Origin of the sequence: Bacteroides sp. 44_46, assembly GCF_001915465.1 — a bacterium.
GTDB lineage: Bacteria > Bacteroidota > Bacteroidia > Bacteroidales > Bacteroidaceae > Bacteroides > Bacteroides clarus.
This window is the reverse complement of the sequence record NZ_MNQO01000018.1, coordinates 115,344-346,029: the sequence shown is the minus strand read 5'-3', so window position 1 is coordinate 346,029 and position 230,686 is coordinate 115,344. Positions and strand designations below refer to the sequence as shown.

Below are 230,686 nucleotides of genomic sequence, written 5' to 3'. Positions count from 1 at the left end.
TGAAGTACGTACTGATGAATGTGGGAGAAGTAGCCAATGAGGGCTGGGACATCTCCGTTAGCGCCACTCCGATACTGACCAAAGATTTCCGCTGGGACCTGACAGCCAACTACGGTATCTACCGCAATAAGGTCGTAAAACTCGCCGAAGGCGTGCCGTACCTCGAAATATCCAATATAGGCGGTGGCGGAGCCAAGATACAGGCCGTAGAGGGACGTCCGATGGGCGACATCTACGTGCAAGTGCCGCAGGTGAACGAGAACGGCGATTATCTGGTATCGGACAAAGGCCTTTACCTGAACCAGACAGACCTGCAAAGAGTGGGTAACATCAATCCCGACGGTGTAGGCGGCTTGTTCAGTTCATTCTCCTACAAAAACATATTCCTGGATTTCAGCATCGACTTCCGCATAGGCGGCGATGTCATCAACGAGATGTACCAGTATTCCACTGCATCGGGTCTGACACCGGAATCGCTGCAATACCGCGATACGGAACATGGCGGTTTATCTTACTACTATCCGGGTAACAACAATGCCAGCGGCGTACCTGTACAGGTAGACCCTTCATTGGGTGCAGGCCCTAACGGAGAGGTTATTTACCACGACGGTGTTATTCTGCCGGGCGTAGTGGCTTCTACCGGCGAGAAGAACACCCGCATCATCCCTGCCGGATACTACTACAACCAGACATACAACTGGGGTACTCAACCCGAGCAATATACGTACCGTCACTCGGTATTCGACAATACATACGTAAAGCTGCGCGAATTGACCATCGGCTATCAATTCCCGGAGAAACTGATCTCCAAACTGGGCATGACACGACTGAGTGTCTCGGTATTCGGCCGTAACCTGTTCTACTTCTACAAAGCGCTGAAGAATTACGACGCAGAATCTTCCGTAGGGACATCCTGGGCAAGCCAGGCGGTAGTGGGCGGTTCCACTACGGCAACACGTAATTTCGGCATCTCGTTACGGGCAAGTTTTTAGGAAATAGAGAAATGAATATTAAGAATTGAGAGTTAATGACAATGGGTATGAAAAGAATAAATATAGGAGCGTTCATTCTATCGGGAGCTATGCTGCTGGCTACTTCCGGTTGTACGGATGCTGACTTCGACAGCAAATATGAAGATCCTTCCAAGGTCAATCAAGTCACTATCAGCAATCTGATGGTGGGAGTTTTCCAGAAAGTGAAAGATTATGATGTCTATGAGTACGGACGGTTCTTCGGTTTCGACTCGCAGTTTGTAGGCAAGTATGCGCAGACATTCGGTTACAGTAACTCCGGCGGCATGTACAGTCCCGGATATACCCCCGCCATAGACGGGCAATGGGATAATCTGTACTCGGCACTGATGCAATACCGCAAGATGGAATCGCTGTACAATGAAGAGAATGACAACCAGAAAGCACAGGACGAAGCCTTTATGCTGGCAGCCAAAGTGCAACTGTACGACTTTTTTGCCGCAACGGTGGATATTTTCGGAGATATGCCTTTCTCCAAAGCGTGCACCCTGCCGCTGACTAATGATGTAAACGGCTCTTACGCTCCTTATGACAAAGCGGAAGATATTTATAAAACGATACTTGACGAGCTGAAAGAAATAGCCCCGCGTTTCCGTTCGGTAACTACACCGAAGAATTTCAGCACTCAGGACTTCATCAACCTGGGAGATATGAAAAAATGGGAACGCTATGCAAACTCCCTGCGTCTGCGCCTTGCCATGCGCGTAGCGGCACAGGGGGCTTTGCAGGCGGAAGGACGCGCAGCCATCAAAGAGATATTGGAGAATCCCGCTGACTATCCGTTGGTAGAAGAACAGGAAAACAATATCTTCATCATCAACCAAAAATCCGGACAACTGAACTTCACCGCCGGCAGCGGATTGGGTGACTGGGTTACAAACCGCCTTGCTTCAGGCGCCATCATAGACCGCATGCTCGGTCACGGCAACTATGACATGACCGGCAGTGATCCGCTAAGCGGCGTTTACATCAAAGGCGAAGACGACCCCCGCATCCTGCTGAACTACAACCCCGTCACCATCACCAACCGTGAAACCGGAGAAGTGGACGAGCACCGCTATCTCGGCACAGACCTCACTGTGGCAGACGAACTGACGGAGTATTACAATTCTCAAGCGCAGGATGAAGTGAATACCGCCAACAAAGGCTTCTCACAGATTACCCAAAGGGGATTTTTCTGGGAAAACGATAAATTCGATATGCTGATAATGGCCTCACCCGAAATACACTTTCTGAAAGCGGAAGCTTATGCCATGGGGTATGGCGTGGCACAGGATATGGCAAAAGCGGAAGAGGAATTCAAGATGGCCGTCAGCCAATCCATCGCACTGTATTACTATTACGACTCAATAGGTTCCGGAGAAAATTGCCGCCGTTACGACGCTCCTACCGATGAAGAGATTGCGGACTTTGCCGACGCCAAATGGAACGACACGGCGTATACGGACAAATTAGACGCCATCATAACGCAGAAATGGCTGCACTTCGGTTTCCTTGTCAGCCGCGAAGCGTGGAGCGATATTCGCCGTACAGGCTATCCTTCGGGGCTGGTATTCCCGGAAGTTTCGGGTACTATCCCCAATGTGCCGAACCGCTGGAGATACCCAAGTACGGAAGTGAATTATAATCCGTACTATAAAGATATAGCGGCCAAGGATACCTATACGGAGAAACTGTTCTGGGCTAAATAAGGCGATACGGATTACAGCTTATCTCCGAAAGCCAGGTCTCCGGCATCACCCAATCCCGGAACGATATAAGAGTGTTCGTTCATATCCGGATCGATAGCGCCGCACCACAAAGAAACTTCATCCCCCGGGAATAGTCTTTGCAAATGGTCTACCCCCTGTTGGCTGGCAATCACACAGGCAATCTGCAATTTAGCAGGTGTGCCTTTGGTAAGGAAAGCCTTCCATGCAAGCTCCATGCTTTCTCCCGTAGCAAGCATCGGGTCAACCAGTAACAGCGTCTTGCCGGAAAGGTCGGGAGTGGCGATATACTCGATATGCACATCCACCGTACGGCACTCCTTATCCTTATAATAGCGGTAGGCCGAAACGAAAGCATTGCCCGCGCGGTCGAACACGTTCAAGAAGCCGGTATGCAAAGGAAGCCCCGCACGGAAGACGGTGGCAATCACCACATCATCATCGAAAGTGCTGACAGGAGCTATCCCCAGCGGCGTTTGTACTTGCTTTTCGGAGTAGGTAAGTTCCTTACTCATTTCATACGCCATGATTTCACCGATGCGTTCGATGTTCCGGCGGAAACGCATGCGGTCGGACTGCACTTGCACGTCGCGTATTTCCGCCACGTATTGATTCAAGACCGAGTTAGTCTCGGCAAAGTTGATAACTTTCATTAGTGTATTATCAGATTAATATGTATTGGTTATTCCGTATATTGATAGAATATAAATGCAAAGTAAACGATTTCCACTCAATTTGCAACATTCAGTTTGCAGATATTGTTACGGTTTTATAAAAGATTTCCTATTACAGAAAAATTTCTCTAATTGGATGTTTCTTTTAAAATAAAGTATTACTTTTGTAGTCGCAAAAACAAGGGTCTTACTGAAAAGTGCGGTTTTTCATAGATTCGCCCCCTTGCAATAAGGCTAAAAAGTACGAAAAGAGATTATAAACCAAATACCAATTTTAAAAATCTTAAAAGAAATGGCAAATTTAGATTTAAGCAAGTACGGTATCAAAGACGTGAAGGAAATCATCCACAACCCGTCTTATGATGTATTGTTCGCTGAAGAGACCAAACCGGGTCTGGAAGGCTTCGAAAAAGGTCAAGTAACTGAACTGGGTGCTGTGAACGTAATGACCGGTATCTATACCGGACGTTCTCCTAAAGATAAATTCTTTGTAATGAACGAAGCCAGCAAGGATTCTGTATGGTGGACTTCCGAAGAATACAAAAACGACAACAAGCCTTGCTCCGAAGAAGCATGGGCCGACCTGAAAGCTAAAGCTGTTAAGCAGTTGAGCGGCAAGCGTCTGTTCGTTGTCGATACTTTCTGTGGCGCTAACGAAGCTACCCGCATGAAAGTGCGTTTCATCATGGAAGTAGCTTGGCAGGCTCACTTCGTAACTAACATGTTCATCCGTCCGACAGCTGAAGAGCTCGCTAACTACGGAGAACCCGATTTCGTATCATTCAACGCTTCCAAAGCAAAAGTTGACAACTACAAGGAACTGGGTCTGAACTCTGAAACAGCTACTGTATTCAACCTGAAGACTAACGAACAAGTTATCCTGAATACTTGGTACGGCGGTGAAATGAAGAAGGGTATGTTCTCTATCATGAACTACAAGAACCCGCTTCGCGGCATCGCTTCCATGCACTGCTCCGCCAACACCAACATGGAAGGTACCGATTCTGCTATCTTCTTCGGTCTGTCAGGTACAGGTAAGACTACTTTGTCTACCGACCCGAAACGTCTGTTGATTGGTGACGACGAACACGGATGGGATGACGAAGGTGTATTCAACTACGAAGGCGGTTGCTACGCTAAGGTTATCAACCTTGACAAAGAAAGCGAACCCGATATCTACAACGCTATCAAACGTGACGCTCTGTTGGAGAACGTAACTGTTGACGCTAACGGCAAGATTGACTTCGCTGATAAGAGCACAACCGAGAACACTCGTGTTTCTTATCCTATCTATCATATCAACAACATCGTGAAGCCGGTATCCAAAGGTCCTCACGCTCATCAGGTAATCTTCCTGTCAGCTGACGCCTTCGGTGTATTGCCTCCGGTATCTATCCTGAACCCGGAACAGGCTCAGTACTACTTCCTCTCCGGTTTCACTGCTAAGTTGGCCGGTACGGAACGCGGTATCACTGAACCGACTCCGACATTCTCTGCTTGCTTCGGTGCCGCTTTCTTGAGCTTGCATCCTACTAAATACGCAGAAGAGCTGGTTAAGAAGATGAATAAGGTCGGCGCTAAGGCTTACTTGGTTAACACCGGTTGGAACGGTAGTGGCAAGCGTATCTCCATCAAAGATACTCGCGGTATCATCGACGCTATCCTCGACGGTTCTATCGACAAGGCTCCGACAAAGGTTATTCCTTACTTCGACTTCGTTGTTCCGACAGAATTGCCGGGTGTTGATCCGAAGATTCTCGATCCTCGCGACACTTACGAATGTGCTTGCAAGTGGGAAGAAAAAGCAAAAGACTTGGCCGGACGTTTCATCAAGAACTTCGCTAAGTTCACTGGTAACGAAGCCGGTAAAGCTTTGGTTGCTGCTGGTCCGAAACTCTAATAGAACAGGATTACATATTTTTAAGGCGGCTTCCGTTTTCGGGAGCCGCTTTTTTTGTTAGATTTGCGAAGAAGCGAATTACTAATATAGCACAGAATATGAAGAGTTTAAAGTTAATGCTGTTAGGCGCAGGCCTACTGATGCTGTCCGGTTGCGGGCCGCAGGTACAGAGAGAGAGTGAAAGCACGGCTACGGAGAAAAGCGATTCGGAAGCGGTAATCGAAACGATTATGTCGCGCCGCAGCATCCGTAAGTACAAACCGGAAGCGGTGAACCGGGATACGATGAAAGTTATTTTGGATTGCGGCATCAACGCCCCCAACGGCCAGAACAAACAGTCTTGGGCGGTACGCGTGGTGGATAACCCTGAATTCCTGAACGGAGTTAGCGAAATCTTCAAACAGAAGAACCCGAAAGCGGCTGAAGACCCCGACTTCAAGAATATGTTCCGCAATGCGCCTACGGTGGTATTCATCGGAAACGACACTTCGTACGACTGCTCACAAATAGACTGCGGCCTGCTAGGTGAAAACATGGTATTGGCCGCCTGGTCTATGGGAATAGGTTCCTGCTGTCTGGCAAGCCCCACGCGCTTTATGGCCGATACGCCCGAAGCCGTCGAGTACCTTAAAAGGCTGGAGCTTCCCGAAGGTTACAAATTGCTTTATTGCATCGCTTTCGGCTATCCGGACGAAGCGCCCGCCGCCAAGCCGAGAGATGCGGCTAAAGTGAAATACATAGACTGACCGTACGATAAAAGAGGAAGCTCATAGGATAACGGATTATCCTATGACGAAAAAAGGAGCGCTCCACCTTGCAGTGAAGCGCTCCTTTCTATATACAACAACTAAAATAAATCAGTTCTTATTCGCGCGTTTACGCTCTGTCTCATCTAGGATAACCTTACGCATACGCATAGACTTGGGAGTAACTTCCACGTACTCGTCTTCCTTGATGTATTCCAACGCTTCTTCCAAAGAGAACTGTACCGGCGGAATCAGACGCGCCTTTTCATCAGAACCCGAAGCACGCATATTGGTCAGCTTCTTGGATTTGGTTACGTTCACCACAAGGTCGTTGTCGTGAGAGTGCTCGCCTACAACCTGTCCGGCATACACTTCTTCCTGCGGGAAAATAAAGAACTTACCCCGGTCCTGCAACTTGTCGATGGCATAAGCGAAAGCGGTACCCGACTCCATGGCGATGATAGAACCATTGGTACGGCGCTCGATTTCACCCTTGTAAGGCTGGTATTCTCTAAAGCGGTGCGCCATGATGGCCTCGCCTGCGGAAGCTGTCAGTACATTGGTACGCAGACCGATGATACCGCGTGACGGCATATTGAACTCGAGATTCACACGTTCACCGGCGCTTTCCATTTTCACCATCTCACCCTTACGGCGGGTTACCATATCGATAATCTTGCTGGCATATTCTTCGGGAACGTTGACTGTGAGTTCCTCGATAGGCTCATTCTTCACGCCGTCTATTTCCTTGAAGATTACCTGCGGCTGTCCTACCTGCAATTCGTATCCCTCGCGACGCATCGTCTCAATCAATACGGAGAGGTGAAGCACGCCACGGCCGGAAACCACCCATTTTCCATCTTCCTCGCTCTTGCGCACACGGAGCGCGAGGTTCTTATCCAATTCCTTCATCAGGCGGTCGTGGATATGGCGGGAAGTAACGAACTTGCCTTCCTTACCGAAAAACGGCGAGTCGTTGATAGTGAACAACATGCTCATGGTCGGCTCGTCAATGGCGATAGGCGGCAATGCTTCGGGGTTTTCGTAATCGCAAATCGTATCTCCGATTTCAAATCCTTCGATACCTACCAGTGCGCAGATGTCGCCGGAAGAAACTTCCGCAACTTTCACACGGCCCATACCTTCAAAAGTATGCAGTTCTTTAATCTTCGATTTGACGATTGAACCGTCACGCTTAGCCAAAGACACATTCATGCCTTCTCTTAAAGTACCGCGATGTACACGGCCTACGGCGATACGACCGGTATAAGAAGAGTAATCCAATGAAGTAACGAGCATTTGCGGCGTACCTTCCAACTGCGTAGGAGCCGGGATGTTTTCCAGAATGCAGTCCAGCAACGGATAGATATTGTCCGTCGGCTGTTGCCAGTCTGTGCTCATCCAGTTGTTTTTTGCGGAGCCGTAGATAACGGGGAAGTCCAGTTGGTCTTCCGTGGCTTCCAGACTGAACATCAAATCGAATACCATCTCATAAACTTCTTCGGGACGGCAGTTGGGCTTGTCCACCTTGTTGACAACGACGATAGGCTTCAAACCTATCTGCAAAGCTTTCTGCAGTACAAAACGGGTCTGCGGCATCGGACCTTCAAAAGCGTCCACCAGCAAGATACATCCGTCGGCCATATTCAATACACGTTCCACCTCGCCACCGAAGTCGCTGTGTCCCGGAGTATCGATAATATTAATCTTCGTGTCTTTATAGCTGATGGAAACGTTCTTTGAAAGGATTGTTATCCCTCGCTCACGTTCCAAATCATTGTTATCCAACATTAATTCACCTGTGCTCTGGTTACTGCGGAAGAGATTTCCTGCCAGAAGCATCTTATCGACAAGCGTCGTTTTCCCATGGTCGACATGGGCAATAATTGCAATGTTTCTAATATTTTGCATATAATACCTATTATTTGCGTGCAAAGGTACGAATTTTACAGTATATACATCACAGGGAAAAGATTTTTTTGCTGGAAATCATTGCAATATAAAAGATAATCCCTATCTTTGCGCCCTCGAAAGAGAAAAGAATTATCAACTTTTTAATTAAACACTATGTATTTAGACGCTGCTAAAAAGCAAGAAATCTTCGGCAAATACGGAAAGTCTAACTCTGATACGGGATCAGCTGAATCTCAGATAGCATTGTTTTCATACCGTATTGCTCGTCTGACTGAGCACATGAAGCTCAACAGAAAAGATTATAGTACAGAAAGAGCCTTGACAATGTTGGTAGGTAAGCGCCGTGCGCTGTTGAACTACCTGAAAGACCGCGACATCAACAGATATCGTGCTATTGTTCAGGAACTCGGCTTACGTAAGTAATTTACTTGCGGTAAACTTATTAAAGCGGTGGTACTTTCATTGGAGAGTACCACCGCTTTACTTTCATATCATATCCTTTTCCCCGCTCCCCCCATAAACAGGAGAACGCAGGAAAATGTTACAGTTGTATCTTATAAAGTACGTGCTCTTTCAACAGATGCCCGTCGGGTACGGCAGGATGCAGAAAATTCTTTTCAAATTCCATTCCTATCTTCCGCATCACCCTTTGCGAACGCTTATTGGGCAACGAAGTGAAAGCCCGAACCGTAGAAAACGGAAGGTTCTCTTCGGCATAAGCCAGACATGCCTTCGCCGCTTCAGTGGCATAGCCCTGTCCCCAATATTCCCGCCTCAATCGCCACAGTATCTCAATGCCCGGAGCGAAATCCACATCAAACGCAAAGTTATGGAAGCCCGTAAAACCGACAAAAGCCCCATCCGACTTCCGCTCGACGGCATATCCCCCATACCCGCATCGGTGGAACTCATTTCTGACAGTATCAAAAAGGCTGCGGGACTCTTCCTCTGACAGAGGATGCAGAAAGAATTCCATGACAGACGGATTCCTGTTCATCTCCGCAAAAGGAACGAAGTCTTCTTCTTTCCAATCGCGCAATAGCAAACGGGGAGTTTCAATATATACCATACTTAATAATCTTTATTCTCGCACAAAAATATTGAATCTGTTTTACTTCTCAAAAACATTATCTTTATCTTTGTCGATATCGAAAACCGGGCAACGATGAAAACAGCTAAACTTATCCTATTATGTTTGTCGGGGATGCTTGCCATGCAACCCGCAACAGCACAGAGCCGGAGCGAAAAGAAAGCGCAAACCGAACGCAGCGTCAGGGAAGCGCTAAACGCCGGTCAGTACAAAATCAAGGTAGACTATATGCAACCCATGAGAGGTCGCAGCCGGGCCCTGACCTCCGACTACTCCATAGAAATCAGGAATGACTCCGTCTTTTCCTACCTGCCCTATTTCGGAGTAGCCTACAATGTGCCTTACGGCGGCGGGAAAGGACTGATTTTTAACGCCCCGCTTACCGGATACAAAAAAGAAAGCCTCAAAAAAGGAAAGACCCGGATCGACTTCAAGACCGGCAATGAAGAGGATAAGTATGAGTACAGCCTGACTATCTATTCCGACGGTTCCGCCAACATACATATCCAACCGATGAACAAACAAGCCATCTCATACTCCAGAGAGCTGGATGTAAAAGAGTAAGAAACCCCAATCAAGGCTCCTGCAATCATAAAATACACGCCTTCAAATATCATTTCTTCTTTGAGAAAGATTGATTTGTTTTAAATTTTGTTTATTTTTGCGCCCGGTCAATATTATATAAATCTGAAATTCAGACGGGAAGTGCTTTCACTGACATAAGGAGAACAACAGTTCCAACACTTCCCCTTTTATAAATCGCTATTAGGGAACTGGAGCAAAAAACAAACGGCCTGTGCTATTCAATTCTTTTGAGTTTCTAATATTCCTGCCAATAGTATTCCTGCTCTATTGGTTTGTTTTCAAGCCGCTGCGTTGGCAAAACCTCTTTATAGTGGCGGTAAGCTACATCTTCTACGGCTGGTGGGACTGGCGTTTCCTCATTCTGATTGCGTTTACCACGCTCTGCAGTTTTGCCAGCGGCATAGTTTTGGAGAGACTGGAAGGGCAGCGAACCAAACAAAAATGGGTCAGCGCAGCGAATATCACCCTCAACCTGCTAATTCTCTGCATCTTCAAGTACTTCAACTTCTTCGGAGAGAACCTGACCGAACTGTTCCAACTCTTCGGCGTAGGAGCGGACTGGGTGACGATAGATATATTGCTGCCGGTGGGCATCAGCTTTTACACCTTCCAAGCGCTCAGCTATACCATCGATGTGTACCAACATAAAATAAAGCCCACGCACGACATAGTCGCTTTCTTCGCTTTCATCAGTTTCTTCCCGCAGCTCGTAGCCGGCCCTATCGAACGGGCTACCAATCTTCTGCCGCAGTTCCTTGTACCGCGCGGCTTCAGTTACGACAAGGCGGTAGACGGCATGAGACAGATTTTATGGGGACTGTTCAAGAAAATGGTAGTGGCCGATAACTGCGCCGCCGCCGTCAATCTGATCTTCGATGAATATCAGACGCTCGGCGGGACGCATCTGTTTTTGGGAGCGCTCTTCTTCACATTCCAGATATACGGAGATTTCTCCGGTTATTCGGACATTGCCATCGGTACGGCACGCCTGTTCGGCGTCAACCTGATGCGCAACTTCAACTTCCCCTACTTCTCAAGGGATATAGCCGAGTTTTGGCGACGCTGGCACATATCGCTCACAACCTGGTTCCGCGATTATATTTACATTCCTCTGGGCGGAAGCCGATGCGGCAAATGGAAAGCGATGCGCAACACACTGATTATATTCCTGGTCAGCGGCTTTTGGCACGGAGCCAACTGGACTTTCATCTGCTGGGGAGCTTTTCACGCTTTGCTGTTCCTGCCTTTGTTCATCATGGGCAAGAATCGTAAGAACAAAGACGTGGTAGCCCAAGGCCGCCTGTTTCCTGATATAAAAGAGGTATGCCAAATGTTTATCACCTTCCTGCTGGTTGTTATCGGATGGATTATCTTCCGCGCGGAGAACATTCACCAGGCATGGGATTATATAATGCGCATGGTGACCCGGTTTGATTTCGTACTTCCCGCGCATGGCAAAGACCCGCTTATCTATATCGCGATATTATTGGTGGTAGAGTGGCTCCAACGCGAGAAACAGTTCGGCCTGCAAATAGAGGAAAAAGGTATTTTCCGTTATCAGGCAGTCCGTTGGACGCTCTACTATGTTCTGTTTATAACGACTCTCCTGCTGGCCGGTCAGCAGGAAGAGTTCATTTATTTCCAATTCTGAGGATATGAAGAAATTCCTAACATACATCTGCCTGTTCTCGTCACTCCTGCTCGTATTGGGTATCGGCTTCGAGGTTATGCTCCGCCGTATTCCCAACTCTTATAAGTTCAAGCAGGAAATCATAGAGAAGAACAGTGATAAAGTCAAGAACCTGATTATAGGCAGCTCGGTAACCAATTGCAGCATCAACCCGGCATACCTTGCCGACAGTACATACAACATTTCACTCTCCGGGCAATGGTTGCGTTACAATCGGATATTGCTGGAGAGATACATCGGACAACTGCCCCATCTGCAAAACGTCATCTGGGGAATATCCTATCAGACGCTGTGGATTGACGACTGCATCAGCCAGGACAAGATAAGCATAGCCAACCATAAAATCTATATGGGTATCGAGACAGACAAAGACCCGCTTTACAACATCGAGTTGATTGCCACAGGCTCCATCTCCTTCAGAAAATGGTCGAAGTACTACCTTCTCCATAAAAAAACCATGGCATGCGATTCTTTGGGCTTAGACCACGGATTCGATTCGACCGAGAGAAGCCATGCCTGGCTGCAAGACATTCCCCGATTGATAAAAGGGCACTCCGCGTCCCAAGAGCCTGCGGCGGAGCAGACATTCAGAGATAATATCCGGCGGCTGAATGACGTCGCCGGATTGTGCCGGAGCAAAGGCATCAATCTGTACCTCGTCATTCCGCCGGTACACAAGCTATATTACGAGCTCACCTATCCGGCGCAAGTCGCGCAAATGCATACCGCATTGGAGGAGATAGCCGCCAAATGGGACAACGTCCGTCTATACAGTTATTTCAACGACAACCGCTTCGGCGACGACGATTTCCACAGCGGCAACCACCTGTCCGCCGATATCGGCGCCATAAAGTTTACGCAGATACTGCAACATGACATTTGGAACAACGATAGCGTACAAACGAAATCTCCCGTACACTTGTAAAGACCATAAACAAACTTTTCGTCACAGAATGTTGCACCAAGTAAAAGAATATCTTATTTTTGCAGCTTACAGCTATTAATCATAACCTTTTAGACTGAAAATACTATCAAATTATGGATACAAGTAAGATTGTAGGAGAAAAGATTAAGTCACTCCGCGAAAGCCAGTCCATCAGTATGGAAGAGTTGGCGCAACGTTCGGGGCTCGCCATCGAACAAATCGAACGCATTGAAAACAATATCGACCTGCCTTCATTGGCGCCGCTTATCAAAATAGCCCGTGTACTGGGCGTACGCCTCGGCACGTTCCTCGACGATCAGGACGAAAACGGCCCTGTGGTATGCCGCAAGTCGGAAGCGAAGGACAGCATCAGTTTCTCCAACAATGCCATCCACTCGCGCAAGCACATGGAGTACCATTCCCTTTCCAAGTCCAAGGCCGACCGCCACATGGAGCCGTTCATCATCGACGTAGCCCCTACGGACGACAGCGACTTCGTACTCTCATCACACGAAGGCGAAGAATTCATCATGGTCATGGAAGGAACCATGGAAATCAGCTACGGCAAGAACACCTACCTTCTCGAAGAAGGAGACAGCATCTACTACGATTCCATCGTACCGCACCATGTACATGCCTACGAAGGACAGGCAGCCAAAATACTGGCAGTAATTTATACACCGATTTAAACAGTTGAAAGTTGAAAGTTAAGAGTTGAAGGTTACTATGCGGCATGACGGCGAAACCTAACTTCAGACTCATAACTCTCAACTTTCAACTCTCAACTTTCAATTCTACTATGTTATACGAAAGAACGCTTGGCCAATGGCTGGAGCATTGGGCCACAAATACACCTGACAAAGAATATATTGTTTACTCCGACCGTAATTTACGCTTCACATGGAGCCAGTTCAACCGCAGGGTGGACGACATGGCAAAAGGACTTATCGCTATCGGCGTGGAGCGGGGAACGCACGTCGGCATCTGGGCGGCAAACGTACCCGACTGGTTGACGCTGCTGTATGCCTGCGCCAAGATAGGCGCCGTCTACGTAACGGTAAATACCAACTACAAACAGGCAGAGCTGGAATATCTGTGCGAGAACTCGGATATGCACACGCTCTGTATCGTCAACGGCGAAAAAGACAGCGACTTCGTGCAGATGACCTACACCATGCTGCCGGAACTGAAGAACTGCCAGCGCGGACATCTGAAAAGCGAGCGTTTTCCTTATATGAAGAATGTCATCTACGTAGGGCAGGAAAAACACAGAGGAATGTACAACACGTCCGAGATTCTGCTCTTAGGCAATAACGTGGAAGATACCCGTCTGGATGAGCTCAAAAGCCAGGTAAGCTGCCACGATGTGGTAAACATGCAATACACTTCGGGCACAACCGGATTCCCGAAAGGGGTAATGCTTACCCACTACAACATCGCCAACAACGGTTTCCTCACCGGTGAGCACATGAAGTTTACCGCCGATGACAAGCTCTGTTGTTGCGTGCCCCTGTTCCACTGCTTCGGCGTGGTGCTCGCCACGATGAACTGCCTCACTCACGGCTGTACGCAAGTCATGGTAGAGCGCTTCAACCCGCTCGTGGTGCTTGCGTCCGTCCACAAAGAGCGATGTACCGCACTCTACGGCGTACCCACGATGTTCATCGCCGAGCTGCATCATCCGATGTTCGACCTGTTTGATATGTCCAGTCTGCGTACGGGCATCATGGCCGGCTCTCTCTGCCCCGTCGAACTGATGAAGCAGGTAGAGGAAAAGATGTACATGAAAGTAACCAGCGTTTACGGCCTGACGGAAGCCGCTCCCGGCATGACCGCCACACGAATCGACGACTCGTTCGACGTGCGTTGCAACACCGTAGGACGCGACTTTGAGCATACCGAAGTGAAAGTTATCGACCCGGAAACCGGCGAGGAATGTCCGGTAGGCGTGCAAGGCGAAATGTGCAACCGCGGTTACAACACCATGAAAGGTTACTATAAGAATCCGCAAGCCACAGCCGAGGTCATCGACAAGAACGGTTTCCTGCACTCCGGAGACTTGGGCGTAAAAGACGAGGATGGCAACTACCGTATCACCGGACGTATCAAAGATATGATTATCCGCGGCGGCGAGAACATCTACCCGCGTGAAATCGAGGAGTTCCTCTATCAATTGGAAGGTGTCAAAGATGTACAAGTGGCCGGTATCCCTTCCAAGAAGTACGGCGAAGCGGTCGGCGCGTTCATCATCCAGCACGAAGGAGCCGACTTGCACGAATCGGATGTACGCGACTTCTGCATCGGCAAGATTTCCCGCTACAAGATTCCCAAATATATTTTCTTTGTAAAAGAGTTCCCGATGACAGGAAGCGGCAAGATACAGAAATTCAAACTGAAAGACGTAGGGCTGCAACTTTGCAAGGAGCAAGGAATAGAAATTATTTAAGCAGTTAGGAGTAAACTAAGTAAAGAAGTAAATAACCAACTAAATAAGTAAGTAAGTAACTAAATAAATAAATAAGTAAGTAACCAACCAAATAACTAAATAAGTAACCAAGCAAGCAACCAACTAAATAAGTAAGTAAATAAGTAAATATTGAAATTGAGTTTATATCAGTAACGGTGCCATAGAGTAACTTAAGGCTGAAAGCCTTCTTATCTTATAGCCCGGGGTAACACCCCGGGAATAAATGTTCCCGAAACTCTGCGCCCTGTAAGGGCAAAACATTTGCAGATTCATCTTTTGCCCTTTCAGGGCGCAATGTTATTCATATTCGCATTCCCGGGGTGTTACCCCGGGCTATAAGATAAAAGCCTTTCAGGCTTAAAGATGAAAAGCTTTTCAGGCGTAAAGATAAGAGGCTTTCAGGCGTAAATTATGGACAGTGCCATGAAAAGGCTTTCGGTCTTACTTCCAGCCTTAGGTTACTCTATGGCACCGTTACTGATATAAACTAAATTTCAGCATTTATTCAACCAACCACTCATTCCGCTTTCTCGGGGTAGTTCATATTGCCTTCCGTCATTTGTTCCAGCACTTCATGCAGATATTTGGCAGACTCCCATTTTGCCATCGGCAAGTCGTGGAGCAGATAATTGCCGCAATCCTGCGGAGCTGCGCCGGGTACTTCGCCCTCATATTCGGCGACAAAGCGGAAAGTGTCCTGCATCAGCTTCACGATGTCCTGCGGCTGCAAGTCGCCTTTCATCAGCAGATAGTTACCGGTAAGGCAGCCCATAGGCCCCCAATAAATAATCTTGTCCTGCCATTGCGGTTCATTACGCAGGTAGGTGGCAGCCAGATGCTCGATAGTGTGCAGGGCGCCTTGTCCCAAAGCCGGTTCGCGGTTGGGCTCCTTCATACGGATATCAAAAGTAGTGATAACTTCTCCGTTCACTTCATCCTTGCGTGATACGTAAATGCCGCGCAGCAAACGGATGTGATCGATGGTAAAGCTGGGAATCTTCTTCATAAGTTATAAGTTGTGAGTTATGAGTTATAATTTGTCGGGCAGGGTGGAAAGGAAAGTCCATGTCGTAAGGAAGGAACGTTCCGCCATCGTACCCCAGAAATCGGCATATTGCAAAGAGTGGTCTTCCACGCCCGGCGTATCGCTGACGATACGGAAACTGAGGAAAGGAATGCCATACAGATAGCAGGTCTGCGCAATGGCAGCGGACTCCATATCGACAGCCAGTCCCGCCGGGAAACGGTGTTTGATGACATCCAGTTCGGTGCGGTCCGTTATGAAGCGGTCGCCGGTGCAGACCAACCCACCGTGAATACGGCTTTCCAATCCGGTATTGTTCAGAGACAAGGCATGCTCCAACAACGGGACGCAACCTTTGTACACCGCGGGAAATCCCTGCACCTGACCGTATTCGTTACCCTCGCCGCACCACACGTCATGGTACGCCAGCGATTCGCTCACCACCACATCCGTCACCTTGAGACAGGCATCGATGCCACCCGCCACACCGGTACTGACAACGCAATCCGGAGCAAAACGGCGTATCAGCTCCGCGGCTCCCACCGCCGCGCTTACTTTGCCGATGCCGCACCGCGTAAGTACCAAACGGTTACCGCCGAGCATGCCCTCCGCATAGCGGAAATTGCCGTCGCCCGTCACTTTCTTCTCCTGCAAACGCTCCGCCAACTGGCGGTGTTCGCTATCCATTGCGCTGATAACACCTATCGTCATGCCTGCTGATTTATGATTTCAGATTTATGAATTATGATTTTCGGGAAGGCAAAGGTACGATATTTCGGCAGATTTCTCTATCCAACTGGTGCATAAATCAATATTTATGTATAAGTTTGCCGCTGAAATTCAGATTAGGAGTTAAGGGAGTTAGCTCCTCTACCCCTTTAACTCCCCCACATAAACCATAACCCTGCAAGATGATAAAGAAGATTCTTCCCGACTTAATTGCCGTTCTGGCATTCGTCCTGATTTCTTTCGCCTACTTTTTCCCGGCGGATATGGAAGGACGCATCCTGTTCCAGCACGACACCGCTGCCGGAGCCGGCGCCGGACAAGAAGCCAAAGAGTATTACGAACAGACAGGCGAACGCACCCGCTGGACCAATTCCCTTTTCGGCGGAATGCCGACTTACCAGATAGCGCCGTCTTACGACTCTACCGTGCCGTTACAATGGACACAGAAAATATACCAGCTCTTCCTGCCCACCTACGTCAACCTGACGTTTATCCTGATGCTGGGCTTCTACATCCTGTTGCGGGTATTCGGCATACCGGCATGGCTGGCAGGGTTGGGCGGCATCATGTGGGCTTTCTCGTCCTACTTCTTCATTCTGATTTCAGCGGGACACATCTGGAAGTTCATCACCCTCGCCTATATCCCGCCCACAATAGCGGGCATCGTACTCGCCTACCGGGGCAGGCTGCTGGCGGGCGGTATCCTGACGGCTTTTTTCATCGCCCTGCAAATCATGTCGAACCATGTGCAGATGTCCTACTATTTCCTGTTCGTCATTCTATTCATCGCAGGCGCATACTTTGAAGACGCATGGCGCAACAAGACGCTGCCCGGATTCTTCAAGGCAAGCGCCGTACTGCTCGTCGCCGCCCTTATCGGCGTGGCCGCCAACCTCTCCAACCTCTACCACACCTACACGTACAGCAAGGAAACCATGCGCGGCAAGAGCGAGCTCGTGCAGACCGACAATGCCGCCAAGCAAACCAGCAGCGGACTGGACCGCGACTACATCACCAACTGGAGCTACGGCATCGGCGAAACCTGGACACTCCTCGTCCCCAACTTCAAAGGCGGCTCTTCCGCCGCCCCTCTCAGCCAGAGCGAAACCGCCATGGAAAAGGCCAATCCGATGTACGGCAGCCTCTACAACTCGTTCCCGCAGTACTTCGGTAGCCAGCCCTGGACGGCCGGCCCCGTCTACGTGGGCGCATTCGTCCTGTTCCTCTTCGTGCTGGGCTGCTTCATCGTCAAAGGCCCTCTGAAGTGGGCGTTGCTGGGAGCAACCTTCTTCTCCATCGTTTTGGCATGGGGTAAGAACTTCATGCCGCTGACGGACTTCTTCATCGACTACATCCCGATGTACAACAAGTTCCGCGCCGTATCGTCCATCCTCGTCATAGCTGAGTTTACCATTCCCCTGCTCGCGATTTTCGCCCTGAAGCGTGTATTGGAAGAGCCCGGCATATGGAAAACGAACAAGAAAGCCTTCGGCATCAGCTTTGCGCTTACCGCCGGCGTAGCCCTGCTGCTTGTCATTGCGCCGGGCAGCCTCGGCTCAGGCTTCGTGCCCGCACAAGAGGCGCAGATGCTGCAAAATGCCGTCGACCAGCAGATGATACCCGCCAACGAGCTGTCCGGCATCCTCGCCAACCTTGCGGAAATGCGGGGCGCGCTTGTCAGCGCCGACGCATTGCGGAGCTTCATCATTATAGGCATCGGATGCGCACTGCTTTGGCTCCACTCGGCCGGCAAGCTGCGCCGGTCACTGACCGTTGCAGGCATTACGGTGCTCTGCCTTGCCGACATGTGGACCGTAAACAAACGTTACCTGCACGACGACCAGTTCGTGCCCCGTTCCATCCGGACGGAAACATTCACCAAAACCAAAACCGACGAGCTGATTCTGCAAGACAAAGCTCCCGACTACCGTGTGCTGAACTTTGCCACCGACGCGTTCAACGAGAACAATACTTCCTACTGGCACAAGAACATAGGCGGGTATCATGCCGCCAAACTGCGCCGCTACCAGGAACTGATAGAGCGTCATATCTCTCCCGAGATGCAGGCCGCCTACCAAGCGATAGCCGCCGCAGGCGGAGAAATGGACAGCGTGGACGCTTCCAAATTCCGCGTACTGAACATGCTGAACACCAAGTACTTCATCTTCCCCGCCGGACAGCAGGGGCAGACCGTTCCCGTCCTCAACCCCTATGCCAACGGCAACGCCTGGTTTGTAAAGAACGTGCAATACGTAAACAACGCCAATGAGGAAATCGATGCGCTCAAAACCATTCTTCCCACCGAAACCGCCGTTGTCGACGCCCGTTTCAAAGATGTGCTGAAAGGTACTGCCGAAGCCTACAAAGACAGCCTTTCCTCCATCCGCCTGACAAGCTATGAGCCCAACCGCCTGGTTTACGAAACGGACAATGCGGGCGACGGCATCGCCGTATTCTCCGAGATATACTATCCGGACGGCTGGCAGGTAACCATCGACGGGCAACCGGCCGGACTGGGACGTGCGGATTACGTGCTGCGTACCCTGTATGTGCCTGCCGGCAAACATACCATCGAGATGCGCTTCGACCCCAAGAGCCTGCATGTAACGGAAAGCATCGCCTACGGAGCATTGGCGCTGCTGGTTATCGGAGTTGCGGCAGTTGTGCTGATTGCACGCAAGAAAGCCGCGCAAGATTAAGAACAGCAGCAGGAGACACATACATCGTCTGAATAAGGAAACCGCCTCTGCCCCTCACGGGTAAAGGCGGTTCTACGTCAATAATACATGAAAAAACGCTATTTAGAGAGAGTCTCTGCAAACTTCTATCCACATCAAAAGTAGGACGTAGCGCGAGCAACCGCAAATAAAATCTACGAACCGGCCGATTTCATCGACGGAACGGGGCGATATAGCTGCCTCCCTATGGCAAAACAGCCTTTTCCCGGCAGCTTATAAAGAAGAAGCACAGGGGAAAACGAAGTTTTACCATAGGGAGAATTGTTTTTTCTCACGACGAAAACAGGGTGTTGACTACTGTCAACAGCCCGGTTGACAACAGCCGCTCGAACCGTTGACAACAGTAAACAGACCTGTTGACAATAGTCAACATCCTGTTTTCCTCGCAGCCAAAGCGAATGCCGCATAGATGAAAACACAGTCATACAGCGTCATAAATCAGATTACACTATAAGGAAAAGAATGAAAAAAATGGTATAAATCACCGGCAGAACGATATATTTCAGTAACTTTGCTCTTCAAATCAAAAAAACGATATAGTATGGAAACTACCAGACAGAACAAAATAGCCCGCCTGCTCCAAAAGGAGTTGAGCGACATCTTCTTGTTGCAGACCAAATCCATGCCCGGCATACTGATTTCGGTCAGCGCCGTACGCATCAGTCCCGATATGAGCGTGGCACGCGCCTACCTCAGTGTTTTCCCCTCGGAAAAGAGCGAGGAAATCATCAAGAACGTCAATGCGAACATGAAGTCCATCCGCTTTGAGTTGGGAACCCGTGTACGTCACCAGCTTCGCATCATTCCCGAACTGAAGTTCTTCGTGGACGACTCACTGGATTATCTGGAAAGAATCGACGAATTGCTTGGGAACCAGTAGATAGCGATTAGTGGTTAGTGATTAGTGATTAATGTAAATGAGTGGCTTTTATCACTAACCACTAACCACTAACCACTAACCGCTAACCACTAATCACTAACCGCTAATCACTCCCCATGAACCTTCCTTTTTTTATAGCCCGCCGCTATCTCTTCTCCAAGAAGAAGCACAATGCTATCAACATCATATCCGGCATATCGGTATGCGGGGTGGCGTTGGCTACATTGGCGCTGGTGTGTACGCTCTCCGTATTCAACGGGTTTCAGGATATGGTGGCGGGATTCTTCACGGCTTTCGACCCGGAACTGAAAATCACCGTTCGGGAGGGAAAGGTGTTCGACCCGCTCGAATCGCGCGTGCAGCAAGTACGCGCCCTGCCCGAAATAGATATCTGGACGGAGACGCTGGAAGAAAACGCGATGGTACAGTACAAAGACCGTCAGGCAATGGCGGTTATCAAAGGCGTAGAGGACAACTTCGAGCAACTGACGTCCATAGACAGCCTGCTGTACGGTACGGGGGAGTTTATACTGAACGATTCCGTCGTGGACTACGGGTTTATGGGGGTGGAGCTGGTGTCCGAACTGGGTACGGGGATTCAGTTTGTCGACCCGCTGCGGGTGTACGCGCCCAAAAGGAACGTACGCGTCAACATCGCCAATCCGTCGGCGGCTTTCAATCAGGACTATCTGTTTTCACCGGGAGCGGTGTTTGTCGTCAACCAGCAGAAGTACGACGCGCGTTATATCCTTACATCGCTGAGCTTTGCGCGACGCCTGTTCAACTATGATACGGAAGTTTCCGCCATCGAACTGAAACTGAAACCGGGCAGCAACACCAATGCCGTGCAAAAGAAAATGGAACGCATGCTGGGCGACCGTTTCACTGTGCAGAACCGCTACGAGCAGCAAGCCGATGTATTCCGCATCATGGAGATTGAGAAGCTCATCTCGTACCTGTTCCTTACCTTTATCCTTACGATTGCCTGTTTCAATGTCATCGGCTCGCTGTCCATGCTGATACTGGACAAGCGCGAGGATGCGGAAACGCTGCGCAATCTGGGCGCCGACGACCGGCTGATTGCCCGTATCTTCCTTTTTGAAGGGCGATTGATTTCAGTATTCGGAGCCATTGCCGGAATTGCGCTGGGACTGCTGCTGTGCTTCCTGCAACAGCGTTTCGGACTGATATCCCTGGGCGGCGGTAACGGAAGTTTTGTTGTGGACGCCTATCCGGTGAGCGTGCATGCAACGGACATCATACTGGTATTTATAACGGTTATCACCGTAGGATTCCTTTCGGTATGGTATCCGGTGCGATACCTGAGCAAGCGGCTGCTTAAAAAATAAAAGCATCATCCCCCTTCACCCGCGAATCCCCATGAACAGTATGATGCAAAGGGATTGTGAAAGTGAAGGGGGATGATGCAAGCTTATTATTTCTTACGTATAATCGTCAGTCCGTCCCGCAACGGGAGTATAACTTTCTCCACACGATTGTCTGCGGCCACCAAATCATTGAAAGCTTTTATACCGATAGTCTGCAAGTCTGTGCGGTGCGGTTGCTCTTCGAGTACGTGTCCGTCCCACAAGGTATTGTCGGCTATGATATAGCCTCCTTCCGAAAGACGCGCCAGCACCATTTCATAATAATCAATGTAACGGCGCTTATCGCCGTCGATAAAAGCAAGGTCGAAAGTGATTCCCAACCGGGGCACAAGCTCCAAGGCGTCGCCTATATAGAACTTTATCTTACCGGCATAGGGCGAGTTCTCCAACCAGGGACGGGTGAAGTCTTCCTGCTCGTCATTGATTTCGAACGTGTGCAACATCCCATCGTCCGGCAGTCCCTCCGCCATGCAAAGCGCGGAATATCCGCTATATGTCCCGATTTCCAATATTTGGCGGGGACGTATCATCCTGACAAACATCTTGAGCATACGCCCCTGCAAATGTCCCGAAGCCATACGGGGATAAAGCAATTTAAGGTGCGTATCGCGATAAAGAGCCTTCAGATAGTCGCCCTCGTCGTCAATGTGGCGCAGGATGTATTCGTCTAATGTCATATAAATTGAGAATTGAGAATTGAGAATTAAAAAATGATAGCCCGCTGACAGGCATTTATTTTTTAATTCTCAATTCTCAATTTATAATTTTACAAGTATCTGTTACTGTTCGGCAGCACGCTGTCTTGAGCGTGTTTCAGAGCGTCTTCCACTACGTTGATTTCGAGGAAGGAAGTTTGCGTGCCGGCTTTGCCGCTACTCAGGTAACCTACCATATCGGTGGGTTGCAGACGGCCTTCCTGAAGCAGGCGGCGGAGAGCGGCGAAGTAGTATTCCTGTCCGTTGGCAAGTTCGGGCATGTAGATGGCTTCCACGCCGTATGAAAGCGCCAGGTGACGCATGGTCTTTTCCTTATAGCAGATGGCGAGTACCGGGTATTTGCCACGGAACGCGGCAAGGTTACGGGCGGTACGGCCGCTGTAACTGTCGGTGATGATGGCGCGGATCTTTAATTTCGTAGTGGCTTTTACCGCTTGCTTGGCGAGGAAGGCTGTTACGTCGTTGCTGTTTTCGTCCAAAGGAATACGGATGTCGTTATCCGCCAGCTTGTCCTTTTCGGCTTGAGCGGCAACTTTCGTCATGGTCTTGACGGCTTCAACGGGATATTTGCCATAAGCGGTCTCGCCGCTCAGCATCAAGGCATCCGTGCGGTAGTAGATGGCGTTGGCGATGTCCGTAACTTCCGCACGGGTAGGACGCGGATTGGAAATCATGGTGTGGAGCATCTGCGTAGCGACAATCACCGGCTTCTTGGCCAGGATACACTTGCGGATCAGCAAACGCTGGATGCCCGGAATGCGTTCCTGCGGAACTTCGATACCCAGGTCGCCGCGGGCTATCATAACGCCGTCGGCCACTTCGAGAATCTCGTCGATATTGTCTACGCCTTCCTGGTTCTCAATCTTGGCGATGATTCTGATGTCGCTGTTGTGAGCGTCGAGGATGGCTTTTATATCAAGAATATCCTGTCTGTTGCGTACGAAAGAGTGGGCAATGAAGTCGATGTCTTTCTCGATGGCGTAGAGGATATTGTTGCGGTCTTTCTCCGTCAGTGAAGGCAGGTTGATGCGTACTCCCGGCACGTTGACGCTCTTACGGCTGCCTAAGGTAGCCTCATTCTGTACCTCGCACAGGAGATGGTCCGCATTCTTTTCTATAACCACCAGTTCCAGGTCGCCGTCGTCGATGAGGATATGGCCGCCGATATTCAGGTCGTTTACAAAATTAGGGTAGGAAACGGAGATACATTCGCGGGTGGTCTGCAGGTCGGGATTGCCTACTACCTTTACACGGTCGCCTACCTTGAAGGGAACAGGCTCGGCGAGGACAGTCGTACGCACTTCGGGACCTTTCGTATCCATGAGGATGGCGATGCGGTTGGAAACCGTACGTACATTGGCTATCAGCTTCTCGAAGCCTTCGCGGCCCGCATGAGCCGTATTCATACGTACTACGTTCAGACCTGCGTCGAACAACTGTTTTATAAAATCAACATCGCAGCGCTGATCGGAAATCGTCGCAACGATTTTTGTCTGTTTTAATAACATAATCTTGTACCTAATTTTATATTAATGATGGGGTTATGAATGAAGAATTACGGATTGCCTCGCAGAAACGCCGTCCGCCCCGTCATTCATAATTAATAATTCATAATTCCTTTAACGCTTCCAATGCCAGACGGTAGGAGTTCAGCCCGAAGCCGCAAATAACACCCCGGCAGGCACAAGCTATCATGGATACGTGGCGAAACGCCTCTCGGGCATGTACATTAGAGATATGAACCTCAATCACCGGAGCGGTGACCGACCGGATCGCATCTTGCAGAGCAATGGACGTATGGGTGTAGGCACCCGCGTTCAGGATGATACCGTCCGCATCGAAACCCGCCTGCTGTATCTTGTCTATCAACTCTCCTTCGATGTTGGATTGAAAATAGTCTATCTGTACATCCGCATACTTTTTACGGAGTTCGGCAAGGTAGTCTTCAAAAGTAACACTGCCATAAATGGAAGGTTCACGTTTTCCCAACAGATTTATATTGGGGCCGTTAATAATCTGTATTCTCATAACACATTTTTTTATACCTTTGTCCACAGAGAACATTCTTTCAAGGTGCAAAGATAGGAAAAAGTAATGAAAGTAGAAGAGAAATCAGCGAATAAGGAAAAACGAGCGGTGATAATCAGGAAGTATCAACAATATATCAGGCTGGAGAAGGCGCTTTCATCCAATACGTTCGACGCCTATATGACGGACTTACAGAAACTTCTGCACTTTCTGGACGGGGAGAACATAGACATTCCGGATGTTACGCCGGATGATTTGCAACGCTTCGCCGCAGGACTCCACGACATCGGCATACATCCCCGCTCCCAAGCCCGGATACTCTCCGGAATCAAGTCCTTCTTCCACTTTCTGGTGATTGCCGACTATCTGGAAGCCGACCCGAGCGAACTGCTGGAAGGCCCCAAAATAGGATTCAAGATACCGGAAGTACTCACCATAGAAGAAATCGACAGAATCATCTCCACCGTGGACATGGAGAAGAAAGAGGGACAACGCAACCGTGCCATTCTGGAGACGCTGTACAGCTGCGGGTTACGCGTGTCGGAACTGTGTAACCTGAAAATCTCCGACCTTTACTTCGAGGAAGGATTCATCAAGGTGGAAGGCAAAGGCAGCAAACAACGCCTGGTACCTATCTCCCCCCGCGCCATCAAAGAAATAAAGTATTGGTTTGCAGACCGTAACCTGGGAAAAATCAAGAAAGGATACGAAGATTACGTATTTCTGGCACGATGGGGCAATCGTATCTCCCGCATCATGGTGTTTCACATGATTAAAGAACTGGCGGAAAAGGCCGGTATCACCAAGAATATCAGTCCGCACACGTTCCGCCATTCCTTTGCCACCCATTTGCTGGAAGGCGGCGCCAATCTGCGGGCAATTCAGTGCATGTTGGGACATGAATCCATCGCCACCACGGAAATTTATACGCATATCGACAGGAACATGCTCCGAAGTGAAATTATCGAGCATCATCCCCGCAATATTAAATACCGGAAAGAGCATGGCGTTTATTAAATTATAATAAATGTGATAGTATTATTAACAAATTGCCAAGAGAATTAATATCTTTGCAAAGCTATATATATAGGAGTATAGCAACTAATTGTGAATGGACAAATTTCAATTACAAACAATTAATTTATATCTAAAATGACTAAAAAATTGTATCTGCCTTTGTTAGTGGCACTTGTTGCTGTTTTGACATCATGCAGCAGCAAAATGGGTGAACTGTCTTCTGACTATTTCACAGTGACTCCGCAAGTATTGGAAGCCGTGGGTGGCAAGGTACCTGCTACAATTAACGGTAAGTTCCCTGAAAAGTATTTCAAGAAAAATGCCGTAGTAGAGGTTACTCCGGTTTTGAAATGGGAAGGTGGCGAAGCTAAAGGTCAGCCTGCCGTATTCCAAGGCGAAAAAGTGGAAGGCAACGACCAGACTATCTCTTACAAAGCCGGCGGTAGCTACACAATGAAGACTTCTTTCGACTATGTTCCTGAAATGGCTAAATCCGAGCTGTACCTGGAATTCAAAGCCAAAGTCGGAAAGAAAGAAGTTACCATCCCTGCCGTAAAAGTAGCTGACGGTGTTATCTCTACTTCCGAATTGATCGGCCAGACTTTGGGCAGCGCTAACCCCGCTAACGGCGACGACGCTTTCCAACGCATAATCAAAGAAAAATATGATGCAAACATCATGTTCTTGATTCAACAGGCTAACGTTCGTGCAAGCGAATTGAAAACCGCTAAAGCATTCAACGAAGAAGTTAAGAATGTAAACGATGCAGCTAACAAGAAAATCAGCAACATCGAAATTTCCGCATACGCTTCTCCCGATGGTGGTGTTAAGCTGAATACGGGTCTGGCTGAAAATCGTCAGGACAACACTGCTAAAATCATCAACAGAGACTTGAAGAAAGGCAAAATCGAAGCTGCCGTAGATACTAAATACACTGCGCAAGACTGGGAAGGCTTCCAGGAATTGGTAAGCAAATCCAACATCCAAGACAAAGAGTTGATTCTCCGCGTATTGTCAATGTACTCTGATCCCGAACAAAGAGAACAGGAAATCAAAAACATCTCTTCTGTATACAAGACTTTGGCTGAAGAAATCCTTCCGCAACTGCGTCGTTCTCGTCTGACTTTGAACTACGACGTAATCGGTAAGTCTGACGAAGAAATCGCATCTTTGGCTGATAGCGACGCTAAGCAACTGAACATCGAAGAATTGCTGTATGCAACTACTTTGACTAACGATCCCGCCAAGCAAGAAGCTATCTTCATCAAAGCTACTCAAATCTATCCGAACGACTACCGTGCATATAACAACCTCGGTAAGTTGGCTTACCAAGCTGGTAACCTTGACAAGGCTGAAGGATATTTCAAGAAATCTCTTTCTATCAAGAATTCTGCCGAAGCTAACATGAACATGGGTCTTATCGCTCTGACTAAGGGTGACAAAGCCGCTGCCGAGTCTTACCTGGGTAAAGCTGCAGGCGCTAAAGAACTGAACGAAGCTTTGGGTAACCTGTATGTAGCTCAAGGTCAATATGACAGAGCCGTTAACGCATTTGGCGATACTAAGACTAACAGTGCAGCTTTGGCACAAATCCTCGCTAAGGATTACAACAAGGCTAAGAGCACATTGTCAAGCATTGCTAAACCGGACGCTTACACCGACTACCTGATGGCTGTTGTAGGCGCAAGAATCAACAACACTTCTATGGTAACCGATAACCTGAAGAAAGCTGTTGCTAAAGATTCTTCATTAGCTAAGAAAGCTGCTTCTGACTTGGAATTCTCCAAATACTTCACGAATGCGGACTTTATGAATATCATCAAATAATAAAGGTTATAAGATGAAAAGAAGTGCCCGGCATAGAAATATGTCGGGCATTTTTTTTTATTCACACCAAAAAGAACTACTTTCGCAGCAACGTATCAGAAGAAGAAAGCCGTATGAAGAATATTTATCTTGTATATTTCCTGATTATCATACTATCCGCTTGCGGTGGCAAGAGCTCCGACACTGCCAGTCTGAGCGGAGAAATCAAAGGGTTGGGAAATGACACCTTATATATATATGGTGCAGACGAAATGTACGACCGCATGGATACCCTGCTCGTTGAGAATGATAAATTCTCGGCAACGCTCTCTCCGGATACTTTAGTAGCTGCCTGGCTATTGTTTAGCGACGGCAGTCAATACCCTTTCTTTATGGATAAGGGGAATACGATACATGTCAAAGGTTCTGCCGCCGAACTCAACAGTTTGGAGATAAGCGGAAACACGCCCAACGAAGAGTTAAGCGCTTTTCAAAAAGAGTTGAAAGGATTAGGCAAACCCTCTGAAAAGGTATTGGAAGAGAAAGCCGGCAAGTTTATTAATGAGCATCATTCCTCTTTAGTCAGCATCTACCTGCTGGATAAGTATTTCGTACAGAAAGAAAAACCGGACTATACCCAAATTAAAAAGTTGACCGAGCACATGACGGGAGAATTGAAAGACCGTCCCTATATCGATGAATTGCTCGACCGCATTCAGGAAGAAGAGAAAGCCGGTATCGGAAAAACAACCGCTTACTTCCGCCTGCCCAATGCCAAAGGAAAACAGATAACCCGTTCTAACTTCAAAGACCAATACCTGTTAATACATTTCTGGGCTTCCTGGGATACCGTGAGCCGTGACAGTAATGCCGTTTACCGCAGAATCTATAAGAAAGAACAAAAGAACAAGAAGTTTGCCCTCTTAGGAGTTTCCTTAGACATCAATAAAGACAATTGGCAAAAAGCGATTGAAACAGACACCCTGAAATGGGAGCAGACATGTGACCTTTCCGGCTGGAATACCGAGTTTGTGAAACAACTCGCCATAAAAGCTCTGCCTGCCAATATACTGCTCAGCCCCTCCGGAAGAATAGAAGGAAAGAACCTGAGCGGAACGGCTATCGAGAAGAAACTGAAAGACATAGAAGAACAAGAGAAGAAAGAGAAAGAAAGGAAAAGAAAGCGATAACTTTTCCATTAGTAATCACTAAACGCTAATCACTAAACACTTAATTACGTGCTCATCAAAGTTTTTGGAGCGGCTGTTCAAGGTATTGATGCAACCCTCATCACTATCGAAGTCAACAGTTCCAGAGGCTGTATGTTCTATCTTGTAGGTTTACCGGACTCCGCTGTCAAGGAAAGCCACCAACGCATTATCTCCGCATTGCAAGTAAACGGCTACCGGATGCCGACAAGCAATATCGTCATTAACATGGCTCCGGCGGATATCCGTAAAGAGGGTTCCGCTTATGACTTACCATTGGCTATCGGCATGCTGGGCGCCAGTGAAGTTATTCAATCGGATAAAACAGACCGTTATCTGATAATGGGAGAACTAAGCCTGGACGGTAGTCTGCAACCCATTAAAGGAGCGCTTCCCATTGCCATAAAAGCGAGAGAACTCGGCTTCGAGGGAATCATCATTCCAAAACAAAACACGCGAGAAGCCGCTGTCGTAAACAATCTACAGGTTTATGGAGCGGAGAACCTGAAAGAGGTTATCGAATTCTTCAATGGTAAACAGGAATTAAAGCCGGTACATATCGACACCCGTAAAGAGTTTTATACCCGGCAGAACAGCTTCGACCTGGACTTCTCCGATGTAAAAGGGCAGGAGAACGCGAAACGCGCATTAGAGGTAGCCGCCGCAGGCGGACACAATATTCTTCTGGTAGGCGCTCCGGGCAGCGGAAAGTCCATGCTTGCCAAACGTCTCCCCTCTATACTGCCGCCATTATCATTAGGCGAAAGCCTTGAAACAACCAAGATACACTCTGTTGCAGGAAAGCTGGGACAGGAAGGCGGGCTTATTTCCAAACGTCCGTTTCGTGATCCGCACCATACCATCTCCACGGTAGCCATGACAGGCGGCGGAAGTTTCCCGCAACCGGGAGAAATCAGCCTGGCGCATAACGGCGTCTTGTTCCTCGACGAGCTTCCGGAGTTCAACCGGAATGTGCTCGAAGTATTACGGCAACCTCTGGAAGACCGGAAAATTACCATTTCCCGCGTAAAATGCAATGTGGAATTTCCCGCCAGCTTTACGCTCGCAGCATCCATGAATCCCTGTCCCTGCGGATATTACAATCATCCCACCAAAGCCTGTGTGTGCAGTCCGGGGCAGGTACAGAAATATCTTAACCGTATCTCAGGACCTTTGCTCGACCGTATCGACCTGCAAATCGAAGTTATTCCCGTGCCCTTTGAGAAAATGTCCGATGCACGCCCCGGCGAGTCAAGTGCCGATATCCGTGAACGCGTAGTGCGTGCACGGCAAATTCAATCCGAAAGATATTCCGAAGTTCCCGGCATATATTGCAATGCACAGATGAACAGTAAATTACTCGCCCGCTATGCCCGTCCTGACGATAATGGTCTTGCCCTGCTAAAATCAGCCATGAACCGCTTCAATCTCTCGGCACGTGCATACGACCGTATTCTAAAAGTCTCACGCACTATTGCCGACCTTGAAGGGTGTGAACTGATACAACCGTCGCATCTGGCCGAAGCGATCGGATACAGAAACCTGGATAGGGAAGATTGGGCGGGATAACTCCCCAAGAGAAAAGCCGCATAACAGACAACTCCATTAAGAATGAAGCCTGTCGAGATGGCAGAAAAGCAGCGCGCCTTTATTATCGCGCAGATGCATGCCATTGCCCTCGCAATAGCGGAAAAGGCTGCAATCGGCACATAGGCCTTCCTTCATCCATTCCCGGTTACGGAAAGATTGAAAACGATTCTCCCACACATCCATAAAGTCATCGCGATAAATGTTACCCTGATGATAGTCGCTACGGATGCTCGGACAGGCGGATATGGCTCCGTCCGCCAATATAGAGCCAACACTGATTCCGGCATTACAAGAAAAGAAACCGTCACGAACCTCACCTTCATATCTGCCTAAGAAACCCTCACAACCATAGCTTGCGTGCATCTTACCCTCTTTCCGGATACGCTTGATGAACTCCATAACACCTGTAAACTCATCATTGCTCAACTGAAACTCCGGATGTGATGCGGCACGTCCCATCGGAAAAATGGTAAACAAACGCCATTGCCGGACACCTATATGATAAAGAGATGTTTTCAATTCATCCAGATACGGATAGTTACGGTGATTGACGCATGTCACCACATCCCATACCAGCTCGGGCTCATGCACCAACATCTTAATCGCCTCCACAGCCCTTCCGTAACTTTCCGGATGACCGCGCAACCAATTATGCTCCTGCTCAAAACCGTCCAAACTGATGGTTATGGAATGGAGCCCGGCAGCCATCAACCGCTCCAAACGTCTGCCGGTAAGGTAAAGGCCGTTGGAAACAATTCCCCAGGGATAGCCGCGCCTGTAGAGTTCCAACCCTACTTCTTCCAGGTCTTCCCTCATCAGCGGTTCTCCACCGGTCATGATAATGCTTACTTCGTTCGGATTGATATGCGGAGTGATGGAATCGACAGCCCGTAAAAAATCGGCAGCCGGCATATCCTTTATATCCGGCATCCGCCTGCAATCGCTGCCGCAATGCTTACAGTGCAAATTACAACGTAAGGTGCATTCCCAAAAGAGCTGCCTCAACGGATGCAGCTCTTTCAGGTTATTACGCATCTTACGCGCGATTTCCAGCGCCAAACGTTTACGAACAGAAAGGACTCCCACCGGTTTTATTTTTCTTTCTTCTTTAATTCAAAGTTTACTTCTTTATTATCTTTTCCTTCATACCAGCCGCTCCCGCCTGTCGGATTCATCTTAATATCCATCGAGTCGGCTTCGTATGCTCCCGTAAGGTCTTCGCAAACAACACGGAAGTTTTGATAGCCCGTTATGGTGTTCTGATAAAGATATTCTCCGTTTTCTTTCGTATAGACCGTATCGGATGAAACGACACGGGTACGAGAATTATCGGTTTGGGGAGCCATATTCTTCACGAGAATCCTGGCGTCGGATACAACCTGCCTGTCTTCTCCCATCACCTTTCCTTTGATTTCATATTTGGCATAAGGAGTACCGTACTCACATCTCCCCGTACCTGTACTGTTTTCATCGCAAGACGTGAAACCCAGCAGAACCAACGCACCGGACATCATGCCGTTGCACATCCGGAGCCATTGCTTTTTTCTTTTCTTCATAGCGTGTCATAGTCTAAGTTATGTACTATAAACGTCTATCCGAACAGAATACTGCACAACAGCCCCTACTTTTAACAAAAAGTTAGTTCTTTTCTATTCTGATACGGGCGTCTACCGCTATTACATACTTTTCCGTTGCCAACAGCGGATTAATATCCATTTCCTTAATCTCCGTAGCAAAACGCAACAGGGTAGACAAGCGCACAATGATTTCGGCGAACTTATCCTCATTCACTCCTTTCTGCCCGCGCGTGCCTTTTATAATCTTATAGGCGCGCAACGAACGAATCATAGAGTAGGCTTCCTCGTAAGATAAAGGAGCCAGACCGGAAGATACGTCTTTCAGCACCTCCACAAAGATACCGCCTAAACCGCAAAGCACTACATGGCCGAATTTCTCTTCGTACTTCGCACCGATAAAGAGTTCCGTTCCTTTCAGCATCGGCTGCACCATAATACCCGTTACTTCAGGAATCTGCATCATGCGTTCAAACTCCAATGCCAGATGCTGTTCGCTCTTTATATTCAATACCACTCCGCCTACATCGGATTTATGCACAGGCCCCACCACTTTCGCCACCACCGGGAATCCGGCACGACGGGCAAAGGCCAGCGCTTCTTCCTTATTAGCGGATACAAACTCCTCTACCACAGGAATACCTGCAGAATGTAACAATGCCTGCACATAATGCGGTTCGATATAGCCGTCTCCCGGAATAGAATCTATGATACGGCGGATGCGCGGAACATCCACTCCAAAAAGCTCTATTTCATTATTCGCCGGCTTCGACGCATTCACAATGCGCGACAATGCCGTACCCAACGTTACTTCATCGGCAAAGTTCACATGGCCTTTAGCGAGGAAAGCGGCAACCTCGGCTCCTGCCGTATTAATAGACGGGAGAATAGGGAATATCGGTTTCTTGCAGGTCTGCATCTTCTCATGCAGCACATCATACATTTCGAACATGGTAACCAGACCCGGAGTGCCGAAAATAGCCATTACCGCATCCACATTATCAAACTTTTCCTCACAGTATTCCAGACAAAGACGCAAATGCTCAGGCGTACCCGTAGCCAGAATGTCTATCGGATTTCCAACGGCAGCCCCCGGAAAGAGCTTGCTTTTCAACTCTTCGGCAAGCTCGCCTTCCAACTTCGGCACATTCAACCCGCCTTTACTCAAGGCATCGGTCAACATCACACCCGGTCCGCCCGCATGGGTAATAATGGCAAAGTTCTTTCCTTTCAGTTCCGGCAAAGTGAAAATACACCCTACCGTAGTCAGTTCCTCCCGAGAATAGCAACGTACGATACCCGCTTTACGGAACAGAGCCTCCACCGCCGAATCGGAACTGGCGATAGCTCCCGTATGCGAGGATGCCGCACGACTGCCGCTCTCACTGCTGCCGGATTTAATGGCCGCAATCTTACATCCCTTCTTTATCAGCGAAGAAGCATGGAACAGCAATCTGTCAGGGTCGCTTATACTTTCGATATAAAGCAGTTTTATCTTGGAGTCTTTTTCCGAATCGAAATGCTCGTCCATATATTGCAGCACATCTTCTACTCCGATCTGCTTGGCATTGCCCACAGACCATACGGAATTGAACTGCAGCCCTTTTGTAACCGCGCTCTCCAGAATAAACACCGCAGTCGCTCCGGAGCTGGATATCAAATCGACGCCTTGCGGATGCAGATTGGGGATGGGCTGACTGAACACGCTATGATGCCACGTATTCATCAATCCGATACAATTGGGGCCTATCAGCGAAGCGCCGTACCGATTCGCCGTTTCCAGAATACGGTCTTCCAAAAGCGCACCCTCATGCGTTTCCTCACCAAATCCGGCCGAAAGGATAATGAACGCACGTACCCGCTTCTCAGAAGCAAGCAACTCTACCGCATCGGGACAAAGAACGGCGGGAATAGCAAGGATAGCAAGGTCCGTATCGGGAATATCCTTTACATCGGCATAGGCCTGTACGCCTTGCACTTCAGTCTCTTTCGGATTCACCGCCCGCAGTTCTCCGGTATAACCGCCATGAATCAAATTCTTCAAGATAGCCCCGCCGGGTTTATGTACATTGTTGGAAGCTCCCACCACCACAATACTGGCAGGATGCAGCAATTGGCTTGTTATCATAGTCTGTTCATATTAGTATAGTACGACAATCGTACAAATATACAATTTATATGCATAACGGCAAGAAGATAATCTTTTAATATTACTTCTTCTTTACTCTTTCAAAGACGGAAGGTTCCGGGCAAGAAGTATATATTCCTCTTTTTGTAGGTTTGAGAGAAAACCGTTATCTTTGCACATCTTAAAAGCGTTCATAACAAAAGAGATACATATATACAATGGAAAAGAAATTCAAGCGTACCACCGTGACATCGGCACTGCCCTATGCCAACGGCCCCGTTCATATCGGACACCTGGCAGGGGTTTATGTACCTGCCGACATCTATGTCCGCTACCTGAGACTGAAAAAAGAAGATGTGGTCTTTATCGGCGGCTCCGACGAACACGGAGTGCCCATCACCATCCGCGCCAAGAAAGAAGGAATTACACCGCAAGATGTAGTAGACCGCTATCATACGCTTATCAAGAAGTCTTTTGAAGAATTCGGCATTTCGTTCGATGTGTACAGCCGTACCACCTCAAAGACACATCACGACACTGCTTCCGAGTTTTTCCGCAAACTGTACGACAAAGGCGAATTCATTGAAAAGACCAGCATGCAGTACTACGATGAGGAAGCCAAGACTTTCCTTGCCGACCGTTACATCACCGGCGAATGCCCTCACTGCCACGCAGAAGGCGCTTACGGCGACCAATGCGAAAAGTGCGGTACAAGCCTCAGCCCTACCGACCTGATTAATCCGAAAAGCGCCATCAGCGGCAGCCAACCCGTAATGCGCGAAACCAAACACTGGTATCTGCCCCTCGACAAACATGAAGCATGGCTGCGCCAGTGGATATTGGAAGACCATAAAGAATGGCGTCCCAACGTGTACGGCCAATGTAAAAGCTGGCTCGACATGGGCTTGCAGCCGCGTGCCGTAAGCCGCGACCTGGACTGGGGTATTCCCGTTCCGGTGGAAGGCGCCGAAGGCAAAGTGCTTTACGTATGGTTCGACGCTCCCATCGGCTACATCAGCAATACCAAAGAATTGCTGCCCGATTCTTGGGAAAAATGGTGGAAAGACCCTGAAACACGTCTGGTTCATTTCATCGGAAAAGACAACATCGTATTCCACTGCATCGTATTCCCCGCCATGTTGAAAGCGGAAGGCAGTTATATCCTACCCGACAACGTGCCCAGCAACGAATTCCTGAATCTGGAAGGAGATAAGATTTCCACTTCCCGCAACTGGGCCGTATGGTTGCATGAATATCTCGCAGAATTCCCCGGCAAGCAGGACGTGCTGCGCTACGTGCTCACCGCCAATGCTCCGGAAACAAAAGACAACGACTTTACCTGGAAAGACTTCCAGGCACGCAATAACAACGAATTGGTAGCCGTATACGGTAACTTCGTAAACCGCGCCCTGCAACTCACCAAGAAGTACTTCGACGGTGTAGTACCCGCTGCCGGCGAACTGAACGATTACGACCGCGAAACGCTGAAAGAGTTTGCTGACGTAAAAGAAGAAGTGGAAAAGCTGCTCGACGTATTCAAATTCCGTGACGCACAGAAGGAAGCCATGAACCTGGCGCGTATCGGTAATAAGTACCTGGCAGATACAGAACCTTGGAAACTTGCCAAGACAGACATGCCGCGCGTAGCTACCATTCTGAATATCTCCCTGCAACTGGTCGCCAACCTTGCCATCGCTTTCGAACCGTTCCTGCCGTTCAGCAGCGAAAAGCTCCGTAAGATGCTGAACATGGACAGTTTCGACTGGGCAGAACTCGGTCATACAGACCTGCTGCCCGCCGGACACCGACTGGCAACCCCCGAACTGTTATTCGAGAAGATTGAGGACGATGTTATCCAGGCACAGGTAGACAAACTGCTCGCTACCAAGAAAGCGAACGAAGCAGCCGGCTACAAGGCAAATCCTATCAAACCCATCATCTCATTCGAGGACTTTGAGAAATTGGATATCCGCGTAGGAACCGTATTGGAATGCGAAGCCGTACCTAAGATGAAGAAACTGTTGAAGTTCAAGATTGCCGACGGACTGGAAAACCGTACTATCGTCAGCGGTATTGCCCAGCACTACCGACCGGAAGAGCTGGTAGGCAAGCAGGTACTGTTCATCGCCAACCTGGCTCCCCGTCAATTCAAGAACGGACTGGTGAGTGAAGGTATGATACTTTCTGCCGAAAACTATGACGGCTCACTGGCTGTAACCTCATTGTTACGCGAAGTAAAGCCCGGTAGTGAAGTAAAATAATCCATATGAGTGAGCCTTCACTGAAACAACGAACAATAGGAGCATTGCTCTGGAACTTGCTGGACCGTATGGGCCAGCAAGTTTTGTTGTTTATTGTCGGTGTCCTCGTAGCCAACATACTCTCCGTTGAAGACTACGCATTGGTAGGAATGCTCGCCATTTTCAGCGCAATTGCCAATATCGTACTGGACAGCGGGTTCAGCGCCGCTTTAATCCGCAAGCAGGACGCTACCGAAACAGACTATAATTCTGTATTCTATCTCAACATCTTCATCAGCGTCTGCCTTTATCTGCTGTTATTCGTCTGCTCTCCGCTCATCGCCGGATTCTTCAACCAGCCTTTACTGACAGACCTTGCCAGGGTTATTTTCCTTGCGCTTCCCTTTAACTCGCTAAGTCTTATACAAACCACTTTACTCAACAAGCAAGTCAGCTTTAAAATTCTAACCAAGATTAATCTCATCGCCCTTACGGCATCCGGCATCGGTTCGCTTGCCATGGCATATGGCGGTATGGGAGTATGGACGCTGGCGTGGCAACCCGTTATACTGGCCTTCCTGCGTACCGTCCTTTTATGGTTCTTCAATAAATGGCGGCCTCAACTATTGTTCAGCATAAGTCACATCAAGGAATTATTCGGCTTTTCTTCCAATCTGCTGCTTGCCGGTCTGGTAAACTCCATTTTTACCAATATCTATTCGGTAGCTATCGGTAAATTATATCCGCCCGTTCAATTAGGATATTATTCGCAAGGAAACAAGTTCAGCCTGATGGTAATCAGCTCGGTCTACTCCAGCCTGCAGACAGCTACTTACCCCATATTCTCGCATATCCAGAACGACAAAGAAAGAAGTCTGCGTTCTTATCGCAAGACGATACGCTTTACCGCTTTCCTCACGTTCCCCCTTATGACAGGCATGGTATCCGTAGCCTATCCGTTTATCGCACTGATACTGAAAGCGGAATGGATGGGTTGTGTGCCTTTTTTCCAACTGACCTGTCTGGCAGGAATCTTCACCATTCTGAGTACCGTCAACCAAAACTTTGCCAAAGTGCAGGGGCGCTCGGACCTTATCTTCAAACTGGAAATAGCACGTACCCTGCTGATTATAGCCTGCCTGGCAGCCAGCCTGAAACAAAGCGCGCTTATCATGGTAGCTTGTCTGGCACTTACCCAGATATTGATTTACCTGATCAGTATCGTTGTCATCGGAAAGGCCGTAGGGTATAGCTGGCTGAAACAGATAAGGGATATTGCCCCTTACGCCGTTCTCTCCGTAATCATGTGGGGAATACTGCTGATACCGGACTGCTTCCTGACGGAAAATTATCTGCTGCTTCCTGTGAAAATCGTTATCGGTATTCTGTTCTATTATGGAATCAACCGGATATTAGGCTCCGCAATCTTGGATGAAGCCATCCGGTTAGTATTAAAACGAAAAAGCGACTGATTATGGAAAAGACCGTGAAAGTCAGCGTCATTATGCTGGCATATAATATTGAGAATTATATAGAGATTGCCATCAAAGGCGTATTAAGCCAAAAGACCGACTACCCCGTTGAGCTAATCATAGGTGAGGACCGCAGTACCGACCGTACCTACGAAATATGCAAGCGATACCAGGAAAAGTATCCGGAGCTCATCACCGTGATACGGCACGAAAAGAACCTGGGTTACCAGCGCAATTATATGGAGACCTACAAACATTGCCGCGGTGAATACGTCGCCGTTTGCGACGGTGACGATTATTGGTTTGACAGGCGCAAGTTACAGCGTGCTACCGATTTTCTGGACACCCACAGTCAGTTCGCAATATGTTTCCACAGGGTAGTCAACTACTATGAGGAGGACGGAAGCAAGAGCCTGTCCAACGGACATCAAAGAAAAATCACCACCATCTCCGACCTTGCCGAAAGCAATTATATTACCAACTCTTCATCCGTATTCCGAAGATGTTACTATCCGGAAATGCCCGAATGGTTTGCCAAGTTCACTTCATGCGACTACGCCCTGCACCTGCTGAATGCACAACATGGGAATATCTATTATTTCGGCAAACCCATGGCCGTATACCGCAAACACAGCAAAGGGATATGGAGCGAAACCGGCATGGACAGGAGACTGGACATCGCACTTACCACCAGAGAGTTCCTTTTGGACTACTTCAAAGACAGACGTACGGATGTATACAACGGACTACGGCAGGCACATGCCAATATATGCCTGAATCTCATCCGTTATTATATCAGTTCCGGACAACCGCAACGAATAGAGGAAGCGGAACAGCGCCTGCTGAAATACCAGCCGCAATGGACGTTGAACGATGTGAAACGGCAGGAGACATTACGCTCCCGGCAAGCCGGAAAGAGAATAAAAGCACAAATCGGGAAAATGCTGACATGGGGAAGAGAAACCGTTTCACGATACATACCGCTTCCCCGCGTCAACACAGAGATATGACATACATATTCCGGTTATAAGAAACGCTCTATGACAGTCTGCAAGCGTCCGTTGTCCGCCAGCAGTTTCTCCACAAACTCGCGAAAAGCTCCATAACCGCCGTGTGCGGTCGTTACATACTTTACTTCGCGTTTTATATATTCAGGCGTATTGCCGGGAGAAGCGCTGTAACCCACCAAGCGCAACAGCGGCAAATCATTCAAGTCATCACCGATAAAGGCAACTTCACCCAATGAAATACCTAACTCGCGACACAGTTCCTCAGCCTGTGCCACTTTATCCTTGACTCCCAGATAGCAATAGTTGATTTTCAACTTATCGGCACGTTTCCGGACAATTTGCGTATCCTCACCGGTCATAATAGCCACAGGTATATCCAATTCGCGCAGAAAAATCACTCCCCAACCATCTTTCACGGAAAAACGTTTCATAACGTCTCCTTCGGCAGTATAATACATTCCGCCGTCAGTCCAGACACCGTCAATATCAGTAATCACTAATTTCGGTAGCATACCTATCATATTTAAGATTAAGAAATAAGAATATCCATCAACCGCGCTCCCCCAGCCTACCGCGTTTCCCATCACGATAACCGTCCCAAAGCGCTTTCCATTTAGTAATCTTCCGCTTTTCATACAGAAGCACAAAGATAATCCGTTTATATAAATGATAACGCAAATGGGCTTTCAGGTTCAAACTTTCAGGATAGAGTTTGTGAAGCACCATACCATTACGCACATTATAATAAGTACGTGCCGGAGGATATTCGTTCGGGAAAACCTCCTTACCCAATAAGCGGTGTTTCTTCTTCTGATATCCCAAATCGTGCTGCAACAGGATACTTTTGAAACAAACCGTCCGCACGCCTCTGCGTGCCGCACGCCAGCAATACTCACAATCAATGCCCCACACAAATAGTTCTTCCATAAAAACACCCAGCTCTTCAAACAGGCCGACGGGATAAACAGTACCGGAAGTCATGGCCGAAAAAACCTCATCGACAGTATCCGTCACGGGATAAAGAGAGGACTGCCGGGATTTTATAAAATAATTCACGGAGAAAATAATCCGCTTATTCTCTCCATACTCTTGAATGGCCGTTATATAACGCCGGAAATCGCCTTGCAGAAAAAAACTATCCTGATCCAGCGTCAGCAGATGCGTATATCCATACTCACGGGCATAAGCCACGGCATCATTCAACGCAGCACCGATGCCTACATTCCGGCCGCATCCCCTGTACTCCAAGCGTTCCGGATGACTGATATCCGGCAAAGGCAGTCGCTCTTGCCCGTCTCCGGGCGTATTATCCCATAACAGCAATTTATCCACCTGTGACAGATAGCTGTCGATATTCCCGGCTAAATCTTTACCGGGATGATAGAGAACAACAACAGCCAGCAGTCTCATTCCTCAATCAATGAAGAATAAATAATCTCGTTACGCGGTATCTCTTTCCGTACCCGGCGGCCTACCACCTTATCACGCTCCGCCCACTTAAAGCCATCGCCCGGACTAAGCAGGTGGATATCCTCTTCCATAATAATATCTCCGGGATGCAGCGCCTTATTCGTGGCGATGGAACGTTCCAGCTTCACTTTGGCTGCAGAAACGGCGGAGTCGATATACAGTTCCTCCCTGCCCAGCCAGTGCTCGGCGATACGAATATCACGAATCATGCGGTTTACGCCATCCGGCCCTAAAGAACCTTGCTGGTCTGTTCCTTTCATGCGACGGTCGATGGTGACGTGCTTCTCTATAATCTCCGCACCCATTCCTACGGCAACCACCGGGGCTGCGATGCCAATGGTATGGTCGGAAAAGCCGATATGATACTGTCCGTAATGCCGTTTCAGATAGGTTATCGTTTTCAGATTCAGATTGTCGGGCCGGGTGGGATACTGCGATACGCAGTGCAGTATGGATATATCGCTGTGATAACGGGTGATAACATCCAATGCGTCATCCAGTTCCTTCTTACCCGCCATACCGGTAGAAAGGATGATAGGTATTTTGGTTTCGGCCATGACTTCCAGCAACGGCAGATTGGTAAGGTCACGGCTGGCCACTTTCAGGCGGTCGGGCGTAAAGAGTTTCAATAAAGACATACAACCTTTTGAGCACAGAGTTTCCACGAAATCCATTCCCAACGACTTGGCATGCCTGTAAACTTCAAAATGTTCTTCATCCGTCAGCTCCAAACAGGCGCGGTGCTCGCCATAAGTGCGTCCAAAAGAGTGGGGAGAGTCGTACGGACGGTTCATCTGCGAATCGGTCAACTCTTCATTCAAATCCCGTTTGGTCATCTTTACCGCATCCATAGGACGAAGTTCGAGATTAAAGACTTCTTCGCGTACGGGACGTGACACCAAATCGACAATCAATTTGGCTATATCGACGGAGCCGTTATGGTTCTGTCCGATTTCTCCGATAATATATGTACTCTTCATTTATATAATAAATTTATAATTTCTCGTTCCTTGCAATATTCTCCAGCATCTTGGCACGATATTCCGGATGCGCTTCCACCAACCGGAGCAATGCGTGGACGCTTCGGTCGGTCTGTTCGTAGAAAGTAGCGTAAAGCTCTTGCAGCAAGGTAAAATCTTCCATCGTATCGAGCGTAAAGCGAAGGTCTAACCGGCCTTCCAATTCATCGGGCAACGGAAGCAGACGAATACTGAACGCTTCGGGATGCGTATAGAGGTAAATCGTAACGTGCTCTATATACAGCTTCTCCTGTGTAGCGGCAGCTGCACGGCGCAATGCGTCGGCGGTTGTCAGCTCGGCAAACAAGCCTAAATGCGATTTGATGGTAGGGCGGCCGTCTGCAAAGCCGTAGGCAATATAATCCGCCGGCCGGGCGTCATGTTCCGCGAAAAACGTCAGGAAACTGTCGGGACGCAGGAAAGGATTATCCGAACAAACACGGATAAAGCGGTCTAAGCCGAACGTTGCGGCCGCCCGGATAAAGCGGTCGAGCACATTATCCTCATCGCCCCGGTAGCAACAGATACCTGCTTCACGGGCAACCTCCGCCAATATGTCATCCTGAGGGCGGTTGGTAGTGGCAAGGACAATCGTCCTACCAATACAAGCCTGCTTGATATTGCCGATTAAGATGTCGATAATGCGCTGCTTGCCATAGAAAGGGAGCAGTATCTTATTATGCAACCGGGTAGAACCGGTACGTGCCTGAATGATGATTCCGTCTTTCATAACTTCATTCGTTTAAAAGCGTCTATATAACTGCCCGGCGTAACGTTAATCACTTCCTTGCTCAACCGTCGAGCATAGGCTTCGAGCACGAAATAGGACTTAAAGGCCACATACATGTGGTAAAGTATCGTATAAAGCCGTGCGCTATGCAGGTTCTCCTGCGTCACCGTCGCCGCCTGCGACTTGTCACGGTCATAGAAATGCTTTTGGTGCATCAGTACCACATTATCGTCCGTCACCGTGATTTCCGGCAACCAGGAATGGTCGGCACCTGCCAGATAAATCTTCTTGAACGGCAGGCGCAATCCGATGGCGATAGAGGGAATCAGCACATTGTGAGGGCGGGGTACCCCCCAACCTTTACCGAACACCCAGTTGCAGAATCCCTGTACACCTTCTATCGGAGTGGTATTGTAAATGCAGAGGCGGATATTCCGGTTACCGGCCAGCATAGGCTGCCACTCTTTATTCTTCAAAGCACGGGCAGGAATAAACAGGTTCATCGGCCAGGCGGTCTTTTCGGCAAGTGTCTGAAACAACTGCACACGCTTTTCGGGAACAATCCAAAAGAGAGGGTCGGCTATCAGATATATCTCCGGGCGAAGCTGCTCGAACATAGGGGAGGTAACGCAGAAATTCACCGCCAGCAACGTCTTGCCTTTTATAAAATCCGGAGCTTCCTGAACCGTACGGCTCAATGAAGGGCCGTTAGCCAGTATCAACAACTCTTCCGGATTACTGAACGACGACGGCAAATGCGTACGCCACTTGGATTGCAACAGTATCTTCACCACGCTCAGGAAAGTCTGCCACAGTTGCTCCAGTCTTTTCATTCCTTTATCTCCCATACTTACATTTATTTTCTACCGATGAGCCATAGGTTTCTTACGACGAAAAGCCCGTTTCCTCCGATGATAAATCCGCTTTCCACCTCAATATTTTCATTGCTTACGACATCACGGGCTTTTAACTCCGGCAAAGATAGGGAGTTTAGCGGTTACAGACTAAAAAAATAAAAGATTTATGGAGCAGAAAGCGGCAAAAGCAGTACTTTTGTCCAAACATTCCGCAAAAATGAGAGTACTATTAATCAATACATCCGAACGCATCGGCGGAGCAGCCGTGGCGGCCAGCAGACTAATGGAGTCGCTCAAGAATAACGGCATCAAGGCCAAGCTTTTGGTACGTGACAAGCAAACCGACCAAATCACCGTAGTTTCATTGAGCCGCAACTGGCGCATGGTATGGAAATTTGTCTGGGAACGTATCGTTATATGGAAAGCCAACCATTTCAAACGGGATAATATCTTTGCCGTCGATATTGCCAATACGGGTACGGACATCACCTCGCTCCCGGAATTTCAGCAAGCGGATGTAATTCATCTTCATTGGATAAATCAGGGGATGTTATCTCTGAGAAACATCGAGAATATCCTCGCATCGGGCAAACCCGTAGTGTGGACCATGCACGACATGTGGCCGTGCACCGGTATCTGCCATCATGCCCGCGAGTGTACCCGCTATCAGCAGGAGTGCCGTAACTGTCCTTTCATTCATGGCAATGGCGGCAAAAAAGACCTCTCCTACCGGACTTTCTACAAAAAACAGAATTTGTACAAAGGACGGCACATCAACTTCGTAACGTGCAGCCACTGGCTGGAAGGCTTGGCAAAGAAAAGCGCCTTGCTCGCCGGACACACGATTACCTGTATTCCCAATCCCATCAATACCAACTTGTTCAAGCCGCACAACAAGCAAGAAGCGCGCAGCAGATGTAAACTGCCTCAGGATGCCAAGCTCGCTCTGTTCGGCTCTGTAAAGATAACGGATAAGCGGAAAGGAATCGACTATCTGGTAGAATCGTGCAAACTGCTGGCGGAAAAGCATCCCGAACTGAAAGAAAAGCTCGGCGTCGTCGTTTTCGGCAAGGAGTCGCAGCAATTGGCGAACTTACTGCCTTTCAAAGTCTATCCGCTGGATTTCGTCAGCAACGAACATCAGTTAGTGGACATTTATAATGCGGTAGACCTTTTTGTCACTCCCTCACTGGAAGAAAACCTGCCCAATATGATTATGGAAGCCATGGCGTGCGGTATTCCCTGTGTCGGTTTCAACGTAGGCGGTATCCCCGAAATGATAGACCATCTGCACAACGGATATGTGGCGCAATATAAATCGTCCGAAGATTTTGCCAACGGCATCTACTGGACGCTTACCGACCCGGATTATTCCAGCCTCTCCGAACAAGCCTGTCGGAAAGCCGTCACCCACTATTCGGAAGGTACTATCGCTAAAAAATATATCGACCTGTACAACAAAGTCACCGGAAGAAATGCATAATCATCTCACCCCCAAGTTCAGCGTCATTACCGTGACCTACAATGCCGAAGCGGTATTGGAAGACACTATCCAGAGCGTTATCTCGCAAACTTACCGCCATGTGGAGTATATCATTGTGGACGGGGCCTCGAAAGACAAAACGCTTTCTATCACAGACCGCTACAAGAATCACATCGCACAGGTAGTAAGCGAACCCGATAAAGGCTTGTACGACGCCATGAACAAAGGTATCCGGCTGGCTACGGGCGATTACCTTTGTTTCCTCAATGCCGGCGACAGTTTCCATGAGGATGATACGCTGCAACAAATGGTACATACATTGACAGGAAGCGAATTGCCTGATGTGCTGTATGGCGAAACGGCTCTGGTAGATAAAGAAGGGCACTTTGTCCGTATGCGCCGTCTGTCCGCCCCGGAAACGCTGACGTGGAAAAGCTTCAAACAAGGAATGCTTGTCTGCCATCAGGCATTTTTTGCCAAGCGCGCTTTAGCAGAACCATATAATTTGAAGTACCGTTTCTCCGCCGACTTCGACTGGTGTATCCGTATCATGAAGAAAGCGCAGACGCTACACAATACTCATCTCACGATAATAGACTATCTGGACGAGGGTATGACTACCCGGAACCGGGAAGCCTCGCTCAAGGAGCGCTTCCGCATCATGGCGCAACATTACGGCTGGATAAGCACCGCAGCCTATCATGCCTGGTTCGTACTGAGGGCGGTACTGAAAAAATAATTTGTACGGTTTAATAAAATCGGATGTGCCGTCTTATTGGCACACTTATGCCATCGAGCAGGCACAGGCCTGCCATCATAGTGGCACAACATTGCCAATGAAGTGACACGTACATATAGGCTACGGGCAAGCGTACTTAGGGTTTAAGCAGCGAACGCAACTCTTGCACACCTTCCGATGCTCCCTTTTGGATTATATGTATCCGCCGCGTGGAATGTACATCTACCGGTTTAGGATCTATCAGATACACTTCGGCCTCACGAGGCACGTAGTTCAGCAATCCGGCAGCCGGATATACATTCATCGAAGTACCGATAATAACGAATATATCCGCTTTTTCCACATAGTTGACGGCCGTTTCAATCTCAGGAACCGCCTCCCCGAACCAGACGATAAAGGGACGAAGCTGAGTACCGTCACCGGCCTTATCTCCCAACTTCACTTCGTATTCATCCGGTTTCAGTTCTTTTATGTAATGCGGATTATAAGGGGCGCGACTGGAACAAACTTTTGTCAGTTCGCCATGAAGATGAATAACCCGTTTACTTCCGGCACGCTCGTGCAGATTGTCAACGTTCTGTGTAACAACTGTCACATTGAAATCCTTCTCCAGTCCGGCAAGCCCGATGTGCCCGGCATTCGGCTCTACATCCAGTAATTGCTTGCGGCGCTCGTTATAAAAGTTGATGACCAGTTCCGGATTACGGGCATAACCTTCGGGAGTAGCCACCTGTTCTACCGGATACTTATCCCACAACCCGCCTGCATCACGAAAAGTACTGATGCCACTCTCGGCGCTCATACCCGCACCGGACAAAACAACCAAGTTCTTCATCTTTATATCTCCTTAAAGTTTATATAGTCATACAAATGTATGAATAATACCCGAAAAGAGGGAAGTTATTTTCACTTGCTAAGATTTTTTAATCTGAAAAAAACAAAATCATTCAAATAAAAGACGTACTTTTGCCATTCGTTAATTTGCAATAGGCTGGAAAAGAAATCATTTCAGTCGTCAACAAAATCACTTTATGGATAAATTCAGTTATGCTATCGGCCTTGGAATAGGTCAGAATCTTTTAAGTATGGGTGCTAAGGGCATCGCAGTAGATGACTTTGCACAAGCAATCAAAGACGTCTTGGATGGCAACCAAACGGCTATCAGCCACACGGAAGCCCGCGAAATAGTAAATAAGTACTTCGAAGAACTGGAACAGAAAATGAATGCCGCCAACATTGAAGCCGGCAAGAAGTTCCTTGAAGAAAACAAAAAACGTCCGGGCGTAGTTACCCTGCCCAGCGGACTCCAGTACGAAGTAATCAACGAAGGCAACGTAGGCACATACGCAAAAGCTACCGACCAGGTACAATGCCACTACGAAGGTACATTGATTGACGGAACATTGTTCGACAGCTCCATCAAACGCGGCCAACCCGCCACATTCGGTGTGAGCCAGGTAATTCCGGGATGGGTGGAAGCCTTGCAACTGATGCCCGAAGGCGCCAAATGGAAGCTTTACATCCCCAGCGAATTGGCTTACGGAGCACAAGGTGCAGGTGAAATGATTCCGCCGCACAGTACCCTCGTTTTTGAAGTGGAACTACTTAAAGTATTAAATAAATAATTTTAAAAGCAAAATGAAAAAAGTAACATTTATCATGGCTCTTGCAGCAGCTGCCGGTTTGGCTTCTTGTACTGCACAAAGTCCGAAAGCAAATCTGAAAACGGACATCGACTCATTATCTTACGCTATCGGTATGGCACGTACTGAAGGCCTGGACCAATATCTTGCACAACAAGGTATCGATTCCACTCAGATGACAGACTTCCTGAAAGGTTTCAACGAAGGTGCAACAAAAACAGATAAGAAAGATGCCGCTTACATGGCAGGTCTGCAAATCGGACAAATGGTAAGCAAGCAATGGGTAGAAGGTTTCAACCAACAGATTTTCGGTGGAGACTCTACACAAACTATCAGTCGTGAGAACCTATTGGCTGGTTTCGTTGCCGGAGTTATCGGCAAGGGCATCATGACCAAAGAAGAAGCTCAGACTTTTATGCAGACCCAAATGGATGCCGTAAAATCTAAAGCTTTAGAGAAGAAATACGCTGACAACAAAGCTGCCGGTGAGAAATTCCTCGCAGAAAACAAGACTAAGGAAGGTGTTGTAACTACTCCGAGCGGTCTGCAATATAAAGTTATCACCAAAGGAACCGGTGCAATTCCTGCCGATACCAGCAAAGTGAAAGTAAACTACAAAGGTACATTGATTGACGGAACAGAATTCGACAGCTCATACAAGCGTAAAGAACCTGCTACATTCCGTGCCAACCAAGTTATCAAAGGTTGGACAGAAGCTCTCACCATGATGCCTGTAGGCTCTAAGTGGGAACTCTACATCCCGCAAGACCTGGCTTACGGCGCAAGAGAAACCGGTGGTCAAATCAAACCGTTCTCTACCTTGATTTTTGAAGTAGAACTGGTAGGTATCGAAAAATAATACGATAACGCAATAAAGCGGTAGGGCGGTAAAGTGATGATACTTTACCGCCCTATTCAATTATCACCCTACCACTTTATCACCTCTCCATCCCTTATCACTTTATCACCTTATTAGCCTATCACTTTATCGTATTATCACTTTTATTCTTTTTTTCTTCCCATTTTATAGATAAATTAAAATAAAGTCCTATATTTGCTTACTATTTGATAAGAACAAGAACTTTACTTATTTACTATTATGGAAAAAATAGACAATCTTGATCGGCAGATTCTGGAAATTATTTCCCAAAATGCCCGTATTCCTTTTAAGGATGTAGCTGCCGAGTGTGGCGTATCACGTGCTGCCATTCACCAACGTGTACAGCGCTTGATTGATTTGGGTGTCATTGTCGGATCCGGCTACCATGTAAACCCCAAGTCTTTGGGTTACAGAACTTGTACTTATGTAGGAATCAAATTGGAAAAAGGTTCCATGTATAAGGCTGTTGTCGCCGAAATGCAAAAGATTCCCGAAATCGTGGAATGTCATTTTACCACCGGCCCATACACTATGCTGACCAAAGTGTATGCACGCGATAACGAACATTTAATGGATTTGCTGAATAACAAGATGCAGGAAATTCCCGGTGTCACCGCAACAGAAACTTTAATTTCACTGGAACAGAGTATCAAGAAAGAAATTCCTATTTGCCCGGAAAAGTAAGATAAATAAAACAATAGAGTGATAAAATTGTTATTTTATCACTCTATAATTTTACCACCTTATCACTTATAAATATGGATTTCTTAAACGAATATCACCTGTCAGGACTTGTAATCGGTATCTGTACTTTCCTTATCATAGGCATCTTCCACCCCATAGTAGTAAAAGCCGAATATTATTGGGGAACTAAATGCTGGTGGATTTTCCTACTGTTAGGGATCGGTGGCGTCATAGCCTCATTATGTACCGAGAACATTCTGGTAGCCTCACTTCTTGGCGTATTCGCATTCTCATCATTCTGGACTATCAAAGAAGTCTTTGAACAGGAAGACCGGGTAAAAAAGGGATGGTTTCCCAAGAATCCTAAACGAACATACAAATTCTAAACAAAATACATTCGCATTTTTATCTGAAACGCTTGCATATTTCAAGAGAAAATACTACTTTTGTCCCCGCTATCCGAGATAAGGATACACCGGACTTGTAGCTCAGTTGGTTAGAGCAACAGACTCATAATCTGGAGGTCCCTGGTTCAAGCCCAGGCTGGTCCACTTTCAAAATCAAGCACTTACGATAAATCGCAGGTGCTTTTTTCTTTGTCTGCGTAAACAATGCGTAAACAAACTGTTTGAGTTGATTATGTTTACGCATAGAATTTCTATGAAACTCCATGCAATCCTAATTCCTCTATATACGGGATAGTAGCATAAGATTGCGTTGTTTTCCACTCATTTGCCTGTTAAATAAGCTCAAATATATTCCATTTGCATATCTGCAAGAAAAAATGTTGTAATTTTGTAAGTGCAACGCATTTATGGTAAGCCATGACCTCAATGGTGCTCTTTCTTGAAAAAGAAAAGTGAGTTTGCCTAACCTTCATGGGAGGGTCATCCCATTCCGATGAATCAAAGCGTAAAGGGAGTGTTAGTCGGAAGGCACTCTATGACAAACGAAACGCGAGAGTTGCTTCAGGGGTTGAGACCGATTAGCATAAGCCCGGTTACCAGTCAGCGACAGAAAACAACGAGATTGCACCGCTGCATATAACGACAATGTTTTTATCCGTCAAAGGATAGGGACTCAGTAGTTATATGCAGCGTTTTGTATATGTACGCCTCACATTGCAAAACGGCTGTATTCAGAGGTTATGTTGAACATAAACAATGAATGCAATGGAAAAATTGACAAAGTCCCTGCCTCTTTTCAAAGAGCGGAATTGCTCTGTTTCTATCGTGTTGGATTCACGTACTCGCAGAAAAAATGCGTATGAGTTTCCACTATCTCTTCGCTTCACGATAGACCGCAAATTCTTTTATTTTACGGTAGGAAGCTCTTATACCGAGAAAAAGTTTTCAGACATCTGCAATGCGACTAAATGCAAGAGTGAGAACTACAAACTTCAAAAAGAATGGAAAGACACCTTTGTTCCCAAATACAAAGAAGTTTTGAGTAACCTGAACAAAGGAGGTATCCTAACATTTGAAATGGTGCGCCAACGTATTATGGGTGAGGATGTGGCACTATCAGAAAAGGAAATAACCATGTCACAATCGTTTATCAGTATATGGGAGCAAGTCATCAAAGGTTTCAAAACTGATGATGGCGGAGCACGTTTTACCACGGCTGAAAGCTACGAGTGTGCGCTCAAATCATTCAAGAAGATACTTGGGACAAATACAATCAAAGGATTTTGTATCAGTGCCGCAGAAATTCAGAAATGGAAAGAGGGGATGCACAATGGAGTAAAAGACGAGAATGGCGCAATAGCAGGTAAAATCAGCGACACTACGGCTGGTATCTATTTGCGCTGTTGCCGTGCTGTATGGAACAAGTGTGTGCATGAAGGCTACCTCAAAGATATTCCTTATCCTTTTTCCAACAAGAAAGAAAAAGGGCTCGTCAGTATTCCCAAGAGCGCAAAGCGTAAACAAAGTTTCTTAAATGTCAGTCAAATGACGGAACTTTACAATCTTTTTGTCTCAAAGAAATATCCAGAGCATTGGCCGGAAGAATATGTGAAACGTGCCCACTACTCATTGGGATTGTTTCTTGCCCAATACCTATGCAATGGCTTCAACATGGCTGATGCAGGTCGATTGACTTATGACAACTATTATTACCAGACAGATGGCAAGGCTTTCCGCTTCAACCGAAAGAAAACTTCCCGAAGAAGTGCTGACGGTTCTGAGGTAATAGTTCCCATCATCCCTCCTTTACAATATGTTTTAGATGAAGTGGCAGCACCTCCGACTCGTGGCGGTGTGGTATTCCCCAACATATTAAAAGGTGCGGAAACAGAAGAGTTACGCCGTAAATATACCATGCAGGAAAACTCAAATGTAAAAGACCGTGTTATCAAAATATGCCATGAAGTACTACACTGGGATAAATCCATCTGTCCGTCCGACACATGGTGCCGTCACTCGTTTGCGACCAATCTACATAATGCCGGAGTAGATATGGATTATATCTCTGAAAGCATGGGGCATTCATCTTCCGACCATGCCATCACACAAATCTACATTGAGCATTACCCTCTTGAAATCCAAATGGAGAATAACTCGAAGCTGTTGAACTTGACAAAAACCTCTGAAAGAGATTGGTTATTGGAGAAACTGGCGAGTATGTCCGCTAAAGAATTAGCCAAGTTATTTACACGAACATAACATGACTTTGAAGATGATAAATTTCATAGAGAGAATAAAAGACTATCTCACAAGAAAGGATTGCGCAGATATGACTATTCGTGCGTGGAAATCAGCCAATGAAGAGTTATATGCCAATTTCTGTAAACGCATGGATGATGTAGGCAAAGGGAATTTATCCGTTTTGATAGATATGTACCAGATGATGCGGGATTGTACACCACCTGAAGCCTTGATGCTGTATAACTGGCTCTCTGATTTCATGAATGGTCAAGATGTACAGAATATGACCAATCAACAATGGGCTGGCAAATATACAGACATTGTAGCACAATGTATCACCAACAAACGACTGTGGATAGGTATCAATATAAAAACAGGTGCAGTAGATTTACTTGCATCCGCGAAATCGGATTTATTGATGGTTCGTTCCGAAACACCGATTGAAATTTGGAATCATCTGCCACAAGAAACAAGAGTCTATTTGACTGGACAGTTGGATGCACTTATGAAAAACAGCAAAGGATGTTATCTATTGAGCAAGCTGGAAAGAAAGATGATGTACCAGTTCCTGACGTACATCTCCCAAATCATTTTCCTGTCCCATACCGTGTTTGTTGGTGAGTTTATGGCTAACCTGTATGATTATGTGATAGAGAAAAAGGAGACATTGGCTTATTGCATGTACTATTTCGTGATATTTGACCACGGCCTTTCACGTATGGCCAAATTACTTGACCGTCTATTAAATAGCGAAGAGGTTGATCATGGCGACATGGTTCTAATAAAATCATGTGTTGCTGCTCTTGTAACCCAAAGCATTGAAATAGGGACTGAAAGCAAAACCGGATGGGAAGATACGGCGGAAGGCTGTAATTCGGAAATCTGGAAAGAGGTTATGTTTGCCTTACGAAAAGTAAAAGGCAAACGGGGGAATAGAAAGGTTATACAATCATTGGATGATATTCTTGTGGGCGACAAGGAACGCATCAAGCAAGGCATCCGCTTGTTTCTTGAAGAGAACAAAGAAGACATAAGCCTTGCCTATCTGTTGAAGGCATTGGTAAAGGCAGGCAGGATAAAAGCATCTATAAGATACATGACGTTTCATCGTACCATAGAACAATTCTCCCAACGACATTACGGGCACGATATACCACAGAAACGATACGGGGAAATCAAGGAACTGACTTTGAACTCGCCCCAAAGAGGAAGCAGTTACACTAAGGCGAAACGAATAATAGACCGATGGACGGATTATTTTATCAATAACGGGTAGTTGGGAAATCCAGCTATCCGTTTTTTCTGCGAACAACTGTTGTAATACGGTCGGTTAAATTAAGGTATAAATAAACCGACCAATACACAGAATTTCATACACTACCTTTGCTTGTGAAATCGGTTTCACAGAGTTGCACCGAGGCTTAAAGTATTTAATAACCAAACAAGTAAAGGTATGGAAGAAAAACTCAATTTTACCCAACTACTCCAAAAACCCATCGCCATGATGACGGGTGAGGAGCTTTGTTTTCTCATCACCAGGAGTGTAGAGAGTACAGAAGGGACCACTCCCCAAGTGGCATCCAAAGGCAATTACTATGGTATAGAGGGTATTGCCCGTGTGTTCGGGTGCAGTGTACCTACGGCCAACCGCATTAAGAAGAGCGGTATCATAGACAAGGCTATCACACAGATAGGGCGAAAGATTGTGGTGGACGCAGACCTTGCGCTGTCTTTGGCAAAGGAATCAGGTGGAATCCACATTAAAGAATGATGGTATGGATGACAATTGGAAAAAAGACTTGGCAACAGATAGCTACGGGAATCCTGTTCGTTCTATCGCAAACCTCCGACTTATTTTCACATTGGATGAGAATCTTCGTCAGATAAGGTACGATAACTTCTGTCAAGACGATGTATGTTTCAACCCTTTGTTCCGCAATGTCAACGGCAACAAGATTGATGAAGAATCGGCAGGAAAGATACAGGACTACTTGGAAAGAACATATAGAATACGCCTGACACAGAATAAGGTATTTGAGATACTGAAGACCACTTCTTCTGAACGCAGTTTCAATCCTGTGCAGGAATTTATAACACAAGAGATATGGGACGGACAACCTCGTATAGCCACGACTATCATAGATTATCTCGGAGCCAATGACAATCCGCTTGTTAGGGAACAGACAAAACTTTGGTTCGTGGCGGCTGTGGCCAGAGTATTCAGCCCAGGTTGCAAGTTTGACAACGTACTGACCTTGCCGGGTCCGCAAGGCATTGGGAAAAGTACCTTCTTCAAAGCCATCAGTGGTAGATGGTTCAACGATTCGTTCTCTTTTGCCAGTGGTGACAAGGAGAAAGTTGAAACCATAACTAATGGCTGGATTATTGAAATCAGTGAGTTGAATGGTTTGAAACGGGCGAATGATGCGGAAGCTGCCAAGGCTTTTCTAAGCCGTTGCAGTGATTATATGCGTCCGGCTTACGGGCATAAGGTGGTGGAGTTCATGCGACATAATGTCTTTGCTGCAACTACTAATGAAATGAACTTTCTGCAAGGAGACAATGGAAACCGCCGATGGTGGATTATCCCGGTCAAAGGTAACAATCATGTGTCAGATTGGTTGGATGATTTGCAGCGTTCCGTTCCTCAACTTTGGGCGGAAGCATATACCTATTATCGGCAAGGAATGAAACTCTACTTGTCACCGGACATGGAGAATGAGGCCAACGAGGTGCAGATGCAACATTCCAACATCCTTGTTGACCCCATTATGGAAGATATTGAAATGTATCTGGAACGTGAGGTTCCTATCCAATATGCAAGCTGGATGATTCCGACACGACTGGCTTATCAGAAAGGAGCCTACTCAGAGCCAAATTCCACAATGACCTCACTCAATATGGTTTGTGCCCGACAGATTATAGAGGAACTTCCCAATGATTTGGTCAGACGAAATCCGTCCAAATACACTTTGCAATACATCAACCGCCTGATGTCCATGACTCCTAACTGGAAACGGAGTGAACAGGAGAAGGTCAAGGGGTTGCATCCTGCCTATTGCGACAAGACGGGACGGACGAAACACCCATGGGTGAGGGTGAACACTCCAAGTGAAGAGTTCTGCGCGACACTGCCAAGTGAACAGGAATTACCTTCTAATTTTAAAATAAGGGAAAAGAAAAACTTCTGTCCCTTTGTCCCCTTTTGCCCTTAAAAAAAGAATAAAAAGCAAAGAACGAACTAAAAGAAAAGTTACATAAAATGCTTGGGACATGGGACAATATAAAACAACAGTATGAGAAAAGAAGAACTTATCAAACAGCTACAAGCGCATGACTCGTTGTTGGCAAATGCGGTCAGCCACATGGTTACGTATGTTCAAGACCATTATCCCTCCACCTTTCCAAGTAAGGAACAGACCGAAGCGGTGAACAATTACCTGCGAAGTGTTCATGCTGATGGAGACGGAAGTATGTCAGAACGGAATTGTGAGCACCGGCGTATCGCTTCACAGAACATTACCATTGCCGCCATCCGTGTGTTAGACAGCCAACAACTGGACAGGCTGCAAAACGTACTTGACAACATCGCATACGACAAGGAGTATTATATGCCGGAGAGAGGATACTGCATACACCGCTGATTTTCTCTTTTGGCTGCACCAATTATAAAACTTATTCAAATTGACAAGCGATGAAAACAGACTTGAATTATTGCATAGTGCTTTCGTCAGAGCAGCTTGCATATCTGGCAGGAAGCAAATACGGCATCGACCGTATGAAGATTCTGCACCGACTAATAGAGGCGGCAGTACTGGAAGGAACAGAGTATGCCATGAAAGGTTTCTCCACAACCTTACAAGTCGGGCAAGCCATCCTTTCGGAAGTAGAATTATCCAGCAAGTTGGGTTATGACAAAAAGACCATATCCCGTGTACTTGACAAGATAAACCAGTTGGGAATTGTCTCATCCACGCAGAGTAATCGAACAAGCGTTCACACGCTGAAATGTATATCGGCATGGATGCTGGACGGTAACCGTATTGACAACCCATTTTATGTCCAGCTGAAAGACCGACAAAATGAAAGAAAGAATACGCCTATTATATCAGAAGAAGGCGAACTGTTTTCCCCTTCTTCTTTCCCTTCTGTTTCAGTTTCTCCACAGCCTGCGGCAAAGGAAGAATCTGGTGAGGGTATTCCGACAGATAATATGGCATAACCATATTGGGGAGGCTATGTGTCCGAAGTTGTTGTATGCGGTATTACAAGAAGTTCCTATGTCGCACAAATTCGCTTCGCTTATTCGTACTACGTAGGCGTATTCAGGCAGTCGCAAGCTCCCACCGTGCTGTCCCTTTTTAGATTGATGTTTCACCCATAGCATAACAGAGCATGAAGAAGAAAAAGAATACCAACAAAGATGTCGATGAAAAAAATGACGAGAAAGTTACAAGGCGTACCCTACGGCTTGAAGCCAGAGTAACCGAACAAGAATATACCCAAGCGGCTGAACTTGCCAAGACCTGCGGCTTATCCATGAGCGACTATGTGCGTCGTACTGCCTTGGGGCAACACCCACGGCAAAGGTTGACCGAACGTGAAGTGGAAGCTCTTTGCAGTCTGACAGATGCGAGGGGCGACCTTATCCGTATTGCGGCATCTGTGAAATCCATTCAAGCAGATAGACGGGCTATCTATTTCAGCGATACCCGGTTTGTGGAGCAATGGATGAGAGCTGCCACACAGCTCATCAACCGCTGGAGCCAGATAGAGAATTACCTTACTGAATAAAATTCCTTACCTGCTATGATAGCAAAAGCCAGTACCATATCGCATGGTGCAAATGCCATAAGATACTCCGTCAACAAGGAGAAAGCGGATATTGTCAAATCTAACCTGTTGCCCGAGGATATTTCATCGGAAGCGATGTATGGGCGAATGATGCTTGTGCAGAAACTGTTTGCTGAGAAAATCAATAAAGGCAGACCTCTCGGCAGAAATGTGATAAGAATCGAGATTTCCCCATCCGAAGAAGAGAGCAGGAACTGGTCAATGGATGACTGGGTAGATTTGGCGGATGAGTTCATCCGGGTATTTGATTCCATAAACCTTTCTCAAAAGACCAAACGGGCATCCTCAAAGCAGACCAATCTCAAAGGTTCACAATACATAGCAGTCCTACATCGTGATTCCAAAAGTGGTATTCTCCATCTGCATATTGATGCCAACCGTGTGGACATGGATGGCAAAATCAACGACAGTCATAAGATTGGTGAGAGGGCTGTCATGGCTGCGAACATCATCAACGAGAGACGGGGATGGGTACAGTCGGAAGAAATCAGCATACGTCACAAACAGGAAATATCTGACTGTTGCATGGAAATACTTCGCACAATAAATGAGTTCAGTTGGCAAAAGTATGAAACAGAACTGGTGAAGCGAGGCTATAAGGTACACCTGCAAGAAAAAGACGATGGCGGCGTTTACGGCTATTCCATCAAACGGGGGAACTCCACTTATAAGTCATCCGTGTTGGGTATCGGACGAAACCTTACTCCATCAAAGATTGAGGCTACTTGGGCAAAACTACATCCGCAGGAAAGGAAATCCGAACCGGCAAAGCCTGTTTCCCGACAAACACGGCCAGCAGACATTACACCTATTTCGCAACCTGTTATAAAACATTACGATATAGCGACAGATGAATATCACAGTTATCATGTGGAGATACCCGAAGTTGCAGATAATATCATCCGACAGGATTGCTCTTTGGAGGAAGCCCATCCATTGGCTAAAATCAAAGAGATACAATACACGTCTCTTTTGCTCTTTGCAGGGTATTTGGATGCTGCTACAAGTATGGCTGTTTCAAGTGGAGGTGGTGGTTCTGACACTGGCGGCTGGGGAAGAGACAAAGATGAAGATGAACTTGAATGGGCACGTCGCTGCGCAAAAATGGCAAACAGTATGTGCAAACGCAGGAAAGGACTTCATAGATAAACGAACAATCAATAACAAGAGTCATGGGAATTGGAAAATCAAAAATCACTCCATCAATAAACGTTGATGATATGCTTAAGACGGCAGAAATAGGCCATGAGATAGAGGCAGAGAAGCAGGATGCCGACAAGATGCTCGCAGAAATACGTGAAGCAAAAGAAACTTTATTGACAATCCATCAAGACCTTCAGAATGCAATTAAAGCAGAGGGTGATGCCACAATGGTATTAAAGACTGCTATTGATAGTTCCGACAATATTATCAACGGTATTTGCAATGCGATTGTAAAAGCAGAACGAAACACACAGTTCAAAGCAACAATAGAATCCGAATGCCTTGTTCAGCTTCAACAACTCATAGACAAAACTATCGAGACATGGAAGGCCGTGTTGGAGAACCACCGTTCCGAACAGATGAAGATGCTAACGGAACATGAGTCCAATATATGCAAAATCCTCAGACGGAATAAAGGCATTTGGTTCTCTGACTTTTGGATGAAAGTCTTGGGGATATTTTTGTTTGTTTATACAGTGGTATTGGGGCTGGTTGCGTATTGTGTCACATGAAGCATTAAGTGCGATGTAGCGGACTGTTATCTGAACTATGTCATGCATTACTTAGAGGATAATTGACAGATAATCCTGAGCTTTACCCTACGTGTACAGGCTGGGTATTTAAACCCAGCCTGATATTATTCCGTCAACACGGCATTATGATATAGTTCTGTTTACGCTCTCTTTATTTGACTTTATTAATCAAGAGATTCTGGCTGTTCATCATCAAGATCATTATCACTTTCTGCAGTTTTGGAAGCCATCAGCATATTGGTTATTTCCGTTAAGAACGCAATGTCACTAAAATAATAGTTTGGGTCGTTGGCTAACTTGTCTTCAATGTAATCAAAGCCATAGTTGGCATACTCTTCCATTTTCTCCATCATCTTATCAACTGCAGATCTCAATGTAATTTCACCTTTATCTAATGCAATGAAGTCAATATCAGTCTTTGCAATTAATGCAGCAAAGATATAGCGACGTAAATTCCCATATGAGGTTCTGCCGATACGATTCTCGATATTTCCCCAATATTGGATAGCTTGACCAAATACTTTCTTCTTGTCTCTGTCTTCAACCAATGGCTTTGTCCTATTGTGATATAATCCGATGAAGAACGCGATAATGAAAATCTCATAACCCGCTCCGAAAATTTTACCACGAGCTTCCAAGAAGCTACTCACGCCTTTTCCATAATCGCAGAATACATCTACGACAGTCGATTGGTAACGTCTTTCCCAAGAGGGATTACGTTTAGCCCATGATTCATATAATGATTCCATTGTCTATTTGATTTTATTGATTATCGTACGTATAGTCGCCATATTAGTTTGATCGAAGCCATCCACCTTTTTTATACGGTAAACTGAGCAAGTCAGCTTGTTTATATCCTCTTCACGAACTTTACCACGAGTGATAAAATCCTTTGTCACAATTATACACTGTTTGTCGATCTTGTCTATGACATTATAGAAATCACTTTCCTTTGAATCGCCAAATGATGATGTCGCTGCATCAAAAAATAAAGGATAATCCTCATCCCTCTTTTCTTGAGTAAAATCAGAAATAGCAAAGAGAACAGAAATATACATCACTGTTTTCTGAGAGCCAGAAGGATTGGTGATTTCTGTGCCATTGGAACTATAGAGATGAATCTCTGTTGAATCGTTAGCAGTCTGCACTAAGCGCACTGTTCCATGGAAGTCATTTGCACTAAGTTTATCTAAATATTCATTAGCTCTTTTCTCCAATTCTGTGAGGAATCTTCGCAAATTATCCTTTTGTGCACGGAAAAAGGCCTTGTTAATTTCCTCTAGAACCTTATGAACTTTCTTTAGAATTTTAACTTGAGAGTTTGCAGGATTAAGATTATTCATCTGTTCCTTCAACTCGTCCATTTTTGATATATTGTCCTTTAATTCATCTTCCAACTGGCTCAGTCTGACGGATGCTCGTTCTTTCTGTTCATACCAACCTTTAATATCATTGAACTGACTTTCGAGGAGACTCTCAGAAACATTACCAGCCTGAATAAGGATACGAGCCTTTTCGTCTTGCAAATCCTGAATATCCTCTTCAACGTCTTTCAACTCATTTTTTCGCAATGCAACAAGATTTAGCCAGTCGTTAATTTCTCCTGATATGCCGAAAATTTTAGATTCTTCGGGACCACTGAGTGAAATACTGAGTGAATGTAATTCGGTAATATAGTCGTTTTTAAATAAAGATTCTTCATCAATGGATTTTATTGCAGCGCCACGCTTACACTTGGCTTCAACATGCGCACGATATTCTTCGAGACGATGAACCATAAAGTTATATGCATCAGATCCCTCAGAAACCTCACGACCACACACTTTACAGATATGGTCATTTATCATATCTTCCATAGTTTCTTGATTAGGCAAATACCATGGGAGTTCTGTTGCACCATTAACTAGTGCACCTTGAATTTCCTTGATGGTTTCAAGTTTTGCTTTAGCTGCGGCTTGTTGCTTGTCGAAATTCTTCTCTTGAACACGTCTTTCTTTGCTAAGAGCAGCGCACTTTTGTTTAAACTCCGTTAGGACATCTCCAAATGGCGCCAATATCCAATATTCGTCAAGAAGACAATGATTGTAATCTTTCTTCTTAATTGTTGCCATGAGCTGAGTTTTCTTTGAAGTCTTAGTTTTAAGGCGTTCTTGGATATCACGATACTTTTCTGAAGTCTCTTGGTTTTGTTCAAGTTTGTTAAGGTTAGATGAGAAAGTAGCGATTGCATCTTTCTTGTCCTTGATATCCTCTTTATTTTGTTGGATTTCGCCACTTAGACGCGTCATTTGCAATTCAAGAGATTTTGTTTCTTTCGAAATCTTGTCATCAGATTTCATCTCTTGTAACAAAGCCTTATTTGCCTTTTGCTCAAATGAGTCTGTATTAGCAACAAGCCCATCAAACTTATGAATATCAGAGAATTTGTCGACCAATGTTTTCAAGGAGGCTGCGTTATCGAATACGCTTAGATCAGATTCACCTTTGAACATACTAAATCTACGAATGAAAGAATCATAGCATCGCGTTATCAACTGCTTGCCATCCACAGACTCACGTTCAATTCCATTAGTCTCGTACCCATGATAAGAAGCATTGCTTACACTATAGATATCATGACCAGTCTTTACGATTGAAAAAGATTTTTCAACCATCTTCTCTCCATCGTGGTCAAAAGTCATTGCCACATAAACCTCGTCATGTTCGCCAATTTCCAGTTTAGACTTTCTCATTTCTGAAACGTTGGAAAGGTTGGCACGCTCTGATGTTGTGTCAAATAGCCATTCCAAGGCCTCAAAAAAGGTGGTTTTACCATCTCCGTTATCACCAAGAATTAGCGTGAGGCCATCAGAAAACTCAAAATGATTATTCTCGCCATAATAGCTTCTGAAGTTTTTGATATCGATTGATTTGATTCTCATACGTTACGTTTTAGATAATCGTTTATCTCTTTCCAAAGTTCTCTTTCTGTAGCTCCTTCACTTGTACGACTAATAATTTGTGCAACTGTACTGATAACACAATTGTCGGAGTCTATTGCTTGGTATATATTGCCAATGTCTTCCGCAGTGTAACCACCAAACTCCATCAGCTTATCATCAAGTAGTACAGCCTGAAGTATCTTCTCGTTGTTTGTCATTGATGCCATTTTGTTAAAATATTGACAGATTATAATAATTTGTTATTTCTTCTAATTCAGTGTATGCAAAGGCTGGATTTTCAGATAATCCGGCAAAGTCTTTGACCCTTTGCAATTCTCCTTTTAGCAAGTTACGCTCCATGTTGTAATTTTCCTCTGTTGAATCAAATTCTGGTGCTACTACAAGGTCATGGATGATTGCGATATGCTTATTGGGATGTTTTCTCAATATACGACCACGACGCTGGATAAATTGTCTTGGATTTCCTGTACTTGCACAGAAAATTGCAAGTTCGCTTCTTGGAACATCAACACCCTCATCCAAACATTTCATGGACGTAAGCACTTCGATATCACCAGTAGAAAATTTACTCAGCACTTCGTCTCTGTTCTGAATACCAGATACGAACTTTTTTACCGTAGTTGTTGGACTAACTTCTCGAACAATTTGAGTGTATTTGTCAATCAACTTATCTACATCCATATCATCAGTTGGATTGTCGTTTGTAGCATATTGAGTGGAACTGTCAAATTGCACACCCTCAGGGACATAAACAAGTGTATATTTGAGACTTCCGCGTTCTTCAAAGCGTTGCCTTACGATTTGTCGGAAAACCTCTTCCTTATTCTGGGCTTTATGAATGATTCTCTTACGTTTGAGTAATAGGCGCATTAGAATATCATCCGCACCAGAGAAAGAACCTTCATCTATATCATAGAACTTGGCAAGCTGCAAAGAAATCTTCTTGTATTCAGCCATTTCATCCTCATTCAAGCGTACCACATGCGGAAAGTATCTATATCGACAAAGAAATCCATTGTCGATAGCGTCCTTCATAGAGTACTCAAATGTATATTGGGCATTACACCCAAAGAATTGCATAACAGCCTTGTTACCCTTGTCGTCAAATTGACGTTCGGGTGTGGCAGATAAACCAATACGGCGTAGAATCTTCACCCGATCCAACTTTGACATGATATTTGGTGCACCAATATTGTGAGCTTCATCTGCAATTAATAACATCTGTCGCTGTGTTTTCTTGCTCAATGACATGAGCTGCTTAAACGTAGATTCTCTTGAGAAAGATGCATACGTGGCAATGATAATAAACGACAAAGATGATTCATCACTCTCGGCAAGACTCTCTTTTAGTTTTATGTCATCAATCTCTGATCTCCATCCTTGGTTTTTAGAACTCACTTTGATAATGTGACTAAAATTGAATCGTTTACATTCATCCTCCCACTGTTCAACAAGGGTAATCGTAGGCACAAGTATCAAAGCTTGATAGAACTTAAATTTATTGTAAATCTGCAATAAGCAGTTCAACGAGGTCAAAGTCTTTCCTGTACCAGTAGCCATTGCAAATAATCCCTTTTGTGATACCTTCCAGTTATTGAAAGCCTCTTTTTGATATGGCCGTGGCTCTGGAAATGGAAATTGAGGAGAAAGGGGTGCAGACCGCTCATCTTTAATATTCTCTTTCCCTTTATTCAAGGTATCAACTATTGCTGTGACTTTAGCTTTTGCACGTTCTAAAATCCTGCGGATTGAATCTGACGTGCTATTCTCTGTCCTGCTATGAAGAATACGTTGCTCATCTTCTAGAAGCTCCTTTATATCCTTATGTTTATAGGTCTTTGTGATATGCGTGATGATTTGGTCAGCTTTAAGATATTTGACCGTATCATCTTCACCAGAGAATGTGCGATTGAAATCGTTGATAATATCGTTAATACGATTCTTGTCTCGCTCTCCATCCCAATCGCAAAAAGCATTGATGCTCTCAATATTTTCTACAAGAGCCATTCTTGAGAAGTTACATGAACCATCAAACGCCACTTTACTAATTCCGTCAGAGAACATACCACACTTTGAGTGTGCTATACCGTTGCCAACCTTGGGTGTAATAATCTTTATTTCAATACGCTCATGCCTAATAAGCCAGGACAAACATTCAAAAAAATGCTCATCACGCTTAGAAAGAGTATATGATATACGGTCTATTGCATTAAGGTCAAAATACGGTGTGTTCACTTCCGATTCACCAACCATAATAGCATTGCGGTCTTCCTCGGATAAAATATCGTTGATAATCAACCTCATTCTACCACCATTATAAAGGAATGTGGCAAAGCCATCAGCTAATACATTGATCGCTGATGATGAGAAGAAGCCAAGCTTAATATCGAATGTTGTAGCGTTGCACAATGCCTCAGAGAAGAAGCCTAGTGGTTCCCACTCTGTTCGCGACATGAAACGCCTACTGTCCGGCCATATTACATCAGTTTTCAGCATTTAAACTTAAATTATTAATTTGATTCATAGCTTCCTCTTCAGTATCTATGCCAAAAATTGAAGCATACTTAACCCTCATTTTTTTCAGATCAGTTTCTGAAAGGATCGTATTGTCATATAGATATAGAAGAAGATATTTTACCAATGCTTGATTTCTCATAACCATTTTATGTGTCATCGAGTTCCATAAAACTTTATTCCAAGGACTATGTGACACTGTACGCTCCATATGTCCAAAACGATGCAATATTTCGACAAATTCAGTCATTTTTTCAAGCCGTATTTTGGATACTGCTTCTACAAAAGGTTGCAATCCAATGGGCCTAAAAAAGATGTTTCCTCCTGACTCAGATGAACGCATTTCTGTAGCAGCAGTAGTAGGAGATGTACTATTGATAAAGTCATTAAATTCAGGGAATACACTCCGCATCAAGTCCCAAAACTCAACAAGAAAGCACTCAAACGCTTCAAGAACATCATCACTTGGTCTAAATTTTAAGTATTCATTCAACTGAGATTGAGTATATTTTTTACCTTCTCTAATCGAGATGAATGTATTAAATAAAGTTATATGGCACGCATACAATGTCATTAGAGAGGTAAAAGCCATTTTATCATTTGCAGGTATAGCCTTATTATTGGTTGCCTTAATCCTATTACCTGTAAACAAAGGATAATTCTCTAGCATGTTTCTAGTCACAATAGCAACAGTATCATCCTCATCAAGCGCAATTATATCACCTAATCTTACAGGCTTTACATACCTATTTAAAGTAGAAAAAATACGTCTGGAATGTTCTCTTCCTTCAACCGTATTTTTATGACCTATCAAAACAACACTAATAGTTTCATCTGCAATTTCAGGCTTACATTCCAAAGCCTTTTTTATACCTTCCACACGATGTTGTCCATCAACAGGAAAGATTTTTTCTTCACCATTTAGTTCTAATAGCCCAATATTAGGATAAGTATGACCGTCTATCTCATATCTGATTTCTCGCCATTGTGGATCTCCATCATAAACAGCCAAAACAAGACTATCAAAAAAGTGATCCTCACGTTTAATGATATAATCTTTAATTTTGATATAATTATCAGATAAAGAACGCTGTATCTGCTCCTTTATTGAATTTGCAGTATGCAATTCATCATTAACTCGACTTACCATTGTTGCAATCTGAAAAAAAGTCAGATTAGCTATATAATAGATGGTATTTCCTATTTGTCCTTTTATTGCCGGTATATTAGTCATATTAAAATGCTTTTGTAACAGGTTGATAATCTAGTTTATCAGGAATCTCTTCATTAAAATCAGGCTTGATAGCTCGAATTAACATTACTTCGTTTTTGTCAATCATATCATTATTCGTATCAGGATAATATCTGTAATATATATATTGTCCCCAGCGCTTAAACATATTTTTGATTTTTGGTCTTTTATCAGTAAAGTATTCTTTGGCACGTTTATTAATATTCTGGGAATCACTCAAATGACATCTTCCGATATAAACAATATGCCTTTCAAAAAAAGGTAATGTAATCCCTTTTATGAAAAACAAATATATACCACCAGTATCAGATGGAATTTCTTTAATTTCATCTGAAATTCCATCGTTTGTGGAATTTAAGTATTTTATTTCTGATTGCCAATTATCTTCACAAAGGATTGGATTATTACAATCTGGACAATTATCAATCCATCTTTGAGGATTCAGATTGAAAGATATTTCAAAGTTACGATCCTCGAATTCTGTATCAAAAGCATTTCTTCGCATATCTTTTAAATAAAACAATTCGCACAGAAGCTATCTTCATCAATATCGCCAATGTTGTCTGCTAGCCTACAAGAGCCTGCTTGACGCTTTGCCTCTTGCTTCTTGATAGCATCCAGCTTTATTTGGCGGATACGTTCTGGCTTGATAAGGTCTGCCAAACTCTCATTTTGATTCCAAGTATAACCACCTTTCTCAAAATCCATAGCTTTTTGATAGAGGTCAGGATGTTGCTCGTAAAGCCATATCCATTCTATTTTTTGTTGGAAAAAGCAGAAATAGCAACCAGAACGACTACGATTGTACGTACCAATCTTTCCGTCAACTTCAAACTTAATAGGTTTGTAGTAATCAGGTACACCGACACCACTTTCTTCAAGAATTCGGAATATGTCATCCCTCACAAGAATATCGTCATTGTCAACTAATGGAAAATCGTCAAGCTTACCTACAGGGTAATCCGTCGTTTTGAGAAATTTGAATACAGCTTTATTAAATAGTTTTGTATCCAAATCTAGTAGCGCATTGGTCTTTTTACTATAATAGAAATCTTTTGTGAGAGGCTTCTTAATAATCTTCTCCGCTTCGCTCAAAGTATCTCCATCACACAACGAAGTATATATTTCTAAGAGTTGAGTAACGTTATTGTTGCTAAGTACCTTGTTTACAACATCCACACTCCAAATATTCTTGCGAAATGGGAATATAGCTTGAATGTTAGGTTTGGTGGAAACATACCCTTCACGATCTTCATCTCCACGAATACCAACATAAGAGATTGTAGGTGTATTTCCCACAAACTTCTCCATTTCAGCTAATTTCATTTTCTGAGTACACCAACGAGCTTGGGGTGAAGGTAAATAGTTACCAGATGCTTTTAAAAAATGTTCAAATGGTGTTGGTTCTGGACTACCTGCTGCGGCCCTCAGCATTGTAATGCCACCAAGATATGTGTCAAGACGGCTTATCAATAACTCCGTCTCTGCCAGTTCACATCCCGTATCAGTATTATAATACTCCAATTTCAGTTGTGGATATTTATTTTTGAGGTAGATTGCCAATGCAGCACTATCCTTACCTCCTGATATACCCAATATGTGTCGTACCATATTTATTTTAACCTTTCGTTCAACATTTTGAGCAAAACACATATATCAAGTTCATTATTACCTGATAATAGTGTTCGCACTTTACTTTCTATCTTTTCAGCCTCTGAAACTTTTGCCTTAGGAAGACGATATGTCTTACTTGATTTGAAATCACCTTTACTTGTCGCCAATTCAAAGTTAAATGCAACCTCGTCAGTTTCATTATTAATTTCATTAAAGGCTGTATATCGTTCTAATTCTCCAAACAAGTGTGTGAGGTTTGACAAGAACAAGGCTTCTTCTTTGTCTTCTATAGTTTCAATCTTACGATCGAATACCACTAATCCTATCTTCTCATAAAACTCACGTTTATTGTCAGATGGAGCAAGAACTCTATCCAAGAATGATTTTGATTTAGCTGTCAGCAAGCCTTTGTTTATACTTGAATAACGCCGAACCAAAACATCTTTATATTCGATATAGTCGTGAGGCAGTCCTAAATACCCTACCACTGTTTCTTCTATACGATCTATAAACAAGTCGTAGCAAATAACTAATTCATGAACAGCAGTTTTGATAAGTTGCAGATATTGAGTTGCGAACTCTTCATTATGAAAATCATTGTAACCCAAAGCTGTTGGTATATCTTCGAGAAATGCTTTACATGGGTCTTTTGCTGTTGCTAAAACATCCCTAAATTTTGCTGTCGCATCGTAATCAAATTTATAAGTAGTCTTGGCATATTTATTCAAGCCATTATAAAAGTTGAAGAACGGACGGATTGTATCCATAAGAGAATTAGATGTTATGGTTTCTCCACGCTCTTTATTCAGGAATTCTCTGTATTTGTTGAATAATTCCAATTTGATACCACTAACATCAAAACCCTTTATCGTAAAATCATTCTGGCGTTTCTGCAATAGCTCAAACAATTCTTTATTAATATTCAGAACAAATGTTTCGCCATTATAAAGTGCAAACTCCTGTTGCTTCACAAATAGAAAAATGGGCAACCAAAAGTCTATGACACCCTGTTTCAATTTGTATGGACGCATTTTTAATGTCTTTACTAAATCTGACAATTTAAGGGCTTTCTCCGTGCTTTTTGCTAAGAAATCAGAGCAAACAGTCCATAGCGATTGAAGACTGGGAGTAATTGGCTCTCCCAAAATCCACAATCCATCCTCGTTTTGGCGATGAATTCCGGAACTCTTAAACAATGTACTATATATAGTACGCTCAGGCGGATATTGAGTTGAAGAAAATCCGAAATCTTCTTCTTGCCAATGCTCAATCATTGCATCTAACAGATTCACTCTTGCCAAAGAAATTGCCGAGCTTATTTTCTGCTTGTTAAACAATTCATTTCTGATAATAGGCGTTTTATTATATACTACATCGCAAACATTAGACAGAAGTTTATTAAAATCTTTTCGACTCTTTACTATCTGTTGTTCTCCATTAAAAAACCATTCAACCTGACCATTGGGCATTTCAACACAACTATTAATAGCTTCATTAAGTAATTGCGCCTCAAAAGACTGTTGCTTAAGTATCTCTCCTTTTGCGATGCGGTCTTCCAACACCACATTATCAAGGAGATATTGCAGCTTCTTTATTTCATATAGGTGCCTGACAATTTTTTCTGTATCACTAAAGTAGGCATAGACTATGGCTTTGCCTGAACTCGCAGACAACTTCAACATGCAATCTTTAATATCCTCTAAAGGGAATATCAAATTTATAAAGCCATCATCGTCACCTATTGGTTCTACGTCATATGGTTCATTAGAAACTACATACTGGAAATAACGAGGGGTTCCAGTCCTGTAGTATGAGGCAGATGCTACGACAACAGCTTTCTTTACATAAGGAGCAATTTCTGCTGCGACTAACTTTGGTATAGGTACAATTGTGGCTGCCTTATATAGTTCATCTTCAATATTTATATCTGTACCCTCAAATAAAATGAATTGAGATTTATATGCAGCGAAACGAATAATCTTGTTCGCGGTCAGCTTCTCAATAATACCTATCGGATTCTTTATGCCTAATGCCTTTGAAGCGTAAGCCTCCAAGAAAGTTAAATCAACTATCACGCTATTATAGAACAAATTAAGCAGACCGATAGCTTTAACAATTTTGAGTGCATCATCGATGTTGTTCTTGTTAATGATTCCGCTTTCTACTCGTTCTATGGCAACGCGAATAGCACGCCAGTTGGTAGAGTCAAGATTTGTTTCCACCAAGGCTGTGTAGAAGTTGTATATGATATAATCATAGACAACAGCCAAATTATAAGTCGTTGTGTCATTGGGGAGAAAACCGTTTATTGAATTGGATGTAGTGTCATGCAAGAAAGAAAATAGCGTTCTTTCGTTCTGCCCATACCGTTGAATAGCCAGTGTCAAGCATGAAGCAGCTACCGCATCCAATGGGTACAGCATCTTAGACGTTCTGACTGTCAGCGACTCTGATATGATTTTGTTTTTCTTTGCCAACGAAAATATTTCAAGGAAATTCTCTTTGGCATTATCTGTCATTGGCTTTGATTTGGTTAAACTTTCGGCTGCTAAAAACAAAAGTTGCTCTACTGGCTCTGCGAAAACCAATTCCTTAAAACGACCTTTTACCTTCAACCACTCATTTCTTTGAGTTTCGGTAAGTTTGTAAGCATAGGCTCCAAAATTTTGGTGAAGTGTGGTAATAAGTATTACGTTTCGAGACGAAACATTAACAAACTCTGCTAATGTCTGTAGGGAATATAGTTCTTTTTCAGGGTTATTATTAGCGGCATATTCAAGTATTTTGCCAAATTCATCAATGAAAATGAACAAAAATTTATTCTGAGCCTTTAATTTTATCAAGTACTTTGTCAGCGTACCAAAAATGTTTTTGCTATCATCGGAAGGAGCAATTGACAGCTCCTTTGATAACAACGTCGAAAGAGATGAATAGTCTCCTACGATATTCATAAACTCAAAACTCTTGGCATCTGCAAAAACGCTTCTTTCCGATACCAAATTAGATTTGTTGTTGAGCAGGTCTTGTTCTAAAGCCATTAGAAAACTAGATTTTCCTGTTCCGTATGTCCCGATTATCAAGAATGAGTGGATTCCAGATTGGAAGCTATCGACTATATTGCCATACACCTTTTGTGCATTGGGTGTAACGATGTAATTGAAGTTATCGCTCACACCCTGGCTTATGTTTGTTGATAAATTAAATTTCATCGTTGTTGTAATATCTATTCAGCACTTCAAGTATATTTAGTTTCTGGAGAAATTGCACATTCCTAATTCCGCTATTGTCTGTGTAGCTAATTTCTTTGGGGTATTGTTCGCTTAGTGAGCGTACCACCATCAAAAAAGAAGAAGTGGGAATGCAGAATATCAATGATAGCTCTTGTAATTTGTCAAAAGAAACGGTTTTGTCCTCTCCGGCTATATGAACTAATGCAAATAGAACAATTAAAGGATTAACCTGCTCTATAGAAACCTCATTGAATGAATACTTTCCTTCATTCTCACGGAGAAGACCTAACTCCAACAAAATACTCACATATTCTTCGTTTCCTTTCGGACTTGTCGGTACAAGATAGTTTTGCAAAAGCACTCTTATGTCCTTCCTAACAGTATTTTCATTAAACACATTTTTTTGTTCAGGTACATTGCACTTCCTTTTGATGAATGAAAGAACTTGTTCTTTATCAAACTCTTTCTTCTCACGTTGCAAGTCAACAAAAAACAAACGATAAATACTTGAAGCCGCTGTAACCACTAACAAGTAGTGAAGAATCCATAGGGTGGCATTATCCTCGGCATAAGGATCTCTTCCATCTCTATCATCAAAGAGATAACGGGCGATTTCCGTAGCCTCGTCATCATTCAAAAGGCCAAATGCCCTCAGCCAAAATTTAATTGATTGAACCATGTTTTTGCCGACACCAAGTTTTACGACAGCGTCAGGGTCTGTAAATTTATTGCGATCAACCAAATAATCATATCCCTTTTTTAGCCACATGGACTTACAGGGGAATGATTCGTGACCAGAAAAACAGTATCTCATTTTATCAATATTTTTAATGGTTAGTATTATGAAATAGATTTTCTAATTCTCTCATTTTTTCTATCAATTTTTCAAATGTAGGTTTTTCTCCATATATCATAGATGACTGCATATCCTTGTAATCATTATACCAATCGTCAATGACATCATCGGGAGGCAATAGCCTTATGCGTTTGCGAATGTCAGGAGTATAATCTACCCCACTCATGCTTGTGAATAATTCACGATGATGGTGTATTGTATTCCAAAGTTCATCGTTGGCGACAGCCTGTGTTGCAATGTCAGTGCACATCATCTGCACTAAATCATATAGATGACGGGATTTGCGATCAGCCTCCCTTGGAGATTGAGACGAAAACAACTCATGTAACAAGAATGCCTTTTCAAGAAATGTCTTCTCTGCTAAAGCTGTAGGTATCATAACTTGCTTAACTGTTGTGCTAATAGGTAACGTATCTTCTAGAACGCTTGTTACCGCAGCTTCTGCTGTGGGTTCGAGTAATGAACGAGCACCAACCTCCAGTTTTACCTCTGAATGCAAATAAGGTAAGTCTTCATCGAAAAGAGATTTGTAACGAATGTGTATCACTCTTGGCTCTGGATATGTTCCATCACCCTCACCGTCAGGGCCGGCTTCCACTTGAAGCCATTTCTCCATGCCTATTTCGGTAACAGCCTCCTTTAAGGACAGACAAAGTTCGTCACGCACAAAGAGGGACGAAGCCTTACGTAGCCGTTTGATTTGCTTTTTCGTCAAATCTCCCTCAAATCCCCAAATGGAAGGGTCTATAGCCAAATCTATGTCTTCGGAAAAGCGATGTATCACTTTCCATACCTTACTAAGGGATGTGCCACCCTTGAATACAAGATGGTTAGCTACAGGTAATGTGAACACTATTTGTAGAACCACAGTTACCCATAAGTCTTTCTCAACAGCTTGCACTGGTAAACCTGTCTTATTGGCTGCTTGGGTAAGCACCATTTGCTGTTGTTCCTTGGATAGTTGAAAGTAATTATTCATACGCTTGTCTCGTGAAGGTTCTTATCCATGCTGGCATAAGTGCTTCATCCGCCAGTACATTTTCCTTTTGTTCTTTTTGAAGCACGTTCTTGATTTGCTTGGCAATATCGTCCGTTACATTATCTTTCCCTACTTCTTTTAAGGCAAATGTAACAAGCATTGCGAGTGGATTTGTAAATGAGAGATTTTTGGGGGTTGTATATTTAAACTGTATTGAGCGACCATTCCCCAAACTTACTTTACGAGGCGCGCCATCAGTCAAATAAACTACGTTCATCGGAACTTGGGTAGATATTCCCAATTTATTCATGGCATAAATACCGGTTGGAACGATACGAGCCTTATCCCTACGGGCTATGGTTTCAGCAATCTGTTCTATGGATGGCATCAATATGCCTAGTCCTAAGACTGTATCAATCTCAGGATATGAATATATGCCTCTTGCCAAACGGATAATATCACCTTTTGCAGTCAGTCGTTCAAGACTTTTTCCAACCGCCTTGCCTTCTCCGTATGACGTAAAATCGGAAGGAAAGAAGATGCTTCCTCTTCCTTTGGCTTTAATAGCTGTCAAAATACTGTCTTCTATACTTGCCATTACATTACGTTTGTCGCAAAAATATAAATTATTTGCGACTATTCCAAGACTTGTGTAAAATATGAGGCATTAATTAACACTACTTGCTGAGATGCTATATGCCAAATGGACTTGATGGCAATATTAATCCCCTTAATTCTGCGTAAACAATGCGTAAACAAACGGTTTCAGTTAGGGGTATTTAATGAGTTTTATAGGGGATAGTAAAATCATAACTATCTGATATTCAATAAATATTAAAATCGTTAACTATCGCAGAATATCATCTTATCGTTCTCATAATCTGGAGGTCCCTGGTTCAAGCCCAGGCTGGTCCACAAGAAAGAGGCTCATTCCGAAAGGAATAGAGCCTTTTTTAGTTATAAACTATTCAAGTTACCGGAAAACACGCTCATTCAGTACTCCCAATTCATCGGTTTCTATCCGGTTTTCATCGGTTTTCCAACCGTAACTACCCGAAAAGTATTCAGCAACATAAAGAATTAATCTACTTTTGAGCCGACAATCATAAAAACCAAAAACAATGGAAGACAAACAGAAATTCCCGTTTCACAAAGGTTATGGCAAAATGCTGACAGCCTCACTCCTTATCCTTACCGGATTATTACTCTTTGCCCGCAATTCGGGAATGATAACCGAAGAATATTTCAACCTTCTGGTAGCGTGGCACTCCCTTTTTATTATAGTAGGTACATACACCATCATACGCCAACGCTATCTTTTGGGCGGTACTTTACTATTGGCAGGCATCTATCTTTTAGGCAACAAACTCATGTTATTCCCCGATAACTCCCAAGCAATGTTTTGGCCTTTAATTCTTATCCTTACCGGAATCTTTGTCATCAGCCCCCATCGAAGTAAACATTGGAAAAACCGTAGAATGCAACATGCCAGAATGATGCAACAAATGGCAAATGCAAGAATGGGAACACAAGGAGAACAAAAATACCAATCGGAAGACGGTTTTCTATACTCAAACAACTCGCTCAGCGCCGTACGTCATGTAGTATTGGATGAGCTGTTTAGAGGAGCCAATATACGCACCTACTTCGGCGGTACAACAATCGACTTACGCCATACACACATAGCCTCCGGCGAAACCTACATAGACCTGAACTGCAACTGGGGCGGAGTCGAGTTATTCATCCCTTCAGACTGGAAAGTACAAATAGAGTGTAACTGCTTCTGCGGCGGTTGCGAGGACAAACGTTGGAAAGGAGCGGAAACCAAACAAGAATGGTCTGTACTCGTCATCCGGGGCAATATATCATTCGGCGGCATAGAAATAAAAGATTGACGTATGGAAGCACATCCGATAACAGATTACCCTTATCGCTGGACTCCGGCACTGGGACTTTCACTCTTTCTGGTGATTGCTCAAACCGCATTGCTCCGGTGTTATACCGACACAGACTGGATACCCGCCCTAATAGACGGAATTACCACAATTGGATGGTTCATAATACTATCCTATCTGTCATGGTTTATAGTAGGCACCGTTTCCATGTGCAGAACGAACATCATAACCGGTGTAACAGTCATTTTATTATGGCTGGCAGGAAGTTTCATGATTTGCGACATCATGGTAAGAATTGCAGGTATGCCATACATACCATTTGCCTATACCATACCTTTTCGCCTTTTGTTCGGTATCCCCGCCTGGATAGCCATACTTTTATGGTATCATCTCCAACAGGCAGGAAACGTACCTTCGGAAGAGGCAAACTTTCCCATCCCCGAACACGAGGAGATATCCACAGAAGAACAAGTACGAGATGAGCCCATCGACCGCATTACTGTAAAAGACGGTTCCCGGATACATATCATCAAAGTAGAAGAACTGCTATATATACAGGCCTGCGGAGATTATACCACATTGGTAACCTCCACGGGAGAATATATTAAGGAGCAAACCATGAAATATCTTGAAACACATTTACCCGCAGACAACTTTGTTCGTATTCATCGTTCAAGTATTGTGAATATAACGCAAATATCCCGTCTTGAACTTTTTGGCAAAGAAACATATCAGCTGATACTAAAGAACGGAGTAAAGCTACGGGTAAGCCTTGCCGGTTACCGATTACTGAAAGATCGTCTGGGTATATAAATCAAATACGAACCGGAGTTTCGGTAACCATCCCCTCTGCTACCGCCACAGCTATTTACATCACCATAAATCCTTAGCTGTAATAAGACCTGCTTTATCATATTTCGATTATCTTTGTCCATCACAAGGAGAATTGAAATATGATAAAATCTGCAAGATACCTGTTCTTCATCTGCATATCGGCTATTATTGGGAGCGGATGTCGGCAACATCCTTCCATACAAACCGCTGCGACTGAAGATATTTATACAGACACCATATGCTCCGTACTCCCTGCCAAGAGCAAAATGGCGACTTATCTGGATTCACTCGGCTTCATCAATATTGCCGAGGCGGATAACAGTATTGCCATAGACCTAATGTACACCCGTGCAGACAATTTCACAGGGCAGGTATTATACGAAGACTTGCATGAAGCCTATCTTCACCCGGAAGCAATGGAAAGCCTGCTGCAAGCCCAAAAGTTCTTGAAAGAGATACGTCCTGATTACAGCCTCATCGTCTACGACGCAGCACGTCCTATGTCTGTCCAGCAGAAGATGTGGAACGTGGTAAAGGGAACGCCCAAATATATATACGTATCCAACCCCGCACGGGGCGGTGGCCTACACAACTATGGCCTGGCAGTCGACATCAGCATCATCGATGCCCAAGGACAGCCGTTACCAATGGGTACCCCCGTAGATTATCTCGGTAAAGAAGCCCATATTACCGGAGAAGAGCAATTAGTACAAGCAAACAAGATTACCAAACAAGAAATGAAGAACCGCCGTCTCTTGCGTAAAGTAATGAGAGAGGCCGGTTTCCGCCCGTTACCCAGCGAATGGTGGCACTTTAACCGTGTCAACCGGCAGACAGCCAAAGAAAAGTACCCAATAATCCCTTAACCCAAGCAACCTCTATCTGCAAAAAACGGACAGTCTGCGTCTTACTTTGTTTCCTTACTATAATTTTACAAATGATACAAACCAAGAATTGAAATCTCCTCATATAGTGCAGAACTGTTTGTTTTGGTTATCTTTGTAATAAAATACCAAATTATCCCCCAATGATAACAAGAACAATGGACATTTTCACGTTTAGAAAGGAGATATAAAAAGATATATTTGACAATACAGTTCCTTATCTTAAAAAATTTACCGAGAATGGAAAAGACACGAATGACCGAAATACACAGCCAAGACACTCTCCACTTCATCCGTACACACCGCCGGGAAGACGTAAGACTCCTTGCTTTGCAGGCACACCGTTACCCCTCGGTAGATATACCTGCCGCCATCACACAAATTTCCGGCTGGCAGATTGCCAGAGAGAAGATACCTGCATGGGCCGAAAACGAGAAGATACTCTATCCGGCTCACCTTTCTCTGGAGCAATGCTCCTCCGAGGTGACGGCACGATATAAAGCGGAGATTATAAACCGTCTGCTGAAACCTGAGCAACAGAGCTCCGAAGAAAATGCCACTCCCATATCGGGAAATTCCTTCACCGACCTCACAGGCGGATTCGGCATTGACTGCGCCTTTTTATCTTCCTGCTTCCGGAAAGCTACTTACGTGGAACGCCAGCAAACACTTTGCGAGATTGCCCGGCACAATTTTCCCGCCTTAGGGTTGAACCACATTTCCGTCTGCCATGAAGACAGCATTCACCATCTGCAAGAGATGAAACCCGTAGATTGGATATTCATAGACCCCGCCCGACGTGACGGGCATGGAGGTAAAACGATAGCTATCAGCGAGTGCGAACCTGATGTGTCCGCTTTGGAAGACTTACTGCTTGAGAAAGCGTCACACGTTTTGGTTAAGTTGTCTCCTATGTTGGATCTGACTCTCGCATTGCACGATTTGAAACATGTACAGGCAGCCCATGTCGTTTCCGTCAACAACGAATGCAAAGAGCTTCTCCTCGTATTAGGGCACGAAACAAATTTATCCTCCGAGGAAATTCCTATTCACTGCGCCAATCTCACAGCATCGCAAAAGGCTCAAAACCTTCTGTTCACCCGCCAACAGGAGAAAGAGCATCCATGCCCGTATACCTCCACATTGAAAGCATACTTGTACGAGCCCAATGCATCCATCCTAAAAGCCGGAGCGTTCCGCAGCGTTTCATCCATATATAATGTAGAGAAACTGCATCCCAACAGCCACCTTTACACTTCCGACGCATATATACCGGACTTTCCCGGACGCAAGTTCCGCATTACCGGCAGTAGCAGCCTCAACAAGAAAGGGCTTAAAGAACTGATAGGTACGGAAAAAAAAGCCAACCTCACAGTACGTAACTTCCCCACCAGCGTGGCCGAACTGCGAAAGCGCCTGAAACTGGCGGACGGTGGAGATATCTATCTGTTTGCAACTACCCTTGCCGATGAAAAAAAACTATTGATTGCCTGTAAACAACCCTGATATATAGTCAAAAAGCAGTAAAACATAAAGACGTGGAACCGGCATATCCGATTTGCAACTTAATTGTAATATTATTGTTACCGGTTCTTCAAAATCCCGTAAAACAGACGTAACTCCATACCTGTACTTTTGCCGCAAATTATTAACAGATAATAACAGGTATGAAACAAATTGTAAGAGCATTCTTATTCCTGCTCCTATTCGCAACGGCCAGTAACACGACAATGGCCGATGAAAAAGCAAATATCGTTAAACAAGGTACGATACGCGGCCGTATCATCGATGTAACAAAGCAAACTCTCCCGGGCGCTTCAATCTATATCGAGAAACTACACACCGGCGTGACGAGCGACGTCAACGGTTTCTACACATTCCCCAACCTCGACCCGGGAACTTATACGGTGAAAGTAAGCTACGTAGGTTACTCGCCCGTAGAGCTGAAAATCACGATTCCCGCCGGACGTACTTTAGAGAAAGACGTGGTACTGAACGAAGGGGTCGAACTTCAGGAAGTGGTTGTGGGCGGCGCATTTCAGGGACAGCGCCGTGCCATCAACGCCCAAAAGAGCAATCTGGGAATTACCAATGTAGTATCCGCCGACCAGGTAGGTAAATTCCCCGACTCCAACATCGGCGATGCCTTGAAACGTATCTCCGGTATCAACGTACAGTACGACCAGGGGGAAGCCCGTTTCGGGCAAGTTCGCGGAACAAGCGCCGACTTAAGTTCCGTAACTATCAACGGCAACCGCGTACCCTCTGCCGAAGGTGAAACCCGCAACGTACAGCTCGACCTGATTCCGGCAGACATGATTCAGACTATCGAGGTAAACAAGGTAGTCACCCCGGATATGGATGCCGACGCCATTGGCGGCTCTATCAATCTGGTTACCAAGAACTCGCCTTACAAGCGCACCATTGCAGCCACCGCAGGAACAGGCTACAACTGGATTAGCGAAAAGGCGCAACTGAATCTGGGATTTACCTACGGCGACCGTTTCTTCAACGACAAATTAGGATTGATGGTATCAGCCTCTTATCAGAATTCCCCTTCCGGTTCCTACGACACCGAATTTACATGGGAGCAGGATGAAGACGGAAAGCTGTATGTCAACGACTATCAGATACGCCAGTATTATGTAACCCGCGAACGCCAAAGCTACTCCGCTGCTTTGGACTGGGACATCGACACTAACCACAAACTTACTTTCAAGGGTATCTTCAACAACCGCAACGACTGGGAAAACCGTTACCGCACCAACCTGAAAGACCTTGAGCCGGATGGCAGTGCCACCGTACGCATACAAACCAAAGCCGGAACACCCGATAACCGCAATGCCCGTCTGGAACGCCAGCGCACGATGGACTTCGCCCTCGGCGGCGAACATCTCTTCGGACCTCTCGCCATGGACTGGCACGCAAGTTACGCCAAAGCCAGCGAAGAACGCCCCAACGAACGCTACATCGACTTCCAGCTCAAGAAACAGAAATTTAATATGGACTTGAGCAACGAACGTCAACCTTTTGCTTCTCCCAAAGACGGTTCTACAATGACCTTGAATGACGAATTCAGTCTGAAAGAACTGACCGAACAACAAGAAGACATCAAAGAACAAGACCTGAAATTCTCCGCCAACTTCAAACTTCCGTTCAAAAACGGCAATAAACTGAAATTCGGCGCAAAGGTGGTTCGTAAAACCAAAGACAAGGAGGTGGATTTCTATGAATACTCTCCGCTGGACGAAGACGCCTTTATGGAAAACAGCCTTAAAAATACTGTTGACCAATCCAACAAGCACTTCATGCCCAATAGCAAATACCAGACAGGAATCTATGCCGGCAAGGAATACACCGGGTCATTAGACCTGAACAACGCCTCATTGTTTGAAAAGGAACAAGTACAGGAAGAGCTGGCAGGTAACTTCGAAGCCCGCGAAACCGTCAGTTCCGGTTATATCCGCTTCGACCAGAAAATAACAGACCGCGTAGAGTTGATGTCCGGTCTGCGCATCGAAAACACCGACTTAGCCTATACCGGACGTACATACGACGCGGACGAGGATATCACCGGCAAAACCGAACGCCAACACAACAGTTACATCAACTTCTTACCCTCACTGCTCGTAAAATGGAACGTAAACGAAGACTTCAAAGTACGCGGTTCATTCACCCAGACATTGTCACGTCCCAAATATTCGGCTCTTGTACCGAGCGTAAACATCAAGCGCTCCGACAATGAAATCACTATCGGAAATCCCGAACTGAAACCGACCATGTCTTACAACTTCGACCTGAGCGCCGACTATTATTTCCGTAGCATCGGTCTGGTCAGTGCCGGTATTTTCTACAAGAAAATCGATGACTTCATCGTAGACCAAATCAGTACCAACTACGAATACCAAGGTAATGTATATACTCGCTTCACGCAACCCAAGAATGCGGGTAACGCCAACCTGCTCGGTGTAGAGCTCTCTTACCAACGCGATTTCGGCTTTATCACCCCTGCCTTGAAGTGTATCGGTTTCTACGGAACCTATACTTATACACACTCCCGTGTAGAGGATTTCAACTTCGAAGGCCGCGAGAATGAAGAAGGCCTCAGCATGCCGGGGTCACCGACACATACCGCCAATGCCTCGCTCTATTTCGAGAAAGCCGGACTAAATATCCGTTTAAGCTATAATTTCGCTTCCGACTTTATTGATGAAATGGGTGAAAGCGCCTTCTACGACCGTTACTACGACAAAGTGAATTATATGGATGCCAACGCGAGCTATACCTTCGGAAAGAAAATCAAGACAACATTCTACGCCGAAGCCAATAACCTGCTGAACCAGCCCCTCCGCTACTACCAAGGTACGAAAGACCGCACCATGCAAGCCGAATACTACGGTGTAAAGGTGAATGCCGGAGTAAAGATTAACTTCTGACCTTATACTATCATTCAATAATATCTAACACAAGAAACAACAATGAAGAAAATATTCCTTTTATTATTCGTTACCTTGCTGGGCAACCCGGCAATCGCTCAAATCACCGATTATTCCATATTCGACAAGAAGTTCAACTTCTACGTAGCCAACGACTTGGGACGTAACGGCTACTATGACCAAAAAACCATTGCCGAACTCATGGGAGTAATGGCGGAAAACGGTACAGACCCGGAATTTGTACTCGCTACGGGCGATGTACACCACTTTGAAGGCGTACGGTCCGTCAGCGACCCGTTATGGATGACTAATTACGAATTGATTTACAGCCATCCCGAACTGATGATAGACTGGTTCCCCCTGCTGGGCAACCATGAATATCGCGGCAATACACAGGCTGTACTGGATTATTCGAATATCAGCCGCCGCTGGACGATGCCCGCACGTTACTATACCAAAGTCTTTGAAGATAAAGGCATGACTATCCGGGTGGTATGGGTAGATACCGCTCCGATGATAGACAAATACCGCAATGAAAAAGAAACCTATCCCGACGCCTGCAAACAGGATTACAAACAACAGCTCGCATGGATCGATTCTGTTCTGACCACCGCTAAAGAAGACTGGGTAATCGTTGCCGGACATCACCCCATTTATGCCGAAACGCCGAAAGACGGAAGCGAACGCCGGGATATGCAATCACGGCTCGACCCGATACTCCGCAAACACAAAGTAGATATGTATATCTGCGGACACATCCATAACTTCCAGCACGTCCGCGTACCGGGCAGCGATATAGATTACATCACCAACTCCGCCGGTTCGCTCAGTCGTAAAGTCAGTCCCATTGAAGGTACTGTGTTTTGTAGTCCCGAACCCGGTTTTTCCATTGTGTCCGCCAATAAAAAGACATTGGAGTTGCGCATGATTGACAAGAAAGGCAATGTGCTGCACACCGTGACACGCAGCAAATAATTCTTTTTAAAAATAAGTTCCATTTATAAGAGGCAAAACATTTAATGCTTTCTTTTCAGGTACGGATTACACAGATTTTCACGGTTCCCTTTAATTTTATCCATGTTTTTCCGTGTAATCCCGTGCCTGAAAGAAATAAATAGTAAACGAGCCTTTGTTTTATAGCATATTAATTATTTCTTCTCCCGCAAGTCGTCCTTCGGAATCGTACTCTGGCTTCCATCACGTGTAGCCACATAATGCGGAGACATAATCTCGATACCCGCTTCATTAAATTTGTCCTGGATATTCTGATGCAAATCAGAATAAATATCCGCCAAACGGTCGGCCTCTTTGATATATGCATTCACCTGATACACCGGATACCAATCGCTAAGCGAGGTTTCCAGCACAAAAGGACGCGGATCGTCTATCACACCGGGCGTATTCAGTGCGGCCTCTATCAACAGTTGATGCGTCTGCCGCCAAGGGATATCATAACCGATACTTACCTCTGAATGAATAATTAAACCGTATTCACGGGCAGAAGCGCTGTAATTGACGGTATGCGAGGACATGATGAAAGAATTCGGAATAGTTACCACCTCGTTCTTCGGCGTTCGGATACGAGTGACAAGCGGAGTCTTTTCGATAACGTTACCCGTCGTTTCATTCAGCTGAATACGGTCGCCCAACTTGAAAGGACGCATATAAGTAATCACCAAACCGGCAATAATATTCCCGATAACAGTACTTGACCCAAGCGAAACTATCAATCCTACAAAAACCGAAATGCCCTGAAATACTCCGGACTTGGAACCGGGCAGGTAGGGATAAATCATCGCAATCATAAAAGCATAGAGCAGAAAACGGATGATGTGGAAAGTAGGTTCAGCCCAATCGGAATAAAAGCCGCGTATCTTCAACCGCTCGGATTTCACCTCATTGGCAAGGTAATGGACAAAACGCACCAAATACTTCACCGCATACCATATCACAAAGATAGTGAACAGATTGGGTATGTACTCCACAACCGAAGTAAAGATACTCTTTACCGGAATCCAAATATAAGAAAACAGCTGGTATGCCAGGCTCTTGGTCTGCGGAAAGATGGAAAACAACAACGGAACCGTCAATAGTAATTGAAGGAACATGATGATATAACGCAGCAGATTCGAGAGGAAAATAAGCAGGTTAACCTGTTTCTGCGTGTCCAGTAATTCGTAATCCTGAATGGAGAAAGGTTTTAATTTAGTATCTTTCAACCTCTGTATCCGCACTTTCAGTTTCTTAAACAGCCAGATGGTAAGTCTGAAAAGGAAATATTGCCCTACAAGCACCAAGACAAAATACAGGATACGCTTGCCCAACTGCCACAGACCGTGCTCATCTTTCATTTCTTTCAACTTATCGACAATAACTTTACGGTTGTGGGCAGCCAACCGGTCACGGGTACAGTTCTCCCACAATCCGTCCTGGTCGATAAAGGAAGCGATGACTTTATTGTCATACATAAGGTCGGTAACGATATCGCTGCTTTCCATATACAGTGAATCGGGACGCAGATTAAAGCGTTTGCTCAATTCTAATATGGCAGCGGCATCCATCTCGGCACGTTGCTGGGGAGTATGGCCGCCACGCTTGGCATAGAGATAGAACAGCGTATCTCCCTCTACCACCACCGGAACGCCGGGAGTCACCTTACGCAGGGAGTCGATGCGTTGTTTCTGCTGCAAGTGTTTTACGGAGTCGGCCGCATAGCTGGCAAGCCTCAGTTGCTCCATTTCCATACGCAGGTTGGCTTCATTCAGCCGGGCTGCTTCCAACTCCTGCTTGATTGCCGACAGTGATACCGCAGAATCCGAGTCTGCCTTTATCGTTGTAACCGGAGCCAAGCTGTCTCCTTCTATGGCGCGAAGCACTTTCTCTACCAATTGGGCAGAAACTCCGTCGGCTGTCAGTAACATCAGCATCAGCCACAAGGCGCGAATCCCTCTCATCTCAAAATATTTTATTGGTTGTTATAATATGGTTACTTTAAATAAAACGTCAAACATACAGAATGTTTTTCATATTTCATAAAAAATGAACCTGTTCATTCCATTCCGCTATCGGTTTAAACAAATTCTTCATTCCCGCAGAAGTAAAACGGATTCCCTCTTAAACTCTCTTAATCGGAATTTTACATTATCTTTGCCCGCAAAAATAGATTCCATGAACATTCTGTTACTCGTAGGAGGACTTCTCCTCATTCTATTAGGTGCCAACGGACTGACGGACGGAGCTGCGTCCGTAGCCCAACGTTTCCGTATACCCAACATCGTTATCGGACTGACAATCGTCGCTTTCGGAACGTCTGCCCCGGAACTGACGGTCAGCGTATCTTCCGCCTTGAAAGGAAGCGCGGATATAGCTATCGGCAATGTCGTAGGAAGCAACATTTTCAATACACTGATGATTGTAGGCTGTACCGCACTGTTCGCCCCGATTGCCGTGACCCGGAATACGCTGCAAAAAGAAATTCCTTTGTGCATCCTCTCTTCCATAGCTTTGCTGGTTTGTGCCAACGACGTATTTCTGAATGGAGACGAAGCCAACATCCTCAGCATTACCGACGGACTGCTGTTACTCTGTTTCTTCGCCATCTTTCTGAGTTACACTTTTGCCATTGCCTCGCGTACCCCCGAAGAAACGGCAGGTAATGACGGGAATATCAAGCAATTGCCGCTCTGGAAATCCACTCTCTACATTTTGGGTGGCCTCGGTGCGCTTATTGCCGGCGGCAGCTTCTTCGTAGACGGCGCAAGCGGCATTGCACGCAGTCTGGGAGTAAGCGAGTCCGTTATCGGACTGACGCTTGTGGCCGGCGGAACGTCACTGCCCGAGCTTGCCACATCCATTGTAGCAGCCTTGAAGAAGAACCCGGAAATAGCCATTGGCAACGTAGTGGGCAGCAACCTGTTCAACGTATTCTTCGTATTAGGTTGCAGCGCATCCATCACACCTTTACACCTGACGGGCATTACCAACTCGGACTTATGGGTACTGGTAGGGTCGGGCATTCTGCTTTGGCTCTTCGGACTGTTCTTTGCCAAACGCACCATTACCCGTATCGAGGGAAGCATTATGGTACTTTGCTACATTGCATATACAGCATTCCTCATTTATAGCCTGTAAGGCAGCGTAGTTTAAAGATTTTCATGTATCTTTGCCCACTCATAACAACATACAACTATGGCAATTACAATTAAAAAGGTCTCTACGAAAAAGGAGCTGAAACAGTTTATCCGCTTCAATTACAAACTATACAAAAACAATCCGTATTCAGTACCCGACCTCTACGATGATATGCTCAACACCTTCAACAAGAAGAAAAACGCCGCTTTCGAGTTTTGCGAAGCCGACTATTTTCTTGCTTATAAGGATGATAGAATCGTAGGACGCGTAGCAGCCATTGTCAACAATAAAGCCAATCAGACCTGGAATAAGAAAGAAGTACGTTTCGGCTGGATTGACTTTATCGACGACCCCGAAGTATCAGAAGCCCTTATACGTACCGTCGAGGAGTGGGGTAAAGAGCGGGGTATGACCCACATACAGGGTCCGTTAGGCTTTACCGATTTTGATGCGGAAGGTATGCTTATCGAAGGTTACGACCAGCTCAGCACAATGGCAACCACTTATAACTACCCCTACTACCCGCAACACATGGAACGCATGGGCTTCGAGAAAGACGCCGACTGGGTAGAATACAAGATTTATATTCCGGATGCCATACCCGACAAGCATAAACGCATTTCAGAACTCATCCAGCGCAAATATAACCTCAAAATCAAAAAGTATTCTTCCGCCAAGAAGATTGCCCGCGACTACGGACAGGCTATTTTTGAACTGATGAATGAAGCATACAGTCCGCTGTATGGCTATTCCGCCTTGTCACAACGCCAGATTGATCAATACGTAAAAATGTATCTGCCTATTCTGGACCTTCGCATGGTGACGCTGGTTACAGATGCCGAAGACAAACTGGTGGCGGTAGGCATCTCCATGCCTTCCCTGTCAGAAGCTTTGCAGAAGTCTCATGGACGTCTGCTGCCCTTCGGTTGGTATCACCTGCTGAAAGCCCTGTTTATGAAACGTCGCGCCAAAATGCTGGATTTGCTGCTGGTAGCCGTGAAGCCCGAGTATCAGAACAAGGGCGTAAACGCATTGCTATTCTCCGATTTAATCCCTGTCTATCAGAAATTGGGCTTCGTGTTTGCGGAAAGCAATCCGGAACTAGAACTGAACGGCAAGGTACAGGCACAATGGGAATACTTCAAGACCGAACAGCATAAGCGTAGAAGAGCGTTTGTCAAAGCTATAAAGTAAGGCGCAACATAGTAAGATAGAGGACAAAATAAGGGAAAGGGTGGATTTTTTATGTAAAATCCACCCTTCTGTTTTTCTTCTGAACGCATTTCATTATTTTTGCTTAAACTTTAAAATAATGACTATGAAGCGGCTTAGCTTTTTCTTCTTCTTTCTGTCAGTCGTGTTATCCGTTGTTTCCCAACCGGTATGCCAAATTAAATACTTTTCAGTCAGTAACGGCCTTGCACAAGGCAACGTGATGAGTATTCTGCAAGACCAAAAAGGGCTTATGTGGTTCAGTACCTGGAATGGGATAAACAAATTTGACGGTTACACGTTCAAAAACTACAAAATATTCCAAGAAACGACCTACTCTTTCGAAAGTAACCGTATAGGCAACATTGTAGAAAGTAAATACGGCGATATCTGGTGTACTACGTATGACGGACAAGCATGCCTGTTCGATGTCAAAACCGAGAAATTCATAGACGTCCTCCAACCGCTTACCCGGTCTCTCAATCATTCGAACCATGTCATACGTATTCTCTCGCTGAAAAAGGGAATTGCCTGGATACTTTGTAAAGACGGATATACTTACCGTGCCGACGAGCAACAGTGCAAGGACGGAAAAGGTACCTCGCCTTATTCCATCTTCAATGGCAACCTGAAAGGTAATCAAGTCTATACGGTCTTTCAGGACTCCGAAGAAGACGAATGGGTACTGACCGACAAAGGCATCACTATCGTCGGGAAAAAGACATTGGACACAGACTTCCCGTTCCGTCACATCATCCAATGGAAAGAAAACATCTATCTTGCCGCCGAACACGGCAAACTGGCCGGCTATGATTTCAAAACCCGCCAACTGAAATTCATAGATGTCCCCTATCCGTACCGGAACATCGCCAATCTGACAATCATCGGAAAAGATACGCTGGCATTGGCAACAGATAACGGACTCATACTCTATACCCCCGGCAACAACAAGTTCCGTCAGATAAACATCCAAACCCCCACTCAACACTCCAACTACGTAGAATCCGTCTACCAAGACCGGCATGGAGATATCTGGGTATTCTCGAATACGCCGGGCATTATCCGCCTCAACATGGCCGCCAATGAAAAAGAGCATCTGGTTACTCCCCGGGACGAGTTGGTTAAACATGAACGCAAAAGCCGTAAAATAATCTTTGAAGACAACACAAACACCTTATGGATGTTACCCACCGAAGGAAATTTCTCCTATTATGACAGAAAAGAAAAGAAACTCAAACCATTGGTAATAGATATAAATCATCCCAAATCCATCTTCAGCCCGTTAGTCCGAGTTCACACCATCGACAATCAGGGCAATGCCTGGATGGCCAGTGCGCGCGGCGTCTACAAATTAAGTTTCTCACCGCAAAGTTTCCATTTCAATCAAACCGATCATGAAGCCGAAACACGCGCTTTCCTGCGCGACAGCGGCGGGCGGCTCTGGAGCGCATCAAAATCAAACCATGTCCGCATATATGCTCCCGACGGGAACTTGGAAGGCTATCTTTCCAAACAAGGCGATATCATTAAGGAACAGGCGCATTTTTTTGAAGATATCTATGATTTCATGGAAGACCAGGAGCACAACATATGGATGGGAAGCAAAGGTTCCGGTCTCTATTTGCTAAAAAAACAAGATACCGGCAAATACTCCGTTCATCACTATCAGTACAACCCCGAAGAGCCTTACAGCATTAGCGGTAACGACGTTTACACCATTTTCCAGGACACCCGTAAACGTATCTGGGTAGGATGTTTCGGCAGCGGCCTGAACCTGATAAAACAAACCGGAAATGGAGAGATACAATTTATCAACTGCAATAACGAACTGAAAAATTACCCCACAACCTACGGAACAAAAATACGTAACATCGCAGGCGGCCCCGAAGGAGTTATTTTTGTAGGAACCACCAGCGGATTAATTACGTTTGCGAGTGACTTCAAACGTCCCGAAGAAATCAAATTTTACAGGAACAATCACCGGACGGGTGATACTTACAGTCTGAACGCAAACGATATTATGCAGATTTACACAGACAGGCATAATACGACTTACGTAATGAGCTTTACCGGAGGAGTCAATAAAATCATATCCGGACCACTGCTTGGAGAGGATATCCAATTCAAAGGATATGACAAGAAGGACGGATTGGCTTCGGATTTAATGCTTTCCATGATAGAAGATAACTCCGGTCAGCTATGGTTCGTGTCCGAGATAGCATTGTCCAAGTTCAACCCTGATAAAGAAACGTTCGAGAACTATCAGCTAAATTCAACTTATCAAGACTTCAATTTCTCGGAAGCCTTACCCGTAATAAACGCCCGTCACCAAATTGTTTTAGGAACCGATAAAGGTTTCTTGGAGGTAATGCCCGACAAGATGAAAAAAAGCAGTTATGTACCGCCAATCATCTTTACCAACCTCAGGATACAGGGGCATCCGGTTGAGCAGTCGATTGACAATCTGGCCGAGCTGGAGTTAAAAGCATCGCAAAGAAACGTCACTTTTCAGTTTGCCGCCCTTGATTATGTCGCTCCCGAGCACATTCAATATGCTTATCGTCTGGAAGGATTGGAGAAAGAGTGGAATGAAGCCGGTAACAACCGTTCGGCAAGCTACATCAACCTACCGGCCGGAGAATACCGTCTCCAGGTCAAATCCACCAATAGCGACGGTGTATGGACGGACAACATATATTCCCTTCCCGTACGAGTACTCCCCACTTTCTGGGAAACTTACTGGGCATGGGTGTTCTATTCCATGCTATTCATCCTTTTCACGGCAACGATTGTTTATGTGCTATTCTACATATACCGCCTGCGTCACCGGGTAGATATGGAAAAACAGCTCACCGACATCAAACTGCGTTTCTTCACCGACATCTCTCATGAGCTGCGCACACCTTTAACCCTAATCAGCAGTCCCGTCGCAGAAGTACTGGAGAATGAACCGCTCTCGCCCACCGCGCGCGAATATCTTACCGTAGTGCATCAAAACACCGAGCACATGCTTCACCTGATGAACCAAATACTGGATTTCCGTAAGATACAAAACCAGAAAATGAAGCTGTTGGTAGAAAAGAAAGACTTGATTTCATTGTTACGGAAATCAATGGACAACTTCAAACTAATCGCCAAAGAGAAAAATATGGATTACCGGCTGGTGACACCTGTACAGTCTGTTTACGGATGGGTAGATAAGGACAAATTTGAAAAAATATTCTTTAATCTGCTATCCAATGCATTCAAATATACGCCTCCCGGCAAAGCGATTACCATAAAGGTTATCCCGAAAGAAGAATCGGTCGATATAGAAGTGAAAGACGAGGGAATAGGCATCGTGCCCGACAAGCAGCGTGTGTTATTCCAACGTTTCGAGTCTTTGGTGAAACAGAACATTCTACAACCCTCTTCCGGTATCGGCCTGTCATTGGCGAAGGAAATGGTGGAAATGCACCACGGAAGCATTCAGGTAAGCAGCCAGCCCGGCGTCGGCAGTACTTTCACCGTAACCTTACCCCTGCAACAGAAAGTGTTCGAAGAAGACATGCAAGCCGAGCTCATATTGGATGACGACAAACAGGAAACCGTTTCCGCAGCCAACGGCTTAGACGGAGAAAACGCATACATGGAAGAAACGGAGATGACTGATTCCGACTGTAATTCCATATTAGTGGTGGAGGATAACAATGAATTAAGGCATTTCCTCAAGAGCAGTCTGTCCGGCAGCTATAATGTGATAACCGCTTCCAATGGAAAAGAAGGATTGCAACGTGCCATCGACAATGTGCCGGACCTCATTATCAGCGACGTTATGATGCCGATAATGGATGGTCTGGAGATGATAGGGCAGATTAAGGCAAACAATAATATCTGCCACATTCCTATCATCGTGTTGTCCGCCAAGGCTTCTTTGGACGACCGTATCGCCGGATTGGAACACGGAATCGACGATTACATCACCAAACCTTTCAGTTCCACTTACCTGAAAATCCGTATCACCTCTCTTTTACGCCAGCGCAAAGAACTGCAAGAGATGTACATGGTCAAGCTAACCGCAGGCAAGGACGTAACTTTGGCAGATGACATTCCGGAACCGTCACAACCGCAAATAACCCCGCACGACAAACTGTTTATGGAAAAAGTTATGGAGTTCATGGAAGAACAGATGGACAATCCGGATCTGACCATCGAACAATTCGCAGAAAAACTCCTGTTGAGCCGAACTATCTTCTATCAGAAGCTAAAATCAATAGTAGGACTGTCGCCTGTGAATTTCATATGCCAGATACGCATCAAACGAGCGGCACAGTTATTCGACAGCGGTGAATATAATATTTCGCAGATTGCTTATATGACGGGATTCAATGACCCGAAATACTTCAGTCGTTGTTTCAAAAAGATTGTAGGGGTAACCCCTTCGGAATACAAAGAAAAGAAACAGCCATAACCGTGATATCGGACAGACATTACGAGTGAGATATGATTAAAAGCCTTTTAATGTGATATTATAAGCCTTTTAATATGCAATTAAAAGGCTTATAATAGTAAATCACTGCAGGGAAGAGAGTAGGAACAAGTGTCGGCAAACTATTCAGTGAACCATGTTGTGTCTGCGTAACCACCTAAAACGGTAGAGCGGTCTTTAAAGTATTGATTGTACTCTTCAGAGGTAAGCGTATGTATTCTATCTGCTCCATTAACACCACTTTCCTGTACAGACTTCTTATTTTCGCCATCATAGTACGTACAGTTATACATTTTACAACCGTCTTTGATACCGGTGTCTTCACCGAGTGATACAACGTTATTTCCATCATTATATCGAATATCATCATAACCTGCAATAGGAACCATCGACTTATCCTTAGAATTAATACCGCCGCTGAAAAACTCCTTATCAATCGTAGTATTGACAAATGTTATATTATCAACCATTCCGGTGCCATCAGACCCTTCCAACAAACGGCACTTTGTCACTCCCTCTGCAACGGTCAAACTACACTCTGAAAATACATAACCGATATTATTTGCCTTAACACGCGCATTGAAGCCACGCCCACCGGAGGTTATCATTTTGACTTCGCAGCTTTCAAACAGGCATGCGGAGTTTCCTCCCCAGATAAAATCGGTATCACCCTCTACATAGCAATCATAAAACCAGTTATAACCGCCACCCGGCAATAATGTATCCTGCTGACTATAAAATCTGCAGCGTACAAATGCCGTGGCATTATCGCTCTTGTTACGAATGCACAACACTTCCGCCTGCGTCTTCGTTGGATACAGGCAACGCATACTGACATCCTCAAAACGAATTTTATCCGCTTTTCCGGCTATCAATACACCGGCCCTTCCGCCGCCCTGATTACGTCCGTCGACATAGGGAATATCCATTCCCGGTTTCAGAGCATCGGCAAGGCCGCTGTCGCAACCGTCTTTGATACCCGGATTCCAGTTGTTGTTATTGTCCGACTGTATCTCGGTCTTATCCGCTCCGGCTCCCTTAACGGTAAGGCTGCTCAAATTACGGATATTGACAATTTCTTCAAACTTTCCTTCATCCAACATAATGGTCTTTTCACCTTCTACCGCATTTCTTGTAAAGAAATCCACGGCGCCTTGCAAAGTATAAAAGTCCGCATTCGCATCCGTATGACTTACACTGACCGTAGTTTTCACTTCCGGTTCCGGACGGGTAGTGAAAAACCATTTGGAAGTAGTGATACCTTTGAAACCGTCATGCTGTATCGCTTCCTTGTCTACAAGTACAAAATAGTCGGTACCAAAATCCAATTTACGACTGTGAGGTTTAATAATGACCTCATTACCATCCACTTTTACAGCATGGTAGTTCACAATCAGTTTACGATCGCTCGAACCGATAACGTCCATCCAGGTATTAAACTTAGTACCGCCATTTTCCGAAATAGGCTCCTGACGTTCATCCATGCGGATTTCATCTATCGGTTCCGCAGGGTTATCCGCCCGATAAATACGGATAGAACCGCTTGCGCCTAACCGAGGCGTTTCTCCTGTAAACGCAATTTTCAGTTCAGTATCGGCAAAAGCTCCCTTATCGCAGGGATAAAGTTTGTATTGGGAAGCTGTGGCTATTCCGGTGGTCGTCTCATTCTGCCACGGAGTGGAAGAACTGCCACTCTGTTCCACATCCGCCGCACCGTCTATTGTACCCGATTCGGTAAGAATTTTCAAAGAAAAGACATACTTATACCCTGCTTCCAGAGAAGTCAATCCGGCAGTATTATCTTTGAACATCCAGCTATAAGCTTTGCCGTCAATCGAGAATTCGGCCACACAGTTATCAGTCAGTTCGCCGGGAAAGACAATCGCTTCGATACTGTTTTCATCTGTATTCAGAAAAGCCCGAATAGGTGCGGTGGCCGTTTGCGCAGAAAGATTTCCACTCTTCAGGTTTAATGTCACATGTGTTTTCATACCCTGAAATATCGGTTCTCCATCCGCTTGCAGCGGTTTTTCCTCTTTATCGGTCAGCTTCAAAATAACCTTCGCCAAACAATGGGAAAAGTTAAGCGGCACCATCGAAGAAGACTCTTCGCGGGTACGAGCGTGTGTGCCGTCCGATACGGCATACATCAAATCATAAGGAGCGGTACCTTGTTGCTGATTATCCAACACCAACGGATAAAGATATTCATTGATGTTTTCTACATAAGGATAATATGCTTTGAAAGAAACTTCCTGCCCATCCGCAGGAAACATCAAAGGTTTATCGGCTTTAAAGGTGGCAAGTTGCTCCTCATTCTGGCAGGTGTACGGAACATTATTGGAGAATGTCATCAAATTCTCCGTCCCTGCAGCGTACATATAAGTGCCTATACGGTCTCCCTTAGCCCAGCTTCCGCCATCGGTCGCGATACGGGTTTGGTATTCTCCGATATTAGCGGAGAACACCACGCCGTTGCTGTCCGATGAAGCTACTCCGTTGTTGTCTTCATCAGAACATGCATAAAGGCAAAGAACACCTAAAAGGGTGTATATATAAGATGTAAATTTCATATCAATAACTGCTTGTTGATTTTAGTTATTTCTTCCAACGCGGGTCACCGATGGTAATACCATCAGCAGGGGTAAAGTTCTTACCACCGTCCCCCGCATCTTCATTAGGGAAAATTTCAGCTCTAGACTTTGTATCATCTATTGCTCCATTATTGGTAAAATCAGCAATCTTAATACCGGAACCTGTTGCTGCAATATTGTTTTGGATGACAAATATATAAGCGCTATTATTAGCTCCTTTTACTCCATAGGCAATATGAGCATCTCCTGCCAAAATCGATATATTATTCTCATAATTTGTCAAATAGCCATAGCCGCCTGCTGTCTGAACAAGATTTTTCTTTAAATCGACTAATGTACAGTTCGTAACTTTAATAGGTTCACATTGCTTTATATCGTTAGTATCATTAGACTTACTAGAGAAAAATGCTATTTGTGAGAGGTTATACAGTGTGGAATTATTTAATGTAACAGCAAGTACCACACCATAATCAAAAACACATTCGACATTGTAAATTCGGCTATCATCAATAGTAAAAGAAGACAATCTTGAAAAATCAGTACTATGTTTTTGCGCCAGGGCTTTTCCGCGTCCATAAACAGCTTTCACGCCATGAATATAACAGCCTTTTACTGTTAACTCTGCATCTTCTTTCAGCTCAGCTGCACAGATTGCCGTATTCGCATCAGTACCTTCAATTTCCAAATCTTGGAATGTAAGTTTATTCAACGTTCTTTCCGGCACACTCAGCCCTTTCATCGTAACCTTTGCCTGTCCCTCTTTTCCAATCAATAACAAATCCGTAATGTCTGCAGGTACGGTAATCATATCTGCCTTATAAGTATTTCCAGCAACAAACTTCAAGGCAATAGGACCTTGTTTTCCATTAAGGCAACCGGCCAATGCTTCCGCATTATCAGCAGGTGCTTCTACGACCATATATCCGGGTATTTCCGGTGTCACAGCTTCAGCATTACCGTTCACATCACCACCCGGTTCATACGGAGAGTTACCGCCTTCTATCTGGTCTACACTGCCCAATACGGATTCGCCTAAACCGATTTTGATAGTGTATATATAACCTGCCTTCAATTCAGAAATAGTACCGGAATTGAAAGTATACTCATACGTATTATCCTCTGCTGCATCAGTAGTAATAATCATACTGAGAGCTGTAGCCGGGTTAGTAGGTAAAACCAATGCACTATATTTATTGTCGGCAGTCTTGCAGGGGGTGATATAACCTTTTGCTTCATTAGAAAACTCACCGGTAGCGATATTGAAATCGGCACTTATAGATATTCCCTGAATAGATACGCTCTGTACAGTCTCACCACTATTAGAAGTAATCTCAATGGCAAGTTTTGCCAACTGATGCTTGAACGTCATAGATAAACTCTTAGCATCCTCACTACTTACATTATCATTCATAGCCCACATTAAATCGTGAGCAACATAGCCTTCTGCCTGATTTCCCAATGCAACTTTATAAATACCGCCGGTAATATCTCCATTTTGCGGATAATAAGCTGTAAACTTGGCATTCTCACCCGCAATCTGGATACCGGTCTCTGAAGTAAAATTCACAGGGCTTTCTCCGCCCTGTGTAGTAAACAAGACGTTCTCGGCACCATTCAGAATATCAGTACTCCCGGTACCCGCACCATACATATACACACCTATTTTATCAGTATTTTCCCATGTATTAGTCACATCATTGAAACGTGTATACGCTTTCCCGGCTGTCTGCAAAGACATCACTCGGTTATCCGCATTCCGGGAAAGATTCTCAATCTCGTTATTGCAAGCCGTAATCATTGTTCCGGCCGCCATTAAAGTAAATAGTTTAAAAAGTTTCATAGTACTATCCGTTATTTTTATATTAATAAATATTCCGTGTTGTTCATCCGGTACAACCATTACTCGACTACCGTGCCGCCCTCGCGACACTTATCCATAATGTCTTGTACCAAACTGTTCAGATACATTTCCAGATTGGTATATTCACCATTTTCATCAACAGTCTTTAAATTGCCATCGGCAGCATAATCCTTGTTCAATCCGTATTGCGTTTCCCAATAATCGGGAATACCGTCACCGTCGGTATCGGCCAAATCGTTATCCGCCACCTGCACCAATACAGGATAGCCATTTTCATCCACTCCTTCTACAATACCTACCAGCTCACTCGGATGGTTAATATAACCCAACTTATGGTTACTCCCTTGAATATTGCACGTTGCCTTACGCTCAGCTACTTCATCCATGATGAATTTGTCATAAGTGTCCCGATAGTTGCAAGCACCTACATACTTCAATACCTGCTCGTAGGCTGCCTCAGCCGTATGAGTAGTAACTCCTTTAACATCTACTACCTGACTGCCGTTATTGATGACCGATTTACCCTCGGACTCCCAAGTATAATCATTACCGTCATTGTCTTCCTGTTGTGCATAAACACCGTCTGTCCAGTTATCAGCAGTCACATCCGCATTGCCGAACATATAATTGCCGTCAATATAGAAGCGTCCCCATATTCCTTTAAAAGGCTCGAATCCCTCACCGTTATCATAATTCTGACCGTAAATGCCAATACGTGCGATACGATAACATCTTCTGTCTCTTAACAAGTCGGTGGTAGGTCCCGGCTTATAATAATTGTTCACCAGATTGGCATGCTGTGTTTCACCACCGTAACATCCTTCGCCACCCCAGTTGTAGAAAACATTGTTACGTATATCAACCTGTTCGCCCAATTCCAAAGTAGAGGGACGAGGGCCAAGACGCGGTGTACGGCTGTCACAGTGTGCTATCAGATTATGGTGATAAGTGGCATTGTGCCCACCCCAGTTACCGGCAAAGCCATGCGCTTTACCATCCTTTGCCTGTGTGAAGTAAAGAGCCTGCGAAGCAATGCACCACTGTACGGTAGAGTTCTCCATGCCGTAAACCGAAAGAGTCTCATCCGAACTCCAGCTTACAGAACAGTGGTCTACGATGATGTTCTTTCTATCCATACCGCCAAGACCGTCCACATCATCCGCCGGGTTACCCGGACGGAAACGCATGAAGCGTATAATAACATTATTAGCGGCAATGGTAAAGGCTTGATCCGCTATACAGATTCCACCCGGTGAGGTCTGTCCGGCAATGGTTATGTTATCAGCTTCTATCTTCAACGCTTTTTTCAAGTGGATAGTACCCGCTACATCGAACACGATAGTACGTGCACCGCTTTGGCGGACCGCCCAGCGGAATGTACCTTGGTCACCGTCACCGCCGTCTTCCAATGACGTTACATGGTAGACTTTACCACCACGTCCGCCTGTAACGTCACGTCCATGTCCTTCAGCTCCGGGAAAAGCACGTAACTCACCGTAATTCAATTGGGTAATGGTACCTTCCGGAATTTCTTCCGGAAGGAGAGGCTTATAATCATTATCCAATTTGGGCTCAATGGAAGTACATGACGCAAACAATGCACTTCCCGCCAAAAGGCTGCAACTCAACAAATATTTTATTTTCATAATTCTATCTTTATTATTTGATTCTGATTTTAATTATTCCAACGCGGGTCACCGAATTTCTTATAATCTTTCGGAGCTACGGTAAAGTCTCCAGCCGCTGCATTCGGGAATAGCTCTACACTGGTTTTATCAATATTCATAACTGTGGAAGAAGCAGGCCACCCGTTTTTACCGTAAGTAAAGTCACTGGCGGAATAAACATTCTCGGCTGTTACTGTATTTTTATTTCTTATTGCCGAATCAATATTTTGGTTACCACCAAACAACGTATTCGAGATTTTAATAGTCGTAGATTCAGAATTGACATTATCATCGAAGAAAGCTTTGCCATCGTTAGGAGCATCGTAGAAAGTACATCCACTAATTGTATACGTACGGTCTGAAGCATTCTTGGCATAAATAACCTTACCAGCCATATTCCAGATAGTGGAGTTCTTTATATTGATATTCTTCAATGTACCACTCTTTTCTTCTGACAGATTAAGCAAGCTTCCATCCTTTGTAAAATTGCCGATTATACAATTACTAATTGTCAGTATACCTAAGCTAGGCTTACCTTCTCCATGTTTCACTCTAAACAAGACTTGTCCATCTAAAATATCACAGGCTTCTATCTTCATTTCCGTGAATGTGTTGGAATCATCCTGAATATTAAATATACGACCATTGGCGTTCTCGACAGTAGTAGTAATCTCCAAATTAAAGAGCTCTATCGTATGGAAACTTCCCTTGATTCCCAATGCACTGGCCAACCTCAACACAGCTTTACTATCATCACTTTCCTCACCCCAAACAATTACATTTATACCGGAAGTACTCGGTATCTTTATGTCATCCACCCCGCTGCCATTATCCTTCATTTTCTTCAATGTAAAATCAGCATTGGAAGCCAACTTAAATACCGTATTCCGAGTGATGCTCTTTGTTACTTCAGTGATAAAGTCATCCTCTGAACCTATCTCAATCACCGCGTACCCGGCAGGAATAGCGCGTTTTGTTGTAAATGTCTTATATCCCATCACAGCCGTACCATTCAGCAAAGCAAATGTATAAGTAGTATAATCATTGAGACTATTCAGCATAAGGCCGCTGTTACCATCAAAGGAAATCGGATTGGCAGTAGAATATTCCGTACCTTCCACCAGAGTATATGCATTGGCTCTGACATTGCCAACATAATTCCAGTCAAGAGTAGCGCTGTTTGTTTGGACATTACCGATTGTAATCGGCAACATCTCGCCTTCACCGGTCATTACTTCAATGCTTCCGCGCATTGTCTCTCCATTATAGATTTCAACCGTATAGCGTGTTCCTTGGGTAAGGCCGGAAATAATACACGAACCAAACGCTATATCAGCTTCCGAAAGTTCAATAGTTTCATCATAAGAAGCGTCTTCCGTATAAATACGGATACGGTCAACTTTGCAAGGTTGCCAAGAGATACGGATGGATTTTTCTTCAATGTCACCGTTATCGGTGGAAGGAGTCACCAATACTTGTTCTTCTTTACAAGTCTTAAAAGTCCCATCTTCCAGATAAACCCAATCGGACTCTTTATCTCCGTTCACCGACTTGATACGTGCATAATATTCCGTATTCGGGCTCAATTCCTTTAGCGTATAAGCAGTCTTCGTTATCTGCTCATCCCCATTACCGAAAACAATACTCCCCTCAGAGGTTCCCGGCTCCACTTCGTCCGTCAAAAGAGCAGTACTGATTTCTATAATATAATTTTTCGTTTCCGGAGTACCTTGCCAAGAAACTTCAGCCTGCGCAATATCTTCCGCGGGAGTAACCGTGAAACTGGACGTCTTCGTACCGAAAAGACGAGCATAAGCCGAATCCGCCTCCCAATCATTACCGTCGGTACAAGAACTCGTACTAAGAACGGCCGAGAGCAGCAATGCTCCCAAACCGATAATATATCTAAAATCTCTCATAATGTTTCTCATTGTTATAGGTTCTGCAAATTAGTTGGCGTAGCCATAAGAGTTATACAAATTTCCATTCGATGTAGAAATGGTAGTAGAAGCGATGGGCAATAAATAGCGGTTCTTCACCTCCTTGTTCAAACCGGATGAAATGCTCGGCAGGTTAATCGTCAACTGTTCCTGTCCCTTACTGTCATTCAATTCCTTACCCCAGAAATCCTTACTCTCGAAGCCACTTGTACTCGACGGTTTTTCATACCAATTGATACTATTCATGTCTATCTCCTGGTCGGCATATACAGCAGTGGTTTTGTACTTGTAATATATCTTTGAAGGATAGCCCCCCGCCTGGTCGGCAAGATTTACACATTCCTTATAAGCCTCTTTGAACTCATCGATTTTGTTACTGAGTTCGTTCCAACGAATCAAGTCGAATTTACGTACACCTTCACCGGCAAGCTCCCATGCGTTCTCGTCCATAATGGCACCCATGAAACCTTTATCGGCAATAACCTTCTCAATGAAAGCTTCTCCAACAGCCTTGTCCGCATCGGCATAAGCCCGTTTATGAACAGCTAGCAGGGCATCTTTAGCAGTCATCACACATACATTTCCATCCGCATCCACTCCTTGAGCCGATTCCGTCTTGTAATTTTCATAAACCGCTTCTGCATACATAAGCAAAACATGCGGATAACGCATCTTCACCACATTGATACCCGAACAAATCTTGGCGGACGCATCTCCCGCACGTACGGCTTCCAGCCATGACGTATTACCCGCCATCATGCGGTAATCCCACTTGCCGCAGTAGATAGAGAACGGCTTGTTACCGGAAAGGGTTTCACGAAACGCCTTCGTATCTTTATCTGTAGAAAACTCCGACAGTGCGCAGGTAATATTACGCCGCGTATCTTTTCCACTGTGGTCAAACGACCAGAAATAAGGAGCCGTCAATTTCAGCTTGCCGGAAGAATTACCTTTCAGCCCGAAGTAGCTGCTTGCTCCGCTTACACGGAAACCTACCGTATATCCCAACTCACCGCTTTTATTCAGCATCATCGGGATTTCAAACAAGTTTTCCGGTTGTACGGTCTGCAACTCACACACATTCATTTGTCGCCAATACTCCTCTACCGAAGTGGTCAGGGAGTGCTTCATGGAGTTGATGACAGCAGCCAGATGTTGCTCCGCCAACTTGTACATTTTGGCACGCGTCTCGTCGTCACAACGTTGGGTCGGATAGACAGGATCGCTGTTCTCTCCTTCAATATACCCCTCTTTCGCTTTCTCCCGGATAGCAAAGCCGGCACGCGTCAGCGCGATATTGGCCAATAATCCGTGAGCGTATCCGCGTGTAACGTGTTCCGTAGTATATCCGTCCTCACCTGCCCACGGAAGGTCCGGGATAATCTCTTCCAAATCTGTAATCAACGAGTCCATAATCTCATCACGGTCTGTCTTGCCAAGATAAGCATTGCTCAAATCCGATTGAGAACGCTCCATCTTAAAAGGAATATCACCGAACAAACGTATCAAATCGAGATAAACCATTGCACGCAATGTTTTCGCCTCAGCACGATAGCACAACATTGTTTTCTTAAGAGCCCGCGCTTCACTCGTATCTTCCGAGGGATTCAGCAAAGGACTTGCCTCTACGCCTTCAATCACCAAATTGGTATTCTCTATCAGCTTATACATGGCATCCCACACATTTGCCAGTCTCGACCAACCGGGACTGCAATTATAGTTCATACATCCACGCTCATTCGACGTATTGCTTGCATCCACCCCCAAACCGTCCACCAATTCGCAGTCCGTATTCAGTCCGCAAACAATAGGGAGAAAGCTCGAATAGGTCTGGTCCTGTGTCAAATCGCCATACACCTTATTCAAAGCGAGATTAGTATAATATGTATTATTAAACACCGTTTCATCATTCATCTCTGACGGTGAACTTTGGTCAAGGAAATCGGAGCAAGAAGTAAAATAAATGACTCCCGCCGACAATATCAAGGTTTTATAGATTGCTTTCATATACATTTATATATTTAGAGTTAGAACGTAATATTGATACCACCGACAAACGAACGGCTTTTCGGATAAGCCGCATAATCGACACCTGGTGTCAACGCATTGCGCTTACTGCTGGTATCGACCTCAGGGTCTGCACCGGTATAGTTGGTCCAGCAGAACAAGTTATATCCGGTCAGATATATACGCACATTCTGCAGGAACGCTTTCTTCACCCAAGTTTTGGGGAGTGTATAACCCATGGTAATATTGTTGATACGTAAGAAAGAAGCATCTTCCACAGCATAATCTATCAACTGCATGGTCGTAACCGCAGCCGGGTGGAAGATTGAAGCGTTACGATTGAGTTGGTTCAAACGCAGTCCGGCCTCAGTCATAGAACCGTACGTTTCGAGTACAGCGCTACTGCTGCTGGCAAGATTCAAACCTGTTTCCGGGTCAATCCACGTGTAACGGTTACCCAATGCAAAGTCGTTATTCAAATTGTAACCTGTCCTTGAGCCGGAACGGAACGAAGAAGCCAACTTTGTACCATTGATAATTACATTTCCCAACGAGTAGTTGAAGAACAGATTGAAATCGAAATTACCGACATTACCGTTAAAGCCAAAACCACCTGTCAGAGGAGCCACAGTATTACCTAACCGTTGTTTGATGGGGTTACCGTTTTCATCGCACTGGAGTTTCAATCCTCCTGGAGAGTAAGCACCACCGGTAATGGTCTGACTATTATCTTTCAGTCCGTCACGCAATGTCCATTCACCGTCACCCCAAATCAGATCACCATTGGGATTGGAAACTGGGTCGTACACCGTATAATATCCGTTAGTTTTGAATCCCCATACTTCACCTAAACGGCCACCTTCTTCTACACGGAAATCCTCATACTTGGAAATCGTACTTCCCGCCCAGTTGCTACTCTGCCATGGAGTATCCGTAGTCAGTTTATCAATCTTATTGCGGTTATATGCCAGATTGAACGTAAAGTTCAAACCGTATTTCTTCGTATCCAGCAGAACGGCGCTCATCGAAAATTCCACACCCTTATTGGAAGTCTGCCCGAAGTTGCGGTACTGATAGTTGTATCCGGTAGTAGACGGAATTTCCGTTTTCATCAACAAATCTTTGGTAGTGTTCCAATAAAGGTCGATAGAACCGGAAATACGATTATTCCAAAAGCCATAGTCGATACCAAGGTTACGGGTTACGGTAGTTTCCCACTTCAAATCAGGATTATATAAATTCGTACCATGTTCCAGCATGGAAGACATGGCATCGCCGAAAGCCGGATAGCGGGCGTCGTTACCCGAAAGGGAATAAGTAGTATTAAGCAATCCGGAATTAATGCGGTTGTTACCTGCCGTACCAAAACTCAAACGGAGTTTTAACGAAGAGAGCCAGTCTTTAGCGCTTTCCATGAACGTCTCATCCGAGATACGCCATGCCAATGCAGCCGATGGAAACAATCCCCATTGATTACCTTTACCAAACTTACTGGAACCATCGCCACGCAGTGTAAAGGTCAGTAAATAACGATCCATCAAAGTATAGTTGGCACGACCGAAGAAAGAGAGCATGTTTTCCTTTGCTCCAAGGGTGGACTGCGTAGGAAGTGCAGTGCCTGTACCCATATTTGCTTTAATTTCCGAGATGTTCATCGTATTCGGAAAAGCAACCGATACATTCTCAACGGACTTCTTGAAACTGCTGCTCACTTCATGACCGATGAGGACATTCAGGCGATCACGTCCATCGAACAAATCCTTGTTTTCATAAGTCAGCGTATTGGCATTACGCCAGCTATTGGTCTTCTCACGCAACAGATAAGCCTGCGGTTTACCGTTATTTCCGTATTTTGAGTTAGAAACGGCATCCACTCCCCAGTATTGCTCCGTATCATCATATTTCCAGCCATAGCCGAACTCCGAACGGAACGTCCAACCCTTAAACGGTTTCCAATTGATACCAACATTATAATTCTGATTAAAAGTACCGCGCTCTTTCTCTGTGGCCAGTAAACGCTCCAACGGAGTCTTCTGAGTTGCCGTAGAGTTCTCCTCGTCATCCGTACTGGCTTGCAAAGGGTCTATCGGACGGAAAATAACCGAATTGGCTACCGTAGAATTAGCCGCATTCGATTCGTTCGTATCTGCACCGCCGCCCAAGCCTTCTACTGCGGTATGGCTCAAACGGGCATTAAAATCCAAAGAAAGCCATTTATTCAGCTCCGATTTAATTTTAGCATTAATGTTGTCCTTCTTAAAACCGGAATTCAACATGATGCTTTTCTCCTCGTTATGCGCATAGCTGACACTGTATTGCAACTCCTTACTACCACCGCTTACATTAATATTATATTGCTGTTGGTTACCGATACGTCCAAACATCTCATCCTGATAATCGAACCCGTCCACCGAACGCCAAATGTCCATATCGCTGTAATTGCCATGTTTGCCCATATCTATCTCATTCTGATAAGCCACATAATTATAAGGGTCAAGTACTTTGGTAAGGCGGGTTACCTGCTTCACGCCGAACGAAGCTCCAAAATCCACCTGCACTTTTCCCTCTTTACCGCTTTTGGTCGTAATGATGATAACTCCGTTGGCGCCACGTGCACCATAAATAGCGGTAGAAGAGGCATCTTTCAACACATCGATGCTCTGAATCTCGGAAGGGGCGATATCGCTGATGCTCAACACAGGAAATCCATCCACAATGTACAAAGGTGAATTATCCTGCGACAACGAACCGCCGCCACGAACACGTATTTTCATTTCCGCATCGGGCGAGCCCTCCGTAGTAGTAATATTCACACCTGCCAACTTTCCGGTCAAGGCCTCTACAGCGCTCGATACCGGAACTGCCGCAATATCCTCCGCTTTGACGGAAGCTACGGAACCGGTAAGGTCACGCTTGTTGACAGTACCGTAACCGATAACCACAACCTCGTCCAGCAATTCGGTATCATCTTTCAGGGTCACATTAACGGAAGGCTGTCCGGTATATTTAACCTCTTCCGTTTTATAACCGATAAAAGTAAAGACAATAACATCTGACTTCTTCACATTAGACAATGTAAAATCACCGTCAATACCCGTGATAGTGCCGTTTGTAGTACCTTTCACAATGACATTGGCTCCAATCACCGGCTCACCTGAAGTATCCTTAACGATACCGGACACCTGTTTCCCTTGAGCTAAAGCAAACAAGCAGACAAAACTTAATAGAACAACCAAGCAAGTCCTCTGGAATTTTTGATTCATAAATGTTTTTATTTTTAGTATTAGTATATTATTTAAATATCAATTCGGTGTGACATCATTTCCAAACATCATAGGAGTACCCCTTGAAATGCTCCATAGTATTAGATTCATATATATAAAATTAATAATGTATTAGATTTAAATACATCGCCTTATTGATATAATAGCGCAACAAAAGTAGCAACACATTATAATACGGATGTGGACTAATTAATGAAAAAGGTTCAAAAACTAACAGCAGCCCATAAAAAGTACCCTTTTCAACCGAACTTTTCCCTATTAAATATCCGGTAAACCGAGAAAAGTTTCAGGACATATATTTGTTTACATAGGTGTTTTATATTGATTTTCTTATTAACTTTGCGAAATATCAGTGCTTACAATACAAGATGTTTTCTATGGAAGATAATAATATGACTTTGCCATTGGAAGGTTCCGCCGATTACGAGGAAAAGACAACCGGTGCAAATACCGGTAACAGTGAGGTTGAATACAATGAAGATAATATTCGCCATTTGGACGACATGGAGCACATTCGTGTCCGTTCTGGTATGTACATAGGCCGTCTTGGCGACGGTTCGCAAAACGATGACGGTATTTACGTATTGCTGAAAGAAGTGATGGACAACAGCATCGATGAATTCAAAATGGGAGCCGGCAAACGTATTGAAGTCAATATAGAAGAAAATCTCCGCGTAAGTGTACGTGACTACGGACGGGGTATTCCGCAAGGAAAGCTGGTGGAAGCTGTCAGCAAGCTGAATACCGGCGGTAAATACGATAGTAAGGCCTTCAAAAAGAGTGTCGGTCTGAACGGTGTCGGCATCAAAGCCGTCAACGCGCTCAGCAGCCGTTTCGAGGTACGCAGCTATCGTGACGGGAAAGTACGTGCGGCAATTTTCGAGAAAGGTGTGCTGCAAAGCGATATCACACAGGACAGTACGGAAGAAAACGGTACTTACATCTTCTTTGAACCGGACAATACCCTCTTCCTCAATTACTCTTTTCAGAACCAGTTTGTAGAAACGCTGCTACGCAATTATACTTATCTTAATACAGGACTGACTTTCATCTACAACGGACAACGAATTATCTCCCGTCATGGTCTGGAGGACCTCCTGAAAGATAATATGACCAGTGAGGGACTTTATGACATCGTCCACCTGAAAGGAGAAGACATCGAAATAGCCTTTACACATACCAATCAGTATGGAGAAGAATATTATTCTTTCGTAAATGGACAGCACACCACACAGGGCGGTACGCATCAAACGGCTTTAAAGGAGCATATTGCCCGTACCATCAAAGAGTTCTTTAATAAGAACCAGGATTATGCCGACATCCGTAACGGATTGGTAGCCGCCATTGCCATTGACGTGGAGGAGCCGATGTTCGAGAGCCAGACCAAAACGAAGTTAGGTTCTAACAATATGTGGCCTGAAGGCCCTACTGTAAACAAATATGTGGGCGACTTCATCAAAACGGAAGTGGACAATTATCTCCACAAAAACCCGTTGGTATCCGAGGTCATGTTGCAAAAGATACAGGATTCCGAAAAAGAGCGTAAGGCTATTGCCGGAGTTACCAAGTTAGCCCGCGAACGAGCTAAGAAGGCCAATCTGCATAACCGCAAGTTACGCGACTGCCGCTTCCACCTGAGTGATGGAAAAGGTAAAGACCAAGAGGCCGAATCATGTATCTTCATCACCGAGGGTGATTCCGCCAGCGGTTCTATCACCAAAAGTCGCGATGTAAACACGCAAGCGGTATTCAGCCTACGCGGTAAACCTCTCAACTCCTACGGACTGACCAAAAAAGTGGTGTATGAAAACGAAGAGTTCAACCTGTTGCAAGCCGCGCTGAACATCGAAGACGGCATCGAAGGATTGCGCTACAACAAAGTGATTGTTGCCACCGATGCCGATGTAGACGGTATGCACATCCGCTTGCTTATCATCACGTTCTTCCTGCAGTTCTTCCCCGACCTGATAAAGAAAGGACACGTATATATTTTGCAGACCCCGCTATTCCGTGTACGCAACAAGAAGAAAACAAACTATTGCTACACAGAGGACGAACGGGTGAAAGCGATTGAAGAGTTAGGCCCGAATCCTGAAATAACCCGATTCAAAGGTTTGGGAGAGATTTCACCGGATGAGTTCAAACATTTCATCGGTAAAGATATGCGTTTGGAACAGGTATCATTACGTAAAACAGACTTAGTAAAAGAGTTATTGGAGTTTTACATGGGAAAAAACACCATGGAACGGCAAAACTTTATCATCGACAACTTGGTTATAGAAGAAGATTTAGCATCATGAGAAGAGCAATCTTTCCGGGTACATTCGACCCGTTTACCATCGGGCACTCCTCGGTAGTGCGCCGCGCGCTGACTTTCATAGACGAAATCGTCATAGGAATAGGTATCAACGAGAATAAGAATACGCATTTCCCTATCGAGAAGCGCGAAAAGATGATACGGGATTACTATCGGGACGAACCGCGCATCAAAGTACAATCATACGACTGCCTGACCATCGACTTCGCCAAGGAAGTGGATGCCAATCTGATTATACGCGGAATACGTACGGTAAAGGACTTCGAGTACGAAGAAACCATTGCCGATATAAATCGCAAACTGACAGGTATTGAAACCATCCTGCTCTTTACGGAGCCGGAGTTGACCTGCGTAAGTTCGACCACCGTACGCGAACTGTTGCAATTCGGAAAAGATATAAGCATGTTCCTGCCGGAAGGAATGGAAATGAGTGATGAAATGATTAGTGATTAGTGGTGAGTGATAAGGATAATGAAGAAAATTTTTACTATTATATTATGTATATGTGCCGTAACGGTACAGGCTCAGAAAATGGGTAACGAGGCTCTTCGTAAGTTGCAAATGGCAGAGTTTGCCATAGCCAACCTCTACGTGGACTCCGTTGATGAGAATAAATTGGTGGAAGAGGCTATCATTAAGATGCTGGCGCAACTCGATCCGCACTCTACCTACAATGATGCCGAAGAAGTAAAGAAAATGAATGAACCTCTGCAAGGTAACTTCGAAGGTATCGGCGTACAGTTCCAAATGATAGAAGATACGCTGCTTGTGGTGCAACCCGTTAGCAACGGCCCCTCGGAGAAAGTGGGTATTCTTGCCGGTGACCGTATTATAGCCGTTAACGATTCCGCTATTGCCGGAGTGAAAATGCACACGGAAGATATTATGAGCCGACTGCGTGGAGAAAAAGGTTCGGAAGTTAAGTTGACAATCGTACGCCGCGGAGTAAATGAGCCTCTGTTCTTCACTGTGAAGCGGGATAAGATACCTATTCTCAGTCTGGATGCCGCATATATGATACAACCCCGGACAGGTTATATCCGTATCAACCGCTTTGGAGCAACTACTGCCGAGGAATTTCTTAAAGCCTTAAAAGAGTTGCAGAAAAAGGGAATGCAAGACCTGATACTTGATTTACAAGGAAATGGCGGTGGTTATCTGAATGCCGCTATTGACCTCGCCAATGAATTCCTGCAACAAAAAGACCTTATTGTCTATACCGAAGGCAGGGCTGCACGCCGCAGTAACTTCTATGCAAAAGGAAATGGGAAATTTAAAGACGGCCGCCTCATCGTTTTAGTGGATGAATATTCCGCATCCGCCAGTGAAATCGTAACCGGAGCCATTCAAGATTGGGACAGAGGAGTGATTGTAGGCCGCCGCACTTTCGGCAAAGGATTGGTGCAACGTCCTATCGACCTGCCGGACGGCTCTATGATACGCCTGACCATTGCCCGTTACTATACTCCTTCCGGCCGCTGCATACAAAAGCCTTATGACAAGACTGCCAACTTGGACGGTACACTCAACGGAGAGAACAATCAGGAAAAGTATAATCAGGAATTGATAGACCGTTTTAATCATGGCGAATTAATGCATGCCGACAGCATACATTTCCCCGACTCCCTGAAATATCAGACAAAGAAATTAGCGCGTACCGTTTATGGCGGCGGCGGTATCATGCCCGACTTTTTCGTACCGATAGATACGACTCAATACACTGATTACCACCGGAACCTTGTAGCTAAAGGCGTAGTTATCAAGACAACGATGAAGTTTATAGAAAAGAATCGAAAAGAATTGCAGAACAAATACAAAAAGTTCGAGACATTCAATGATAAGTTCGAAATCAGCGATGAAGTATTGGCAAATATGCGTTCCCTTGCAGACCAGGAAAAGATTAAGTTCAATGAAAAGCAATATCAAAAGTCCCTGCCGCTCATCAAAACCCAATTAAAAGCCCTAATCGCCCGTGACCTATGGGATATGAACGAATACTTCCAAATAATGAATACCACGAACAACAGCGTACTGCAAGCTTTGAAAGTTCTAAATAAAGGAGCGTATGAGAAAGTGGTAAGGTAATCACCTTATCATTTTCCAAACAACCATTGATTCAGCCAGCGGTTTACGTAGATATTCACAATCGCACAACCCGCGCCGATAGCCGCACCGGCCAATACATCCGATGGATAATGTACGCCCTCATTCATACGGGACACTCCGACGGAGCAGGCCCACAAAGCGGAAGGAGCTATCACATACCATTTGGGATATTTTATACATAAAGAAGTGGCTAGAGCGAAAGCCGACGCAGTATGTCCCGATGGGAATGAAGGACTACTTTCATAACTATACGGATGTACCCTATCCGGGTAACGGTCATACGGACGTTCGCGGTCAACAAGATATTTCATGCCATATGTCACTACAAATGCACCCGCCACACTTGTTCCGACATATACAGCATCCTTCAATAAATCCTTATCCTTTTTAGCCCATGCCGTCAGCGCCATCGCTACCGGAACACCAATGGCTACATAGGGCTCCGAACGTGAAATAAATTTATTATAATTACGGACAAATTTATTATCCCAACTATTAACTCGATGTAATGTATTTATATCCCAATTCTGCGCAGAGAGATTTGATACAACAAAGGAAACAAAAAATACAAAAAAAATGGTTCTTTTCATAAAACCTGCCTATTAGTTTGACGCAAAGATAGCCGAAATCCTTAGAGTATTCGCAAAATTATCTTATCTTTGTTGCCACAATTTACATATTAATACAATTCACATATCTATTCATGACGTTAAATAGTTGTTGCTCTCGGCAAATTGATTGTGCGCTATGTCCTAAAACATCTCAAGGAGCATTGATATATAGCCAATATCCCAAGGGACAGCATTTCTCTGCCGAAAAGTGTACGCAAAACTGTATAATATTCATGTTGAAGGGTGAATTGCTTGTGAATAGTGAAGAATATCCCGGCACTACTTTACAAACCCGCCAATGTATTTTACAGGCTATCGGCTCTAAGGTAGAACTACTGGCGCTGACTGATGTTGAATATCTTATCTATTGGTTCACGGAACTTCCTCTCCTTTGCGAAGAACGCTACAAAGAAATACTTGAAACAGCGCATGCCCCACTAACCTATACTCCTCTGACAGTCATTCCCAAATTGGAAAGATTACTTGACGATTTAACAGAATATTTCAAGGAACAACCGGCGACATGCAGCAAGTATCTCGACATTAAATGTCAGGAAATAATTTATATCCTGAGTTGCTACTATCCGATTCAGCAAATCTCCACTTTCTTTTATCCAATCAGTACGTATACGGAAAGTTTCCACTATTTCGTCATGCAAAACTACGATAAAGTAAAAAATGTAGAAGAGTTTGCCCACCTTGGCGGATATACCACAACCACTTTCCGGCGGTTATTCAAGAATATGTATGGCGTACCTGTATACGAATGGATTCTGGATAAGAAACGTGAAGGCATCTTAAACGACCTGCAATATACCAAACAGCGTATTTCTGCAATCAGTACCCGCTATGGATTCGATTCATTATCACACTTCGCCCACTTCTGTAAAGACTCTTTTGGCGACACTCCCCGTGCCTTGCGCAAACGTGCCGCCAACGGTGAAACCATCACTATTATCTGTAAAGAACACAACAAAGAGCAAGAGGACGAGTAAAACGGCCTGCTTGCCCGTCAGCTTCATTGTCCACCGATTACGGAATTATTTCTTTAATTCCTTGTTTAATCAAGGTATTTCCTCTATTTTTGCGAGAAATTAGTAAAACTGTATGTGGTTAAGTAATTCATCTGTAGGAAGGAAAGTGGTGATGAGCGTTACCGGTATCGCCCTTGTCCTGTTTCTGACATTTCACATGGCGATGAACCTTGTTGCATTGGTTTCGGCCAACGGCTACAACATGGTTTGTGAGTTCCTGGGAGCAAACTGGTATGCATTGGTAGCTACCGCGGGTTTAGCTGCTTTGTTCATCATCCACATCATTTACGCTTTCTGGCTGACTATGCAGAACCGCAAAGCACGTGGTAACGAACGTTATGCCGTAGTAGACAAACCTAAAACCGTGGAATGGGCTTCTCAAAACATGCTTGTACTGGGTATCATCGTAATTGTAGGTCTCGGTCTGCACTTGGTAAACTTTTGGGCTAAAATGCAGCTCCCCGAGTTAATGCACAACATGGGTATGCATGCCGACACACTTACTTTGGCTTATGCGGCCAACGGTGTTTATCACATCCAGAACACCTTCTCTAATCCGGTATTCGTAGTGCTTTACCTCATTTGGCTGGGTGCATTGTGGTTCCACCTGACTCACGGTTTCTGGAGCTCCATGCAGTCTTTGGGCTGGAACAACAAAGTATGGATCAACCGTTGGAAATGCATCTCCAACATCTATTCCACTATCGTTGTTGTATGCTTCGCTCTGGTAGTTGTCGTATTCTTCATCAAATCAATGATGTGTAGCGGCGCTTGCTAATAAATTATTGTAAATGATTAAATTGTAATAGCATTATGACTAAGATAGATTCTAAAATACCGGAAGGACCGGTAGCTGAGAAATGGACTAACTATAAAGCTCACCAAAAATTAGTGAACCCTGCCAACAAACGCCGTTTGGACATCATCGTAGTGGGAACCGGACTTGCCGGCGCTTCTGCTGCCGCTTCTCTCGGTGAAATGGGTTTCAGAGTATTCAATTTCTGCATTCAAGACTCTCCGCGCCGCGCACACTCTATCGCTGCGCAAGGCGGTATCAATGCTGCAAAGAATTATCAAAACGACGGTGACTCCGTTTACCGTTTGTTCTACGATACTGTAAAGGGTGGTGATTACCGTGCCCGCGAAGCAAACGTTTACCGTTTGGCTGAAGTATCAAACGCCATCATCGACCAATGCGTTGCGCAAGGCGTTCCTTTCGCCCGCGAATACGGCGGTCTGCTCGACAACCGTTCTTTCGGTGGAGCACAGGTTTCACGTACATTCTACGCTAAAGGCCAGACAGGCCAGCAGTTGTTGTTGGGTGCATACTCCGCATTGAGCCGTCAGGTAAACGTAGGTACTGTAAAACTGTTTACCCGCTATGAAATGCAGGACGTTGTACTCGTTGAAGGACGCGCCCGCGGTATCATCGCAAAGAACCTCGTAACCGGTAAGCTGGAACGCTTCGCCGCTCATGCGGTGGTTATCGCTACCGGCGGTTACGGAAACGCATACTTCCTCTCTACCAACGCCATGACCTGTAACTGTACGGCAGCTATATCCTGCTACCGCAAGGGTGCGTGGATGGCTAACCCTGCTTACGTACAGATTCACCCGACTTGTATTCCTGTACACGGTGACAAACAGTCTAAACTGACTTTGATGTCCGAATCACTGCGTAACGACGGTCGCATCTGGGTTCCGAAGAAACTGGAAGATGCCAAGAAACTGCAAGAAGGCACTCTGCAAGGAAAAGACATCCCCGAAGAAGACCGCGACTACTACTTGGAACGCCGTTATCCGGCATTCGGTAACCTCGTTCCGCGCGATGTTGCCAGCCGTGCAGCCAAAGAACGTTGCGACAAGGGCTTCGGTGTAAACAATACCGGCCTGGCCGTATTCCTCGACTTCAGCGATGCAATCAACCGTCTGGGCAAAGATGTGGTAGCTCAACGTTACGGTAACCTCTTCGATATGTACGAAGAAATCACAGACGTGAGCCCGTACGACAACCCGATGATGATTTATCCTGCCATCCACTATACAATGGGCGGTATCTGGGTTGACTACGAGCTGCAAACTTCCATCAAGGGTCTGTTCGCTATCGGTGAATGCAACTTCTCCGACCACGGTGCAAACCGCCTCGGTGCTTCTGCATTGATGCAAGGTCTGGCCGACGGTTATTTCGTATTGCCTTACACTATCCAGAACTATCTGGCCGATCAGATTACCGTTCCCCGCTTCTCTACCGACCTGCCTGAATTTGCCGCTGCTGAAAAAGCCATCCAAGACAAGATTGACTGGATGATGAACATCAAGGGTAAGAAGTCAGTAGATTCCATCCACAAGGAACTGGGTCACGTAATGTGGGAATATGTCGGTATGGGACGTACCGCCGAAGGATTGAAAGAAGGATTGAAGAAGATGAAAGAAATCCGCAAGGAATTCGAAACCAACCTCTTCATCCCGGGCGACAAAGAAGGTATGAACGTAGAACTCGACAAGGCTATCCGTCTGTATGACTTCATCACAATGGGTGAATTGGTAGCTTACGATGCCCTGAACCGTGACGAAAGCTGTGGCGGTCACTTCCGCGAAGAATACCAGACTGAGGAAGGCGAAGCTAAACGTGATGACGAAAACTTCTTCTACGTTGCTTGCTGGGAATACCAAGGCTCTGACGAAAAAGCTCCGGTATTGCTGAAAGAACCGCTGGTTTACGAAGCAATCAAGGTACAGACTCGTAACTATAAGAGCTAATCGGGAAGTTGAAAAGAAAATGGATAAAAATATATCATTTACGCTCAAGGTATGGCGCCAGAAGGGTCCGAAAGCAAAAGGCGCTTTTGAAACATACCAAATGAAAGATATTCCGGGCGACACTTCATTCCTCGAAATGCTGGATATTCTGAACGAACAGCTCATCAGTGAAGGCAAAGAACCGGTTGTATTCGACCATGACTGCCGCGAAGGTATCTGCGGTATGTGCTCTCTTTACATCAACGGACATCCGCACGGACCTGCAACAGGTGCCACCACCTGCCAGATCTATATGCGCCGCTTCAACGACGGCGATACTATCACCGTAGAGCCTTGGCGTTCTGCCGGTTTCCCGGTTATCAAAGACTTAATGGTAGACCGTACGGCATACGACAAGATTATGCAAGCCGGCGGTTACGTTAGTGTACGCACGGGCGCTCCTCAGGATGCCAACGCCATCCTGATTCCGAAGCCTATCGCCGACGAAGCTATGGATGCCGCTTCCTGTATCGGTTGCGGTGCTTGTGTAGCAGCTTGTAAGAACGGTTCCGCCATGCTGTTCGTTTCCGCCAAGGTAAGCCAGTTGAACCTGCTGCCTCAAGGTAAACCGGAAGCATTGCGTCGTGCCAAAGCCATGTTGAGCAAAATGGATGAACTCGGTTTCGGTAACTGTACAAACACTCGTGCATGTGAAGCCGAATGTCCGAAGAACATCTCTATCAGCAACATCGCACGTCTGAACCGCGACTTCATCATTGCAAAACTGAAAGACTAACCGTACTTTCTACATTTGATTAATATCACAAAGAACTCTTCTATCGGGCAACCGGTAGAGGAGTTCTTTTATTTAAGAATTAACGGAAGCAGTTTATATCCAGGCAGAAAAGCAAGTCTAAACAGAAAGAGGCTCAGAACTTTGAACCGCAGAGAGCGATGAACTCCCAGCCTCTTTCCTTAAGCTGCGAGGAGACAATCCAAAATTCTTCTTACAGAAATTAGAGAAATGAGGCAAAGATTCAAAGCCATACTTATAACAAATCTCAGAAATCGTAAAGTCCGTATGCCGAAGTTCATAAAGAATACCTTCTTTTCTCCGTTCCTGCATCCACTCATACACAGGCTGGTGGAATACAGAAGTAAATATACGGCGGAAAGTCGTAGCCGTATATCCGCCTAATTCGGCAAATTCTTCAACAGTCTTGACCTTATCATAATTCTTAAGCACAAAATACTGAAAACTATCAGTGTATTCCGATAACGAGTGCACCAACATGGAAAGTTCATAATCCGAATAGTAATGCCACAAAATGAAAGCAAGTTCTTTCTGCTTAAATTGCAGTAACTCCCTGCAAATCTTCTCCCCGGCCAAATAAGACTTCGAAGCCTCTAAGAAGAAGTTCAGTTCGGAACAGATTTTCAACGGAAAGAAGATAAGAGGTGGAACCACGTCCTTTACGATATGCCGATAGCGTCCCTCACAAAAGGACTCCGGCCGGGAAAAACGATAGCATACACACTCAACATCCGTCATAGCAAGCACCTCGTACTTCGAACCGACAGCTTGAAGAATAAATTCACCCGCATGCAATGTCACACCTGCGTATTCTTTACTATTGATAAGGGCTTCTCCCTTCAAAAGAAACATAATGATATTGTTGTCGCATCTGGGCACAATAAAGTGAAATCCCCTACTGTGAGAAGCATATAGAATGAGATTGTCCACGGCCTTGGGACATTTCAGACAGTCAGCGTTACCCGCTCCACAAGCGGAAGAGTCATACATGACAGGTAGGATGTTTGGTTTGTTTGCTTTGGCAAAAATAACCATAAACAGCCAACAAAAAAAATATTCCCCGAAAACTTTGAAAGAAGCTTTCGGGGAAAAACTAAAGTATGATGAAAATAAAACAGAACTTTTATATCAAGGTTTTATAACCCGGTGAATGTACCGGTTGCATCCGTCCATGTATCAACCTTCGGAGTAAACTTGATAGGAGTAGCGTTATTTGTCAATGTTAACGTATAACGAATGTTCTTACCCATTCCCCAGTTGCCTGTAAGGGTAACGACCTTAGTATCATTCCAGGTATATTCACTTGATTTGTCTTTCGGTGCGGCAGTGTAGGTAACATCTAAGGTCACGCCCGTTAAGTCGTCTTGAGGCATCAACATAAACAAGGCATTGCCGGAAGTCTCAAAAGCCGCAGATGCATCAGGCTCGGCAGTAGTCGGAGTAACCGATACGGGGCTGCCTGCATATTCGTATGTCACACCTGAAGCAGACGCAGCCAAATTACTCCAAGCGCCTACGGTACTGCTTCCGTCAAAAGTAAAGGTAGCCTTATCCTTCGCACCTTTAATCACCAATTTCGATACGGTATAAATAAAATCGGCGACCTCTCCTTTAATTGTGAAATTCACCTGCGTCAAAAGATGCTGGAAAGGGAGAGAAATAGCCGATTCAGACTTTACTTGGTCCATGACATTGGCGGCAACCAAATCTTCTTGGTCGGCAACGGCTTTTACCGTATAGTCAAAATTCGGATACCCCGCAGCGGTAGTAATATCCAAGGTTTGTGCCGGTGAAGTAGCGAAGAATTGTAATTTACCGGAAATCGGCCAATAGTAATTTCCGGCATATTGCCATTCCGCAGACGGTTTAGTTACTTCTACATCATCCATAAAACCTGTACTCAGCTGTACGGTCGGCCCCATTACATCTGTTGTTTTATAAGCGCTTACGGTAAACGCGCTGAAATTCTCCGTAGTAGCTACCAACGCTTTTGTTCCGGTCTTCACTACTGTTCCGAATTGAATCCGGTTTGTCGTACTTCCATTCTCAAACTCTTCATTTTCGGAGCAACTTACCATTGCTACTGCGGCTAAGGCCACCAATAAAATCTTTCTCATAACCATTTGTTTTTAGTTAATATATTAATTGCTTATCTTGTTTCTACACAATAATATCCACATTGGTTTCATCATCCCAATTGCCTATATCACCGTCAATACCGCCATTTCCATTTTCGTCCTTATCCACCTCCACCGTAATCTGTCCGTCGGGAACAGGCACTTCAATATATACTTCCCTATCAGGAGCAGGCGGTATTTCCTCCCCCTCATCGGGAGCCGCAGTCTCTATCAGGTCTTCGATATCAACCCGCACCTCTTGTACCTGTTTATCCACCTTGATAATCCTAATGGTCAGCACCACCGGGTTATCGGCACGTGTATCGGCACTTTTCGGAAGCATGAAATGCGAGAAATGTCCCCATAACACTCCATTTTTACAATCAGTCTCCACACAAACGGGAGCTTCCGCGGGTATGCACATTCTTTTACCAAGAAAATAACCGCCATTCAATCCGCTAACATGGCACACAATAGCCGAAATATTTTCCACACCATCCACTTTGATGGCAAACGAATAACTGCTTACCACTCGTTCCGGTTTCAAATTCATCACAATAGCCGTTTCACTCTTCACTATCTCCACATCATCCAACGCCACAACATAAAAATCATCCGGTGACCAAACCATATCCTCCCCGACATCCATACCAATGCACTGTTCCGTATACGCTTTGATAGTTTCGTAACTTTCATCGTTCTCTATACAGACACTTTCCGTATTATAATTGTAAACTACCACCGCATAATTGCCGGGCGGCACTTTCATTTCTCCTCCGGCAGTCGGCAGATAACCCTCTACTTTCCGTCCTTCGGTGTCTTTCGGATAAAATATTACCCGCATGGTCTTCGGCAAGTTCTCCACCGCATCCGCCCAATCCAATACTATCCGTACACCGCTGACAGGATAATCATCCAGAACCTCCCTAAAACCACATCCCGACAGCATTGTCAACAGACAGGACAGAAGCATGAGCGCACTATATCTGATACCGCCTACCACTTTCATTGTCCTGCCGTTATACGCCACACCAAAGACACTTTCGCCTTTGTAGGGCCGATGAAATGATAGTGCCCGCCATTAGTCCAGACCAAATCTCCTTTATAAGAGGTATATTTACGATACCCGGTTGCTAAACAGCCTATTCCTAAACTACACTCGATGGCAAGATGCCCGGTCAGTTGGTGCGCATATCCGTAAGTCAGCCCCGAAGCCGTATAATACCTGCCACGAATGCCATTCTCCTCTTTCAGTTGAAAGTCATATACGCCACCTTCGGTATATATACCTAAGAAATGCCCCGTCAGCCTATCACGCATCTTTCTGTCACCCAACCAATAGCGTGCTTCCATACCTCCCGAAAGAAGTTGATAGCAGAAGTCATGTCGGCTGTTCAACCACCACGGGCATTTATATTCAGTATTCAAAGACCACCTCTTTCCTATCGAAAGCTCTACCTCTATATTAGGAGCCAAAGCCAAATCGTATAATATATTATTCTTCAGAGCCACGATAACCCTACGCGATGAATCCGCTCTTCCCTCTTTCTCCATCAACACAGCCGGAACAAGCACTCCGGCATCAATATATGCCATCGGCAATATCCGCTCCGGCACCTGCATCGCAGCGACGGGAAGCTCCTCAGGCTTTATCGTATATCTGCCTATCCGTGGAAAAACAAACTGCAATAAATATGTATAGGCCTTGCCGCCGTTCAAATAGCGCAATAGTTCCGCCAATCTGTCAAAACTTCCATAATGATATCGAATCAGCATCAACACCTCTTCCTTATCCGGCACATTCTCATCGGCAATCACCCACCGATAAACCTCTCCCCACTCGCCCGGCAGCATAACCAGTTCCCGTACTGCATTACTTACAACTTTCAAAGTATCAGCCCGCGCAAACACTCTTCCCACCGGTAAAAAAAAGAGCATGATAAGAATAACTATATTGATACGGTTCACCATAACTTTGCGTTGTATAAAGCCAAAAGTAAAGCATTAAAATTAAAGAAAATATAGAAAGGCCAGTTCATTGAACACGCTGGAAGGTTCTGTGAAACGATTGGAAACTTTTTGCAACTTATGTACCCCCCGATACAGGCAAACGTTCGGAATATTCCACGAAGGGTAAAAGCAACAGGCGCCGCCTATCGGATTGTTATCATATAGTCAGTATATATACTCTATTTAAGTCAAGATGTCCAAGCGTGTACGAAAACAGTAAATATTCGTAAAAGAAAACTAAAAGAAATTCAGGAAAAGAGTAAATGTTTGGAAGATATATGAAGAAACCATACATTTGTCATGTGATTTTTTTCATAGTATTAGATTTAAGGTTAACAAAGGTTGGAGTACAGCGGTACTCCTTTTTTTATACCAATAAGTGATACATCCCTCCGACCAGCGTCTTTACCACTCCTTTCATCTCCAGTTCAAAAAGCAGCGCGCTCATACGGTTCACAGGTATATCCGCTTCTACTACAAGCGCATTGATATGCAAATCTCCTTGACGAGCCAGTATACGCACTATCGTCCCCTCTTCGTCCGTCAATTCCGGAAACAGATTGCGCTGAATACCCTCCGCCTTGGATGACGGCTCCGTACCGCCCCACCCCATTGTTTTTACAAATTCCCCGGCAGTTTGCACAAGCGCCGCCTTATTATCCCGTATCAACCGGTTACAGCCGATGGAAGCGGCATCCGTCACCCGTCCGGGTACGGCAAAGCAATCGCGATGGTAACCGTCGGCTAAATCCGCTGTAATCAAAGAACCGCCTTTAGCGGCGGATTCCACTACAATCGTCGCGTCGCACATACCTGCCACAATGCGGTTACGGCTGACGAAGTTATGCTTGCCCGGATTAGTTTCTGTGAGAAACTCGGTAAGCAAACCGCCATTTGCCAGCATATCGACAGCCGTTTTACGATGCACAAAGGGGTAAATACGGTCCAAGCCATGCGCCAGAACGGCAACAGTGGAAATATTATCGGCAAGTGCGGCACGATGCGCATGAATATCAATGCCGTAAGCAAGGCCGCTCACTATCAGAACATCGGGAAGAAGTACAGACAAATCGTGTACGAAGTCCGCACAAAACTGTTTGCCGTACTCCGTTGCACGACGCGTACCTACCATATTGATGACATGTAAACGATTAAAATCAACGTTTCCCTTGAAGAACAGGACAATCGGAGCATCCTCACACTCCCGCAGGCGGGAAGGGTAGGCCTCATCCTGCAAAGTAAGGCAGGTCAGGCGGTTCTTTTCCACAAATTCCATTTCGCGCTCGGCGCGAAGAAAAGCGGCAGGACAATCAAGAGCCGTAATGATGGAAGGATTCACACCGGGCAGGAGCTCCGGCAACTCTTTACGCCGCCCGAAAACGTCAACGGCACTGCCTATGCCGTCCATTAAACGCTTTGCCCCGATATGTCCTATACCGGGGCAAAGCGTAAGAGCTATACAGCAAAGACGTTCGTCATTATTCATGGTCGAGGTAAGGGGCAAAGACGTTGTCGAATAATTCGCTGTCGCTTAAACGTCCGTTCACCACACATACCGTTTCAACCACCGCCTTAATGGCTACCTTATTATCACTTGCCCTGAAGATATCCTGATAGAACACATACTTGATGCCTTCCTTCTTCATCGCCAGTTTCGACACGAATTCGTCACCGCTCTTCAACGGCGTTTTGAATGCCATATTGATTCGTGCCACCACCGGGTCTACTCCCTGTTCGTGAAGTGCGGCAAAGCTGACACCCGTACTCGACAAGAACTCGTGCCGCGTATGTTCCAGATAGTGCTGATAGTTGGCGTTGTTGACAATACCCTGAAGATCGCATTCATAGTCGCGTACCTTCATCTTCAGTTCATAAATATAGTCCATTATGGTATTTACTATTTAATAATTTACGATTCGCCGTTTAGGGGTCAACCGCGTTTATTCTCTATGTCCAAGCCTTTAAACCTCTTGAGCTCTTCCACGGAAACCAGTTTGTAGAGTTTGTCACTGGGACGTATTTTATCCGCTTTCATCGAGAAGTGCTGTCCTTTCTTCACGGTCTGTACGGGTTTCAAATCCACACGCGCTTCTTCCAACGTGGTAAAGACGGCTCCCGTGGTCGGTCCCGTTATCAGCAGCTTGTCCCCAACGCTGATTTCGGCAGCTTCCACCAAGAACTCCGCCACACCGATATTTGAGAAATACCGGATACCCTTGCCGACATAAATCTTACGTTCGGTAGCTGCGGAACCATAATTCCGGGTCCATTCGCCCAGGCGTTGCCCCAAGTAATAGCCATCCCAGAAGCCGCGGTTAAAGACGGTTTTCAGACGCTCATCCCAAACTACTATCTTCTCATCGGTGAACGTACCGTCCACATAAGAGCGAATAGCTTCTTTATAACATTCCACCACGGTGCGCACATACTCGGGCCCCCGGGCACGTCCCTCAATCTTAAACACACGCACGCCCGCATCCAGCATCTTGTTCATGAAATGGATGGTTTTCAGGTCTTTAGGAGACATAATATATTGGTTGTCAATATCCAGTTCCACATCCGTCTCCTTGTCGCGCACCGTATAGGAACGGCGGCACACCTGCATGCACGCTCCCCGGTTGGCAGAATGGTTCATCTCGTGCAGCGAGAGGTAGCACTTGCCCGATACCGCCATGCACAAAGCGCCATGACAGAACATCTCGATACGTATCCGTTCACCGCCCGGACCGCAGATATTCTCTTCGCAGATATGGCGGTAGATTTCCGCCACCTGTTCCAGGTTCAGCTCACGTGCCAGCACCACTACATCGGCAAACTGGGCATAGAAACGCAAAGCCTCCACATTTGAGATATTCAGCTGCGTAGACAAATGCACTTCCTGACCTATCTGCCGGGCATAGCTCATCACCGCCACATCGGCCGCAATCACCGCCGAAATACCCGCCGCTTTGGCCGCATCCACAATGGTACGCATCAGAGGAATGTCATTATCATAGATAATGGTATTCACCGTAAGATAGCTTTTCATACCGTGCTCGTCGCAGGTACGGGCTATCTCGCGCAGGTCATCTATTGTAAACGTATTCGCCGAACGGGCACGCATATTCAGATTCTCGATACCGAAATAAACAGAGTCCGCACCTGCCTGGATAGCGGCCGCCAGAGATTCGCGCGAGCCTACCGGCGCCATAATTTCAAAATCACTGATAGAGGGCATAAGTATTAATTAAGAATTAAGACTATAAACTTTGTCGCAAAGGTAGGCTTTTTTCCGTACTTTTGCAGGTAAATTCAGTTAGATTATGAAGATTAAAGATATAGACCTCGGCAAGTACCCCGTATTGCTTGCCCCCATGGAGGACGTGACCGACCCGGCTTTCCGCCTGATGTGCAAAGGTTTCGGAGCGGATATGGTATACACCGAGTTCGTGTCGAGCGACGCACTGATACGCTCCGTCAGCAAGACCGAGCAGAAACTGAACATCAGTGACGAAGAACGCCCCGTAGCCATACAGATATACGGTAAAGATACGGATACAATGGTAGAAGCGGCACGTATTGTGGAACAGGCGCGTCCGGACATACTGGACATCAACTTCGGCTGCCCCGTAAAACGTGTAGCCGGCAAAGGAGCCGGAGCGGGAATGTTGCAGAATATCCCCAAAATGCTGGAGATAACCCGTGCCGTGGCAGATGCCGTAAAGATTCCCGTCACCGTAAAAACCCGTCTCGGCTGGGATGCCGGCAACAAAATTATCGTAGATTTGGCGGAGCAACTGCAAGACTGCGGTATTGCCGCCCTTACCATTCACGGCCGTACCCGCGCCCAAATGTATACGGGCGAGGCGGACTGGACTCTGATCGGTGAGGTCAAGAACAATCCCCGTATGCATATTCCCGTCATCGGCAACGGCGATGTCACCACTCCCCAAAGAGCCAAAGAGTGCTTTGACCGCTATGGAGTGGATGCCATTATGATAGGCCGTGCCAGCTTTGGCCGTCCCTGGATATTCAAGGAAGTGAAACATTATCTGGAGACGGGCGAAGAAATGCCGCCCCTCAGCACGGAGTGGAAGCTCAATGTGCTCCGCCGGGAAGTAGAAGACAGCGTAAAACTGTTGGACGAACGGCGGGGCATCCTGCACGTGCGCCGTCACCTGGCGGCCAGCCCTTTGTTCAAAGGTATTCCCAACTTCCGGGATACACGCATCGCCATGTTGCGGGCAGAGACCAAAGAGGAGCTGTACCGTATCTTTAAAGAGATAGAGAAGTTGATATAATCCGATATTATCCCTGTAAAGCGACGCAAAGAGCCGGCTTGTTTTCTCTGACAAGCCGGCAGTCGTCCGTTACATAAACCGGCAGCAGTCAGAACGCAATTTAGTACGTTCATTTCAGCTTATATTCGTGGCTGTAATGTGTTCAAACGCGCATGTAACAAACTGTTTCCCTATGGAAAACAAACTGTTTTGACGCATGGAAACAAACTGTTCCGTACGGTGAAACAAACTGTTTCCCATAACAAAACAAACCGTTCCGTACCATGAACCGGAGAACTTTCATCCCTCTTTTACCTGAACATCGGCTGCGCAAACCACCGCTTGAACATCCGCGTTACCGCCACATAAAGAACAATGGCAGAGAAAAAGCCGACGATAGCATCAATCAGGTAATGCGCCTGAATATACACCGTAGCTCCGCACAGCAACAAATAGAAAGGAAGCAGGCAAGCAAACAGGCATCTGCTGCCCCGCCATGCCATAATCATCAGAATAGTGGACATACCGACATGGGAACTGGGGAAAGCCGCCGTTGGACGCTCTCCCACTTGTTGCGAACTCTCCACCAGATTGTAGAAAAATCCATGCTCGTATCCCGGCCCGGGCAGTAATTCCTGATTATGATTGAAATAATCGCCGATGGAAGGGAATATTCCCTGCGCCACATTATCGTTGCCGATAGCGGGAAAATAGAATTGCGGTCCTGCCACCGGTACGAAAATATAAAACAGGTAGTAGATAAAGAAAGCGGTGACTATCACGAACGATACTTTCTCAAAAAGCTCAAAACGGTAGAGGAAGTACCACACCACTACCAGAAGAATCATCGGATAATAGAAGAAGTAACCCATGTTGAACGGCTCGCTGACCCACATCTGAGGGAACCGCAAAGAAAACCATACGGCAGGCTGCCCCCCGAATATCCATTGTTCGGCCGATGCGAAAACATGGTCCAGATTGGGAAAGATACGGTTAAACTCAAATGTATCGGGATACCAGTAAGAAAGCAGCGACATCTGGATGGCTATACGGATAAAGGCGGAAAACTTGCAAGGGGCAAGCCGATAAAGATACATCAGCAGAAACGTCATGCCCGCAATCATAGCGCGGTCGGCAAGCATCTGCGCCGGATGATCCATTTCTTGGAAAAGAAACAGTATGAGAATGGAAGTCAACAGGTTATATATCAGTGTGATCTTCTCTACCGCAAAAAGCCCTTTACGGGTTTCTACTCTCTTGAATAAGTCTAAAGCCATCCTTTATCTTTATACCAGGCAATGGTCTCCTTTACTCCCCGTTCCAAATCGTATCCGGGGCTGTAACCCAGTTCCTTAACGGCCGGAGTAATGTCGCACTGCCAGTTGCGTTGTTTCATTATTCTATACTTGTCCGAATTGAGCGTACTGGTAGTGTTCCGGCGCTTCGCCCAATATTCGGCGAGCAAAGATACAACTTTCAATATAATTAACGGACATCTCAGACGAATTACAAACGGATTCCCCAATTCTTTCCGTATCAAGTCGGAAAAGGCACGGCTTTGATACACCTTGCCGTCCGCCAGAAAATAGGCGCGGCAGGATATTTGTTTCTCTATTCCCAAGAAAACGGCCTGCACAATATCCTTGACGTAGACAAACGTCAAATCCTGACGGCGGAAGCCTACGGAGAAGTCCGTGTGCTGCCGGATGGACTTTGCCATCAGGAAATAATCCTTCTCGCGCGGACCGTAGACACCCGTAGGACGATAGATGACGTAAGGGAAGCCCGGTATGCTTTGCAGATAAATCTCCGCTTTCAGTTTGCTAAGACCGTAAGCCGTATTGGGCATAGGGGTGTCTTCTCCCGTTATCGGAGTATATGTCTTTTCGCGTATCGGACCGAATACGCTCAAGGTGCTGATAAAGATAAACTGCCGGGGAATCATGTTCAGCTCACGCAACGTATCTACAAAGTATTTGGTCTGCAGATAGTTCACACGCTCGAAGTCATTCTTGTCCACGCATTTGGTGGCTCCGGCGCAATGGATAATATAATCGAACTTGCTGTAAGTCCCTTTATGACCGGAAAGTTGCGCACGCAATTCGTTGGGATGCGCAAAGTCGAGCTCAAGAAAATGTATCTTCTTATCCTGCAAATACTCCCGGCTGCTGGACGAACGAACGCCTGCCCATACGCCGAATCCCCGCCTCAACGCTTCTTCCACGATGAAACTTCCGATAAACCCGCTTGCTCCTGTTACTAAAACCGACTCCACTTTTGTTTATTACAAATTTTGATGATTACGAATTACTGCTCCCGCTATTTCACCGGCTCTACATGGATACCCACATGAGTACCTTCGCCAAACTGTTCTTTCAAGGTATTCTCAATGGCCGTCGCCGTACGGTGCGCTTCTTCCAGTGTTATTTTGCCGTCCATGCGCACGTGCACCTCTATCGCATAATGATTGCCTATGCGGCGGGTACGCAAATGATGCGGCGAACTTACTCCGGAGAAGGAAAGGATAATCCGCTGTATTTCATTTTCCACATCGGCAGGCAACGATTTCTCCAACAACTCATCCACACAAGGAATCAATAGCTTTACGGCTACCTTCATAATGAAGAAACTGACGACAACCGCAGCTATCGGGTCGAGTACCCGCCAGTGATTTCCCAAAAGAATAGCTCCGCCGATACCTATGGCTGTGCCTATGGAAGAAAGAGCGTCGCTCCGGTGATGCCACGCATTGGCCACCACTGCCCGGGAATTCAATTTCTTTCCCCGAAACACCGTATAGCGGTAGAGCGCCTCCTTAAAGGCGATGGACACCAACGCCGCTATCAATGCCAGCATTCCCGGCTCCTGCAAAGAACCGCCGTGAAGAAACCGATAGATAGATGAAGCGCCGTTCCAGAAAATTCCAAAGCCGACAAAAAGCAATACAATACCGATAATAGCGGTTGCCAAAGTCTCATATTTGCCATGTCCGTAATCGTGCCCCTCATCTTCCGGCTTGGAAGAGATGCGCACAAAGACAATGACAATGATGTCCGTAACAAAGTCCGACAGCGAGTGTACGGCATCTGCCAGCATGGCGGCGCTATGCCCCGCGATTCCCGCAAAGAACTTAAACAGAAGCAACAGGAAGTTCACCACACTCCCCACAATCGTTACGCGGTAAATACCTTTTTCCCTCGCAACCTCTTCCTTATCCACAGATCGTACTTCCATGCCCTTTCTTCTAAGTCGCTGCAAATATAGTACATAAATCTATTATGACCGGTCGTTCCCCTATAAATTTCAGTAAGACAGAAAGATTTTGAAGGCAGAGTGAACGAGTGAATACATTTATTTGTTTACTTTGCAAGAAAGATAAAAAGACATCAAATTATGGCTAAGACAAAGAAAGAAAAGAAAGAGAAAAAAGCCGGCAAGCGAATGAAGAAGAAAGAGCTCGTCAAAACGCTATTGGACTTCTTCCACATAAAACAAGACGAAGTACTGTCCCTGAAATACATTTTTGAACAACTGCACCTCACCACGCATCCGCTGAAAATGCTGTGTATGGATATCCTGTCCGAGTTGTCGGATGACGATTACATCACCGAGGTGGACAAGCATAAATACAAGCTGAACAATCATGGCGTGGAAATGACCGGTACTTTCCAGCGCAAAAGCAACGGAAAGAACTCATTCATCCCCGAAGGTGGCGGTGACCCCATTTTCGTGGCCGAACGCAACTCGGCACACGCCATGGCAGGCGACAAAGTACGCATCGCCTTTTATGCCAAACGCCGCGGACGTGAAGCCGAAGGCGAAGTCATCGAAATACTGGAACGCGCCAACGATACCTTCGTAGGAACGCTGGAAGTTGCCAAGTCCTACGCTTTCCTTGTCACGGAAAACCGTACGCTGGCCAACGACATCTTCATCCCCAAAGAGAAACTGAAAGGTGGAAAAACAGGCGACAAAGCCATCGTCAAGGTAGTGGAATGGCCTGACAAGGCTAAAAACCCCATCGGTCAGGTCATTGACATCCTGGGAAAAGCCGGAGACAACACCACCGAGATGCACGCCATCCTGGCCGAATTCGGGTTGCCGTATGTCTATCCCGCATCCGTGGAAAAAGCCGCGGACAAGATTCCCGCCGAAATTCCCGCGGAGGAGTATGCCAAACGTGAAGATTTCCGCAATATAACCACCTTTACCATAGACCCCAAAGACGCCAAAGACTTTGACGATGCCCTGTCCGTCCGCAAACTGAAGGACAACCTGTGGGAAGTGGGCGTGCACATTGCCGACGTGACACATTATGTAACGGAAGGCGGCATCATCGATAAAGAAGCGGAGAAACGGGCGACATCCGTTTATCTCGTAGACCGCACCATTCCGATGCTGCCCGAACGGCTGTGCAACTTCATCTGCTCCTTGCGTCCCGATGAAGAGAAACTGGCTTATTCCGCCATCTTCGAAATGACGGACAAGGGAGAAGTAAAGAACTCGCGCATCGTACATACGGTTATCAAGTCCGACCGCCGCTTCACATACGAGGAAGCGCAAAAGATTATCGAAACCAAAGAGGGAGATTTTAAAGAGGAAATCCTCAAACTGGATTCGCTTGCCAAGATATTGCGCGAAAAGCGGTTTGCCGCCGGCGCCATCAACTTCGACCGCTATGAAGTGAAATTCGAGATTGATGAGAAGGGCAAGCCCGTCAGCGTATATTTCAAAGAATCCAAAGACGCCAACAAGCTGGTAGAGGAGTTCATGCTACTCGCCAACCGCACTGTGGCCGAAAAGATAGGGCGTGTACCCAAAAACAAAAAGCCGAAAGTATTCCCTTATCGTATTCACGACCTGCCGGATCCGGAGAAGCTGGATAACCTGTCACAGTTCATCGCCCGCTTCGGCTATAAGCTGCGCACCAGCGGAACCAAAACGGATGTGTCCAAATCCATCAACCACCTGCTGGATGATATTCAAGGGAAGAAAGAAGAGAATCTCATCGAAACCGTATCTATCCGCGCCATGCAAAAGGCACGCTATTCCGTGCACAACATCGGGCACTATGGATTGGCATTCGACTATTATACCCACTTCACCTCTCCCATCCGCCGCTATCCGGACATGATGGTGCACCGGTTGCTGACCAAGTACCTGGATTTAGGCGGACGAAGCGTTTCCGAGCAGAAATACGAAGCGCTCTGCGAACATTCCAGCGGCATGGAGCAGATAGCCGCCAATGCGGAACGCGCCTCTATCAAGTACAAACAAGTGGAATATATGACGGAACGTCTGGGACAGACTTACGACGGTGTTATTTCCGGCGTTACCGAATGGGGACTGTACGTTGAGCTGAACGAGAATAAATGCGAGGGAATGATACCTATCCGCGACCTCGATGATGATTACTACGAATTCGATGAAAAGAACTATTGCCTGCGCGGACGACGGAAGAAACGCACGTACAGCCTCGGTGACGCTATCACCATCAAGGTGGCACGCGCCAACCTCGAGAAAAAGCAACTGGACTTTGCCCTGATTGAATAAAACAGGATTATTATAAAAGCTTACATACACATACATGAAGACAATTACTATTACAGATCGCGCGCAAATAGAAGATATTATCCGTAAATGCCCTTATTGTACGGTCGGGATTACCGACGGAGAAGGTAATCCGTATGTAGTGCCCATGAACTTTGCCTGGGAAAATGATACCGTCTACCTGCACTCGGGGCCCGAAGGAAGTAAAATAGAAATGGTGGTACGGCATCCGCAGGTCTGCATTAACTTTTGTGAAGGGCACGAGCTGGTGTATATGCACAAACAGATAGCTTGCAGTTACAGCATGAAATCCCGCAGCGTTATCTGCAAAGGCAAAGTACGCTTCATAGAAGATATGGATGAGAAACGCCGGATACTCGATGTGCTCATGAAACAATATACAGACAATGCGTGCAATTATGCCGAACCGGCTGTACGCAATGTGAAAATATGGGAAGTGAAGGTGGATGAAATAAGTTGCAAATCGTTCGGGCTGAGGCCGAGTGAAGTGAAATAACGAGAAAGAGCGTGCTTTCCCGCACGCTCCTAACCTAACTAATAAACCTAATTAACATCATTGTGTGATTCCTAAATCTTTCTTGTCAGAAGCTTTATTGGATAATGGTGATGTTGAAATCTGATAAAAATTACCAGTATTCGCATCTACATATTCAGGTCTATAGTTTGTAATATTCTTACTCCCCAATTTACCCCAGAAAGAAGCAATACGTCCGGAATTATACAGATTAATATAAGACACTGACAATTTATCCCAACTCATCTCATTGAAACGAATACTGGCTCCTCCCTTTCCACTGTTGGCAAAAGAACAATTAGTCACAGTAGCACTTTGTACTCCTATCAAACGCATAGCAGAACCTTGCTCTTTATTGTCCACATTTTCAATTGTACAATGGTCAACTGTCAACAATGGTCCACTGGTGCTTTCATCATTTCCACCTCGATAAATATTCAAAGCACTACCTAATAACCGATAAAATATACAATTATCAACATGTAACTCTTCTACATTGTACTTACCTTTATCATCCTTCTCTCCAGCAAAATTAATTGCTTCCCCTGACATGTCATGAAAAAAAGAATTCCGGATAATCACCATTGGTGAGAAAGTAGATTTTTCACCACGGATGGCCGCCAAGCCAGATTCATTGAAATTATAGAATTCGCAATTATCAACAGTAAGTAAATAAGGAGTAATAGTACCTGATTTCACGGTTATACCACCTTCGGACAAAGCTTTCCCCGCCTCACCTTCACCATTGAAAGCAAGACCTTGTATTTCCAAGTTTCCACCATTGACAATGGTCACAAATGCTTTACCAGACATACCATTAAAGCATAAAACGGGGCGTTTAGATAAATGGGAATCTGCTTGAATACGAATATATTTATCTATCAACAAAGTATTATCCAGCCAATAGACACCCTCTTCCGAGAGATTCAAAATATCACCGGACTGTGCTTGATTCAAAGCCTCTAATAGTGTATTTTGTCCTGCCTTCACACTGATTTCATTACCGGTAAGCACCAATTCATGATTTTCAGAAAGAGTATACCAACTTGCACCGTTTTTTTTCTCCATATATGGCTTTAAATCAATACTATCTGATAAAGTCGTATTATTCTGAAACCCTCTTTGTGTTACGGTATAGGGATAATTCACCACATTATCAATAAAAGTAAAACCAGAAATATCATCAAAAGACTGATAAAGCGCTTTATCCGACTTACTAATGAACTGATTACGAATAAAAGAGATATTTGAGGGTGGTAATGTACGTTCATTATCTTTTCCTACACAAAATAAGATATTATCACAATTAATAAAGCGGTTATCTTCTAACGTTACATCCTTTACATGATGATAACGGTTAGGTAAAGAATTAGGAACCGCATTCATCAACCCAAGAGCCGCAAAAAAACGATCACCTTTCAGCCCATAGAACAAATTTCCCTTAATAGTATGCCCTTCATTGACTATACGTACTCCGCCTGTACAAGGTAATCCATTTCCTATAAATGCATTTCCTTCAACTAAATTACGGTTACCATGACGTAAAGCCAAAATACCACGACATTCTAAAAATACATTATTACGAATAATGTTATCACTTGATTTGATAGAAACAACTTCAACTTCTCCATTACAATGGTGAAACATATTGTCTTCTATCACAGTATTCGAAGAAAAAAATGCATGATGTGAGGTTCCCACACGAATCGTTTCGCCCCCATTTGAGCCCAATATCGGACGTTCACCGAAATAATTATGATCAATTCTATGATTATTATTACGGTCTCCCTCACCATTTAAAATAACAGCCAAAGTTACTCCTGCATAAAGCTTACCCAAAATAGAATTATGGTCCAGTCGGTTATTTCGTCCGTAAAGAAGAATCCAGCTTCCAGATACCCCACGATCTATCGGATTGAAGTAATCAATGACACAATCTGTTATACGGCAGTTGTTAGCAACTTTTTCACCATTACGAAACTCAATCACAGCTCCTTTAGGAGTGTAACCATTACGAAAATGCAATCCGTTTATTTCAACGTATTCTCCACATAAACGAAGATTAGATACACCTTCTATAAAAACACTGCCTGGTTGTTGAGCCATAACAACAATCGGCTCTTCTACCTTACCATACCCCTCAAGTTGTAACTGGATATTTGTATATGTACCTGATTTAATATAAATCGTATCACCTGGACCAGCTTTCTCCAAAGTACTTTGAAGAGAATTTAAGTCAATAGTCCGATTTCCTTGCGAACATGCGGCCAACAAAGGAAAAATCCAACAAAGTTTAATAAATGATTTAAGCATCACAAGCTATATATTAAAGTTTCACTAGTTAACGAATTTTCATCGGATAATAAATACCCTCTGTCATTAATGAGAAATTATCTGTACGGAAAGGAGTTGCTGGGAAACCCTCTTTATTAAAAAGATTAGCTTCCGTCCAATTAGACCAACCATAACGTACCGCAATAGGACGCTCTACAACATCAGACCAGACAAATACTTTTCCATCCCTAATTTCCGCTCTTGCCGATACAAAATTATAATCCGCCCCACAAATAGAAAAACCTTTCAATTCCCCGCCCAAAGCAGTCAAACCAGAATAAACAAAATCAAAACTAATTTCTGCTTTATTGTCTTTTATTTGCATTGATTTATATACCGGGCCTGAATATGGTACTTTTTTATCATATTGCAAATGCAAAGCACAGGATGCTAAACGTTCACCAATAGGTTTCTTATAAATAGGGTGTACATCGTTTTTCTCCCCTTTATCAATACTGACTACCATAGCAGTATTCTTTACTGTTTTCCATGTAAATAGCTGGGCATCACGTAACTCAGCCCAATTTGGACGATCTTGCCAAAAAGGATGATCAAAATTCGACAACTGAACAAAATAAAATGGTAAATCAGGTTGATGAAAATCAGTACGCCATTGTCTAATTAATGCTGGAAAAAGTACTCTATACTGCTCCGCCCGCTCTGCATTACCCTCGCCTTGATACCAAATTACACCTTTAGCCGTATAAGGAATAATACGCTGCAACATAGTATGATACAATCCACAAGGGCGTTTATGATGTTTAGGGCCCACTGGTTCGAAAGGACGAACAACGTTTTTATATCCCATAGTCACTGAGTCATTATAAACCCTATAAAGTACCTTATACTCCTCCATTTTTTTCTCATATAAGGTATCATCCATAATAGCAACTTTACGATAATTATCCAAAATAGGACGTAATTTATCATCTCTTTCCAGCGTCTCTTCTTTCACCCAAGCTTCAGCAGGCGTTCCACCACGATAACAACAAATGATACCAATAGGAACATTTAATTCTTTCTGAAGCTTACAAGCAAAATAATAACCGATGGCAGACATATTCGCAACTTGTGGCGCTGTTGCGGTCTGCCATTTCATTTCTTTATTAACATTATGCCCTTTATAATATACTTGAGGTACTATTAGAAAATGAATATTCTGATTATTAGCTGAACGAACAACAGCTTCTCCATTTTCACTCATAAACAGCTTACGCTCCATATTTGATTGTCCTGTTGCTAACCACACTTCTCCAACATACACTTCAGACAGTAGAACAGATTCATTTTCTGAAGTTACTTTTAACCGATATGGCCCCCCAGCAGCCAGATTCTTCAAAGACAACATCCAGCGCCCGTCAGGCTTAACTTCTGTCTTTACTTTTTGATCTTGAAATTCGACCTGTACTATAGCAAAAGGACGTCCTATTCCCCAAATATTATTTATATCTTCTTGCTGCAATACCATTCCTTCACCAAAAACTTCAGCTAAAGACAACTGGAAATTATTACCCGTGGAGGCTCCCCAAAGGAGCCCCCAACAGATACAAATTTGCAAACATACAAATATACAACCTCTTTTCATCATTTTTATCAGTTATAACCCTCGTTCTGAGATAAAATTTCTTTTCCTAACAAACGAATTTCACGTCCCGGAATAGGATAAAGCATTTGAAATCTTTCTACCTTAGTAAATTTCTGCTTTGGTAAAAGTCTAGAGTCCTGTCCGTGTGCTTCCATAATTCGAATCGTTTCAGATACTCCAACTACACGCTGTAAATCAAACCAACGTTGGTTTTCGAACGCAAACTCAAATTTACGTTCCTGAAGTAATTCATTTCTAGAAACCGAAGTTACGGGAAGATACCCTGCACGTGCCCTCACTGCATTATAAACGGCTAAAGCATTCACATCATTAGTTATATCATTCGCATAAGGTTCAGAGGGAGCACCTAATACCGCTTCAACATACATTAAAAGTACATCAGCATAACGTAAAATAGGAGCATCGGCAGCATTATCCTTTTGTGAAGGCTTAGTTCCCCTTTTCAAGTATTTACCACACACAATCCAAATACCCGCCTTATCTTCTTCCATTAAATTGGTCTGGCTACGTACAACATCACTTTCACATTCCTCAGCGAATGGAGTAGTAGGTGTATTTAAACCTGAATTACCACCAAATACAGAAAAATCATAACTAAATGTTTGTCCTTCACCCGAAGTAGAATTAAATTGAACAGCAAATAATATCTCACTATTCCATTTAGTGCTTTCTGAGAATATAGAGCTATAGTCTGAAGCTAATCCTACTCCTGAAACAGTACTCTTGCTAGGATCTGACATATTAATCAAAGTAGCAAGCAAAGTCTTTGCATCGGAATGACGACCTAAAGTAAGATATACTTTAGCAAGCAACGCTTTAGCTGCCATAGCATTTGCTTTGCCCTTAGTCATGTCAGGCAAATTATTTATAGCAAACTCTAAATCGGGAATAATGACAGTAGAATAAACCTCAGAAAGAGGCTTCCGGCGAAACATATCTGTTTCATTGGCATCTATCGTACGAGTAATAATAGGTAAATCCCCCCATAAACGAACCATATTAAAGTAAACTAATGCACGTATAAAGCGTGCTTCACCTTCTATTCGGTTGCGAGTCACCTCATCATTTACTATACCCAAATTATCTATTACTAAGTTTGTACGGGAAAGAGCATTGAAACAGGCTTTCCAATAATTATATACATCACCACTCTCAACAATATCTTTCACAAAAGTGTCAATATATCCAAACTCACCTTCTGCCAAATAAGAAGAAGAAAGATCTGAACGCATTTCCATCAATACATAATCATGATTCAAAGACATTTGTTGGAGACCGTCATAACAACCAACCAAAGCCAATTCAACATCACTTGTCTTATTAAAGAAGTTTGTTTGTGTCAAATCTGATTTAGGTTGTAAATCCAATGCATCCGTACAGGAAGCCAAAAATAAGCTTAAACCCAAACCTATTATATATTTCATTTTTTTCATATCAGTCAACATTAGTAATTAAAATTGAAAATTAAAGCCAAGCGTATAAGTACGAGCCAACGGCATTGCACCACTCTGATAACCATCAATCAATGGAGTATCAAAGCTCTTAATACCTTCAGGATTATACCCTTTATAATCACCCAACAAGAAATAGCATGGATTATAAATAGACGCATAAACACGTAATGAACAGTTCTTCATAATATTTTTAGGCAATGTATATCCTAAATTGATACTGCGTATTGCAATAAAAGAAGCATCCTCTACAAACCAGCAGGCTGAAGCTTTATGTTTGATATTATTATAGGAATTCTGGTACTCTGGCAACAATTTCCCATTCCATTGACTCTGAGCATAATGCTCATCAATATTAAATACTTTATTACCATGTGACCCTTGAACCACTACATTTAAATCGAAATCTTTCCATTTTAAATCATTAGTCATACCCCAAGTTACTTTCGGATATGGAGAGCCCTGTGCTACCATATCATCATCGTCTATTTTTCCATTGCCGTCCAAGTCTTTAACATGTACCAATTCTGGTTTCACATCAACCGGCCATACAGGACTGATAAGCCCTTCGTTAGGAATCTCTTTTTCAACAACAAAGCCATAGAATTGAACTAAAGGTTTACCGACCTCAGTTACAAAATATGTAGGACGTTTTTCTTCTCCTTTAGGACTGCTTATAATCTTATCTACACCACCTAAGTTTAAAACCTTATTAAAGTTCTGTGCAATATTTAAACTTGTAGACCAAGAGAAATCCTTTGTTTGAATATTCTGGGTTGTAATTTCAATTTCATAACCGGTATTACTCATTTTACCCATATTAACCAACTGGTTTGTTTGTCCCGTCATACTAGAGATCTCTCTTTCCAAAAGTAGTTTATCCGTTATCGTATAGTAAGCATCAAGATTAATTCTCAAACGATTATTAAACATACCCAAATCAAAACCACCATTATACTGATAAGTTCTCTCCCAACCCAAGTCTTTATTTTCACTGGAAATTTGTGTATATCCAGGAGTTACTTTATTATTGATTACAGCATTGGACTGTGAAAGAAGACCAAATGCTTGGTAATTACCAATATTTTTATTACCACTGGCACCAAAACTTGCTCTAATCTTTAATTCATCAATTATCTTCTTAACCGGAGTAAAGAATGATTCCTCAGAAATACGCCAACCTAAAGATACTGAAGGGAAATACCCCCATTTATTATTAATACCGAAACGAGAACTTCCATCCCAACGTGAACTTACAGAAGCAAGGTATTTACCTTTATAAGAATATGTGACACGTCCTAGTGCCGATAATAACAGTTCCTCATACTCAGTAGTATTACCCGAGTTAATGATACCAGCATTCAAGGTTTGAATATTATCAGTCGGAAAGTCTGAAGCTGTCATATTGCTATTATAGCCTGTAGTCTTTTGAACTGTATAACCAGCCAATATACTTAAAGAATGATTTTCTCCTAAATTAGGAGTATAGGTCGCAATATTTTCATTCAACCAATCTATTACTTTTGCAGTTTTATATTGTCCGCTCGTTTTACCATTATTATGAGCTAAACTACTCTGATAAAATTTATAGTCCATCATAGAAGCATATCCACCAAAAGAACTTTTTAAAATCAAACCTTTAACAGGTTGATACTGTAAGTAGATATTTCCTAAGGCTTTAATATAACCAGTTCTATCATTACGCTCTAAAGTAGTAGAAATACCATTATTACCACCAGCATTTTTTACACTAATATATTCTCCATTATAAGGGACTTTCGAAAAATGATATTCATGAGCATAGTCACCTATATTTAATGTAGGATCAGACAAACGAGCCCATTCAATTGTCTCAGCAGTATGCCTTACTGGGATGTACATAGCATCTCTAAATACCTGATTAATATTTGATTGAGATCCTGAACGATAAGCGCGTTGGGAATCAACAACTGCATTCACATTGACGCCGAATTCTAATTTATCATTAATCTTAGCATCAACCTTAGCATTTAAATTAAACTTTTTATAACGATCTGTTATAACAATTCCTTTCTCATCCAAAAAAGAACCAGATGCGTAGTAGTTCACATTTTTTGAACCGCCAGAAACACTAATCTGATGGTTCTGTATATATCCCAGTTTTATTGTTTCTTCTACCCAGTCAGTTTGAGTTCCCAAAACATCAGAAGCAACATAAACTTTTTTCATATCATCTACCATAGACGCATGAGCTCCACTGATCGGTCTACCCATTTCTGCATATATTTGTTCTGCTTTTATCTTCCAGTCTTCAGGACGTGTACGTTGTATTCCTTTCAACAGTCGCTCTTTAACACCACCATAACTATTTATGCGAATAGTAGGTTTAGAGCCTTCAGAGCTACCACTACGTGTAGTCACAATAATAATACCATTTGCACCTCTTGAACCATAAATAGCAGCTGATGCAGCATCTTTCAATACCTCAATAGATTCTACATCATTCATATCAACATCTGACAAATCTCCTGGGATAGGATAACCATCTACTACGATCAGAGGATTCGTATCTGCAGAGATAGATCCAATACCACGTATCTGAATTTTAGGACTAGCCCCCGATTGCGCTGAAATATTTTGAATTTGCACACCCGCCAATTTACCAACTAACGCTTGGTCTGCACGAGAAACGGGTAATTGCCCCAGATTTTCATTTTTAATTTTTGAAATAGAACCTGTTAAATGAGATTTCTTCTGAACACCATAACCAACCACCACGACTTCATCTAGCTGTTGTTGATCCTCAGTCAAAGTTACATTTATTTTTGGCTGTCCTTTGCAAGCTACTTCTTTCTGAGTAAACCCGATATATGAAAATACAAGAATGTCTGTCGCTAAATCTGGTACACTAATTGAATAATTTCCATCAATATCAGTAATACATCCAATAGTAGTCCCCTTTACAAGAATATTCACACCTGGCAAAGGCGAATTTGTCACATCTATAACTTGGCCTGTCACAATTTTCGTTTGGGCAAAAATCGCCATACCATACAGTTGCATCCAGCAAAACATGATTAACAAAAAAGTTCGCCGAGAAGCAGTTTGAAATAATTGTCTGTTCTTCATAAAACTATAAAATTAATGATTAACAATAAATATATATCGCAATAAGATAATAATTCTAACAGTAGTTTTACCATCTTCCATAGCCATTCGCTACAGAAAAGTCGATCATCTTACGAATGCACTCAATCCAACAAAACAATAGACATTTCACATATTGGTTTGCCAAAAATAATAGTATTTTTAATAATATCAAAGTAAAAAGAAGAAAAATATAAAATAAATTATATTATCACATAAGAGCTCTATAAATAACGATATACATATAAAGTGGTACGTGTACATTATTATATTATTAAACACAAAACAATATAATACACTAATAATCAACGTAATTAATATTTAATTAAAGAAAGCAAAAGAAGGAAAGAAACAACCATAAAAAGTGAGTACAAAAAATATCAGGTAAGCCTATGATAAAAAACATAAAAAATATCAAGTATTTTATTTGCTCAAAACAAAATTAACCACTACTTTTGGAAAACCAATTTAAAACAAAGAAATACTCATGAAAACAAAAAGTATTCTAATAACTATTTTCTTGTTTCTGGCATTTACAATCCAGGCCAAGTTACCAAAGCATCCCTGCTTATTGCTTACTCAAAAAGGAATTGAAAAAATAAAAGCTCAAAACAAGCCGGCTATGCTATTCAATACGACATTAATTCAAATAAAAAATCAAATAGATCCTATCTTAAAACAACCGATAGAAGTTCCACTTCCTAAAGACGCAGGTGGTGGCTATACACACGAACAACACAAACGTAACTATAATAACATGTATAATGCAGGTGTACTTTTCCAATTAACTGAAAAAAAAGAATATGCGGAATATGTAAAAGAAATGCTTATACAATATGCTGAAATGTATCCTAATCTACCCTTACATCCAATTCAAAAATCTAATTATAGAGGAAAGCTCTTTTGGCAAGGGTTAAATGAATGTGTTTGGTTAGTATACACATCTCAAGCCTATGATTGTATATATAATTACTTAAATCCCAAAGAAAGAGAGTTTATTGAAAATAATTTATTTAAGCCAATGGTTGAGTTTATCGCTATACACAATAAATCCACATTCGAAAAAATTCATAACCACGCTACCTGGGCAGTAACAGGAGTGGGGATGATTTCCTATGTTATGGGAGATAAAGATATGCTTGAGAAAGCATTATATGGACTAGATAAAAGCGGAAAAAGTGGTTTTATTAGGCAAATAGATCAACTTTTTTCACCCGACGGATATTTCGAGGAAGGGCCTTATTATCAGAGATATTCATTACAGCCATTCATTATGTTTGCTCAAGCTATTGAGAACAATGAGCCTGAAAGAAAAATATTTGAATATAAAAATGGAGTAATATTAAAAGCCGTCACTACTCTATTACAAATGTCTGAAAACAACGGCCAATTCTTTCATTTCAATGACGCTTTAGACAAGACCTGGCACAGTACAGAGTTAGTTTGGGGTATTGATATCGCCTATAATAGAACAGGCAACAAACAACTATTATCTATAGCAAAAGAACAAAATACTGTTATCCTAAATGAAGCTGGATATAAAGTTGCTACTGACATAGAACTTGCACAACCTTTTATACATCAAACAATGGTCATAAGCGATGGAGCCAAAGGCGACGAGGGTGGCATTGGAATTCTACGCTGCCCAAATAAAAATAATGAAAGCTGTGTAGCTCTAAAATACACATCACAGGGTATGGGACATGGACACTTTGATAGGTTATCATTTACCTATTACGACAATAATAAAGAAATAATACAAGACTACGGGGCTGCACGTTTTTTAAATATAGAGCCTAAAAATGGCGGCCATTATTTACCTGAAAATAATAGCTTTAGTAAGCAAACAATAGGGCATAACACCCTAATAGTCGACGAAACCAGCCACTTCAATGGTAAATTGGACGAAGCATCAAAATACTCTCCCACATTCTATGCTTTCATCAATGGCGAACAGGTAAAAATGATCAGTGCAAAAGACAAACACGCTGTTCCCGGAGTAACTATGCAGCGAAATCTACTGCTAATCTCCCATCCTGCTTTTGAACATCCTCTCATTATTGATATATTCAAAATAATTTCACAAAAAAAACATCAATACGATTTGCCTTATTATTATAAAGGGCATCTCATTAATACTGATTATAAATACAACGCATTCGATACAACTCGCACTTTGTTAGGCAGCAAAAACGGATACCAACATTTATGGATAGAAGCACAAGGAAACCCCAGGCAAGAGACAACTTCTACCACTTGGTTAAACGATAATAGATTCTATACATTAACCGCTGTAACCGATGAAAATACAGAGATATTTCTAACCAGAATTGGTGGTAACGACCCTAACTTCAATTTGAGAAACGATCCTTGCTTAATGTTTCGCCAGAAAGAGAGTGATAATCATACATTCGTATCTCTCATAGAAGCACACGGAGAATACAACCCACGTCTGGAATATACATTAGCTCCTTACACAAACGTACAAAACATCCAAATTATAATGGACACAGAGGAATATACTATCCTCAAAGTTACAACTAAAAACAAACAGACCATAACTATCTGTTTTGCGAATACAGATAATAATCCACATTCTGTACATAAAATAAGAGATTATAGCTGGCAAGGAGTCTGCGAAATAAAATAACGTAAATAATAACTATTAAAAAAACAACATTATGAAAACATGTAGTAAAGTTTTCCTATTAGAAAATGAAATAAGTTGGGAACAAGTTGGTGAAGGTATTCAAAGGCAAATACTCGGATATGACGGACAACTCATGCTAGTAAAAGTGAAATTTCAGAAAGGGGCTATTGGAAACGCCCATGAGCATTTTCATTCCCAATCCACCTATGTTGTTAGTGGAGTGTTCGAATTTCATGTAAACGGAGAGAAGAAAATAGTAAAAGCCGGAGATGGAATCTATATGGAACCGGATGTCTTACATGGTTGTACCTGTCTCGAAGCTGGTATTTTAATTGATACCTTTAGCCCAATGCGTGAAGATTTTATAAACGAATAACTATCATGAAAATCAAAGGTGTAAGATGGTGGATTATTGGGCTAATCATGCTCATTACCATCATAAACTATTTGGATAGAGGTACTCTAAATTATATGTGGGTAGCCAATATTGAATACACTCTAACGGACTCTTTTAATCCTAGTCTTAGAGTGAACCAAGCCACTCAGATAAATGAGCAAACCTATCTTTTAACCAACGGTCAAGGCCATGAGATTCAAGTTGAAGCAAGTAGAATCTCACTAAAGGAGAAAAATGGCCAAACAATGGTAATAAACAAAGAGGGGATTGCCTATGATTTAGGACTAATCAGTACTGATTTGTCTACTGAAGAAGCTGCCAAGCAAGCTAAAGATATACTAGGAACGATTACCATATTTTTTATGATAGCTTATGGTATAAGCCAGTTAGTATCTGGAAAAATGTATGACAAAATTGGTACAAGAAAAGGATTCTTCGTTTCTGTATTATTATGGGGAGCCGCAGATGCCATGACATCACTATCACGAGGCATCCTTTCATTAACAACATTTCGTATGATGCTGGGATTGGGGGAAGCCGGTCCATGGCCAGGAACCACTAAAAGTAACGCTGAATGGTTTCCACAGAAGGAACGTGCATTAGCACAAGGTTTATTTGGTGCAGCAGCTTCGTTGGGTTCTATTTTTGCACCCATCATTATACTCATGCTGTATATTACACTTGGATGGAAGCTTACATTTGTAGTTGTCGGTGGTTTCGGTTTATTATGGCTAATCCCATGGATTATCATCAACAAAAAAGGACCTAAAGAACACCCATGGATTACTGATAAAGAAAAAGAATACATATTAACTGGACAACCGGAAATCAAGATTACCAATGACAAAGGCAAAGGCTGGAGAGAATTATTATCAAACAAAAAAAACTGGTCTGTTATTTTAGGACGTTTTTTTCTTGATCCCATTTGGTGGATGTTTGTCACTTATCTACCACTCTATCTAGCAGATGTCTTCAAACTTAATATTAAGGAAGTAGCATTCTCCGCATGGGTTCCTTATGTAGGCGCAATGGTTGGTAGTATTGCCGGTGGATGGATGTCAGGCTTTTTAATCCGAAAAGGAAAAAGTGTTGATTATTCACGTAAAGCTGCCATGTTATTGGGTGGATTTATTATCATCCCTTCTATAATTGCAGCCGTTTATTCTACAACTTCTATTATGGCAGTTATCTTTATGGCTTTCGTCTTGGGAGGTTTTCAATTTGTCATGACGAATATTCAAACAATACCCAGCGACCTACACTCCGGAAAATCCGTTGGCTCATTAGCAGGTCTAGGTGGTGCATCAGCCGTATTAGGAACTATTCTAGCAATATTATTTGCCCAATACATCACAAACTGGCTATTATTATTCTCACTACTTGCAGCATTAGTTCCATTATCATTATTATCCATATTTTTGACTGTCGGTAAAATAGAACAAATAAAATAAAGTTACACATATTCATTAAACTAAAAAATAATATGAAATTACAAGGTAAAGTAGCCATCGTAACAGGTGGAGCACGTGATTTGGGACGTGCAATCTCAATCAAATTCGCTCAAGAAGGAGCTAAAGTAGTTGTAAACTATTTCGACAACCCGGAAGATGCAGCAGAAACTTTAAAATTGATTCAGGCTGCAGGATCTGAAGGAATTATTGTACAAGGTGATATGACAAAAGCAACTGATGTCAAAAATCTATTTGACAAAGCTATTGAAGCATTTGGAAATCACATTGATGCATTAGTTAATGTTGTTGGTGGAATTGTCGGTCGCAAATTAGTAACAGAACAAGACGAAACTTGGTATGACTTTTTAATGGATGTAAATATGCGTAGCGTATTTCTATGCACCCGCGAAGCTGTACCGTACATGAGTGCCGGATCTACCATTGTCAATTTTTCGTCTCTTGCAGCCCGTGATGGTGGCGGTCCTGGAGCATCTATGTATGCAACTGCCAAAGGTGCTGTTATGACTTACACACGTGCTATGGCCAAGGAGCTTGGTCCCAAAGGAATACGTGTCAACGCATTAGCTCCCGGCACAATAGCTACATCATTCCACGATCGCTTCAATACACCAGAAAACAGAGAACGACTGAAAGCCACATATGCCCTCCGTCGTGAAGGTGAAGCAAAAGAAGTGGCAGATCTAGTAATCTACCTTTCATCCGAGGATTCCTCTTATATTACTGGTGCAAACATAGATATTAATGGTGGTAGTTTCTTCTCATAAAACAATTCAAAATAAATAATATATAAAGATGGCAGGAGCCCAATATTGGCTTCTGCCATTTTAATATAAAATATCTATTTTGTAACAGGCGAGAGGAGAGTTTTTCCTTCAAAGTAATTTATAATATTCTGAAGGGCATAACGAGTGCTTTCTACACGTGTATCAATAGTCCCTGTGCCATTATGAGGTGATAATAGCACATTATCAAGCTGTAATAATTCCGAAGGTATTTCAGGCTCACTTTCAAATACATCCAACCCCGCACCAAATATTCTTTTTTCTTGAAGAAAATGTATCAATACTCTTTCATTAATCAGATTTCCCCTAGCTGTGTTTATCAATACCACAGAAGGTTTCATTAGATTAAACTGTTGTATATCAATCATGTGATAGGTTTCTGAAGTCGCTGGGGCGTGTAATGATATAAAATCAGATGTAGCTAACAATTCATTCAAACTGACCCAATCAGCCTCATACACATTTTCAATTTCTTGAGATAATCTTTTTCTATTATAATATATAATTCTCATACCACAAGCAGAAGCTCTTCTTGCCAAAGCTTGCCCTATCGCTCCCATACCAACTATCCCTAAAGTCTTTCCATATAAACTGATTCCAAGATTTTCCATCACATCAATTTCTATTCCTCTTGATGAACGTAATTTCCTATCACATTCAGAAACTCTTCTAGCCACATTCAATAACAAGGAAAAAGCCAGCTCGGCCGTTGGTTCAATAACCGGTTTCGGAGAATTGGTTACCAAAATTCCTTTTGTAATAGCATAATTAACATCTATATTATCATAACCTGCTCCAAAGTTTGCAATAATCTCCAAGTTAGTAGCACGATCTATAATTTCTTTAGTTACCTTAAATGCATAAGTAGGAAGCAAAGCATCACAACGCCCAATCCATCTATCAAGCATACAGCTACTAATCAAGCCTTTATCAGGCATAATAATTTTATAATCATTTACAATTGTTTCAAAAGCCACTTTAGGAAGTTGATGAGTCACAAGAATCGTTTTCATATATATCACTAAAACATGTTTTACTATGACAACTTAATATACTTTTATACAAAAATAAGTTTTCAGAATTGGAAAACCAAATATAAGCTAAAAAAAGAATACTAAAACACCTAGCCTATCTCCAATCTAAACCGAATATATTTTCTAACATTTTGTTGAATTTATAAAAGAAGTATTTTGAATTAATTTGTATCTTTGCAAATATTTAATAAATTAACATATGACTGATATATTGAAGCTTTTAGAACCTGCTGGCGAAAATGCAACTGATGATATCATCAGACAAATTCGCTCTTTACTTGACTCTGGAGATTTACAACCTGGGGACAAACTTCCGGCAGAGCGTAAATTAGCTGAAAAGTTCCAAGTTGCACGTTCTCAGGTAAGGGAAGCATTTAAAAAACTGGAGTTTTATAATATCATTAAAACAATGCCACAAAGTGGCTCGGTAATCTCGGCCATTGAGTCTACTGCTTTAAATAGCTTAATCAGTGACATTTTAAAAATGGACAATTGCGACTTCCACTCTTTAGTAGAAGCACGTTCTATTATTGAAATTAATGCTGCAAAACTTTGCGCAATTCGTCGTACAGAAGAAGATCTGAAAATGATAGAAAGCGCAATGAACAACTATAATAAAAAAATAAAAGAATGCGGTTCTGCATTAGAAGAAGATTTATACTTTCACCGTACTATTGCTGAAGGCTCTAAAAATACAGTATTAAAATCTATGATGATGACAATTACACCTGATATCATGGTGAATTATGCTAAATTTAATGTTTGTAAGACAAATTTTGAGATCCCAATAAGTGAGCATCGCCTCCTTTTCGAATATATTAAAAATAACAATGCAGAAGCAGCTAGTAATATTATGAGTCAGCACCTTACAGGAGTACTAAATTTTGCTAAGACACAACAAATTGTCCTCTAGACATAAAAAAACAATTATAAAAAGCCTGAGAATCAATTTGACAATCAGGCTTTTATATTAAATCATAAAGGATATTCCTCAAAAGCATAAAGCAACGTCGACAAATAGCGTTCTCCCGTATCAGGCAGTAATACCACAATGTTTTTACCCTCGTTCTCCGGCAACTGCGCCAACTGAGTTGCGGCGCTGACAGCGGCTCCCGAAGAAATCCCGACCAACAAGCCTTCGTATTTCGCCAGTTCCCGCCCGGTACGGATAGCGTCATCATTGGATACCTGTAGAATTCCGTCTACTACCGCACTATTATAGTTTTTGGGGATAAAGCCTGCACCGATACCTTGAATTTTATGTGAACCCGGTTTTCCGCCTGACAATACCGGAGAATCCTCCGGCTCTACGGCTACCACTTGTATTTTAGGGTTATGCTTCTTCAAAGCCGTACCCACACCGCTCACCGTCCCACCGGTCCCAACACCGGCTACGAATATATCGACTTTTCCGTCCGTATCCTGCCATATTTCCTGTCCGGTAGTGCGCTCATGAACGGCCGGGTTAGCTTGATTATCAAACTGCTGTAAAATCAACGAACCGGGAGTACTCGCTTGCAATTCTTCGGCACGGGCTATAGCACCCTTCATACCATCGGTACCGGGCGTCAAGACAAGTTCCGCGCCAAGAGCCTTCAGTAAATTGCGGCGTTCCATGCTCATGGTGTCCGGCATAGTCAAAACCAATTTATAACCTTTGGCCGCCGCTACAAAAGCAAGTCCAACCCCGGTATTGCCGCTGGTCGGTTCGATAATCGTCGCACCGGGTTTCAACAGTCCTTTCGTTTCCGCATCCTCTATCATAGCCAGTGCAACGCGGTCCTTGACACTTCCCGCAGGATTAAAGTATTCCAGTTTGACTATCACATGAGCCCTCAAGCCCTTATTTTTACTATAATTGTTCAACTCCAACAAAGGAGTATTGCCTACTAAGTCGGTAAGGCGTTGCGCTATTTTTTTCATATCTTACAGTGAATTATTAATAAGACAAAAATACGGTGAAGTTCGTTCATTCAAAATACCATAAATGTGGTAAATCCATACTATAAATGAGGGATATGTAGGAAAATTGGTGAGTATTTTATACCTTTGTAGCCACTTTATTAATAAAGGATATCATAATGAGTCCACTTAATTTTACTCACATCCTGACACAGGCAGTCGATGAGCTATCGGAAAGCGAATCTTACAAAGGACTGTTTCACCAGCACACGGACGGCAATCCATTGCCTTCAGCTAAGGCATTGTGCGATATTATCGAACTTGCGCGCGCTATTATCTTTCCCGGATATTTTGGAAATTCAACGGTCAACAGCCGTACGGTAACTTACCATATCGGAGTCAACGTAGAAAGACTGTTCGACCTGCTGACAGAGCAAATACTGGCAGGGCTTTGTTTCGGCAGTGATGATGAATGCAGCTGCTGTACCGAGCTTCAACGTGAAGAGGCTGCATCGATCGCCGCCAAATTTATCAGCCATTTACCGGAATTACGCCGCATACTGGCAACCGACGTCGAAGCCGCTTACAACGGTGACCCGGCCGCCCATTCGTTCGGCGAGGTTATCAGTTGCTATCCCGCCATCCGCGCCATCAGTAACTACCGCATAGCGCATGAGTTGTTGGTACTCGGCGTGCCTCTCATTCCGCGTATCATCACCGAAATGGCACATAGCGAAACCGGCATCGACATTCATCCGGGAGCCGCCATAGGCGGTTATTTCACGATAGACCATGGTACAGGTGTGGTAATCGGTGAAACCTGCATTATCGGCAATAACGTAAAACTATATCAGGGTGTAACCCTCGGAGCCAAAAGCTTCCCGCTGGACGAAGACGGCAAACCCATCAAAGGCATTCCCCGCCACCCCATATTGGAAGATAATGTCATCGTGTATTCCAATGCCACTATCTTGGGGCGTATCACCATCGGAAAAGACGCTACCGTAGGCGGTAACATCTGGGTAACGGAGGATGTACCTGCAGGCGCAAGAATCGTACAAACCAAAGCAAAGAAATGAACGGCTGCAAAGCATAAAAGAAAGTTGTAAATAGTAAATCGTAAAATAGAAAATAAATAGATGAGCGAACAATCATTTGAAATGATTGCCAAAACTTTCCAGGGACTGGAAGAAACATTGGCACAAGAATTGACCTCTTTAGGAGCAAACGAGATACAGATAGGACGTCGTATGGTATCATTCTGTGGAGATAAGGAAATGATGTATAAGGCGAACTTCTGCCTGCGAACAGCCATCCGCATCCTGAAGCCTATCAAACAGTTTGTAGCAAAAAATGCCGATGAGGTGTACGAGCAGATCAAGGCAATCCACTGGGAAGACTATCTGGATGTTGACAAAACTTTCGCAGTGGACGCAGTTGTGTTCAGCGAGGAATTCCGTCATTCAAAGTTTGTTTCCTATAAAGTAAAAGACGCCATTGCGGACTATTTCCGGGATGCCTATAACAAACGCCCGTCCGTACGCATCAACAAGCCCGACGTACTACTGAACATTCACATTGCCGAAACCAAGTGTACCCTTTCTCTTGATTCATCCGGCGAGTCTTTGCATCGTCGCGGCTATCGCCAGGAGGCAGTAGAAGCTCCGTTGAACGAAGTTCTGGCGGCCGGCATGATATTAATGAGCGGTTGGCGTGGAGAATGCGACCTGATAGACCCCATGTGCGGTTCGGGTACGATACCCATTGAAGCGGCCCTGATAGCCCGAAATATCGCACCGGGCGTATTCCGTAAGGAATTTGCCTTCGAAAAGTGGATTGATTTCGACCAGGAACTGTTTGATAAGATTTATAATGACGACAGCCAGGAACGTGAATTCGCTCACAAGATATACGGATACGACAATAATCCGAAAGCCAACGAAATCGCTACCCACAACATAAAAGCGGCAGGCGTGTCCAAAGACGTGACACTGAAACTGCAACCTTTCCAACAGTTTGAACAGCCTAAGGAAAAGGCGGTTATCATTACCAACCCGCCGTATGGGGAGCGTATATCAACGAACGACCTTTTAGGCCTATACTCCATGATTGGCGAACGGCTGAAACATGCCTTTACAGGAAACACCGCATGGATACTTTCTTACCGTGAAGAGTGTTTCGATCAAATCGGATTGAAACCTACCGCCAAGATACCTTTGTTCAACGGCGCTTTGGAATGTGAGTTCCGCAAATATGAAATCTTCGACGGAAAATACAAAGAGTACAAAAAGCAGGAAAGCGAAGAAGGCGATAAAGAGTACAGACCTTACGCATCGAGAGAGAGAAGAGAGTTTAAGCCCGGAGAGAAGAGGGAATTTAAACCGAGAGAGCGAAGAGACTTCAAATCGGATGACAAACGGGAGTTCAAGCCTCGTGAATACAGAAAACCGGCAGACGGCGAATGGAAACCGAAGCGGGAATTCAACAGAGAGCGAGAGTTTAATAAAGATCGTAAACCGAGAGAGTTTCGGAAACGGGACAACGAACATAACAACGACTGATACCGCTAACACAAGAAGCTATGATAAAGAGAATCGGTAAAGCAATCATGGTGTTGCTACTGACAACACCCGCTTTATTATCAATGGAGCTTATGGCACAAGACTTGAAAAAGCCTACCCTGGAAGACCTTCTTCCCGGGGGCGCAACCTATCGTATCGCTGAAAATTTACCGGGTTTGCAGTGGTGGGGTGATATATGTATCAAGCCCGGCATCGATTCATTGTTTGCCGTCAACCCCAAAAACGGAAAGGAGACATTGCTCACGACCCGGGAAAAGGTAAATCAAGTGCTCGGCTCACTGATAACTCCTACGGAAACAACCGCCACACCCAGCCATAAGGGAAGCAAAGTACAGCATTTCTACAATACCGAGTTCCCGTGGCCGGACAAGCCGTATATGCTTATCAAGCTGCCTGCGAGATACATCGTTTATGACTTTGAGAAAGATGAATTCGTCAAAGGCCTGCCGCAGGCCGGAGAGAGAAACGGCGCCAACATTGACTATACCCCGGAAGGCGGGCACATAGCTTATACCGTAAAGAATAATCTCTTTGTGGACAACAAAGCCGTCACCAAAGAACCCGAAGGAATTGTGTGCGGACAAAGCGTACACCGCAATGAATTCGGAATCGGCAAGGGTACTTTCTGGAGCCCCCAAGGAAACCTGCTGGCCTTTTACCGCATGAACGAAAGCATGGTAACTCCCTATCCGCTGGTGGATATTACTCCCAGAATAGCTTTAGTGGACAAGATACGTTACCCGATGGCAGGAATGCTCAGCCATCAGGTTACCGTAGGCATCTATAATCCGGACACTCAAAAGACCGTTTATTTGAATACCGGTGACCCTACCAACCGTTATTTCACCAACATCAGCTGGGCGCCCGACGGAAAGAGCCTTTATCTCATAGAGCTGAACCGCGATCAGAACCATGCAAAACTTTGCCGATACAACAGCGAAACCGGAGAGCTGATGTCCACCCTTATCGAGGAAACGCACTCCAAATATGTAGAGCCTCAACAACCTATCCTGTTCCTGCCCTGGGATCATACCCAGTTTATCTACCAGAGCCAGAAAGACGGCTACAACCATCTGTATCTCTACAATACGGACGGCAAGCTTATCAAGCAACTGACAAAAGGAGACTGGCTGGTGCAGGACGTTTTAGGGTTCAACGCCAAAAAGAAAGAGGTCATCATCGCTTCCACCGAGCTATCTCCCTTGCAGAGTAATTTATATAAAGTAAATGTAAATACGAACAAACGTACCCCATTGGACAATAGCGAGGGGGTACACAACGGAATACTTTCCGCTTCGGGCAATTATATCATCGACCGGTATTCCACTCCGGATACTCCCCGCCAGATAGAGATAGTCAACACCCAAAACAGGAAAGGCATCTCCCTGCTGACCGCGAAGAATCCTTATGAAGGCTTCACCATGCCTGCCATAGAAACAGGTACGATAAAGGCGGCCGACGGCAAGACCGACTTATATTACCGCCTTGTCAAGCCCGCCGACTTCGACCCGAACAAGAAATATCCCGCAATCGTCTACGTATATGGCGGTCCCCATGCCCAGATGATTACCAACGGCTGGATGAACGGCGCGCGCGGCTGGGACATCTATATGGCCAACAAAGGTTATATCATGTTCACGCTCGACAACCGCGGCAGCAGCAACCGTGGACTGGAATTCGAGAACGTCACCTTCAGACATTTAGGCGTTGAAGAGGGCAAGGACCAAGTAAAAGGAGTGGACTACCTGAAAAGCCTGCCTTATGTGGACGGTAACCGCATCGGCGTGCACGGCTGGAGCTTCGGCGGACATATGACTACCGCCCTCATGCTCCGTTATCCGGAAATTTTCAAAGTCGGCGTGGCCGGCGGACCGGTCATCGACTGGAAGTACTATGAAATAATGTATGGCGAACGCTATATGGATACCCCTCAGGCAAACCCCGAAGGTTATGAACAATGCGATTTGAAGAACCTCGCAGGGCAACTGAAAGGACACCTGCTTATCATCCACGATGACCACGACGATACATGCGTACCCCAACATACGCTTTCTTTCATGAAAGCCTGTGTGGATGCACGCACCTATCCCGATCTGTTTATCTATCCCGGACATAAGCACAACGTCTTGGGACGTGACCGTGTACATCTGCACGAGAAGATAACCCGATATTTCGAGGATTATTTATAAACCGGACGCATTTTCAACAGTAAACAATTAAACGTATCTATAAAATGAAAGTATTATTGCTTGGCTCAGGTGGCCGCGAACACGCTTTGGCTTGGAAGATTGCGCAAAGCCCCAAAATAGAAAAACTGTATATCGCTCCCGGCAACGCGGGAACAAGCGCAGTGGGCGAGAATGTAGACATCAAAGCTACTGATTTCCCCGCTCTCAAGGCTTTTGCCCTTGAGCATAAGATTGACATGATTGTAGTGGGTCCCGAAGATCCGCTGGTGCAAGGTATTTTCGATTGTTTCAAAGAAGATGCTGCTACCCGGCACATCGCCATTATCGGTCCTTCTGCAAAAGGCGCGCAGCTGGAAGGCAGCAAAGAATTCGCCAAAGAATTCATGCTGCGCCATAACATTCCCACCGCCCGCTACAAAAGCGTGACAGCCGAAACGCTGGAAGAAGGGCTTGCTTTTCTGGAAACCCTCACCGCCCCCTACGTATTGAAAGCCGACGGTCTGTGCGCAGGTAAAGGCGTATTGATTCTCCCGACACTGGAAGAAGCCCGGAAAGAGCTGAAAGAGATGCTCGGCGGTATGTTCGGCGATGCCAGCGCGACAGTGGTCATCGAGGAATTCCTTAGCGGAATAGAGTGCTCGGTTTTCGTGCTGAGCGACGGCGAGCATTATAAAGTATTGCCTGTGGCCAAAGACTATAAACGCATCGGAGAAGGCGACAAAGGACTGAATACCGGCGGTATGGGCAGCGTGACACCCGTTCCTTTCGCCAACGACGAATTTATGGCAAAAGTGCGCGAACGCATTATAGAGCCCACCATCAACGGCTTGCGCGAAGAAGGCATCCTGTACAAAGGTTTCATCTTCCTGGGACTTATCAATGTGCAGAACGAGCCCATGGTGATAGAATACAATGTCCGTATGGGAGACCCAGAGACGGAAAGCGTCATGCTGCGCATTAAGAGCGATATCGTGGAACTGTTTGAAGGCGTACACAAGGCAAACCTCGATACCAAGACAATGGAGCTCGACCCGCGTACGGCAGCTTGTGTAATGCTGGTCAGCGGCGGTTATCCCGAAGCGTACAAAAAAGGATATCCCATTACCGGCTTCAACCTCGCCGAGGCTACGGACAGCATCCTGTTCCATGCCGGTACCGCCGTAAAGGACGGCCAGACCGTCACCAACGGCGGTCGCGTGATAGCCGTTTGTTCCTATGGAGAAACAAAAGAAGAGGCTTTGGCTAAGAGTTACAAAGTAGCCGAAACGTTAAGTTTCGAGGGTAAATACTTCCGTCGCGACATCGGATTCGACCTTTAACAGTCAATGAGAAACCAAAGATTCCAAAATCGGGTTACGGCGGGACGCTTTACGCTTCCCGCCGCCATCCTTATATCAGTAACCTGCTGGATACTGAGCGCCATCCTATTACCCGATTTGGAAATACGAAAAGACGATTATCCCCTGTGGGACCTATTCCGTGATTCATGTATCCCGACCTGGGGCACCCGCCTTTTCAGCTTTATCCTATACTCCGTCATAGGATATTTTCTTATCGGGCTGAACAACGCGTTCGCCATCATCCGTATGCGGGCGTCCGTACAGACAGCCATTTATTTCCTGCTGGTTTCCGTCTGCCCTGCCATGCATATATTATATGCAGGAGATTTGGTGGCGGTCACTTTCCTCATAGCTCTGTATTTCCTGTTCAGAAGCTATCAGCAGGCCAAGCCCGCGAGCTATTTGTTCCATGCATTCGTATTCATGGGAATGGGAAGCCTGCTCTTCCCGCAACTGATGTTCTTCGTACCCGTATTTTGGATAGGCGCGTATAGCTTCCAGTCCCTGCACCCTAAAAGCTTTTTCGCTTCGCTCATCGGTTGGAGTGTACCTTATTGGTTCCTCTTAAGCTACACCTACCTGTCCGGACACATGGAATTATTCTATCAGCCGTTTCTGGAACTGGTGAATTTCCGCTCCATCCGATTCGGCTTCCGGCCTTGGGAATTGGCGACAATCGGATATATACTCCTTTTATATATAGTAAGTTCAAGCCACTGCTTAATTGCCGGCTATGAGGATAAGATACGTACGCGCAGTTATCTGCATTTCCTGATATTCCTGAATTTCTGCATCTTCGTCTATATAGGGTTACAACCGGCTCTATATCCTCATCTGTTCTCCCTGCTGTTAATCGGCACCAGCATTCTGATAGGACACTTATTCGTATTGACCAACAGCCGGAGCTCCAACCTGTTCTTTATCATTATGCTTGTCGGGTTATTTACTTTATTCGGATTCAATCTATGGACGCTTTTGCAGACACACTGATACAACTTCTGATTGACTGGGGATATGCAGGACTCTTTATCTCGGCCTTACTGGCGGGGAGTATCATTCCGTTCAGTTCCGAACTGGTGATGCTGGCGCTCGTCAAGGTAGGACTGAACCCCGCCGTTTGCGTCCTTGCCGCAACATTGGGAAATACGGTCGGCGGCATGACCTGCTACTACATGGGTCGGCTCGGCAAAACAGACTGGATAGAGAAATATTTCAAAGTAAAGAAGGAGAAGATTGACAAGATGCAGCGTTTTCTGCAAGGGAAAGGGGCTCTCATGGCTTTCTTCGCCTTCCTGCCTTTCGTGGGAGAGGCCATTGCCATAGCATTGGGATTTATGCGCAGCAACGTCATGCTGACCACTTCTTCCATGTTTGCGGGCAAACTGATACGATATATCGCCATGTTATTGGCCTTGCAAGGGGCATTGTCGGTGATGAGTGTTTAGCGGTTAGTGATTAATGTTTAGTGATTAGCGAGTATGGAACGGATTATAGAACGGACGGAAGACGGAAGCGCCACATTGTTTGTGCCGGAACTGAATGAGCATTATCATTCGGTAAAAGGAGCACGCACCGAATCGCAACATATCTTTATCGATATGGGGCTGAAAGCATCTGCCGCCATCCGCCCCCGCGTTTTGGAAATAGGATTCGGCACGGGACTTAACGCCCTGCTCACTTTGGAGAGTGCCGGACAAGAGAAAAGAGCCGTCCACTACACCGGCATCGAACTCTATCCCTTGTCGTGGGAAGAAGTCGATGTACTGAATTATAGCGACCATCCCTTGTTTAAGGAATTACACACGGCTCCATGGGATACAGATGTGAACATTACCCCTTATTTTACGTTACACAAAATACAAGGAGACGTAAATAAAGTGATTAGCGGTGAGCGGTTAAGGATTAGTGTTGAGCGATTAGGGATTAGCGATAAATTACCCATTAATCACTCATCACTAATCGCTAATCCCTATTTCGACCTTGTTTATTTCGACGCATTCGCCCCCGAAAAGCAGCCTGAGATGTGGAGTGAGGAGCTTTTCCGGAATATATATGCCTGCATGAACGCCAACGGCATACTGACCACCTACTGCGCCAAGGGCGTTATCCGCCGGCTTTTACAAGCCGTCGGGTTTACGGTGGAGCGGCTTCCCGGCCCGCCGGGCGGCAAACGTGAGATACTCCGAGCCACCAAAACAAAGGAATAAGCCGTCAGAAAGAAGATAAACAAAGCAACAGTTACCCTGAATTACACTTATAAAAGCCATAAATAAGATAGATGAAAAAGATATACTTTTTACTGCTCGCAACCATACTCATAGCTTCCTGCAAGCCCAAAAGCGGCCAAAGCGACAAAACCGGCGGCAAACCCGTCATTACCGTTACGCTCGAGCCTCTGCGATACTTCACCGAAGCCATTGCCGGCGACCGGTTCACAGTAGTCAGCATGGTTCCCAAAGGTACAAGTCCGGAAACCTACGACCCTACGCCGCAGCAGCTTGTAGACCTTGCCCGCAGTAAAGCCTATTTCCGCATCGGCTATATAGGCTTTGAACAAACATGGACAGATAAGCTGACAGACAACGCCCCGCACCTGCAATTCTTTGACATGTCGCAAGGCGTGGATTTGATTTACGACAATACCCACAGCCATCGGCATGCGGAAGACGGGAAGGAGCACCACCATGCCACCGGCGTAGAACCCCATATATGGAACTCCGCTACCAACGCCCAAATCATCGCGGGCAATATTCTGAGTGCGCTGTGCAGCATCGATAAAAGTAATGAAAGCGCTTACCTGGAACGCTATAATGCCCTCTGCCGCCAGATAGAGCATACCGACAGCCTCATACGGCAGACGCTCACCGCTCCCGGCGCAGACCACGCCTTTATGATTTACCACCCGGCGCTTTCCTATTTCGCCCGTGACTACGGCCTGCATCAGATTCCTATCGAAGCCGGCGGCAAAGAACCGTCACCCGCACATCTGAAGGCACTGATCGATACCTGCAAGAGCGAAAAAGTACATGTCATCTTCGTACAGCCGGAGTTCGACCGCCGCAACGCCGAAATCATCGCCAAACAAACCGGAACCCGGATTGTCGATATCAACCCCCTGTCCTACGATTGGGAAGCGGAAATGCTGAATACGGCGAAGGAGCTGAATTTAATGAAGAACTAACAATGAAACCTATTATTGAAATAAGAAACCTCAATGCCGGATACGACGGTCGCACAGTGCTTCGCGACGTAAACCTTACCGTTTACGACCGGGACTTTCTGGGCATTATCGGTCCGAACGGTGGCGGTAAGACCACTCTTATCAAATGCATTCTGGGATTGCTCAAACCCGTTTCCGGTGAAATAACTTTCACATCTCCCCGCACAACGGGCAATGCCCAACTCACTATGGGCTATCTGCCCCAATACAACAGCATAGACCGCAAGTTCCCTATCACCGTCGAAGAAGTTATTCTGTCGGGGCTCAGCAGTAAGAAATCGCTCACCTCGCGTTTCACCAAGGAACACAGGGAAAAAGCCCGTCAGGTCATTGCCCGCATGGGGCTGGAAGGGCTGGAAGAACGTGCTATCGGCGCACTGAGCGGCGGACAGCTTCAACGCGCGCTGCTGGGACGCGCCATAATCTCCGACCCCGAAGTGGTTATCCTCGACGAACCCAGCACCTATATCGATAAGCGTTTTGAAGCTCGCCTGTATCAGTTATTGGCCGAAATCAACAAAGATTGCGCCATCATACTCGTCAGCCACGACATAGGCACGGTATTGCAACAAGTAAAATCCATTGCCTGCGTCAACGAAACGCTGGATTATCATCCCGATACGGGCATTACCGGCGAATGGCTGGAACGTAACTTCAACTGCCCCATAGAGCTTCTGGGACATGGCACATTGCCGCATCGGATATTGGGCGAGCATCATCACCATTAGCATAAAGACAGAAAGTATCCGTGATACCGTCATACCGCCACAAGCCATAAGCACGCACAAAAAAGGCTGTGGCTTCCGGCAACCTATATCCGGTTAAACTGTTAGTTCACAGCGGTGAACACTTTGTTCCGATTGCAGAAAACAGTTTGTTTTCCGCCTATCAAACAGTTTGTTTCTTATAACGGAACACTTTGTTTCACCCTACGGAACAGTTTGTTACAAGGTACAAAACAACTTGTCAGCAGTAAGCCGACAAAATACGGAAGCAGGGACAGCCATCACAGCATACCCGGCAAAGCCGTCCGGACAAGGACATTTTTGAAAAACCGCCCTGAACGGACGATACGGAAAGCTTTGTTTTTTCTGAAAATTCTCCCTATATCTCTAAACCAATCCTAATAATCCGCCTTATTGTCACTCATTTAGAACTGAAATCATTATCTTTGCGCCCGTCTATAATAAAAAACGAATTTCATCCGAATGAAACAGTACAAAACCGTAAACAACCTGATTGGTTGGATTACATTTATAATTGCAGCAACGGTTTATTGCATGACTATCGAGCCGACCGCAAGTTTTTGGGACTGCCCGGAGTTCATTACCACCGGCTATAAACTGGAAGTAGGACACCCGCCCGGCGCACCGTTCTTTATGTTAGTAGCCAATCTGTTTTCTCAGTTCGCTTCCGATGCCACCACCGTTGCCAAGATGGTGAACTACATGAGCGCGCTGATGAGCGGCGCTTGTATCCTGTTCTTATTCTGGAGTATCACTCACCTGGTACGCAAACTGGTCATCACCGATGAAAACAACATCACCAAAGGACAGCTGATTACCGTCATGGGCAGCGGTCTGGTAGGTGCATTGGCATATACATTCAGTGATACATTCTGGTTCAGCGCCGTAGAGGGTGAGGTATACGCCTTTTCCTCACTGTTTACGGCGGTGGTGTTCTGGCTGATACTGAAGTGGGAAGATGTAGCGGACGAGCCGCATTCCGACCGCTGGCTGATTCTTATCGCCTACCTCACCGGACTGAGTATCGGTGTTCACTTGCTGAACCTGCTCTGTCTCCCTGCCATCGTGCTGGTATACTACTATAAAAAAGTGCCCGATGCCAACGCAAAAGGCTCTCTGCTGGCGCTTCTCGCATCCATGGTGCTGGTAGCGGCCGTACTGTACGGTATCGTTCCGGGTATTGTAAAAGTGGGCGGCTGGTTCGAGCTGTTCTCCGTCAATACGCTCGGCATGTCGTTCAACAGCGGCGTCATCGTATATATCATCTTGCTGGCGGCCTGCCTTATCTGGGGTGTATACGAAAGCTACAATGAAAAGAGCAAGTCGCGTATGGCGCTCTCGTTCATACTGACCATAGCCATGTTGGGTATTCCTTTCTATGGTCATGGCAGCAGTTCCGTGATTATCGGCATCATCGTCATCGCGCTGTTATGGCTCTACCTCAAACCGGGTACGCAGGAGAAGATTAAAGAGAAATACCGTGTATCGGCGCGTACGCTGAACACATCTCTGTTGTGCACCATGATGATTGTCATCGGATATTCATCCTATGCGCTTATCGTAATCCGTTCCACCGCCAATACGCCGATGGACCAGAACTCACCGGAAGACATCTTCACGCTGGGCGAATATCTGGGACGCGAGCAATACGGTACACGACCGCTGTTCTACGGCCCGGCCTACTCCTCACAGGTAGCTCTGGACGTGAAAGACGGGTATTGCGAACCGCGCATTTCCTACAACGGAACCAAATATATCCGCAAGGAGAAAGCCGCTGCCGATGAAAAGGACAGCTACATCGAAATTCCGGGACGTATCGAATACGAATACGCGCAGAATATGCTCTTCCCGCGCATGTACAGCAGCGCGCACACCAACCAATATCAAGCCTGGCAGGATATCAAAGGGTATGATGTGCCCTACGACAAATGCGGCGAAATGATTATGGTAACCATGCCCACGCAGTGGGAAAACATCAAGTTCTTCTTCTCCTACCAGCTCAACTGGATGTACTGGCGCTACTTTATGTGGAACTTTGCCGGACGCCAGAACGACTTGCAGGGCAGCGGAGAAATAGAGCACGGCAACTGGATTACCGGTATCAAGTTCATTGACAACATGCTCGTAGGCAATCAGGACTTGCTGCCGAAAGAGCTGAAAGAGAATAAAGGGCATAACGTATTCTACTGCCTGCCGCTGTTGCTCGGAATTATCGGTCTGTTGTGGCAGGCCTACCGCGGCCAGAAAGGTATCCAGCAGTTCTGGGTAGTGTTCTTCCTTTTCTTCATGACCGGTATAGCGATTGTGCTCTATCTGAACCAGACGCCAAGCCAGCCGCGTGAACGCGACTACGCGTATGCGGGTTCGTTCTACGCTTTCGCCATCTGGATAGGCATGGGTGTGGCAGGCATCATCCGCCTGTTGCAGCATTATGCCAAGATGAAGGAGCTTCCCGCCGCGGCCATCGTTTCAGTGGCCTGTCTTTTTGTTCCCATACAGATGGCAAGCCAGACCTGGGACGACCACGACCGCAGCGGCCGTTATGTGGCACGTGATTTCGGTCAGAATTACCTGATGTCATTGCAGGAGACGGGCAATCCCATCATCTACACCAACGGTGATAACGATACTTTCCCCCTGTGGTACAACCAAGAGACGGAAGGTTTCCGCACCGATGCCCGTACTTGTAACCTCAGCTACCTGCAGACCGACTGGTACATCGACCAGATGAAGCGTCCCGCCTACGACTCTCCTTCTCTGCCTATCACGTGGGACCGTATGGAGTACGTGGAAGGTACCAACGAATATGTTCCGGTACGCCCCGAATACAAGAAGAGCATCGATGCCCTGTATGCCGAAGCAGAGAAACAAGCCCTGAGCGGTAATACCGAAGCACTGATAAACGTGAAGAAAGAATTCGGCGACAATCCTTACGAGCTTAAAAACATCCTGAAATACTGGATACGCAGCAAGAACGAGGACTTGAAAGTGATTCCCACCGACAGCATCGTGATGAAAGTGGATAAGGAAGCCGTACGCCGCAGCGGCATGATGATACCGGGTGATTCCATCCCCGACTATATGCACATCTCGCTGAAAGGCAAACGCGCCCTCTACAAGAGCGAACTTATGATGCTCGAGATGTTGGCGGAAGCCAATTGGGAGCGTCCTATCTACATCGCAGTGAGCGTAGGGCCGGAGAACCAGTTGAATATGGGTAACCACTTCATTCAGGAAGGTCTTACCTACCGTTTCACTCCGTTCGATACGGACAAATTGGGTGTGAAGATCGACAGCGAAAAGATGTACGACAACCTGATGAACAAGTTCAAGTTCGGCGGTATCGACAAGCCGGGTATCTACATTGACGAGAATACGATGCGTATGTGTCACTCGCATCGCCGTATCTTCTCCCAGCTCGTGCAGCAACTGATACGCGAGGGCAAGAAGGATAAGGCGAAAGCCGCGTTGGACTATGCCGAGAAGATGATTCCCGCCTTCAACGTACCATACGACTGGCAGAACGGCGCCGTACAAATGGCTGAAGCGTATTACCAGTTAGGCGATTCCGCAAAAGCCGACGAAATGATGAAAGCGCTTGCCAACAAAGCCGTGGAATACCTCACCTGGTATCTGAGCATGGACGACAGCCGCTTCGTTATCTCTACCCGTGAGTTTGAATACCACTGGGCAGTACTCGATGCCGAAGTAAAGATTATGAAGAAATACAATTCCAAACTGGCGGAAATCTACGAACCGAAAGTAGAAGAGTTGTACAACTTATATGTAGAAAGACTTAAACAGTGATAAGCGGATAGTGGTGGGTGATTGGCAAATAACTGTTTGCCAACTACTCACCACTGCACGCTTATCACTAATCACTAACCGTTAACCACTGATTAATCGTGTTTATAGAACAGCCTCCCGAGTTCGTTCGTAAATTATACCCCAGCGCCGTCTGGCGAATGGACCCGAATGAGAGAGCCATTTATCTGACTTTTGACGATGGGCCTATCCCTGAAGTTACTCCCTGGGTTCTTGATTTGCTTGACAAATACGGTATAAAGGCCACCTTCTTTATGGTAGGTGACAATATCCGTAAACATCCTGATGAGTTCCAAATGGTTGTGGAGCGGGGACATCGCATCGGTAACCATACCTTCAACCACCTCAGAGGATTTGAATATAACTTCAAAGACTATCTGGCCAATGCGGAGAAAGCCAATGAGGTGATGAAAACGGATTTATTCCGTCCTCCGCACGGACACATGGGATGGACACAGTATATGATACTGAAACGTCGCTATAAGATAATAATGTGGGATTTGGTAACGCGCGATTATAGTAAGAAGCTGCGCGGTCCTCAGGTGCTTGCCAACGTAATGAGATACGCGCGCAATGGTTCCATCATCACGTTTCACGATTCCTTAAAGTCCTGGAACAACGGAAATCTGCAATACGCACTACCGCGGGCAATAGAATTTCTGAAAGAAGAAGGGTACGAGTTTAAACTGTTATAGAGTTATGGGAGTTAAAAGTTGAGAGTTGAAAGTCAGGATGCGCGATTATGCCGCATTAAACTTTCAACTCTCAACTTTTAACTTTCAAATCTTTCTGCTTTCTCAGTTTACTTTTATCGTCAACGGATTGCGTACTTTCTGAGCGAAATCAGCCATATACCGGTTCCAGGCATCAGCAGTCTTTATATCCGCTTTGTCCCATGCAAAGCCCCAATAATATACATATTCCGAACCCGGTTCGTAATCGCTGACAGCAAGTACATGGCCGTCGGCATTATTACGTTCCTTCTTCTCCTGTTCAGAGAAAAGTACGGTTTTCGCATCCTTGACAACAGTGGGAACAGCGGCACCCATAAAGATTTTACCATTATCAGGACCGGTAGTAGGGTCTACATAAGTAATGTAACCGTTGGCAGCATCGGCAACAACAGCTCCATCGGGTTCATGCAGTACGATACCTGCAACGATAGGCAATGTTTCTTTCAGGTTGCTGTATGATACGGCAGTCCTGTTCAAATGAGAACCTGCGTCAAGTGTAATCAAACGTGTTTCCACCACAGTCGAGTCACCCTTTACAGTCAGAGGGGTGAACTCCAGCTTCACCGTAAAACGCAACGGGCCGTTATCCAGAATCTCCTGATTCTTATAGCACCATGGGTAGATGATGCTGTCGTTTACCATCAGTGCGGCCACACCGGCTCCCAGCGTAGGGCCTACTGCATAGCAGTCCATACCGTAACCGTGGTCAATGTGATAAGAACGTTCACGGCTCAGTTCGGCAGCGGCTTTCGGATCGGTCTTTTTCAGTTCAGCAATCTTAGCCCGGGTTTCTTTGTTCAGTTCTTTGGCGTACATAGCTTCCAGTATCGGTTCGGTAGTATTATACTTCGTAAACAAGTCATAACCGAAGCCACGCTCTCCTTTGGCCTGCAAAGCGGGACCGTAAGCGCGGAAAGCCACCAAATCATTCTCCCAAGCCATATCATCCATACGTTCGGGGTAGCATTTACCGCAAGCCTTTACATCAAAAGCCTCGGGTGTACCGGTTTGGATGGTATACGTAGCGGCGCCATTGGCAGCTATCGTAGCCGGAAATATCACCTTGCCGTCGTACGTAATCTGATAAGGCACTTGCTGCCCGTCGGCATCCAATACCACAATCTGTGCCGTGTCTGCCAAACCCAAACGGTTTGTAATAGTCTCCATAGACACCTCTACCATTTCATTAGAGCGCTCCATGGCCAACGGATTGGTTACCGTAACGGTTACCGTCTTGCTGTCGTTACAAGCGAAGCAAAACAGAGCCGTCATACATAATAAAAGAAGTTTCTTCATATTGAATAAATAATGTGATAATACGGTAATGTAATAGGGTGGTAATGCGATGATGCGATAGGGTAATAAGCAGCCTGATTAAAAAAATAAGGCGGTAAAGTAATATTCCTTATCACTTACCGCCTTACCACCTTATCACCTTATTATTTAGGTTGTTTTCCGATATAAGCCAAGATACCGCCGTCAACGTACAGGATGTGTCCGTTAACCGCGTTAGAAGCCTCGGAAGCCAAGAATACAGCAGGACCTGTAAGTTCTTCCGGATCCAACCAACGACCGGCCGGAGTCTTAGCGCAAATGAATGAATCGAACGGGTGACGGCTGCCGTCAGCTTGTTTCTCACGCAACGGAGCAGTCTGCGGAGTAGCGATATAACCCGGGCCGATACCATTACATTGGATGTTGTATTCACCGTATTCAGAGCAGATGTTACGAGTCAGCATCTTCAAACCACCCTTAGCGGCAGCGTATGCAGATACAGTCTCACGACCCAATTCAGACATCATAGAACAGATGTTGATGATTTTACCATGACCCTTCTTCATCATTGCGGGCAGAACTGCCTTGGAAACGATGAACGGAGCATTCAAGTCGATGTCGATAACTTTACGGAAATCAGCAGCTTCCATTTCGTGCATAGGAATACGACGGATAATACCCGCATTGTTAACCAAAATATCAACAGAACCTACTTCTTTCTCAATAGTGGCTACCATAGCCTGAACAGCAGGTTCATCAGTTACGTCGCATACATAACCATGTGCTTGGATACCCTTTTCGGCATAAGCAGCTATACCTTTATCTACCAATTCCTGGTTGATATCGTTAAAACAGATTTTTGCACCTTGTTCTGCAAAAGCCGAAGCGATAGCAAAACCGATACCATAAGAAGCACCTGTAACGAGGGCTACTTTACCTTCCAAAGAAAAATTCAAATACTGATTCATGATGTTTATTTATTTTAGGTTGAAAAAATAGTGTTATTTCAAGTCTGTTATCAAAGAGAAGTCCTGATCGCCGTAATCCAGGTTCTCACCGCCCATACCCCATATAAAGGTATAATTGTGCGTAGCCGCGGCCGAGTGAATAGACCATTCGGGAGAAAGAACAGCCTGGTCGCCTTTCATCCACACGTGGCGGGTTTCGTCCACTTCACCCATAAAGTGGCAGATAGCGTGGTCTTCCGGAATCTCAAAATAGAAATAAGCTTCCATACGACGGCTGTGAACGTGCGCGGGCATCGTATTCCATACGCTGCCCGGAGCGAGTTCCGTCATACCCATCTGCAATTGACAGGTCGGCAACACTTGATTTACCAGCATCTTGTTGATATTGCGATGATTGGAACCTTCCAAAGAGCCCATTTCAGCCACAACCGCATCTTTCTTCGTCACTTTCTTATCGGGATAGTTGCGATGAGCCGTTACGGAATTAAAGTAGAACTTAGCCGGGTGGGCTGCATCCTTACTCTCAAACGTAACTTCACGGTCGCCCGAACCCAAGTAAAGGGCTTCCTTATAATCCATTTCGAATACGGCGTTACCGGCTCTCACCACACCCGGACCGCCTACATTGAAAATACCCATTTCGCGACGGGTCAGGAAATAAGGAGCTTTTAAAGGCTCAATCGCTTCCAATGGCAACACCTCGCCTACCGGCATGGCGCCACCTACCACCATACGGTCGTACATGGAATATACCATATTTACTTCATCAGGGGAGAATACTTTCTCTATAAGGAAATCGCGACGGATTCTTTTTGTATCATAACTTTTCGCATCTTCCGGATGTGCAGCGTAGCGAATTTCATAGTTCGTTTTCATGATTTTATTACGTTTTTAAGTTATCAAACCAATAGTCGTGCAGTACGTCGTTTACGTACACGATTGCAAATGTAGCAAAAGAAAACGGCAAAACATTGCTTTTTTGTCCTAATTATCTATCAATATTGTACAAAGAAAAGAAAAATCATTAGAAATGCCCTCATATTTAATGAATAATTCAAAAGAAAAAATTGGCACCAACACAATATAGAGTTCTCCAATCCTTTACCTTCCGATTGTGAGTTAAACGAAAAAAGCTCCGACAATCATCGACTGTCAGAGCTTTTTTCGTTGGACTACCAAGATTCGAACTTGGACAAACAGAACCAAAACCTGTTGTGCTACCATTACACCATAGTCCAAACATATGCGCTTTCTGTTAAAAAGCGGTGCAAAGATAGAGGTATGTCCCGAAATATGCAAATATTTCGGGACATTTTTTCATATCCGTATCTTATTTTGCTATAATCAGATAATAATTCTTCTTACCGCGTTGTACCAGCAGATACTTATCATCCAACAAATCGGCAGTTGTAACGACCTGGTCGAAAGCCGCCAGCTTTTCTTTGTTCAAAGAGACACCGCCGCCTTGTACCAACTTACGCATCTCGCCTTTGGACGCAAATACAGCTGCGTTGTCTACAAACAGATCGACCGCCTTCACACCCGCCGCCAACGCATCACGGGACACCTCGAACTGAGGTACACCCTCAAATACGGCCAGCAACGTATCTTCGTCCAATTTTTTCAACGCCTCTGAAGTAGCATTGCCGAAAAGGATATTGGAAGCATCGACAGCCGCATTGTAGTCCTCTTCGGAGTGTACCATAATGGTAACTTCCTTAGCCAGACGCTTCTGCAGAACACGCAAATGCGGAGCCGCTTCGTGCTCGGCCGTCAGAGCCTCGATTTCCTCTTTAGTCAGGGAAGTAAATATCTTGATGTAGCGGGCTGCATCGGCATCGCTCACGTTCAGCCAGAACTGGTAGAACTTATAAGGGGACGTATAACGGGGATCGAGCCATATATTGCCGGATTCCGTCTTACCGAATTTACCGCCGTCCGCCTTTGTAATCAGAGGGCTTGTCAGGGCAAATACCTCGCCTCCATTGGTACGGCGAATCAGCTCGGCTCCCGTAGTGATGTTACCCCATTGGTCCGAACCGCCCATTTGCAGCTTGCAGCCTTTGGTTTCATACAAGTGCAGGAAGTCGTAACCTTGCAACAGCTGGTAAGTGAATTCAGTGAAAGAAAGACCGTCGCGGGCCTCACCGTTCAAACGCTTCTTCACCGAGTCCTTAGCCATCATATAGTTTACGGTGATATGCTTACCTACCTCGCGAGCGAAATCAAGGAAACTGAAATCCTTCATCCAATCGTAGTTGTTCACCAACTCCGCACGGTTAGGGGCATCCGATTCAAAATCCAGAAACTTGCTCAACTGTTTCTTCATGCCTGCCATATTGCGTTGCAGTGTTTCTTCAGTGAGCAAATTGCGTTCTGCCGACTTACCGGAAGGGTCGCCAATCATACCCGTAGCACCGCCAATCAGCGCCAACGGCTTGTGGCCGCAGCGCTGGAAGTGGCGCAATATCATCACACTGCAAAGGTGTCCGATATGCAGAGAGTCCGCCGTAGGGTCGAAACCGATGTATGCAGTAACTTGTTCCTTTGCCAACAGTTCTTCCGTACCCGGCATCATATCGTGGAGCATGCCACGCCATTTTAATTCTTCTACAAAATTCATCGAATGATTAACTATTAATTATTTGATTTATACTTTGTCTGCGACAAAAGTACGACTCTTTATCCTAACAAACAACTCTTATTGTTTAAAAAAGACTTTGGTGATATTTTCCTGCAGTGCCTCCGTAAGCTCAGCTAAAGATACGCAACGGACTTGGGCTGCCCGGCTATACACATCCGCAATCGGCACGTCACTCTCGTCAGTTTCCAGGAACAAGCGACCGGAAGGAGTAATCCGCAGGGCTTCTTCCTGATACTTTTCTCCGAAAGAGAGGTAAAACCCGTGTCTCAGATATTCCTCCGCCAGAACCGCCTTCCCGCGAAAACCATGAATAATCCAGGGATTAGTCGGCTTTATCTGCCGTTTTAGCTTCAGCAACTCATCCATGGCCTTTACCAGATGAATGACCAAAGGCTTACCAAGCTCCATAGACAACCGTGCCTGATATTCAAAAACTTCTATCTGTACAGCCTGCGGAGCGTCAGCCAATTTATCCAAACCGGCTTCTCCTACGGCAAGAACCTGCGGATGCCCGGCTAAAGAAGCCAAAATATCCATTTCATGCCGAACTGCCGGAGTAGCAGCCGTCGGAATATGCCAGGGATGCATGCCTACCGAATACCACTCCCCCGCCTCCGGAACAAAAGTATCGGGATAACGGTTCACAATAGCCGTTCCGGGAATTTGCGGCAACTGATGCGCGTGTATATCAACAGGAATTTTCATGGAACAGGATCATATCCGGAGCCACCCCAGGGGTGACAACGCAATATACGTTTTATCGCCAGATAAAGTCCCTTAAAAGGACCGTGTTTCTTAATGGCCTCAACAGCATATTGAGAACAGGTCGGAGTAAATCTGCACGACGGGGACGTCATGGGTGAAATGCACTTCCGGTAAAAATAAATAGGAAGCAACAACAGATAGGAAAGCAGGCGTTTCATGGCTTCAGAGGGGTTACCGCTACATCCGCATCTTGTGCCGCCACTTTCTCGGCGATACGCGCCAAAGCCGTCTTTACCCTCTCCTCTATCACAGCAGATTCCACCAGCTGATCGGAGAGATAAATAAAGGCGATAGCCAGTCGGCACTGCTTTTCCGCCAACACATTCAGCAACTCATGCTTGTTTACACGATAGGCCTCACGTATCTGGCGCTTCACACGGTTACGCTTCACCGCACGTTTGAAACGGCGCTTTGAAACACTGATAAGAATAGAAGCATCCGCCTCCAACTCCTCTACCGGCAAATACACCACACGCAACGGGAAAACCGAGAACGAACGAGAACCGCCCGCAAACATCTTCTCTATTATCTTTTTTTTATCCAGCCTTTCGACTTTATGTAAGGTATTTGCCATGAATGAACTATAAATTAGGAATGAAAATGAAGAATTATAAAAAACGAGCTACAAGGTCTGCGACATCTGAAATACCACACCTGTAGCCCGTAATTTCTATTGTTACAACTACAAGCCACAAGCCAACAGGCTCATAACCTATAATTCATAACTCATAATACCTTTCACTTTCCTTTGTTGTTCTCCTTAATGAACATATCGAGCGCTGCCGTCATAGAGGGCGCTTGTACACAGGGAGCTTCCAAGTCCAAGCGAAGTCCGGCGTCACGCACAGCTTGCGCTGTTGTAGAACCGAATGTTCCGATCTTAATTTCTTTCTGTTCGAAATCCGGGAAATTCTTCTTCAAAGAAGACACACCTGCAGGACTAAAGAATACCAGCATATCATAGTCAAACTTCTCGTCCGGAGTAAAGTCATTACTTACCGTACGGTACATAACTACTTCCGTATGCTGAATCTTGCTCTTATCCAGCAAATTCTTAATATCCTCTGTATGCACATCCGACATTGGCACTAAGTACTTTTCAGTCTTATGCTTTACAATCGAAGGCAACAAATCGTCAAACTTCCCGGTATTTCCAAAGAAAATCTTACGCTTGCGGTATTGTACATACTTCTGGATGTACAAAGCAATCGTCTCCGTCACACAGAAATACTTCATGGTTTCGGGGATTGTCACACGCAATTCCGTACAAAGATGAAAAAAGTGATCGATTGCATGACGCGAAGTGAAAATCACGGCAGTATGGTCTAATATAGACACTTTTTGCTGTCTGAACTCTTTCGCTGAAAGGCTCTCTACTTTGATAAAGCAATGTCGTAGTAAGGAGATTTCTCTGATGCCGGTTTCGGCTGCGACACAAGTACTTTCTTAATTTTCAACGTCCTAAAATTTTATTATCAAATAATCGTTTAGTTGTATCACCCCTTGATATAACATAAAACAAGGCATGATTTCAAGGGCACAAAAGTACAAAATTAAAAGGAAACTGCCATGTAAATTATTACAAAAAAGCTTTAACCACTTATATAACATCAATATTTTAGTAAAAAAGGCTAAAATCAATCCAATTATTATTGTAAGTTGCAGGTTTAAATCGAAGTAGACTATGAATAAAGCAAACGGGAAAAGGGTAAAACCAAGGTAATAAAGCAGGGTAGAATACGATTCAAGCCAAAGCGTTGTAGTGCTTTCGTCAAAAAAAATCCAACCTAATACAGAATAGAGAACCCATTTCAGAAATAAATAAAAGAGACTTACTCCGATATAAATGCCCAATAACAGAAAAGGAGAAACATGATGCACCAATTCCGGCTGAATATCATTACAATAATTAAAAATACAGACTCCGGAAAGTATGCAAGTCTGCAAAATCAACAACAGCAGATAGCGCATATCACCGGCCGTTGAAGTTGCAAATATACTGGTACGCTCACGATGTAACAAAAAATCCTTGACTAGCTGCAATAGAAACCGACGACTACGGGAAAGAACATAGGCCGACAGAAAGAAACAGCATAACAAAACAATGGTAATGCCATCATCCATTCTTGGAGAATACGGAATAGGGATACCTTCCGCTCCACCAACCGTCCATGTCATCAACCAATTTGTCATATTGCCGCAAACTTACGGATAGAAGCATCCCACAAAGGAATAGTATGTACTAATTCAACAGCCTCCTGCGCTGTTTCGGCCACATGCCAGATAGCACCGTGTTGCGCACGCATAAAGTTCTCCTCTACCGCTCTCTGAAGCATGGCGAGCAAGGAGTCGAAATATCCCTTGATATTCAATATAACTATCGGATTCAGATACAACCCTAGTTGTTTCCAGGTAATAATTTCAAGCAATTCTTCCAAAGTACCGCAACCACCGGGCAATGCTATCACAGCATCGCTTAAATCTGCCATGAGTTTCTTACGCTCATGCATATTTTCCACTTCTACAAGCTTGGTCAATCCAGTATGATGCCACTTCTGCTCAACCATAAAACGAGGTATCACACCGGTAACTTCACCTCCCGCCGCAAGTACCGCATCTGAAACCGCAGACATAAGTCCCATATTACCGGCACCATTAATTAAACGGATATGCTGCCGGCCCAACAATGTGCCCAAGTCATGGGCCGCATCAAAATAAACAGGATCGATTTTGGTACTGGAAGCGCTGTAAACACACACAGAGTTTATCTTATTCATCATCTTTTAGCTATATCAATTATACTTTGTTGCAAAGGTATATGATTTTAAGGAGATTTGAAAAAAGAAGCTGCTCATTCTACTCCGGAATATTCCGAAAGCAGAAAGGCAGCTTTCTATTATAAATAGCTTGTAAAGCTATGCTGATTACTGTTTTAATAAAAAACGAAGAATAAGGAATTAGAGACCGAAGGCCGCTTTCACTTTATCAACGTAATCCAATTTTTCCCATGTAAAGAGCTCGACAGTCACATCCTTATCACCCTCATAACGGGATTTGAAATGCTTGGTGATAACCTGCGGCTCGCGTCCCATATGACCGTAAGCAGCGGTTTCCTGATAGATAGGATTACGCAACTTCAAGCGGTCTTCAATAGCTTTCGGGCGAAGGTCGAAAAGTTCATCAATTTTTTGAGCAATCTCGCCATCGCTCATATTTACATGACCGCGACCGTAAGTGTTCACATATATATTGATAGGACGTGCCACACCGATGGCGTAAGACACCTGCACCAACATTTCATCCGCTACACCTGCAGCAACCAAATTCTTGGCTATGTGACGGGCGGCATACGCAGCGCTACGGTCTACCTTACTGGGGTCTTTACCGGAGAAAGCGCCACCTCCATGCGCACCTTTACCGCCGTAAGTATCCACAATAATCTTACGTCCGGTCAAACCGGTATCTCCATGAGGACCGCCGATGACAAATTTACCCGTAGGATTGACATGGTATTTAATATTATCGTTGAACAGTGACAATACTTTCTCATGATGGATAGAAGCGATGACACGAGGCATCAGAATATTAATGACATCATTGCGGATGATACCCAACATTTCCTCATCCGCTTTCAATTGCGCAGCTTCACTGTCATCGGCAGGCAGAATAAAATCATCATGCTGAGTAGAAACTACGATCGTATCGATACGGACTGGATTACCGTTATCATCATATTCAATGGTTACCTGGCTTTTGGAATCCGGACGAAGATAAGTCATTACCTCTCCTTCACGACGGATATCCGCCAATACTTGCAGAATACGATGGGCAAGATCCAATGAAAGCGGCATATAATTCTCCGTCTCATTAGTAGCATAACCAAACATCATGCCCTGATCGCCTGCGCCCTGCTCCATAGGGTCCTGACGTTCTACACCACGATTGATATCGGGGCTTTGCTCATGGATAGCGGAAAGCACGCCGCACGAATTACTTTCGAACATATACTCACCTTTGGTATAGCCGATTTTCTTAATTACTTCACGTGCGATAAGTTGAAGATCAACATACGCCTTGGTTTTCACTTCTCCAGCCAGCACTACCTGTCCGGTAGTAACCAGAGTTTCGGCCAACAGTTTGTCAAGCACAGCGTCCGATATTTGATCGGCCACTTTGTCGGGGTGTCCTTCAGACACCGATTCGGATGTGAATAAATATCCCATTTCAATTAAAAATTAAAAATGAACAATTAAAAATGGAAATGAGGAGAAGTTTCATCAATGAGTAGGCATGCAAATCTTGGTACACCGCGGTACTGTCAGAAAAGGATGTGTTTTAGCATTTTTTTCTGTGGTTGCAAGCTACTCAAATCTTTCCACATATCATTTTCGAGCGCAAAGATAAAGGTTTTATGGGAATATGATACACAATAGGCAAAGTATTAACGAAAAAACACGCTTATTACTGCAAAATATCTATTTTTGCAGAAACTTAATTCTAAAATCAATCATGAAAAAACTGTTATTGATATGCCTGTTGCTAATGGCGTCAATCTTTGGAAAAAGCCAAAACAAGAGTGAATTTACCGTACTGCAATGGAACATTTGGCAGGAAGGTACTAAAGTACCCGGCGGGTACGATGCCATCGTAAATGAAATTGTTCGTCTGAAGCCCGACTTTGTGACTTTCAGCGAGGTGAGAAACTATAATAATACCCGGTTTTGCGATCGTATCGTCCAATCACTGAAAGAGAAAGGAGAAACTTACTATTCTTTCTACAGCTACGACTCCGGACTATTAAGCCGTCACCCAATAACCGATTCCCTTACCGTATTTCCCGAAAAAGACGATCATGGAAGTATTTATAAGATGACAAGCAAAATAAAAGGACACAAGATAGCTGTCTATACAGCACACCTGGATTATCTGAACGATGCCTATTATAATGTGCGCGGATACGATGGTTCTACATGGGACGAGATTCCTATCCCGCAAACCGTACTGGAAGTTCTGAAAGTAAATGACGCCTCTTTACGTGACGATGCCATTAAAGAGTTTATTGCAGCCGCCCGCAAAGATATTGCGGAAGGTACCATTGTCATTTTAGGTGGAGACTTCAACGAACCCTCACACCTTGATTGGATACGGGAAACAAAAGACTTATACGACCACAACGGCCTGATTATTCCTTGGACAGTACCCTTAATGTTAGATAACAATGGCTTCATTGACACATATCGTACTCTATATCCGGATGTATTAAGCTATCCAGGCTTCACTTTTCCCGCGGACAATCCATTAATTCCGGTAGAAAAGCTAACCTGGACACCTAAATCCGATGAGCGTGATCGAATAGATTATGTTTTTTATTATCCTCACCCAGCCATCCAACTGAAAGCCGCCGTAATATTCGGACCGCAAGGAAGCATAGTAAAAAGTCAACGAACACAGGAAAAATCAAAAGACAATTTTTTATTGCCTCAAGGAGTGTGGCCTACAGACCATAAAGGTTTGTTCGTTACTTTTGATATAAAATAAAAAATCAACGCTATTTAGCTAATTTATATAGCTCACTCCCAGCCAGCAAAAGGGCTCCTACCCCATAGACATCTGTTGCATCAAATCCAGCAGCTTTTGGGGCTGCCCCGACTGGCTGTATATAGCCGAATTTACCGTCAGCATGAACAGCCTTTACCAGTGATTGCCATCCCTTTTCGAGTACGGGCTTATAAGTACGCTGAGGTAAATAGCCATTACGAAGCCCCCATGCAATACCAAAGCACATGAAAGCAGAACAACTGTTCTCAGGCATTGTATACGCTCCCGGGTCCAGCAGGCTGGTGCGCCAGTCTCCATCCTTGCATTGAGTGTTGCGGACAGCCTCTGCCATATCTACAAATAATCGCATATAATAATTGCGGGAAGGGCAATCCAACGGAAGATTATCAATAACCAACGGAAGTCCGGCAAAAACCCAACCGTTACCTCTTCCCCAGAATTGTTTGCTACCATTCTTTTCACGAACAGGAATCCGCTTGTTGTCTCTATAAAAGAGGTGCTCTTCTGCATCATAAAGTGAATCTACACATGCCTTGTACTCGCTATCCAAATAATCCAAATAGATTTTATCTCCTGTCATTGTATATAAAGCCGCATAAACCGGTGGCGCCATAAACAAAGCGTCTGCCCACGACCAACGTTCCGTTGTTCCTATGGCATCCGTTTTCTGTAATAAAGCTTTCGATGGATGTGAAGCGACATAATATGCACGTTCCAATACCGGCTGCAACATGCGCCTATCGTCAAATTTGCGATACATCTCAATAAATGCCTGCCCTACACAAATATCATCTGCATGATATACCCTGTCCCACATATTCCAATTATATTTTTCACCGATAGCCCGTACAAAATCATAGCAAGACTTATTCCCTGAAACTTTACCCCATTCCGTCATTCCACGATACAGAGCTCCGTTTGTCCAATCTAACGGATGATGCCTCACTTCACCTTGATGATTTATCTGCCATTCGGCTACGGCATTACAAACTTTGGTAATATCCTCTTTATTCATCCCTGATGAAAAAGGTTGCTGCGCGTGTAGTCCACAACCTATTACTGCTAAAAATAAAAAAAGAATCTTCTTCATATACATTGTTTATTAATTATCTTTTATAGCCTTATCCAACTTAACACTCTTATTACCGTTCCAAATTTTCTTTCCGGTCCATTCCGCATAAGGAGCACACCAGAACTCATCGGTAGCCGGAAGCCCTAACGCAGTAAATACGACAGAACATAAATAAAGGCTACCTGTTGAAATATATCTTTCAGCAATTTGCGGTTGATGCCCTGCAAAGCCCAAAGTCAGCCAACCCCGCTCATCAAAATTACCTTTTACGGCCATATGCCTTTTTATTACAGCAGTCAACCCGCACCTTACTTGAGCTTTAGTCACTGAAGCCGGTAACAGCCCATCCAACGCTGCTTGCGAAAGCACATGAAAAGCTCCAAAACGGTAAGCGATGGAACGACCTACCACCGGATATGCTCCATCAGGAGAAATCATTCTCTCTTGTTGTTCGGCGTATCTGGAAAAACGCCGTAATTCTTTCTTATAAAAATCAGATTCACCCTTATTATGCTTCTGCATAACTTTCAGAACATCTAAAAGCATCGGATGTATTACAAAACTATTATAATAGTCCATGTGTAAGTTTACACCGTCACCATACCACGCATCACCTTTATACCATTCTTTAAACCGCATGACAGCATACTCTATCGGATACATATTACATTCACCTGTCAACTCCAATAAAGCAGCCTCTACCATAGCCGAAAAAAGCAACCAGTTACTTTCCACCGGTTTTATGATTCGTATCTGCTGCAAGGCATTCAAAACATTCTGTCGGACTACCGGAGAGAGCCTGCCCCATACTTGTACAGGAGCACGCAACACCCCCTGGCAAAAGAAAGCGGCATCCACCAAAGGTTGCCGGGTAACCGTAAAATTCAAATAGTCGGGAGATTCAGGGTCAAAACCATATTCAATGGACTTGAGCATTAATTGAATATATTTCTCACGCAATTGTCCTTCTGATGTTTCATCCGGTCCAAGTTCCAGCCAAGGAGCTATTCCTACCAATAAACGTCCCAAAGCTTCCAAATGAGTAGTGCGTGCATTAGAAGGATTGACCGCACCGGAAACTGTTTCTACCGGCATGCTTTTTCTTAACTCGCCTTTACTCATATTATCTAATAACGGATCTGCTACTTGTGACAATACGCTTATCCAGTATGCTCTATCCTCCTGTCCTGAAGCAACCTGCGAGCGACCGGTAATACAGAACATCAGTAAAGTTAAAATCAGAATACTATATTTCATGGTTCTATTTTATGGTTTTATGAACTTATCTATCGGAAATTCCAGACCACTGAATGCCTTTACACTTGTCCAAGGTTCCGCAGGCTCACACCAAAAAGGAGCATCGGCCGGAAGCCCTAAAGGAAGAAAGCCTAACGAGCATAGATAAACACAAGGAGTTGACAAATAAGTATCTCCCAACTCTTTCTGTTCACCACACACTCCAATTGTCAGCCAACCATCTTTATCAAAAGTTTCCGGTTGCTCAAACAAACGTTTCAGCATGGCTGTCATAGCTCCCCTTACTTGTCCCGGTTTCAATGACTGAGGAAGCCGTTGAAATAAAGCACATGCTCCCAACACCTGAAATGCCGCAGAGCGATAACTGACAGAACGTCCTAATACCGGATAACTGCCATCAGGAGCTATCATTCGTTCTTGAATCTCGGCATAACGCGTAAAGCGTATCCACTCCTCATCCAAAAATGGCAGAAAAGACGAATCATATTTCACCGCTATTTTCAAGACTTGAAGCAATAAAGGATGTATAACATAACTATTATAATAGTCCAGATGAAATTCTGCACCATCTCCATAAATACCATCTCCTTTATACCATACCTTATGAGAGTCCAATGCTTTTTTTACCACTGAAAAGTTCCATTCTCCACCGAATTCCTTCAAACCACATTCTACCATTGCAGAAAACAATAACCAGTTATTATTTCCCGGCCTCATGGTTCGGGTAGACTTCCATTGTTCAATAAGCCTCTCACGGGAAGTGGCATCCAAATTTCCCCATAGCTGGGTAGGGGCCTGTAACAAACCTTGAATAAGGAAAGCGCTGTTTACCAATATCTGGCGAGTAGCCGTACTGTTAAAATAATCATTTGATTTCGGGTTTACGGAATTGGCTAGCGCCTTACAGGTCATCTTTATATATTTCTCACGTAATTTTCCCTCCGGCGTTTCATCCGGACCAAGTTCCAACCAGGGTGCTATTCCGGCAATCGTTCTTCCTACAGACTCCATGTGAGTAACAAATTCCCGGCTACTGGCCAAAGCTGAAGACGAACGTCCTATAGGAATTTTTTTCTTCAACTGATCTTTACTAAGGTTGTTTATCACAGGATCAGCAATCTTAATAATTGTCTGTACCCAATATTGCCTATCACTATTATCAGCAGCCTGCCCACGAGCAGGGGACATTCCCAAGACCATCGGACAGAAAAGAGTCAAGAATATAAAAACCAATCGGTATACCATCGTTTTACTTCGTATTTCCTATTATATATAAATGTGTAATGTGTTCACTGAAACTAATATTTTTGCATTAACTCCTGTAGCTCTTTTACTTTATCCGGATATTTCTGCGCAAGATTGTCTGATTCTCCCACATCCTGTTTCAAATTAAAAAGTTCAGGTACATCTCCTTCCTTAAACTTACTATTACCCGTTTTAGGAAGATAAACCCAATCTCCCTTGCGTATGCCATATACTTGTCCACTCTTTACATAAACATATTCATCACGCAGCCTCAAGGAAGGATTCTCAAAGAATGATGAAACGTTTATTCCATCTATCTCCTGCCTGAAAGAATGGCTGCCTGCATAATGCATAATCGTTGGAAAAAGGTCAATACTGGCAATTATGGCATCACTCGTCACTCCTGCAGGAACAACACCTTTCCACCTAATAATACACGGTACCCTTACCCCACCTTCATAATACGAGAATTTACCGCCACGTAAAGGATCGGCAGAGCCACCCTCTTCTTTAAAAGACAACCATGGTCCATTATCCGATGCAAAAATAACCAAAGTGTTCTCGGCTAATCCTTTTGTATCCAGATAGTCTAAAAAGCGGCCTACATTCCAGTCTATTTCTTCTACTGCATCTCCATAAAGCCCCCGTTTACTTTTACCTCTAAACTGTTCGGAAACAAATAAAGGTACATGAGGCATTGACGGAGTTATATATAAAAAGAAAGGCTGTTGCTTATTATGTTGTTCTACAAAATCAATAGCATGGTCAAAATAACGACGGGTAGTGGTAGACTGATCACATGGATATTCAATAATCCTATCTCCTTCAAACAATGGAGAAGCATTATTCAATCTCTTTTTTACAGCCGCCCTACTGGAAGTCCTCACAAATTCCTGGTCTTCTTTAGCTTTCACTAAAGTGTATCCTTCCCTAAAAATCGCATCAGAAGCAAATTGCTGAGAAGGAGCAATATACATATCATTACTGTAAGGGATACCATAATAGTAATCAAACCCTTGGTCTGTAGGTAAATGTCCTTTTAAATCACCTAAATGCCATTTACCAAAACACCCTGTTGTATAACCTTGCTCTTTCAATGCTTCAGCCAAAGTAATTTCTTCAGAAGGCATACCCGCAGATTCAGGAAAAAATACACCTTTTACTCCATTTTTCGTATTCAACCGACCCGTTAACAGACCGGCACGCGAAGCACTTGATACGGAAGCCGAAACATAAAAGTCTGTCAATTTCAAACCATCCTTTGCCATACGGTCAATCGAAGGGGTCTGTATCAACGGAGAACCGTAGCAACCTAAATCCTGATAACCCTGATCATCCGTAAAGATAATCACAACATTAGGCTTCTGCCGGGCCTGTAACAGCCCGGCAGACAAAAGCATAGGATAAATTATCAGTCTCTTATTCATATCTTTTTATTCTGAGATAACAACACCTTCTGTAATCCCACTATCATTGTAGGCATCTACCCGGTAATGATATTTCACACCTTTAGTAAGAATATGAATCAGTAAATCGGTGGTCTCACAATCCTTCACCTGAATACACTGATTTAAGAAATCAGGCTGATAACCAAAACGAACCAAATAACCGTCAGCCCCTGATACTTTATTCCAAGTAAGTGAAGCGTATCTTTCATCTTCCTGATTCCTCTGTACTGAAAGCTTCTTAACCAAACCCGGTTTCTCCGAATAGCCAAAACCGAATACACGCAAATCCAGTAAAGCAAACTTACCTTCTTTGGGAGTATGTACATTCTCTATTTTAATAAAAGAAGCCTCGACCGGTACGGAAAGTTCAACATATTCATGCGGAACGGCTACTGTATTCTTTGATTTATCAACAATTTGTTTCCAATCTTCACCATTGTCAGAGACATACAACTTATAGGCATGATAATCCGTCTCCTTAGGAGCATCCGGATTTATATCCTGTTCGGCAAAATTTATCTGAACGGAATTGATACGTACTTTTTTACCTAAATCCATTACAAAATATTCACCGGCATTACCACTCGCTGCAGACCACCAAGTTCTGACATTCTCATCTGCCGCTTTTTCCGGTTCAAAACCGGGTAGTGAGGAAGACGCCATACTCTTTTTATTCTGAGACTGAAGCATCCAGCCAAAAGCAGAAATATCCTGAGGATCAAATTTCTTCTGCGGCAGCTGCATAGGATAATCTCCCAACACGGTATGGGTTCTCATTCTCCCCTTCTCATCAAAAGAAACAGGGAATAAACCTATTCTTCTTTCAAATTCATCATGATTACCTACCCACATCGATGTTACCTGCCACCAATTTTCGTACTTATCTTTAAATACGCAACTGTGTCCGGCGCCACCAATAAAACCGCCAACTTTCAAAGATACAGGATTATACGGTTGCTCTACAAAACCACCATTGACGCTATCACTCTCCAACACCACATCGCAATACCAATTACAGATAGTTCCCGGAGTAGCATACTGAAGATAATATTTATCGTTATTCTTCACAACCCAAGCACCCTCAGGACATGGCACTTTCGCAAACTTGCCCTGCCAAGCAGAAGCATCAATCTCATCATAAAGCTCTCTACGTCCGAATTGGTAACCGGACTTGCATTGATTGACATCTGTAACGTACTCACGCAGGACTTTCTTCGAGCCCTCAATTTCTTTAAAAGTATTAGGGTCTACTTCAAAAAAGGTTGTAGACTGAGTACCGCCTAAACCATAATAAAAATAGAAACGACCATTATCAATAAACAGGCACGGATCGGCCATACGTCTGACCTCACCGCATTTCTCCCACTTTCCATTCTCTGGATCAGCCGAGCGAATGACATCTACCGTTTTCTTCGTACGGTCACGGGTAAAATTGACAAAATATACATAATTATCGTCAGCAGCTACAGCAGGAGCCACATAATGATCCAAATCCAGTGCAGAAGCATGTACTTCAGGATTGAAATATACATTCTTCCAAGTAATAAGATCGTCGGAAACACGATATCCGCCAATATCCATTGTAGTAAATAGGTAATATTTACCCTTAAACAAAACGACGACAGGGTCGGCAGCAGAACGGGCCTTCTTCTGCTTAGTCTGAAAACACCCCCAACCATAATCCAAATTCATCGGATTACAAAATGTCGTTTGTTTCTCTGCTATTTTATTCTCTGAACAGGAAGATAAAACAAGCGAAGCTAATAATACAGATAATATATTTTTCATATACAGTAATAAGATTAATAAATACTCCTATTTCACTTTATCACCGGAGCATTTTGGGTTATTTTGTTTAAATCCTTCATTAGTAAATTACGCAAATGACTTTTTATTGCTCTATAAACCGGATCAGTACTTTTATCCGACATTTCCCCCGGATCAGATAAAATATCCATCAAAGTTTCTTTTTTATCTCCGCGTGTAAAAGCCGTATATTTATAACGTCCATCATGGATTTGATACCCAGAACTTGATTCAACAATAATATGATTACGAGACATTTTAACAGACTGTCCCGTTAGAATCGGTTTCAATGATTTCCCTAACAGCCCTTTCGGTATAGGAATCCCTACTAAATCGCACATTGTAGGTACAAGGTCAATACCACAAGTCAGGTTTTCTGAATCTACAATACCTTTTTGTATTCCAGGACCAGCAATTATGAGTGGTGTGCGCGTAGCTTCTTCCAATAATTGGCTTTTGAACACCAGACCATGTGACTGTCCCATTTCTCCATGATCCGAAGTAAACACAACAATCGTATTACCAGCCAGACCAGCATCCGCCAATGCAGTTAAGATACGTCCAATCTGCTTCTCCACATCTTCTACAAGCCGACAGTACATCCAACGATAAAAATTCCATTGTTCTTCAGTCCAATTTCGAGAACCGGAACCGATTTCTTTCATTTCGGCATATGCACCATTAGGCTCCATATTAGCAGGCACTGGTGGTATTTGGTTCCGATATTCCTCTTCACTCAACGTTTTATGAAAATCTATATATTTCTGTGTAGCCGCTATTTGATGAGGGCGTAATTTATCAGGAAATCTCGGGTCAAAACCAGCACCATAACAAATGTCATGAGGGTTCATAAATGAAAGGTAAAGAAAAAAAGGCTTATCTTCTTCCGGCTTATAACCCGCAAAAAAACTCTCGGCAAAGTTAGCAGGACCGTCATAATAATCCGTACCGTTTTGGACAAAACCATAATCCTCAATATTCGTTCTTCCACAATAAAAACCCGGATAACCGGAATAAATAGTTTCATAACCAGCATTCCGAAAAAGATTTCCAACCGAACTTTCACGTACAACAGGCAGTACTCTCAAAGTATCCGGTTTAGTCGAATTATTCGTATAACCTATTTCACCAGCAAAACGTCCCGTTATCATTGCAAAACGTGACGGCATAGAAACAGGATTTGCGCAATAATTACGCTCAAACCGGACACCATTTTCTGCTAACTGGTCTAATGAAGGAGTGTGGACATAACGGTTACCTGCACAACTCAGCATATCATATCTCTGCTGATCGGTCATAATGAAAAGAATATTCGGCCTCTTTGCTTCCACTTTCTGTATACCAAAGAAAGAGAATAATGAAATGCCACAGCTATACAATATGGTTTCCGTTAAATTCATCATATCTATTTCATTTAATTCAATTATTTCTTCAAGGCCTTATCGACATCCAAATCAATACCTTCCCAACCTTTCTTACAAGTCCAAGCTGTAGCTGGGGAGGACCAATATACATCAGATTCCGGCAGACCAAGGGCAACAAATACAGCAGTACATAAATACAAACTACCTGTAGAAATATAAGTTTCTCCAATATGAGGCTGATAACCGGCAAAACCGACCCGCAACCATCCTTCCGGATTGAATGTCCCCGGAGCATTAATCTGACGATTAATCACAGCTGTCAACGCACATCTCACTTGAGCGGGAATTACTTTACTAGGAAGCAACTTTCTGTATGCAACATCAGACAACGCATGGAAAGCACCAAAACGATATGCCAATGAACGACCTACTATCGGGAAAGTACCTTCAGGAGAAATCAATCTTTCCTGTTGTTCTGCATAACGCGCATAACGACTAAGTTCCAGTTCATAAGGAATAGCTCCTTCCAAGCCATGTTTTTTCATAACAGTCAAGACTTCAACCATCATCGGATGGATAACGAAGCTATTATAATAATCCAAATGGAAATCTGCACCATCACCATACCAACCATCACCTTTATACCATTGAGCAAAACGATCACAAGCATATTTCACTCGTTCATATTCCCATTCACCCGTAAATTCCTTTAACGCAGCTTCTACCATGGCAGCAAAGAACAACCAATTGGTTTCGGAAGGCTTAATTACTCTTGACGATTTCAGTTCTTTAATTACCCTTTCTTGTGTCGTTTTGTCAAGCTTATCCCACAATTGCGTACGTGCTCTTAATAAACCATGAGCCAAAAATGCAGCATCTACCAACGGTTGACGGCCTTTGTTAAAATTAAGATAATCAGGAGAAGCCGGATTTACACCATTAGCAATTGATTTTAAAGACAAATCAATATATTCGGCACGTAGCCTACCTTCTATTGTACTGTCAGGTCCTAATTCTAACCAAGCGGAAATACCCGTAATCAATCGTCCTAAAGCCTCAAGATGAGTCACTTCTCTTCTTTTCTGCATATCGGCAGCAATGGATTCAACCGGCATATTCTTACGAAGTTCACCTTTTGCCATATTACTGAGCAATGGGTAAGAAATACGATGCAGCGCGCTCAACCATGCCGAACGATCCTCATTTTCTGAAAATGCCGTAATAGTTTGTACCACAGGACGGCCTTCCAACAAATTCTTATAACGGATAAGAGCCTCTACAAAATAATAATCCGCATAAGTAAGAGGCGCATCTATCTCATATTGTTTTCCCATGAAACCGGTACAATGCTGTATGATGAAATGATTGTTATCCCCCACTTTCTTTGCCCGATATGCGGGAGAGGCCAATGATTTTATCTGTTGTTCTCCAATAGAAAGAAATTGTTTACCCAATTCGCCAGATACATATGTGCTCAATTCAACGAAAGCGGATGCCATAATAGCACCGGCAGAAGCATCTCTATCCGCTTTTGGAATATTAGGAGCATCAAAATCCCAATAAGGTATTTTATCCTTTGGCAGACGTGGATGATTCATGATAAATTTACCAACCTTTATAGCATGGTCCAAATATTCTTTTTTTCCAGTCTGGCGGTACATCATAGTAAATCCGTATAATCCCCATGCCTGTCCACGGGACCAAGCCGACTGGTCATTTACTCCCTGATGAGTAACCTGATTTAATACTTTACCGGTAATCGTGTCATAACTAACTACATGATAAGAGCTGCCATCCGGACGAAAATGATTAATCATCGTACGATCCGCATGTGATTTCGCTTTCTTATAATAAGAATTATCCCCTGTCATGGAAGAAGCTACTGTAAGCAATTCCAAATTCATCATATTATCAATGATTACGGAGAATTGCCATTTTTTACTGTTCCATGAACGAGTACATCCTGTAACCGGATGAAAGCGTGTAGATAAAGACTTTGCAGCCGTTTCTATCACTTCTCTATAAGCCTCATTGTGTGTAAGGCGGTAACCATTCCCAAAACTACAATTAATAATAAATCCGACATCATGATTACTTGTTGTATATTTCTGCCTTTCCACACGTGATGTCATTTCTTCTGCAGCAGCCCTAACCTGTGGATCATTACTATATTCGTAACAATACCACAATGTACCGGGATAAAAACCACTTGTCCACCAAGGAGATTCACAAGTAATCATTTTACCGTCTTTTGCTGTTCTAGGAAGTATGCCTACTTGACCTTGCATCTCACTGAACATAGACATTGACTGCTTGACAGAGAAGTCAAGAGCCTCATCTACTACTTTTTTCATGCCTTTCGATACTGCACACGCCGATGACGCGAAACACACCAACAGGACTAAACTGATAATTAAAGTTTTTTTCTTGTTTCCCATTACCCTCATTTTAAGGTTTGACTTTACTTTTTTGTTATTTCTGAACGATACAAAGGAAGCCGAATCTATATTCCTAACATAACACAATAGTTCTGATTTAAATAAAAATCGTACATGACCTGTTCTAAGCCGCTCTACTACATTATTTCACCCCAAAACCGAACTAGAATAACAGTTTCTTTTATTCAATTCTTTATGTTTTAAATAGAATTGATATTAAACCACATCTGAATTTAAAATTTTATTAATTATTATCCATAATATAGCGGTCTGCAAACTCATAAAAACATCTCCAATCAAAAGGAGTCATGGAATGTGCCCCCGGTTTCAAATGATAACCAACTCTCTGACATATGACACTTCCTGTTGCAGGTAACTCTTTCCAATAGTTCAATAAATAACCATATAAGTTATATATTGGTACAACTTCCAACAGAGCTGCATACTCTAAATTAGGACAGACATATGCATCTTCATCGGAATTAGCAATATACATTGGCCGAGGAGCAAGCAAAGATAAAACCATATGCTGATCAATCGGAAATCCTACCTTTTCCACCCTATCTGCATATTTATAAAACCGTTTACACATCCAATGCGGGAAACGTTTATAAATATCATATGGAGTTTCCACACGATTGCCTCTATACAAAGAAGCTCCACCCGAGCCTGAACTATTAGCTATTACCCCAACAAAACGTTCATCCTGCGCTGCCGCCCAAAGTGCAATTTTTCCATAGCGAGAATGACCTATAGCTATAACTCTTTGAGGGTCAATATCAGAATCTGTTTCTAAGTAATGCATAGCTTGCGACATTCCCCAGGCTACAATACCTATGAACCCGCAACTTGTAGAATCTCTTTGAGCTCCATATAACATTTCTCCTAATTTATTCTCAATACCGGTTACAGTATCATCGCAAATATCTTTACTGCAGAAAGTAACAAATGCATACTGGCGTCGTAAAGTTTCTACTATATTCCAGCTTAAACTATCGCATCCACGTTGTATGGACAAGCCTTTTTGCGAATCATAATACATAGAAATCCCTTCATCTTTATGTACTGTATAATTTCCCATGGCATTAACACCCAAAAAAACAGCAGGGCGAATTACCTTTTTAGGAAGATACATTAATAAATGCAAAATACATTTATTATTTCCTTTCGAAAAAACAATGTCTACCTCCTTACGTTTAGCTAATCCGCTTAACGCCATTGTATCTATACCTCTCTGCCGATATTCAACAGAAATTCCATGATGCCTCGGAATGGCTCCATATTCATACTCTTGTAACAATTTTAGGATTTTCGTTCTTCGGGCATTCCAAGCATCTAATGTACTCTCAGAATAAGGAAGTAACGGAGGCAAATCGGAAAGCGTAGCCCTATCTTTTTCCTGACCCTGTATACAAACATTAGTACATATAAATATATATAGTAGGATAAATACTTTCTTCATTCCATTTTACTCGATTAATCCATTTTGAGAATCCGTATAGCGGTAATCATTGTTTCCCCTTTTATTGGAATAAAATCAACGGTAAGTCCTTTTTTATCCGAAATAGTTACTGGTATCTTACAAATCATCGGCCTTCTCACACCCACTTCTTTAGCAACATCAAGTGATGATAATACACGCACTCCATTGATATCTACATGGAATAACCGTTCAGTAGCTTTCTCCTTCTGTACTATATTATCCAGCTGATAGGCCAAATCGACAACATCCGCACCAGACAGTTCTGCCCAATACAAATAGACAACATATCTTCCATCAGGTAAGTCCGCTTTAAAACTATTCAACCCACGCCGTTGGGTTTGGAAAATCGGATCTTGTTCCGTTCCATAGATATCTAGATTAGAAGCCGGTTGTGACCCCCTTTTTGTCCGCGCTCGGAAAGCTTTTCCTCCTACATACCCCCAACCACCAGATACATATTCCCGTTCTGGTTGCCAAGCTAAAGAAGCAGTCTTATCCTCAAAATGGCGGGCTGTTCCAAACAGCATATTCAACTCTGTAAAAGACTCTTTATTATCAAAAGAGCCAGGAACCAATTTCATACTCACTCTACAAAAATCTTTAATATAGCGACCCTGGAACGTTCCTTCCGCTTCCAATTGATTAATACCATCAATAAACGGGACATTAAATTGAGCAGCTCCATTTTGTACCTCCGATACTGCGAGCATTTTTCCATTTACTTTTAAGCTGACCTGTTTTAAATTAGTATAAACAGATACCGGATAATAACAAACTCCCGAATTATCGGCAACACCAGACCTATTATACCAATCCGATCCACCTATTGCTACATACGGTTCTTTATTAAGCATAGCCCTATAATATCGATAAGTATCTTTGGGTACTCTATCCAAAGTAACCAAACCCTTGCAATTAATATGAGGAATAGCATCCATTCTTTCCTCTGAATGGAAATCATTCAAGTTCCATACAGCCGAACCTACAACAAATTTACGCTGCATTATCTGAGGTAAATAATGACGATGATACATAACTCCATAATCTACAGAAAAATCAAAACGCTCTGGTTTAAATGAGTGAATCCGGGCATCAACATCTGCACCATATTCACTTACTATAATAGGCTTATCCGGATATTTTTGATGTATTTTATCCAAAGTCGCTTCAAATCCACTGAAGTCTCCCCCATACCAGCCATTATATAAATTCATTCCTAATATATCAGATAAATTTATTAGATTTGCTTCTTCATAAGCAGCTAGGTTTCCATGACATGGAAGCATTGTAGCCCGTCCCGGATCAATCTCTTTAGCCGTATTCTCTATACGTTCCGCTATATGATACAGATATTTCAGATACTCATCTTTTTTTATAGAAGGTTCCGAATTATAAGGAGGACGTAGCATAATTTCGTTCATATATGTCCAAATACAAACAGAGGGAGAGTTAAAACATTGATAAATCATCTCTTTCATCATTTCGACACAATTGTCTGAGAAATTCTGATTCATAGTAATAGCATTAATCACCGGAATTTCCACAGAAGTCACAATTCCCAACCGATTACAAGCAGCCAATACCATTTCATCTTGAGGATAATGGGCAATACGTAAAAAGTTACCTCCCATCTCATGTAGTAATTCTATATCACGGACGTGCATTTCATCTTTTAGAGCATTTCCCATACCTGAATGGCATTGATGACGATTAGTTCCCAATAACTTTACCGCTTTTCCATTCAGTTCAAAACCTTTTTCTGCAGAAAACGAACAAGTTCTGATACCAAAAGTATTACTAACTTCATCAAGCAACTTTCCCTCATTGTCCCAAAGATATGTTTGCAATCTATACAAATTAGGACGCCCTATCTCCCACAATTCAGGATGATTTACTACAATCTGAGTATTAAAGGCCTGTTCTCTTTCAGTATCTACAGCTACTTTCTTTCTACTTGCAGCTACACATTCACCTGTAGCTGAATAAATTTTATGTTCCACAAAAATCTTGCTACGCACTTTCTGCGTATTACTCAACATTGTACATATATCTACCAAGGCTTTTTCTTCTGTTATTTCCGGCGTATGCACATATACCCCTGAAGAAGCATAGTGAGTAGTAGAAATATGAATAGGAGAAACAGAAATCAGGGAGACATCACGATAAATTCCACCAAAAAAAGTGAAATCAGCAGAAAGGGGTGGAATTTCAGAATCATAAGAATTATCAACACACACAACCAACTGATTTTCTCCTTCTCTTATATAAGGAGTGATATCAAAACAGAAGAAAGTATATCCTCCGATATGTTCGCCAACCCTATGGCGATTAACAAAAAGTTCAGTGCGCTGATTTGCTCCCTCAAAGAAAATATACAAAGGTCTGCTCAACATAGCACTATCCACTTGTATATTCTTGCGATACCATCCTGTACCATGATAAAAACCCGGAAAATCATCGACACAGTCTTCCGCATTCCAAGTATGTGGAATTGAAACTGTACTCCAACCCTCTTTACCAATATCAGAAGTACCTAACCGAAACTGCCAAGAATCATTAATACTATATGTTATGCGAGGGTTATTTTCTGTAGAATACGCTTGAAATATTCCCAAAAAGATCAGAATTAATAAATTGCAAAGTTTTTTCATACAACAGACATTATAATAGATTAAATAATAAAGTGACCTCTATATTTAGTACAAGCTCTGAAACTCTCTTCTTACATTTGTTTTTCACAATATTTATCACGAAGTTTATGTAACAATTTTAATTTTGCCGGAATGTTAAATTTGCCATGTAATTTGTCTCCTGCGTACCAATCGGTAAATACACCATGCTGAGTAGAATAAAGCGCTTCTTGTGCTTTTTCTAAATACTCTATGGATAAGTCCAGATTCTTGGTCCTCTTCTCCGTATATTTATAGGCCCTCAGAAAATGATAAAGTGAATGACTTAATGCTGCCATATAATGACAAGGTGCACTTAAATTATCAAGAAAAAAACAACGATATTGTTCAGGTAACTGAGGCATAAGTTGAGCACAACGTTGAGCCACTTTATCAAATCTATCGAAAGTACGCTCCATGCCGGATAATAATGAATCTACCTGATTGTTCCCTTCGATACGAAATGAACGCCCCGGTACACGCTCACGTATAATATCTTTTAAAGGATTAGAAGAGAAACATTCGAAACCTTCACCAATCTGTTTAAACACTCGTGCATAACGTAAATCATGAAATATGAACTGACGCTCCAATCCGGGAAAATCAGCGGATTTCTGTTCCCAATACGCATAGTAATAATCACGATAAAGCTGCATTACCTCTTCCGCATGCTCCTTTCCAAAATAGCAAACACAAAAATCATAAAGAAATCTATCCGTATCGTAAGTAGCCATATCCCACATCATAGATGCATTAGCAGCCAATTCCATTACAAATTCACGAAGATTTCCGGCATTAACTACTGATAACGCTAACGGACAACGACTATTAGCATATCGAAAATTGAATTCCATCTTCCAAGGTCCCTCTGCCGCAGCTAAATGAGCTCCGGTAGAAGTAAACTGAAGATTCATATAGTAGCCTAAATTAATTTGAGTCGCCGTATCAAAAGTTACAATATCATCATAAGGATAATGATCACGACGAGCCGCAACAAAGGTCCACAAAATATTATTACCAACAGGCGGTTTCAAATAGCCTTTAGCCAAAAGATCCGAAAGCTCATCATAAAAAGTGACACGAACAAAAGGATTAGGATTACCCGTCTTCTCTTTTATCATCGCAAGCTGAATATGTAACATCCGATTGATAACTTCCGCACGTTCCTCTTCGCTCACAGGGGCATCTTCAAAAGCCGCCCAATAAGGTTGGTCACCTATACCTCTGAAAGCAATGGTCCAAAGATTTTCCTGTTCACAACGGCATACCGTCTCAATACTATATTGCCAAAATTCACACAACGATTTTTCATCAGACAATAACAGCTTGGGAGGAGCAATTCCATGTACTTTGTACCAATATTCTTTCCAAGTTACTAAATTATTATTGCAAGCTGTGTGGTGAGTTGAAGAAAGTATCAAACCATATTTACGGAGTAAAGACACCGATTCCTCCAGTTTATAATCCGGATAGGTAATCGTCTGTTCCATCTCTACCGTATTCAATTTTAAACGTAACATTGTCTCTAACCATACCTCATTATTTTGTACTGTAAGTTGCCGCCATGGTGTAAAAAGTTCCGTATCATTAGGAAACCAGGCTCTGTAACGTACTTGCGGAGATTTATAAAAATAATCAAGGTTACAAGGAACCTCAATCTGCTTTTTCTTTTGAGGTTCCCATGAAGAAAAGAACCACAAAGGAGGAACATCCAAAAATTTCTCACTAAAGGTATATATAGCATAAATCGTTCCGCGCATATCTTTTCCTGTCAAATAAATCCGTCTGGATGAGGTCTCTGCATATAAACGATGAGATTCAAAGCCGTCCAAAGGACGGAGCTCCGATTTATTCATAGAAGAATCAACAATAGATTCATTGATTATAATCAACTCAATCAATTCTTTTTCTCCATCAGTTGAAGTAGAAACAATAGGTGGGCAGAAGCCCATCACACTCTTGAAATCACGTTGTAACGTTTCAACTGCCAATTTGATGGGGGATAATTCTCCGTCAGAAACAACCATACGAAAATTACCTTTACTCAAAACGAGAAAATCTATACCTGCAGACATCCACACAGAATGGATAATAAAAAATAATAAAAAGATATAGCGCCTATTTCTCATAGCTTGATATACATTACAGTTTATCCACAAGTTCCCGGCCTGAAAAGGGATATAATACAGGTCGGGAACTTTTTAATCAAATTAGTGAATACTTATATTACTAAGTACTTAGTATTTTATCAATTATCAAAAAAATCAATAAGGTTATATACATTATAATTCACCTCTTGCATAAACTTAGATAGATAAGGATACATCTGATAGTAATTATCGTACACTCCCTTATTAGCCGGTTTTCCGGTATTATCATTACCGTCATCATCTTGATATTTAAACCAATGCCAGCCCACACAGTTCTTAGCTTCCAATAACCCCAATGTAAAGTGTTGATAAGCATAAGCCCTATCCTCTTGTCTCGGTACTGAAAAACCAGCTCCTGAAAGATTATTTAAATCAGAATCTTCTGTTCCTTTAGTATAGAACTCGGTCACAAGAAAAGGCTTTCCAGCCCATGTAGCCCAATCTTGTACATAAGTATCTAGTTCAGGGCTCCAACGACTATAATAGTTAATAGATACAATATCACAATATTTACCACAAGCCTCTACTACATTTTTCATATATTTAGGTGTACCATGTAGACGAGTTCCCAAATACATCATACCAGGATCAAATGCATCAATAGCCTCTCTCACCCCCTTATAATAAATTTCTGCTAAACGCCCAGCAAACTCCGTATTCAATGCTGCTGTAACTTTATCAGCCCCCTTTTCTTCCATGAAAGCATCAGCTGTTTTACGAGCAAGATCATCATTATCCGTAATTTTCAGAAACTGATCTAATATATTGCTACCTTGTGTAGAAAAATTAATCTCATTATCGGAGAAAAAGCCCAAGACATTGGCATCACCTTTATAAGGAGCTAATGCTTCTTCTACATACTCTTTACAGAATTTCATCCAAGCCTCTTCATTTAGCACCAAACCCAATATATTTTCCGATTTGCCTCCCGGATATGCATACCCATTCGTTGATTTAAATTTACTAAGAAAGCCAAAAGAAGGTGCAAGTGTCATCGGCGCATCAGGATGCGCCGAATTATGTGCTTGTATCTTTTCATATGTATCTGTACAGAAAGCTCCCGTACCATGAAAACCAATAGATGCCAGCTCCGTTTGTGAAGTAGCTAACCAATTTTCATCCGACCCAAAACGTTCCATCCATGCCGCACGATTACGTTCAGAACTACCATAACGTACCGAAGTTACGCTTCTTTCATAACGGGGATAGCCTTCCGGATCAACAATCCACCAACGTCCATCAGCCCCTTTAGTAACATGGAAACGACCCGTCGCTTCAAATTTAATCCCGGTAGTAAGACTACCATACTTATTGGTAATAGCTTTATAATCTTCTTCCGTTACTACTTGAGGCTCATAATCAGCCATATAGGCTACTATCCGAGTCTCTCCAGGTGTCCAACGACTTACAGGCTTAAATTCATTAGAGTAATTTACCGTTATTGGACGATAAGGCTTACCTATCAATGAAGGCTTGTATGCCTGCATCTTACCAGGCTCAGGCAATCCTTCAATTATCTCATTATATTTAGGATCTTCATTGAGAACCACATCAGGTGGCATAAAGTTTGGATCTTTTACTTCATAATCTGTGCATGAAACAAAGAATATTCCACTTGTTAGAAGTGCTACTATATAGAAAGATTTCATTTTCATAATCAATTCTTGTTAATGACATTATTTTACTTTGATACCTTACGAACTAAGCGCCAATAACGAGTAGGTTTTGACTGGTATTTACTACCCGTTTTGTCTGCCTCCCATTGCCCCAAACGAATAAAGAAAGCTTTTGAGGGGTCAGCACTTTCCGTACTTGTCCAATAAACATCAATAGTAGTAAGATTGGAGTTCATCACATCGCCACCACGATCCGTAAACAATTTATCCCAAGCTTCACGTGCTGATTTTTCTGTATCTGTAATAGCATCAGGTTTCAAACCTGGAGCTGATGCAGGTCCCCCATTATAAGCTATAAATACATCATTCATTTCCTCTATGGCAGGAACATACCAACCATCATGGCAATAATTCAGCACAGGAATTTTATCAGCAAAACCACATAGTGTCATCATCTCTGTATTAACAGCCCCATCATTACGATCTGTACATCCAACAGCAGTAGATTTAACAGATTCATCAGATACCCAACTTAACGGCTGTTCAATACGTTTCAACGCAAGTATCTTAGCCTCATTACCCTCGGCCCAAAAAACAATACCACCTTCAGCAAGCTGTACACCCTTATCCATATCTACATATTCACCAATAGTAAATGCTGATGCAACCGGCATTTTTTCCTGAGTAACAATTACTTCCACCGTAGCTTGATTATCTTCAGAACCTGTGGTAAAAGTAACAGTAACAGAACGTTCTTTATCACTTGTATTAGCAGAAAGCGCAGTAAAAGTCACGATATCTTCATTCTGCTCTGCTTTAATCCAAGTAATATCTTCACCTTCAACAATATAAGTATATGTATCTTTGTTTGTAGTTACAGTCACTTCCTTTGAGGCTCCTTCTTCACTTGCCAAATCAACCTTAGAAGGGGACACTTTCAAAGTAGCTGGTTCTTCAGGGAATTTATAGTTACCTACTAGCTTCATAGCACGGGCATAACGAGTTGAGCCTTCTTTAGAGCCACCTTGTGACAAATACTTCCCAAAACGTACATAAATAGCGTTCTTTCCATCGGCTACTGTAGAGACCTCTGTACTAGACCAGTAACTTTCACCTGCTCCTGTAGCTGCCGAATTAATCGGATCACCTCCTAAGTCAGCCAGCATCTTCTCAAATTTAGCACGAGCTGATTTTTCTGTATCTGTAATGGCTTCTGCATTATTAGCGACAAATGCCGGATCATCATGAGCAATACCATTATAGGCATCAAATAATTCAGCAAGCTCTTCAGATGCAGGCATATACCATCCTTCTCCGATACTGGTACAGAACACCACTGCATCATTAGGTGAAGGACTAGCAAAAAGAGCTGTGTTTTCTATACCATTTACAGTGGAAAAAGCACCGTTCATCTTATAAGGTAATTCACATGCGCCTACCCGACGTTGTAAAGAAATAGCCTTACCGACCTCAGGATTTTCAGGATCCACCCAAAATATCATACCCAAACCGTCTTCCGTCAAATCACCCACTTTCAATAATTTGATTTCTGACTCTTCCAACTCACGCTGTGTAACAGTTATCTCTTGCATCCATTCACCAGAATAAAGCTTAACAAGTGCAATGCGCGGTTCTCCAGTCTCATTAGCAGCCGTGATAGTATAAATAACACGACGCTTATTTACATCTACCGAAAGCCAATCAGCATCATATTCAGCTGTTATATCATCCGCTGTTGTATTTATAACTACAGTAGCTGAAGACCCTATGTTTTTATATAGTGTAACTTCTGTTTCACTATTATTGAATTCCGGCATAATTCTCACTTCATTATACTCCTTACAAGAGGCGAGAATTAGGCACAGAAGGAATGAAATCCATGTCAGTTTTTTCATATTATAATTTCTTTTCTTAGATTTATAAATAAAATAGGTCACACATTATTTCCACGGGTCACTTTGAGGGAAAACATCCGCTCCCATCAAATCCACCTGATTCTGCGGAATAGGCCATGTTTCATGTTTACCATCCACAAAATTCCGGCGGCACTCGGCATAATCTTTATCCAAATAAGGATCTTCCGATTTCAAATCGCCACCATGCAAACGAACACGCTCACCCAAAATACCTAAACGCTTCAGTAACGGCCAACGCACTCCTTCAAAATGAAGTTCACGAGCATATTCATCCAAAAGCATATCAAGTGTTAAAGGGCCGTCTTCATGATCATTACCTGCACGTTCCCACGTTTCATTGTAATATTCAATAGCCTTTGGACTACTACCTCCATCACGATGGAAATAGGCTTCAGCACACATCAGATAGGTTTCAGCCAAACGGTATACTATCAAATCGCGGAAACTTGTAGTACGGTCAGGCTGGTCGGCATTAGTCCATTGATCAAAATGTTTTTTTGACATAGGATGCAGTTTTTCCATATAGCCGGCAGATGTTCCATACAAATCTTTTGGAATCTCTTGACCGAATTTTGCAGATTTAGGATCATTATAATAGAACGTATGAATGAAAAGGTCTTTATAACGATTATCTTTAGCCTGGTCGTAAAGACTGAATAAATAAGTATTAGGATATACACGTCCCCAACCATATCCGCCATTTTTAGCTTCAAAAGTACAATCGGCATTAGACTGATAACGAGTAGTCGTAATAATTGCCGCACGATGTCCCATCAACGGTGTACCACTTCCGCCACCACCTAAGTTTGTTGAAAACTGGTATGCCCACAATACCTCTTTTGAACGAAAGTCCGGACCATTAAACACATCACCGGTTTTATCTTCCATAGAGTATGTACCATCCTCAAAGATATCTTCACACTCTTCGATGGCTCTATCATAATCTTTATCCCACATAGCCACCTGTGCACGCACATGCTTAGCAGTAGCTTTTGTTATACGACCATAATCTCCGCCCTCTGCTTTCCAGTCAAGCATCTCAATAGCAGCATCCAGGTCGCCACGAATCACAGTAAATATGTCCTCTTTACTGGCTGGAGTAAAATCACGTTCCAAATTGCTTACGGTAGTAGGCTCAGTATTTAAGTACAGACGTTCAAAGCGCTTCCATAATTCAAAATATGCTCGTCCACGAAAGAATTTGGCTTCTCCATAAGCACGACGTGTCAAAGGATCTGGATCTTCTATTCCCAGCGCTTCCGCTCCCGCTATCACCTCATTAGCTTTACCAATAATAAAATAATGCTGTTGCCAAAAAGCTTCTACATCACTATTATTCGGCATGAAATTTTCAAGTTTAGCAATGGCAGTACTGGTTCCGGCACGAAAAGCCATAAGATCAGTTGTATAATCACACATACTCACAACATACAAATTACCGCTTCCGCCATTATCTGCACCTTTGGCAATTTCTCTATCCAGCGCATATAAACCTATTGCTGCACGATTCAAGCCATCAGGAGAGTTAGTCAGGTAATCAACTGTTATATTTGTTTTTGACTCAGGATTCAGAAAATCTTCACAAGAAGACAACAGCATGGCAGATGATACTGCCAAAGCCGCTATATATAATATCTTTTTCATGTTTTACACGTATTGATTAGAATGAAACATTAATTCCAAATACATACTGTCTTGATTCAGGATAAGCTCCCGGTGTCAACTCAGGACTATAAGACTTAAAGTCTGTAAATGTCAATAAGTTAGTTGCTGTGGCATAAACTCTCAGACGTGACAGAGAAATATGTTTTATCCACTCTGTCGGGAAAGTATATCCTAACTGCAATGTACGTAAACGGATATAGGAAGCATCCTGAATAGCCAATGCACCATGATAGGGTACATTCGTATTATGGCTGGGACGCGGAAATTCATTCGATGGATTAAATGGAGTCCAATAGTTAACTTTGATACCATTTAATTTACCCTGCAAAGAACCGCCACTATTAGATTCATTCAAATAGGCATTCTGGATCTTACGACCGGACACACCATACCAATCCATGTAAAAGTCAAAACCTTTCCATTTTAGAGATGTATTCAAAGATAAGGTAAAATCAGGATCTTTAGATATCGGGGTACGGTCATCCGCATTAATTTTACCATCACCATTTATATCTTTAATCTTCACAGAACCGGGTTTTACATCGTCTTCTCGTGAAAGTGCTTTATCCGCAATACCATCCCCATCCGTATCAATAGTGGGTTTCAGAGTATACTCCAATTCATTATAAGGATTACGTTTAATATCAAAATCTTCATACTGATAAATGCCATCCGGTACATAATTATAATAAACATTGATAGGCTCACCAACAAACCATTTATTTCCGGGCTGACTCAATGGCTTGCCGTTTTCATCAACTTGATCATCAATCTTCACAATTTCATTAGCATAATGACTAAAATTGGCACCTAAACTCCAAGTCAAATCTTTTGTACGGATAACATCGCCACTAATATTTATATCTACCCCATGAGACTTGGTTTCCCCCAAATTATCAAGCATATTTTCATAGCCTAATACTGAATTGATCTCACGTTTTACAAGTAAATCCGTTGTTCTAGTCTGATAATATTCTATTGTTCCGGATAATCTATTTTTGAAAAAAGCAAAGTCAACTCCCACATTCGTAGTACGAGATTGCTCCCATTTCAAATTAGGATTGGACAATTCCTTTCCTGGAAGATAACCCATATACATATTATCGCCAAATTCATAACGATATTCATTAGCCAAACCAAGAGTTGTATAGTTTCCAATACCATTTTGATTACCTACAATACCATAGCTCAAACGCAATTTCAAATTATCAATCCAAGACACATTGCGAAGAAACTCCTCCTGATTTATGCGCCATGCTAAAGCTATAGAAGGGAATGTACCCCACTTATTGTTTTTACCAAAACGGCTTGAGCCATCGCGTCTGACCGCTATATTCATAATATACTTATCCATAAGCGTATACGAGGCACGTCCCATAAACGACACCAAATTATTCTCAGAGAATGTTCTGACCGGTTTTCCGCTAAACTCACCGTTTGCAATAAAATCCCACCCCATATCCACTGGTAGTGAAGCTGTAGAATATCCTAACTCTTTGGATTGAGTATGATCTACAGACTGTACAGCAGTCAAAACTAATTTATGATTTTTGTCTCTGAAAGGAACATCATACGTAAATATGTTTTCTATCAAATAACTTCTTTTCTCATTATTTGCTAATTTTGCAGTAGCGCCTCCACCGGGATAATCTGTTTTTTTTGCTTCCCCATCTTCTTGTTGTCTATTATAAAAAGATGTATTCAAACGATAATTAAATCCCTTAAACGGTTTCAGTTCCAAGAATAAATTAACACGATAGCTGTTGTTTTTTATTTCACGATTATAATTTTGCGCTCTATAAAGAGGGTTGACGTCATTGGCTGAATTAATATACTTAGTATAAGTTCCATCCTCCTCATACACCTTGGCTAATGGTGTACGGGTAATAAATTCTGTAAAATTCCCATCTTCACGCTCGCTCTTCGTTAAAGCATAAGAAGTATTTACACCAAAATTAATCCATTTATTAACCTTATAGTCTACATTCAAACGAAAAGCGGCCTTTTGATAGCCGGAACCAGTAGTTACCATACCGTCCTGATCAAAATAATTAAGTCCTGCAGAAACACGAAGTTTGTCGTTTCCACCACGTACAGTTATATCATGGTTTTGATATAAGGCATTCTTCAACATTAAGTCTTCCCAATCAACAAATTGCCCGCTTGCCCATACTTCTTTCATCACATCATCACTAAGCGCTTCTGAAATAGACATCTCACGAGCATCAATGATACCTTTATCATTTGCCATAGCCTCACGTCTCAACATCACATACTCTTCAGGAGAATAAAAATCAAAATTACGCCACAAGGATTGAATACCTACATATCCGTTATAATTTACTTCCATCTTACCTTGTGCCCCACGTTTAGTAGTCACCAAAATGACACCATCGCTAGCACGTGCACCATAGATAGCCTGTGAAGCAGCATCTTTCAGAATCTCAATAGACTCAATACTTTCAGCACTCAATGTGCTAAATTCTTCTCCATCTGATACAGAGCCATCAATTACATATAAAGGAGTATTCTGTGCACTAATAGACCGATTACCGCGAATAGTAATTTCCGGTGCAGAACCCGGTCTGCCCGAAGCACTCGTTACATTGACACCTGCTACACGTCCACGAAGCATATCACCAACATTACCTGCCGGAAAACTCTTCATTTCATCAGTCTTAACAGAAGCCACAGAAGTTGCTACATCACTCTTTCGCTGGTAGCCATAACCAACCACTACCACCTCATCCAATAATTCGGAGTCTTCAACTAAAGTTACATTAATAACTCGTTTATTACCGACTTTGAGTTCCTGTTCTACATAACCTATATAAGAGAATACAAGTGTAGCACTAGCGGGTACCTCAATAGAATATTTACCGTTTGTATCGGTAATCACACCGGTGGTTCCCCCTTTCACATGAACATTCACTCCGATCAATGAACCTTGTGCATCAGATACAACACCTGTCACTCGTACATTTTGTGCATGTATGCCCACCATGATCAATAGAAACATGACAGACACAATTAGTTTTAGACGACTGTTTTTCATTTATACATTAAGATTAAAATTATTTAAATATGATAGAACAAAAGTCACAAAAAAGATAAAGTTATCATAAAAGGATTGTACGAAAAGAAAGCACTATCATACGAACCCACACTTCATACTACCAAATAGCCAGTTTTGGCCCATTTTTAGATTCTTTCGTACCAAAAGAACAACTTTTGCCATTATCAGAATCATCACCCAATTGTCTGACCTCCCTTATTAATACAAAAGTTATTTCCTGTTCCCTACAATTACGGAGTAATTCTGTAACATCCAGTTGATAATAAGCAACTGTTTCGTCCACTACAATTTCACCTGCTACATGTGCAGTACCCCCAACGTCCGTTATACGAACCTGTTTTCCTTCCAAATTAGGAGCATTTTTCCAGTTTAAAGTATTCTCATCCCAATTATTATTATCCAAAGCGTAAACATGGAAACGATAAGGATGTCCGACAATAGAATTACCATATATCTGGAATATGGCAGCATTTATTTTTTGTCTATCCACTCCAGACAGATCAAACTTAACGTAGCTTACCTGGTTTCCATTTATCCGGGAAGCATTCATCTCCACATTCATCATTTTAGCTTTACCAAAGTTCTTTTTATCATTCCTACCGGCTTTTACCACCGCATCATCTACAGCTACTAATGTGTTTAGCGCATTCATGCGAACAGGAATAGTAAGAAGCATTACGCTTTGGGCAGGAAGTTCAAAAGAAAGTTGCCCATTCTCCGAGATTTCTTTCGACCAAACCACCTCACCATAAGCATTTGCACTTACTTCTTCAGCAATTACTCTGGTGCCGGTGGGTAGATCTAATGACTTCATATTCAGAGTCAGATTATTTGAAAAGTGTTTGCGTTGTACAAGCCATATATAGTATCTCATTTCTTCCGGATTAAAACAGGTAATGGCATCCACATCATTATCAGCAGCAGATTTCACCGTACTTAATAAAGGACGTTCATTCTTAAATCCTTTTGCAAAAAGACGGACTACTTCACCAGTGCGCTGAATACCGCTTATATCATAAGAAGAAGGAATATCTTTTACAGATTCCGAATCAAATAATTTAATTTCTCTCACCTTTATACTTCCCTTATCGGTTGACACAAACCGAACTTTAGAAGTCGTAACAGGAGTATCAAACAAGAAGAAAGACTGAGCGTAACGTGCATTCTTTTCCATTGTTTCCTTTATATCCGTCCAAGCGGTACCATCCCAATATTGTAAACTGAAGTTTTTCACGCGGTCAGGAGAAGTATAAACTCCATAGGAAGAACCTGTATAGACGACTGCCCCACCCAAAGAGTAACTTTTACCCAAATTAATTTCCAAACACTTTTCTTCATCCGTATCTGAAGAAACCCACATGGAGGCATCTGTTTTATCTCCATCTGTTATTGTTTTCACGGTTACTCTATGAGAGGAAGTCAAGTCTGATGCTTTCTTACCCAATGCCACATTATTATAAGCATCCTCTACAATCCGTTTTCCCTGCCAGATAAAATGATGCCCTGACTTGATTCCGCGCGGATATGTGCCACTGGTAGTATTTGCAAACTTAAAAGCCCACATGCCATAGCCTTGATTAAGCGTATTATTCGCATATTCACCTGCCCATTCCGTAAATAAAGAGGGAGAATCCATTGTTTCTTCCTTATCTATCAGATAAGCATTCATCCAGCGTCCGGTCTCTGTATAGACTATTGGCAGAGATTGTTTCATCGGATGGTTTTCCACGATAATTTTTCTTATATCAGAAACCTTAGATGCATAACCCGCAGCCGGCAGATTATAAGAATGAGTGGAAAATATATCCAATAAATCTCTGTCTGAGGGTAAGCCACGATAGTCTATACGCAAATTTTTCACTACTTCCGCCCACCAATTCGCATTCGAGCCTGCTGTAACAGGGCTTACAAAACGCGATTTCAAACATTTCCCATACAGTCTGTTCACATCCTGTACTGCACAATACACAGCATCCGAAACAATCTTCATGGCATCCACATACTGTGTTATCTTCATGGGACCCGCATGGCGATGGTTCGGTTCGTTATGCATAGCATACATGGTTACATCTCCGGTCTTGGCCGCATAAAAAGCAAGTGCATAGAAACGTTGCCACTGCTTCCATTTATTACTCCACGTACCATCGAAATCTGTAGAATTTATCTGAAGAACAGGTTCTATATTCAGACGTTTCAATTCTTTCAATGTATATTCAAAAACCATCGAATTAGTAGAAAACTGTTTTTTACGACAATTTTCCAAAACCGGTTCCCAACGAATAAAGCGGTTACGTTCCGGATTATTTCTCAATTCAGTCTTACATACTTCAAAATCATCCAAAGTAGCCACTCTTTCATCATTCAGTACGGCTGACTGAGGAACATAATCATTCAAGGATGTCCAAACTCGCAAACTATTTACATTGGAATATTCAAGCCAACCGGAAATATTACTTCCCGGGAAATAATATCCTTGGTTATAAGCCACATACTTCATTGATTTCCCAATAACCTCTTTGGTTATTGTTACCTGCATTTCTGTCTTCGAAGGCTCCTGAACGGTTGTCTGTACTTCATTTATTGTCACAGGTACAGGCATATTAACCTTTTCCTTACCATACACTTCAAATTCATTAATCCGAATCGGCTCACCATCTGTGGACACCAGGCGAATCTGAAAAGTCTGTAAGGTAGGTTTAAAAATAAATTCAAGTTTATCCAACCGGTTTTCCGTACGTTCCGTATCCGGTAAATCCGTCCAGTTGGCATCATCCCAATACTGAATCTTAAAATTCTTCATCGACCAAAATCCCGGAGCTTTACCTTTTTCCGATTCTGTCAACTCATTTTCCGGAATACCAGTATAGATAACAATCTTATTGATATCATAATATCGCTCCAAATTAATATCCAACATATGAGGAGGTCGCGCACTTTCGGCACTCATCCAAGTTGATTTACGTGAAATAACTCCGTCCGTCACATTAGATGCCGGAAATTTCTCCTGTTGTGACGATGCAGTCACCGGCTTACGTAACGCCACATTTACGTCATCGGCTTGCAATCCTAAAAATGGTACTGCAAGAACTCCGCATATTAAAAACAGCTGTTTCTTAAAACTCATAAATTATTTTTTAATGAACTATTTACTTTTGAGAATAACAAGCCTCATAAGCAGCCTCAGCATATCTCCTGCCTAAAATTATTTGGCTGTCTGCGCTAAAGTGAGGATCACTTTCATTAATCAAAGGAACCAGTTCTCTGGATGACACACAATAAGAATATGGAATATGCTGAGGAACTGTACGTAACATTTTATTAAATGCCTCCGAAGTTCCATTTGCCCGCCAATCGGCAATCTCACCTACTATAACAGGAAGGTTCTCATTTCCCACATCTTGCCGTAAATCAGCGACCAACTTCTTTAGTTTCTCCATATACAGTCCCGGTTCCCGGCTGTCCGATTCACCCTGGTGCCAAATAATAGCTTTCAACTTACCATATTTCATGGCTTGACGTATGCGCGATAAAGCTTCACCATAATAATCATCCCGTGCCCCTTTCAACCACGAGTTAATAGAACTGCCACCGCGTGCATTCACTACCAGCCCTAATTGATGTCCGGTTTTCTCTGTTATTGCCTTTGCAAAAGAATAGGCAGGACCTACACCCTGCAAATCCAACTGCTTGCGAATAGTAGAATATTTGTTCAAAGGATTCCTTGCTTGTTCCATTGTACCGGTAGGGGTCAGCAAATACACATCTTTAATACTACTTTTATAATTATCAGTAATATATCCACGACCTGCCATGTTAGACTGTCCTATGAAAAGGAATAAATCCAATTTAGGTACCACCGGTTCAGGGTTGACATATACACCTTCCGTTTCCAGTCGATAACTGTCGGTACGAAAAGGACATGCAGGAAATCCCTCTCTATTAAAGAAATTAGGATTCGCACTATTTACCCACAGGTAACGGACATCGATAGGAGCCTGCACCTGCTCACTGCTTACTCGTACCTGACTATTACTAACGATGACCGCTTCGGCAGGATAGAACTTACCATCCTTACCTGCAACCATAAATCCGGAGAGTGAAGCAGCTCCATCTTTAGCAATAATCCCGGTACCTGTATTTATAAAATCAAGAAGTAAACTGCCATTTCCCGCTTTTGATAATTTCTTAAATTCAGGCCCTTGGTAAATAGTCTTTTTACCATATACTTTCCCTAAGGCTAACTGCGCCAATCGCCAACCTACCGTATCTTTTACAATCGGATGAATATCTTTAGGGTTTCCCTGATCAAAGGCGACCGCCATTCCCGTATTTTTCACACGAAGTGAAGTTAGATATTGTGCCTCACGCAATTCATTCCAATAGCGGGTTTTTGTTTCAAATCGAGGCAGCTGTACAAATAAGAAAGGAATATCTCCCTGTCCCCATGAAGTCCTCCACTCTTTAATCATAGCGGGGAATAATTTGCGGTATTGCGCCCCTCTAGCAGTATTCGATTCTCCCTGATAAAAAATGAATCCTTTCAATGTGTATGGACAAGCTGCACTCAACATTGTTTCGGACAAACCTACCGGACGGCGGAAATTCCATTTTCCCATAGGTTCCGACGGTTTGTTAATGTATCGTTTCTTCTCTGCGCTCAACTTGTTGTATTCTGCCAAAGAACTGTGGTAATTATTATACAATTTCTCATATTCGCCAGGACGATAAGAGTTGGCAATACTATCATAGTATTCCAGCAGCGGACGAAAATCTTTATCAGACATCAATAATTTCCGGCTTGTCCATGCCTCAACCGTCGTCCCACCTACAGGAACTTGAATGATACCGATAGGAATATTCAGCTCTTTATGTATGTTCTTGGCAAAATAATAGGCTATAGCTGCAAAATCTGTCGCTGTTTCCGGCGAGCATGCCTTCCAAGATGTTCCGGGTACTTTTTGTTCCGGGTAAAATTTCCTCGGTACCTTATAATAACGTATCTGAGGATAATCAGCCAAAGAAATTTCTGCCTGCGCATCTTTTACCCTGCGTAGGGCAAATTCCATATTTGACTGACCACCCGCCAGCCATACGTCACCTACGAAAACATCCTTGAAACAAATCTTATGATTACCATTTACAATTTCCAGCTTATATGGTCCTCCGGCCTCTCCGGTCTTTAAATCGACCGTCCATTTGCCTTTTGCAACCACGGTCTTCCGGTTTTGTCCTTCAAAACGGACTTCAATCTGCGAACCGTCCGTTCCTTCACCCCAAACCTTTACATTAGCATTACGCTGCAACACCATATGGTCTGTAAAAATATCAGCAACGGCAAATCTGTCATTTGCCAAAAGAGCAATACTTATCAGTAATAAGTATAAAGAAGATAAAATGCGTTTCATAGTTTTATTCGGATTTTAAATACCTCTGCAAAAGTGTCCGTTTATCCTATGAAAGCATATAACAATCGTTCTTTTGTACAGCAAAGTTGTACAAAGGGCCTATAAACAGAATAAGTTGCACCATTCAAGCAGTACAACTTATTCGATTAAACATTATTTCCGAGTCTGTTTCATACTTAATATGGTTTTCAGCAGAATCGTGCGCCTATCTCCTTTCAAAGATACCTTCATCGCATTCTTTATATGAGAAATATCCGTTTCAATACTTAATTGCTGCTTAGGCAAAATTACATACTCCTTTCCCGCTTCATTGTTTACGGAAAGACTGATACGGATAGGTTCATCCACAGGATTCTCTAATACAGTAATCATTATATTCTTCTTTTCCGGTAAAGTTATGTAAAAATACCCCTCGCCTGTTACAGATGATTTTTCAATAAGCGGGCTTCCTCCTCGCGAAAACGTGAACGGAGCCATCGGTCTTCTCCCATAGGGTACATATTGTACACCCGGTTTTGAATTCCAGCCACCATATGCCCCGGCATATTGATAACCATACTCATCAATCTTCAACTTATATTTGGCATCCTTCTCCTGCCCTTTCGGAATAATAGGAACCGTATTTACCATCAAGCCATTACAAAGAGCATTCACAATACCTCGCTCAGACGCATAATCTCCCCAAACAATAGAGTCACTCACTGCCACATATGGTTCATGCTTTTTATCAGTAGCCATATAATGTAATACATTTGAAAGAAGTTTATCTGCCACCGGATCCGTTCCACAATGATTTATCAAATCGAAACCCGACAATAACACAGACCCTTTACCCATAAACATCTCCGACAAAGCAGTTGCCGATAACGCACGACTATAATTAGCAAGAATTGCCACGTTTTTCAAATCAGCTGCATGCAAGTCATATCCTCTATCCACCGGATAAATAGCAGGAAATCCCTTTTGCGACTCATCATAAGAAGTATAATCAGACCAAAGTTTAAAACGTTTCGGTGTCAGCCCTTTAAAGACCGGATGATAAGGACGCTCAAGATTAATATTCATACCGTCTTTATATGCCAAAGAAGGAGACAGGTAGACCGGATTATTATTACTGTCTTCCAAGAATTTAACCGAAATCGGTAGCCATGATTGATTGAATCTAGCCGGATCCTGCTCCAGACAAACAACGCGTCCTCCTTTCTTTATATACTCCCTTAATTGTTCAACCTGACTGTTTATGTTATTGTCCCAAGAGTCCTTTCCCAAAACTAAAATGGAATTGCGAGGTAAATCCATAACCGTACGTATCGGCTTCACCATATAACCAAGCTTTTGCAAGCAACTGCAGGTTTGTTCCCCCGCCGAAGAGTCATATACATAAATCGTTTTTCCAATTGCATCCTTATTATTCCAATCCTGTCCTGCAATGAAAATCTCGCTCTCATTATGGGATATCTTCCTGCCATCCACCCAAATTTCACCTTTCAATACATAATCTCCCGAAGTTAAATCCCGGGGAATATCAATTGAAAGAGGACTCTTATATGTCCCATAGTAAGGAACAGACGGCAGTTCGATATCTCCTGACAAAAACTTCTCATTTCCTTTCTCAATCCACCATTGCAAACGAGCGCCATTCAAATCATTGCAATAGTCATCATCATTAACCACATGAGCAACGACCGACAACTTATTTCCTGCATAAATCTGCGACTGCCAGTTTTCCCAACTCAGCAATATCGGTTGATAACTTGTCTGATACTGCCACGCCACAGGTTTCGGTTTCATTTCTGCAAACGACTTTACTCCATCCCAATTATGGAATATTATGGTAAAAGGCATAGTACCTGCAAGATTACCATTCTGGCATCTCAACCGACGAAACAGTTCCGTAGCATTTTTTAGGACAAAGGCTTGATATGACATAGCAGCCTCAGCTTGTTCTTCATTTGGCAGATGGCCGGTCCAACACTTTTGCGAACCGGGCTGCTTAGTCCGGGAACAAAGGTTAAAACGCCCGTCTATCCCCGTATAGTTACCCACACACTCAGTAAATGTAATAGGCTGAACTCTACCCGGATTCTGCCACATACTTTTATCACGCATGTTTAGATAAGTCAGAAAAGTGTTGTAATACCACCCCCAATACCGGTGTACATCATAAATATCACCTGATTTTCCAAGTCCATAGCCAGTATTACCTATATACAACCTGGTATCATCCCATTTCTTGAGTTCACCACACATTTTTGTCAGAAACTCCCGATACCGAGCTCCAACTTCACCTTCAGGCGGCATTTCATTAGCCAATATATAAATGACAACAGAAGGGTGAGGGCTAAACGGGCCTAAATCTATTTCCTTATATGTCTTAAGCGATAAATCAAAGTCTGCCGGTGGTGCAGTCTTGGTTCCATGCTTAGGACGTCCATAGCGACCGGCAAAAATCATCATGCCTTCTTCATCGCATACATCCATCCAGTTTTGGTCATCAGGAATACGAATGATATTTATATTCAGACTTTTCATAAAACGGACATAATCACGAGCGAACTCCTTACTTCTTTCCAAGGGCTCAGGTATCCCTCTTTCCGGCGGATTAATGGCATTACCTCGCAAATAGATAGGTTTCCCGTTCAGATAGAACACCCCATCCCGCATCTCAAATCTCCTGAAACCGATCCGTTTGCGTAAAACCTCAGTATTCGTCTTTATCTCAAGGTTATAAAGAACAGGAGTAACCGGACTCCACAATTCCGGATTCAAACCATCTATTTTCCATACTATTGTCGTATCGACTTTATTCTTAAAAGAAAACTCTTTTGAACGATTACACAATACCTCACCATTACGGGTATTAGAAATGACTGCATCAAGAGACAGGTGTTCGTTTGCCTCAGCGGACAAACTTATTTCAACTCTGACATCCTTATCAGTAGTAATCGGAGTAAGTTTATGAACATTTGCCGCCGACACGGCCAATGGACACAAAAAATACAGCGTGCATAGTAATTTTGTCTTCATAGTGTATATATAATAAGTAAGTTTATTCTTCACCTTTTTGATATTGGGCAGGAGTCACTCCAAACAATTCTCTAAAGCGCTTGATGAAATAGCTTGGGGAATTAAAGCCTACTTCATACGCTATTTCTGAAACAGTCTTCGTATCCATTTGCTTGAGGAGCATTTGCGCCTTCTTCAACCTGATATTCAGAATAAAGTCGTTCGGTGTCTGTCCCGTAATACCTTTAACTTTCAGGAAGAGTTTGGTGCGTCCCGTATTCATAGCCTGGGCAAACATATTCACATCAAAATCCGGATTATCCAGATTCTGTTCAACACAGGCTACACATTGTTCCATGAACTGATAGTCCGCGCTATTGGTTGCCAGTATATCTACATTATTATCCATTTGTTTCGCATATTTCTGCTGTAACAATTTTCTACTGTTCACCAGGTTGTTACAACGCATAAACAAATGTTTCACATTAAAAGGTTTGGTTACATAGTCATCCGCTCCCATTTTTAACCCTTGCATGGTATATTCTTCAGCTGTTTGTGCCGTAAGTAATATCACAGGAATATGAGAAGTCTCGAAATTACTCTTTATCTTCCTGCACATCTCTATACCGGACATTTTGGGCATCATAATATCACTCAGTACAATATCAGGTTGTACTTCTTTTGTCTTTTCAAATCCTTCTTCACCATCCTGAGCTTCATAAACAGTATATATTTTAGAGAACAAACGCGCCAATAAACCTCTAAGTTCTTCGTTATCTTCTACAATAAGAATCTTGCTTCTTGTCTCGTCCGACTGATTATCCATATTTTCATCATCCACCACATCCGCCGGTACCTGCGAACCATATACTGTCAGCTCAGAGATACATGATGAATCAATATCAGGAGTAGCAATTTTCTGTGCATCGGTAATATGGCTGTCTCCTAAAGGTAGTTCAACAACGAAAGTCGTTCCTTTCCCTTCCATACTCCGGACACTGATTTTCCCTTTATGGGCTTCGATTATACTCTTTGCAAGCGCCAGACCTATGCCTGTACCTTTCTGGTTATTCATACTGTCCACTTGATAGAAACGGTCGAATATCTTATCCAGGCTCTCTTCAGCAATACCCACTCCCGTATCCGACACAGTAACCACAACACTGTTCTCATATTCCTGTACCGACAGTGAAATCGTACCGCCCAAAGGAGTATATTTAAAAGCATTGGACAACAAATTATAAATCACCTTTTCCAATTGTACCACATCGAACCAGACTTCAAGATTCTTATCCTTGTTAAGAAACTCAAGATTAATCTGCTTACCCCGCGCATACTCTTTAAAAGACAGATAAATTTCATCCAGAAAAGCGTAAATATCCTGCTTACTGTATTTAAACTTTTCAAAGCCTTGTTCCTGTTTTCTAAAATCCAATAGTTCGGTTATCAAACGTTTCATACGCAATGTATTCCTATGGATATTCACCAGCTTACTATACACCAAAGGTTGAATATCGCTTCGTTCCATCAGCATTTCCAATTGGCTCACAATCAACGTAAGCGGAGTACGGAACTCATGTGATATATTGGTAAAAAAGCGAAGTTTGGATTGGTTCAGTTCCTCAATCTGTTTCTTTTCTTTCTTCTCATACTCCAGCGAAGCCCTCAGTTTCAATTTTGATGAATAGAAACTCACCACCAAATAGACCGATATGATAATAATAGCAACATAAATACAATATGCCCAAGTAGATTTATAAAAAGGTGGTTTTACTATAATATCTATTTCTTTACAAATACTCTCCTTACCGGAATATTCTTCCGAACTTTTAATCTTCAATTTATATTCACCCGGATTAAGGTTTGTATAAGTAATGGCTTTACGGTAACCTGCACTCATCCAATCTTTATCAAACCCTTCCAACTTGTAATAGATTCTATTTTTCAATACTGATACATAATTGGATAATGAGAAGTTAACGGTTATTATGGAGTGATTATGATTTAAAGTGATCTGTGGCTGATACAGAATCGATTCCGTAAGAATTCCGGAACCGTCATTGGGCAAAATCTGCTGATTATTTACTTCCAATGAAGTAAAATTCAACTGATAAGGCTTCACATAGGAATTCAACTCTTTCTCGAAGAAAGAAATCATCATTTTAGGACCGGAAAGATATATCTCATTATCACTGGCCACAAACAAGCCATATGGATTCAATGCCGTCATAGGAAAACCATTCTGCTTATTATAGTTGTAAAAACGCTGGTTCTCCATATCAAAACGTGAGAATCCTTGATTACTGGCTATCAGGAGATAGCCGGAAAGCGACTCTTTTATATCGAGTATATAATCATTGATTAAATCCGAATTATGCGAGTTAAACGATTTGAATGTATTGGAGTCTTGTTCGTACAGGAATATGCCATCCCCTGAAGAGCCTGCCCAGATATTACCTTTCTTATCTTCAAAAAGTACATTAATCAAGTTCGGCCCAATGGCCTGTTTCGAAGTATTGGGAACAAAATACTCATTACGTTTCTGAGTCTCCAGATTATACTTTATCAATCCCAATGAGTAAGAAAACCACAGATTATTCTTCTTATCAACAAGCATATCTATAATTTGTCTGTTATTAAGCCGACTGTCATTCAATAGCTTCACACACTCTCCTGTTTCAGGATTGAAAAGACCAATCCCATTATGAGTAGCCAATAACAGGTTCCCTTTATAAGGAATAATTTTACGAACTATATCATTAATCAATGAATTCTTTTTCTCAGCATTATACCGGTAATTGGTAAACCGATATGTTTTCAGGTCCAAACGGTCTAATCCGCCCCGTAATGTTCCTATCCACAAAGCTTGGTTATCCTCATCTAGAAACAAACTCTGAATCGTATTAGACGCAAGAGAGTTCTTACTTACATCATGCTTATATTCAGTAAAGGTTCTTGTTTTTCTGTCGAGATAATTCACTCCGCCACCTTCGGTCGCAATCCATATTCCTCCCTTAGAATCCTCTATCATCCTTCCGGCAAAAGGAGAGGTCAGTTTTCCCTTTTGCGCTTCATCAGGATAATAATATGTATATATCTCATAGTCGGGATTAAACAGATTTACCCCGCCATAATACGTACCGATCCAGAAAGTACCCTGCCTGTCTTTCATCATACAGATAATAGAAGAATTACTCAAACTATACGGCTTATTATCTTTACTGTAATGAGTGAAAGTACCGGTTGCAGCATTCAGCTTATCCAAACCTTTAAAAGTTCCAATCCAATAATTACCCAAATTATCTTCCACAATACAGCGGACATAACTGCTGGATAGCATATTCTGGTGAGGAGCAGTCCCATAATTGGTTATTCCACCATTCCTGTCTAATCGAAAAAGACCGTCATCTTTAGTTCCTACCCAAATACTTTTTTTAGAATCTTCATAGATGCATGTTATATCTTTCTTAGGAAGATAGTTCAGCCATTTCTTATTACCGTCTATCATGTACAAACCATTGTTCATGGTTCCCACATATAAATTACCATCACTGTCCTCAATTACACAAGACATACGCGCACCTTCCAGATTATAATAATAATCAAGTTTATCTTCTACGCGATTATAAGTAAACAAGGAATCTCTCGTACAAACCCACAATTGCGTATTACCGTAACTGATAGCCTGAATATCATTATCACGAATTGTATGAAAAGTATTTTTCTTTATATCATACTCAACAACCGCATATTTGCAGCGGATATAAATGTGCCCTTGCTTGTCACCGCAGATTGTACCTATATTATTATTGTACAAACTATTCTTATCATCCTTTACCGGACGGAAAACATAAAAATCGGTACCGTTATAGCGGTTCAATCCATCCTTAGTCCCTATCCAGATAATTCCGAATTCATCTTGATAGATAGATGTTACTGTCGGTTGCGAGATACCGTCCTCTACTCCGATTGCCTGAAAATGTATATTCTGTGCAAACGAAAAAGAAGAGAAGAAACAGAAGAGAAAAGTAAGATATTTTTTATACATATAACAGACTTCCTTTAATACGAAAAACAAACTTATGAATTATTCCCGAGGTATATCCAATAAAACAGCCGATTTAACTAAGACAACCTCCTTTCCATCTTGCGCCAACTTATAGCAAAAATAGCGAGAAGAGACTATCACAAATATAAAAATAGAACGATTATATACTAATATCGTACGAAGGAAGCGGACATATAATATAAAAAAGTGCGCCGATATCCCATCGTCGCACTTCTCACAATAGTTTCTATATTGTTAACTTCAAAAAATATTCTTATTGCAACATTCCCCGATAGTAGTTCTCAACGTCCCTCCATTTATAATAAGGGAACATATCGGTTTGTACCGGAATATGCACTTCATTTTCATTATGCATAATCTTTACCAGAATATCATCGGATTTCTCATTCCGGAAAAAGATAATCTGCACATTGGCAGCCATAGGAACCACCTTGAAATCACTCCATACCTTATAAACTTCATACGGATCGTTGACTGCAACATTACAATTCTCTATTTGCATCAGTGCCACCAAAGGAATCACATTACCATCGTGTCCAAAACGGAGAGTGGCAGCGATACCACCTTTTCGGATTGCTTCATCAGCACTATCCAAAATATTTCTTAACAATGATTTGGCATTGGCTACTACAACACCCTTTCCATCGGCATGATTGGCATTCCCTACATAAAAACGATAATTGACACATTGCCACAAATCAAACAATTCCTGCGCCTCAAATAAATCATAGAAAGAAACTTTTGTTTCGGCATTCTGCATATCACTGGCCACCCAGTACATTCCCCACATCAGTTCTTTGGGATTTACCTTCTTTACAATAAAATGCTTATCTTTAAATAAAGCTGTGACCAGACGTTCCGGATTGGTATGAGCTTCTTCAAATTTCCTATATTCTTCAGCCCAAGGACCGTCATGAGAAGAAGTGAAACGGTTAGATTCATCTGTATGATAATTCAAATAATCCATATACTTCTCGCTCGCCTCATAAGAAATCCGCAAGCCGGGATTTAATTCTTTCAAACGGTCACCAAAAGCCACCATACTCATAGCACAGCGCAACACAACGGTAGAACGGGCAGATATAAAAGGATTGCCTTTAAACACCTCCGGGAATGAGGTATACATTCTTTCAGCAATGCCCCGGTGTTGCCTTACTCCCAATGGGGTTAAATCCCCACCATGCCCTTTCGCTTCCTCCCAAACTGTGAGTAAACGCTGATACGTATCCTCTCCCAAACCGGTAAGCGCTTGCGCACGATGCGCCTCCTCAAAAAGGTCTACCAACCATTTATAATCACGGTCGGCAATCAGATAACGAGAACCATGCCGTCCGTAATGACTGATATAAAAAGGTTTATATCCCTTAGGCGCTTTGGTCTGCGGAGCAAAATCCAAGGGATACGCCCAATATACTCCTCCCGTTTTCTCAGGAGTAGCAAACATCTCTTCTTTAGATGTCTGCGCCCCAAGCGGGGCACAGCACATTACTATCAAACTACATAATAGAATTTGTTTCAGCTTCATCATATCTTTATTTTATTACTTTATAACCATCGTTTTGTACTAAAGTAGGATTATTTGTCAATTCGCTCTCCGGAATAGGGAACAGATTATATTTATCATCCACATCCTCTCCCAAACGTACGCCATTTTTCCAATCCCAATTATTACCTTTCGTATATTTACCGAACCGGATCAGGTCGGTACGTCTTATCAATTCGGAAGCCAATTCCTTCTGACGCTCAAGCAGCAGAAAATCCAAATCAAGCTCATTGGCACCAATCTCACCGGACACATCGGAACGTACACCGCTTTTCGCATATTTTCCAGACATATAAGCTCTTGTCCTGACTTCATTTACATATCCCAGCGCCTCGCTTTGTGTGCCACTTGCTCCGCGCAAAATAGCCTCAGCAGCCATCAAATATGCATCAGCAGTACGGAACAACGGGAAATCAATAGAAGTATAAGCATCCCCCGAAGCGCTAAGTTCATCTTCTTTCGTTACGTTTCTCCACTTAATGTAACCATAACCGCATGTAAACGTACTCGTCATATCCATATTTACATCCCATGTATCTTTTACCTGATTAGGAAGAGCGGTCATAAACTGTGCTCTTTTATCTTTCTTGTTATTTCCCCAGGTATCATTGCCATCGAACATAACATCATCCGCATCGAACGCATCCACCAATGACACTTTAGCGCGAACATTGCCCCAACCTCTGGAACCAACACCTGTTTTATAGAGTTCATCCATAGGACCATTCACAAAAGCCTTCACATAGAAGTTCGTTCCGGCAGAACTCTGTGCGCGCAGACCATCCTGTACCAACGGCCAAATAATCTCCTTACAGGTATTATTATCGGCCAAAAAGATTTCGCGATAGTCAGAAGCCAACGGATAATGCCCATCGGCAATGACTTTCGTAGCATAAGTATATGCTTCCTGGTATTTATTCTCATTAATCCATGTCTGTGCATTCAAATACATGCGGGCCAGTAAAAACCAGCCGGCTACCCTATCGACACGTCCGTACTCATTGGTTCCCGGAGCCTTCAACTCATTCTCGATAGCCAATAACTCACTTTCTGCAAACTCAAAAATCTGCTTACGCGTATATTGTACCGGAATTTCTTTCACACCCGTATTTTCATCTACATAAGGAACCGCGCCAAATAAATCACAAAGCATCGAATAGCAATAAGCACGTATGAAACGAGCCTCTGCACGATAACTCATATAGTCGTCTTTCATCTCTTCCCAAAGTCCTCTGCCTTGCAATTTGCCTTCTGTGCATTCCCGCAAAAGTTCATTACAATAAGCGATACTCATATAAAGTCTCTGGTAGGTCCATGTAATGACTGAAGCATTGGAAGCATCCCACTGCAAGTTCAAGCATTTACGCAATCCGTTGGAAGAGGAAGGCATCAGGAAATTATCCGTACTCAACTCCTGCAAATAGAACAGCAGGCGTACATAACCGGAATATCCCTCATTAGCGCCTTCAAGGTCACCATCTCCTCCATCACCACCTTGTTGCCCCGTCAAAATCAGTGAGGCATAACACTTTGCCAAGACACCGGTATAACCGTCTTTTGTCTGATATACCTTTTCACTTACCAGTTGGTTATCATCCAAAGGCATCGTGTCCAAGTCACCCAGACAAGAGACCAGACTTATGCCCGCGAAAAACAAAATAAACGAATAAGCAATTATATTTTTCATATTGTATAGTTTTAAGCCGTTAGAAATTTAAATTAGCACTTAATGAAAATACGCGCGGACGGGGATATACCTCTTTATCGATACCGCTGTAAATCTCCGGATCAATACCGGAATAGCTTGTAAAGGTAGCAACATTCTGCACACCGAACGTCAGGCGCAAAGAGCTGGAACTATTCCATAACTTCTGGAATGTATATCCCAAAGAAATATTGTCGATGCGGAAGAAATTGCCTTTCTCCAAGAAATAATCCGAATAAAGTTGTTGGTTCTGGAAACCGGTGTCTTTAGTTCTGCGTAATATATTGGAGAAATTTCCTTGATCGCTGTACACCGATTGCACATACTGGTCGGCAGCCACATAATTATATACATAGTTACCGAATGCCCCGTGTCCGCTAATGGCAAAATCCCAGTTTTTATAAGTAAGCTGGGTATTGAATCCCAGATAGGATGTCGGCAATGCGCTTTTGTTCGTGGCATATTTTGTTTCTGTCGCAGAGATAGAGCCATCCGGTTGCACATATTGCCCTTCGATAGGTTTACCTCCATCATCATAAGCCTGTTTTGCCAGATAGAAAGTATAGGGACGTTGACCTACCATAAATACCTGAACCGTCTTGCCCGTACCAGAAATAGCTCCTGTCTGCACAAAATTGGCATCCGAATCAATAACATTCAGCTTGGTTATTTCAGAATCATTCCATGTATAATTCATGCCCACTGTCCATTTCCAGTTTTTTGTATGCACAGGCACCGCATTGATGGCAAATTCCACACCTTTATTATCCATCTCACCGATATTGGTTGTAATGACGGAGGAATAGTTGGTTCCTGAAATTACATTGATAGTATTCAGCAAATCTTTTGTGTGGCGTTGATAGTAATCAATAGAACCGTAAATACGATTGTTAAGAAAACCGTAATCCAAACCGATATTATAAGTTTCGGTAGTTTCCCATTTAATATCAGAATCATAGCCGTTCGGGCGATAAGTATAGTACCATTTGTCACCGAATTGATAACAAGATTCCGGATAAGATACCGTAAAGGTAGTCATATACGGATAGTCATTCAGAATATCCTGCTGTCCGGTTTGACCATAGCTCAAACGCAACTTCAAGTCTGACAATACTTCCGAATCGCGTAAAAATGCCTCCTGACTGATCTTCCATCCCAATGCAACGGAAGGGAATAAGCCCCAACGGTTATCCTTGGCAAAACGTGAAGAAGCATCTGAACGCAGAGTGGCTGTAATCATATAACGATTATCATACGAGTAATTTAAACGTCCATAGAATGAAAGTAGATAATATTCAGACTCATAATGATTTGGCGAGAACAGTTCTTTGCCTTCCGGAGAGAGAGTGGTCGCATCGAATTTTTTCCAGAAATGTTGCCAACCGTATCCCGCCATCGCGCTGAAATTATGCTTTTCATTGAACACATGAGAGTAGTTGGCATATAAATCCAACAAATAGTTACGCTTATTCTGTTTAGAATCATACATAAGTCCCGTACCGTCTTTCATGTTAGATGTATACATCATACCGGCCATATCGGGCACATTCTTAGTATATTTACTTCTCAATACATCATAACCCAAATTGGCGTTCAACTGTAAATCTTCCAAACGGTGCACTTTATAATTGATGGCAGCATTACCGATGGAACGGGTTACTTTATTATGCAAATTCTGCAATTCGAGTTGCGCCACAGGGTTATCGGTTTGAATAGCCATAGGAGAATTTCCATTCATCCAAATAAAATAACCCAATCCCGGCTCATCGGCTCCCGTTGCACTTCCGGTCATGACAGGACGGGTAGGATCGTATCGGAGCGCATTATTAACGACGCTTTCATCCACCTTCTGATTATCCTCATACGAAACTTTAACGTTCAGGTCAACGGTAAGATGATTGTCAAAAAACTTAGGAGATATACCTCCATTAAAGGTAAAGCGTTCATAGTTATTTGTCTTTACCACACCATTCTGATTATTATAACCTACCGACAAACGGTAAGGTGCATTTTTCTTTACCTTACCGGAAACGGAAAAGTTATGTTCTTGTCCGAATGCCGTACGGTAAATCTCATCCTGCCAATCAGTAGAAACCGTACCCAAAGTCACGGAGCCCGGAACACCCGATACCGTAGGAACGAACTCACGGAACTCATCAGCGGAAAGTACATCCAATTTTTCCGTAATGGTGCTTACAGAAAGGTTAGTAGAATAGTTGAAACGCAGGTTGGAATCGGAACCTTTCTTAGTAGTAATTACAATCACGCCATTAGATGCGCGGGAACCGTAGATAGCAGTGGCTGAAGCATCTTTTAATACGGTAAATGTTTCAATATCGTTCGGGTTGATACCTCCGATTACATTTCCGCCACCTTCAATAGTGGAGTTGTCCACCGGTACACCGTCAACAACAATTAGCGGATCATTGGATGCAGATAGTGATGCGCCGCTTCTGATACGGATAGTGGCGCCCGCTCCCGGAGCGCCGGAACTTGAAACGACATTTACACCCGGTACTTTACCCACCAAAGCATCTTGAGCGGTAGTACGTAAGCCTTTATTAAAATCATCCGGTTTGATAGCGGTTACCGAACCTGTCGCATCAGATTTCTTCACACTTCCATAACCTATAACGACTACGTCTTCGAGCATCTCACTATCTTCCTCCATCAAGATTTTCATCATTGGAGAAACGACCTTTTCCACATCTTTATAGCCGATATATTTAATAAGTAAAACAGCCTTGGGACTGCTGACGGTGATTGTAAAATTACCGTCCACATCACTGATAGTTCCATTTGTCGTCCCTTTTTCCAAGATATTTGCTCCGATAACGGGTAAATTTTCCCTATCAGAGATATTACCTTTAATAACTGTTTTTTGTGCAGAAACCCCTACACTGAAAACCAAAGCGAGCATCATAAACAGATACCGCCACTTTCTTCCAAAAGCTTCTGGATTTTTCTTGCCTTTCATAATGTTTTAAATTAAAGTGTAACAAAGTATACCACATTCGGTATAAAAATTAGATTGTAGGCGAAAGTAGATATTATACTTTCGCTTGACAAAGGTTATGAATGAAAAAGTAAGTAAAAGGAAAGATGATAAAAATATAGCACCCTTATTATCAATAAATTAACAAAAAAGTCATACACAATAAAAGTAAATTCAAAGGAGACGCTTTTTACAGTTTTTGTACCTGAACGGCCAAATCTTTTCCGGGAATAATCGCTTTATTCCTCATTCTTAAACGATAGTTATATACTGTCTGAAGCGAATAATGAAAAAAATTGGCGATTTTAGAATTATCATCAATACCCAAACGGATAAGGGCATAGATACGCAGTTCGGGCGTTAACAATTCACCTTCTTTTAGCTGTATACGTTCGTCCTCTTTCAATAAAGTATTGAAAGATTCCACAAAATCCGGAAAGATAGACAGGAATATAGTATCAAACTTACTGATGAACAGTTTAAAGTCTTCCGTAGTAGATGATTGATTATGAAGCATCTTGGAAATATCCGCCATAGAACCGGTATTGACAATTTTCAATAAGCTCTTGCGCTCGGTTTCCTGTTTATAAATATACTCAGAGCAGATATTAAACAACAAGCCAATATATTCTTCCTTAATATGGTTGGATTCTTTAATTTCCTCGTTCATCCGGGTAAGATTCTCCGTCATTTCCTGCAGACGCTGATTCTGTTCCGCCAACGATTGCTTTACCCTCAGCAGTTTACGGTTCTTTTGGCGAAGAACAAAGAAAGCGATAATCAGTGTAATAACGAGAATGGACAAAACTAAAAGAAAAAACAACACCTTGTCCCTGTCAGCTTTTACACGACTATCATTGGCGGCTTTAATAATAGGGAGATATTCAGCTATATCCACGATACGATAACGGGCTTTTCCAAAATTCACATCTTCCAGTGAACAAGAAATATAATTATAAGCTCTTTCGATATCTCCTTCCTGAAAAAGCAAAATTGCCAATTGCTGTAACGACATATACACTTTTTTGGCATTCGTTATATCGGTAATGGAAGCCCGGATAAGATAATGCTTTGCCAACTGTACATCACGTTTGCCCAAATATAATTCCGCCAACAGATATTCCACTCTCGCCTTGTCGGGATCATCATCCGTACAACGTTCATAATATCCGGTCAATATCCGGATAGCCTCATCCCATTTTCCCTGCAGGCTCAGACTGCCGCATTTATTCGTCACATAGCTGGCGGTATTAGGATCGCTGATAGCCACTAACGTATCCTTATAAGCCCTTATCTGCCGCATGAACAACTGTTTCTTGGACACTTCCATTTCATCACTGTAACAGGATAAATAGGTAGTATGATACAAATAATAAAAATAGGTATCCTTTCGCACAGCCTCAGTTCTCTTTACTTTATCCAGAATACCTAATGCATTTTCATGCTTTCCTACTTTATTCAAAGCATCAGCCAGATTCATCAACCCTTGATTAACGTATTCTTCACCCAATCCGTCTGCAAGTTCCAGCCTTTCTTCCGCTATAATCAACGCCGTATCAACCCTAAAGGAACGGTATTTGACAAACAAATCACCCAAAATATCAAACCTCGCTCTATCATCTCCTACATAATCCAACGTCCTGCGAAGCTCCGCAATATCCTTTTCCACCTTTTTCTGATATGTCTCACGCTGCTGAATCATCTTGTCCAGCTTCAAAAGCAAAATATCATCATCCGTTTTATCCCCGGCCGTCAAGCCCGAATAAAAACACAGAAGAAACACTATGAAAGCCGAATATCTGAACATGAGCAAACTGATTTATGCGCGGAAACAAAGATACGATTTTTTACAGCAATTCCCGCATTTTTTTCTTTAATACCGGATGAACTAAATCCGGTGCAATCTCCACCAACGGTTCCATCACGAAACGGCGTTCGTGCATCAAGGGGTGAGGCAGTTTCAGTTCGGGGGTATCCATCACCCGGTCATCATACAAAAGCAAGTCTATATCTATCAGCCGGTCGCTATATACCCCGCCGACAGATTTATGAGTGCGTCCTATCTCACGTTCCATCTCCTGAGTAAGATACAGAACAGACAACGGCGGAAGAAGCGTCTCCACACAAACAGCGGCATTCAAAAATGTATTCTCAGAGGAAAAGCCCCACGGAGCGGTAGCATAAAAAGCGGACAGGGAAATCACTTTCCCTATCCGCTCTTCTATTTTCTGAACGGCGAGACGGAGATTATGCTCCTTATCGCCAAGATTAGTCCCTAAACTAAAGTAAACGTACATCAATAAAAACAGGGATTGCCAACCTTTATTTTATTTATCCGTAATCAGCATTGCATCTCCATAAGTACCGAAACGGTAATCCTCTTTCAACGCTACATTATAGGCTTCCATTACCTGATCATAACCGCCAAAAGCGGCAACAATCATCAACAGGGTGGAAAGCGGCATATGGAAGTTGGACACCATCGCGTTGGCAACCGTAAAGTCGTACGGTGGGAAGATGAACTTATTCGTCCAGCCTTCGTATTCTTTCAAATGGCCGTCTGTGCTGACAGTGCTCTCTATCGCACGCATCACCGTAGTACCTACGGCGCATACCTGCCTGTTCAAATCCTTGGCGCGATTCACAACCTTTACGGCATCTTCCGTAACAATCATTTGCTCGGAATCCGTTTTATGCTTGGTAAGGTCCTCCACATCGATATCGCGGAAGTTACCCAAACCTGCATGCAGCGTAATATAAGCAAAGTCTATTCCCTTAATCTCCATGCGCTTCATCAACTCGCGGCTGAAATGAAGACTGGCCGTCGGAGCCGTTACGGCACCTTCGTTACGGGCAAAAATAGACTGGAAGCGTTCCGAATCCTCCGGTTCCACCGGACGGTTGATGATACTGTGCGGCAGCGGCGTTTCACCCAATGCGTACAGGGCTTTCTTGAACTCGTCATGCGGCCCGTCATAAAGGAAACGAAGGGTACGTCCGCGCGAGGTAGTATTGTCAATCACCTCGGCCACCATAGAATCGTCTTCGCCGAAATAGAGTTTGTTACCGATACGGATTTTACGGGCAGGATCCACCAACACATCCCATAAACGCAACTCCTCATTCAACTCACGCAACAGAAATACCTCGATACGCGCACCGGTTTTTTCCTTGTTACCGTACAAACGGGCGGGAAACACCTTCGTATCATTAAAGATAAATACATCCTTATCATCGAAATATTCCAAAATATCCTTGAACATACGGTGTTCGATTTCGCCCGTCTTTCTGTGTAATACCATTAAGCGCGACTCATCTCTATACCTTGTAGGATGTAAGGCGATCTTCTCTTCAGGAAGTTTAAATTTAAATTGCGACAGTTTCATAATTAGTTATGAGTTATAAGTTATGAGTTATTTATTGTTTATTTCAGTATATTTTTTAGTCATAAATGGTATAAGTTATCCAGCAGCATGCTCCTTCATTGCAAATAACTTATAACTCATCACTTATAACTAAATCCTGCCCGTCTATCCACTCTTTGAAATCAAGCGGATTAAGGCAATCCTCTATACGGACATCCCCTACGCGGGTGCGCTCCAAAGCCGTAAGATGAGCGCCGCTATTCAACGCCTCACCGATGTCACGCGCCAAAGCACGGATGTACGTACCCTTGCTGCACACTACCCGAACCTTGATTTCCGGCAGATTACATTCCAGCAGTTCAATCTCGTCAATCACCAGTAACTTGGGCTTCAGCTCCACCTCCTCGCCTTTGCGGGCAAGGTCATAGGCGCGTTTACCGTTCACCATGCAGGCCGAGAAAGCGGGAGGCACTTGCTGTATCTCGCCGATGAACTTCTTCAAAGTCTCCTCTACCAGCTCCCTCGTGATATGCTCCGTAGGATAGGTAGCGTCTATCTCATGTTCCAAATCATAGGAAGGGGTGGTAGCGCCCAGCCGGATGGTGGCGATATACTCCTTGGTATGATACTGAAATTCTTCAATCCGTTTTGTAGCCTTGCCTGTACACACTATCATCACTCCCGTAGCGAGAGGATCGAGTGTACCCGCATGGCCTACTTTCAGTTTCTTTACCTTCATCCGCCGGCAGATGTGATAGCGCGCATGGCCTACGACCTTGAACGATGTCCATCCCAACGGTTTATTGAAATACAGAACTTCTCCTTCTTTAAAATTTATCATCACACCACTTCCAAATTGTGTCCTGTAAGCAACAACAGAAGGATAATTCCCCCGACAATGATACGGTACCAGCCGAATGCCTTGAAACCATATTTCGTCACGAAGCTGATAAAGAACTTGATAGCAAGCAAAGCCACCACGAAAGCTACCACATTGCCGATTATCAATGCCGGCATATTGTTCATGATAATCTCCGTTCCGCCGTCCAAAAAGAGCTGCAACATCTTATAAAGCGTAGCTGCAAACATCGTAGGAACAGCTAGGAAGAAAGAGAACTCTGCCGCAGCCTTGCGAGTCATCTTCTGTGCCATACCGCCGACAATCGTCGCCATGGAACGGGACACACCCGGTATCATTGCAATACACTGGAACAGACCGATATTAAAAGCTTTCTTTTCCGTCAGGACAGTATCTTCACTGCCTTTGGAGAATATCTTGTCGCAGAACAGCATGAACACACCGCCAATTACAAGCATCACAGCCACCACAGTCACACTTTCCAACATCTCGTCAATCTTGTCACTGAACAGGAATCCCAATACAGCTGCCGGAACGAATGCCACCAGCAACTTCCAGTAAAAGTCGAATTTATGCAGAAAACACTTCAACGCAGAAGTCCCTGCTGGAACCGGAGTATGGTTCAAACGGAAAAAACGTTTCCAATACAGCCAAACCACCGAAAGGATTGCACCGAACTGTATAATCACCGTAAAGGCTTTTACAAATTCCGTACTCTCTATACCCAACAGATTCTGTGTAATAATCATGTGTCCCGTAGAAGAAACCGGTAAAAATTCCGTCAATCCCTCTACAATAGCTATAATAATTACTTCAAGTGTACTCAAATCTCCCATAATCATTCTTTTGTTTTCGGTTTACGCAATACGGCATATATCATAAATACAAATCCCAAAAGGCAAACCAATGGAGCCACCTTAATACGTCTTACACTAAAAATGTCCGGTTCAAAGTGTGTCGGTGTAGATACAGGGCCGGTCATTAAAATAAAACCAAGTATTACCACCGCCATACCGACAGCAAGCAGAATAAAATTGGTCTTGTCAAAAGCGAACTTCTGTTTACTCATCTATTTATTTACTATTTAATGATTTACTATTTCTTACCTCTTATATATAATACAATGTACTCGCCTTCATCCTCAGATACTTGTTGATAGAGAGCAATGCACACAACCAGGTAATGAGCACTCCGAACACCAGTACGGCAACGGAAACCAGCAACATCACCTCAGGCGTAATCACCCTGATTAACTCCGGTTCATAAGAAACCAGCCAATAGGCGGCTCCCCACAGAACGGCATCGGCAATGACAGCCGACAATACTCCTATCCAGAAATTACGCCGCAGGAACGGACGCCTGATAAAGCTCCAACTCGCCCCTACCAGCTTCATTGTATGGATAAGGAAGCGTTTGGAGTAGATAGTCAGACGGATTGTATTGTTAATCAGCGCAAAGGAAATGAAAGTCAGAATGACAGCCAAACCCAACAGCATCAGACTGATATTGCGGATATTATCATTCACCGCATCTATCAGGTCTTTCTGGTAAAGTACTTCCTGAATATTCGTGTTCCTCTTGATTTTCTTCTCTATCTTGGCAATGCTGTCCGAATTGGCATAATCGGAATGCAACTTAATCTCGATGGACGCCGTAAAAGGATTATAGCCGAGAAACTCCTGCGGGTCTGTCCCCATCGCCTCGGTTTGTTCGCGAAGCGCCTGTTTCTTGGAGATATATTCCGTCTCCTTCACAAACGGCTCTTTATCCAGTTTCTTCTGCAGTTTCAGGATATCACTCTCTTTCATATCATCACTGATAAGAATAGAGAAGTTGATATTCTCCTTTACGTATACGGAAAGGTTGTGAGCCCCCAATACAAAGAACACCACCAAGCCCAACAACAGCAATACCAATGTAGTACTTATGCTGGATGTGATGAACTGCATATCAAAATAGGATACCGAATTACGTTTAGCTTTCATTAAATCACCTTTTTTTTACGAAACACATAAATCATGGAACTGCTGCGCTCTTTCCTTACCAATGCATGGAACCATGCCAATGTACCGGTAATCATGCCCCGTATGAACGGACATGAACGGCGCATATTTTTCTCTGTCAGCATGGATACGTAGAACGCGTCAAACGGCATGGGATGACGCTCCGCCAAAATAAAGCCATGCTTGGAACCCAGCCGCTGGATAGTGCCGGGAGTGAAATGCCACAAATGCCGGGGCACATCGTAGGCAGCCCAATAAGCTCCGTATTTCCTGGCGTCGTACGAAGAGCAGTTGGGTACGGCTGCAATCAGCACCCCTTTTTCCGTCAGCAACGAGTTCAGCGTTTCCCAAGTCTCATTCAACGGTTCAAGGTGCTCCATTACGTGCCACAGCGTAATGACATCAAAACTATCCGGTTCAAAATCCTTCAAAGCCGTATCGGGCTTTACCTCCAAGCCGAAATGCTCCTTGGCAAAAGCGCGTGCATGGGCGTTCTTTTCAATGACTTCCACCTGCCAGCCGCAACGCTTCATTGTATCGGCAAAATAACCGGTTCCCGTGCCGATGTCCAGCAGACGTCCTGTTTTACGATGCGCTTCATGCGCCACCAAGCGCGCCTTGCGCTTCAACATATAGCTGCGCACCCAATGGTATACGGAGTTCATCACCCCTTTCTTCGTATCTGAATGGGATATATAATCGGGAGTTTCATAATAGCGTCCGATTTCCGCTTCTGCGGGAAAATCCTGGGTCAATATAAAACCACAGTCCCTGCAACGGCACAAGTGGAATACTTCACCCGAGGCATAATGGTCTATGCAGGTCAGGGTACGCTCCAAATGCGTTCCGCCACATACCGGACAAGCTTTTATAGTGAGTTTATTCATCGAACGTTTACCAATAAGGAAGTGCAGTCTGAACCGAACAGACCGCACTTATCCTAAATTTGGTGCAAAATAACAAATAAAAAGTGATTTACAAGGCTTTCATTAAGGAGATTTAATAAAAGTAATGCTGCGCCGAAAGTGACAAGGAAGGAATTCACCGCAATTAAAAGGCGCGCATTAAGAATACAGCCAAGAAACAGGCAGACATTAATCCGTTAAACGGTAGTCATTATTACGTCAGACAGCTGTCTCCCTTTCGTTAGACAGCTGTTTAACGCAAAGTCAACGGCTGTCTAACGAAAGGATAACAACTGTCTGACGAATTAAAATTCGCAAACAAAGAAGATAACAGAGAGCGGGGAGATACCTGTTATTCCTGCAGAATAAACTAATCACAGCCTTTGTGTTCGGTCTTGAGCGGACAAGTGTCCGATAACGAACAGACGCATAAGCATAATAACAATTGATAATCAACGATTTATATCTTTGGCACAGGATTTGACTTTTATCAGGCGAAGGCGTTCGAAAAAAAGATGAACCGAAAAGGCAACTTTTTATATCGGAAACAACGTCTAAAAATAAAACGGAAATAGTAACAATAAAAAAATAAAGATTATGAAAACTACAAATTTATTCAAAGCAATCGCATTCGTAGCAATGATTATCGTAAGCGTAATGAACTCGGAAGTAAAGGCTCAGGCCAACTTCATCACCAATGAAGAAGTAAAGGATGACTTGGTAGTAGCAAAAACAATCTTCAAGCAAGACGGCACATACCTCTACAACCACATGCGTTATGAATTTACATACGACAACGAAAACCGCCTGACCGGCAAGACCGCTTCCAAATGGGACAGCCTGCAAAGCCGATGGACACCTTACTTCAAGATGTCTTACCAATACGAAAACAATGAAATCATCATGTCATACGCACGTTGGAACAAGGCTCACAAGGCTTATGACAAGGATATGAAGAAAAGCGTATATGAGATGAACGAAGAGAACATGCCGGTAGCTTACAAAAGCTATGAAAAGAACAGTGAAAAATCCAACTGGACACTGGTAAGCTACAACCGTATAGACCATACGGCAAACTTGCTGGCAATGGCGGAATAACAGAAAAATTAAAGTTAACAATACATTAATAAGGGGAGCATAGACCGCGAGGTTCGTGCTCCCCTGCCTTTTTTATATCAAACTAAACTTCTTCACCTTTCAGCGTCGCCGAACTGCTTTCTGTAATCTTAACCGTCACAAAATCGCCCGTCCGGTGCGTTCCCCGGTCGAAAACAACTACCCGGTTCTGTTCGGTGCGTCCGAAGAGCTGGTCGCGCGAGCGTTTGGAAACACCTTCTACCAGCACCTCATAAGTTTTTCCTACGCAACGGGCGTTGGCCTCTGCAGAAAGACGGTTTTGCAAAGCGATAATCTCATTCAGACGACGAATCTTCACTTCCTCAGGCACATCATCCGGCAAATGCTTGCTGGCATACGTACCCGGACGTTCGGAATACTTAAACATAAAGGCGGCGTCATAACCGCACTCCTCCATCAGGGAGAGGGAAAGCCGGTGGTCTTCTTCCGTTTCCGAATGGAAGCCGGAGAAAATATCCGTAGACAAGCCGCAATCCGGAATGATGCGGCGAATGGCGTCAACACGTTCCAGGTACCACTCACGGGTATATTTACGGTTCATCAGCTTCAGGATACGGCTGCTTCCGCTCTGCACGGGCAAGTGTATATGCTTGCATACATTGGGAACTTCCGCGATGACTTGCAGGGTCTCGTCGCTCATATCTTTGGGATGAGAGGTGGTAAAACGGATACGGACGCCCGGAGTCGACTCGGCCACGGTACGCAGCAACGCGGGGAAAGTTATCACTTCCCCATCCGCCTTTTCAAAGCGGTAAGAGTTGACATTCTGTCCCAGCAAGGTCACTTCCTTATAACCCTTAGCCACCAAATCGGCAACTTCATTCAGGATGCTTTCCACATCCCGGCTGCGTTCCCGTCCGCGGGTGTAGGGAACGATGCAATAGGTACAAAAGTTATTGCAGCCGCGCATAATGGAAACAAAACCCGAAATATGATTTCCGCAAATGCGCGAAGGTATCACATCACGATAAGTTTCCGTTGTGGAAAGTTCCACGTTGATGGCTTTCTCGCCCGCCTCTACGGCAGCTATCAGGTCGGGCAAAGTAAGATAAGCATCCGGACCTACCACCAGATCGACATGATGGTTCGTAATCAGGTCGTCTTTGACACGCTCCGCCATGCATCCCAATACGCCGACAATCAGATTCTTTTTCTTCTTCTTGAGCGAATGAAAAAACTCCAGGCGGTTTAAAATCTTTTGTTCGGCATTATCACGGATAGAGCAGGTATTCATAAATACCGCATCCGCCTCTTCCAGCGTTTCGGCCACCGAATATCCCGCCATCTGCATCACAGAGGCTATCACTTCACTATCGGCCACATTCATCTGGCAGCCATAGGTTTCGATGAACAACTTTTTGTTCTCATCGGCAGTTGCAGATTTAAAGTCTGCTCCCGTCACATTTTCCATAATCAGTTTGTTTAAAATCAAGTTACATTAGTTACATTTTGTCATTCAGAGCGTAGCGAAAAACCTGCTCCCTTTATGTAGTCAGAGGGAAGTGATTCTTCGCCATGCTCTGAATGACAGCGTGCAAAGATACTTCTTCCCTTCCAATAAAGTGATGAAACCATGGAAAAATAACACATAATCCCCTCTATTTGATGTGTTTCTACTAATTTATGTTAAGCGAGTAAACATTTTCCGAGTGCTAATTTGGCATTGTTGGAATAAATTTCCAATTTTGTGGAATGAAAGAAACATTAGATTTTTTCATAGTTAAGGTTTAGGTTAAAAAAACAAGGGGAGCTGTGAAGCTGCCCTTTTTTAATGCCAATTTGTTGGCTACAATCAGATTAAATAATTACCTTTGGCGGTGAAAAAACAAAGAAAGGCTTATGGAAGACATCTTCAAATTTCTGTTAATTGCAGGCATTATTGTTATAAGTTTTGTCAGACAAGCAAAGAAAGAAGCAAAAAAGAAAGCTGGCAACAGCCCCGCCATGCCTGTGTTCGATGAAGAAAATCCCCTTCCTGAAAGCTGGAACGACGGAACTTACGGCGGTTACATCCCGGAAGGCCCCAAACCCGAAGCCGCCGTAATACGCAAGAAAACAGAAAAAAAACATAAGCCTGCCAAGAAACAGCCTTTCATTCAGCAAGATACCGACAATACACTTCCCGAACCTGTCGACGCCTCATCCGAATTTGAAATACACTCGGCAGAGGAAGCGCGCAAGGCTATCATCTGGGGAGAGATATTACAACGAAAATATTAACGCGATTGAAAGTTGAGTTGATTCCTTACACGAAAAATAACTATACATTATGGCATTTAATTACATTTCAGCAGCAGAAGCTGCGAGCCTGATTAAACATGGCTACAATATCGGCCTGAGCGGATTTACTCCCGCAGGAACAGCCAAGGCCGTTACGGCCGAACTGGCAAAAATAGCAGAAGCGGAACATGCCAAAGGAAACCCTTTCCAGATAGGCATTTTTACAGGAGCCTCTACCGGTGACTCCTGCGACGGTATCCTTTCACGCGTCAAAGCTATCCGCTACCGTGCTCCTTACACAACCAATCCCGATTTCCGTAAAGCGGTAAACAACGGCGAGATTGCCTACAACGACATCCATTTGTCGCAAATGGCGCAAGAAGTGCGCTACGGCTTTATGGGAAAAGTAGATGTCGCCATCATCGAAGCCTGCGAAGTGACACCCGACGGTAAAATCTACCTGACCGCCGCCGGCGGTATCGCTCCTACCATCTGCCGCCTCGCCGACCGGATTATCATAGAGCTGAATGCCGCACACAGTAAAAACGCCATGGGACTGCACGATGTCTACGAACCGCTTGACCCGCCTTACCGCCGCGAAATACCTATCTTCAAGCCGAGCGACCGTATCGGACAACCTTATATCCAGGTTGACCCGAAAAAGATTGTCGGTGTCGTAGAAACCAACTGGCCGGACGAAGCACGCTCATTTGCCGCCGCCGACCCGCTGACCGACAAAATCGGACAGAACGTAGCCGACTTCCTTGCCGCAGATATGAAGCGCGGTATTATTCCTTCCACCTTCCTGCCGTTGCAGTCGGGCGTAGGAAATATCGCCAACGCGGTGTTAGGCGCTTTAGGACGCGACAAGACCATTCCGGCATTCGAGATGTACACAGAGGTTATCCAGAATTCCGTTATCGGACTGATTCGCGAAGGTCGCGTGAAGTTTGGCAGCGCTTGTTCACTGACCGTAACCAACGACTGCCTGAACGGTATATACGAGGATATGGATTTCTTCCGCGACAAGCTGGTTCTCCGTCCGTCGGAAATATCCAACAGTCCCGAGGTAGTACGCCGTTTAGGTATTATCTCTATCAACACAGCCATTGAAGCCGACCTCTACGGAAACGTAAACTCCACCCATATCGGCGGTACGAAGATGATGAACGGTATCGGCGGTTCGGGCGATTTTACGCGCAACGCCTATATCTCTATCTTTACTTGCCCGTCTGTCGCCAAAGAAGGCAAAATCAGCGCTATCGTCCCGATGGTTTCTCATGTAGACCACAGCGAGCATGATGTCAACATCATCGTTACCGAACAAGGTGTTGCCGACCTGCGCGGCAAGAGCCCGAAAGAACGTGCTCAGGCAATCATTGAGAACTGTGTTCATCCGGATTATAAGAATATCCTGTGGGATTATCTGAAACTGACCGATGGTAAGGCACAGACTCCTCATGCCATGCGTGCCGCCCTGGCTATGCACGCCGAACTGGCAAAAAGCGGGGATATGAAGAATATCGACTGGGCACAGTACAAATAAAGGCTAAATACGCCTTTGATAAAAGGCTGACAACGCTCTGATCAACCTATCATTCTGTCATTCGGAGGAGCTTGCGACGAAGAATCTTCTCTCTTAGCTATATAAAGGGAAGAGATTATTCACTCCGTTCCGAATAGCAGAATGATAGGTTAATCAGAGCGTTATTTTAACAGCTCTTTATCAATCCATACCAACCGGTACCGGTCATTCATCGGATAAGTATATCACAGACAGTATCTTGGAATTTACGTGCCTCCCTGCCGGAAAGCACATTCTGATTCATTATGGCAAAAGCGATCTGATGCCCGTTATCTGCCTTTAAATAACCTGCCAGGCAATTTATAGCCGTAAAAGAACCGGTTTTAGCGTGCACTTTCTTATAAGAAGGCGTCCCTTTCTTCATACGGTTTTTCAGTGTTCCGTCCACTCCGCCGATAGGCAATGCCTTATATAATTTCTGAAACACATCCGTACGTGAATAAGCGAATTTCAAGAAGGCAACTAAAAGTTCCGATGAGATATAGTTATAGTTGGAAAGTCCGCAACCGTCCGCCAGATTATAACGGTCGGGAACATAGCCCAGCTTTTTTATCAACCGGCGGATAGCCGAAAGTCCGTCTTCGGCAGAGATATGCCTCCCGCCCGTAAACTGCGCACCTAAACGGCATAACATAGCTTCTGCATTCAAGTTATCACTCTCTTTCATTATTTGATTGACTACTGCCTGTACAGAAGTATTATAAGATGCCATTCGCACTGAAACGCTGTCTTTTTGAAACTCACTGAAAGAATAATCCGGAAGGCAACGGATACCTTTTGCCCGTAAACGCTCCAGGAACGTATGCATAAAGAAGTCCTGCGAAGAATAGATATTCACCGTACCGGTACGCTTCCCGTCCACATTACCCGATACCGTTATGTCATTGCCATTCTCCAGCCAATCGCGGGATACACGAAAACGTCCGGCAGAGGGAGCGCGGGTTTTTGTTGTATTGGTCAACGTATAGTAAGACGAAGCGGGAGTACATTCCAAACGTGCCGTATCACCCTGCATACCGGGAAAAGCTGTTACCGTAACCACTCCTTTATCAAGCATCAGCGGCGACAGGTATGGCTGAAAAGAATAGGGCGTATCATCCCACAGCCAACCGCTTCCCCAATACAAAGAGTCTTTCATGGAAACATCGCCATATATCTTGCCTTGAACCACAGAGAAAGGCAAACGAGACACCTTACCGACCAAAGAATCCAACGCTTCATCATCAAATTCCGGGTCGAAACCTCCGACAACGTATATATCTCCTTTCAGCGTATCACGCTCAATCACGCCCTTGTACCAAACCTCCGTACAAAAAGGCTCGTCCGCCTCAGGGCGCGCAAGCGCCGTAATCGTAGTCAGCAACTTCATTGTAGAGGCCGGACGGGAAAGCTTATCCGCCTGATAACTATACAGAGCCTTATCAGCAGTCAAGTCATACACTGAAATAGATACATTAGAACCTGCAGGCAACCGATACTTTATCAATGTATCCAGCCGCGAAGAAAGAGAGTTTGTTTCAGGTGATACTCCCTGTGCAGACAATATACAGGGAATTAACGTCAAAACCAATACAATCGGGAATAAGGTATACTTTCTCATCTTCTTACAAGCTATCATTCAGGTTCGTCAGTTGTCCGGCTGTTTTTGGCAACCGGTTTCTCAAATCTTCCTTTACATTGATTACAAACATACTCCCAATGGTTGGTGCCCGGAGCGGCACTGGCCAACAAAGAGGCAATAACCGCGGCAACAGCCCTCATCCGATGCCCTTTCCTCAATACGAACTTAATATCGGGGGAACCGCAGAAAGGACAGTATTTCAATTGTTCAGGAATCATCTGGTTTTGTTCCAACAGGCTGATTGCCGCCTCATAGTCTTTTTCACCCACCAATATATCCACTCCTGTCAGATCACCTACTTGCAATCCGGCCAGTAGCGTGGACATATTCTCGTTCCGCAACATGGAATCAATTCCTTCATTCTGTAACGCTCCCTGAACAATGTGGGCTTGAGTTGCAGAATCGCAAGTCATCAACTTTACGATTTTCATAATATAATGTATTCCATTTAAGTGAGTATTACAAAATATCCGTCATCCGGTTAAAGAGCTTCCTTAAAGATTTCGCCTACCGTAGGATGCGGGAATACTATTTTTTTCCATTCCGCAGCAGTCAGCTTGAGTTCGACAGCCATACCTGCCAACGTGATAATCTCCGAAGCCGGATTACCCAGCACATGTGCTCCCAAAACAGTATCATCTTCTGCCAGCAGTAACTTGCACATACCGTTAACCCCTTCATTCTCCGCGACAAAACGACCGGAATAAGCCATAGGCAGCTTTACCGTACGATAGGGAATACCCTTTTTCTGCAAGGCTTCTTCCGTATCCCCCACACCCGCAATTTCAGGATTGGTATATACCACGCCGGGGATAGCCCTGTAACTCATACAGTCTTTCTTGCCCAAAACGGCATGTACCGCCACTTCCGCCTCGCGTACAGCAGTATGTGCCAGCAAAGAGAATCCGGTTAAATCCCCGCATGCATACACACCCGTAACCGAAGTCCGCATCTGCCCGTCAACCCGTATGTTTCCACGTTCTGTTTTCTCCGGATTCAGATTTTCCAATCCGAAACCTTTCGTTACCGGACGACGGCCGACGCTCATCAATAATTTCTCCGCAACTGAAAAACCTGTACCTTCGGCATTTTCATAATTTACCCGTACCTGAGTTTCGCCGTTTTCTCCCGCACTTCCGTCCAATGACACCACCTTCGTATTCAGCATGAATTTAATACCGCGCTTGGCATACTCCGCACGAAGCATGGCGGACAGTTCCTTATCCATTCCGCCCAATATTTCATCCAGCATCTCGATAACAGTGACCTCCACCCCCAGACTATTAAAGAATGAGGCAAACTCCATGCCGATGACTCCACCGCCGATGACAACCAGCGATCTCGGAAGCTCTTTATTGTCCAACGCATCACGATGCGTCCAGTAAGGCACCGTATCTATTCCGGGAATAGGCGGAATAAAAGTTTCCGAGCCTGTGCAAAGCAATAAATTATCACATTCATACGTTTCGTCACCGCACAGAATATGATTCTTATCTACGATTGAGGCCTCGCCATTTACAATAGTCACATTATTGGCGGTCAGCTTTCCTTTGACACCCAACACCAGTTTACGTACCACTTTCTGTTTACGTGCTATGATTTTGGGCAAGTCGAACGAAACTTCCGATACATTGACCGCATATTTGGACGCATGACGTGCGCTGTCATACGTTTTTGCCGAATATAATAAAGTCTTGGTAGGAATACACCCTTCATTCAGGCACACCCCGCCAAGGCTTCGCTTCTCAAAAAGCACAACATTCAGGCCGGCCTTTCCGGCTGTTTCCGCAGCCGTATATCCCGCCGGACCTCCACCAATAATGGCAATTTGATATTTCATAGTTCTTACATTTATAGATTTCTGCATGCAAGATACAACAAGAAATTCAGAAAAAAAGCATGATACCTCACATAATTATAATTTATCGTGATATACGCTGCTCGAGCAAACGGATAAACTCTTCCTCTTTAACAGGAAGAAGCGCCACGCACTTACCCTCTCCATACCTTATCAGTACATAGCGCATAACGGCAAATCTGCCTATCCGCATGGAGGAAGCGCGTTCTACCGACGTAATATCCTTCAGCGGGATTTCTTTTCCTCGTGAAAAGCGTCCGAAGAACAATGACAGCTTATTATCGGTAGTAACGGTATAGGTAGTATGAATCAGCTTCTCAATACTGACAACCAGCAGGAGCATAAAAAGAACAGCAACAAGAATATTCTTTTCCCAAAGGCCGTAAACAGCGATTGTGCCTGCCAGAATGACAAACAAATACTGTCCGGCAGCGATACGCGCATGAAAAATTCGATTCATTTTATCCGGTTTTTGCCGCTAAGGTAGGTATTTTTATGAATTAATGCCCGCAAGGGAGACAAGGAACGTACTTATTTTGTAGTTTTGCGGTGTTAAATACACGAAACTATGGTAAGAAAGTTCGATTTCCTCGTTATCGGCTCCGGAATTGCCGGTATGAGCTTTGCGCTTAAAGTGGCGCATAAAGGAACAGTAGCCCTCATCTGCAAGGCCGGTCTGGAAGAAGCAAACACTTATTTCGCACAAGGCGGCATCGCTTCCGTCACCAATCTGGCGGTAGACAATTTCGATAAGCATATTGAAGACACCATGATTGCCGGAGACTGGATAAGCGACCGTGAAGCTGTGGAAAAGGTGGTACGCAACGCTCCCGGACAAATCAATGAACTTATCAAATGGGGAGTGAACTTCGACAAGAAAGATAACGGAGAATTCGACCTGCATAAAGAAGGCGGACACTCGGAGTTCCGCATCCTGCATCACAAGGACAATACCGGAGCGGAGATACAAGACAGCCTGATTGAAGCCGTAAAACAACATCCTAACATCACCGTATTCACAAATTTCTTTGCGGTGGAAATCATCACCCAACACCATTTGGGCATTATCGTAACCCGCTATACTCCGGGTATCAAATGCTATGGCGCTTACGTTCTGAACGAGAATACCGGAGAAGTGGATACATTCCTTTCAAAAATGACTATCATGGCAACCGGCGGCTGCGAAGCCGTATACCGTAACACTACCAACCCGTTGGTTGCCACAGGTGACGGCATCGCCATGGTCTATCGCGCCAAAGGCGCCGTAAAAGACATGGAATTCATCCAATTCCATCCCACCGCCCTCTATCATCCGGGCGACCGCCCTTGTTTCCTGATAACGGAAGCCATGCGCGGATATGGCGGCGTGCTCCGTACCATGGACGGAAAGGAATTCATGCAGAAGTATGACCCTCGCCTGTCACTCGCCCCGCGCGACATCGTGGCGCGTGCCATCGACAATGAAATGAAGCAGCGCGGTGACGAGCATGTCTATCTGGACGTTACCCATAAAGACCCTGAAGAAACTAAGAAGCACTTCCCGAATATTTATAAGAAATGCCTCAGCATCGGTATCGATATTACCAAAGACTACATCCCCGTAGCCCCTGCCGCACACTACCTCTGCGGCGGCATCAAAGTAGACCTGGACGGGCAATCCAGCATCCGCCGCCTGTATGCCATCGGCGAATGTTCGTGTACCGGCCTGCATGGCGGAAACCGTTTGGCTTCCAACTCGCTGATTGAAGCGGTGGTCTATGCCGACGCAGCCGCCAAGCATGCACTGAACGTATTGGAACGCTATGATTTCAATGAGGATATTCCCGAATGGAACGATGAAGGAACTATCTCCAACGAAGAACGGGTATTGATTACGCAAAGTATGAAAGAGGTGAACCAGATTATGGAATCTTATGTGGGCATCGTCCGCAGCAATACCCGCCTGACCCGCGCGTGGAATCGCTTGGATATTCTTTATGAGGAGACGGAAAAACTGTTCAAGAGCAGCAAGGCAACCCGTGAACTTTGCGAACTGCGCAATATGATTAACGTAGGCTATCTGATTACCCGTCAGGCCATGGAACGCAAGGAAAGCCGCGGCCTGCACTATACGATAGACTATCCGCACGCTCAAAAATAACGGTTATGGCGCACTTCAACGAGTATCTGGACTTATTGGAACTTTCTCCTTTGGTTAACCATTGCCTGCAAAACGGGAAAAAACGTCTTTATAAGAAAGGAGAGTTCTTTTGTCAGACAAGTGAAGTGTGTCATAACATTGCCTATATTTCCCAGGGAAGTTTCCGTTACTTCTACCTTGATACGGAAGGAAACAAACATATCATCGGCTATAGCTTTGAAAAGGATTTCGTGGCAGACTATGAGTCATTCACCAGGCAGACACCTGCCATTATCTATACGGAAGCAATCAAGGCGAGTACCGTCTATCAGTTATCTTATAACCAACTGGAAGAATTTTGGGCGGCAACCCGGCAGAACCAGTTATTAGGCCGTAAGATTGCAGAAAACCTGTTCTGTATGACTTACCACCGGCTATTGAATCTGTATTCGGCTTCCCCAAAAATACGCTACCAGGAATTGCTGAAAAGATGTCCCGACATCGTTCATCAAACAAGCCTGAAAGAAATCGCTTCTTTTCTCAATATTTCTCCATATACCTTAAGCCGTATCCGACGGGAAATAACTTTCGGACAAAAGGATTAATTTCTTGCTTTAAAGCAAGAAATTAAATTTTCCATATATTTATTTTTGTTAAAACATTGCCGGTCGCTATCTTTGCAAGTATTTTTTACAGAACCTTATAGCAAGCTGAAATGAAAAGCGGTTGTATCTACACATGTATACTTTTGTGTTTGTACGTTTACAACTC

The 230,686-nt window shown here is 43.8% G+C and carries 174 protein-coding genes, 2 tRNA genes and 1 pseudogene (2 of these 177 only partly in view); 79 read left to right on the top strand and 98 right to left on the bottom strand.

Features of this window, described 5'->3' with window-relative positions; translation table 11 throughout:
• Positions 1–992 carry the 3' end of a SusC/RagA family TonB-linked outer membrane protein gene (locus BHV73_RS10975; protein WP_286738303.1) on the top strand. It extends 2,392 nt beyond the left edge of the window, so 992 of the gene's 3,384 nt are visible here — the last part of the coding sequence; its start codon lies beyond the left edge, outside the window; it ends in the stop codon at positions 990–992.
• A gap of 35 nt (positions 993–1,027) precedes the next feature.
• On the top strand, positions 1,028–2,722 hold the full coding sequence (locus BHV73_RS10970; protein ID WP_118466943.1) for a SusD/RagB family nutrient-binding outer membrane lipoprotein: 1,695 nt from the start codon (positions 1,028–1,030) through the stop codon (positions 2,720–2,722).
• Between the two features lie 11 nt (positions 2,723–2,733).
• Here BHV73_RS10970 and upp read toward each other — a convergent pair whose 3' ends face one another.
• Complete coding sequence (gene upp / locus BHV73_RS10965) at positions 2,734–3,393, bottom strand: uracil phosphoribosyltransferase (protein ID WP_009122161.1); 660 nt, start codon at positions 3,391–3,393, stop codon at positions 2,734–2,736.
• Between the two features lie 313 nt (positions 3,394–3,706).
• On the opposite strand from upp, the gene pckA reads away from it, so the two are divergent.
• Together pckA and BHV73_RS10955 are read left to right on the top strand one after the other, a co-directional pair.
• Positions 3,707–5,314, top strand: a complete 1,608-nt coding sequence (pckA, locus tag BHV73_RS10960; RefSeq protein WP_087412117.1) for a phosphoenolpyruvate carboxykinase (ATP) — start codon at positions 3,707–3,709, stop codon at positions 5,312–5,314.
• Between the two features lie 98 nt (positions 5,315–5,412).
• The gene (locus BHV73_RS10955; RefSeq protein WP_255379302.1) at positions 5,413–6,060 is read left to right on the top strand and encodes a nitroreductase family protein; all 648 of its coding nucleotides are present in this window, start codon (positions 5,413–5,415) and stop codon (positions 6,058–6,060) included.
• A gap of 111 nt (positions 6,061–6,171) precedes the next feature.
• On the opposite strand, the gene typA is transcribed toward BHV73_RS10955, so the two are convergent.
• Positions 6,172–7,971, bottom strand: coding sequence for a translational GTPase TypA (typA, locus tag BHV73_RS10950; RefSeq protein WP_009122157.1), 1,800 nt, complete (start codon positions 7,969–7,971; stop codon positions 6,172–6,174).
• A 156-nt stretch (positions 7,972–8,127) separates the two neighbouring features.
• On the opposite strand from typA, the gene rpsO reads away from it, so the two are divergent.
• Complete coding sequence (rpsO, locus tag BHV73_RS10945; protein ID WP_009122156.1) at positions 8,128–8,397, top strand: 30S ribosomal protein S15; 270 nt, start codon at positions 8,128–8,130, stop codon at positions 8,395–8,397.
• Between the two features lie 118 nt (positions 8,398–8,515).
• On the opposite strand, the gene BHV73_RS10940 is transcribed toward rpsO, so the two are convergent.
• Positions 8,516–9,043, bottom strand: a complete 528-nt coding sequence (locus BHV73_RS10940) for a GNAT family N-acetyltransferase (protein WP_195621280.1) — start codon at positions 9,041–9,043, stop codon at positions 8,516–8,518.
• A gap of 96 nt (positions 9,044–9,139) precedes the next feature.
• Between BHV73_RS10940 and BHV73_RS10935 the strand changes: the two genes are divergently transcribed.
• The 5 genes from BHV73_RS10935 to BHV73_RS10915 all read left to right on the top strand — a co-directional run bounded on the left by BHV73_RS10935 (position 9,140) and on the right by BHV73_RS10915 (position 14,710).
• Positions 9,140–9,628 carry a DUF4251 domain-containing protein gene (locus BHV73_RS10935; protein WP_286738300.1) on the top strand — a complete coding sequence of 163 codons (489 nt, stop codon included), beginning with the start codon at positions 9,140–9,142 and terminating at the stop codon, positions 9,626–9,628.
• 232 nt (positions 9,629–9,860) lie between these two features.
• Entirely contained in the window at positions 9,861–11,300 is a 1,440-nt protein-coding gene (locus BHV73_RS10930) for an MBOAT family O-acyltransferase (RefSeq protein WP_195621282.1), read from the top strand.
• A gap of 4 nt (positions 11,301–11,304) precedes the next feature.
• Positions 11,305–12,264 carry a hypothetical protein gene (locus BHV73_RS10925; protein WP_087412122.1) on the top strand — a complete coding sequence of 320 codons (960 nt, stop codon included), beginning with the start codon at positions 11,305–11,307 and terminating at the stop codon, positions 12,262–12,264.
• A 113-nt stretch (positions 12,265–12,377) separates the two neighbouring features.
• Positions 12,378–12,953 carry a helix-turn-helix domain-containing protein gene (locus BHV73_RS10920; RefSeq protein WP_004291603.1) on the top strand — a complete coding sequence of 192 codons (576 nt, stop codon included), beginning with the start codon at positions 12,378–12,380 and terminating at the stop codon, positions 12,951–12,953.
• Positions 12,954–13,063: 110 nt separating this feature from the next.
• A complete protein-coding gene (locus tag BHV73_RS10915; RefSeq protein ID WP_087412123.1) occupies positions 13,064–14,710 on the top strand; it encodes an AMP-binding protein in 1,647 nt (548 codons plus the stop codon).
• A 538-nt stretch (positions 14,711–15,248) separates the two neighbouring features.
• Here BHV73_RS10915 and BHV73_RS10910 read toward each other — a convergent pair.
• Positions 15,249–15,737: an S-ribosylhomocysteine lyase gene (locus BHV73_RS10910; protein WP_009122150.1), complete on the bottom strand. Its 489-nt coding sequence runs from the start codon at positions 15,735–15,737 to the stop codon at positions 15,249–15,251.
• A 24-nt stretch (positions 15,738–15,761) separates the two neighbouring features.
• Positions 15,762–16,466, bottom strand: coding sequence for a 5'-methylthioadenosine/adenosylhomocysteine nucleosidase (locus BHV73_RS10905; RefSeq protein ID WP_286738298.1), 705 nt, complete (start codon positions 16,464–16,466; stop codon positions 15,762–15,764).
• 200 nt (positions 16,467–16,666) lie between these two features.
• Here BHV73_RS10905 and BHV73_RS10900 point away from each other — a divergent pair, with 200 nt between their 5' ends.
• From BHV73_RS10900 to BHV73_RS10890, 3 genes are all read left to right on the top strand, one after another.
• The gene (locus tag BHV73_RS10900) at positions 16,667–19,183 is read left to right on the top strand and encodes a putative glycosyltransferase family protein (protein WP_286738296.1); all 2,517 of its coding nucleotides are present in this window, start codon (positions 16,667–16,669) and stop codon (positions 19,181–19,183) included.
• A gap of 580 nt (positions 19,184–19,763) precedes the next feature.
• The gene (gene rbfA, locus BHV73_RS10895) at positions 19,764–20,102 is read left to right on the top strand and encodes a 30S ribosome-binding factor RbfA (RefSeq protein ID WP_009122145.1); all 339 of its coding nucleotides are present in this window, start codon (positions 19,764–19,766) and stop codon (positions 20,100–20,102) included.
• 116 nt (positions 20,103–20,218) lie between these two features.
• Positions 20,219–21,451, top strand: coding sequence for an FtsX-like permease family protein (locus BHV73_RS10890; RefSeq protein WP_009122144.1), 1,233 nt, complete (start codon positions 20,219–20,221; stop codon positions 21,449–21,451).
• 86 nt (positions 21,452–21,537) lie between these two features.
• Here the strand turns inward: BHV73_RS10890 and BHV73_RS10885 are convergent, their stop codons facing one another.
• The 3 genes from BHV73_RS10885 to aroQ all read right to left on the bottom strand — a co-directional run bounded on the left by BHV73_RS10885 (position 21,538) and on the right by aroQ (position 24,234).
• The gene (locus tag BHV73_RS10885) at positions 21,538–22,167 is read right to left on the bottom strand and encodes an O-methyltransferase (RefSeq protein ID WP_009122143.1); all 630 of its coding nucleotides are present in this window, start codon (positions 22,165–22,167) and stop codon (positions 21,538–21,540) included.
• Between the two features lie 89 nt (positions 22,168–22,256).
• Positions 22,257–23,714, bottom strand: a complete 1,458-nt coding sequence (pyk, locus tag BHV73_RS10880; protein WP_009122142.1) for a pyruvate kinase — start codon at positions 23,712–23,714, stop codon at positions 22,257–22,259.
• A 100-nt stretch (positions 23,715–23,814) separates the two neighbouring features.
• Positions 23,815–24,234, bottom strand: a complete 420-nt coding sequence (gene aroQ, locus BHV73_RS10875; protein ID WP_022218518.1) for a type II 3-dehydroquinate dehydratase — start codon at positions 24,232–24,234, stop codon at positions 23,815–23,817.
• Between the two features lie 66 nt (positions 24,235–24,300).
• On the opposite strand from aroQ, the gene xerD reads away from it, so the two are divergent.
• The 4 genes from xerD (at position 24,301) to BHV73_RS10855 (ending at position 29,834) form a co-directional block, all read left to right on the top strand.
• Positions 24,301–25,251 (top strand): site-specific tyrosine recombinase XerD, encoded by a 951-nt coding sequence (gene xerD / locus BHV73_RS10870; RefSeq protein WP_009122140.1) that lies wholly within the window; start codon positions 24,301–24,303, stop codon positions 25,249–25,251.
• Between the two features lie 135 nt (positions 25,252–25,386).
• Complete coding sequence (locus BHV73_RS10865) at positions 25,387–27,078, top strand: tetratricopeptide repeat protein (RefSeq protein ID WP_195621288.1); 1,692 nt, start codon at positions 25,387–25,389, stop codon at positions 27,076–27,078.
• A gap of 113 nt (positions 27,079–27,191) precedes the next feature.
• Complete coding sequence (locus tag BHV73_RS10860) at positions 27,192–28,247, top strand: TlpA disulfide reductase family protein (RefSeq protein ID WP_195621290.1); 1,056 nt, start codon at positions 27,192–27,194, stop codon at positions 28,245–28,247.
• Between the two features lie 48 nt (positions 28,248–28,295).
• The gene (locus tag BHV73_RS10855; RefSeq protein ID WP_087412127.1) at positions 28,296–29,834 is read left to right on the top strand and encodes a YifB family Mg chelatase-like AAA ATPase; all 1,539 of its coding nucleotides are present in this window, start codon (positions 28,296–28,298) and stop codon (positions 29,832–29,834) included.
• Positions 29,835–29,870: 36 nt separating this feature from the next.
• On the opposite strand, the gene BHV73_RS10850 is transcribed toward BHV73_RS10855, so the two are convergent.
• The 3 genes from BHV73_RS10850 to BHV73_RS10840 form a co-directional block, all read right to left on the bottom strand.
• On the bottom strand, positions 29,871–30,941 hold the full coding sequence (locus tag BHV73_RS10850) for a TIGR04133 family radical SAM/SPASM protein (RefSeq protein ID WP_195621292.1): 1,071 nt from the start codon (positions 30,939–30,941) through the stop codon (positions 29,871–29,873).
• Between the two features lie 5 nt (positions 30,942–30,946).
• A complete protein-coding gene (locus BHV73_RS10845) occupies positions 30,947–31,411 on the bottom strand; it encodes a radical SAM-associated putative lipoprotein (RefSeq protein ID WP_009122135.1) in 465 nt (154 codons plus the stop codon).
• Between the two features lie 82 nt (positions 31,412–31,493).
• A complete protein-coding gene (locus BHV73_RS10840; protein ID WP_009122134.1) occupies positions 31,494–33,557 on the bottom strand; it encodes an acetate--CoA ligase family protein in 2,064 nt (687 codons plus the stop codon).
• Between the two features lie 218 nt (positions 33,558–33,775).
• Between BHV73_RS10840 and metG the strand changes: the two genes are divergently transcribed.
• From metG to BHV73_RS10825, 3 genes are read left to right on the top strand one after another with little or no spacing between them, the layout of a single operon-like run.
• On the top strand, positions 33,776–35,818 hold the full coding sequence (metG, locus tag BHV73_RS10835; RefSeq protein ID WP_195621303.1) for a methionine--tRNA ligase: 2,043 nt from the start codon (positions 33,776–33,778) through the stop codon (positions 35,816–35,818).
• Between the two features lie 5 nt (positions 35,819–35,823).
• On the top strand, positions 35,824–37,269 hold the full coding sequence (locus BHV73_RS10830; RefSeq protein WP_195621305.1) for a lipopolysaccharide biosynthesis protein: 1,446 nt from the start codon (positions 35,824–35,826) through the stop codon (positions 37,267–37,269).
• Positions 37,270–37,271: 2 nt separating this feature from the next.
• Positions 37,272–38,279, top strand: coding sequence for a glycosyltransferase (locus tag BHV73_RS10825; RefSeq protein WP_286738288.1), 1,008 nt, complete (start codon positions 37,272–37,274; stop codon positions 38,277–38,279).
• Between the two features lie 14 nt (positions 38,280–38,293).
• Here BHV73_RS10825 and BHV73_RS10820 read toward each other — a convergent pair whose 3' ends face one another.
• Genes BHV73_RS10820 through BHV73_RS10800 form a run of 5 tightly spaced genes read right to left on the bottom strand, consistent with a single transcriptional unit; the run spans position 38,294 to position 42,346 of the window.
• Positions 38,294–38,791, bottom strand: coding sequence for a 3-deoxy-D-glycero-D-galacto-nonulopyranosonate 9-phosphatase (locus BHV73_RS10820; protein WP_022218528.1), 498 nt, complete (start codon positions 38,789–38,791; stop codon positions 38,294–38,296).
• 37 nt (positions 38,792–38,828) lie between these two features.
• On the bottom strand, positions 38,829–39,689 hold the full coding sequence (locus tag BHV73_RS10815) for a glycosyltransferase family protein (RefSeq protein WP_195621307.1): 861 nt from the start codon (positions 39,687–39,689) through the stop codon (positions 38,829–38,831).
• Positions 39,686–40,729: an N-acetylneuraminate synthase family protein gene (locus BHV73_RS10810; protein ID WP_087412130.1), complete on the bottom strand. Its 1,044-nt coding sequence runs from the start codon at positions 40,727–40,729 to the stop codon at positions 39,686–39,688. Before BHV73_RS10810 ends, BHV73_RS10815 begins: the two co-directional genes overlap by 4 nt.
• A 13-nt stretch (positions 40,730–40,742) precedes the next feature.
• Positions 40,743–41,498: a cytidylyltransferase domain-containing protein gene (locus BHV73_RS10805; RefSeq protein WP_087412131.1), complete on the bottom strand. Its 756-nt coding sequence runs from the start codon at positions 41,496–41,498 to the stop codon at positions 40,743–40,745.
• Positions 41,495–42,346 carry a hypothetical protein gene (locus BHV73_RS10800; protein WP_087412132.1) on the bottom strand — a complete coding sequence of 284 codons (852 nt, stop codon included), beginning with the start codon at positions 42,344–42,346 and terminating at the stop codon, positions 41,495–41,497. Before BHV73_RS10800 ends, BHV73_RS10805 begins: the two co-directional genes overlap by 4 nt.
• 226 nt (positions 42,347–42,572) lie before the next feature.
• Here BHV73_RS10800 and BHV73_RS10795 point away from each other — a divergent pair, with 226 nt between their 5' ends.
• Together BHV73_RS10795 and BHV73_RS10790 are read left to right on the top strand one after the other, a co-directional pair.
• On the top strand, positions 42,573–43,838 hold the full coding sequence (locus BHV73_RS10795) for a glycosyltransferase family 4 protein (protein ID WP_039950857.1): 1,266 nt from the start codon (positions 42,573–42,575) through the stop codon (positions 43,836–43,838).
• Positions 43,831–44,577 (top strand): glycosyltransferase family 2 protein, encoded by a 747-nt coding sequence (locus tag BHV73_RS10790; RefSeq protein WP_087412133.1) that lies wholly within the window; start codon positions 43,831–43,833, stop codon positions 44,575–44,577. The genes BHV73_RS10795 and BHV73_RS10790 overlap by 8 nt, the downstream gene beginning before the upstream one ends.
• 136 nt (positions 44,578–44,713) lie before the next feature.
• Here the strand turns inward: BHV73_RS10790 and BHV73_RS10785 are convergent, their stop codons facing one another.
• Positions 44,714–45,412 carry an SIR2 family NAD-dependent protein deacylase gene (locus tag BHV73_RS10785; protein WP_009122121.1) on the bottom strand — a complete coding sequence of 233 codons (699 nt, stop codon included), beginning with the start codon at positions 45,410–45,412 and terminating at the stop codon, positions 44,714–44,716.
• 196 nt (positions 45,413–45,608) lie between these two features.
• Between BHV73_RS10785 and bamJ (BHV73_RS10780) the strand changes: the two genes are divergently transcribed.
• From bamJ (BHV73_RS10780) to BHV73_RS10715, 14 genes are all read left to right on the top strand, one after another.
• The gene (bamJ, locus tag BHV73_RS10780) at positions 45,609–46,202 is read left to right on the top strand and encodes a BamJ family beta-barrel-assembly machinery protein (RefSeq protein ID WP_022218534.1); all 594 of its coding nucleotides are present in this window, start codon (positions 45,609–45,611) and stop codon (positions 46,200–46,202) included.
• 13 nt (positions 46,203–46,215) lie between these two features.
• On the top strand, positions 46,216–47,079 hold the full coding sequence (gene bamJ / locus BHV73_RS10775) for a BamJ family beta-barrel-assembly machinery protein (RefSeq protein ID WP_022218535.1): 864 nt from the start codon (positions 46,216–46,218) through the stop codon (positions 47,077–47,079).
• Positions 47,080–47,319: 240 nt separating this feature from the next.
• The gene (locus tag BHV73_RS10770; protein WP_004291634.1) at positions 47,320–47,784 is read left to right on the top strand and encodes an Lrp/AsnC family transcriptional regulator; all 465 of its coding nucleotides are present in this window, start codon (positions 47,320–47,322) and stop codon (positions 47,782–47,784) included.
• A gap of 74 nt (positions 47,785–47,858) precedes the next feature.
• Positions 47,859–48,170 carry a DUF4491 family protein gene (locus tag BHV73_RS10765; protein WP_009122118.1) on the top strand — a complete coding sequence of 104 codons (312 nt, stop codon included), beginning with the start codon at positions 47,859–47,861 and terminating at the stop codon, positions 48,168–48,170.
• Positions 48,171–48,261: 91 nt separating this feature from the next.
• A tRNA-Ile gene (locus BHV73_RS10760) sits at positions 48,262–48,335 on the top strand.
• 621 nt (positions 48,336–48,956) lie between these two features.
• On the top strand, positions 48,957–50,450 hold the full coding sequence (locus BHV73_RS10755) for a tyrosine-type recombinase/integrase (protein ID WP_286738283.1): 1,494 nt from the start codon (positions 48,957–48,959) through the stop codon (positions 50,448–50,450).
• Between the two features lie 13 nt (positions 50,451–50,463).
• On the top strand, positions 50,464–51,708 hold the full coding sequence (locus tag BHV73_RS10750; RefSeq protein ID WP_087412261.1) for a DUF6043 family protein: 1,245 nt from the start codon (positions 50,464–50,466) through the stop codon (positions 51,706–51,708).
• Between the two features lie 177 nt (positions 51,709–51,885).
• Positions 51,886–52,203, top strand: a complete 318-nt coding sequence (locus BHV73_RS10745) for a DUF3853 family protein (protein WP_087412134.1) — start codon at positions 51,886–51,888, stop codon at positions 52,201–52,203.
• Positions 52,204–52,207: 4 nt separating this feature from the next.
• On the top strand, positions 52,208–53,647 hold the full coding sequence (locus tag BHV73_RS10740; protein WP_162609552.1) for a virulence-associated E family protein: 1,440 nt from the start codon (positions 52,208–52,210) through the stop codon (positions 53,645–53,647).
• Positions 53,648–53,728: 81 nt separating this feature from the next.
• Positions 53,729–54,076: a hypothetical protein gene (locus BHV73_RS10735; protein ID WP_087412136.1), complete on the top strand. Its 348-nt coding sequence runs from the start codon at positions 53,729–53,731 to the stop codon at positions 54,074–54,076.
• 50 nt (positions 54,077–54,126) lie between these two features.
• Entirely contained in the window at positions 54,127–54,654 is a 528-nt protein-coding gene (locus BHV73_RS10730) for a hypothetical protein (RefSeq protein ID WP_087412137.1), read from the top strand.
• A 173-nt stretch (positions 54,655–54,827) separates the two neighbouring features.
• Positions 54,828–55,226 (top strand): plasmid mobilization protein, encoded by a 399-nt coding sequence (locus tag BHV73_RS10725; protein ID WP_087412138.1) that lies wholly within the window; start codon positions 54,828–54,830, stop codon positions 55,224–55,226.
• Between the two features lie 15 nt (positions 55,227–55,241).
• A complete protein-coding gene (locus BHV73_RS10720) occupies positions 55,242–56,435 on the top strand; it encodes a relaxase/mobilization nuclease domain-containing protein (protein WP_087412139.1) in 1,194 nt (397 codons plus the stop codon).
• 23 nt (positions 56,436–56,458) lie between these two features.
• The gene (locus BHV73_RS10715) at positions 56,459–57,001 is read left to right on the top strand and encodes a hypothetical protein (RefSeq protein WP_087412140.1); all 543 of its coding nucleotides are present in this window, start codon (positions 56,459–56,461) and stop codon (positions 56,999–57,001) included.
• 185 nt (positions 57,002–57,186) lie between these two features.
• Here the strand turns inward: BHV73_RS10715 and BHV73_RS10710 are convergent, their stop codons facing one another.
• Genes BHV73_RS10710 through BHV73_RS10660 form a run of 11 tightly spaced genes read right to left on the bottom strand, consistent with a single transcriptional unit; the run spans position 57,187 to position 71,007 of the window.
• Positions 57,187–57,771: a glycoside hydrolase family 15 gene (locus tag BHV73_RS10710; protein ID WP_087412141.1), complete on the bottom strand. Its 585-nt coding sequence runs from the start codon at positions 57,769–57,771 to the stop codon at positions 57,187–57,189.
• 3 nt (positions 57,772–57,774) lie between these two features.
• Complete coding sequence (locus tag BHV73_RS10705; protein ID WP_087412142.1) at positions 57,775–59,943, bottom strand: AAA family ATPase; 2,169 nt, start codon at positions 59,941–59,943, stop codon at positions 57,775–57,777.
• Complete coding sequence (locus tag BHV73_RS10700) at positions 59,940–60,170, bottom strand: hypothetical protein (RefSeq protein ID WP_229116273.1); 231 nt, start codon at positions 60,168–60,170, stop codon at positions 59,940–59,942. The genes BHV73_RS10705 and BHV73_RS10700 overlap by 4 nt, the downstream gene beginning before the upstream one ends.
• A 4-nt stretch (positions 60,171–60,174) precedes the next feature.
• Entirely contained in the window at positions 60,175–62,460 is a 2,286-nt protein-coding gene (locus tag BHV73_RS10695; protein WP_195621313.1) for a DEAD/DEAH box helicase family protein, read from the bottom strand.
• The gene (locus BHV73_RS10690) at positions 62,447–63,712 is read right to left on the bottom strand and encodes a DNA sulfur modification protein DndB (protein WP_087412144.1); all 1,266 of its coding nucleotides are present in this window, start codon (positions 63,710–63,712) and stop codon (positions 62,447–62,449) included. Before BHV73_RS10690 ends, BHV73_RS10695 begins: the two co-directional genes overlap by 14 nt.
• A 1-nt stretch (position 63,713) precedes the next feature.
• Positions 63,714–64,235 (bottom strand): hypothetical protein, encoded by a 522-nt coding sequence (locus tag BHV73_RS10685; protein WP_087412145.1) that lies wholly within the window; start codon positions 64,233–64,235, stop codon positions 63,714–63,716.
• Positions 64,236–64,240: 5 nt separating this feature from the next.
• On the bottom strand, positions 64,241–65,347 hold the full coding sequence (locus tag BHV73_RS10680) for an adenine nucleotide alpha hydrolase family protein (protein WP_087412263.1): 1,107 nt from the start codon (positions 65,345–65,347) through the stop codon (positions 64,241–64,243).
• On the bottom strand, positions 65,344–68,553 hold the full coding sequence (locus BHV73_RS10675; RefSeq protein ID WP_087412146.1) for a P-loop NTPase fold protein: 3,210 nt from the start codon (positions 68,551–68,553) through the stop codon (positions 65,344–65,346). Before BHV73_RS10675 ends, BHV73_RS10680 begins: the two co-directional genes overlap by 4 nt.
• Positions 68,543–69,388: a DUF4007 family protein gene (locus tag BHV73_RS10670; RefSeq protein WP_087412147.1), complete on the bottom strand. Its 846-nt coding sequence runs from the start codon at positions 69,386–69,388 to the stop codon at positions 68,543–68,545. The genes BHV73_RS10675 and BHV73_RS10670 overlap by 11 nt, the downstream gene beginning before the upstream one ends.
• 13 nt (positions 69,389–69,401) lie before the next feature.
• Entirely contained in the window at positions 69,402–70,409 is a 1,008-nt protein-coding gene (locus tag BHV73_RS10665; RefSeq protein WP_087412148.1) for a nucleotidyl transferase AbiEii/AbiGii toxin family protein, read from the bottom strand.
• Complete coding sequence (locus BHV73_RS10660; RefSeq protein WP_087412149.1) at positions 70,402–71,007, bottom strand: DUF6088 family protein; 606 nt, start codon at positions 71,005–71,007, stop codon at positions 70,402–70,404. The genes BHV73_RS10665 and BHV73_RS10660 overlap by 8 nt, the downstream gene beginning before the upstream one ends.
• Before the next feature lie 523 nt (positions 71,008–71,530).
• On the opposite strand from BHV73_RS10660, the gene BHV73_RS10655 reads away from it, so the two are divergent.
• The 6 genes from BHV73_RS10655 to BHV73_RS10630 all read left to right on the top strand — a co-directional run bounded on the left by BHV73_RS10655 (position 71,531) and on the right by BHV73_RS10630 (position 79,433).
• Positions 71,531–72,304 (top strand): LiaF transmembrane domain-containing protein, encoded by a 774-nt coding sequence (locus BHV73_RS10655; protein ID WP_009122116.1) that lies wholly within the window; start codon positions 71,531–71,533, stop codon positions 72,302–72,304.
• 3 nt (positions 72,305–72,307) lie between these two features.
• Entirely contained in the window at positions 72,308–73,117 is an 810-nt protein-coding gene (locus tag BHV73_RS10650; protein ID WP_009122115.1) for a LytTR family DNA-binding domain-containing protein, read from the top strand.
• A gap of 140 nt (positions 73,118–73,257) precedes the next feature.
• Positions 73,258–74,004: a M15 family metallopeptidase gene (locus BHV73_RS10645; RefSeq protein WP_009122114.1), complete on the top strand. Its 747-nt coding sequence runs from the start codon at positions 73,258–73,260 to the stop codon at positions 74,002–74,004.
• A 258-nt stretch (positions 74,005–74,262) separates the two neighbouring features.
• Positions 74,263–75,528: a class I SAM-dependent methyltransferase gene (locus tag BHV73_RS10640; protein ID WP_009122113.1), complete on the top strand. Its 1,266-nt coding sequence runs from the start codon at positions 74,263–74,265 to the stop codon at positions 75,526–75,528.
• A 161-nt stretch (positions 75,529–75,689) separates the two neighbouring features.
• On the top strand, positions 75,690–78,458 hold the full coding sequence (locus tag BHV73_RS10635) for a TonB-dependent receptor (protein WP_009122111.1): 2,769 nt from the start codon (positions 75,690–75,692) through the stop codon (positions 78,456–78,458).
• 42 nt (positions 78,459–78,500) lie between these two features.
• On the top strand, positions 78,501–79,433 hold the full coding sequence (locus tag BHV73_RS10630; protein ID WP_009122110.1) for a metallophosphoesterase: 933 nt from the start codon (positions 78,501–78,503) through the stop codon (positions 79,431–79,433).
• 173 nt (positions 79,434–79,606) lie between these two features.
• Here the strand turns inward: BHV73_RS10630 and BHV73_RS10625 are convergent, their stop codons facing one another.
• Positions 79,607–81,412: a mechanosensitive ion channel family protein gene (locus BHV73_RS10625; RefSeq protein ID WP_009122109.1), complete on the bottom strand. Its 1,806-nt coding sequence runs from the start codon at positions 81,410–81,412 to the stop codon at positions 79,607–79,609.
• 214 nt (positions 81,413–81,626) lie between these two features.
• Between BHV73_RS10625 and BHV73_RS10620 the strand changes: the two genes are divergently transcribed.
• From BHV73_RS10620 to BHV73_RS10610, 3 genes are all read left to right on the top strand, one after another.
• Positions 81,627–82,589 carry a calcium/sodium antiporter gene (locus BHV73_RS10620; RefSeq protein WP_009122108.1) on the top strand — a complete coding sequence of 321 codons (963 nt, stop codon included), beginning with the start codon at positions 81,627–81,629 and terminating at the stop codon, positions 82,587–82,589.
• Positions 82,590–82,646: 57 nt separating this feature from the next.
• Positions 82,647–83,783, top strand: coding sequence for a hypothetical protein (locus BHV73_RS10615; protein WP_009122107.1), 1,137 nt, complete (start codon positions 82,647–82,649; stop codon positions 83,781–83,783).
• 124 nt (positions 83,784–83,907) lie between these two features.
• The gene (locus BHV73_RS10610) at positions 83,908–88,251 is read left to right on the top strand and encodes a hybrid sensor histidine kinase/response regulator transcription factor (RefSeq protein WP_286738270.1); all 4,344 of its coding nucleotides are present in this window, start codon (positions 83,908–83,910) and stop codon (positions 88,249–88,251) included.
• Positions 88,252–88,391: 140 nt separating this feature from the next.
• Here BHV73_RS10610 and BHV73_RS10605 read toward each other — a convergent pair whose 3' ends face one another.
• From BHV73_RS10605 to BHV73_RS10580, 6 genes are read right to left on the bottom strand one after another with little or no spacing between them, the layout of a single operon-like run.
• The gene (locus tag BHV73_RS10605) at positions 88,392–90,842 is read right to left on the bottom strand and encodes a pectinesterase family protein (protein ID WP_195621320.1); all 2,451 of its coding nucleotides are present in this window, start codon (positions 90,840–90,842) and stop codon (positions 88,392–88,394) included.
• Between the two features lie 25 nt (positions 90,843–90,867).
• Positions 90,868–92,703: a fimbrillin family protein gene (locus BHV73_RS10600; protein WP_162609554.1), complete on the bottom strand. Its 1,836-nt coding sequence runs from the start codon at positions 92,701–92,703 to the stop codon at positions 90,868–90,870.
• Between the two features lie 59 nt (positions 92,704–92,762).
• Positions 92,763–94,370 carry a pectate lyase family protein gene (locus BHV73_RS10595; protein WP_195621322.1) on the bottom strand — a complete coding sequence of 536 codons (1,608 nt, stop codon included), beginning with the start codon at positions 94,368–94,370 and terminating at the stop codon, positions 92,763–92,765.
• A gap of 29 nt (positions 94,371–94,399) precedes the next feature.
• Positions 94,400–96,310, bottom strand: a complete 1,911-nt coding sequence (locus tag BHV73_RS10590) for a fibronectin type III domain-containing protein (RefSeq protein ID WP_162609555.1) — start codon at positions 96,308–96,310, stop codon at positions 94,400–94,402.
• Positions 96,311–96,340: 30 nt separating this feature from the next.
• A complete protein-coding gene (locus BHV73_RS10585; RefSeq protein ID WP_087412264.1) occupies positions 96,341–98,338 on the bottom strand; it encodes a RagB/SusD family nutrient uptake outer membrane protein in 1,998 nt (665 codons plus the stop codon).
• Positions 98,339–98,358: 20 nt separating this feature from the next.
• Positions 98,359–101,601, bottom strand: coding sequence for a SusC/RagA family TonB-linked outer membrane protein (locus BHV73_RS10580; protein ID WP_087412156.1), 3,243 nt, complete (start codon positions 101,599–101,601; stop codon positions 98,359–98,361).
• Between the two features lie 398 nt (positions 101,602–101,999).
• Here BHV73_RS10580 and BHV73_RS10575 point away from each other — a divergent pair, with 398 nt between their 5' ends.
• Genes BHV73_RS10575 through BHV73_RS10565 form a run of 3 tightly spaced genes read left to right on the top strand, consistent with a single transcriptional unit; the run spans position 102,000 to position 106,024 of the window.
• Positions 102,000–103,922 carry a DNA topoisomerase IV subunit B gene (locus BHV73_RS10575; RefSeq protein WP_087412265.1) on the top strand — a complete coding sequence of 641 codons (1,923 nt, stop codon included), beginning with the start codon at positions 102,000–102,002 and terminating at the stop codon, positions 103,920–103,922.
• A complete protein-coding gene (gene coaD, locus BHV73_RS10570; RefSeq protein WP_009122098.1) occupies positions 103,919–104,392 on the top strand; it encodes a pantetheine-phosphate adenylyltransferase in 474 nt (157 codons plus the stop codon). The genes BHV73_RS10575 and coaD overlap by 4 nt, the downstream gene beginning before the upstream one ends.
• Positions 104,393–104,410: 18 nt before the next feature.
• Complete coding sequence (locus BHV73_RS10565) at positions 104,411–106,024, top strand: S41 family peptidase (RefSeq protein ID WP_087412157.1); 1,614 nt, start codon at positions 104,411–104,413, stop codon at positions 106,022–106,024.
• Between the two features lie 8 nt (positions 106,025–106,032).
• Here the strand turns inward: BHV73_RS10565 and BHV73_RS10560 are convergent, their stop codons facing one another.
• Positions 106,033–106,635 (bottom strand): phosphatase PAP2 family protein, encoded by a 603-nt coding sequence (locus tag BHV73_RS10560; RefSeq protein ID WP_009122096.1) that lies wholly within the window; start codon positions 106,633–106,635, stop codon positions 106,033–106,035.
• Positions 106,636–106,748: 113 nt separating this feature from the next.
• On the opposite strand from BHV73_RS10560, the gene BHV73_RS10555 reads away from it, so the two are divergent.
• From BHV73_RS10555 to BHV73_RS10540, 4 genes are all read left to right on the top strand, one after another.
• Positions 106,749–107,651: a helix-turn-helix domain-containing protein gene (locus BHV73_RS10555; RefSeq protein ID WP_162609556.1), complete on the top strand. Its 903-nt coding sequence runs from the start codon at positions 106,749–106,751 to the stop codon at positions 107,649–107,651.
• Between the two features lie 112 nt (positions 107,652–107,763).
• Positions 107,764–108,468: a fumarate reductase gene (locus tag BHV73_RS10550; RefSeq protein WP_039950777.1), complete on the top strand. Its 705-nt coding sequence runs from the start codon at positions 107,764–107,766 to the stop codon at positions 108,466–108,468.
• A 35-nt stretch (positions 108,469–108,503) separates the two neighbouring features.
• A complete protein-coding gene (locus BHV73_RS10545) occupies positions 108,504–110,450 on the top strand; it encodes a fumarate reductase/succinate dehydrogenase flavoprotein subunit (protein WP_009122093.1) in 1,947 nt (648 codons plus the stop codon).
• 19 nt (positions 110,451–110,469) lie between these two features.
• On the top strand, positions 110,470–111,225 hold the full coding sequence (locus BHV73_RS10540) for a succinate dehydrogenase/fumarate reductase iron-sulfur subunit (RefSeq protein ID WP_004291708.1): 756 nt from the start codon (positions 110,470–110,472) through the stop codon (positions 111,223–111,225).
• Positions 111,226–111,342: 117 nt separating this feature from the next.
• On the opposite strand, the gene BHV73_RS10535 is transcribed toward BHV73_RS10540, so the two are convergent.
• Entirely contained in the window at positions 111,343–112,233 is an 891-nt protein-coding gene (locus tag BHV73_RS10535) for a helix-turn-helix transcriptional regulator (protein WP_009122092.1), read from the bottom strand.
• On the opposite strand from BHV73_RS10535, the gene BHV73_RS10530 reads away from it, so the two are divergent.
• Positions 112,160–112,393, top strand: coding sequence for a hypothetical protein (locus BHV73_RS10530; RefSeq protein WP_162609548.1), 234 nt, complete (start codon positions 112,160–112,162; stop codon positions 112,391–112,393). The two genes, BHV73_RS10535 and BHV73_RS10530, sit on opposite strands and share 74 nt — an antisense overlap.
• Here the strand turns inward: BHV73_RS10530 and BHV73_RS10525 are convergent.
• The 6 genes from BHV73_RS10525 to BHV73_RS10500 all read right to left on the bottom strand — a co-directional run bounded on the left by BHV73_RS10525 (position 112,380) and on the right by BHV73_RS10500 (position 118,587).
• A complete protein-coding gene (locus BHV73_RS10525; RefSeq protein ID WP_259310443.1) occupies positions 112,380–113,360 on the bottom strand; it encodes a fimbrillin family protein in 981 nt (326 codons plus the stop codon). The genes BHV73_RS10530 and BHV73_RS10525 overlap by 14 nt on opposite strands.
• A gap of 43 nt (positions 113,361–113,403) precedes the next feature.
• Complete coding sequence (locus BHV73_RS10520) at positions 113,404–114,369, bottom strand: DUF5119 domain-containing protein (protein WP_118045346.1); 966 nt, start codon at positions 114,367–114,369, stop codon at positions 113,404–113,406.
• Positions 114,366–115,331, bottom strand: coding sequence for a DUF3575 domain-containing protein (locus BHV73_RS10515; RefSeq protein ID WP_118045348.1), 966 nt, complete (start codon positions 115,329–115,331; stop codon positions 114,366–114,368). The genes BHV73_RS10520 and BHV73_RS10515 overlap by 4 nt, the downstream gene beginning before the upstream one ends.
• Positions 115,332–115,737: 406 nt before the next feature.
• The gene (gene dprA, locus BHV73_RS10510) at positions 115,738–116,856 is read right to left on the bottom strand and encodes a DNA-processing protein DprA (protein ID WP_118045350.1); all 1,119 of its coding nucleotides are present in this window, start codon (positions 116,854–116,856) and stop codon (positions 115,738–115,740) included.
• On the bottom strand, positions 116,849–117,256 hold the full coding sequence (locus BHV73_RS10505) for an acyl-CoA thioesterase (protein WP_009122085.1): 408 nt from the start codon (positions 117,254–117,256) through the stop codon (positions 116,849–116,851). The genes dprA and BHV73_RS10505 overlap by 8 nt, the downstream gene beginning before the upstream one ends.
• Before the next feature lie 44 nt (positions 117,257–117,300).
• Positions 117,301–118,587 (bottom strand): peptidase U32 family protein, encoded by a 1,287-nt coding sequence (locus BHV73_RS10500; protein WP_118045352.1) that lies wholly within the window; start codon positions 118,585–118,587, stop codon positions 117,301–117,303.
• A gap of 85 nt (positions 118,588–118,672) precedes the next feature.
• On the opposite strand from BHV73_RS10500, the gene dusB reads away from it, so the two are divergent.
• Positions 118,673–119,650 carry a tRNA dihydrouridine synthase DusB gene (dusB, locus tag BHV73_RS10495; RefSeq protein WP_118045355.1) on the top strand — a complete coding sequence of 326 codons (978 nt, stop codon included), beginning with the start codon at positions 118,673–118,675 and terminating at the stop codon, positions 119,648–119,650.
• 290 nt (positions 119,651–119,940) lie between these two features.
• On the opposite strand, the gene BHV73_RS10490 is transcribed toward dusB, so the two are convergent.
• From BHV73_RS10490 to BHV73_RS10480, 3 genes are read right to left on the bottom strand one after another with little or no spacing between them, the layout of a single operon-like run.
• Positions 119,941–120,906 (bottom strand): phosphatase PAP2 family protein, encoded by a 966-nt coding sequence (locus tag BHV73_RS10490; RefSeq protein WP_118045358.1) that lies wholly within the window; start codon positions 120,904–120,906, stop codon positions 119,941–119,943.
• Positions 120,897–121,904 (bottom strand): NAD-dependent epimerase/dehydratase family protein, encoded by a 1,008-nt coding sequence (locus BHV73_RS10485; protein ID WP_022218671.1) that lies wholly within the window; start codon positions 121,902–121,904, stop codon positions 120,897–120,899. The genes BHV73_RS10490 and BHV73_RS10485 overlap by 10 nt, the downstream gene beginning before the upstream one ends.
• A gap of 44 nt (positions 121,905–121,948) precedes the next feature.
• Positions 121,949–122,863: a cation diffusion facilitator family transporter gene (locus BHV73_RS10480; RefSeq protein WP_181993139.1), complete on the bottom strand. Its 915-nt coding sequence runs from the start codon at positions 122,861–122,863 to the stop codon at positions 121,949–121,951.
• A gap of 159 nt (positions 122,864–123,022) precedes the next feature.
• Here BHV73_RS10480 and rnr point away from each other — a divergent pair, with 159 nt between their 5' ends.
• Together rnr and BHV73_RS10470 are read left to right on the top strand one after the other, a co-directional pair.
• Positions 123,023–125,182: a ribonuclease R gene (gene rnr, locus BHV73_RS10475; RefSeq protein WP_118045360.1), complete on the top strand. Its 2,160-nt coding sequence runs from the start codon at positions 123,023–123,025 to the stop codon at positions 125,180–125,182.
• A gap of 34 nt (positions 125,183–125,216) precedes the next feature.
• Positions 125,217–125,696: a pyridoxamine 5'-phosphate oxidase family protein gene (locus BHV73_RS10470; RefSeq protein WP_087412165.1), complete on the top strand. Its 480-nt coding sequence runs from the start codon at positions 125,217–125,219 to the stop codon at positions 125,694–125,696.
• Positions 125,697–125,753: 57 nt separating this feature from the next.
• Here the strand turns inward: BHV73_RS10470 and BHV73_RS10465 are convergent, their stop codons facing one another.
• From BHV73_RS10465 to BHV73_RS10450, 4 genes are read right to left on the bottom strand one after another with little or no spacing between them, the layout of a single operon-like run.
• Positions 125,754–128,027: a chondroitinase-B domain-containing protein gene (locus tag BHV73_RS10465; protein ID WP_009122077.1), complete on the bottom strand. Its 2,274-nt coding sequence runs from the start codon at positions 128,025–128,027 to the stop codon at positions 125,754–125,756.
• Between the two features lie 28 nt (positions 128,028–128,055).
• Positions 128,056–129,636: a sialate O-acetylesterase gene (locus BHV73_RS10460; protein WP_009122076.1), complete on the bottom strand. Its 1,581-nt coding sequence runs from the start codon at positions 129,634–129,636 to the stop codon at positions 128,056–128,058.
• A gap of 5 nt (positions 129,637–129,641) precedes the next feature.
• Positions 129,642–131,087, bottom strand: a complete 1,446-nt coding sequence (locus tag BHV73_RS10455) for a RagB/SusD family nutrient uptake outer membrane protein (protein ID WP_229116276.1) — start codon at positions 131,085–131,087, stop codon at positions 129,642–129,644.
• Positions 131,088–131,105: 18 nt separating this feature from the next.
• A complete protein-coding gene (locus BHV73_RS10450; RefSeq protein ID WP_039950771.1) occupies positions 131,106–134,213 on the bottom strand; it encodes a SusC/RagA family TonB-linked outer membrane protein in 3,108 nt (1,035 codons plus the stop codon).
• A gap of 505 nt (positions 134,214–134,718) precedes the next feature.
• Between BHV73_RS10450 and BHV73_RS10445 the strand changes: the two genes are divergently transcribed.
• The 4 genes from BHV73_RS10445 to BHV73_RS10430 are packed head-to-tail and all read left to right on the top strand — an operon-like array spanning position 134,719 to position 139,514.
• Complete coding sequence (locus tag BHV73_RS10445; protein ID WP_009122073.1) at positions 134,719–136,881, top strand: alginate lyase family protein; 2,163 nt, start codon at positions 134,719–134,721, stop codon at positions 136,879–136,881.
• A gap of 31 nt (positions 136,882–136,912) precedes the next feature.
• On the top strand, positions 136,913–137,257 hold the full coding sequence (locus BHV73_RS10440; protein ID WP_004291739.1) for a cupin domain-containing protein: 345 nt from the start codon (positions 136,913–136,915) through the stop codon (positions 137,255–137,257).
• A gap of 5 nt (positions 137,258–137,262) precedes the next feature.
• Positions 137,263–138,729: an MFS transporter gene (locus BHV73_RS10435; protein ID WP_004291742.1), complete on the top strand. Its 1,467-nt coding sequence runs from the start codon at positions 137,263–137,265 to the stop codon at positions 138,727–138,729.
• A gap of 32 nt (positions 138,730–138,761) precedes the next feature.
• On the top strand, positions 138,762–139,514 hold the full coding sequence (locus tag BHV73_RS10430; protein ID WP_009122072.1) for an SDR family NAD(P)-dependent oxidoreductase: 753 nt from the start codon (positions 138,762–138,764) through the stop codon (positions 139,512–139,514).
• A gap of 74 nt (positions 139,515–139,588) precedes the next feature.
• Here BHV73_RS10430 and BHV73_RS10425 read toward each other — a convergent pair whose 3' ends face one another.
• The gene (locus tag BHV73_RS10425) at positions 139,589–140,545 is read right to left on the bottom strand and encodes a 2-hydroxyacid dehydrogenase family protein (protein ID WP_009122071.1); all 957 of its coding nucleotides are present in this window, start codon (positions 140,543–140,545) and stop codon (positions 139,589–139,591) included.
• Between the two features lie 220 nt (positions 140,546–140,765).
• Between BHV73_RS10425 and BHV73_RS10420 the strand changes: the two genes are divergently transcribed.
• Complete coding sequence (locus BHV73_RS10420; protein WP_009122070.1) at positions 140,766–141,479, top strand: FadR/GntR family transcriptional regulator; 714 nt, start codon at positions 140,766–140,768, stop codon at positions 141,477–141,479.
• A gap of 62 nt (positions 141,480–141,541) precedes the next feature.
• Here the strand turns inward: BHV73_RS10420 and cysK are convergent, their stop codons facing one another.
• On the bottom strand, positions 141,542–142,489 hold the full coding sequence (cysK, locus tag BHV73_RS10415; RefSeq protein ID WP_009122069.1) for a cysteine synthase A: 948 nt from the start codon (positions 142,487–142,489) through the stop codon (positions 141,542–141,544).
• A 158-nt stretch (positions 142,490–142,647) separates the two neighbouring features.
• Between cysK and BHV73_RS10410 the strand changes: the two genes are divergently transcribed.
• From BHV73_RS10410 to BHV73_RS10360, 11 genes are all read left to right on the top strand, one after another.
• Complete coding sequence (locus BHV73_RS10410; RefSeq protein WP_009122068.1) at positions 142,648–143,547, top strand: serine O-acetyltransferase; 900 nt, start codon at positions 142,648–142,650, stop codon at positions 143,545–143,547.
• Positions 143,548–143,607: 60 nt separating this feature from the next.
• Positions 143,608–145,029, top strand: a complete 1,422-nt coding sequence (locus BHV73_RS10405) for a THUMP domain-containing class I SAM-dependent RNA methyltransferase (RefSeq protein ID WP_009122067.1) — start codon at positions 143,608–143,610, stop codon at positions 145,027–145,029.
• Positions 145,030–145,049: 20 nt separating this feature from the next.
• Positions 145,050–147,239: a S9 family peptidase gene (locus BHV73_RS10400; protein ID WP_286738233.1), complete on the top strand. Its 2,190-nt coding sequence runs from the start codon at positions 145,050–145,052 to the stop codon at positions 147,237–147,239.
• 44 nt (positions 147,240–147,283) lie between these two features.
• Complete coding sequence (gene purD / locus BHV73_RS10395) at positions 147,284–148,558, top strand: phosphoribosylamine--glycine ligase (RefSeq protein WP_022218666.1); 1,275 nt, start codon at positions 147,284–147,286, stop codon at positions 148,556–148,558.
• A gap of 6 nt (positions 148,559–148,564) precedes the next feature.
• Entirely contained in the window at positions 148,565–149,569 is a 1,005-nt protein-coding gene (locus BHV73_RS10390) for a hypothetical protein (protein ID WP_286738231.1), read from the top strand.
• A complete protein-coding gene (locus BHV73_RS10385) occupies positions 149,545–150,024 on the top strand; it encodes a YqaA family protein (RefSeq protein WP_009122063.1) in 480 nt (159 codons plus the stop codon). The genes BHV73_RS10390 and BHV73_RS10385 overlap by 25 nt, the downstream gene beginning before the upstream one ends.
• 33 nt (positions 150,025–150,057) lie before the next feature.
• Positions 150,058–150,786, top strand: a complete 729-nt coding sequence (gene mnmC2, locus BHV73_RS10380; RefSeq protein ID WP_286738229.1) for a tRNA (5-methylaminomethyl-2-thiouridine)(34)-methyltransferase MnmC2 — start codon at positions 150,058–150,060, stop codon at positions 150,784–150,786.
• A 71-nt stretch (positions 150,787–150,857) separates the two neighbouring features.
• The gene (locus BHV73_RS10375; RefSeq protein WP_286738227.1) at positions 150,858–151,760 is read left to right on the top strand and encodes a metal ABC transporter solute-binding protein, Zn/Mn family; all 903 of its coding nucleotides are present in this window, start codon (positions 150,858–150,860) and stop codon (positions 151,758–151,760) included.
• A gap of 2 nt (positions 151,761–151,762) precedes the next feature.
• Positions 151,763–152,527 carry a metal ABC transporter ATP-binding protein gene (locus BHV73_RS10370; RefSeq protein ID WP_009122060.1) on the top strand — a complete coding sequence of 255 codons (765 nt, stop codon included), beginning with the start codon at positions 151,763–151,765 and terminating at the stop codon, positions 152,525–152,527.
• A gap of 480 nt (positions 152,528–153,007) precedes the next feature.
• The gene (locus BHV73_RS10365; RefSeq protein WP_286738225.1) at positions 153,008–156,352 is read left to right on the top strand and encodes a glycosyltransferase family 117 protein; all 3,345 of its coding nucleotides are present in this window, start codon (positions 153,008–153,010) and stop codon (positions 156,350–156,352) included.
• A 98-nt stretch (positions 156,353–156,450) separates the two neighbouring features.
• The gene (locus BHV73_RS10360) at positions 156,451–157,065 is read left to right on the top strand and encodes a polysaccharide deacetylase family protein (RefSeq protein WP_022218661.1); all 615 of its coding nucleotides are present in this window, start codon (positions 156,451–156,453) and stop codon (positions 157,063–157,065) included.
• Positions 157,066–157,167: 102 nt separating this feature from the next.
• Here the strand turns inward: BHV73_RS10360 and BHV73_RS10355 are convergent, their stop codons facing one another.
• The 12 genes and pseudogenes from BHV73_RS10355 to metK all read right to left on the bottom strand — a co-directional run bounded on the left by BHV73_RS10355 (position 157,168) and on the right by metK (position 166,979).
• Positions 157,168–158,400 (bottom strand): BT3233 family polysaccharide utilization protein, encoded by a 1,233-nt coding sequence (locus BHV73_RS10355; protein ID WP_009122056.1) that lies wholly within the window; start codon positions 158,398–158,400, stop codon positions 157,168–157,170.
• 143 nt (positions 158,401–158,543) lie between these two features.
• Entirely contained in the window at positions 158,544–159,347 is an 804-nt protein-coding gene (locus tag BHV73_RS10350; RefSeq protein ID WP_009122055.1) for a gluconate 5-dehydrogenase, read from the bottom strand.
• A 33-nt stretch (positions 159,348–159,380) separates the two neighbouring features.
• Positions 159,381–160,223 carry a 5-dehydro-4-deoxy-D-glucuronate isomerase gene (kduI, locus tag BHV73_RS10345; protein ID WP_009122054.1) on the bottom strand — a complete coding sequence of 281 codons (843 nt, stop codon included), beginning with the start codon at positions 160,221–160,223 and terminating at the stop codon, positions 159,381–159,383.
• A 291-nt stretch (positions 160,224–160,514) separates the two neighbouring features.
• Positions 160,515–160,585: transfer RNA gene (locus tag BHV73_RS10340), tRNA-Gln, on the bottom strand.
• 92 nt (positions 160,586–160,677) lie between these two features.
• Positions 160,678–161,970, bottom strand: coding sequence for a tyrosine--tRNA ligase (gene tyrS / locus BHV73_RS10335; RefSeq protein ID WP_009122053.1), 1,293 nt, complete (start codon positions 161,968–161,970; stop codon positions 160,678–160,680).
• Between the two features lie 78 nt (positions 161,971–162,048).
• A complete protein-coding gene (locus BHV73_RS10330) occupies positions 162,049–162,696 on the bottom strand; it encodes a TatD family hydrolase (protein ID WP_195621346.1) in 648 nt (215 codons plus the stop codon).
• Positions 162,693–162,914 carry a membrane protein insertion efficiency factor YidD gene (gene yidD, locus BHV73_RS10325; RefSeq protein ID WP_009122051.1) on the bottom strand — a complete coding sequence of 74 codons (222 nt, stop codon included), beginning with the start codon at positions 162,912–162,914 and terminating at the stop codon, positions 162,693–162,695. Before yidD ends, BHV73_RS10330 begins: the two co-directional genes overlap by 4 nt.
• Entirely contained in the window at positions 162,911–163,330 is a 420-nt protein-coding gene (rnpA, locus tag BHV73_RS10320) for a ribonuclease P protein component (protein ID WP_087412173.1), read from the bottom strand. The genes yidD and rnpA overlap by 4 nt, the downstream gene beginning before the upstream one ends.
• A 164-nt stretch (positions 163,331–163,494) precedes the next feature.
• Positions 163,495–164,213 (bottom strand): annotated as a pseudogene (locus tag BHV73_RS10315) (uroporphyrinogen-III synthase).
• A gap of 4 nt (positions 164,214–164,217) precedes the next feature.
• Positions 164,218–164,949: a DUF4271 domain-containing protein gene (locus BHV73_RS10310; protein WP_087412174.1), complete on the bottom strand. Its 732-nt coding sequence runs from the start codon at positions 164,947–164,949 to the stop codon at positions 164,218–164,220.
• Positions 164,946–165,533, bottom strand: a complete 588-nt coding sequence (locus BHV73_RS10305; protein ID WP_118045490.1) for an LOG family protein — start codon at positions 165,531–165,533, stop codon at positions 164,946–164,948. The genes BHV73_RS10310 and BHV73_RS10305 overlap by 4 nt, the downstream gene beginning before the upstream one ends.
• A gap of 180 nt (positions 165,534–165,713) precedes the next feature.
• A complete protein-coding gene (gene metK / locus BHV73_RS10300) occupies positions 165,714–166,979 on the bottom strand; it encodes a methionine adenosyltransferase (RefSeq protein ID WP_286738218.1) in 1,266 nt (421 codons plus the stop codon).
• 286 nt (positions 166,980–167,265) lie between these two features.
• Here metK and BHV73_RS10295 point away from each other — a divergent pair, with 286 nt between their 5' ends.
• The gene (locus tag BHV73_RS10295; protein WP_039950768.1) at positions 167,266–168,294 is read left to right on the top strand and encodes an endonuclease/exonuclease/phosphatase family protein; all 1,029 of its coding nucleotides are present in this window, start codon (positions 167,266–167,268) and stop codon (positions 168,292–168,294) included.
• A gap of 10 nt (positions 168,295–168,304) precedes the next feature.
• Here the strand turns inward: BHV73_RS10295 and BHV73_RS10290 are convergent, their stop codons facing one another.
• The 29 genes from BHV73_RS10290 to BHV73_RS10150 all read right to left on the bottom strand — a co-directional run bounded on the left by BHV73_RS10290 (position 168,305) and on the right by BHV73_RS10150 (position 219,357).
• Positions 168,305–169,405, bottom strand: coding sequence for a glycoside hydrolase family 88/105 protein (locus tag BHV73_RS10290; RefSeq protein ID WP_022218650.1), 1,101 nt, complete (start codon positions 169,403–169,405; stop codon positions 168,305–168,307).
• A gap of 12 nt (positions 169,406–169,417) precedes the next feature.
• A complete protein-coding gene (locus tag BHV73_RS10285) occupies positions 169,418–170,644 on the bottom strand; it encodes a DUF2264 domain-containing protein (RefSeq protein ID WP_087425341.1) in 1,227 nt (408 codons plus the stop codon).
• A gap of 9 nt (positions 170,645–170,653) precedes the next feature.
• Positions 170,654–171,844 (bottom strand): DUF2264 domain-containing protein, encoded by a 1,191-nt coding sequence (locus tag BHV73_RS10280; protein WP_286738343.1) that lies wholly within the window; start codon positions 171,842–171,844, stop codon positions 170,654–170,656.
• A 98-nt stretch (positions 171,845–171,942) separates the two neighbouring features.
• On the bottom strand, positions 171,943–173,316 hold the full coding sequence (locus BHV73_RS10275; protein WP_009122041.1) for a sulfatase family protein: 1,374 nt from the start codon (positions 173,314–173,316) through the stop codon (positions 171,943–171,945).
• A 6-nt stretch (positions 173,317–173,322) separates the two neighbouring features.
• The gene (locus tag BHV73_RS10270; protein WP_022218646.1) at positions 173,323–175,125 is read right to left on the bottom strand and encodes a family 43 glycosylhydrolase; all 1,803 of its coding nucleotides are present in this window, start codon (positions 175,123–175,125) and stop codon (positions 173,323–173,325) included.
• Between the two features lie 32 nt (positions 175,126–175,157).
• On the bottom strand, positions 175,158–176,546 hold the full coding sequence (locus BHV73_RS10265; protein ID WP_087412180.1) for a sulfatase family protein: 1,389 nt from the start codon (positions 176,544–176,546) through the stop codon (positions 175,158–175,160).
• A gap of 20 nt (positions 176,547–176,566) precedes the next feature.
• Complete coding sequence (locus BHV73_RS10260; protein ID WP_174263179.1) at positions 176,567–178,954, bottom strand: DUF2264 domain-containing protein; 2,388 nt, start codon at positions 178,952–178,954, stop codon at positions 176,567–176,569.
• A gap of 235 nt (positions 178,955–179,189) precedes the next feature.
• Complete coding sequence (locus BHV73_RS10255; protein WP_009122036.1) at positions 179,190–180,407, bottom strand: alpha/beta hydrolase family protein; 1,218 nt, start codon at positions 180,405–180,407, stop codon at positions 179,190–179,192.
• 14 nt (positions 180,408–180,421) lie between these two features.
• The gene (locus BHV73_RS10250; RefSeq protein WP_009122035.1) at positions 180,422–183,079 is read right to left on the bottom strand and encodes a glycoside hydrolase family 2; all 2,658 of its coding nucleotides are present in this window, start codon (positions 183,077–183,079) and stop codon (positions 180,422–180,424) included.
• Between the two features lie 71 nt (positions 183,080–183,150).
• A complete protein-coding gene (locus BHV73_RS10245) occupies positions 183,151–185,226 on the bottom strand; it encodes a glycosyl hydrolase 115 family protein (RefSeq protein ID WP_139259708.1) in 2,076 nt (691 codons plus the stop codon).
• A gap of 119 nt (positions 185,227–185,345) precedes the next feature.
• Positions 185,346–186,902: a hypothetical protein gene (locus BHV73_RS10240; RefSeq protein WP_087412182.1), complete on the bottom strand. Its 1,557-nt coding sequence runs from the start codon at positions 186,900–186,902 to the stop codon at positions 185,346–185,348.
• A 26-nt stretch (positions 186,903–186,928) separates the two neighbouring features.
• Entirely contained in the window at positions 186,929–188,758 is a 1,830-nt protein-coding gene (locus BHV73_RS10235; RefSeq protein ID WP_009122032.1) for a BACON domain-containing protein, read from the bottom strand.
• Between the two features lie 45 nt (positions 188,759–188,803).
• Positions 188,804–190,423 (bottom strand): RagB/SusD family nutrient uptake outer membrane protein, encoded by a 1,620-nt coding sequence (locus BHV73_RS10230; protein ID WP_009122031.1) that lies wholly within the window; start codon positions 190,421–190,423, stop codon positions 188,804–188,806.
• Positions 190,424–190,439: 16 nt separating this feature from the next.
• The gene (locus BHV73_RS10225; RefSeq protein WP_009122030.1) at positions 190,440–193,499 is read right to left on the bottom strand and encodes a SusC/RagA family TonB-linked outer membrane protein; all 3,060 of its coding nucleotides are present in this window, start codon (positions 193,497–193,499) and stop codon (positions 190,440–190,442) included.
• Positions 193,500–193,617: 118 nt separating this feature from the next.
• Positions 193,618–196,644 (bottom strand): DNRLRE domain-containing protein, encoded by a 3,027-nt coding sequence (locus tag BHV73_RS10220; protein ID WP_087412183.1) that lies wholly within the window; start codon positions 196,642–196,644, stop codon positions 193,618–193,620.
• Between the two features lie 22 nt (positions 196,645–196,666).
• A complete protein-coding gene (locus tag BHV73_RS10215; RefSeq protein ID WP_009122028.1) occupies positions 196,667–198,925 on the bottom strand; it encodes a sialate O-acetylesterase in 2,259 nt (752 codons plus the stop codon).
• Between the two features lie 153 nt (positions 198,926–199,078).
• Positions 199,079–201,952 (bottom strand): glycoside hydrolase family 2 TIM barrel-domain containing protein, encoded by a 2,874-nt coding sequence (locus tag BHV73_RS10210; RefSeq protein WP_118466887.1) that lies wholly within the window; start codon positions 201,950–201,952, stop codon positions 199,079–199,081.
• Between the two features lie 22 nt (positions 201,953–201,974).
• On the bottom strand, positions 201,975–205,979 hold the full coding sequence (locus tag BHV73_RS10205; RefSeq protein WP_009122026.1) for a hybrid sensor histidine kinase/response regulator transcription factor: 4,005 nt from the start codon (positions 205,977–205,979) through the stop codon (positions 201,975–201,977).
• Between the two features lie 274 nt (positions 205,980–206,253).
• Positions 206,254–207,525, bottom strand: a complete 1,272-nt coding sequence (locus BHV73_RS10200; protein ID WP_487467760.1) for a histidine-type phosphatase — start codon at positions 207,523–207,525, stop codon at positions 206,254–206,256.
• Between the two features lie 7 nt (positions 207,526–207,532).
• A complete protein-coding gene (locus tag BHV73_RS10195; protein WP_009122024.1) occupies positions 207,533–209,230 on the bottom strand; it encodes a RagB/SusD family nutrient uptake outer membrane protein in 1,698 nt (565 codons plus the stop codon).
• Positions 209,231–209,249: 19 nt separating this feature from the next.
• On the bottom strand, positions 209,250–212,225 hold the full coding sequence (locus BHV73_RS10190; protein WP_286738210.1) for a SusC/RagA family TonB-linked outer membrane protein: 2,976 nt from the start codon (positions 212,223–212,225) through the stop codon (positions 209,250–209,252).
• 208 nt (positions 212,226–212,433) lie between these two features.
• The gene (susR, locus tag BHV73_RS10185) at positions 212,434–214,050 is read right to left on the bottom strand and encodes a SusR family glycan utilization regulator (protein WP_286738209.1); all 1,617 of its coding nucleotides are present in this window, start codon (positions 214,048–214,050) and stop codon (positions 212,434–212,436) included.
• A 40-nt stretch (positions 214,051–214,090) separates the two neighbouring features.
• Positions 214,091–214,540, bottom strand: a complete 450-nt coding sequence (folK, locus tag BHV73_RS10180) for a 2-amino-4-hydroxy-6-hydroxymethyldihydropteridine diphosphokinase (protein ID WP_009122021.1) — start codon at positions 214,538–214,540, stop codon at positions 214,091–214,093.
• Between the two features lie 30 nt (positions 214,541–214,570).
• On the bottom strand, positions 214,571–215,629 hold the full coding sequence (queA, locus tag BHV73_RS10175) for a tRNA preQ1(34) S-adenosylmethionine ribosyltransferase-isomerase QueA (protein ID WP_286738207.1): 1,059 nt from the start codon (positions 215,627–215,629) through the stop codon (positions 214,571–214,573).
• Positions 215,630–215,738: 109 nt separating this feature from the next.
• On the bottom strand, positions 215,739–216,449 hold the full coding sequence (gene truB, locus BHV73_RS10170; protein ID WP_286738205.1) for a tRNA pseudouridine(55) synthase TruB: 711 nt from the start codon (positions 216,447–216,449) through the stop codon (positions 215,739–215,741).
• The gene (locus BHV73_RS10165) at positions 216,449–217,303 is read right to left on the bottom strand and encodes an undecaprenyl-diphosphate phosphatase (protein ID WP_087425506.1); all 855 of its coding nucleotides are present in this window, start codon (positions 217,301–217,303) and stop codon (positions 216,449–216,451) included. The genes truB and BHV73_RS10165 overlap by 1 nt, the downstream gene beginning before the upstream one ends.
• Positions 217,304–217,305: 2 nt before the next feature.
• Entirely contained in the window at positions 217,306–217,536 is a 231-nt protein-coding gene (locus BHV73_RS10160) for a DUF3098 domain-containing protein (protein WP_087425327.1), read from the bottom strand.
• A gap of 40 nt (positions 217,537–217,576) precedes the next feature.
• Positions 217,577–218,452 carry a cell division protein FtsX gene (locus BHV73_RS10155; RefSeq protein ID WP_009122006.1) on the bottom strand — a complete coding sequence of 292 codons (876 nt, stop codon included), beginning with the start codon at positions 218,450–218,452 and terminating at the stop codon, positions 217,577–217,579.
• A complete protein-coding gene (locus BHV73_RS10150; RefSeq protein ID WP_286738203.1) occupies positions 218,452–219,357 on the bottom strand; it encodes a class I SAM-dependent methyltransferase in 906 nt (301 codons plus the stop codon). The genes BHV73_RS10155 and BHV73_RS10150 overlap by 1 nt, the downstream gene beginning before the upstream one ends.
• 615 nt (positions 219,358–219,972) lie before the next feature.
• On the opposite strand from BHV73_RS10150, the gene BHV73_RS10145 reads away from it, so the two are divergent.
• Positions 219,973–220,473 carry a DUF3836 domain-containing protein gene (locus BHV73_RS10145; RefSeq protein WP_286738201.1) on the top strand — a complete coding sequence of 167 codons (501 nt, stop codon included), beginning with the start codon at positions 219,973–219,975 and terminating at the stop codon, positions 220,471–220,473.
• A gap of 82 nt (positions 220,474–220,555) precedes the next feature.
• Here BHV73_RS10145 and miaB read toward each other — a convergent pair whose 3' ends face one another.
• Entirely contained in the window at positions 220,556–221,923 is a 1,368-nt protein-coding gene (gene miaB, locus BHV73_RS10140; protein ID WP_286738199.1) for a tRNA (N6-isopentenyl adenosine(37)-C2)-methylthiotransferase MiaB, read from the bottom strand.
• A gap of 428 nt (positions 221,924–222,351) precedes the next feature.
• On the opposite strand from miaB, the gene BHV73_RS10135 reads away from it, so the two are divergent.
• Together BHV73_RS10135 and BHV73_RS10130 are read left to right on the top strand one after the other, a co-directional pair.
• Positions 222,352–222,732 (top strand): hypothetical protein, encoded by a 381-nt coding sequence (locus BHV73_RS10135; protein ID WP_022218626.1) that lies wholly within the window; start codon positions 222,352–222,354, stop codon positions 222,730–222,732.
• Positions 222,733–222,781: 49 nt separating this feature from the next.
• Positions 222,782–224,278: a butyryl-CoA:acetate CoA transferase gene (locus BHV73_RS10130; RefSeq protein WP_009122000.1), complete on the top strand. Its 1,497-nt coding sequence runs from the start codon at positions 222,782–222,784 to the stop codon at positions 224,276–224,278.
• A 208-nt stretch (positions 224,279–224,486) separates the two neighbouring features.
• Here BHV73_RS10130 and dacB read toward each other — a convergent pair whose 3' ends face one another.
• From dacB to BHV73_RS10110, 4 genes are all read right to left on the bottom strand, one after another.
• Positions 224,487–225,917 carry a D-alanyl-D-alanine carboxypeptidase/D-alanyl-D-alanine endopeptidase gene (gene dacB, locus BHV73_RS10125; protein ID WP_286738197.1) on the bottom strand — a complete coding sequence of 477 codons (1,431 nt, stop codon included), beginning with the start codon at positions 225,915–225,917 and terminating at the stop codon, positions 224,487–224,489.
• Between the two features lie 14 nt (positions 225,918–225,931).
• Positions 225,932–226,369, bottom strand: a complete 438-nt coding sequence (locus BHV73_RS10120; RefSeq protein ID WP_009121998.1) for a putative signal transducing protein — start codon at positions 226,367–226,369, stop codon at positions 225,932–225,934.
• 50 nt (positions 226,370–226,419) lie between these two features.
• Positions 226,420–227,778 (bottom strand): dihydrolipoyl dehydrogenase, encoded by a 1,359-nt coding sequence (lpdA, locus tag BHV73_RS10115; protein WP_286738196.1) that lies wholly within the window; start codon positions 227,776–227,778, stop codon positions 226,420–226,422.
• Positions 227,779–227,860: 82 nt separating this feature from the next.
• Entirely contained in the window at positions 227,861–228,256 is a 396-nt protein-coding gene (locus tag BHV73_RS10110) for a PH domain-containing protein (protein ID WP_009121996.1), read from the bottom strand.
• 108 nt (positions 228,257–228,364) lie between these two features.
• Between BHV73_RS10110 and nadB the strand changes: the two genes are divergently transcribed.
• The 3 genes from nadB to BHV73_RS10095 form a co-directional block, all read left to right on the top strand.
• Complete coding sequence (nadB, locus tag BHV73_RS10105; RefSeq protein WP_286738194.1) at positions 228,365–229,936, top strand: L-aspartate oxidase; 1,572 nt, start codon at positions 228,365–228,367, stop codon at positions 229,934–229,936.
• A gap of 5 nt (positions 229,937–229,941) precedes the next feature.
• Positions 229,942–230,520, top strand: a complete 579-nt coding sequence (locus BHV73_RS10100; RefSeq protein ID WP_087412199.1) for a Crp/Fnr family transcriptional regulator — start codon at positions 229,942–229,944, stop codon at positions 230,518–230,520.
• 110 nt (positions 230,521–230,630) lie between these two features.
• Positions 230,631–230,686 carry the 5' portion of a transglutaminase-like domain-containing protein gene (locus tag BHV73_RS10095; protein ID WP_181986666.1) on the top strand. Its footprint extends 1,771 nt past the window's final position, so the window shows 56 of its 1,827 coding nt (coding positions 1–56); it begins with the start codon at positions 230,631–230,633; the stop codon falls past the right edge of the window.

Coding starts and splice junctions, on each gene's coding strand:
- BHV73_RS10200 (WP_487467760.1), bottom strand. CDS start 207,525: ATGAAGCTGAAACAAATTCTATTATGTAGTTTGATAGTAATGTGCTGT.
- truB (WP_286738205.1), bottom strand. CDS start 216,449: ATGATAAATTTTAAAGAAGGAGAAGTTCTGTATTTCAATAAACCGTTG.
- BHV73_RS10280 (WP_286738343.1), bottom strand. CDS start 171,844: ATGGTCTTGGGAATGTCCCCTGCTCGTGGGCAGGCTGCTGATAATAGT.
- BHV73_RS10620 (WP_009122108.1), top strand. CDS start 81,627: ATGAACATTCTGTTACTCGTAGGAGGACTTCTCCTCATTCTATTAGGT.
- BHV73_RS10660 (WP_087412149.1), bottom strand. CDS start 71,007: ATGGCAAGTATAGAAGACAGTATTTTGACAGCTATTAAAGCCAAAGGA.
- tyrS (WP_009122053.1), bottom strand. CDS start 161,970: ATGAATTTTGTAGAAGAATTAAAATGGCGTGGCATGCTCCACGATATG.
- BHV73_RS10195 (WP_009122024.1), bottom strand. CDS start 209,230: ATGAAAAATATAATTGCTTATTCGTTTATTTTGTTTTTCGCGGGCATA.
- BHV73_RS10440 (WP_004291739.1), top strand. CDS start 136,913: ATGAAAACATGTAGTAAAGTTTTCCTATTAGAAAATGAAATAAGTTGG.
- BHV73_RS10385 (WP_009122063.1), top strand. CDS start 149,545: ATGGACGCTTTTGCAGACACACTGATACAACTTCTGATTGACTGGGGA.
- BHV73_RS10640 (WP_009122113.1), top strand. CDS start 74,263: ATGGAAAAGACACGAATGACCGAAATACACAGCCAAGACACTCTCCAC.
- BHV73_RS10905 (WP_286738298.1), bottom strand. CDS start 16,466: ATGACGATAGGTGTTATCAGCGCAATGGATAGCGAACACCGCCAGTTG.
- BHV73_RS10465 (WP_009122077.1), bottom strand. CDS start 128,027: ATGCTTAAATCATTTATTAAACTTTGTTGGATTTTTCCTTTGTTGGCC.
- BHV73_RS10555 (WP_162609556.1), top strand. CDS start 106,749: ATGACGTTAAATAGTTGTTGCTCTCGGCAAATTGATTGTGCGCTATGT.
- BHV73_RS10865 (WP_195621288.1), top strand. CDS start 25,387: ATGACTAAAAAATTGTATCTGCCTTTGTTAGTGGCACTTGTTGCTGTT.
- BHV73_RS10630 (WP_009122110.1), top strand. CDS start 78,501: ATGAAGAAAATATTCCTTTTATTATTCGTTACCTTGCTGGGCAACCCG.
- lpdA (WP_286738196.1), bottom strand. CDS start 227,778: ATGAAATATCAAATTGCCATTATTGGTGGAGGTCCGGCGGGATATACG.
- bamJ (WP_022218534.1), top strand. CDS start 45,609: ATGGATAAATTCAGTTATGCTATCGGCCTTGGAATAGGTCAGAATCTT.
- bamJ (WP_022218535.1), top strand. CDS start 46,216: ATGAAAAAAGTAACATTTATCATGGCTCTTGCAGCAGCTGCCGGTTTG.
- BHV73_RS10770 (WP_004291634.1), top strand. CDS start 47,320: ATGGAAAAAATAGACAATCTTGATCGGCAGATTCTGGAAATTATTTCC.
- BHV73_RS10210 (WP_118466887.1), bottom strand. CDS start 201,952: ATGAAGACAAAATTACTATGCACGCTGTATTTTTTGTGTCCATTGGCC.
- BHV73_RS10840 (WP_009122134.1), bottom strand. CDS start 33,557: ATGATAACAAGCCAATTGCTGCATCCTGCCAGTATTGTGGTGGTGGGA.
- BHV73_RS10160 (WP_087425327.1), bottom strand. CDS start 217,536: ATGAGTAAACAGAAGTTCGCTTTTGACAAGACCAATTTTATTCTGCTT.
- BHV73_RS10205 (WP_009122026.1), bottom strand. CDS start 205,979: ATGTATAAAAAATATCTTACTTTTCTCTTCTGTTTCTTCTCTTCTTTT.
- BHV73_RS10615 (WP_009122107.1), top strand. CDS start 82,647: ATGGCAATTACAATTAAAAAGGTCTCTACGAAAAAGGAGCTGAAACAG.
- BHV73_RS10290 (WP_022218650.1), bottom strand. CDS start 169,405: ATGAAGAAGATTCTTTTTTTATTTTTAGCAGTAATAGGTTGTGGACTA.
- BHV73_RS10685 (WP_087412145.1), bottom strand. CDS start 64,235: ATGCGAAGAAATGCTTTTGATACAGAATTCGAGGATCGTAACTTTGAA.
- BHV73_RS10470 (WP_087412165.1), top strand. CDS start 125,217: ATGAAGACAATTACTATTACAGATCGCGCGCAAATAGAAGATATTATC.
- nadB (WP_286738194.1), top strand. CDS start 228,365: ATGGTAAGAAAGTTCGATTTCCTCGTTATCGGCTCCGGAATTGCCGGT.
- BHV73_RS10665 (WP_087412148.1), bottom strand. CDS start 70,409: ATGAATAATTACTTTCAACTATCCAAGGAACAACAGCAAATGGTGCTT.
- BHV73_RS10750 (WP_087412261.1), top strand. CDS start 50,464: ATGATAAATTTCATAGAGAGAATAAAAGACTATCTCACAAGAAAGGAT.
- BHV73_RS10915 (WP_087412123.1), top strand. CDS start 13,064: ATGTTATACGAAAGAACGCTTGGCCAATGGCTGGAGCATTGGGCCACA.
- BHV73_RS10645 (WP_009122114.1), top strand. CDS start 73,258: ATGATAAAATCTGCAAGATACCTGTTCTTCATCTGCATATCGGCTATT.
- BHV73_RS10800 (WP_087412132.1), bottom strand. CDS start 42,346: ATGGGAGATAAAGGAATGAAAAGACTGGAGCAACTGTGGCAGACTTTC.
- BHV73_RS10725 (WP_087412138.1), top strand. CDS start 54,828: ATGAAGAAGAAAAAGAATACCAACAAAGATGTCGATGAAAAAAATGAC.
- BHV73_RS10130 (WP_009122000.1), top strand. CDS start 222,782: ATGGCATTTAATTACATTTCAGCAGCAGAAGCTGCGAGCCTGATTAAA.
- BHV73_RS10520 (WP_118045346.1), bottom strand. CDS start 114,369: ATGAAAGTGGTAGGCGGTATCAGATATAGTGCGCTCATGCTTCTGTCC.
- BHV73_RS10245 (WP_139259708.1), bottom strand. CDS start 185,226: ATGAGAAATAGGCGCTATATCTTTTTATTATTTTTTATTATCCATTCT.
- BHV73_RS10425 (WP_009122071.1), bottom strand. CDS start 140,545: ATGAAAACGATTCTTGTGACTCATCAACTTCCTAAAGTGGCTTTTGAA.
- BHV73_RS10145 (WP_286738201.1), top strand. CDS start 219,973: ATGAAAACTACAAATTTATTCAAAGCAATCGCATTCGTAGCAATGATT.
- BHV73_RS10795 (WP_039950857.1), top strand. CDS start 42,573: ATGAGAGTACTATTAATCAATACATCCGAACGCATCGGCGGAGCAGCC.
- BHV73_RS10405 (WP_009122067.1), top strand. CDS start 143,608: ATGAGCGAACAATCATTTGAAATGATTGCCAAAACTTTCCAGGGACTG.
- BHV73_RS10790 (WP_087412133.1), top strand. CDS start 43,831: ATGCATAATCATCTCACCCCCAAGTTCAGCGTCATTACCGTGACCTAC.
- BHV73_RS10955 (WP_255379302.1), top strand. CDS start 5,413: ATGAAGAGTTTAAAGTTAATGCTGTTAGGCGCAGGCCTACTGATGCTG.
- BHV73_RS10550 (WP_039950777.1), top strand. CDS start 107,764: ATGTGGTTAAGTAATTCATCTGTAGGAAGGAAAGTGGTGATGAGCGTT.
- folK (WP_009122021.1), bottom strand. CDS start 214,540: ATGTACGTTTACTTTAGTTTAGGGACTAATCTTGGCGATAAGGAGCAT.
- dusB (WP_118045355.1), top strand. CDS start 118,673: ATGAAGATTAAAGATATAGACCTCGGCAAGTACCCCGTATTGCTTGCC.
- BHV73_RS10745 (WP_087412134.1), top strand. CDS start 51,886: ATGGAAGAAAAACTCAATTTTACCCAACTACTCCAAAAACCCATCGCC.
- BHV73_RS10735 (WP_087412136.1), top strand. CDS start 53,729: ATGAGAAAAGAAGAACTTATCAAACAGCTACAAGCGCATGACTCGTTG.
- BHV73_RS10810 (WP_087412130.1), bottom strand. CDS start 40,729: ATGAAGAGTACATATATTATCGGAGAAATCGGACAGAACCATAACGGC.
- BHV73_RS10700 (WP_229116273.1), bottom strand. CDS start 60,170: ATGGCATCAATGACAAACAACGAGAAGATACTTCAGGCTGTACTACTT.
- BHV73_RS10705 (WP_087412142.1), bottom strand. CDS start 59,943: ATGAGAATCAAATCAATCGATATCAAAAACTTCAGAAGCTATTATGGC.
- BHV73_RS10110 (WP_009121996.1), bottom strand. CDS start 228,256: ATGAATCGAATTTTTCATGCGCGTATCGCTGCCGGACAGTATTTGTTT.
- BHV73_RS10830 (WP_195621305.1), top strand. CDS start 35,824: ATGAGTGAGCCTTCACTGAAACAACGAACAATAGGAGCATTGCTCTGG.
- BHV73_RS10420 (WP_009122070.1), top strand. CDS start 140,766: ATGACTGATATATTGAAGCTTTTAGAACCTGCTGGCGAAAATGCAACT.
- BHV73_RS10155 (WP_009122006.1), bottom strand. CDS start 218,452: ATGAAAGCTAAACGTAATTCGGTATCCTATTTTGATATGCAGTTCATC.
- BHV73_RS10920 (WP_004291603.1), top strand. CDS start 12,378: ATGGATACAAGTAAGATTGTAGGAGAAAAGATTAAGTCACTCCGCGAA.
- susR (WP_286738209.1), bottom strand. CDS start 214,050: ATGTTCAGATATTCGGCTTTCATAGTGTTTCTTCTGTGTTTTTATTCG.
- BHV73_RS10265 (WP_087412180.1), bottom strand. CDS start 176,546: ATGATGAATTTAACGGAAACCATATTGTATAGCTGTGGCATTTCATTA.
- BHV73_RS10590 (WP_162609555.1), bottom strand. CDS start 96,310: ATGAGAGATTTTAGATATATTATCGGTTTGGGAGCATTGCTGCTCTCG.
- BHV73_RS10230 (WP_009122031.1), bottom strand. CDS start 190,423: ATGAAAAAGATATTATATATAGCGGCTTTGGCAGTATCATCTGCCATG.
- BHV73_RS10190 (WP_286738210.1), bottom strand. CDS start 212,225: ATGAAAGGCAAGAAAAATCCAGAAGCTTTTGGAAGAAAGTGGCGGTAT.
- BHV73_RS10600 (WP_162609554.1), bottom strand. CDS start 92,703: ATGAAACTTTTTAAACTATTTACTTTAATGGCGGCCGGAACAATGATT.
- upp (WP_009122161.1), bottom strand. CDS start 3,393: ATGAAAGTTATCAACTTTGCCGAGACTAACTCGGTCTTGAATCAATAC.
- BHV73_RS10675 (WP_087412146.1), bottom strand. CDS start 68,553: ATGAAATTTAATTTATCAACAAACATAAGCCAGGGTGTGAGCGATAAC.
- pckA (WP_087412117.1), top strand. CDS start 3,707: ATGGCAAATTTAGATTTAAGCAAGTACGGTATCAAAGACGTGAAGGAA.
- BHV73_RS10670 (WP_087412147.1), bottom strand. CDS start 69,388: ATGAGATACTGTTTTTCTGGTCACGAATCATTCCCCTGTAAGTCCATG.
- BHV73_RS10135 (WP_022218626.1), top strand. CDS start 222,352: ATGGAAGACATCTTCAAATTTCTGTTAATTGCAGGCATTATTGTTATA.
- BHV73_RS10690 (WP_087412144.1), bottom strand. CDS start 63,712: ATGACTAATATACCGGCAATAAAAGGACAAATAGGAAATACCATCTAT.
- metK (WP_286738218.1), bottom strand. CDS start 166,979: ATGGGATATTTATTCACATCCGAATCGGTGTCTGAAGGACACCCCGAC.
- BHV73_RS10460 (WP_009122076.1), bottom strand. CDS start 129,636: ATGATGAAAAGAGGTTGTATATTTGTATGTTTGCAAATTTGTATCTGT.
- BHV73_RS10565 (WP_087412157.1), top strand. CDS start 104,411: ATGAAGAAAATTTTTACTATTATATTATGTATATGTGCCGTAACGGTA.
- BHV73_RS10845 (WP_009122135.1), bottom strand. CDS start 31,411: ATGAAGAAAAGAAAAAAGCAATGGCTCCGGATGTGCAACGGCATGATG.
- rnr (WP_118045360.1), top strand. CDS start 123,023: ATGGCTAAGACAAAGAAAGAAAAGAAAGAGAAAAAAGCCGGCAAGCGA.
- BHV73_RS10715 (WP_087412140.1), top strand. CDS start 56,459: ATGGGAATTGGAAAATCAAAAATCACTCCATCAATAAACGTTGATGAT.
- BHV73_RS10285 (WP_087425341.1), bottom strand. CDS start 170,644: ATGAAATATAGTATTCTGATTTTAACTTTACTGATGTTCTGTATTACC.
- BHV73_RS10450 (WP_039950771.1), bottom strand. CDS start 134,213: ATGAAGAACAGACAATTATTTCAAACTGCTTCTCGGCGAACTTTTTTG.
- BHV73_RS10390 (WP_286738231.1), top strand. CDS start 148,565: ATGAGAAACCAAAGATTCCAAAATCGGGTTACGGCGGGACGCTTTACG.
- cysK (WP_009122069.1), bottom strand. CDS start 142,489: ATGAAAAAAATAGCGCAACGCCTTACCGACTTAGTAGGCAATACTCCT.
- BHV73_RS10490 (WP_118045358.1), bottom strand. CDS start 120,906: ATGGCTTTAGACTTATTCAAGAGAGTAGAAACCCGTAAAGGGCTTTTT.
- BHV73_RS10365 (WP_286738225.1), top strand. CDS start 153,008: ATGAAACAGTACAAAACCGTAAACAACCTGATTGGTTGGATTACATTT.
- BHV73_RS10545 (WP_009122093.1), top strand. CDS start 108,504: ATGACTAAGATAGATTCTAAAATACCGGAAGGACCGGTAGCTGAGAAA.
- BHV73_RS10455 (WP_229116276.1), bottom strand. CDS start 131,087: ATGAAAAAAATGAAATATATAATAGGTTTGGGTTTAAGCTTATTTTTG.
- BHV73_RS10350 (WP_009122055.1), bottom strand. CDS start 159,347: ATGAATCAGTATTTGAATTTTTCTTTGGAAGGTAAAGTAGCCCTCGTT.
- miaB (WP_286738199.1), bottom strand. CDS start 221,923: ATGGAAAATGTGACGGGAGCAGACTTTAAATCTGCAACTGCCGATGAG.
- BHV73_RS10970 (WP_118466943.1), top strand. CDS start 1,028: ATGACAATGGGTATGAAAAGAATAAATATAGGAGCGTTCATTCTATCG.
- BHV73_RS10235 (WP_009122032.1), bottom strand. CDS start 188,758: ATGAAAAAACTGACATGGATTTCATTCCTTCTGTGCCTAATTCTCGCC.
- BHV73_RS10580 (WP_087412156.1), bottom strand. CDS start 101,601: ATGAATCAAAAATTCCAGAGGACTTGCTTGGTTGTTCTATTAAGTTTT.
- BHV73_RS10785 (WP_009122121.1), bottom strand. CDS start 45,412: ATGAAGAACTTGGTTGTTTTGTCCGGTGCGGGTATGAGCGCCGAGAGT.
- BHV73_RS10500 (WP_118045352.1), bottom strand. CDS start 118,587: ATGCCCTCTATCAGTGATTTTGAAATTATGGCGCCGGTAGGCTCGCGC.
- BHV73_RS10255 (WP_009122036.1), bottom strand. CDS start 180,407: ATGAAGAAAGTATTTATCCTACTATATATATTTATATGTACTAATGTT.
- BHV73_RS10585 (WP_087412264.1), bottom strand. CDS start 98,338: ATGAAAGCAATCTATAAAACCTTGATATTGTCGGCGGGAGTCATTTAT.
- aroQ (WP_022218518.1), bottom strand. CDS start 24,234: ATGAGAATACAGATTATTAACGGCCCCAATATAAATCTGTTGGGAAAA.
- BHV73_RS10400 (WP_286738233.1), top strand. CDS start 145,050: ATGATAAAGAGAATCGGTAAAGCAATCATGGTGTTGCTACTGACAACA.
- BHV73_RS10540 (WP_004291708.1), top strand. CDS start 110,470: ATGGATAAAAATATATCATTTACGCTCAAGGTATGGCGCCAGAAGGGT.
- BHV73_RS10430 (WP_009122072.1), top strand. CDS start 138,762: ATGAAATTACAAGGTAAAGTAGCCATCGTAACAGGTGGAGCACGTGAT.
- rpsO (WP_009122156.1), top strand. CDS start 8,128: ATGTATTTAGACGCTGCTAAAAAGCAAGAAATCTTCGGCAAATACGGA.
- BHV73_RS10710 (WP_087412141.1), bottom strand. CDS start 57,771: ATGGAATCATTATATGAATCATGGGCTAAACGTAATCCCTCTTGGGAA.
- BHV73_RS10435 (WP_004291742.1), top strand. CDS start 137,263: ATGAAAATCAAAGGTGTAAGATGGTGGATTATTGGGCTAATCATGCTC.
- BHV73_RS10900 (WP_286738296.1), top strand. CDS start 16,667: ATGATAAAGAAGATTCTTCCCGACTTAATTGCCGTTCTGGCATTCGTC.
- BHV73_RS10740 (WP_162609552.1), top strand. CDS start 52,208: ATGGATGACAATTGGAAAAAAGACTTGGCAACAGATAGCTACGGGAAT.
- BHV73_RS10625 (WP_009122109.1), bottom strand. CDS start 81,412: ATGAGAGGGATTCGCGCCTTGTGGCTGATGCTGATGTTACTGACAGCC.
- BHV73_RS10935 (WP_286738300.1), top strand. CDS start 9,140: ATGAAAACAGCTAAACTTATCCTATTATGTTTGTCGGGGATGCTTGCC.
- dprA (WP_118045350.1), bottom strand. CDS start 116,856: ATGAATAATGACGAACGTCTTTGCTGTATAGCTCTTACGCTTTGCCCC.
- xerD (WP_009122140.1), top strand. CDS start 24,301: ATGAAAGTAGAAGAGAAATCAGCGAATAAGGAAAAACGAGCGGTGATA.
- BHV73_RS10650 (WP_009122115.1), top strand. CDS start 72,308: ATGGAAGCACATCCGATAACAGATTACCCTTATCGCTGGACTCCGGCA.
- BHV73_RS10610 (WP_286738270.1), top strand. CDS start 83,908: ATGAAGCGGCTTAGCTTTTTCTTCTTCTTTCTGTCAGTCGTGTTATCC.
- typA (WP_009122157.1), bottom strand. CDS start 7,971: ATGCAAAATATTAGAAACATTGCAATTATTGCCCATGTCGACCATGGG.
- kduI (WP_009122054.1), bottom strand. CDS start 160,223: ATGAAAACGAACTATGAAATTCGCTACGCTGCACATCCGGAAGATGCG.
- BHV73_RS10270 (WP_022218646.1), bottom strand. CDS start 175,125: ATGAAAAATATATTATCTGTATTATTAGCTTCGCTTGTTTTATCTTCC.
- BHV73_RS10100 (WP_087412199.1), top strand. CDS start 229,942: ATGGCGCACTTCAACGAGTATCTGGACTTATTGGAACTTTCTCCTTTG.
- BHV73_RS10695 (WP_195621313.1), bottom strand. CDS start 62,460: ATGCTGAAAACTGATGTAATATGGCCGGACAGTAGGCGTTTCATGTCG.
- BHV73_RS10765 (WP_009122118.1), top strand. CDS start 47,859: ATGGATTTCTTAAACGAATATCACCTGTCAGGACTTGTAATCGGTATC.
- BHV73_RS10940 (WP_195621280.1), bottom strand. CDS start 9,043: ATGGTATATATTGAAACTCCCCGTTTGCTATTGCGCGATTGGAAAGAA.
- BHV73_RS10410 (WP_009122068.1), top strand. CDS start 142,648: ATGAGTCCACTTAATTTTACTCACATCCTGACACAGGCAGTCGATGAG.
- BHV73_RS10575 (WP_087412265.1), top strand. CDS start 102,000: ATGGAAGATAATAATATGACTTTGCCATTGGAAGGTTCCGCCGATTAC.
- BHV73_RS10910 (WP_009122150.1), bottom strand. CDS start 15,737: ATGAAGAAGATTCCCAGCTTTACCATCGATCACATCCGTTTGCTGCGC.
- rbfA (WP_009122145.1), top strand. CDS start 19,764: ATGGAAACTACCAGACAGAACAAAATAGCCCGCCTGCTCCAAAAGGAG.
- BHV73_RS10150 (WP_286738203.1), bottom strand. CDS start 219,357: ATGAATAAACTCACTATAAAAGCTTGTCCGGTATGTGGCGGAACGCAT.
- BHV73_RS10260 (WP_174263179.1), bottom strand. CDS start 178,954: ATGAGGGTAATGGGAAACAAGAAAAAAACTTTAATTATCAGTTTAGTC.
- BHV73_RS10595 (WP_195621322.1), bottom strand. CDS start 94,370: ATGAAAATAAAATATTTGTTGAGTTGCAGCCTTTTGGCGGGAAGTGCA.
- BHV73_RS10225 (WP_009122030.1), bottom strand. CDS start 193,499: ATGAAAAACAGTCGTCTAAAACTAATTGTGTCTGTCATGTTTCTATTG.
- BHV73_RS10525 (WP_259310443.1), bottom strand. CDS start 113,360: ATGAGAAAGATTTTATTGGTGGCCTTAGCCGCAGTAGCAATGGTAAGT.
- BHV73_RS10530 (WP_162609548.1), top strand. CDS start 112,160: ATGAGATTGTCCACGGCCTTGGGACATTTCAGACAGTCAGCGTTACCC.
- pyk (WP_009122142.1), bottom strand. CDS start 23,714: ATGTTATTAAAACAGACAAAAATCGTTGCGACGATTTCCGATCAGCGC.
- BHV73_RS10305 (WP_118045490.1), bottom strand. CDS start 165,533: ATGAATAAGATAAACTCTGTGTGTGTTTACAGCGCTTCCAGTACCAAA.
- BHV73_RS10885 (WP_009122143.1), bottom strand. CDS start 22,167: ATGACATTAGACGAATACATCCTGCGCCACATTGACGACGAGGGCGAC.
- BHV73_RS10825 (WP_286738288.1), top strand. CDS start 37,272: ATGGAAAAGACCGTGAAAGTCAGCGTCATTATGCTGGCATATAATATT.
- BHV73_RS10925 (WP_087412122.1), top strand. CDS start 11,305: ATGAAGAAATTCCTAACATACATCTGCCTGTTCTCGTCACTCCTGCTC.
- queA (WP_286738207.1), bottom strand. CDS start 215,629: ATGAAACTGTCGCAATTTAAATTTAAACTTCCTGAAGAGAAGATCGCC.
- BHV73_RS10295 (WP_039950768.1), top strand. CDS start 167,266: ATGAAAAAACTGTTATTGATATGCCTGTTGCTAATGGCGTCAATCTTT.
- coaD (WP_009122098.1), top strand. CDS start 103,919: ATGAGAAGAGCAATCTTTCCGGGTACATTCGACCCGTTTACCATCGGG.
- mnmC2 (WP_286738229.1), top strand. CDS start 150,058: ATGGAACGGATTATAGAACGGACGGAAGACGGAAGCGCCACATTGTTT.
- BHV73_RS10310 (WP_087412174.1), bottom strand. CDS start 164,949: ATGACAAATTGGTTGATGACATGGACGGTTGGTGGAGCGGAAGGTATC.
- BHV73_RS10860 (WP_195621290.1), top strand. CDS start 27,192: ATGAAGAATATTTATCTTGTATATTTCCTGATTATCATACTATCCGCT.
- BHV73_RS10755 (WP_286738283.1), top strand. CDS start 48,957: ATGGAAAAATTGACAAAGTCCCTGCCTCTTTTCAAAGAGCGGAATTGC.
- BHV73_RS10375 (WP_286738227.1), top strand. CDS start 150,858: ATGAAAAAGATATACTTTTTACTGCTCGCAACCATACTCATAGCTTCC.
- BHV73_RS10515 (WP_118045348.1), bottom strand. CDS start 115,331: ATGGTGAACCGTATCAATATAGTTATTCTTATCATGCTCTTTTTTTTA.
- BHV73_RS10730 (WP_087412137.1), top strand. CDS start 54,127: ATGAAAACAGACTTGAATTATTGCATAGTGCTTTCGTCAGAGCAGCTT.
- purD (WP_022218666.1), top strand. CDS start 147,284: ATGAAAGTATTATTGCTTGGCTCAGGTGGCCGCGAACACGCTTTGGCT.
- BHV73_RS10890 (WP_009122144.1), top strand. CDS start 20,219: ATGAACCTTCCTTTTTTTATAGCCCGCCGCTATCTCTTCTCCAAGAAG.
- BHV73_RS10815 (WP_195621307.1), bottom strand. CDS start 39,689: ATGAGACTGCTGGCTGTTGTTGTTCTCTATCATCCCGGTAAAGATTTA.
- rnpA (WP_087412173.1), bottom strand. CDS start 163,330: ATGGCAAATACCTTACATAAAGTCGAAAGGCTGGATAAAAAAAAGATA.
- BHV73_RS10355 (WP_009122056.1), bottom strand. CDS start 158,400: ATGAAGAAACTTCTTTTATTATGTATGACGGCTCTGTTTTGCTTCGCT.
- BHV73_RS10655 (WP_009122116.1), top strand. CDS start 71,531: ATGGAAGACAAACAGAAATTCCCGTTTCACAAAGGTTATGGCAAAATG.
- BHV73_RS10220 (WP_087412183.1), bottom strand. CDS start 196,644: ATGAGTTTTAAGAAACAGCTGTTTTTAATATGCGGAGTTCTTGCAGTA.
- BHV73_RS10535 (WP_009122092.1), bottom strand. CDS start 112,233: ATGTATGACTCTTCCGCTTGTGGAGCGGGTAACGCTGACTGTCTGAAA.
- yidD (WP_009122051.1), bottom strand. CDS start 162,914: ATGAAACGCCTGCTTTCCTATCTGTTGTTGCTTCCTATTTATTTTTAC.
- BHV73_RS10560 (WP_009122096.1), bottom strand. CDS start 106,635: ATGAAAAGAACCATTTTTTTTGTATTTTTTGTTTCCTTTGTTGTATCA.
- BHV73_RS10215 (WP_009122028.1), bottom strand. CDS start 198,925: ATGAAACGCATTTTATCTTCTTTATACTTATTACTGATAAGTATTGCT.
- dacB (WP_286738197.1), bottom strand. CDS start 225,917: ATGAGAAAGTATACCTTATTCCCGATTGTATTGGTTTTGACGTTAATT.
- BHV73_RS10445 (WP_009122073.1), top strand. CDS start 134,719: ATGAAAACAAAAAGTATTCTAATAACTATTTTCTTGTTTCTGGCATTT.
- BHV73_RS10275 (WP_009122041.1), bottom strand. CDS start 173,316: ATGAATAAGAGACTGATAATTTATCCTATGCTTTTGTCTGCCGGGCTG.
- BHV73_RS10120 (WP_009121998.1), bottom strand. CDS start 226,369: ATGAAAATCGTAAAGTTGATGACTTGCGATTCTGCAACTCAAGCCCAC.
- BHV73_RS10165 (WP_087425506.1), bottom strand. CDS start 217,303: ATGGGAGATTTGAGTACACTTGAAGTAATTATTATAGCTATTGTAGAG.
- BHV73_RS10480 (WP_181993139.1), bottom strand. CDS start 122,863: ATGGAAGTACGATCTGTGGATAAGGAAGAGGTTGCGAGGGAAAAAGGT.
- BHV73_RS10635 (WP_009122111.1), top strand. CDS start 75,690: ATGAAACAAATTGTAAGAGCATTCTTATTCCTGCTCCTATTCGCAACG.
- metG (WP_195621303.1), top strand. CDS start 33,776: ATGGAAAAGAAATTCAAGCGTACCACCGTGACATCGGCACTGCCCTAT.
- BHV73_RS10505 (WP_009122085.1), bottom strand. CDS start 117,256: ATGGACTATATTTATGAACTGAAGATGAAGGTACGCGACTATGAATGC.
- BHV73_RS10805 (WP_087412131.1), bottom strand. CDS start 41,498: ATGAAAGACGGAATCATCATTCAGGCACGTACCGGTTCTACCCGGTTG.
- BHV73_RS10820 (WP_022218528.1), bottom strand. CDS start 38,791: ATGCTACCGAAATTAGTGATTACTGATATTGACGGTGTCTGGACTGAC.
- BHV73_RS10330 (WP_195621346.1), bottom strand. CDS start 162,696: ATGAAAATTCCTGTTGATATACACGCGCATCAGTTGCCGCAAATTCCC.
- BHV73_RS10240 (WP_087412182.1), bottom strand. CDS start 186,902: ATGAAAATGAAATCTTTCTATATAGTAGCACTTCTAACAAGTGGAATA.
- BHV73_RS10250 (WP_009122035.1), bottom strand. CDS start 183,079: ATGAAAAAACTTTGCAATTTATTAATTCTGATCTTTTTGGGAATATTT.
- BHV73_RS10370 (WP_009122060.1), top strand. CDS start 151,763: ATGAAACCTATTATTGAAATAAGAAACCTCAATGCCGGATACGACGGT.
- BHV73_RS10605 (WP_195621320.1), bottom strand. CDS start 90,842: ATGAAATTTACATCTTATATATACACCCTTTTAGGTGTTCTTTGCCTT.
- BHV73_RS10720 (WP_087412139.1), top strand. CDS start 55,242: ATGATAGCAAAAGCCAGTACCATATCGCATGGTGCAAATGCCATAAGA.